This window comes from Rhizobium cerradonense, assembly GCF_030182455.1.
Lineage (GTDB): Bacteria > Pseudomonadota > Alphaproteobacteria > Rhizobiales > Rhizobiaceae > Rhizobium.
On the sequence record NZ_JAQJCK010000010.1, the window covers coordinates 1 to 191,349 of the forward strand.

The 191,349-nt window shown below is 59.5% G+C and carries 142 protein-coding genes and 3 pseudogenes; 95 read left to right on the forward strand and 50 right to left on the reverse strand.

Going from position 1 to position 191,349, the window contains the following annotated elements:
* Positions 1–273: ISAs1 family transposase (locus tag PH547_RS21570; RefSeq protein ID WP_285169429.1), on the forward strand; the 273-nt coding region annotated here is incomplete at its 5' end.
* A 3-nt stretch (positions 274–276) separates the two neighbouring features.
* On the opposite strand, the gene PH547_RS21575 is transcribed toward PH547_RS21570, so the two are convergent.
* The gene (locus PH547_RS21575) at positions 277–957 is read right to left on the reverse strand and encodes an argininosuccinate synthase domain-containing protein (RefSeq protein WP_004119915.1); all 681 of its coding nucleotides are present in this window, start codon (positions 955–957) and stop codon (positions 277–279) included.
* A 1-nt stretch (position 958) separates the two neighbouring features.
* On the opposite strand from PH547_RS21575, the pseudogene PH547_RS21580 reads away from it, so the two are divergent.
* The 3 genes and pseudogenes from PH547_RS21580 to PH547_RS21595 form a co-directional block, all read left to right on the forward strand.
* Positions 959–1,387 (forward strand): annotated as a pseudogene (locus tag PH547_RS21580) (beta-barrel domain-containing protein); the annotation flags it as partial.
* Positions 1,388–1,773: 386 nt separating this feature from the next.
* Positions 1,774–3,191, forward strand: a pseudogene (locus PH547_RS33850) (M10 family metallopeptidase C-terminal domain-containing protein); the annotation flags it as partial.
* Between the two features lie 325 nt (positions 3,192–3,516).
* Positions 3,517–3,918, forward strand: a complete 402-nt coding sequence (locus PH547_RS21595; RefSeq protein WP_004119921.1) for a twin-arginine translocation signal domain-containing protein — start codon at positions 3,517–3,519, stop codon at positions 3,916–3,918.
* A gap of 431 nt (positions 3,919–4,349) precedes the next feature.
* Here the strand turns inward: PH547_RS21595 and PH547_RS21600 are convergent, their stop codons facing one another.
* Complete coding sequence (locus PH547_RS21600) at positions 4,350–5,399, reverse strand: class I SAM-dependent methyltransferase (protein ID WP_065091790.1); 1,050 nt, start codon at positions 5,397–5,399, stop codon at positions 4,350–4,352.
* Between the two features lie 1,038 nt (positions 5,400–6,437).
* On the opposite strand from PH547_RS21600, the gene msuE reads away from it, so the two are divergent.
* From msuE to PH547_RS21640, 8 genes are all read left to right on the forward strand, one after another.
* Complete coding sequence (gene msuE, locus PH547_RS21605; RefSeq protein WP_065091786.1) at positions 6,438–7,013, forward strand: FMN reductase; 576 nt, start codon at positions 6,438–6,440, stop codon at positions 7,011–7,013.
* 31 nt (positions 7,014–7,044) lie between these two features.
* Positions 7,045–8,154, forward strand: a complete 1,110-nt coding sequence (gene sfnG, locus PH547_RS21610; protein ID WP_004119927.1) for a dimethylsulfone monooxygenase SfnG — start codon at positions 7,045–7,047, stop codon at positions 8,152–8,154.
* A gap of 122 nt (positions 8,155–8,276) precedes the next feature.
* The gene (locus PH547_RS21615; protein WP_065091785.1) at positions 8,277–9,188 is read left to right on the forward strand and encodes an ABC transporter ATP-binding protein; all 912 of its coding nucleotides are present in this window, start codon (positions 8,277–8,279) and stop codon (positions 9,186–9,188) included.
* Positions 9,188–10,084, forward strand: a complete 897-nt coding sequence (locus PH547_RS21620) for a branched-chain amino acid ABC transporter permease (RefSeq protein WP_004119933.1) — start codon at positions 9,188–9,190, stop codon at positions 10,082–10,084. The genes PH547_RS21615 and PH547_RS21620 overlap by 1 nt, the downstream gene beginning before the upstream one ends.
* 1 nt (position 10,085) lies before the next feature.
* Positions 10,086–11,129 (forward strand): branched-chain amino acid ABC transporter permease, encoded by a 1,044-nt coding sequence (locus tag PH547_RS21625; RefSeq protein ID WP_004119936.1) that lies wholly within the window; start codon positions 10,086–10,088, stop codon positions 11,127–11,129.
* Between the two features lie 96 nt (positions 11,130–11,225).
* Positions 11,226–12,560, forward strand: a complete 1,335-nt coding sequence (locus PH547_RS21630; protein WP_004119939.1) for an ABC transporter substrate-binding protein — start codon at positions 11,226–11,228, stop codon at positions 12,558–12,560.
* 90 nt (positions 12,561–12,650) lie between these two features.
* A complete protein-coding gene (locus PH547_RS21635) occupies positions 12,651–13,445 on the forward strand; it encodes an ABC transporter ATP-binding protein (protein WP_285169430.1) in 795 nt (264 codons plus the stop codon).
* Between the two features lie 31 nt (positions 13,446–13,476).
* The gene (locus PH547_RS21640) at positions 13,477–14,724 is read left to right on the forward strand and encodes an SfnB family sulfur acquisition oxidoreductase (RefSeq protein WP_285169431.1); all 1,248 of its coding nucleotides are present in this window, start codon (positions 13,477–13,479) and stop codon (positions 14,722–14,724) included.
* 169 nt (positions 14,725–14,893) lie between these two features.
* Here the strand turns inward: PH547_RS21640 and PH547_RS21645 are convergent, their stop codons facing one another.
* From PH547_RS21645 to PH547_RS21660, 4 genes are read right to left on the reverse strand one after another with little or no spacing between them, the layout of a single operon-like run.
* Complete coding sequence (locus PH547_RS21645; RefSeq protein WP_285169432.1) at positions 14,894–17,266, reverse strand: hypothetical protein; 2,373 nt, start codon at positions 17,264–17,266, stop codon at positions 14,894–14,896.
* 12 nt (positions 17,267–17,278) lie between these two features.
* Positions 17,279–18,049 carry an ABC transporter permease gene (locus PH547_RS21650; protein WP_285169433.1) on the reverse strand — a complete coding sequence of 257 codons (771 nt, stop codon included), beginning with the start codon at positions 18,047–18,049 and terminating at the stop codon, positions 17,279–17,281.
* Positions 18,050–18,059: 10 nt separating this feature from the next.
* On the reverse strand, positions 18,060–19,055 hold the full coding sequence (locus tag PH547_RS21655) for an ABC transporter substrate-binding protein (RefSeq protein ID WP_285169434.1): 996 nt from the start codon (positions 19,053–19,055) through the stop codon (positions 18,060–18,062).
* 13 nt (positions 19,056–19,068) lie between these two features.
* Entirely contained in the window at positions 19,069–19,884 is an 816-nt protein-coding gene (locus tag PH547_RS21660; RefSeq protein WP_285169435.1) for an ABC transporter ATP-binding protein, read from the reverse strand.
* A gap of 156 nt (positions 19,885–20,040) precedes the next feature.
* Between PH547_RS21660 and PH547_RS21665 the strand changes: the two genes are divergently transcribed.
* A complete protein-coding gene (locus PH547_RS21665) occupies positions 20,041–20,760 on the forward strand; it encodes a GntR family transcriptional regulator (protein WP_285169436.1) in 720 nt (239 codons plus the stop codon).
* Positions 20,761–21,063: 303 nt separating this feature from the next.
* Here PH547_RS21665 and PH547_RS21670 read toward each other — a convergent pair whose 3' ends face one another.
* Entirely contained in the window at positions 21,064–21,843 is a 780-nt protein-coding gene (locus PH547_RS21670; RefSeq protein WP_285169437.1) for an alpha/beta fold hydrolase, read from the reverse strand.
* Between the two features lie 135 nt (positions 21,844–21,978).
* Between PH547_RS21670 and PH547_RS21675 the strand changes: the two genes are divergently transcribed.
* The 3 genes from PH547_RS21675 (at position 21,979) to PH547_RS21685 (ending at position 26,003) form a co-directional block, all read left to right on the forward strand.
* Positions 21,979–22,866 (forward strand): LysR family transcriptional regulator, encoded by an 888-nt coding sequence (locus PH547_RS21675; protein ID WP_285169438.1) that lies wholly within the window; start codon positions 21,979–21,981, stop codon positions 22,864–22,866.
* Between the two features lie 474 nt (positions 22,867–23,340).
* The gene (locus tag PH547_RS21680) at positions 23,341–23,643 is read left to right on the forward strand and encodes an alkylphosphonate utilization protein (protein ID WP_104827597.1); all 303 of its coding nucleotides are present in this window, start codon (positions 23,341–23,343) and stop codon (positions 23,641–23,643) included.
* A gap of 992 nt (positions 23,644–24,635) precedes the next feature.
* Complete coding sequence (locus tag PH547_RS21685; protein ID WP_285169439.1) at positions 24,636–26,003, forward strand: acetyl-CoA hydrolase/transferase family protein; 1,368 nt, start codon at positions 24,636–24,638, stop codon at positions 26,001–26,003.
* A gap of 162 nt (positions 26,004–26,165) precedes the next feature.
* Here the strand turns inward: PH547_RS21685 and PH547_RS21690 are convergent, their stop codons facing one another.
* Positions 26,166–28,196 (reverse strand): methyl-accepting chemotaxis protein, encoded by a 2,031-nt coding sequence (locus tag PH547_RS21690; RefSeq protein WP_285169440.1) that lies wholly within the window; start codon positions 28,194–28,196, stop codon positions 26,166–26,168.
* 434 nt (positions 28,197–28,630) lie between these two features.
* The gene (locus PH547_RS21695) at positions 28,631–30,208 is read right to left on the reverse strand and encodes an acid phosphatase (protein WP_285169441.1); all 1,578 of its coding nucleotides are present in this window, start codon (positions 30,206–30,208) and stop codon (positions 28,631–28,633) included.
* 225 nt (positions 30,209–30,433) lie between these two features.
* Between PH547_RS21695 and PH547_RS21700 the strand changes: the two genes are divergently transcribed.
* The gene (locus tag PH547_RS21700) at positions 30,434–31,609 is read left to right on the forward strand and encodes a cytochrome-c peroxidase (RefSeq protein WP_285169531.1); all 1,176 of its coding nucleotides are present in this window, start codon (positions 30,434–30,436) and stop codon (positions 31,607–31,609) included.
* Here the strand turns inward: PH547_RS21700 and PH547_RS21705 are convergent.
* The 6 genes from PH547_RS21705 to PH547_RS21730 form a co-directional block, all read right to left on the reverse strand.
* Positions 31,591–31,845: a hypothetical protein gene (locus PH547_RS21705; RefSeq protein WP_285169442.1), complete on the reverse strand. Its 255-nt coding sequence runs from the start codon at positions 31,843–31,845 to the stop codon at positions 31,591–31,593. The two genes, PH547_RS21700 and PH547_RS21705, sit on opposite strands and share 19 nt — an antisense overlap.
* A 125-nt stretch (positions 31,846–31,970) precedes the next feature.
* Positions 31,971–32,306: a hypothetical protein gene (locus PH547_RS21710; RefSeq protein WP_104827591.1), complete on the reverse strand. Its 336-nt coding sequence runs from the start codon at positions 32,304–32,306 to the stop codon at positions 31,971–31,973.
* 115 nt (positions 32,307–32,421) lie between these two features.
* On the reverse strand, positions 32,422–33,471 hold the full coding sequence (locus PH547_RS21715; protein WP_285169443.1) for an isopenicillin N synthase family dioxygenase: 1,050 nt from the start codon (positions 33,469–33,471) through the stop codon (positions 32,422–32,424).
* Between the two features lie 229 nt (positions 33,472–33,700).
* Positions 33,701–34,708, reverse strand: coding sequence for a hypothetical protein (locus PH547_RS21720; protein WP_285169444.1), 1,008 nt, complete (start codon positions 34,706–34,708; stop codon positions 33,701–33,703).
* A gap of 277 nt (positions 34,709–34,985) precedes the next feature.
* Positions 34,986–35,909, reverse strand: coding sequence for a response regulator transcription factor (locus tag PH547_RS21725; protein WP_285169445.1), 924 nt, complete (start codon positions 35,907–35,909; stop codon positions 34,986–34,988).
* The gene (locus tag PH547_RS21730; protein WP_285169446.1) at positions 35,902–39,291 is read right to left on the reverse strand and encodes a hybrid sensor histidine kinase/response regulator; all 3,390 of its coding nucleotides are present in this window, start codon (positions 39,289–39,291) and stop codon (positions 35,902–35,904) included. The genes PH547_RS21725 and PH547_RS21730 overlap by 8 nt, the downstream gene beginning before the upstream one ends.
* Before the next feature lie 217 nt (positions 39,292–39,508).
* Between PH547_RS21730 and urtA the strand changes: the two genes are divergently transcribed.
* The 5 genes from urtA to urtE all read left to right on the forward strand — a co-directional run bounded on the left by urtA (position 39,509) and on the right by urtE (position 45,197).
* Complete coding sequence (gene urtA, locus PH547_RS21735) at positions 39,509–40,798, forward strand: urea ABC transporter substrate-binding protein (RefSeq protein ID WP_260304408.1); 1,290 nt, start codon at positions 39,509–39,511, stop codon at positions 40,796–40,798.
* A gap of 150 nt (positions 40,799–40,948) precedes the next feature.
* Positions 40,949–42,574 carry an urea ABC transporter permease subunit UrtB gene (gene urtB / locus PH547_RS21740; protein WP_285169447.1) on the forward strand — a complete coding sequence of 542 codons (1,626 nt, stop codon included), beginning with the start codon at positions 40,949–40,951 and terminating at the stop codon, positions 42,572–42,574.
* Positions 42,571–43,740 carry an urea ABC transporter permease subunit UrtC gene (urtC, locus tag PH547_RS21745; protein WP_104827584.1) on the forward strand — a complete coding sequence of 390 codons (1,170 nt, stop codon included), beginning with the start codon at positions 42,571–42,573 and terminating at the stop codon, positions 43,738–43,740. Before urtB ends, urtC begins: the two co-directional genes overlap by 4 nt.
* Before the next feature lie 4 nt (positions 43,741–43,744).
* Complete coding sequence (gene urtD, locus PH547_RS21750; protein WP_104827583.1) at positions 43,745–44,500, forward strand: urea ABC transporter ATP-binding protein UrtD; 756 nt, start codon at positions 43,745–43,747, stop codon at positions 44,498–44,500.
* A 1-nt stretch (position 44,501) separates the two neighbouring features.
* Positions 44,502–45,197, forward strand: coding sequence for an urea ABC transporter ATP-binding subunit UrtE (gene urtE / locus PH547_RS21755; RefSeq protein ID WP_285169449.1), 696 nt, complete (start codon positions 44,502–44,504; stop codon positions 45,195–45,197).
* A 49-nt stretch (positions 45,198–45,246) separates the two neighbouring features.
* Here the strand turns inward: urtE and PH547_RS21760 are convergent, their stop codons facing one another.
* The 7 genes from PH547_RS21760 to PH547_RS21790 all read right to left on the reverse strand — a co-directional run bounded on the left by PH547_RS21760 (position 45,247) and on the right by PH547_RS21790 (position 50,678).
* Positions 45,247–46,074: a shikimate dehydrogenase family protein gene (locus PH547_RS21760; protein ID WP_285169532.1), complete on the reverse strand. Its 828-nt coding sequence runs from the start codon at positions 46,072–46,074 to the stop codon at positions 45,247–45,249.
* Entirely contained in the window at positions 46,067–47,146 is a 1,080-nt protein-coding gene (locus PH547_RS21765; RefSeq protein WP_285169450.1) for a Gfo/Idh/MocA family protein, read from the reverse strand. The genes PH547_RS21760 and PH547_RS21765 overlap by 8 nt, the downstream gene beginning before the upstream one ends.
* Before the next feature lie 18 nt (positions 47,147–47,164).
* A complete protein-coding gene (locus tag PH547_RS21770; protein ID WP_285169533.1) occupies positions 47,165–47,893 on the reverse strand; it encodes an amino acid ABC transporter ATP-binding protein in 729 nt (242 codons plus the stop codon).
* Between the two features lie 79 nt (positions 47,894–47,972).
* Complete coding sequence (locus tag PH547_RS21775) at positions 47,973–48,617, reverse strand: amino acid ABC transporter permease (protein ID WP_104827580.1); 645 nt, start codon at positions 48,615–48,617, stop codon at positions 47,973–47,975.
* A 7-nt stretch (positions 48,618–48,624) separates the two neighbouring features.
* Positions 48,625–49,293, reverse strand: coding sequence for an amino acid ABC transporter permease (locus PH547_RS21780; protein WP_285169451.1), 669 nt, complete (start codon positions 49,291–49,293; stop codon positions 48,625–48,627).
* Positions 49,290–49,739, reverse strand: coding sequence for a type II 3-dehydroquinate dehydratase (locus tag PH547_RS21785; RefSeq protein WP_285169452.1), 450 nt, complete (start codon positions 49,737–49,739; stop codon positions 49,290–49,292). The genes PH547_RS21780 and PH547_RS21785 overlap by 4 nt, the downstream gene beginning before the upstream one ends.
* Before the next feature lie 108 nt (positions 49,740–49,847).
* Positions 49,848–50,678, reverse strand: a complete 831-nt coding sequence (locus PH547_RS21790) for a transporter substrate-binding domain-containing protein (protein ID WP_283052538.1) — start codon at positions 50,676–50,678, stop codon at positions 49,848–49,850.
* 231 nt (positions 50,679–50,909) lie between these two features.
* On the opposite strand from PH547_RS21790, the gene PH547_RS21795 reads away from it, so the two are divergent.
* Positions 50,910–52,799, forward strand: a complete 1,890-nt coding sequence (locus tag PH547_RS21795; RefSeq protein ID WP_285169453.1) for a bifunctional sugar phosphate isomerase/epimerase/4-hydroxyphenylpyruvate dioxygenase family protein — start codon at positions 50,910–50,912, stop codon at positions 52,797–52,799.
* 2 nt (positions 52,800–52,801) lie between these two features.
* Here the strand turns inward: PH547_RS21795 and PH547_RS21800 are convergent, their stop codons facing one another.
* Together PH547_RS21800 and PH547_RS21805 are read right to left on the reverse strand one after the other, a co-directional pair.
* Positions 52,802–53,506, reverse strand: coding sequence for a GntR family transcriptional regulator (locus PH547_RS21800; protein WP_285169454.1), 705 nt, complete (start codon positions 53,504–53,506; stop codon positions 52,802–52,804).
* 2 nt (positions 53,507–53,508) lie between these two features.
* A complete protein-coding gene (locus tag PH547_RS21805) occupies positions 53,509–54,198 on the reverse strand; it encodes a GntR family transcriptional regulator (protein ID WP_104827575.1) in 690 nt (229 codons plus the stop codon).
* Positions 54,199–54,462: 264 nt separating this feature from the next.
* Between PH547_RS21805 and PH547_RS21810 the strand changes: the two genes are divergently transcribed.
* The 10 genes from PH547_RS21810 (at position 54,463) to PH547_RS21860 (ending at position 69,522) form a co-directional block, all read left to right on the forward strand.
* Positions 54,463–54,597 (forward strand): hypothetical protein, encoded by a 135-nt coding sequence (locus tag PH547_RS21810; protein WP_285169455.1) that lies wholly within the window; start codon positions 54,463–54,465, stop codon positions 54,595–54,597.
* A gap of 476 nt (positions 54,598–55,073) precedes the next feature.
* Positions 55,074–57,536, forward strand: a complete 2,463-nt coding sequence (locus PH547_RS21815) for a phosphoketolase family protein (RefSeq protein ID WP_285169456.1) — start codon at positions 55,074–55,076, stop codon at positions 57,534–57,536.
* Positions 57,537–57,659: 123 nt separating this feature from the next.
* Positions 57,660–58,979 carry a glucoamylase family protein gene (locus tag PH547_RS21820; RefSeq protein WP_285169457.1) on the forward strand — a complete coding sequence of 440 codons (1,320 nt, stop codon included), beginning with the start codon at positions 57,660–57,662 and terminating at the stop codon, positions 58,977–58,979.
* A gap of 229 nt (positions 58,980–59,208) precedes the next feature.
* Positions 59,209–59,868, forward strand: a complete 660-nt coding sequence (locus PH547_RS21825; RefSeq protein WP_285169458.1) for a CBS domain-containing protein — start codon at positions 59,209–59,211, stop codon at positions 59,866–59,868.
* A 138-nt stretch (positions 59,869–60,006) separates the two neighbouring features.
* Positions 60,007–62,517, forward strand: coding sequence for a glycogen/starch/alpha-glucan phosphorylase (locus PH547_RS21830; protein WP_285169459.1), 2,511 nt, complete (start codon positions 60,007–60,009; stop codon positions 62,515–62,517).
* 49 nt (positions 62,518–62,566) lie between these two features.
* Positions 62,567–63,739: an acetate/propionate family kinase gene (locus PH547_RS21835; protein WP_285169460.1), complete on the forward strand. Its 1,173-nt coding sequence runs from the start codon at positions 62,567–62,569 to the stop codon at positions 63,737–63,739.
* Between the two features lie 139 nt (positions 63,740–63,878).
* Positions 63,879–65,567 (forward strand): ABC transporter ATP-binding protein/permease, encoded by a 1,689-nt coding sequence (locus PH547_RS21840; protein ID WP_285169462.1) that lies wholly within the window; start codon positions 63,879–63,881, stop codon positions 65,565–65,567.
* A 706-nt stretch (positions 65,568–66,273) separates the two neighbouring features.
* Positions 66,274–67,539 (forward strand): MFS transporter, encoded by a 1,266-nt coding sequence (locus tag PH547_RS21845; protein WP_285169534.1) that lies wholly within the window; start codon positions 66,274–66,276, stop codon positions 67,537–67,539.
* A 255-nt stretch (positions 67,540–67,794) separates the two neighbouring features.
* The gene (locus PH547_RS21850; protein ID WP_285169463.1) at positions 67,795–68,775 is read left to right on the forward strand and encodes a LysR substrate-binding domain-containing protein; all 981 of its coding nucleotides are present in this window, start codon (positions 67,795–67,797) and stop codon (positions 68,773–68,775) included.
* Between the two features lie 267 nt (positions 68,776–69,042).
* Positions 69,043–69,522: a LysR substrate-binding domain-containing protein gene (locus PH547_RS21860; RefSeq protein ID WP_285169465.1), complete on the forward strand. Its 480-nt coding sequence runs from the start codon at positions 69,043–69,045 to the stop codon at positions 69,520–69,522.
* A gap of 23 nt (positions 69,523–69,545) precedes the next feature.
* Here PH547_RS21860 and PH547_RS21865 read toward each other — a convergent pair whose 3' ends face one another.
* The 5 genes from PH547_RS21865 to PH547_RS21885 form a co-directional block, all read right to left on the reverse strand.
* Entirely contained in the window at positions 69,546–71,837 is a 2,292-nt protein-coding gene (locus tag PH547_RS21865) for a transglycosylase domain-containing protein (protein WP_285169466.1), read from the reverse strand.
* Positions 71,838–71,885: 48 nt separating this feature from the next.
* The gene (locus tag PH547_RS21870) at positions 71,886–77,864 is read right to left on the reverse strand and encodes an alpha-2-macroglobulin (protein ID WP_285169467.1); all 5,979 of its coding nucleotides are present in this window, start codon (positions 77,862–77,864) and stop codon (positions 71,886–71,888) included.
* Between the two features lie 7 nt (positions 77,865–77,871).
* On the reverse strand, positions 77,872–83,520 hold the full coding sequence (locus PH547_RS21875; RefSeq protein WP_285169468.1) for a lysozyme inhibitor LprI family protein: 5,649 nt from the start codon (positions 83,518–83,520) through the stop codon (positions 77,872–77,874).
* Positions 83,521–83,828: 308 nt separating this feature from the next.
* Complete coding sequence (locus tag PH547_RS21880) at positions 83,829–84,665, reverse strand: hypothetical protein (protein ID WP_285169469.1); 837 nt, start codon at positions 84,663–84,665, stop codon at positions 83,829–83,831.
* A 50-nt stretch (positions 84,666–84,715) separates the two neighbouring features.
* Positions 84,716–86,395, reverse strand: a complete 1,680-nt coding sequence (locus PH547_RS21885; protein ID WP_285169470.1) for an Hsp70 family protein — start codon at positions 86,393–86,395, stop codon at positions 84,716–84,718.
* Between the two features lie 520 nt (positions 86,396–86,915).
* On the opposite strand from PH547_RS21885, the gene PH547_RS21890 reads away from it, so the two are divergent.
* Positions 86,916–89,078, forward strand: coding sequence for an adenylate/guanylate cyclase domain-containing protein (locus PH547_RS21890; protein WP_285169471.1), 2,163 nt, complete (start codon positions 86,916–86,918; stop codon positions 89,076–89,078).
* A gap of 14 nt (positions 89,079–89,092) precedes the next feature.
* Here the strand turns inward: PH547_RS21890 and PH547_RS21895 are convergent, their stop codons facing one another.
* Both PH547_RS21895 and PH547_RS21900 read right to left on the reverse strand, forming a co-directional pair.
* Entirely contained in the window at positions 89,093–89,617 is a 525-nt protein-coding gene (locus PH547_RS21895) for a YHS domain-containing (seleno)protein (protein ID WP_445945019.1), read from the reverse strand.
* A complete protein-coding gene (locus tag PH547_RS21900) occupies positions 89,610–90,203 on the reverse strand; it encodes an ankyrin repeat domain-containing protein (protein WP_283052508.1) in 594 nt (197 codons plus the stop codon). Before PH547_RS21900 ends, PH547_RS21895 begins: the two co-directional genes overlap by 8 nt.
* Before the next feature lie 411 nt (positions 90,204–90,614).
* On the opposite strand from PH547_RS21900, the pseudogene PH547_RS21905 reads away from it, so the two are divergent.
* From PH547_RS21905 to adh, 3 genes and pseudogenes are all read left to right on the forward strand, one after another.
* Positions 90,615–92,794 (forward strand): annotated as a pseudogene (locus tag PH547_RS21905) (putative bifunctional diguanylate cyclase/phosphodiesterase).
* A gap of 578 nt (positions 92,795–93,372) precedes the next feature.
* Positions 93,373–94,326: a GAF domain-containing protein gene (locus PH547_RS21910; RefSeq protein ID WP_104827559.1), complete on the forward strand. Its 954-nt coding sequence runs from the start codon at positions 93,373–93,375 to the stop codon at positions 94,324–94,326.
* Positions 94,327–94,461: 135 nt separating this feature from the next.
* The gene (gene adh, locus PH547_RS21915) at positions 94,462–95,970 is read left to right on the forward strand and encodes an aldehyde dehydrogenase (protein ID WP_285169472.1); all 1,509 of its coding nucleotides are present in this window, start codon (positions 94,462–94,464) and stop codon (positions 95,968–95,970) included.
* Between the two features lie 129 nt (positions 95,971–96,099).
* On the opposite strand, the gene PH547_RS21920 is transcribed toward adh, so the two are convergent.
* Positions 96,100–96,846, reverse strand: a complete 747-nt coding sequence (locus tag PH547_RS21920) for a helix-turn-helix domain-containing protein (RefSeq protein ID WP_285169473.1) — start codon at positions 96,844–96,846, stop codon at positions 96,100–96,102.
* A 221-nt stretch (positions 96,847–97,067) separates the two neighbouring features.
* On the opposite strand from PH547_RS21920, the gene PH547_RS21925 reads away from it, so the two are divergent.
* The 9 genes from PH547_RS21925 to mog are packed head-to-tail and all read left to right on the forward strand — an operon-like array spanning position 97,068 to position 109,293.
* Positions 97,068–99,812, forward strand: coding sequence for a nitrate/nitrite transporter (locus PH547_RS21925; RefSeq protein WP_285169474.1), 2,745 nt, complete (start codon positions 97,068–97,070; stop codon positions 99,810–99,812).
* Between the two features lie 13 nt (positions 99,813–99,825).
* Positions 99,826–103,572, forward strand: a complete 3,747-nt coding sequence (locus tag PH547_RS21930) for a nitrate reductase subunit alpha (RefSeq protein WP_285169475.1) — start codon at positions 99,826–99,828, stop codon at positions 103,570–103,572.
* The gene (gene narH / locus PH547_RS21935) at positions 103,569–105,095 is read left to right on the forward strand and encodes a nitrate reductase subunit beta (RefSeq protein ID WP_285169476.1); all 1,527 of its coding nucleotides are present in this window, start codon (positions 103,569–103,571) and stop codon (positions 105,093–105,095) included. The genes PH547_RS21930 and narH overlap by 4 nt, the downstream gene beginning before the upstream one ends.
* The gene (narJ, locus tag PH547_RS21940; protein WP_285169477.1) at positions 105,095–105,802 is read left to right on the forward strand and encodes a nitrate reductase molybdenum cofactor assembly chaperone; all 708 of its coding nucleotides are present in this window, start codon (positions 105,095–105,097) and stop codon (positions 105,800–105,802) included. The genes narH and narJ overlap by 1 nt, the downstream gene beginning before the upstream one ends.
* 13 nt (positions 105,803–105,815) lie before the next feature.
* On the forward strand, positions 105,816–106,547 hold the full coding sequence (gene narI, locus PH547_RS21945) for a respiratory nitrate reductase subunit gamma (RefSeq protein WP_285169478.1): 732 nt from the start codon (positions 105,816–105,818) through the stop codon (positions 106,545–106,547).
* 5 nt (positions 106,548–106,552) lie between these two features.
* The gene (locus PH547_RS21950; protein ID WP_285169479.1) at positions 106,553–107,455 is read left to right on the forward strand and encodes a peptidylprolyl isomerase; all 903 of its coding nucleotides are present in this window, start codon (positions 106,553–106,555) and stop codon (positions 107,453–107,455) included.
* Between the two features lie 9 nt (positions 107,456–107,464).
* Positions 107,465–107,746 (forward strand): hypothetical protein, encoded by a 282-nt coding sequence (locus PH547_RS21955; protein WP_285169480.1) that lies wholly within the window; start codon positions 107,465–107,467, stop codon positions 107,744–107,746.
* A complete protein-coding gene (moaA, locus tag PH547_RS21960) occupies positions 107,743–108,768 on the forward strand; it encodes a GTP 3',8-cyclase MoaA (protein ID WP_285169481.1) in 1,026 nt (341 codons plus the stop codon). The genes PH547_RS21955 and moaA overlap by 4 nt, the downstream gene beginning before the upstream one ends.
* A 6-nt stretch (positions 108,769–108,774) precedes the next feature.
* Positions 108,775–109,293, forward strand: a complete 519-nt coding sequence (gene mog, locus PH547_RS21965) for a molybdopterin adenylyltransferase (RefSeq protein WP_283054307.1) — start codon at positions 108,775–108,777, stop codon at positions 109,291–109,293.
* 26 nt (positions 109,294–109,319) lie between these two features.
* Here the strand turns inward: mog and PH547_RS21970 are convergent, their stop codons facing one another.
* Positions 109,320–109,997 carry an NnrU family protein gene (locus tag PH547_RS21970; RefSeq protein ID WP_285169482.1) on the reverse strand — a complete coding sequence of 226 codons (678 nt, stop codon included), beginning with the start codon at positions 109,995–109,997 and terminating at the stop codon, positions 109,320–109,322.
* 33 nt (positions 109,998–110,030) lie between these two features.
* A complete protein-coding gene (locus tag PH547_RS21975) occupies positions 110,031–110,726 on the reverse strand; it encodes a Crp/Fnr family transcriptional regulator (RefSeq protein WP_199773632.1) in 696 nt (231 codons plus the stop codon).
* A 339-nt stretch (positions 110,727–111,065) separates the two neighbouring features.
* Here PH547_RS21975 and PH547_RS21980 point away from each other — a divergent pair, with 339 nt between their 5' ends.
* Positions 111,066–112,274: an NnrS family protein gene (locus PH547_RS21980; RefSeq protein WP_285169483.1), complete on the forward strand. Its 1,209-nt coding sequence runs from the start codon at positions 111,066–111,068 to the stop codon at positions 112,272–112,274.
* 98 nt (positions 112,275–112,372) lie between these two features.
* On the opposite strand, the gene PH547_RS21985 is transcribed toward PH547_RS21980, so the two are convergent.
* Genes PH547_RS21985 through PH547_RS22000 form a run of 4 tightly spaced genes read right to left on the reverse strand, consistent with a single transcriptional unit; the run spans position 112,373 to position 114,886 of the window.
* Positions 112,373–112,705 carry a metal-sulfur cluster assembly factor gene (locus PH547_RS21985; protein WP_285169484.1) on the reverse strand — a complete coding sequence of 111 codons (333 nt, stop codon included), beginning with the start codon at positions 112,703–112,705 and terminating at the stop codon, positions 112,373–112,375.
* Positions 112,702–113,226 carry a DUF2249 domain-containing protein gene (locus PH547_RS21990; RefSeq protein ID WP_285169485.1) on the reverse strand — a complete coding sequence of 175 codons (525 nt, stop codon included), beginning with the start codon at positions 113,224–113,226 and terminating at the stop codon, positions 112,702–112,704. The genes PH547_RS21985 and PH547_RS21990 overlap by 4 nt, the downstream gene beginning before the upstream one ends.
* Positions 113,210–114,550, reverse strand: a complete 1,341-nt coding sequence (locus tag PH547_RS21995; RefSeq protein WP_285169486.1) for a hypothetical protein — start codon at positions 114,548–114,550, stop codon at positions 113,210–113,212. The genes PH547_RS21990 and PH547_RS21995 overlap by 17 nt, the downstream gene beginning before the upstream one ends.
* Before the next feature lie 51 nt (positions 114,551–114,601).
* Entirely contained in the window at positions 114,602–114,886 is a 285-nt protein-coding gene (locus tag PH547_RS22000; protein ID WP_285169487.1) for a DUF2249 domain-containing protein, read from the reverse strand.
* A gap of 223 nt (positions 114,887–115,109) precedes the next feature.
* Here PH547_RS22000 and hemN point away from each other — a divergent pair, with 223 nt between their 5' ends.
* The gene (gene hemN, locus PH547_RS22005) at positions 115,110–116,462 is read left to right on the forward strand and encodes an oxygen-independent coproporphyrinogen III oxidase (RefSeq protein WP_285169488.1); all 1,353 of its coding nucleotides are present in this window, start codon (positions 115,110–115,112) and stop codon (positions 116,460–116,462) included.
* A 107-nt stretch (positions 116,463–116,569) separates the two neighbouring features.
* Here hemN and PH547_RS22010 read toward each other — a convergent pair whose 3' ends face one another.
* Complete coding sequence (locus PH547_RS22010) at positions 116,570–117,013, reverse strand: pseudoazurin (protein WP_285169489.1); 444 nt, start codon at positions 117,011–117,013, stop codon at positions 116,570–116,572.
* A gap of 284 nt (positions 117,014–117,297) precedes the next feature.
* Between PH547_RS22010 and ccoN the strand changes: the two genes are divergently transcribed.
* From ccoN to PH547_RS22070, 12 genes are all read left to right on the forward strand, one after another.
* Positions 117,298–118,914 carry a cytochrome-c oxidase, cbb3-type subunit I gene (ccoN, locus tag PH547_RS22015; protein WP_260304403.1) on the forward strand — a complete coding sequence of 539 codons (1,617 nt, stop codon included), beginning with the start codon at positions 117,298–117,300 and terminating at the stop codon, positions 118,912–118,914.
* 11 nt (positions 118,915–118,925) lie between these two features.
* Entirely contained in the window at positions 118,926–119,657 is a 732-nt protein-coding gene (gene ccoO, locus PH547_RS22020; protein ID WP_104827540.1) for a cytochrome-c oxidase, cbb3-type subunit II, read from the forward strand.
* Between the two features lie 9 nt (positions 119,658–119,666).
* Entirely contained in the window at positions 119,667–119,819 is a 153-nt protein-coding gene (locus PH547_RS22025; protein ID WP_104827539.1) for a cbb3-type cytochrome c oxidase subunit 3, read from the forward strand.
* A gap of 1 nt (position 119,820) precedes the next feature.
* On the forward strand, positions 119,821–120,684 hold the full coding sequence (gene ccoP / locus PH547_RS22030) for a cytochrome-c oxidase, cbb3-type subunit III (RefSeq protein ID WP_285169490.1): 864 nt from the start codon (positions 119,821–119,823) through the stop codon (positions 120,682–120,684).
* Positions 120,685–120,694: 10 nt separating this feature from the next.
* Complete coding sequence (locus PH547_RS22035; RefSeq protein ID WP_283052484.1) at positions 120,695–120,880, forward strand: hypothetical protein; 186 nt, start codon at positions 120,695–120,697, stop codon at positions 120,878–120,880.
* Positions 120,881–121,060: 180 nt separating this feature from the next.
* On the forward strand, positions 121,061–122,635 hold the full coding sequence (ccoG, locus tag PH547_RS22040; RefSeq protein WP_285169491.1) for a cytochrome c oxidase accessory protein CcoG: 1,575 nt from the start codon (positions 121,061–121,063) through the stop codon (positions 122,633–122,635).
* On the forward strand, positions 122,632–123,126 hold the full coding sequence (locus PH547_RS22045) for a FixH family protein (protein ID WP_285169492.1): 495 nt from the start codon (positions 122,632–122,634) through the stop codon (positions 123,124–123,126). The genes ccoG and PH547_RS22045 overlap by 4 nt, the downstream gene beginning before the upstream one ends.
* Positions 123,123–125,402, forward strand: coding sequence for a cation-translocating P-type ATPase (locus tag PH547_RS22050; protein ID WP_285169493.1), 2,280 nt, complete (start codon positions 123,123–123,125; stop codon positions 125,400–125,402). Before PH547_RS22045 ends, PH547_RS22050 begins: the two co-directional genes overlap by 4 nt.
* Positions 125,399–125,581, forward strand: coding sequence for a cbb3-type cytochrome oxidase assembly protein CcoS (ccoS, locus tag PH547_RS22055; RefSeq protein ID WP_283052479.1), 183 nt, complete (start codon positions 125,399–125,401; stop codon positions 125,579–125,581). Before PH547_RS22050 ends, ccoS begins: the two co-directional genes overlap by 4 nt.
* 407 nt (positions 125,582–125,988) lie before the next feature.
* Positions 125,989–126,444: a hypothetical protein gene (locus PH547_RS22060; RefSeq protein WP_285169494.1), complete on the forward strand. Its 456-nt coding sequence runs from the start codon at positions 125,989–125,991 to the stop codon at positions 126,442–126,444.
* Between the two features lie 164 nt (positions 126,445–126,608).
* Complete coding sequence (locus PH547_RS22065) at positions 126,609–127,361, forward strand: Crp/Fnr family transcriptional regulator (protein ID WP_285169496.1); 753 nt, start codon at positions 126,609–126,611, stop codon at positions 127,359–127,361.
* 21 nt (positions 127,362–127,382) lie between these two features.
* On the forward strand, positions 127,383–129,305 hold the full coding sequence (locus PH547_RS22070; protein ID WP_104827530.1) for a hybrid sensor histidine kinase/response regulator: 1,923 nt from the start codon (positions 127,383–127,385) through the stop codon (positions 129,303–129,305).
* Between the two features lie 88 nt (positions 129,306–129,393).
* Here PH547_RS22070 and PH547_RS22075 read toward each other — a convergent pair whose 3' ends face one another.
* Together PH547_RS22075 and PH547_RS22080 are read right to left on the reverse strand one after the other, a co-directional pair.
* Positions 129,394–130,119, reverse strand: a complete 726-nt coding sequence (locus PH547_RS22075) for a response regulator (protein ID WP_104827529.1) — start codon at positions 130,117–130,119, stop codon at positions 129,394–129,396.
* 181 nt (positions 130,120–130,300) lie between these two features.
* Entirely contained in the window at positions 130,301–131,263 is a 963-nt protein-coding gene (locus PH547_RS22080) for a class 1 fructose-bisphosphatase (RefSeq protein WP_285169497.1), read from the reverse strand.
* A 674-nt stretch (positions 131,264–131,937) separates the two neighbouring features.
* Between PH547_RS22080 and PH547_RS22085 the strand changes: the two genes are divergently transcribed.
* The 12 genes from PH547_RS22085 to PH547_RS22140 all read left to right on the forward strand — a co-directional run bounded on the left by PH547_RS22085 (position 131,938) and on the right by PH547_RS22140 (position 145,599).
* Positions 131,938–132,660: a hypothetical protein gene (locus tag PH547_RS22085; RefSeq protein ID WP_285169498.1), complete on the forward strand. Its 723-nt coding sequence runs from the start codon at positions 131,938–131,940 to the stop codon at positions 132,658–132,660.
* Between the two features lie 219 nt (positions 132,661–132,879).
* On the forward strand, positions 132,880–133,122 hold the full coding sequence (locus tag PH547_RS22090) for a hypothetical protein (RefSeq protein ID WP_285169499.1): 243 nt from the start codon (positions 132,880–132,882) through the stop codon (positions 133,120–133,122).
* Positions 133,123–133,412: 290 nt separating this feature from the next.
* A complete protein-coding gene (locus PH547_RS22095) occupies positions 133,413–134,597 on the forward strand; it encodes an ROK family transcriptional regulator (RefSeq protein WP_483315573.1) in 1,185 nt (394 codons plus the stop codon).
* A 31-nt stretch (positions 134,598–134,628) separates the two neighbouring features.
* On the forward strand, positions 134,629–136,194 hold the full coding sequence (locus tag PH547_RS22100) for an ABC transporter substrate-binding protein (RefSeq protein ID WP_285169501.1): 1,566 nt from the start codon (positions 134,629–134,631) through the stop codon (positions 136,192–136,194).
* A 137-nt stretch (positions 136,195–136,331) separates the two neighbouring features.
* Positions 136,332–137,273: an ABC transporter permease gene (locus tag PH547_RS22105; RefSeq protein WP_285169502.1), complete on the forward strand. Its 942-nt coding sequence runs from the start codon at positions 136,332–136,334 to the stop codon at positions 137,271–137,273.
* On the forward strand, positions 137,273–138,166 hold the full coding sequence (locus PH547_RS22110) for an ABC transporter permease (RefSeq protein ID WP_104827523.1): 894 nt from the start codon (positions 137,273–137,275) through the stop codon (positions 138,164–138,166). Before PH547_RS22105 ends, PH547_RS22110 begins: the two co-directional genes overlap by 1 nt.
* A 2-nt stretch (positions 138,167–138,168) precedes the next feature.
* Complete coding sequence (locus PH547_RS22115; protein ID WP_285169503.1) at positions 138,169–139,173, forward strand: ABC transporter ATP-binding protein; 1,005 nt, start codon at positions 138,169–138,171, stop codon at positions 139,171–139,173.
* Positions 139,170–140,180, forward strand: a complete 1,011-nt coding sequence (locus PH547_RS22120) for an ABC transporter ATP-binding protein (protein WP_285169504.1) — start codon at positions 139,170–139,172, stop codon at positions 140,178–140,180. Before PH547_RS22115 ends, PH547_RS22120 begins: the two co-directional genes overlap by 4 nt.
* The gene (locus tag PH547_RS22125) at positions 140,167–141,603 is read left to right on the forward strand and encodes a carboxylesterase/lipase family protein (RefSeq protein WP_285169505.1); all 1,437 of its coding nucleotides are present in this window, start codon (positions 140,167–140,169) and stop codon (positions 141,601–141,603) included. The genes PH547_RS22120 and PH547_RS22125 overlap by 14 nt, the downstream gene beginning before the upstream one ends.
* Positions 141,604–141,659: 56 nt before the next feature.
* A complete protein-coding gene (locus PH547_RS22130) occupies positions 141,660–143,081 on the forward strand; it encodes a malonyl-CoA decarboxylase (RefSeq protein ID WP_285169506.1) in 1,422 nt (473 codons plus the stop codon).
* A complete protein-coding gene (locus PH547_RS22135; RefSeq protein ID WP_285169507.1) occupies positions 143,078–144,589 on the forward strand; it encodes a malonate--CoA ligase in 1,512 nt (503 codons plus the stop codon). Before PH547_RS22130 ends, PH547_RS22135 begins: the two co-directional genes overlap by 4 nt.
* 32 nt (positions 144,590–144,621) lie before the next feature.
* Positions 144,622–145,599, forward strand: coding sequence for a helix-turn-helix domain-containing protein (locus PH547_RS22140; RefSeq protein WP_285169508.1), 978 nt, complete (start codon positions 144,622–144,624; stop codon positions 145,597–145,599).
* A 185-nt stretch (positions 145,600–145,784) separates the two neighbouring features.
* On the opposite strand, the gene PH547_RS22145 is transcribed toward PH547_RS22140, so the two are convergent.
* The 4 genes from PH547_RS22145 to PH547_RS22160 all read right to left on the reverse strand — a co-directional run bounded on the left by PH547_RS22145 (position 145,785) and on the right by PH547_RS22160 (position 150,474).
* A complete protein-coding gene (locus tag PH547_RS22145) occupies positions 145,785–146,369 on the reverse strand; it encodes an OmpA family protein (RefSeq protein ID WP_285169509.1) in 585 nt (194 codons plus the stop codon).
* Between the two features lie 4 nt (positions 146,370–146,373).
* Positions 146,374–146,796 carry a hypothetical protein gene (locus PH547_RS22150; RefSeq protein ID WP_104827516.1) on the reverse strand — a complete coding sequence of 141 codons (423 nt, stop codon included), beginning with the start codon at positions 146,794–146,796 and terminating at the stop codon, positions 146,374–146,376.
* Positions 146,797–147,541: 745 nt separating this feature from the next.
* A complete protein-coding gene (locus PH547_RS22155; RefSeq protein WP_104827514.1) occupies positions 147,542–148,102 on the reverse strand; it encodes a GNAT family N-acetyltransferase in 561 nt (186 codons plus the stop codon).
* A 14-nt stretch (positions 148,103–148,116) separates the two neighbouring features.
* A complete protein-coding gene (locus PH547_RS22160; RefSeq protein ID WP_285169510.1) occupies positions 148,117–150,474 on the reverse strand; it encodes an Orn/Lys/Arg family decarboxylase in 2,358 nt (785 codons plus the stop codon).
* A 564-nt stretch (positions 150,475–151,038) separates the two neighbouring features.
* On the opposite strand from PH547_RS22160, the gene PH547_RS22165 reads away from it, so the two are divergent.
* The 10 genes from PH547_RS22165 (at position 151,039) to PH547_RS22210 (ending at position 161,219) form a co-directional block, all read left to right on the forward strand.
* A complete protein-coding gene (locus PH547_RS22165) occupies positions 151,039–152,289 on the forward strand; it encodes a sensor domain-containing diguanylate cyclase (protein ID WP_285169511.1) in 1,251 nt (416 codons plus the stop codon).
* Positions 152,290–153,111: 822 nt separating this feature from the next.
* Positions 153,112–153,552, forward strand: a complete 441-nt coding sequence (locus PH547_RS22170) for a DUF4168 domain-containing protein (RefSeq protein ID WP_285169512.1) — start codon at positions 153,112–153,114, stop codon at positions 153,550–153,552.
* A 289-nt stretch (positions 153,553–153,841) separates the two neighbouring features.
* Positions 153,842–154,816, forward strand: a complete 975-nt coding sequence (locus PH547_RS22175) for a quinone oxidoreductase family protein (RefSeq protein ID WP_285169513.1) — start codon at positions 153,842–153,844, stop codon at positions 154,814–154,816.
* Between the two features lie 298 nt (positions 154,817–155,114).
* Positions 155,115–155,555 (forward strand): acetyl-CoA carboxylase biotin carboxyl carrier protein, encoded by a 441-nt coding sequence (locus tag PH547_RS22180; protein WP_283052452.1) that lies wholly within the window; start codon positions 155,115–155,117, stop codon positions 155,553–155,555.
* The gene (locus tag PH547_RS22185; RefSeq protein ID WP_285169514.1) at positions 155,555–156,943 is read left to right on the forward strand and encodes an acetyl-CoA carboxylase biotin carboxylase subunit; all 1,389 of its coding nucleotides are present in this window, start codon (positions 155,555–155,557) and stop codon (positions 156,941–156,943) included. Before PH547_RS22180 ends, PH547_RS22185 begins: the two co-directional genes overlap by 1 nt.
* Entirely contained in the window at positions 156,940–157,368 is a 429-nt protein-coding gene (locus PH547_RS22190) for an acetyl-CoA carboxylase (protein ID WP_285169515.1), read from the forward strand. Before PH547_RS22185 ends, PH547_RS22190 begins: the two co-directional genes overlap by 4 nt.
* Positions 157,365–158,072: a 5-oxoprolinase subunit PxpB gene (gene pxpB / locus PH547_RS22195; protein WP_285169516.1), complete on the forward strand. Its 708-nt coding sequence runs from the start codon at positions 157,365–157,367 to the stop codon at positions 158,070–158,072. The genes PH547_RS22190 and pxpB overlap by 4 nt, the downstream gene beginning before the upstream one ends.
* A complete protein-coding gene (locus PH547_RS22200; RefSeq protein WP_285169517.1) occupies positions 158,069–159,064 on the forward strand; it encodes a 5-oxoprolinase subunit C family protein in 996 nt (331 codons plus the stop codon). The genes pxpB and PH547_RS22200 overlap by 4 nt, the downstream gene beginning before the upstream one ends.
* A gap of 31 nt (positions 159,065–159,095) precedes the next feature.
* Positions 159,096–159,863 carry a 5-oxoprolinase subunit PxpA gene (locus PH547_RS22205; protein ID WP_285169518.1) on the forward strand — a complete coding sequence of 256 codons (768 nt, stop codon included), beginning with the start codon at positions 159,096–159,098 and terminating at the stop codon, positions 159,861–159,863.
* Between the two features lie 150 nt (positions 159,864–160,013).
* Complete coding sequence (locus tag PH547_RS22210) at positions 160,014–161,219, forward strand: pyridoxal phosphate-dependent aminotransferase (RefSeq protein ID WP_285169535.1); 1,206 nt, start codon at positions 160,014–160,016, stop codon at positions 161,217–161,219.
* Positions 161,220–161,280: 61 nt separating this feature from the next.
* Here PH547_RS22210 and nac read toward each other — a convergent pair whose 3' ends face one another.
* The gene (nac, locus tag PH547_RS22215; protein ID WP_457901769.1) at positions 161,281–162,234 is read right to left on the reverse strand and encodes a nitrogen assimilation transcriptional regulator NAC; all 954 of its coding nucleotides are present in this window, start codon (positions 162,232–162,234) and stop codon (positions 161,281–161,283) included.
* A gap of 193 nt (positions 162,235–162,427) precedes the next feature.
* Between nac and PH547_RS22220 the strand changes: the two genes are divergently transcribed.
* The 6 genes from PH547_RS22220 (at position 162,428) to PH547_RS22245 (ending at position 167,059) form a co-directional block, all read left to right on the forward strand.
* Positions 162,428–163,195 carry an SDR family oxidoreductase gene (locus PH547_RS22220; protein WP_285169520.1) on the forward strand — a complete coding sequence of 256 codons (768 nt, stop codon included), beginning with the start codon at positions 162,428–162,430 and terminating at the stop codon, positions 163,193–163,195.
* Entirely contained in the window at positions 163,192–163,899 is a 708-nt protein-coding gene (locus tag PH547_RS22225) for an amino acid ABC transporter permease (RefSeq protein ID WP_285169521.1), read from the forward strand. Before PH547_RS22220 ends, PH547_RS22225 begins: the two co-directional genes overlap by 4 nt.
* Complete coding sequence (locus PH547_RS22230) at positions 163,896–164,654, forward strand: amino acid ABC transporter permease (RefSeq protein WP_285169522.1); 759 nt, start codon at positions 163,896–163,898, stop codon at positions 164,652–164,654. Before PH547_RS22225 ends, PH547_RS22230 begins: the two co-directional genes overlap by 4 nt.
* The gene (locus PH547_RS22235) at positions 164,651–165,418 is read left to right on the forward strand and encodes an amino acid ABC transporter ATP-binding protein (RefSeq protein ID WP_285169523.1); all 768 of its coding nucleotides are present in this window, start codon (positions 164,651–164,653) and stop codon (positions 165,416–165,418) included. Before PH547_RS22230 ends, PH547_RS22235 begins: the two co-directional genes overlap by 4 nt.
* Before the next feature lie 31 nt (positions 165,419–165,449).
* Positions 165,450–166,286, forward strand: a complete 837-nt coding sequence (locus PH547_RS22240; protein ID WP_285169524.1) for an ABC transporter substrate-binding protein — start codon at positions 165,450–165,452, stop codon at positions 166,284–166,286.
* A gap of 98 nt (positions 166,287–166,384) precedes the next feature.
* Positions 166,385–167,059 carry a 4-carboxy-4-hydroxy-2-oxoadipate aldolase/oxaloacetate decarboxylase gene (locus PH547_RS22245; protein ID WP_285169525.1) on the forward strand — a complete coding sequence of 225 codons (675 nt, stop codon included), beginning with the start codon at positions 166,385–166,387 and terminating at the stop codon, positions 167,057–167,059.
* A gap of 42 nt (positions 167,060–167,101) precedes the next feature.
* Here PH547_RS22245 and PH547_RS22250 read toward each other — a convergent pair whose 3' ends face one another.
* Entirely contained in the window at positions 167,102–167,347 is a 246-nt protein-coding gene (locus PH547_RS22250; protein ID WP_104827497.1) for a DUF6074 family protein, read from the reverse strand.
* Between the two features lie 348 nt (positions 167,348–167,695).
* Between PH547_RS22250 and PH547_RS22255 the strand changes: the two genes are divergently transcribed.
* The gene (locus PH547_RS22255) at positions 167,696–168,175 is read left to right on the forward strand and encodes a DUF2231 domain-containing protein (RefSeq protein ID WP_283052440.1); all 480 of its coding nucleotides are present in this window, start codon (positions 167,696–167,698) and stop codon (positions 168,173–168,175) included.
* A 138-nt stretch (positions 168,176–168,313) separates the two neighbouring features.
* Here the strand turns inward: PH547_RS22255 and PH547_RS22260 are convergent, their stop codons facing one another.
* On the reverse strand, positions 168,314–168,775 hold the full coding sequence (locus tag PH547_RS22260; protein WP_104827967.1) for a cupin domain-containing protein: 462 nt from the start codon (positions 168,773–168,775) through the stop codon (positions 168,314–168,316).
* A gap of 126 nt (positions 168,776–168,901) precedes the next feature.
* On the opposite strand from PH547_RS22260, the gene PH547_RS22265 reads away from it, so the two are divergent.
* The 5 genes from PH547_RS22265 to PH547_RS22285 all read left to right on the forward strand — a co-directional run bounded on the left by PH547_RS22265 (position 168,902) and on the right by PH547_RS22285 (position 176,601).
* Positions 168,902–170,455: a winged helix-turn-helix domain-containing tetratricopeptide repeat protein gene (locus tag PH547_RS22265; RefSeq protein ID WP_285169526.1), complete on the forward strand. Its 1,554-nt coding sequence runs from the start codon at positions 168,902–168,904 to the stop codon at positions 170,453–170,455.
* Positions 170,456–171,129: 674 nt separating this feature from the next.
* Positions 171,130–172,455: a TolC family outer membrane protein gene (locus tag PH547_RS22270; protein WP_483315574.1), complete on the forward strand. Its 1,326-nt coding sequence runs from the start codon at positions 171,130–171,132 to the stop codon at positions 172,453–172,455.
* Positions 172,456–172,484: 29 nt separating this feature from the next.
* The gene (locus PH547_RS22275) at positions 172,485–174,638 is read left to right on the forward strand and encodes a type I secretion system permease/ATPase (RefSeq protein ID WP_104827494.1); all 2,154 of its coding nucleotides are present in this window, start codon (positions 172,485–172,487) and stop codon (positions 174,636–174,638) included.
* Positions 174,638–175,939 (forward strand): HlyD family type I secretion periplasmic adaptor subunit, encoded by a 1,302-nt coding sequence (locus tag PH547_RS22280; protein WP_285169527.1) that lies wholly within the window; start codon positions 174,638–174,640, stop codon positions 175,937–175,939. Before PH547_RS22275 ends, PH547_RS22280 begins: the two co-directional genes overlap by 1 nt.
* Positions 175,940–175,947: 8 nt before the next feature.
* A complete protein-coding gene (locus PH547_RS22285) occupies positions 175,948–176,601 on the forward strand; it encodes a ribbon-helix-helix domain-containing protein (protein WP_104827492.1) in 654 nt (217 codons plus the stop codon).
* A gap of 60 nt (positions 176,602–176,661) precedes the next feature.
* On the opposite strand, the gene PH547_RS22290 is transcribed toward PH547_RS22285, so the two are convergent.
* Entirely contained in the window at positions 176,662–177,612 is a 951-nt protein-coding gene (locus PH547_RS22290; protein WP_285169528.1) for a transglutaminase-like cysteine peptidase, read from the reverse strand.
* A 249-nt stretch (positions 177,613–177,861) separates the two neighbouring features.
* Positions 177,862–178,953, reverse strand: a complete 1,092-nt coding sequence (locus tag PH547_RS22295) for a type 1 periplasmic-binding domain-containing protein (RefSeq protein ID WP_285169529.1) — start codon at positions 178,951–178,953, stop codon at positions 177,862–177,864.
* A gap of 362 nt (positions 178,954–179,315) precedes the next feature.
* Between PH547_RS22295 and PH547_RS22300 the strand changes: the two genes are divergently transcribed.
* A partial coding sequence (locus tag PH547_RS22300) for a T1SS-143 repeat domain-containing protein (protein ID WP_285169530.1) occupies positions 179,316–191,349 on the forward strand: 12,034 nt, incomplete at its 3' end.

The window sequence follows — 191,349 nt, forward strand, 5'->3', positions numbered from 1 at the left end:
TATATCTCCTCACGGTCGATGACCGCGCTCCAGTTCGCCGAGGCCATACGTGGCCATTGGGCCATCGAGAACTCCCTCCATTGGGTACTCGACGTCACCTTCAACGAGGATGCCGCCCGATCTCGAACCGGGCATGGACCAGCCAACATGGCCGTCGTCCGACACTTCGCCATCAACATGGTTCGAAGCCATAACGACAAGCGCAGTATCAAACTCAGACGAAACAAAGCAGGCAGAAACCCACAATACATGGCCGAAATCATCCGAGCATAACTGTTAACCCGGATTCAGAGCCGTGGTTTCGAGGTGCCGCAGCGCGTCCATGATGATGGCCGCCGCGGGCGCCTCGCGGACCTCGAGAACCTTTTCACCGGTTGAAATGTGTTCGAGCCCGACAAAGCGGCCGTGTCCGAATTTACCAACTGTTTTATTTAGGAGCGGGATTGTGTCGATCAGTGCAACGTCATGGTCATCAATTGACACGAGATTTCCGTCGATAAACCCCAGTTTGATCTCTACCGGCTGCTGCGCGGCAATGTTACGGGTCCAATCAAACGCCTCTTCCGGGATAGAAAAGTTCTCGGGATCGTCCAAAGGTCCAGACTCAAATTCCCGGCACCAGAGGTTTTCGTCCCCGCTCCACGTGCGATCCGTCACAAAAGTCAGTCCGAACTTGGAGAGGGCGGCGGCCTTCTGCTGCCGGCAAATCACCGAGCATTCATACGGACTGCCGAAGTTATCGGAGTCCACGCGATAGATTTCCGACGCGGTGAGCGACACAGCACCGTAACCTTTGGTCCTGATGGTCTGGGGTGCCTGAACAACCGCAATTTGCTTAGCACCCGAGGAAAAGAACTGACCTATCTGGGATTGGGTCCAATATTGCGCTCCTTGCCCTTTTGATGCGCCGCGAACAAAAGCGAGAATCCCATCCTCGGTGGATACGAGATTCCACATGCGGCTCTACCAGCTCGCAGTCCACACCATCAACGGCGTCGTCATGGCAGGCGAGACGCTGATGCTCGTCGTACCGGAGGCAGATGATCTGACCGTCGAAGCCCGGGTGGCCACCCGTGACATCGACCAGATCCACGTCGGGCAGTTGGTCGAGATCCGCTTCAGCGCCTTTAACCAGCGCACCACGCCCGACGTGGAGGCGGAGGTCGTGACGGTCGCTCCCGACCTCGTAACCGATGAGCGCACCGGGGCCACCTATTATCCGCTGCGCATCCACCCCAAACCGGAAAGCCTCGCCAAGCTCAAGGGCCTTTCGCTCTACCCCGGCATGCCCGCCGAGGTCTTCATCAAGATCGCCGACCGTACCGTCATCTCCTACCTGACAAAGCCGCTCACCGACCAGATGCAGCATGCGTTTCGGGAGGATTGAGCAGCGCGTGGCTGGAGCGGCGAGTAGGTATCGGCGAATGAGGTGGGCGCCTCGGGCGGGGCAGCGGTTTTTAAGAACGATGCGTTCCGGGGGAATGCTTCGTCGGCGTATGGGGGTTCGCAGCGCCTCACGTGCAGGCTGTGGCTCATATGTAATTGGGGTTAGGACAGGAGCAGTTCAAAATCCTGCGCTAAGGACGAATGGATCATGAACATCGGTTATTGGCCTCTGAGTAGCAACGGTACAGAAAACCTAAGCGATCGGGCGGTTTATGGTGAGGTCAATCCTTCTCTACTGTGCGTCCTCCAAACTGGTACCGGAAGTCTTGACCCCTGCAGAACGGTACAGCCGTAACTGCGCACAATCGAAGAGAGAGGAATCCCAAGATGCCGCATCCAAGCCAGACCGGAAAACCAAGCCAGACGAGCGACGACTGGTGGATTAACGACCAGACGCCCGACAACCCATATGGCAAGAGCGAGGATTATGAGTCCTTTATCGACCATCTTGGGTCATTGCCCAGTTGGCTGACGCCCGAGATCGCTGCGGGAACGGTGAGGATCAATCTCTACGAACTCAACAACCACCCGGAATACAAGGCCGCCGCGATCGGCGCCTTAGAGATGTGGGCGTCTGTCACACCCCTGAAATTCGAAATCATCGACGACGCGCCGTTCGACGGCACCACGGACCAGATTGAGGTTGTCAGCCCCGAACTTGGCGAGGAGGACGATGGCATGGCCTATTCGAACGGTCACCATGTCAGCATCGGCCAGGGTTTCGACGACAAGGAAGCCCACAAGACCGATGTCGGCGGCTATGTCTTCCAAGCCTTCATGCATGAATTCGGCCATCAATTCGGTCTGAATCATCCTGGAGACTACAATTACAGCGGTCCCGACGGCGCGAGCCGATCACCTATCGGAACGATGCGACCTGGATATATGATCGGTGGCAATACAGCGTCATGTCCTATTTCGATAGCAACGCTGTCGGCGAAACCAGCCTCTGGTTTGCGTCGACGCCGCTTATGGCCGACATCGAGGCCTTCATTCGCCGCCTTTTTTCAACCGTTGACGCGAATGGAGTGCGCACCTACCAGCACATCGACCTCAACACAGAGAACAATATCTACGGCTTCGGGAGCCCACAGCGTAGCTACCAGCTGACCTCCTCTGGCAAGCAGCATGACATCGGCTTCGCGATCCATGATACCGGCGGGACCGACACGATCGATTTCTCCGGCTCGACGGCGGGTACGATCCTCGACTTGCGCGCCGGACATTTCTCCAGCGTCAACGGTTGCAGCAACAATGTTTCGATCTTCGCTGGACACAACGCGGATGCGACCGACTATTACGTCGAGAACGGCATCGGCAGCAGCCATGACGATGTCCTGATCGGCAACGACGGCGCCAACGTCCTCGACGGCCGCGGCGGCGCCGACCGCATGGCTGGCAACGGCGGCGACGATATCTATTTCGTCGATTCCCCGGACGACGTCATTCACGAGAAGGCCAACGGCGGGAACGACACCGTCATCCTCCTGTCCAAGAACCTGAAAATTCCGCAAATCGCCAACGTCGAACACATCATCTACGCCGACGAATTGCCTGGCAACGATGGCAACATCCTCTGTGGCGGAGCTGGCGAGGACACGCTGACCGGCGGCGAGGGTCAGGATACATTCCGCTTCTCGCCTGAGCTTGGGAACGGTAATGTCGAGCGGATCAAGGACTTCAGGGTGATCAACGACATGATCCTGCTGGACAGTCTCGTCTTTGAGAGCGGCGGTGGAGACGGCGCTCTCGCCTTGGGCGCGTTCCACGGGAGCGCGGAGGGCATCGCTCATAACGCAGGCGACCGCATCATCTACAACACCGATAGCGGCGCCTTGTCATATGACGTCGACGGAGGCGGAGAGCTTGCGGCCATTCAGGTTGCGCAGCTGACCCCAAATCTGAGGCTTTCGGCAGCCGACTTCATTGTCATCTAACTCGATACCAGGAGGGGCGCTTGCAGGCGCCCCTTCCGATACTACATTTGCAGTGGTTTATCTTTTCGAGCCCTTAGCTGAGCGGCAATCTCGCTACCGCAGGGCCTTGCGAGGCAATCATGGAGAGTGTGCGATGAAGCACCGGACCGACCGCCGCACAGTATTACAGGCCGTTGGGGCTGCGGCTGTTGCGGCGGTCGCCGGACCAGTCGCTGCTCAATCGTCGGATATTCGCGGCACGGTCACGTTCGAGGGCGGCGCGGTGATACCGAAGGGTCGTCTTGAGATTTATCTCGAGGACCGTGCCATTCAAAATAATGCGCGACGTCGCGCCACGGAAACGCGCATCAGAAGCGACGGCGGGTCAAAGGCGATAGCCTTTTCCTTGTCCCTGCCCGCAAGCTCGGCTGCTTCGAGAACGCTGCAGATCGTCGCGCGCTTGGAGCGTGCGGATGGCCTGCTGGTGGCGCGCGGGAGCACCCAGCTCAAGGCGGCTTCGCCTGTCGACGTCACACTCAACATCGTGATGTATTAAGGGGGCAAGACCAATGACTGACGACAGAACTCGTCTCGAAAATCGATGTCGACAGGTGACCGCCTGACTCGCGCGTAGACACTGGCTAATAGCGGCAGGCTTTGCTCCACCAAACTGGCGCACCATCAAATCCCAGGTTGAGAGATCGATCTGCGGGTGAGGGCACCCAAGGGCTAGGGACTTTGGTTGTTCGGCCGCCTTTCAGAAGGGGCGTGTGAGCTGCTCATAGGTCCGCCGGTACAAGGCGTCGCCAAACAGCCGCAGGACAGCGTTCCGGATCGCACTCGAACCCGGCCTAAGTTTATCGCAAGCGCGCGATTTCTCCTGTACCCAGCAGACGCGACCAAATTTCAAGGGCGGCTACCCGCTTTCCGACGTCACGCGCAGAGCGCCTGCCCCATCTGGCCGGACCGATGCGTCACTCATTCTCGTCAGGTTGCTTCGAGCACCATGTTGAGGGGCGTCTGGGCTGCACGCCGGATATGAGTGAAGCCGCCTGAGCGGATCACCTCGGCCAATCGCCGCTCTCCAGCTTGCGCACCGAGCGCGAGCCCTGTCTCCTGGGCAAGCGAGGTCGGAACGCAGATCATCGTCGAGGCTGAGTAGTAGAGCCGTCCAACCGGATTGATATTCTCCTCCAGGGTATCTCCGGCCGTTGGTTCGACCACCATCCAGACCCCGCCTTTTTTTAACGCCTTTCGGATATGAGCCGCAGCGGCTTTCGGGTCGCCCATGTCGTGCAAACAGTCGAAGCAGGTGATCAAATCGAAATCTCCGCCGTCGAAATCCTGCGCCCGGCCAACCTCGAAGTGCAGGTTCGTCAACCCGTGTGCCTGGGCGTGCGCGATCGCAGCGGCAATCGAGCCTGCATGGAAGTCGTAGCCCACAAAGCGGGAATTGGGAAACGCCTGCGCCAGAAGGATCGTGGATAGCCCGTGCCCACATCCGACGTCCGCCACCTTCGCGCCCGTTTCCAATCTACCGATTACACCGTGGAGTGCCGGCAGCCAGTCCTGCACAAGGGAATTAATATAACCTGGGCGGAATAGTCGCGCGACGGCGCAGAACATGCAGCCAGCCTGATCTCCCCAGGCAACGCCTCGGCCGGTTTTGAAGGCGGACTGCACCTTCGGCTGGTTTTCGACCATCGCAGCAGCGATATCGAACGCGCCAACGAGATTGACCGCGCTGTCCGGCTCGGCAAACACGAAGGCCTGCTCCGGCGTCAGCGAGAACAATCCTCGCTCATGATGCACATAACCTGAGGCTGCCTGTGCCGCCAGCCACTCCCGCACATAACGAGGTGCGCATCCCGAGGCATCGGCAAGTTCGTCGGCCTTCACCGGCCCGACTGCCTTCAGCGTCCTGTATAGCCCGAGAGCATCTCCAATCCGTACCAGCGGCACGCTGAGCGCTCCGCCAAGGTCGTCAAGGACGCGGCTCACGAGTTCATTGAGCGTTGTTTCGTTGATTTCTGTCATGTGAAATTCCTCGTGATTTGTGGCGGCCTCATGCGCCGCTTGTGGTTCAAGGGGTCGGAAACAGATGAACTCGATGCCCTCGATTTCGGATGTATGCACCGCCTACGCTTTGCGTAGACGCTCATCTAGAACCTGCGCATCCCTCTAACTGCATGGCCTTCTCGCACGACAGTAACGCGTAGACGCTTGCGGTGCGCAAACTGGGCGGTTTAATCGCCATCCGTTTTCAGCGAATAATGCCGCCGATGGTACCTCCGTCGCGCTCTTGGGTTTAGCCCCCCGGCTTCTTCTGAGCACTACTCGTGCCAATCAGGTCGCCCCCGCAACCGTCCGAGATTGCGGATGTTTCATCGGGGGGGTGTAGGGTTGCGGACATGTCGTGTCGCAATCCGCCCCCGATCAGTGCCACGATGAAGAGGAAGTTTTGGGAGGGGCGACAACAAATGGGCGAAGACGGTATTAACGAACGCCCGGATCTCGATGCAAGCTGCGGGTCTGAAAGCCGAGGAACTGAGAATGGCCAACACTGATCTAATTCCGGCATCACTGCTCGCACGCAAGGCTGTCGTATGTCTGCGGCAGTCACAACCAGAGGTCATGTCTAACTTAGAATCATAAGCGGCCGAAGAATTCGTTTTTCTTTCCCAACCTGATTTCGCGATTCAAAGGTGCAGACGGACAGGCTGGTTGCGATTTCGCTCGCTGGGGCGACCAGCCACAATCCCCATCGGCCTCCCCAACGCGTGCACTGGGTTGGACGCCGGGCGATCAACGGCCAATATAAAGTTTGTAAGGCGCTTAAGAAAATGACTGCCCTCAGAGCTCGTATGTCGATCAGTCCCCGCACTTCGGCGTCAGTTCTTCAGCACCCATCGTGCCATGCACGACAGATTGCGTTTGAGAAAATTCTTCCGATAAGCCATCGCTCAAAACAGTAATTCAATCCATTTTGCTCGGAAGATTAGAACATCTTCGCCTTTCTAAAAGCTACTAAATATATAGGGTAAATTATCTAATCAATCGGGACTCGTGGTCATCATGAACATCCTCGCGCTGAGTGGCAATGTCAAAAGACCGTCCCGCACGGCGTCCTTGGTGAAGGTCGCCGCCGATCGCCTGCGGCAGCGCGTTGGTGGCCACGTGCAGTGCATCGAGCTTGTCGATGCAGCACCGGTGCTCTTTCGGGCGCTCAGAGCTGATCAGCTCGATACCGAGGGCAGGGCGGTCATTGCCGCGGTGGAAGGAGCCGATATCATCATCGCCGGATCACCCGTTTATCGGGCGTCCTACAGCGGCGCGCTGAAGCATCTGTTTGACCTTGTCGATCATCGAGCGCTGAGGGGCAAGCGCGTCGTCCTCGCCGCAACCGGCGGCACGCCGTTGCATGGCCTGATGCTTGAGCACCAATTGCGGCCGCTCTTCGGCTTCTTCAATGCGCTGACCGTCCCGACCTCGATCTATGCGCTTGAGGCCGACTTTACCGATCACGAGCTCAGGAATCCTGCCGTCCTCGAGCGCGTGGATCGAGCCGTCGAAGAGGTTTCTGAAATCACGCCGGCGCTCGACATCGGAGCGATCGCGGCCTCGGCAAAACACAGCGGATTGGCAGCTTAGCCATAGAACGAAATTCCAGAGGGAGCCTTACATGACTTTTTCCAATGCCTCAAACGATCCGGTCAAATTTGCCTATTGGGTGCCGAATGTCTCGGGAGGACTGGTGATTTCGAATATCGAACAGCGCACAAGCTGGACGATCGAATACAACAGAAAGCTTGCGCAGATCGCCGAAGCGAGCGGTTTCGACTATGCCCTAAGCCAGATCCGTTTCACGGCAGGCTATGGAGCGGAATTTCAGCATGAGTCCGTTTCGTTCAGTCAGGCCCTTCTTGAATCGACGACGACATTGAAGGTGATCGCAGCGATCCTGCCTGGTCCTTGGAATCCGGCCGTTGCCGCCAAGCAGATTGCCACCATCAATCACCTGACCAACGGGCGCGTCGCAGTCAATATTGTCAGCGGCTGGTTCCGCGGTGAATTTGCCGCCATTGGCGAGCACTGGCTTGATCATGACGAGCGCTATCGCCGCTCGGAGGAGTTCATCCGTGCGCTTCGCGGTATCTGGACCGAGGATAATTTCACCTTCCGCGGCGATTTCTATCGCTTCAACAATTATTCGCTGAAGCCGAAGCCGATCGATCCGCAGCCGGAAATCTTCCAGGGCGGCTCCTCACGCGCAGCTCGCGACATGGCGGCGCGTGTGTCGGACTGGTACTTCACCAACGGCAATACGCCGGCCGAGATCCGCAAGCAGGTTGACGACATCCAATCGAAGGCCAAGGAGAATGGCCATTCAGTGCGGATCGGGGTGAACGCCTTCGCAATCGTGCGCGAAACCGAGGAAGAAGCTAAGGCAGTGCTTGCCGAGATCATCGAGAAGGCCAATCCCGAGGCGGTCAATGCTTTCGGGCATGAAGTTAAGAACGCCGGCAAGGCGTCGCCGGAAGGCGAAGGAAACTGGGCGAAATCTTCTTTCGAAGACCTCGTTCAATATAATGATGGCTTCCGCTCGAACCTCATCGGCACGCCACGGCAGGTTGCCGAGCGGGTTGTGGCGCTGAAGCAGGCGGGTGCGGATCTGATTCTGCTGGGCTTCCTGCATTTCCAGGAGGAGGTCGAGTATTTCGGCAAGCATGTGATTCCGCTGGTTCGTGAGCTCGAAGAGGCCGCCAGCACGCAGCCAGTGGCGGCCGAATAGGCCTCGCTGCAGCAAAATACCTCGTAAAGTGAAACATGATGGGTGCGTGGGCCGATTGGTCCACGCCGACGGGATTGGCGTGCCATGTTCAAGCCGCGCCCGAGCCGAATGGAGGACACTGAATGCCTGCCGCGACCTATTCCCTTGACGTGCTGGATCCCGGTACGCTGCGGGACTCCGGCGACCAGATTGCCCGCGCGTTGCCACCGGGCAAGACCGGCGGCATCCCGCAGCATGACGAAGAGACCCATGCTCTCTCTTTGCATGGCATCAGCCTGTCATTCGGTGGCGTCGCTGCCTTGGTCAATGTAGACCTTTCTGTTGAGCCGGGGGAGATCCGGGCGATTATCGGTCCAAATGGCGCAGGCAAGAGTTCGCTGATCAACGTCATCAGCGGTGTCTATCGCTCGAACCATGGCCATGTTCGTATCGGCTCCAACACCTATCGTCATGTGCCGACGGAGCGATTGGCATCGCTTGGCGTTGCGCGCACGTTCCAGAACCTCGCCTTGTTCAAGGGCTTGAGTGTCACTGATAACGTCATCGCCGGTCGAGCCTATACCGTGCGCTCGACCTTTGCCGAACAGATCCTCGGGCTTGGCCGCGCGCGCCGCGAAGAGGCGGATGCACGCGAGCGGGCGGCCCGTATTCTCGAGTTCCTGCATCTGGGCCAGGTCAGTCATCGTCTCGTAGGCACGCTGCCCTACGGACTGCAAAAACGCGTCGAGCTCGCCCGCGCGCTGGTGGCGGAACCGAAGATCCTGCTTTTGGACGAGCCCATGGCGGGAATGACGGCGAGCGAAAAGAACGACATGGCCGACTTCATCCGGTCTGCCCGAGATCTGTATGACACGACGGTGATCCTCATCGAACACGACATCGGCGTGGTCATGCAGCTTTCCGACCGGATCGCGGTCCTCGATTACGGCCGCAAGATCGCCGACGGCAGCCCGGACGAAATTCGTGCCGACGAGCGCGTCATCGACGCCTATCTCGGCGTCGTTGCGGAAAACGAGGATGGGGAGGGCATCTGATGGCAGATTTCGACTGGCCGTTTCTGATCGAAGTGCTGGTTGGCGGCCTGCTGTCGGGCGTTATGTATTCGCTCGTCGCAATCGGTTTCGTGCTGATCTACAAGACGTCGGGCGTGCTTAATTTCGCTCAAGGGGCAATGTTGCTGTTTGCCGCGCTGACCTTTGTCAGCCTTCTTGAGCGTGGCGTTCCCTTTGCCTTGGCGCTCGTCATTACATTCGCTGTCATGGTGCTGATCGGCATTGCCATCGAGCGTACCGTGCTGCGACCATTGACCAACAAGCCGCCGATTACGCTTTTCATGGCGACGCTCGGGCTCTCCTATATCATCGAGGGGGCGGCTCAACTCATCTGGGGCACGCAGGTCCACGGTCTGGAGCTCGGGATCGAGGATGTTCCATTCGACATTGGCGGCGTGTTCATCAGCCAGTTCGATCTTTTTGCGGCGGCAGTCGCTGCTGCGATGGTGGCGGCGCTGTCCGCCTTCTTCCGCTACACCCGAATTGGGCTGGCATGCCGGGCTGTAGCGGACGATCAGTTCGCTGCGCTTGCAGTCGGACTGAAACTGCCCTGGATTTGGGCAACGGTCTGGGCGGCTGCCGGTGTCGTGGCGCTGGTGGCTGGCCTGCTATGGGGCGCGCGGCTCGGCGTGCAGTTCTCCCTGTCGCTGGTGGTGCTGAAAGCGCTGCCCGTTCTCGTGCTTGGCGGCTTTGATTCCATTCTGGGTGCGATCGTCGGCGGCCTGCTAATCGGCGCGACAGAGAAGCTCGCGGAAGTCTATATCGGCGAATATTTCGGCGGCGGCATCGAAGGTTGGATTGCCTATGTCGCAGCACTCGCCTTCCTGCTCATCCGCCCCTCCGGCCTGTTTGGGCAAAAGCTCGTGGAAAGGGTCTGATATGGCCGTCGTTACCACCGATCATCATCCCACACGGCTTTTCAGCCGCTGGATGACGCCGATTGCCATCCTTGCCGGCGCCTATCTCGTGGTTCCCTTTGTCGGTTCGACCTATTTGTTCGAGGCGATCCTTTTGCCGTTCCTGGCGCTCAGCCTTGCCGGCGTCGGGCTGAATCTGCTTACCGGCTATGCAGGCCAGGTCTCGCTCGGAAGCGCCGCCTTCATGGCCGTCGGTGCCTTTGCTGCTTACAATTTCAATCTGCGCGTCGATGGCCTGCCGTTGATCGTCAGCATCCTGCTGGCCGGCCTTATGGCGGCGGTGATCGGCATCGTCTTCGGCCTGCCGAGCCTCAGATTGAAGGGCTTTTATCTTGCGGTGTCGACGCTCGCCGCGCAGTTCTTCGTGCAGTGGGCTCTCACCAAGTTTAGCTGGTTTTCAAACGACTCTGCCTCCGGGGTCATTGATGCGCCGCCTCTGACGCTTGCGGGCGTCGAGTTTACGGGCCCGGCAGGTCGCTATCTCTTTTCACTTACGATCGTGGTGGTGCTGACCTTCCTGGCGCATCGGCTGACGACCTCTCAAACCGGGCGCAACTTCATCGCCGTTCGGGACAATGAGATCGCGGCGCGCATCATCGGCGTGCCCGTACTGAGAACCAAGTTGCTGGCCTTTGCGATCTCCTCTTTCATCATCGCGGTTGCGGGAGCGCTTTGGGCCTTTGCTTACCTGAGGACCGTCGAGCCGGCCGGCTTCAATCTCGACCGATCGTTCCAGATCCTTTTCATCATCATCATCGGCGGGCTTGCCTCGACGCGGGGCGCCTTTCTCGGCGCCGCCCTGATCGTCGTCTTCCCGCTCGTGCTATCTCGATTGGGCTCGTTCCTGCTCGGTGATGTTTTCGATTCCGGCGTGCTCGACATGAGCCAGCGCATCGTGCTCGGCGCCTTGATCATTCTGTTTCTGATCCTGGAACCGGACGGGCTTTCCTCGCTTTGGGGCAAGATCCGAAGGCGGTTGGGCTCTGCCATCGACAGGCCGGCCTGACCAAGCCGGGGCACAAGCTCCGCAAACATCAAACCCATCGCTCATTCAACCCAGTTCCGGCCATCACACCGGACAATACCCGGAGTGTATCCAAACATGACCATGCTTGCGAAATTGAAGGCCGCTGTCATTGCGGCTGGACTAGCCGTCTCGGCCGCGATACCGGCCGCCCATGCCGATGAACAATATTTCCCGCTGCAGAGCTATCGCGTCGGGCCCTATGCGGCCGGCGGCACAGGTTTCTTCGGTGGTTTTATCGATTATCTGAACCTCATCAACACGCGGAATGGCGGCGTCAACGGCGTCAAGCTCACCTGGTCGGAAGCGGAAACGCAATACGAGGTTGAACGCGGCGTCGAGGCCTACGAGCGTCTCAAGAGCAATCCGAATATTGCCGCCTGGAACCCGCTTTCCGTCGGTATCGCCTATGCCATGATCGACCGCATCACGCAGGACAAGGTGCCGTTGATCACCATCAACCATGGTCGCACGGATTCCACTGATGGCCGCGTTTTCCCCTATGTCTTTCCGCTGCTGCTCAATCCCTATAGCGAGACCTCGGGCATCGTGAACTACATCGCCTCGAAGCTCGGCGGTCTCGACAAGCTGAAGGGCAAGAAGATCGTCGTGCTCTATCACGGCTCGCCCTACGGCAAGGAAACGATCCCGATCTATGAACTCCTGTCGCAGAAATATGGCTTCGAACTGCAGCAGATCGAAGTGCCGCATCCGGGCAACGAGCAACAGGCACAATGGCTGACGATCCGCCGCGCCAAGCCGGATTACGTCGTGCTGCGCGGCTGGGGTGTCATGAACCCGGTCGCCCTGAAAACCGCGGCCAAGACCGGTTTTCCTGCCGACCATATCATCGGCAACGTCTGGTCTAACTCGGAAGAGGACGTGATCCCGGCAGGCGACGCCGCGAAGGGATATACCGCCATCACGACCCAAGCCTCCGGCACGGAATATCCGATCGTCCAGGAGATCGTGAAGACGCTCTATGACAACGGCAAGGGCAATCTGGAAGACAAGAAGCGCATCGGCTCCGTCTACCACAATCTCGGTATCGTCAACGGTATCCTGAACGTCGAGGCGATCCGTATTGCCCAGGAAAAGTTCGGACATCGGACTCTGACGGGCGACGAGGTCCGCTGGGGCTTCGAGCACCTGCAGCTTGATCCGGCTCGCGTCGAGGCGCTCGGCGCCAAGGGCCTGTTCCATTCCATCAACGTCACCTGGGACAATCACGAGGGCAACGGCTACGTGACCTTCCAGCAGTGGGACGGCAAGAAGTGGAACGTCGTATCCGATTGGATTGCGCCGGACTGGGCTCTGTTGAGGCCGATCATCGAGAAATCCTCGGAAGCCTACGCCAAGGAAAAGGGCATCAAGTTGCGCACGTCTGAAGACGCACAGGCCGTGACGAACTGAGCCCCGGTGGCTGGGCATCGACAGCGCGGCCCTGCTGCTTTCTGCCGGTGCCCGGCTCGCATACGAAACCACACTGAGATTGGGTGGACCATGGCTGGAAAAGACGTTCTGCTGAGCGTGGACGGGATCAAAGCGACCTACAATGGAGCAATCACGGCGCTTCACGGTGTCAGCTTCACATTGCGCCGCGGCGAGATTCTGGCGCTGCTGGGTGCCAATGGCGCCGGCAAGACGACGACGCTCAAGGCGATTTCGAATCTGCTTCCGGCCGAGCGCGGCGAGATTACCGCTGGAGGCGTCTTATACGAGGGCCGTGACGTTACAACGGCAACGCCGGCCGAATTGGTGCGCGCCGGTCTCGTGCAGGTCCTTGAGGGCCGGCATTGCTTCCGCAATTTGACCATCGAGGAAAATCTCATTTCCGGCGGTCTCAGACGGAGCGGCTCGCGCGCTGAGATCGCCGCGGATCTGGAGAGAATCTACACGATTTTCCCCCGGCTGAAGGAGAAGCGCCGTGCATTGGCCGGCCTCGCCTCGGGTGGTGAACAGCAAATGGCGGCGATCGGCCGTGCATTGATGTCACGTCCAAAGCTGCTGGTGCTCGACGAGCCGTCCATGGGGCTGGCGCCGATCGTCGTGCAGGACATTTTCCGGACGCTGCGGCGGCTGAATGTTGAAAGCGGTCTTTCCATTCTCGTCGCCGAACAGAATTCGGCGATCGCCCTGCGTTATGCCGACCGCGCGACAGTTCTCGAAAACGGCACCGCCGTTCTTTCGGGAGATGCGGCCGAGTTGCGCGGGCGCGACGACGTCAAAGCATTTTATCTCGGTCAGAAATCGACACCCGCACCCACACCCGCCGCAACAAACCTCCCACCGGCCTGATCGGCCGCCATCCTCAAAAGGAGAAACCATCATGACGCTCTCACAGGTCAATACCGAAAATGCCGCCAAGGCCGTACCGGCGGTTCCTCGCCCGGCCGAGCCTGCCCATGTCATCAAGGACGATGCCGAGGCAATCGCCGTTGCACGGCGGCTTGCGACCGAATTCGTGAAGGACTCGGCCAAGCGCGACCGCGAACGCATTTGGCCTGCAGCCGAGCTGGACGCCTTTTCGCAAAGCGGCCTATGGTCTATCAATGTGCCAAAAGCCTTCGGCGGGCCGGAGGTTTCGTACGCAACGCTCGCAAAGGTCATCGAGATCATATCGGCAGCGGATTCCTCGATCGGCCAGATCGCCCAGAACCATCTGGGCGTCGTTGCTGCCATCCGGACCGTATCGGATCCCGCCCAACAGAAACTTCTGTTTGCCGAGGTGCTGAAGGGCACCCGCTTCGGCAACGCTTTTTCGGAATTCGGTTCCAAACGAGCGGTCGATTTCGAGACGCGCTTCACCGATGCCGGCGACCACGTCGTCGTCAACGGGCGCAAGTTCTACTCCTCCGGCGCACTGCTCGCGCATCTGGTGCCGATTGTCGCGCTCGATGACGAGGGGCGGGCCTGGTATGCGATTGCCGAGCGCGATGCGCCAGGGCTGACTGTCATCGATGACTGGTCCTCGTTCGGGCAGCGAACGACGCTCTCCGGCACCGTGCTGCTCGACAACGTCAAGGTGCCGAAGACCCATCTCGTGCCCGGATACAAGGGCTATGAAGTGCCGACCGCCGATGGCGCCATATTCCAGATCATCCAGGTTGCCGTCGACACGGGTATCGCACAGGCCGCCATTGACGAGACGGTCGCCTTCGTGCGCACCAAGAGCCGGGCGTGGGTGGATAGCGGCCAGGATCACGCCTGGGAGGATCCCTATACAATCCAGGCCGTCGGCGACCTGACGCTGCGCCTGCATGCCGCGCAAGCGCTTCTGGAAAAAGCCGGCTATGCAATCGACCGCGCCGTGCTGAACCCCAATGCGGAGACGGTCGCCGAAGCGCAGATCGTAACGGCTGAGGCCAAGATCCTGTCGACCGAAATCGCAATTGCGGCGACCAATAAGCTGTTTGAACTGGCAGGCACCCGCTCAACGCTTGCCGAGCACAATCTCGATCGCCATTGGCGCAATGCGCGCACCCATACGCTCCATGACCCTGTGCGCTGGAAATACGCCATTCTCGGAAGGTATTTCCTGAATGGCGAAAAGCCCCCGCTGCATGCGTGGAGTTGACGACGGTCCGAAGAGGTCTCCCGCGTCGTAGCGGTGTGGGAGACCTCAAGGCTCGTGGCAAAGCAAGCCTGAAACAAATACGGCGGCCTCTCCCAAACACATGGCGGAGGCGCAGAGCAGGCTGATGATGAGGGGAGCCGCCGTCAAAGGTCGCGTCTACCGACATCAATTATCGAAGCTTCAAGAACAGCGGAGACGTCCAAATTCGGGATTGATCCCGCTGACGCGCCGTGAGGAACAACGGGTGTTCTCGTCCCGGATCGAGTTCAAGTTTGTGCAACGAAATCTCGCCCGCAAGATCTCTTGGTAGCGGTTGGTCTGTAACCGTTTCCACGATCAGACGCAGCTCGACGCCCGGCAGATTGAGTGTGATCGAGCCCTTTGCAATCAGATCTTTCCCACTGACTTCCAGCCTTGCTTCGGGGGCATGCACATGCGGTGGTGGCTGAAGCGGGTCGCCGATCTTGCTATAGCCGTGGAGTTTGGCGTCGATAGTAATGTGAGCGTCGTTTAGGTCCGAAAGCGTGAGCTCAATTCCGTCAATATCGCCGTGCGTTGCCGTTCTAAAGCCGAGCTTGCCGAGGCCGGTGCGCCACACGCTCTGTTCAGGATGGTCAAAGCCGACCCCATACAGATCAAGGAGCGCCGCGCCGGTCACGGCGACGTCGCCGCTCCAATAAGCTGCCCGATAGCGATCCTTGATGCGGGCGCCACCGAAGCGGATACGGACGTTGCGTTCGCTGAGGCCAGCCTCCGCATGCAGATCGCGGCTCCACACGAGGCGATCGCCATCATAGAGTTGAACCTCTTCCCAGCCGGCATGGCCGAGCAGACGGTAGGAGAGCGGCTCGTCAGGTTCCGCGTTGAACGCCTCGCCCATGAAATGCTTTCCCTGGGACAGAACAGCGAAACTCCGCTCGCCTGTCGTGGCGAAGGTGCGCCGTGCCCTGAGTGCGCTGCCGACGCCGGCCCTGTCGAAACGGTCTGCGATGACGCCCGTCAACCCGCCGCGCGAACCGAAAGTTCCGGTTGCCGGCGCGCCGCCGCCGCATCGGCCTTGGTGCTCGTCGCTCGCGGCCGAGGCGCCGACCCTGTATCCGCGTGCGAGCGCCTCGGTGTAGAGCCAGTGAAATTGCCCCCAGGCGGAACCGATCTCGATGAGCCTTTCCAGCTCCGGATGGTTCCAATCCAGAATACAGCGCCGGCCGCCCACATGCGGGATCAGCAAATGGCCCTCCGGATCGTCCTCATAGGCGGCATGGAGCCGGTCTACTGGCCACACGCCGGGTCGGATCGTTCCGGCCGTCGTCTCATTCCATTCGAAAGAGCGGAGGGACTGCCCTTTTTCATCAAAGGGGAAGCGCGGCTTGCCATCACGAAGGAAGACGACGTTGCGGTCGCCGCCGGCTGCAGAGTTGCCGCACCATTCTGTTCCCGGATAGCAGACGAAGCGGCCGGGCTCGTTGAGGCCATGGATAATTTCCACGGCCTTGTTCCAATTCGCTTCGGTGATGTTGAAGTCGTTGACGGTGTAGCCCACTACGTCAAGCCCGGCGATGTCTCGTCCGTAGGTGAGATTGTAAGTCGCGTCGTTGGTTCCGACAGTGTCGTCGGAGTGAACGTGCAGATCCGCGTAGAGAGGACGCAATGCGCCTTCTTCACTCTGGACATAGGCGATGGCCGCTGCGACAAAGGGTTCGCCGTCGAGCCATGCTTCCAGTTTCCACTCGCCGGCTTCGGTGAAGGAAAGCCCGGAAATCCGCGCGAATGTCCAGTCCTCCGCGGCTAGCGCGATCGGCTCTGTGCGTTGGGTCGCGTCTGGAGCGGTGATCACGAGCGTGCCCCGCAAATTGCGATCGCGGCAGGTGTTTCCCCATATGTCGTCGACGCGCACAATCGCATCGAAGGATTGGCCGAGGCCAACAAGGCGCGGCGCAATGACCTGAAGGGCGTGGGGCTGGCCGGCCAGGATTTCGAGCTTGCAGTCGCCCGGCACTTCGGCAAATTTCGAGCTGCCCAGCGGATCTATGAACAGCCGGAATCGGAAGGCCTTTTCCACGAACGTCTGCACCCGCGTGCCGGCGCCGCCCTGTCGTCGATCTCCAAGGCGGATGACGATCCTGTCGCCGGGATTGATGTAGCCATCGACGACATCGACGATAACGGCCTTCTGGAAAGGACGCTCGTGTCCCTTCTGATCGAAACGCACCTTCAGCGCCTGCACAGTTGCCGGACTCTGGCCAGGAGCCAGTGGCCCGGCGTGATATTCGGCGGAAACGTAGTTGGCGCCAGTCGGGTCCGTTGTCTGAAACAGTGCCCAATCGGAATAGAACTTGAAGGCGAGCTTCAGCCATGCCCCATCGGCAAGACCGACAGCGCCGACTTCATAGACGAGTTCCAGTTCGGTCCACTCGCCCGCGGTCAGCGTCTGTCTTTGACAGGTGAGACGGCCGAGGAAGGGGAGGGTGTCGAAATAGGCGGCAAGGCCCGTCGGGGAATGGGCGGTGGCCTCGGATGCCTTGTGCTGCAAAGTCTCTGTCATGGGAGAAGTCCGTTATTGTCCGCGCCAGCCTTCGTAGCTGCGCTCTATCCGTCGAAATACGAGGCTCTCCATGAGCCACGCTATGAGTCCGATCAGCGCGATGCCGAGAAGCACCTGCGCCGAATTGCCGACCTGCCCGCCCATCGCGACCATCCAGCCGATCCCCTGGGAGGCGCCGATCATCTCGGCGGCGACGAGCGCGCGCCATGCCTGCGCAAAGCCGATGCGCAATGCGGCGATCAGGAAGGGGAGGGAGGCAGGCAAATACACGTGGGCCAGCAGTTGAAACCGTTTGGCACCCAGAATGCGGGCTGCGCGTACCTCCCCACCGCCGATGGAAAGCACGCCCTCCTGGATCGTCAAAGCCATCGGAAAAGCCGACGCTATGAATATGACAACGGCGATCGAGAGATAGCCGAGGCCGAAGAAGATCAGGGAGAGCGGCGCCCAGGCAATCGGAGGGATCGCCATGAACAGACCGAGCAAAGGCTGGGCGAACTCCCGGAACGGCCGCCAAAGTCCGGCGGACACCCCTATGAGCAGAGCCGCCAGGACAGCCGCGCCGAAGCCGCCGAACTCACGCAACAAGCTGGCCAGAAACTGGCGGCTGAGCTCGCCGGACTGGATCCAGCGCAATCCCTCGGCTGCCACCTCCCAGGGCTGTGGCAGCACGTAAGACGGAACCCTGCTGGCGGCGAGGCACCACACGGCAAGCAGGAAGGGAAGCGCTGCCCAGCGCCAGGACGGCTGCGGAAAACGCCGCCGCGCTGTCAAGTTCTTCATCGATCGGATCTCACCGCTGAGCGGCCGCTTTCGCGGCAAAACTGTCGTCAATGATGTCATCGACGTTCAACGGCTTATTGAGAATGCCGAGGTTAACGGAGTAATCGATGAGGCGCTGGATGAAGGCGCGGTCGGACGGCTCGATTTCAGCGGACCAGCCAAGGCGTTTCCTGGCTTCCGCAACGATCGCTTCCGGCGGAACCACGCTTCCGTCCGCGGCGTTCACCGATTCCAGCTTGAAACTCCGGGCAATGATCCGATTGGCCTCCTCGGGGTTCTCCCGGAGAAATGCGATGGCCTTGGCATTGGCCCGCAGCAATTTGACGAGGTCGTCCGGCCGCTCCTTCAACGTTTTTGCAGGTGCTGCCACGACATACCATGGATAGCCCGGCAGGGCGCCATTCACGTCGAATACGACCCGACCAGCGCCGCGAAGCACAGACTGACTGATGAATGGCTCCCATGAAAAGGCTGCATCCACCACGCCTGTATCAAGGGCGGAGTTCATGTTGCCCACGGGCATCTGCGATAATTGGAGGTCGGTGTCCGGATTGAGGCCGGCAGTCTCCTTCAGGACGAAGCCGCGCAGCAGCACGTCCATGCCGCTTCCTCTGTTGACGCCAGCGAGTTTCTTGCCTTTGAGGTCTGAGAGCGATTGAATGGAGCCATCCGCTTTTGCGATCAAGGCTGCCTGACCACAGTTCACTTTGGCGATGATCTTCGCTTCGAGCCCGCGCGCGGCCCATTGATAGACGGGCGGGGCGCCGATATAGGCCACGTCGATTTCCCCTCCCGCCACCGCCTGCTGAATGACGGGGCCGTCGCCAAAACCCTTGAGCTCGACGTTCAATCCCTCTTCCCGAAAGTAGCCTTTCTCCCCGGCGATGAGGGCCGGCGCATTTGCCATGGCTTGGACCCAGCCGATGCGAAGCGGCGGGGGTTCCTGCGCACCAGCGGGCCAGGCAGCAGCAAGCGCGAGAAGAGCTGCAGGTAGAATGCGTTTCATCGGATGGTTCCCTTCAGGTAATGCGTTGATTGCTGATCATAACGGCGGCGATTTGCTCGGCGAGCCGTTCGCGCAGTTGCGCAAACAAAGGATTGGCTCGCGTGCCTCGCTGGTCGCGAGGACGCGGCAAATCGATTGTCACTTCTGCCGTGATGCCGGTCGGAGGCAGACCGAGGACCAGGACGCGATCCGCCAGATAGATCGCTTCGTCGATGTCATGCGTGATGAACAGCACGGTCTGGCCCAAGCTCGACCAGATGCGGAGCAGTTCGTCGTTGAGGGAAGAGCGCGTCATGGCGTCGAGTGCTGCGAACGGTTCATCCATGAGCAGAAGGCGCGGCTCAAGTGCCAGCGAGCGCGCAAGCGCGACGCGCTGACGCTGGCCGCCCGACAATCGGTGAGGCGGTTCGTCCGCATGTTCTCCCAGGCCGACAAGCCGCAGAAAATGCAGGGCGACGGCCTTTTGCTCCTGTGGCGATCCCCTGCGATTCATACGAAGGCCAAAGCGGACATTTTCCAGGGCGCTCAGCCAGGGGAAAAGATTGGGTGACTGGAACACATATCCGAGTGCCGGATGCTCCGGCACAACCGACGCCCCATCTATGGTGATATGACCGGCTTGTGGATGCAGGAACCCGGACAATAGATTGAGCAATGTCGACTTGCCGCAGCCCGAAGGACCGAGGACCGCGACAAATTCTCCCGGACGGGCTTCCAGGGAAAACCGTTCGAATATACTGCGTCGGCTTTCGGGATAAGCGAAACCCATGCCATTCACCGAAAAGGTCGCGCCGCGTGAAAGCTGCCGTGCTGGGGAAACAAATGCCATATCGCGTTCGAATAATCCGACGTTGGAATTGCCCCAGTTTTTAATACATTATAATACAAGTTATCAACGCGGAGCCTTCCCTTGTCCGGCGGCAAAGGAGAACGGTATTCCAAAGCTGTAAGAGTCCGTGGTCTTTTTAACCTCGATGGAAAATAGATGAGCCTGATACGCAACAACCCGGTGGCGATGTATCTCCAGATCGCCGATCGCCTTCGCCGCGAGATCGCTGAAGGGACATATGAGCCCTCCGGGCGACTGCCATCGGAATCGCAGATCATGGTGCGCTTCGACGTCAGCCGCGTCACCGTCCGCCTTGCGCTTGAGCAGCTCGATAAGGACGGGCTGATCGAGCGTAGGAAAGGCAAGGGCACTTTCGTCGCCGGCAAGCAGGTCCGCCATCAGATCGATACCCTGCGCAGCTTTCACGAGTCGCTGAAAGTGCAGGGCTTCGATGCCACGATGCGGATCGTCGAACTGATCGCGATTGAAACGCCGTCGGCGTTTGTCTCGTTGTTCGGAGCAAAATGCGCGCTGTTGGAGCGCCTTCACATGGTAGATGACGAGCCCATAGCCTTAGGCCGAAGCCTCATGCCCGCCGTCATGTCCGAGCTGGATCTGGAAACGGCCGAACAACGACCGACCTATGCCCTCCTCAAAGACAAAGCGGGCGCCGATATTGGCTCCGCCGAGATAGCGATCGGCGCGCGCGCTGTCCCATCTCGAATATCGTCCTTGATCGGCGTTGCCGCAAATGCGGTCTTGCTTGTCCTCGAACGAACCTCTTATTTCGATCATGGTGCCTGCGCTGAGTGGTCGGAATTTTTCATCCGGCCAGAGCGATACAAATTTGTCCTCGGCAATCGAATGTCCGCTTAAATCGAGCACTTCAAGCTGTTTCAGCATCGCTGATCTTGGGATCACGGTTCGTGTTCCTCAAGAGCGGTCATCTATAGCTTTCGCTTGTTAGTGCAGCGGAATGATCGAAGCGGAAGCCAAATCCCTGCAAGGCTTGCATCTAAGTGGATGCTTGAACAGAAGGCTGTCAGGAGGCGCCCGGTTGGCGATGGGCAAAGTCGTCGCACGCTGCCAAGCGTGCGTTCTGTGAGCGCAGACTGCACTGCGCTCACGAAAGGCATAGATTAATAGCGGCACGCTGATGCCAGCGCGCATCATGTGTTGCTATTTCGACAGATCGGCCGTCGCCGCCAGAATCACTTTTGCTACTTCCGCAGGCTGCGATAGTTGCGGCGTGTGTCCTGCCGGCAAGCTCACGACATGGGCCGAGATTTTCTTTGCCATCGCTTTCTGGAGATCCGGCTGAATCATGCGGTCCTGCTCGCTGACGATGTACCATGAAGGTTTCGTCTTCCAGGCAGCATCGCTTACTTTCTCCTCGAAATTCTTGCCGCGTACAGGACCTTGCGTGGCCGCCATCAGCCGTGTTTCATCTGCCGGAAGATCCTGGGCTAGGTGCTGTGCGACCCCTTCAAGGCTGAGTGTCAGGAAACCCTCTTTATCCGCGATGATGTGGGCGAAACCCGAGGGAACCGGATAGTCCTTGGACAAATCCGCAACCGATTGACCTTCCGAGGGAGCGAACGCGGCGACATAAACCAGCGATTTGACGTGCTCGTGCTGGCCAGCCTCCGTGATGACGACGCCGCCCCAGGAATGACCCACCAGAACGACCGGACCGGTCTGCGTATCCAGCGCGCGCCGCGTGGCTGCTACATCATCTGCCAGCGACGTAAGCGGGTTCTGCACCGAAACAACCTTCAGCCCTTCTTTTTGAAGGAGTGGAATGACTTTGTTCCATGCCGATCCGTCGGCAAAAGCGCCGTGCACAAGCACAACGACAGGCTTTTCGACCTCGGACGCACTGGTGGGTGCTGCGTTTGAGGCCAGCGCAGTGCTGCCCATGACGGCGGCTACAACTGCTTTTTTCACGAATGATGACATCAAGTGCTCCTTTGAATTGGGCCTACCGCAGGCTTTGCGGAAGGCAACCGCGATCAGATGGAAGGCACTTGTACATATGAAAATATTGGGAATAAATGTTCGAACAGGATCATGATAACAAACGATGAGTTTCAAATGGACAGACTGGCTTGCATGCAGGTTTTTGTGAAAGCCGTCGAAGCAGGTTCAATTTCGGCTGCCGCCGCTGAACTCGGTATGTCATCCCAATTGGCAGGCAAGCAACTAAGGGCGCTGGAGCAGGATTTCGGCATCAAGCTGTTGAACCGCACCACGCGTAGACAAAGCCTCACCGACAGTGGCCGCATATTCTACGATCATGCCAAGAACATCATGGCGGAGATGGAGGCAGCCGAGGCGCTGATTGCTGAAACCCGCTCAATCCCGCGAGGACGACTTCGCGTCAGTGCACCGATCACTTTCGGCAGTCACGCGCTCGCGCCTGAATTACCGGAATATTTGAAGCGGCATCCGGAAGTCTCATTGGACCTCAGCCTGACCAACCGCACCGTAGACCTTGTGGAGGAGGGTTTCGATGTTGTCTTCCGGACTGGAGAGCTCCCGGACAGCCGACTGTTGACGAGAGGGCTGGCGCCTCTTCGTTTGGTTTTGTGTGCCGCACCCTCCTATCTAAAGTCGGCCGAAAAACTGACGAAACCGGAAGACCTGCAACAGCACGAGTGCCTGGTGTTTTCGCACACATCACTTAGAACGCAATGGGCGTTCGAGGGACCGGGTGGCGTCATATCCGTCCCGATCGCTGGCAGGTTTTCGACCGACAGCGGCGAAGCGCTACGCGCCGCTGCTGTTGCTGGTATGGGGGTACTACTGCAGCCGCACGAGCTGGTGGTCGAAGAAATCCGGGCCGGGCGCCTGGTGAGGCTTCTGCCAGAGTATGAACCGCCCGCCCGTCCACTACACGTACTCTATGCGCCCGACAGGCGGATGACGCCCAAGCTGCGAAGCTTTCTGGATTTTGCCGTTCGGAAGTTCGGTCTGCAGTAGCCGAGCGGGCAAGAGCGCTGATTGCGCTCATCCGGAATTTCGCTAACGGGTGCTGTCGTCGCGTTTCTCACCGATGCTACGAAAATCGGTCGACACGCACCATCAAGAATAGGGCCTCTATGTCGAACAGGCCCTATCCGCAGGCCAAAGGGTGTATATCACAAACGACATTATCATGTTCTAATTCAATGGTCGGACGTGCCTCCGACGATTGAAATCAAGCACTTCATGGCAACTGGCCCCTATCCCTAACCGGATAGGGGCTTTTTGTGTGGGACAAGGGCTAGGTTCCACAGGAGTTACCGAACAGGCAGCACTCCAGAGGCTGATGCAACCACCCGACCGAGTTCGAACAACGCTAGCCGATTTGATTTTATGGCGCTTGCAAGATAGAGGGCTCACACAAGTTTGGCCGCCCATGCTACGAGCGTGACGGCAACTGACACAGTTAACAAGGCAACCCGGCGGGCAGACATGAGCGACCAGAACGATGAATACATCTACGACGAACTGAGCGGCGAATGGCGGCCGGCTTCGGAGATCGCCGCGGAGGCCGCGAAAGCTGCGGAGGTCCGCGACGCATCCGGCAATGTGCTGGCCGATGGGGACTCCGTGGTTCTGATCAAGGATCTCAAGGTAAAGGGAGCCGGCCAGACGCTCAAGCAAGGGACGGTCATCAGGTCGATCCGGCTCACCGACAACCCGGAAGAGATCGACTGCCGGCATGACGCGATCAAGGGGTTAGTCCTGCGCACCGAGTTCGTGCGCAAGCGGTGATCGGAGAAATTAGCGTTCAGGCATCTGCTGGTGATGCGCCGATTGCAGCTTAACCTTGGTACGTGGCTTCAAACGGCATCAACACTAGGCGCTCCCAGCAGATCGATGACTTCTTGACAGCGGCCGCGAAACTCCAGGCTCGATGACGGGAGTCCCGCATTCCCGACCAAGGTTGTTTCGGGACTCCCGGCCGTCGCATGGGAGCCCCGCTTCAGCACGTACAGTAGATCGCCGGCTGCGTGCTTAAACCAGAGCAAACCTCCTTGCGTCAGAAATGCGAGATTAATATCCACTGAGGCGTGTGCCGTTTCGGATCGCGGCTGTGCAGGCCGCCCATGGGCATGTGGCACTTGGGCTTCAATGATGCGACCGAAGCAGCACCATCGCCGGGCCTGCCAGAGCAGCGGCCGCGATCATAAGTGAAATTCCCACCTTCAGTACCTTTATCCGGCGTGTCCTGACGCCGCTCCAATCATACACCAACTTATCCCTCCGACTGCTGGCCTGGGTAATGTGACCTAGCGGCCTCCCAACGTATGGCAAGGGGACGGAAATAGCCGTCCCCTCGGAAGAGACGCAAACGAATGAAGAGGTCCTGCCTCGTGGCAGTGAGGCAGGACCAGAGCACCGGTTATGGCTCATGCTGCGCGTACAATTTACCGGGTGGGCGTTTGGTTCGCGCGAGGTTTGGTACCACCGCCAGATGAAACCAAACTGAAGACAGGTCGCGGTATGGCTGGCTCTTCACGCGGCCGTATCCCTCTTAAGAAAGAAAACCTCATGGATCGAGCGAAATTCTTCGCTTTCATGCGCTCAACCGTATCCTCGCTGGATGTTGTGCAGGAATTGCTATGAGGGCATGATCGCTGCTTTGATAAAGCATGTTTTGCGGCAGACGAAAACGCCCGCAACCGTCGTAAATGCCGGTAACGATGTGAACATGGAAATCGATGCTGATTTATTCTGAAAAATAGCAGCGGGAGGAGGGCCCAATGACGACTATCCATCAGATGCAGTATCGCGAACGGCTGAGATCCGCAAAGGAGGCCGTCGCTCTGATCCCGTCTGGCGCGAAGGTGGCGATGCCGATAGCTGCCGGTCAGCCGCCTGCCATTCTTGCGGCATTGGCCGAGCGAGCTCGGGCGGGAGCCGTCGACAATGTGCGGCTCCACTATCTTCTTTGTACTGGCGTTGCGGGAACCAGCGTCTTCGATTTCGACCTCTGCCACCGGATCATTCCGATCAGTTACTTTCACGGAGGCGTGGAGCGTGCGCTCGACAAGAGGCGATCGGCGGAAGCATTGCCGGCTGTCGACCTGGTGCCCTGCCATTTCAGCCAGGTGCCGCGCTCTCTGGTGGAGCACGTCGGAGTAGATACGCTGATTGCAATCGTCGCGCCGATGGATGCGGATGGCAATTTCAGCCTCGGCGCAAGTACCGACTATGCGCTCACAGTATCGCGAAAGCCAGGAATTCGGCTGATCCTCGAAGTCAATGCCAAGATGCCCTATGTGCGAGGCGATTGCATGATCCCCGTATCAGCCGTCACGGCGGTGGTCGAAAATGACGTCGGTCTGCCGATCCTGCCGGCCGCTCCGAGCAATGAAGTGGACGATGCCATCGGTGCGATCGTTGCAGGCCTGGTGGAAGACGGCGATTGCCTGCAAATGGGTATCGGCGCCTTGCCGGATGCAGTGTGTTCGCGCCTTTCGCAACATCGCCACCTTGGCATCCATACGGAAATGATGACGGTGGGCCTTGCCAATCTGGTCAAGGCGGGCGTGGTCGACAATAGCCGCAAGCAGACACATGTCGGGCGGTCGGTCTTCACCTTTGCGCTGGGAGATCAGTCGCTTTACGACTTCCTGCACAACAATCCGGACATTGAAGCCCATCCTGTCGACTATGTGAACAATCCTTTCGTCATTTCTCGGAACGACCGGGCTGTGTCAGTCAACGCGACGCTGCAGATCGATCTGAATGGGGCATGCAATTCGGAATTCATGAACGGCAGGCAGTTCAGTGCATCCGGCGGTCAGGTCGATTTCGTGCGTGGCGCCTATGCTTCGCGGGGAGGGCGGTCGATCATCGCTTGTCATTCCACCGCGGCGAAGGGCACGCTCTCGCGCATTGTTCCGGCACTGACCGGGCCGGTGACTACATCGCGCAACGACACGCATATCGTCGTCACGGAATATGGATGGACGAACCTCAAGGGCAAGTCCGTGGCCGAGCGAGCAAGGGCACTGATTGCGCTGGCCCACCCGGATTTCCGCGAGGAGCTGGATCGGGCAGCCCATGGGGCGGGGTTTTATGCTGATACCGTGTTGAATTCACGAACTTCAGACACCCACCGTTGAGACGAGAAGGCCGTTCTCTGCAGCACGTATGATGACGCCCGTACCGCACCTCAAAACTCTAAAGCGAGCACAACCCGAGCTATGTCGGGTCGTGTTTCGTCTGTGGCTACCTACTTCTGTATCCTGCTGCGATGCCGAAACTAGGGGGCAGCCAGTCCTGCATCAAAACTCCTCCCAATCGGCCTTGCGAGCAACCGCCGTGTTGCCGGAGAAGGTATTGGCTAGCTTGCGGCCGAGTGCCCGTGCCGGCGACGCAACTGGTTTCGCTGTCCCAACAACCAGACGCGACGCCATCGCTGGTCCGAGCTTGAACTGTGCAATGAGATCGCGAAGCGTTCTGACTTGGTCTGCCAGGCCGTTGGTGGCAGCAGTCGATTCCTCCACCATTGCCGCATTCTGTTGCGTGGCCTGATCCATCTGGTTCACAGCGATGCTGACTTCGGAAAGACCCGTCGACTGCTCCCGCGCGGCAGTCGAGATGGAATACACATGCTCGTTCACCTTGACGACCTGACTTTCAATCGCTGCGAGCGCCGAGCCCGTCGCTGTGACAAGCTTTACGCCAGAGCTGACCTCCTCGCTGGAGCGATTGATGAGCGTCTTGATGTCCTTGGCGGCATTTGCCGATCGCTGTGCCAGTTCGCGGACTTCCTGAGCAACGACAGCGAAGCCCTTGCCGGCGTCCCCGGCACGGGCGGCCTCAACGCCGGCATTTAGTGCAAGCAGGTTTGTCTGGAAGGCGATCTCATCAATGACATTGGTGATTTGACCGATCTCGCCTGAGGCTTGCTCGATCCTGCCCATCGCCGCAACGGCTTCCTTGACGACGGAACTTGATTGCTCCGTGCTCTTGCGTGCTTCGTTGACCATATGGCTGGCTTCCGACGCCCGGGCGGTGGAATTCTTCACGGCAACGGTGATTTCCTCGAGTGCAGAGGATGTTTCTTCGAGCGAGGCCGCCTGTTGCTCGGTGCGCTTGGACAGGCTGTCAGATGCGGTCCGCATCTCTCCTGCGTTGCTGTTGATCGTTTCGATTGCGCTGGATACCTCGCCAAGTATGGAGCGCAAATTGACCATCGTTGCGTTGACGTTGTCCTTCAGTTCGCCAAATGCTCCCTGGAAATCTCCGCTCATCGTTTCGGTCAGATCTCCTTCTGCAAGGGCTGCAATAACCCGGCGGGTCTCGGTAATGCCACTGTCGACGGAGGCCACCAGTTCGTTGACGCCCGCCGCAAAATGGTCGAGGTCCGGATTGTCATAAGCCTTCGTGATCCGCTGCGTGAAATCGCCCGCAACAGCGGCGGACACAACTGCAGCGATACTCGTCTGCAGATCGGCGCTCTTGGTCTGCAACGCGGCTTCCTGGGCGTTCAAATCTCGAACCTTGATCCCATTCTGCTTGAACACCTCGATCGCGTGCGCCATCGCGCCGATTTCGTCATGGCGGTTGGCGTAGGGAACTCCTGCGTCGAGATTTCCCGCGGCGAGCTTGCTCATGCTGTTGGTCAAAACGTTGATTGGGCGTGCAATCGCCTTTGAACCGTACAGGGCGGAGACGATCAGTGTGACAATCGCCAGCAATCCGATTCCAAGATTGAGCAGCAGGATCAGTGTTGCACCCGCTTTCGCGTCGTCGTCAGCCTGGCTCGCCGCTTTTTTTGCCGCCTCAACACCTTCGTCGAATAGTTTCGCTGCCTGATCGGAGATGGGCAGAAGTTTTGCCTGGATCTCCGCTGTTTTGGCTTGGATGGCGGGGGAGGCATCTTGGCTCTGTAATTTCGTCTTCATGACATCGACGAGTTCGGCTGTCATGGCAAAGAAATTTTCACTCAGGGATTTGAGCGTCTGCACTCGGTCCCGATCAGTGGGTAGCTTTACCTCGGCTGACGCTTGATCGAGATAGTTGATCACCGAATGATGGCGCGCTGCCAAATAGTCCACGGCCTTAGCTAGGTCTTCCGGTGACGAGGCCAATCGGAGATCGCGAACGCCGATCTGCATTCCACGCAGCGACGCTTTCGCATCAACCAAATTGCGGGAAACAATAAGTTGATCCTTCAGAAGCGCCGAGCGTTCGCCGATCATCTGGCCACCATACAAGACGACGAGAAGCATGGTCGCGACCATGAGAATGCCGATTGCGGAAAGCACCGCTAATTTTGTGCCAATACGGGATGAAATAGCCGACAGCATTTGTAATCACTCAATTGATCTGCAAGTTACCATCATAGGACCGGCAGAAGCGAAAATTGCGCGCAGCGTCATGCAATGCGTCAACGAATATTGCGCGAATATCAGAGATTTAGATCGCGCTCAGGGTGTCATGAAGCTGTCATAAAGGTAAAAAAGTGCCTTCAATCAGAGGCAACTCGGGCGCTTTTTCGTAAAATGGATAGTCATTGCGCGGATCAGACTGGTGATAGTCAAGTCGGAGAGAACAGCGACTGACAAAGGCTGATGTCTCGCTTAAGGAAAGCGGGCCTTGCCAGTGCATGACGCTCGTCCAATGCCTCTTCAACATATAACGTCTGAGCCATGATCTTCACCGAAGAGGTACAGACAGAAGTCGCACGAAAGCCACGGGCCGTCATTTCACTGAGCGATGGGACCAAAACCGCCGCTACATCTCACTTGTCCTTGAGCACAAGTGCGCTGGTCAAATCGCCGAGTGGCTTCTGCTTATGGGCAGCGATAGCAGCGTCACGCACAGTGATGCCGTGCAGCGTCGGAAGCTCGAAGCGGCGCGTGACGAAACGCAGGATCGAGGTCGTGTCCATGGGCGTGTGATCGACATAGCCGTGCCGCGCATAGGGCGAGACGATAATTGCTGGAATGCGTGAACCCGGTCCCCAACGGTCGCCCTTAGGCGGTGCCACGTGATCCCACAGGCCGCCATTTTCGTCATAGGTGACAACGACCAGCATATGCGGCCATTGTGGGCTCTTCTCAAGATGCCCGATCAGATCGGCGATATGGGCGTCGCCAGCCTCAATATCGGCATAGCCAGAATGCTCATTAAGGTTGCCTTGCGGCTTGTAGAAAGACACTTGCGGCAGCGTGCCGGCATCGATCGCTTTGATGAACTCAGCGCCGGCCAAGCCGCCATCCCTCAGATGCTCGGTCCTGGCTGCGGTGCCGGGAGCGAAATTGGCATAATAGTTGAAAGGCTGGTGGTGATATTGAAGATTCGGCACTGGCTCCTTGTTGCCGTGGTCGAGCACATCCTGCCAAGCCCCGCCATACCAAGCCCAGGTCACGTGCTTGAGACTGAGCATATCGCCGATGGTTGGCTCAGTCTGTGGCGGCAATGTCGTTGGCTTGTTCGGGTCTGCCAATGCTTTGTCGCCATCCGGCGCGGGACCGTTACCGCTCGGCTGATAGGGCGGCTGCATGGTGTTGACGGCGTAGAAATCGGGCGTGAGGTTGCCGTCGCCGACGAATTTCGGAATGCCGTCTATCGCCGATTCTGGTGAATTGGCGGCGGCCTTAAGCGTCACCCCATCCGGCTCGACCACTGCGATCGAGGGCTTGGCGGCGCTGGTGTCGGCGTTGGCATAATAGGGCGCACAGGCGCAAATCAGCCATTGATGGTTGAAGAAGGAACCACCGAAAGCGCCCATGAAGAAATTATCGGCCAGCACGTATTTCTGGGCGACCTTCCACATTGCCGTCTTCGAGCCGTCCCACGAGCTCATCACCCACGCACCTGAATCGGCATAGGCGACGAATTTGTCGTTGCGTCCGCCGTCGATCTGCATCTGGTTCTGATAGTAACGGTGCCAGAGGTCGCGCGTGATCGTATTCGAGGTGAGGTTGAAGCCCTTGGGATCGTCGGCGCGGAATGGCCGATTGGGGAGATGCTCGGTCTCCGCTTGGGTCACCGGTGGTGTCACGCCTTTGGCGGTAAGACCCTCCCAGATCGGCGGCAACTCACGGAAAGGCTTGCCGTTGCGATCGCGCTGGATGCGTGCGCTTGCCGGCGCCTTCGAAATCCCGTTAGCCCCTGGGAAGCTGCCATAGAGATTGTCGAAGCTGCGATTTTCCGCGTAGATTATCACCACGGTGTCGATCAGCTTCAGATCACTGGCGGTGTTCCGCGCAGGTTCCGCCTTTGCGCCGGAGGCGCTGCCGCCGGCGATGGCAGGGGCAAAAGCCGTCACAGAAAGACTTAACGCGCAGACGGCCGCGGCAGTGATCGTTTTCATTTGAACTGATCTCCCCTGTTTCGGGTGGGCGTGCCTCCACCTGACGCGGCAGCTTATCCGGGGCAGAAGCTAACGCAAGTCCTAATTGAAATGATTCTAAAACCCAGCTATCGATCTTGAGGTGGAGACCTGAGATCGCAGTGAAGGGACGCGAGCACAGCGATGCAATCCAAACCGCGTATAAGACAGTGGGTGGGGATCTGTGCTGCCGCTTCATTGTTGCTCATGATGACCTCGGTCCACACAGGCCAAGCTTTGTCGCGGGCCGATGTGCGGCTGAAAACACAGGCCTTGTATGCACTCGGTAAAGCCCTCTTCTTCGATCCCTCCCTGTCAGCATCGGGCAAGATGGCCTGCTCCTCCTGCCACGACCCAAGCCACGCCTTCGGGCCGAATAATGACCTGGCGGTGCAGCTTGGCGGTGGCGACTTGCATCAGGCCGGGCTGCGAGCGGTGCCCTCGCTCAAATATCTGCAGGTGGTGCCGCCCTTCACCGAGCATTTTTTCGAATCCGAGGACGAAGCCGACGAAAGCATCGACAACGGGCCGACGGGTGGTCTGACCTGGGACGGCCGGGTCGATCGCGGCTGGGAGCAAGCCAGCATTCCCCTGCTTTCTGATTTCGAGATGGGCAATAAAAGCGAAGCGGAGGTCGCCGGCCGCGTGCTCGCGGCGGGCTACGCCAAGGCAATTACCGATATTGCCGGCTCAAAGGCCGTCGATGATCCGGCGATCGTCTTTCGCACCGCGGTTAAGGCACTGGAAGTCTTTCAGCAGGACTATCGGACCTTCTATCCCTATTCGAGCAAGTATGACGCAGTACTGGCCGGCAAGGCTCAGCTCACGCCACAGGAGGCAAGGGGGTTGGACCTGTTCAATGCAGCCGAGAAGGGGAACTGTGCTTCCTGTCACGTCAGTCAGCGTGGAAATGATGGCACGCCGCCACAGTTCACCGACTATGGGTTGATCGCCATCGGCGTGCCCCGTAATCGCGACATTCCTGCGAATAAGGATCCGGCGTTCTACGATCTTGGCCTATGCGGTCCCTTGCGCACAGATTTCATTGGACGCGAGGATTATTGCGGGCTCTTTCGCACACCAACGCTGCGCAACGTCGCTCTTCGCAAGACCTTCTTCCACAATGGCGACATTCATTCTTTGCGGGACGCCGTACGCTTCTACGTGGAACGTGAGACCCATCCGGAGCGCTGGTATCCTCGCAAACCTGACGGGAGTGTAGACAAATATGATGATCTGCCGGAGGCGGCAAAAGCCAACATAAACACCGACCCACCTTTCGACCGCAAGGCAGGCGACAAGCCCGCGCTTTCGCCCGCCGAAATCGACGATGTCGTATCTTTCCTCGGAACACTCACCGACGGCTACGAACGGTTGGAGTGAGGGCGTGAGCGGTCGTGTTTTGCTCGACGCCGCTTGCTGGGCAGATCGAGCAGACGGGCGACGGTCTCGGCGCCTTTGCCAGAAACTGCTATCTTGCCGGTATCGCTTATTTGGAGTTCAGTTCCGTTTGAAAAGCTGAGGGACCAGCCGTCATCGGTGGCTATGCGGCGCCTGTCCGTTAGTTCGATACCGGCCGCAGAGATCAGCGCGATCGCCTTTTCGACGTCCATGATCATCACTCACGCAAGAACATCCTGAGCATTTGTACTAAGGGTCCTGACGGCTCGCAAGTGTCGAGCGCCGAACCCCACGACGATCGCAGGTAAGACCTGGAAGAACGACGGAATCTGAGGCGGGATCGCTAGTGAAAGGTTCCAGGAAGAGGGCGATCGTCTGCCAGCGTTTGCATTGCGCGGATCAGGCCAAAGGCACGGTCGATAATCTCGGCGCTTGACGGATTGTCGAACATCGCGAGTTCCTCGCGCATCACCGTGAGCATCCAGTTGATCTCAAGGAGCGTCAACACGGTGTTTGAATCGGTATCGGCCGCGACGGTGTAGATAAGATCCGTAATTGTCGTCGTCAGGAAGTCGATGCAATTCAGCCGCTCGGTCACATTCAACAGTGAAAATGGGATCGATGATGTCTTGTCGTCCGTCAGCATCAGCGGTTCCTCCAGAAGAAACACAAGGCGCATCACGCCTCATGGTCCTTCATGAGACGCAGTTCGGCTTCGCGCCAACCGAGCAATGACGTTAATAGATCAAACTGCGCTCCGTCGCGAGTGAAGCTTTTGTAAGATTACGATCAGCCTATTTGCCGGCAGCAAGCTGCTCCGTCGTCAGCAAATCGGCATGGTGGGCGAGGGCGACGTCGGGATGTGAACGCAAGCGGCTCTTCAACTGATTGATACCGACCTCCCGAAAAATGGGGTTGAGCGGATCGACCGAGACGCCTCGCTCGGCAAGCTTCAAATCATCTGGAAGATCGATGACCGGAATTGTCGCGTCGGGTCGCGAGCCGAGGAAGAATGCCACCGAGAAGCGTTCGACGCCCGCCGGCGGCGCAACGACGTCATGCACATCCGCGCGCACGAAACCGTTCGTCGCCAGTTCGAGCAGTTCCCCGGTGTTGATCACGAAGGTGCCGGGAACCGGTGGAGCATCGATCCAAAGATCGTCCTCCGTGCGCACGCGCAGACCGGGAACTGCGTCCTGAAGCAATACGGTCACGAAGCCACCATCCTTATGGGCGCCGACGCCCTGGTCCGTCTCGGCAGCGTCGCGACCGGGATAGCGGATGATTTTCAAAAGTTGTGAAGGCTGCGGTTGATAGATCTCCGCAAAGACATTTTCAGGTTGGCCGAGAGCCACCGCAATCGCCTTGAGAATATCGATACCGATCCGCGTGACTTCGGCCTGGTAGGCAAGCAGCAGCGGCTTGAGTTCCGGCAGCGCTTCCGGCCACTGGTTTGGACCCTGCAAGCGCCGCCAAGCTGGCGTGTCCGGACCGATCACGAAGGGGCTGCTTTCAGTGTTGATGTCGAGCTGCTCTCGCCAATCCTGTTGGCCACGAGTGCGTTCCTGCCCAGCACGGTTATACCCGCGGAAGTGCGGCGACTTCACCATTTCGATCTTGAGCTTTTCTTCCAGCGGCAGCGCGAAAAAACGTTTCGCGGTCGCCACCACATCGCGGATCAAGTCCGGATCGACGCCGTGGTTCTGCAGGTAGAAGAAGCCATGATCGTGGAGGGCGCCGCGCAGTTCCGCGACAAAAGCCTGGCGATCCTCCGAAGTGCCGTAGAAGCGGGAGAGATCGAGTGTCGGCAGTGCGGTCTCGTTTGGTAACTGTGCGACGGTCATGGTTTATCTTGTCACTATCCTCAAAAACATGGCAGGGCGGGCAAGCCAAAACGCGGCAAACTCTGCGGCCAGCACTAATGGGGACGCTAGAGGACGCAATCAGCCGCGGCAAACAAGATCATCTTAAAGATGGAAGACTGCTTGGAACGATTTTGCTGTCCGCGCGCCAAGCCTCGGCAAACACAAACTTCATCGATGGAGAGCAGCCCTGCCCGGAACGTGCCGCTTCTCAGTTGGACACAGCTTCGCAAAGAGGAATGGGGCGCGGTGGCGGCGCTGGATGATCTTGCTTGTATTGGGCGATGATTGGCTCGAGCTTCTCCTTCGGCCAGAACTGTGGCGCGCCGATCTCGCTGAGGCATGAGGCGTTCCAGTAAGAACCGTTTTTGCCTGGCGATTGTCCTGAGGCTACGGCACGCGCGACGGCACTGATGTCACGGGCCTCCGGATAGATATAAAGGGTCGTCGGGTTATCCTTGACCATCGACAGCACCTGCACGGCATCTTCCGGCGACCAACTGGTACAGCCGTCGCTGCGGCCGCCCGCATAGGTGACCAGTTTGCCGAATGGGACGTACCCCTGACGATTGGCGTAGGGGCTTTCCGGCTTTTTCTGCATGCATATCCCCGAGACGAGCGCCGCGGCATGGCCACCAATGGCACGCTGCCTGGCGTTTGCAGTGTCGCCGATGCCGTCGAACTGGACGAATGAGCGCGTCAAAACTGCATCCTGATTGGGAGAGGCACGATAATAGCCTTTGAAGGTCGTCTTGATCTCATTCGTCAGATACGCTCCGCCGGCCGTCAGATTGGAATCCATTGCGTTGCCGAAGTTTTTTGCACACTCCCGCCCGTTGGAAAAGTTGACGACCCCTTGCAGATTGCGGCCACCGCCATGCCCTGCCGATATCACGCGGAGCGACTGGGCGGCCTCGCAGATCATGTAGAACCGGCCGCTGCCTGTCGTTCCGCCGGTACGATCGTTAGGACGCGTGGCGTCCATCGCGAAATAGCATGCGTTTCTCACACGTCCTTCTGCGACCTTCTGCTGGTAAAGTGCCCGAGCCCGTTCCAGCACGACTGGAGCAATCTGCCCGCTCCCTTCGCCAACATATCCCGCCAGCCAGCCTGGAATGGCCGATGCATTGCTCGAGGCAAATGCCGGGCCCGCACCGCCGAGCGATGCCACCACGGCAGCAAAGCCGAGGCGCTTGAAAATGCTAAATCTTGGGAGCATGCGGTCTCTCCCCGAGACGTCGAGACGACCATCCGTGTGATGCGCTCGCGGTTTCGGAATCAAAGTGGCGAAAGGTTCTAATAGCTTACCATTGTGCTTGAGCAATCGTTAACACTGCATTTCCAATTTCGTCGCTGCTGCGGTGAGCGAAACCACTTGCCGGATAGCCGCGCAACTCGGGCGAATACTGTGGACGATGGACCTGGTATTCTGGCCGGCCCACCCGGCGGTGAGCACATGGGAGCACGAGCGTTCCATCAGCTCAAAAGTTGACATTTCAATTTTCGTGAAACGCGGATGCCGCCATCACCGCTGCTGAAGAGCGATTTTCCACGCCGAGCTTAACATAGATTTGTTCCAGATGCTTGTTCACGGTTCTGGCGGAAAGACCCAGTATCTCTCCGATATCCTTGTTGGCTTTTCCTTTGGCAATCCAAAGCAACACTTCAGATTCTCGTTGCGTGAGCTTGAAACGTTGCCGCAGGATCTCGTTGTCAGGCACTTGTTTCGTAGCGGTCAATCGAAATAGGTACTCGTCGGTTCCGATCGTGCCCAAAAACGAAAGTTGCAGCGCCGCTTCTCCTTTGATTTTCACGGCGAATGTCGTGTCGTAAACAGCTCCGGCATTTTCACGTGCCACGATGAAATCGGCAATCGGTGCGGCTAGGCTGTTCAAGCCTTCATCGGTGCCGGACGCGGCATTGACAAGACGAGTTGCCTGCGGGGTCGACCAAAGAACGGAGCCATCGCGGCGAACCGCCATCAAATGTCTTCCAGCGACGTCCAGTGCCACCCGAGAACTCTGGGCGGCGCGTGCATTGCGCAGGTGTACGCGGATGCGGGCGCGCAGTTCATCGACATTGATCGGCTTGGTGAGATAGTCGACACCGCCGGATTCCAACGCATGCACAACATGCTCGGTTTCGGTCAATCCGGTCATGAAGACGACGGGAATCTGGGCGATGCCCGCATTGGCCTTCAGCCGGCGGCAGGTCTCGAAACCATCCATCGACGGCATGACGGCATCCAGCAGGATGAGATCGGGTGTGATGCGCTCGACGATGTTCAGCGCCGCCGATCCGGAGGTGGCGATCAGCACGGAGAAGCCGGACTGCTCGAGCGCATCTGTCAGGAAACCAAGAGCTTCCGGCGAATCGTCCACCAGCAAGACTATGTCGCGGGGAAGTGCGGGCTCAGCCAATCTGTTCTACCTTTTCAGTGTCGAAGGTGCGCAGCACATTCAGGAAGCCGTCAAGATCGAAAGCCTGGACATGAATGCGCATGGCGTCGGTAAAGGGTTTGTTTTCATCAAGCTTGGCGAGATCGGCAAGCTTTGCCTCGATGCCCCTGATATAGCCTATTTCGCCGAGCCGCATCAGTTCGCGTACATGCTCCAGCCCCGGGCTTATCAATGGCGCTGGCGGCCTCAGTGCGACCGGGGCGGAGCCGTCGGCATAAATCCATTTCAAGCCGAGGTGGAGCGCCAGCTTGTCGCGAAGCTGGCGGATATCGACCGGCTTGCCGATGGCGTCATTATGGCTGTCGTCGCTGTCCTTGGCGGCGGCGCGGTCGCCGATATTGGCCGACAGCATCAGGATCGGCGCCATCTGGCCGTTCTCCCTCAGCCGCGAGACCAGTTGCCAGCCGTTCATGCCGGGCATGGAGATGTCGACCAGGAAAAGATCGGGTTTGATGCCCTCGATCAACGTCAGGCAGTCCGGCCCGCCGGTGGCCGTCAGCACGATGAAATCGAGCGGCGACAGTACTTCGCGCATCAGCTCGCGATGATCCTCATTGTCGTCGACGACGACGATGGTACGGCGCGGCCCTTCGTAACTGACGATCCGCTGTTCCTGCGCCGGCGGCTTCATCGGCCGGATCACCGCCGACAGCATCAGGCGCACCTTGAAAGCGGAACCCTTGTCCTTTTCGCTGGAAACGGAGATTTCGCCGCCGAGCGTATTGGTAAGTAGCTGGGTAATGGTCAGTCCAAGGCCGAGGCCCGGCATGGGGCGGACGCTGTCGGCCTCGCCACGCTGGAAGGGCTCGTAAATGCGGGTGAGATCCTTCTCGGCGATGCCGCGCCCGGTGTCGGCGATGGTGAAACTCGCGACCTGGCTGCGATAGCCAACCTCGAAGCGCACACTGCCCGCATCGGTGAACTTGATGGCGTTGGAGAGCAGGTTGACGAGGATCTGCCGCAGCCGCTTTTCGTCGGTGCGGACATAATCGGGAAGGGCGGCGGAGCGTTCATGGATGAAGGTCAGACCCTTGGCCTGCGCCTGCGGGCGGAACATATCGACGATCTGGTCGAGAAAGTCCTGGATGTTGATCTCGTTGGAATAAACCTGCAGCCGGCCGGCCTCGATCTTGGAAATGTCGAGTAGCCCGTCGATCAGACCGGAGAGATGCTCGGCGCTGCGGCGGATGACCTTCAACGAGGATTGCCGGGGCGCGGGAATGGTCTCGTCATGCTCGAGGATCTGGGCATAGCCCAGTACCGCGTTGAGCGGCGTGCGCAATTCGTGACTCAAGCCGACGACGTAGCGGCTCTTGGCGCGGTTGGCGGCTTCGGCCGCCTCCTTGGCGCTCTGCAAAGCCGCATCCGTCTTCTTGTGCGCGGCGATTTCCTTGAGCAGCAGGGTGTTTTGGCGGGAGGATTCCTCCTCGGCGACGACGCGGCTGTCGTGGGCGAGCACATAGAACCAGCAGACGACGCCCGCGATGACGGCAAAGACGAAGAAGACGATCAGGATGGTGCGGTCGACCACTTGCGCCGTCTCGGGCGAGGCGGAGCCAACCTGATGCGCGATCATCGCCAGGATGGCGCCCACAGCCGTCAGGGCCACCGCGACTGCAATGCCGTAGCGGCCGAGACGGGTGGCGAGCTTGGCGACGACGGTCTCCGGCAGGAGGGTCTTGGCGACCGTGCCGATCTGCGTGTTAAGCCGCGCCTTCGGCTTGCACATGTCGTGGCAGCGGCTGTCCAGCGAGCAGCAAAGCGAGCAGATCGGCGCGGCATAGGCCGGGCACCAGGCCATGTCCTCCGGCTCGAAAGGATGTTCGCAGACCGAGCAGGTGATGGTGGCGAGGTTCTTCCAGCTTTGGCGCGGCTTGCGGGCGAGATAGAATTTTCCCTTGGTCGCCCAGGCGAGTGTGGGCGAGGCGATGAGGGCAATGACCAAGGTGATATAGGGGGCGAGCGAGGCGGCGATAGTGCCAAGCGCGCCAAAATGGGCGATGAGGGCAATCGCCGCCGAGAGCGCCATGGCCCCCAGGCCGACGGGATTGACGTCGTAGAGATGGGCGCGCTTGAACTCGATACCGGGAGGGGCAAGACCGAGCGGCTTGTTGATGAAGAGATCGGCGGAGATCGTGCAGAGCCACGCCATGGCGATGATGGAGAAGATGCCGAGGGTTTCCTCCAGCAGCCTGTAGATGCCAAGTTCCATCAGCAGCAGGGCAATGGCAACATTGAAGACCAGCCAGATGACGCGGCCGGGATGGCTATGGGTCAGCCGCGAAAAGAAATTCGACCAGGCAAGCGAACCGGCATAGGCATTCATCACATTGATCTTGAGCTGCGAGATCATGACAAAAGCGGCCATCAACAGCAGCGCGGCGTTGTGCCAGGGAATCATGTAGCCGAAGGCGGTGAGATACATCTGCGCCGGATCGGCGGCGCGATCGGCCGGCACGCCGGAACTTAGCGTCAGCACGACGAGGAAGGAGCCGGCCAGCAGCTTCAGCGCGCCGATGAGTACCCAGCCGGGACCGGCGAGAAAGATCACCAGATGATGCCGCCATTTGCGGCGGCCTTCCGGCGGCAGGAAGCGCAGAAAGTCGGCCTGTTCGCCGATCTGTGACATCAGCGCCAGGATGACGGCGGAAGCAGCGCCGAATTCCACCAGATCGAAGGGAGCGGCCGTTCCCGATGCCTCGGACGCGTGATGTATACCGGCGAACGCCCGCCAGAGGTCGAATTTCCCCCAATCGGAAAAGGCGATGAAGACGAAGGGCAGGATGTTGAGGACGATCCAGAACGGCTGGGTCAGGAGCTGGAACCGGCTGATCAGACGGACGCCGTGCGTCACCAGCGGGATCACCATGACGGCGCTGACGATATAGCCGACCCACAGGGGTATGCCGAGTGTCAGCTCCAGCGCCCCCGACATGATGGATGCCTCGATGGCGAACAGCATGAAGGTGAAGCCGGCATAGATCAGCGAGGTGATCGTCGAGCCGATATAGCCGAAGCTCGCGCCGCGGGTCAGGAGATCGATATCGACCCCGTGTCGGATGGCATAGCGGCTGATCGGCAGGCCGATCGCCAGCATGACGATACTAGCGACGATGATGGCATAAAAGGCGTTGGTCGTGCCGTAGGAGAGTGTTGTGGCGCCGCCGATTGCCTCCAGCGCCAGGAAGGAGATGGCGCCGATTGCCGTCTGCGAAATGCGCTGCGAGGAAAATTGCCTGGCGCTTTTGGCGGTGAAGCGCAGCGCATAGTCTTCCAGCGTCTGGTTTGCCACCCAGCGGTTATATTCGCGTCTCACCGGAATGATGCGTTGCCGCGCCGCCATGCCCACCCTTCAGCAGTCTTCAACTCTAACCGACGTCGTAACACGGAATGCAGCGGCCCTTAAGTGCATGGATTGCTGATATGCTGCACATTTCGCCCCGTCTCCTACGTCATATTACGTATGTGGAATCCCCTGGCGCTGCCGGATAGTCGCGGCAGGCAACGGCTGATCTTCGTTTACGCGCCGTTGCGGGCAGACAAAAAGAGGGGAACTACGCATGAAACTGAAGACTCTTGTCTCCGGCGCGCTTCTGGGCGCCATCATGTCGACGACCGCATTCCACGGAGCTTTTGCCGCCGACGACACCATTAAGGTCGGCGTTCTCCATTCGCTTTCGGGCACCATGGCGATTTCGGAAACGACGCTGAAGGATGCCATGCTGATGCTCATCGACGAGCAGAACAAGAAGGGCGGTGTTCTCGGCAAGAAGCTGGAGCCGGTCGTCGTCGATCCGGCATCCGACTGGCCGCTGTTTGCCGAAAAGGCACGCGAGTTGATCCAGAAGGACAAGGTCTCGGCCGTGTTCGGCTGCTGGACCTCGGTGTCGCGCAAGTCGGTCCTGCCGGTCTTCAAGGAACTGGACTCGATCCTGTTCTACCCCGTGCAGTTCGAGGGTGAAGAGTCCGAGCGCAACGTGTTCTACACTGGCGCAGCGCCGAACCAGCAGGCGATCCCCGCTGTCGATTATCTGATGCAGAATGAAGGCGTGCAGCGCTGGGTTCTGGAAGGCACCGACTACGTCTATCCGCGCACGACCAACAAAATCCTTGAGGCCTATCTGAAGTCCAAGGGCGTCAAGGCCGAAGACATCATCATCAACTACACGCCGTTTGGCTTCTCCGACTGGCAGACGGAAGTCTCCAAGATCAAGGCCTTCGGTTCGGCCGGCAAGAAGACCGCCGTCGTCTCCACCATCAATGGCGACGCCAATGTTCCCTTTTACAAGGAGCTCGGCAACCAGGGCGTCAAGGCGGAAGACATTCCGGTCGTCGCTTTCTCCGTCGGCGAAGAGGAACTTGCCGGCGTCGACACCAAGCCGCTGGTCGGCCATCTCGCCGCCTGGAACTATTTCCAGTCCGTCGACACGCCTGCCAATGCCGAATTCATCAAGGAATGGCATGCCTATACCAAGAACGACAAGCGCGTCACCAACGACCCGATGGAAGCCGCCTATATCGGCTTCAACATGTGGGTGAAGGCGGTCGAGAAGGCCGGCACGACCGATCCGGACAAGGTGATCGACGCGCTCGTCGGCGTTTCCGTTCCAAACCTTACCGGCGGCTACGCCACCATGATGCCGAACCATTACATCACCAAGCCCGTGCTGATCGGCGAAGTGCAGGAAAACGGCCAGTTCGACGTCGTTTCGCAAACCCCCGCGGTGGTCGGCAAGGAATGGTCGGATTACCTGCCTGACAGCAAGGACCTGATCTCGGATTGGCGCATGCCGATGAACTGCGGCAACTTCAACGTTTCCACGGGCAAGTGCGGCGGCAAGGGTTCCTGAGTTCCGCCCGATATCGAGGCGGCGATAAGCCGCCTCGAATAATTCCTTGACGTCGCATGATCCCGAAAACCGCTTCGCACTTTTCGGGATCATGCGCGCAGATCGTCGCGGGCAGGCTCCTCTGCCCGCGACAGCATGAGGGGACGTGCGATGTTCGACAAATTCATTTACCGCAAGGCTTTGGCGTTTGCCGCCGGCTTTTGCCTGATGCTGGTGCTGGCGGCGACCGCGCTGCGCGCCGAGGAGGATGCGCATAGCCTCATCAATGCGCTAGGTCCGGCAAACTTCCAGCAGGCCGACGAGATCGTGAAGAACCTGGCCAAGACCGGCGATCCCAAGGTAGTCCCGGCGCTGCAAGCCTTTTCGGACGGCGATCTCTATGTCCGCAAATCCGACAATCAAGTCTTCATCGCCAAATCTTTCGGTGATGGCATGGCCTTGGTCGATCCGTTGACCGGGCAGGCGGCCGGCCAGGAAGCCAAGGGCAATCTCAGCAAGATCAAGATCAACAACAATCTTCGTCGCTCGGTCCGTGCGGCGCTCGGCGGCCTGACGCTGATGAGCCCGGATCGCGGCGCCAGATTGGAGGCGGCTCAATCTGTGCTGAAATCGCCGAGCGCGGATTCGCTGGACGCGTTGGAAGCAGCGTTGCAGGGCGAAAAGGATGGCGAAATCCGCGGCGTGCTCGAGAGGGCGCGCGCGGTTGCCGTGCTAAGCTCCGATCGTTCGCCGGAGCAGAAGAAGGCAGCGATCGAGACGATCAGGAACGAAGGCGGCCGCGATGCGATCGGGGTTCTCTCCTCGGTTTCCGTGGACGACAGCCTGAAGCCCGATATCGCGGCTGCTATAGCCAGCATCCAAAGCCAATTGGCGATCTGGGATGCGGTGCAGAACGTCTGGTACGGCCTGTCGCTCGGCTCGGTGCTTCTGCTTGCCGCCATCGGGCTTGCCATCACCTTCGGCGTCATGGGCATCATCAACATGGCACATGGCGAGATGGTGATGCTGGGCGCCTATTCCACCTTCATGGTGCAGAGCGTTATCCGCAGCTCTTATCCGGAACTCTTCGACTGGTCGCTGGCGATCGCCTTGCCGGTCGCGTTCCTGGTCACCGGCGCCGTCGGCCTCGTCATCGAGCGCGGCGTCATTCGTTTCCTCTATGGCCGGCCGCTGGAAACGCTGCTCGCCACCTGGGGCATCTCGCTGATCCTGCAACAGGCGGTGCGTTCGATCTTCGGGCCGACCAATCAGGAAGTCGGCAATCCCTCCTGGATGTCTGGTTCCTTCGATCTCGGTTATCTCTCGATCACCTGGAACCGCCTCTGGATCATCGTTTTCGCGCTTGGCGCCTTCGTCGCCCTGCTGTTGCTGCTGAAGCGCTCGGCCTTCGGCTTGCAGATGCGGGCGGTGACGCAGAATCGGCGCATGGCGTCCTCCATGGGCATTCGGACGCCCTGGGTCGATGCATTCACCTTTGCCCTGGGGTCGGGCATTGCGGGGATGGCAGGCGTTGCGCTCTCGCAGATCGACAACGTCTCGCCAAACCTTGGCCAGAGCTACATCATCGACAGTTTCATGGTTGTCGTTTTCGGCGGCGTCGGCAATCTCTGGGGAACGCTGGTCGGTGCCTTCTCGCTCGGCATCCTCAACAAATTCCTCGAACCCTATGCGGGGGCGGTGCTCGGCAAGATCCTGGTTCTTGTCCTCATCATTCTTTTTATCCAGAAACGTCCGCGCGGGCTCTTCGCCCTCAAGGGAAGGGCGGTGGAAGCATGATCACGGCCTTTATCCTTCGTTCGCTCGATCGGCGTATCAGCATCGCCATCGCGATCCTGCTGGCCGTCGCGGTGCTCGTGCCGCTGTCGAACCTGGCTCTGCCGGAAAGCAGTCCGCTGCATGTGCCGACCTACCTGATGTCGCTGTTCGGCAAATATCTGACCTACGCGCTGCTCGCCTTGGCGCTCGACCTCGTCTGGGGCTATTGCGGCATTCTCTCGCTCGGTCACGGCGCCTTCTTTGCGCTCGGCGGCTACGCGATGGGCATGTATCTGATGCGGCAGATCGGATCGCGTGGCACCTATGGCAATCCCATCCTTCCGGACTTCATGGTGTTCCTGAACTGGAAGGAATTGCCCTGGTTCTGGTACGGCTTCGACCATTTCTGGTTTGCGATGATCATGGTGCTGGCGGCCCCTGGTCTGCTCGCCTTCGTCTTCGGCTGGTTCGCCTTCCGCTCCCGCGTCAACGGGGTCTATCTGTCGATCATCACGCAGGCGATGACCTATGCGCTGCTGCTCGCCTTCTTCCGCAACGACATGGGTTTCGGCGGCAATAACGGCCTGACCGATTTCAAGGATATTCTCGGTTTCAACATCCAGGCCGACGGCACCCGCGCCGTGCTCTTTGCCGCCACCGCGTTGTTTCTGGCGCTGGCGCTGATGCTGTCCTCGGCCATCGTGCGCTCGAAGTTCGGCAAGGTACTGGTCGGCGTGCGCGATGCGGAAAGCCGGACGCGCTTCCTGGGCTATCGTGTCGAGCACATGAAGCTTTTCGTCTTTGTGGTATCGGCGATGATGGCAGGCGTTGCCGGCGCACTCTATGTGCCGCAGATCGGCATCATCAACCCCGGTGAATTCGCGCCCGCCAATTCGATCGAAGTGGTCATCTGGACGGCGGTCGGCGGCCGGGCGACGCTGATCGGCCCGATTATCGGCGCCATCCTCGTCAATGGCGGCAAGACGGTTTTCACCGGTCTGTTTCCCGATTTCTGGCTCTTTGCTCTCGGTGGCCTCTTCGTCGCGGTGACGCTGTTCCTGCCCAAGGGCATCGTCGGCACGATAGCGCAGCATATCGGTAGTGGTCGCAAACCGGTGAGCCCGAAGCCTGAAGCAGACGAAGATGAAGCCGAAGCCGGCAAGACGACGATCCAGGCGGCGGAGTGAGACCATGATCCCGGACATCAAGCCCAACAGCATGCTTTATCTCAACAACGTCTCGGTCGCCTTCGACGGCTTCAAGGCGCTTAATTCCCTGTCGATCGTCATCGAGCCAGGAGAGCTTCGCGCCATCATCGGCCCGAACGGCGCCGGCAAGACGACGATGATGGACATCATCACCGGCAAGACGCGGCCCGACCAGGGCGAGGTGTTCTTCAACGGCCAGATCGATCTGACCAAGAAGGACGAGGCCGATATCGCCCAGCTCGGCATCGGCCGCAAATTCCAGAAGCCGACCGTCTTCGAAAGCCATACCGTTTGGGACAATCTCGAACTGGCGCTCAACCGCAAGCGTGGCGTTTTCTCGACGCTCTTCTACCGCTTGACGCCTGAAGACCGCGCCCGCATCCACGAAATCCTCGACACGGTGCGCCTTTCCCACCGGCGCGACGAGTTGGCCGCCAATCTTTCGCATGGGCAGAAGCAGTGGCTGGAGATCGGCATGCTGCTCGCCCAGGACCCGAAGCTGCTTTTGGTCGACGAACCTGTGGCCGGCATGACCGACGCTGAGACGGCCGAGACGGCCGTGCTGCTAAAGGAGATCGCCAAGACACGTTCGGTCGTGGTGGTCGAGCATGACATGGGCTTCATCCGCGATCTTGGCGTCAAGGTGACGTGCCTGGCGGAAGGTTCGGTGCTGGCCGAAGGCTCGATCGATTTCGTCAGCAACGATCCGAAGGTGATCGAAAATTATTTGGGGCGATGAGATGCTGACAGTCGAAAACGCAAATCTGCATTATGGCGCCGCTCAGGCGCTGCGCGGCATCTCGATCAAGGCGGAGATGGGCAAGATCACCTGTGTGCTCGGGCGCAACGGCGTCGGCAAGAGTTCGCTGCTGCGCGCCGTCACGGGACAGCACCCCTTGAGCGATGGCACGATTAATTTCAATGACATTGCGCTGAACGGTATGGCCCCTTTCGCTCGCGCCAAGCTCGGCATCGGCTATGTGCCGCAGGGGCGGGAAATCTTTCCGCTACTGACGGTCAAGGAAAATCTGGAAACAGGTTATGCGCCGATCGCCCGCAAGGACCGCTTCGTTCCTGAAGAGATTTTTACGCTCTTTCCGGTGTTAAAATCGATGCTTTCCAGGCGCGGCGGCGATCTCTCCGGCGGCCAGCAACAGCAGCTAGCGATCGGCCGAGCGTTGGTGACGCGGCCTAAGATCCTCGTCCTTGACGAGCCGACGGAAGGAATCCAGCCCTCAATCATCAAGGATATTGGCCGAGCGATCAAATATCTGCGCGACTCGACCGGGATGGCAATTCTGCTAGTCGAGCAATATCTTGATTTCTGTCGGGAGCTTGCGGATTACGTTTATATCATGAACCGTGGCGAAATTGTCCACGAGGGGCAGGCGGAAACGCTTGAGACGCCGGAAGCCCGACGCCATCTGACCGTTTGACGAGCTGGAAGGAGCAACACGCTCCCAATTGGCATCATCGTCATGGCTCTCAAAGCCGAGCAATTCGTCTCAGTTCGTCTGCCGTCGTTGTAGGAAAGCCGAAGAATTCAAGATAGGCCGGTATCTGCTCAAACAACATGTCCGTCCCGACCTGATACCGGCATCCTCTCTCGCGTGCCGCGGCCAGAAACGGCGTGATCTCCTCCTTCATCACCACTTCGCCGACGAATGTGGAGGGGGCTAGCCGCGTCACATCCAGCGGCAGAGGGTCGTCCTTGCGCATCCCCAGCGGTGTGGCGTTGATGACGATATCGAAGCCATCAGGTTTGTTTGAGCCTGTCGTGACTTGGGTTGCCGGGTAGTAGGTGTTGAGGCGGGTTTTCAGGCCATCAAGGGACTCCTTGTTGTCGTCGTGGAGGGCGAGGTGGGCGAGGCCGGCGCTGGCGAGCGACGCCGCGATGGCAGAGCCGACGCCGCCGGCGCCGATAATGAGGGCTTTGGCGCCTGATATCGTCTGGCCCTTGCGTTTCAGCCCTCGCACGAAGCCCTCGCCGTCGAACATGTCGCCGATCAGTTTGCCGTTGGGGCCGAGTTTCACGGCGTTGCAGGAGCCGGCCACGCGGGCGTTGGTGGAGATCTCGTCCAGGAGCGCCATGGTAGCGATCTTGTGGGGCATGGTGATGAGGGCGCCTTGGACGTTTGACAGACGGAAGATCAGCTTCAGGAAATCGGGGTAATCCGCCGGCTTGCAACCCATGGGCACGACGACGGCGTCGATGCCCTGTTCCTCGAAAAAGGGATTATAGATCAGCGGCGCCTTGAAGCTTTCCGTCGGGTAGCCGAGATGAGCGATGAGCCGCGTGGTTCCGCTAATCATGGGCATGACTTCTCGTTTGACTAGGGAACACAGTCTTTCCGGAGCGGGCGGATTGCTTGATAGCCTCGATGACGCGCAGTGTCGCAAGCCCCTCATGGCCGCTGACGAGCGGCGTGGCGCTGCCTTCAATGATATCGCAGAAATGCTGGAGCTGCAGGGTCAGGGGGTCGGCCGGCATCACGGCAAGACGCTCTTCGCCAAGCGGCTCGCGCCAGTCGGGGCGCAGCGCGTTGCGCCAGAGTGCAAGCTGCGGGATCGAAAGCGAGGCCTCCGTGCCGCCGATTTGATAGCAGAACTGGTCCTGCTGCGGAAAGCCGGAGTTTTCGCCCGCCGTCATCTCCCAGCTCCAGGGTGAGACGACGGCATCGGAGGCGGTAAGTGTTGCGAGAACGCCGCTCTCAAAACGCAGGAGCACGACGACGGTGTCTTCCACCGAATGACCCCTTGCGGCATTGGATTCCACCGCATGCACGCTTTCCACTTCGCCGAAGAGATAGCGGAAGAGATCGACGTCATGGATGAGGTTGATGAAGGTCGGCCCGGCGCCTAGCTCTCGGCGCCATTTCACATTGAAGTAATCGTCGGGTTTGGCGACCCAGAAGCTGCCGTGAACAGCGCGGATCTGCCCGAGTCGGCCACTGTCGATGATGCGTTTGGCTTGCCTAATCAAAGGGTTATGACGGCGGTGATGGCCGACGAGAATGGGTACGCCGGCCCGCTCGGCGAGGCTGACGAGGCCGGCGGCCGCCTCGCTATCGTCGGCGATTGGCTTTTCGATGAGAACAGGAATGCCCGAGGTAATCACCTCAGTGGCGTTTGCGACGTGAAGTTGGTTCGGCGTTGCGACGATGACGCCATCGGGGCGACGCCCTTTTTCCAGCGCTTCGGCAAGGCTTGCAAACCAGGTGATGCCATTGGTCCGTGCCTCGTCACGGGCCGCGGGCGAGGGGTCGATGACGGCGGCGAGTGCCGTGCGCGGCTCTGACAACACGCCCTCGATATGGCGCCGGCCAATCAGCCCGGCGCCAACTACGGCAATTTCGAGCGGGCGTGTGCACGACGAATCTAGCATGAAAGCTTCCTTTCGACCCTAGTTGCGCAGAATTTCGCCGAGGAATTTGCGGGTGCGCTCATGGTGGGGATTGGTGAAGAATTCGGCGGGGGAGGCCTCCTCGACGATCGCGCCGCTCGCCATGAAGATCACCCGGTTGGCAACCTGGCGGGCAAAGCCCATTTCATGCGTCACGCAAATCATCGTCATGCCTTCTTCGGCGAGGCTGATCATCGTATCGAGCACTTCCTTGACCATCTCGGGATCGAGTGCAGAGGTCGGCTCGTCGAAGAGCATCACCTTGGGCCGCATGCAGAGCGCGCGCGCGATTGCCACGCGCTGCTGCTGTCCGCCTGACAGCTGCACGGGATATTTGGCTGCCTGTTCGGAGATTTTGACGCGGGCCAGCAGGCTGCGCGCCCGCTCTTCCGCCTCAGATTTCGAAACACCAAGCGCGCGCATCGGCGCCAGCATGCAGTTTTGCAGAACCGTCAGATGCGGGAAGAGGTTGAACTGCTGGAAGACCATGCCGACCTCGCGCCTGATCGCATCGATCGCCTTCGCCTGATTGCCGAGCAGGATGCCGCGGACGTGGATCTCGCCCTTTTCATAGGTCTCGAGATGGTTGATGCAGCGGATCAGGGTCGATTTTCCGCTGCCGGAGGGGCCGCAGAGCACGATGCGCTCGCCTCTGCGCACCTCGATGTTGATATCGTGCAGAGCTTGGAAGGCGCCGTACCATTTTTCCACATGGCGCATGGTGATCATGGTTTCGCCAGCGGTTGTGTTCGATACTGGGGCGGTTGCTGTCGTCATGGTCTTGTTTCCGTCGATCTCTGTGGCCGTGTCATCGCGCGTGGGCGGCGTTGAAGCGCCGTTCCAGACGCGCGCCGAGGATCGTCAGTGGACAGCACATCAGGAAATAAAGGGCGCCGACGATGCCGAAGACGGTCAGCGGCTGGAAGATCTGGTTGGAGATGATGTTGCCGGCGCGCGTCAGTTCCGTGAAGCCGACGATGGAGGCGAGCGACGTGCCCTTGATGAGCTGCACTAGGAAGCCGATCGTCGCCGGCAACGAGATGCGGATTGCCTGCGGCAGGATCACATCCTTCATGCGCGAGACATATTTCAGGCTGAGCGCCTTTGCCGCTTCCGTCTGGCCGCGCGGCACGGCCGCGATCGAGCCGCGCCAGATCTCACCGAGATAGGCACTGGCATGCAGCGTCAGGCCGATTGCCACCGCTTCCCAGGCATCGAGCTTGAGGCCGATGAGCGCCAGCCCGTAATAGGTGACGAAGAGCTGCATCAGGAGCGGAGTGCCCTGAAAGACAGCAATGTAGGTCGCCGTCGCCCGCTCCAAAAGCGGTATGCCCGAGGTGCGCGCCAGTGCCACGCCGAGGCCCGCGATGCAGCCGCAGACGAAGCCGACGGCCGAGAGAAGCACGGTCCATTTCAGGCCGATCAGAAGGAAGATGAATTCTTCGCTGCCCATGGTGCCCTCAATTGACCGGATAGGTGAAATAGCGGGCCGAGAAAAGCGCAAAGAGGCGCATCATCAGCCAGGAAATGACGAGGTAGAAGATCGTGATGGTGAAATAGACCTCGAAGCTGCGGAAGCTGTCGGATTCGATGCGCTGAGCCACTGAGGTGAGCTCATAAGCCGAGATCGCTGAGACGATGCTGGTCGATAGCGTCAGGAGCACGAACTGACTGGTCAGCGAGGGATAGATCGCCCTCAGCGCCGGCTTCAGGATGATCAGCCGGAAGACCTGGACCTTGTGCAGGCCGAGCGCGAGGCCCGCTTCCATCTGCCCCTTGGGAATGGATTGCACGCCGCCTCTGATGATCTCGATTGCATAGGCGCCGCCATTGATGCCGAGCGCGATGATCGCCGTCGGCGTCGGGTCGAGGCGGATGCCGATCAGCGGCAGGGCGAAAAACAGGAAGAAGATCTGCACCAGGAAGGGCGTGTTGCGGATAAGCTCCACGAAGCCGATCACCAGCCAGCGCACGGGTTTGATCGGCGAATCCCTGAGCGCCACGCCGCCGATACCGATGATGACGGCGAGAATCATGCCGCAGATGGCAAGCAGGAATGTGCCGAGACAGCCGAGCAGCAGGCTCGGCAGGCCATCGATGACGGGCGTGAAATCCAGGTGATAGTTCATGTTTTCGCTGCCCCCACCATGCCGGCCATCGCCTCTATGGCAAGCTCGTAACCACGGGCGCCAAAGCCGATCATGATGGCGGTGGCGATGCGCGAGACGAGGGATTTATGGTAGATCGCCTCCCGGGCATGGACATTGGAAATATGCAGCTCGATCTTCGGCGGCTCGAAGGTTTTCAGCGCATCGAGCAGCGCGATCGAGGTGAACGTATAGGCAGCGGGATTGATGATGATGCCGCAGGCCTCTTTCCGGGCCTGATGCACGCTTTCTACCAGCTCGCCTTCGAAATTCGTTTGGCGGAAATCGATCGTAAAGCCGAGGCTGTCGGCTTTGGCGAGACACATCTGCCTGATGTCTGCGAGTGTCGTCGAGCCATAGATATGCGGCTCGCGCTCGCCCAGCAGGTTGAGGTTCGGTCCGTTGAGGACGAAGATGGTTCTGGTCATATGCACCTCACCCCGGGATAGGCTAGTTTCTTGGTCTTGGGCAAAAAGGTGGTGTGGACGGGCATAGCAATGCCCGCCTTATTGCTTGGATTGCCAGGAGTGTGTTGCTCAGTTCGCCGCGAACGGAATACCGTCGAGGCTTTTCGGGAATTCCGGAACTGGCACCTTCATCCACTTGTCGTAGATCTTCTTCAAGTCGCCATCGGCCTTGATCTTGTCGATGAATGTATTGAGCGCGGCGTTGATTTCTTTTTCGCCCAGACGCGTGCAGGCGCCGTTATAGAGCTTCTGGAACTCCAGCTTGTTTTCGAATTCGCCGGGGCGGGCCTTTTCCACCCGGTCCATGTAGAAGATGTTGCCGCCGAGGGCATCGACCTGGCCGGAAACAAGTGCCTGGACGCTGGCCGCATCGCCGTCAAAGCGGCGGATGGTGGCGGAAGTCGGCGCATTCTTGGTGACCTGCGTGTCCTGCGCCGCACCCTTGGCAACGGATATGGTCAGGTTCGCCATGTCTTCGTTGGTCTTGATCGACTTGTTCTTCGGGCCGATCAGAACGATGGCATTGGCATTGTAAGGCTGGCTGAACTGGACGGCCTTGGCGCGGTCCGGCAGCATGGCCATGGTCGCAAACAGCACATCGACGCGGCCGCTTGTCAGCGCCGGGATGCGGTTATTGACTTCGAGCGGAACGAATTCGACTTCAACGCCGAGTTCCTTGGCGAAGAGCGCACCCATATCGGCATCAAACCCATCCTGCTTTCCGGCGCTGGTGACGAAGCCCCATGGCGGGTTATCGCCCTGGATGCCGACGATCAGCTTGCCGCGGGCCTTGATTTCTTCGGGCGTGACGGCGGCAGCGGGGTTTGCAAGCCCGATGGCGGCCACGAGAGCGGCGGCGCCCAGCATGGCGCCACGCCGCGTCAGCAAAGACTTCAGCATAAAATCCTCCCTCTTAGGCGGTCGTCGAAAGCGACCTCACAGTCATCCTCTCCCGACTGTTCCCAATAATGTTTGCCAGAGAAGAACCCATAAATCAACATAGTTTTTAGAAATCATATGAGACTTTTGATTTGGTCAATTGAATTGAAATCTTCACGACATTCGCCATAATGCCCATCATAAGGGTCGATGATTTTGTCCGCGCGGCCCAACGAGGAGGATTTGCGAGCCATGAAGACCTCGATTGCGACTGTCACGATCTCAGGCGAGTTGCCGGAAAAACTGGAAGCGATTGCACGCGCCGGCTTCGACGGCGTGGAGATTTTCGAAAATGATTTCCTGGCCTTTGACGGCAGTCCCGCCGATGTCGGCAGGATGGCGCGGGATCTCGGCCTGACTATTACGCTTTTCCAGCCCTTCCGCGATTTCGAAGGCATGCCGGACACCTTGCGCGGGCGCACGTTCGACCGTGCCGAGCGCAAGTTCGACATCATGCAGGAGCTCGGCACCGACATGGTGCTCGTCTGTTCCAATGTCTCGCAGGCAGCTCTTGGCGGCATCGACCGTGCCGCCGCTGACTTTCATGAGCTGGGAGAGCGGGCGGCAAAACGTGGGCTGAAAGTGGGTTACGAGGCGCTCGCCTGGGGCCGCTTTGTCAACGACCACCGCGATGCCTGGGAGATCGTGCGTCGCGCCGACCACCAGAATGTCGGGCTGATCCTCGACAGTTTCCACTCGCTGTCGCGCAGGATCGACATCAACTCCATCCGCTCGATCCCCAAGGAAAAGATCTTCATCGTGCAGCTTGCCGATGCACCGCTGATCGATATGGAACTGCTCTACTGGAGCAGGCATTTTCGCAACATGCCGGGCGAGGGTGATCTTCCCGTTACCGAATTCACCGAGGCGGTGGCCTCCACCGGCTATAACGGCTTCTTCTCGTTGGAGATCTTCAACGACCAGTTCCGCGGCGGCTCGACGCGGGCGATCGCCGCCGATGGCCATCGCTCACTGATCTATCTGGCCGACCAAATCCGCCGGAAGGTGGAGACGCCTGTCGGCATCGAGATGCCTGCGCGTGCGGCTGTCAAAGGCATCGGCTTCATCGAATTTGCGACCGATGACGAGGAGGCCGTGGAGCTCGTCGGTATCCTCAAAGCGCTCGGCTTCCGAAAGGTGGCGGTGCATCGTTCCAAGAAGGTGACGCTCTTCCAGCAGGGCGAGATCCGTATCCTCGTCAATGTCGATCCCGCCGGATTTGCCAATGCCGCCTATGCCGTTCATGGCACGTTTGCCTACGCGATGGCGCTTATCGTCGATGATGCCGGGCAGGCCTATGCCCGCGCCTTGGCGCTCGATGCCGAACCCTTCGCCCAGGCCGTCGCAGAGGGCGAGCTGCAACTGCCGGCGATCCGCGGTGTCGGCGGTGGACTTATCTATCTCATCGACGAGAAGAGCCCGCTCGGGCGATTCTCGGAGATCGATTTTGAACCTGTGAGTGAAGAAGGGACCACCACGGACGCCGGCCTGCAGCAGATCGATCATATCGCTCAGACCGTCGCCTATGACGAGATGCTGACCTGGCTGCTCTTCTACACCTCGATCTTCGAGACCCGCAAAACCCCCATGGTCGATATCATCGATCCCTCCGGTGTGGTGCGCAGCCAGGCGATCGAAAACCAGTCGGGCAGCTTGCGCATAACCATGAACGGCGCTGAAAACCGCCGCACACTCGCCGGCCACTTCATTGCCGAAAAATTCGGCTCCGGGATCCAGCATCTGGCTTTCTCGACGGATGATATCTTTTCAACCGCCGAACGCCTGCGCGCCAATGGCTTTAAGCCCCTGCCGATCTCGCCCAATTACTACGACGACGTCGAAGCCCGCTTCGGGCTGGAGCCGGAGCTCACCGAACGGCTAAAGGAAGAAAACATTCTCTATGACCGCGATGATGAGGGGGAGTATTTCCAGCTCTACAGCGGCACTTATGGCGAGGGATTCTTCTTCGAGGTCGTGCAACGTCGTGCTTACCGCGGTTATGGGGCACCAAATGCGATTTTCAGGATTGCGGCGCTGAAGAAGCAGATGCGGCCCGAGGGGGTTCCGAAGGATGCGATGTGACCTCAGCCGATCCGGCCGCTGGTCAGCACGTGCTCTACACCACTCTGGATATGCCTGCGAATGACCGCTCTTGCGCCCTCGACATCACGCTTCAGTGCAAGCTCGAATAGCAGTTTGTGATCGTCGACCACCGCCTTGCCGCGAAAGCTCTGCGCCAGCATGTGATACCGCAGGAAGCGGTCGAAGACGGACGAAAGTGTCGCCATCAGCGTCGCCGAATTGCAGGCCGAGACGATCGCCTGATGGAATTCCCAGTCGTAGCGCACCCAGTCGATGGTGCGCGAAGCATCACCCGCCAGCAGCTTGCGTTCGGCCGCCGCGAGCTTGTGATGGGCGGCGACGATGTGACCTTCCCATTCCAATGTGCCGGACGCGAAGGATAGCCCGATCGCATGTGTCTCGAGCACGGTGCGGAGATCGGCAAGCTCCTCCAGCTCTTTGCGCGACGCCTGGCTCACCTCGAAGCCACGCTGCCCCTCAGCCAGTACGAGATTCTCCATTGCAAGGCGGCTGAGAATCTCGCGCAAGGACGAGACGCTGATCGAATAATGCTCCTTGGCTTGTTCCAGCTTGATCTTGGTCGCAGGCGCCAACGCCCCGGAAATGATGTCCTGCCGGATCTGCCGGAAGACAACATCGCTGATGGTCTCCCAGGCTTCGGCCGTGGCCTTGAGCATCGGTTTGTCTATGTTGCGCGGCGCAGCCATTGTTATTTCGTCAGTCTGGCAGATGAGGAGAGCAGGCCCTTGCCGAGCGCATGCTCGACGCCCGCTTGGATATGGCGCTGAAGGATCGTCTTGGCCGTCTTGCTGTCGCGCCTGAGCGCTGCGTCCAATAGCTGTTTGTGCTCCTCTTCGGCAACGCCGCCGCGATAGGAGAGCGCAACCATCTGATAGCGCAGATATTTGTCGAAGACGGAGGAATGCGTTTCCATCAACAGCCGCGAGCCGCAAGCGGCTATCAGCGCCTGGTGGAATTCCCAGTCATAACGTTTCCAGTCTTCGGCCCGGGCTGTATCGCCAGAGGCCATCATCGCTTCCATGCGCGCCAGCTTGTAATGGGCCGACACGAGCTGCGCCTCCCATTCCACGTCGCCCTGTTCGAAGGATTGCTCCAACGCATGTTCCTCGAGCAAAAGCCGAAGTGCGGCAATCTCCCTGAGATCGGCAACGGAGACCCCCGCCACCTCGAAGCCCCGTTGACCCTCCGCGACGACGAGGCCCTCCGAGGTCAACCGGTTGAGGATTTCCCGGAGCGTGCTGACGCTGGTCCCATAAGCACCTCTGAGATTTTCCAGTTTCAGCTTTTGCCCCGGCGAAAGCCGTCCGAAGATGATATCGGCACGAATCTGCCTGTAACTGCTCTCGGCGACGGTTTCTTCGATATCTTCTTGCCGCATGAGTCTCTCCGAGATTTTAGAATTCGTCCTATATAAGGAGAAGACTATGGCGAATTCAATCGCAAAATGACTGCGGCGAGGGGTCGGCCGGCCGTTCTCGATCCATAGTGCGGGCCGGGCAGATCGGCGGGAAATGGCCCTCAACACGAAAAAAGCCGGCATGGAAGCAGTTGCGGAATGGTTCCAACAGGTTTACTTTAGATTTTACTAATGGCGCAACGTGGGGTATGGTTGGCCTGGACTAGCATGCTCTCCTAAGATGTGATGACGATCAAGGTTTTCAAACCGCTTCCTGACATCGGCGTCAGACCGGCGGCCAAGCTCAAGTTTGATCATCACGAAGGCGGCGTTCCTGTCATTAACGCTGAAGAGCAGGGCTCGTCAGTGAGGGCGATCTGATCCGAAGGTGGAATTTTTTCAATCGAGCGTTGGGTTAACGGCCAGCATGGCACTTGGCTCCGACGATACAGGCGACGCCTTCGTCTCCTCCTCTGTAGCGCCCCGCTTACGCTTGGTAAGTTGCAGAAATATCTCTGAAATCAAACGGGATGGGGCAATCGAAATGGCATGGGTGATCGAGGCGATTGTCGTTCGGCAGTTCCCTGTCCACTCGCCATGGAAGTTCCAATTCCTTAAGCCGGAGAAGAGTCCTGAAAATGAGGTGACGGGTATGCTCTAACGGCATGTACGCGGCGAACAATGATTGGTCGCTAAAGCTGAGAGCCCACTATTCCATGGAGAGCCTGGAGAGCATCGACGACATTTTCCACATATGGAAAGCAGCAAGATCGATGATCGTAGAGTAGTGAGACTGCATTTGCTTGCGTGACAGTAACTGGAGAGATTCTGCATTGCCATTTTGATGGGAGGCTCAGATGACTTCACTTGAAACCGCAGTGAGAAACGAGAAATTTTCAGGCAAGTCCCAGGTAGAAAGTGCGCTATCAGCCGAGGAACTCCGCTTGATGGACGCCTACTGGCGGGCGTCGAACTATCTGTCTGTCGGGCAGATCTATTTGCTCGACAATCCGTTGCTCAAAGAGCCGCTGAAACGGGAGCATATCAAGCCGCGTCTGCTCGGCCACTGGGGGACGTCGCCCGGCCTGAACATGCTCTACGTGCATCTGAACCGTGTGATCAAGCGCGACGACCTCAATATGATTTATGTGATCGGGCCTGGCCATGGCGGACCGTCGCTCGTCGCACATGCTTATCTGGAAGGGACTTACAGCGAAGTCTATCCGAATATCGGGCAGGACGCGGAGGGCATGCAGCGGCTGTTCAAGCAGTTCAGTTTTCCTGGCGGCATTCCGAGCCACGTCGCTCCGGAAACGCCTGGAAGCATCCATGAAGGGGGTGAGCTGGGCTATGCCCTGAGCCACGCCTACGGCGCAGCCTTCGACAACCCGGATCTTATCGTCGCTTGCGTCGTCGGTGACGGGGAGGCAGAGACAGGGCCGCTCGCCACGGGATGGCATGGCAACAAGTTCCTCAATCCCGCGCGTGACGGATGCGTGCTGCCGATCCTGCATCTCAACGGCTACAAGATCGCCAATCCGTGCTTCCTCGCCCGCATTCCAGAGCAGGAACTGAGGAAATTCTTCGAGGGGATGGGTTATGCCCCCCTCTTCGTTGAAGGGCATGAGCCCGATCAGGTACAGCAGCAACTGGCCGCAGCCATGGACACGGCAGTCGCGGAGATCAAGAGGATCTGGGCGGAAGCTAGAGGCAAAGGGAATGTCAGCCGTCCGGCTTGGCCCATGATCGTCTTCCGCACCCCCAAGGGGTGGACTTGCCCAAGCGAAATCGACGGCAAGAAATGCGAAGACTATTGGCGGTCGCACCAGGTTCCGATGGGCGACATGAACAAACCGGAACACATCCAGATCCTTCAACACTGGATGAAAACATACAAGCCTGAAGAACTCTTCGATGAGAATGGCAAGTTGCGCGTCGAATTTGCCTCGTTGGCGCCAAGCGGTCATCGCCGGATGAGCGACAACCCGCATGCAAACGGCGGTCTGCTGCTGCGCGATTTGAAGATGCCGGACTTCCGCAGCTACGCCGTCTCGGTGCCGAGCCCCGGATCCACAACGACGGAATCCGCTCGCGTCATGGGCAAGTTCCTGCGGGATATCATGAAGCTGAACATGGACAGCAAGAACTTCCGGCTGTTCAGCCCCGACGAGAACAACTCCAACCGCTGGCAGGACGTGCTGGAAGTCACCGACCGCTGCTATATGGCGGAGATTTATCCGGAGGACGATCACCTGTCGCCCGATGGCCGTGTGATGGAGGTGCTGAGCGAACATCAATGCCAAGGCTGGCTAGAAGGTTATCTGCTGACGGGGCGCCACGGCTTCTTCTCTTGCTACGAGGCTTTCATCCACATCATCGACTCGATGTTCAATCAGCATGCCAAGTGGCTGAAGGTGTGCAACCACATTCCCTGGCGACGGCCAATCGGCTCGCTGAACTACTTCCTGAGCTCGCACGTCTGGCGGCAGGACCATAACGGCTTCAGCCACCAGGATCCCGGTTTCATCGATCACGTTGTCAACAAGAAGGCCGAGGTCATCCGCGTCTATCTGCCGCCGGATGCAAACACGCTGCTTTCCGTCACCGATCATTGCCTGCGCAGCCGCAACTATGTGAACGTCGTCGTGGCTGGCAAGCAACCGGCTCCGCAATGGCTGACAATGGATCAGGCGATCAAGCACTGCGCTGAAGGTGTCGGTATTTGGGAGTGGGCCAGCAACGATCGGGGATCGGAGCCCGACGTCGTGATGGCATGCTGCGGCGACGTGCCGACGCTGGAGACGCTTGCGGCAGTCCAACTCATCCGTGAGCATATCCCCGAATTGAAGGTGCGCGTCGTCAACGTTGTCAACCTCATGAAGCTGCAGCCTTCGAACGAGCACCCGCATGGGCTTCCCGATCGCGATTTCGATGCGCTTTTCACCAAGAATAAGCCGATCATTTTCGCGTTCCATGGATATCCCTGGCTGATTCATCGCCTGACCTACCGGCGCACCAACCACGACAATCTGCATGTTCGAGGATACAAAGAGGAGGGAACGACGACGACACCGTTCGACATGGTCGTTCTTAACCAGCTCGATCGCTTCCACCTTGTCGAAGATGTCATCGATCGACTGCCGCAACTCGGCGCTCGCGCGGCCTACTTCAAGCAGGCGATCCGCGAGAAGCTGATTGAGCACCGGCAGTACATCGAGGAGCATGGCGATGACATGCCTCAGATCAGCGGCTGGAAATGGGGCGTCAAGAGTATGGAGCAGGTGAAGGGAACGACGTCCACGGAAGGCGACAATACTTAAATGGCGATAGGCCGATGACCGTTAAACAAGGAGGCGGACATATGTTGCGGTTGACCGCAAATGACATAGCTGCAGGCCGACCAGTCGTCCGCCTTCCGATTGCGTTTTGGTGATGGGTCGGTCATGTCGGAACTACAGTCGACCGATCCTGATCTGAACCGCATGCCAACCGAAGAGGATCTCGGTCGCCTTCAGTTCACGACGTTGCTTTACTATCTCCAATGCACCAACCCGGACAACGGGCTGGTGCGTGACAAGACACAAGCGGGCGCACCGGCAAGCATCGCCGCTGTCGGCATGGGGCTTGCCACCATTCCGGTCGTGGTTGAGCGCGGCGTCGTTATTCGCGAGTTCGCCGCCAAGATCGCTCGACGGCGACTGGAATTTCTGATGCATTGCCACCAGGGGCCGGAACCTGATGCCTCGGGCTACAAGGGCTTCTTCTATCATTTCCTCGACATCGAGACAGGGCGGCGGGTCTGGCAATGCGAATTGTCGACGATCGACTCGACCTTTCTGTTTGCCGGTGCTTTGACCGTCGCCACCTATTTCGATGGGGACTCAGAAGATGAGGCGAAGGTCAGGCAACTTGCCACGGCACTCTACGAGCGGGCGGATTGGAACTGGGCTTGCGACCACGGCGCGACGCTGACCCATGGCTGGCGACCGGAAAACGGTTTCATTCCCTATCGCTGGCGCGGCTATGACGAAGGCTTGCTTCTCTACATCCTCGGACTTGGCTCGCCGACCCATCCGCTACCGCAGGAAAGCTATGCGGCTTACACGGAAAGCTACGAGTGGCGAAACATCTTCGGGCGCGAATTGCTTTATTCCGGTCCTCTCTTCACGCATCAGCTTTCGCATATGTGGATCGATTTCCGAGACATTCGCGATGAATTCATGCGGGAGCATGACAGCGATTATTTCCGAAATAGTCGGCAAGCCACCTTCGTACAGCAGGAATATGCGATTCGAAATCCCTTGGGGTTCGAAGGATATGGCGAGCACTGCTGGGGATTCACCGCAAGCGACGGCCCCGGCTGGCTGACCAGGGATATTGGCGGTCAGCGCCGCGAATTCTTCGACTATGTCGCGCGTGGCGCACCCTTCGGACCGGACGATGGTACCGTCTCGCCCTGGGTCGTCGTTGCGTCCCTGCCGTTTGCGCCTGAGATCGTCATTCCAACCGTCCGCAATTTCGCTGCCCTGAAGCTGGGGATGACGCGGCTCTATGGTTTCAAGCCGTCCTTCAATCAGACGTTCAAGGATGAGAATAGCCCAACTGGGTGGTGGACCAGCCCTTACCATTTTGGGATCGATCAAGGGCCGGTGGCGCTGATGATCGAGAACTATCGAACCGGTTTCCTCTGGAAACTGATGCGCAATTGCGAGCCGGTCGTCCGCGGACTGCGGAGGGCGGGATTTGCCGGCGCGTGGCTGTAGTGGAGAGCCTGCGAAGAGAGCACTGACGGTTACCCGTTGCAGCGCCAAACCTGTTGCGGGGATGTACGGCCAGGCGACTATCTTAGACCCAATCATTGATAGTCGGAGCCCCATTTTTCGCTTGCGCGGGCCTTGCTCAGTACTGTCCCTGAGTTGTCTCAGCCTTTGTGCGGAGCTATATTAGAAACGGCGAATTTGTGGCTTGGATTTCTACGTCGGAGGCGGAGTGATGCTGGTCAGAGACGTGATGAAAGTAAGAATTATCAAGGTCTCGCCGGACAATAGCGTCAAGCAGGCCGCAGAGCTGATGCTCGCCAATCATGTCAGCGGCATCCCGGTTATCGACGATGAGGGCCAATTGGTTGGCCTCATCACAGAGGGCGATCTGTTGCGGAGATCCGAGCTAGGTCATCGAACCATGGCCGACGAGTCGTTGTCCCCGGAGGAAAAGGCCAGGACATACATCAAGAGCAATGCCTGGAAGGTTGCCGATGTGATGAGCCGCAATCCGGTGTCCATCGGGGAGGACACGCCGCTTGCACGCGTCGCTAACCTGATGGAGGAGCACGGCATCAAGCGCCTTCCAGTGACGAGAGCGGGCGCCGTCGTCGGCATTGTGAGCCGCGCCGATCTTCTCCAGGCGATTATCTTCGCCAAGCCCGATGAAACGGCGCCTGGTGATGAAGCGATCCGTCGCAGCATCCTGATCCGCCTCAATGAGAATACCGGTCTCGAAGGACAGGATCTGACGGTGACCGTGGCGAACGGCGTGGTGCATTTGTGGGGAAATGTCTCGACGGAGGAATGCCGGAAGGCGGCGCGCGTCGCTGCCGAGAGTGTCCGCGGCGTCGCTGGCGTTGTGGATCATTTTCCGAAGCGCGAGACCTAGAGAACCAGAAGAGGGCCCTGGACCTTCGGAGACTTGGCAACCAGAGTGCCGGAGCCGCCCACACAAGCGGGCCCTCGTGAATGCGGGAACCAATTACAACTGTTGGAGTGTCTGCCAGGGCACGGCAAGGGGGGTAGCATGAGCAGCGAGAAGGCGGCTGTTCAGCCGCAGGATTTCAAGTCACTTTCCTCTCTGCATCTTCCAGAACAATATGGTTGCGGGCCGATCCAATTCAGGGGAAGCCATGACGGGCTCTATGAGCGTCATTTGTTGTTCGACAATGTTATCGCTCCCGAGAATGCGGGAAACCGTGAGCGATATGAGGCGATTGCCCGATCCGTCAGGGATGTGCTGTCGCAGCGCTGGCAACGGACGGAACAGACCTACAGCATGGAGAACCCGAAGCGGGTCTATTATCTGTCGATGGAGTTCCTGATCGGGCGATCTCTCAGCAACAATATCCTCAATCTCCGGCTTGATCCGCTCGCCAGACGTTTTTTCGATCACGAGCACATAGACGAACTGGCCATTCTTGCCGAGGAGCCCGATGCGGGGCTGGGCAACGGCGGGCTGGGGCGGCTCGCCGCCTGCTTCCTGGATTCGATGGCAACGATGCAACTGCCGGCGATGGGATATGGGCTGCGCTACGAGTACGGGATTTTCAAACAGATGATCGTCGATGGCTGGCAACGCGAGCAGCCGGACAACTGGTTGCGCCGGCCGGATCCCTGGGAGGTCGCTCGCCCGCAGGAAGCCGTGGAAATCAAACTCGGCTGCTCCTTCGAGGTCCGCGGCGGGAATTTGCGGGTCGCGGTCGGTAGACCGTCCCACTTGATCGGCATGCCCTACGACCGCCCGATCATCGGCTACGGCGGCAGGACCATAAACACGCTGCGGCTTTGGGCGGCTGCAACGCCGGAGAGCTTCGATTTCCAGACCTTCGGCGCTGGTGAGTTCGTCAGTGCGCTGGCACAGCGACTAACGGCCGAGACAGTCACCCGGGTTCTTTACCCCGACGATTCGACGAGCATGGGACAGGGCCTGCGGTTCGTTCAGGAATATTTCCTGGTCGCATGTTCCCTTGCCGACCTCGTCCGGCGATTTCGCTCAAATAATACCGATTGGCATTTTCTGCCCGACAAGGTGGCGATCCAGCTCAACGACACGCATCCGAGCATGGCAGTTGCGGAACTGATGCGTATCCTGCTCGATGACGCGGATCTCAGTTGGGATGACGCATGGGATCTGACCAGGGCTTGCCTTGCCTACACCAATCACACGCTTCTGCCCGAGGCGCTGGAGAAATGGCCGCTGCGGTGGTTCGAATTGATGTTGCCGCGTCACCTTGAGATCATTCTGGAGATTGATCGTCGCTTCCGGGAGGAGATCCTCACCCTCTTTCCGGATGATCAGGGCCGGGTCGAGCGGGCGAGCCTGATCGAGCATGGTGGCGAGCGTCTGGTGCGCATGGCCCATCTTGCCATCGTCGGCTCGCACAGCACCAATGGGGTAGCCGAGATCCATTCAAGATTGCTGCGCGAAACCACCGTCAAGGACCTCGCGGAGATATTCCCGCGCCGGTTCAACAATAAGACGAATGGCGTGACACCCCGACGCTGGCTGCTCATGTCCAACCCGGAGCTTGCCGGTTGCATAAGCGATGCCATCGGCGAGGGATGGATCACCAACCTCAGCGAGCTGGAAAGGTTAAAACCGCTCGTCGCTGACGACAGCTTTGTCGATCAGGTCCGGGAAGCCAAGCGTATGGCAAAACACCGCTTTGCCGGATGGCTGAAATCGAGCGCCGGCATCGTCGTCGATCCCAGCGCGATCTTTGACAGCCAGGTCAAACGCATTCACGAATACAAGCGGCAATTATTGAACGCATTGAGGATCGTCGCGCTCTACAACCGGATCCGCGAAGATCCCGGCCTGGATATGACGCCGCGTACCTTCTTCTTTTCCGGCAAAGCAGCGCCCGCCTACAACGTGGCGAAGCTGATAATCAAATTTCTCAATAACCTCGCCGGCACGATAGATGCCGATCCTCAAGTGCGTGGGCGCCTTAAGGTCGTCTTCATGCCCGACTACTGCGTCTCGGTGGCAGAGCGCCTCATCCCCGCCAGTGACGTCTCCAACCAGATCTCGACAGCCGGATACGAAGCGAGCGGTACCAGCAACATGAAGTTCATGATGAACGGCGCGCTGACGATCGGCACTCGTGATGGCGCCACGATCGAAATGGCCGAGGCCGCCGGCGAGGAAAATTTTTTCCTGTTCGGGCTGACGGCTGACGAAGTCGCGGGGAGCCGCGGCTGGTACAGCCCACATTGGCATTACGACAACGAACCCGAAACCCGTGCGGTGCTGGACCTGATCCTATCAGGTCATTTCTGCCGTCATGAACCTGGGGTCATGGACGCGCTACGCAATATCCTCCTGACGAGCGGCGATGTCTTCAGACATCTGGCGGACCTCACCTCATATCTGGAAGCGGACCAGAGTTTGCAGTCTCTCTACGGCGATCCTCGTGCATGGACTCGTAAAGCGCTGCTCAACATCGCAAGCTCCGGAAAGTTCTCAAGCGACCGCACGATCGCCGAGTATGCGGCCGAAATCTGGGACGCGAGACCCTGTCCCGTTCCTTGACTTGTGGTGGGTGGCGACTTCGAACAGCCTATGCGGAGCGGTTGATGCCATGGACACTATCCTCGTCGTGAATGCCGGTTCCTCCAGCCTGAAGTTCGAGGTCTTCGCCGCGGCGGATACGCTTGCACGGCGGATCAAGGGGAGGATGGAAGGGATCGGCACCGCGCCGCGCCTGACCATCAAGGGCGCCGGCGGCGATCGGCTGGCGGACGAAGATTACCCACGCGATACCGTTCCCGACTTGCCGGCGGCGATGCGTCTGGTGGGGGAATGGCTGCGGGAGCGTCACGAGGGCCGTTTGATCGCCGTCGGTCACCGTGTCGTCCATGGCGGTCCAGACCACATGCGCCCAGCGCGCATCGATGAAGACCTGGTGCGGGAACTGGAGCGGTACACGCCGCTTGCGCCGCTGCATCAGCCAAACAATCTTGCGCCCATCCGCATCCTGCTGGAGCACCAACCGCAGCTAGCTCAAGTCGCCTGTTTCGATACCGCCTTCCATCGCGGCCATGATCCGATGGCCGACCACTATGCCATTCCGGCGCATTATTTCGACGAGGGTGTCCGGCGCTACGGTTTTCACGGGCTGTCCTATGAATATGTGGCCGGAAAGCTGGCCGAGGTCGCGCCGGACGTTAGCGGCAGACGGGTCATCGTTGCCCATCTCGGAAGCGGCGCCTCCATGTGCGCGCTCAACCGCGGGCGAAGCGTCGAGTGCACATTCGGGTTCACCGCCCTCGATGGATTGCCGATGGGTACGCGATGCGGGCAGATCGATCCCGGCGTACTCCTTTATCTGCTCCAGCAATACGGCATGACGGCAGTGCAATTGCAGGACCTTCTCTATAAGGAATCTGGCCTCAAGGGACTTTCCGGCATCAGCAACGACGTGCGCGATCTGCTTGCCAGCAGCGACGCCGGTGCGACGCTGGCCCTCGACCATTTCGTGCACCGCATCGGCCTTAACGCCGGCTTGCTGGCGGCGGCGCTGGGTGGGCTGGACGCCTTCGTCTTCACGGCTGGCGTCGGGGAAAATTCGCCGGCAATGCGTGCGCGGATTGCCGAAAAGCTAGGCTGGCTTGGAGCGTCGCTCGACCCTGAGCGAAACGATGCCGGCGAGTTGCTGGTATCAAGTGAGGACAGCAAGGTCGCAGTCTATGTCGTGCCGACCGACGAGGAATTGATGATTGCACGGCACACGTTGGCGCTGATCAAGGCTTGATAGGCGGGCTGTTCGCCGATGCTTCCGGAAGTCTCAGCCACTGCGGACTTCGCGCGTACTCCCCGGATCGCGAGCGCCGTTCTCTGTCAAGACGCTTTCGCAGGCCATAAATTCTCTCCAGCGTAAAACGGGGGCGAACATGAATAACCAGCATATTCCGCTCAAGGTGACGGCAACAAGGTTCGTCCGTGCGGTCAAAATCTTCATGACATCGGATGTGGGCGGAAGAGCCAAGTTTCTTCTTTTCGCTCTCGTCGCTCTCTTCGGCGGCATCAGTGCTTTGAACGTCGTCAATAGCTTCGTCGGTCGGCATTTCATGACCGCCATCGCCGAAAGGCAGACGGCCGAATTCATTCGCCAGGCCATCCTGTATGCCATGGCTTTCGCGGCATCGACCATCGTCTCGGTGATCGCCAGGTTCTCGGAGGAGCGGCTGGCCTTGCTCTGGCGGGAATTCCTGACGCGCCGCGCTGTTGGTATTTATATGAGCGGAGGGACGTTTTACCGCGTCGGGATTCGGGGCAAGCTCGCCCATCCTGACCAGCGGATTGCCGATGACATCAACGCCTTCACGATCACGACCCTTTCTTTCGTATTGATGCTACTGAACAGCCTTTTGACCGTCCTGACCTTCTCAGGCGTACTTTGGCTCATCAGTCCGCTGCTATTCATCGCGGCTGTCGTATACGCAGCCACAGGATCTTACCTGACGATCTTACTAGGCCGCCCGCTGATCAGTCTGAGCTACGATCAGCTCGATCGCGAGGCTGCGTTCCGGTCCAGCTTAATCCGCGTGCGCGAAAACGCGGAATCGATCATGCTTGGCGGAGGAGAGCAAAGGCACGCCAATCTCTTGCTGAGGCGTTTCGATGAACTTGCCATGAACTTCAGGCGCATAATCGTCATCAACCGCAATGTCGGTTTCTTCACGACGGGCTACAACTGGATGACTCAGATCATTCCGATCCTCATCATAGCCCCGGTATTTATCCGCGGAGACATGGAGTTCGGCGTCATTACCCAGTCTGCCGCCGCCTTTGCGATGCTTGTCGGTGCGTTTTCATTTATCGTCAGCCAATTCAAATCGATTTCCAATTTCGCGGTAGTCGTGGCGCGCATCAGCTCCCTCATTGAGGCGATCGAAGATGCTAGTCAGCCAACGAAAACCAACCTGGAAATCGTTGAGCACGATGGTCATCTTGCCTATGACCACGTTACGCTCACCTCGGCGACGGGCCATGCGCTACTCAAGGATCTTTCGGCGACCTTCCCTGCGGACGCCCGTGTGGTCGTAGTGGGAGACGACAATGCGGCGGCCACCGCGCTGTTTCGCGCAACTGCCGGGATTGGCATATCCGGAGAGGGGCGCATCATTCGTCCCGCACGCGATCAGTTGCGTTTTCTCGCCCAACGCACTCATCTTGCTCCCGGAACTCTGCGGCAGATACTTGTGCCATCGGGGCGGTCGAGCGACGTGACGGATGAGCAGATCCTTTCTCTCCTCAAACGGTTGGGATTTGCACCCGTTCTGGAAACCGACGATCTCGATAAGGAGGACGACTGGTCGACCCGGTTGTCGCCACGCGACCAACAGATTGTGGCAATTGCAGGGGTCCTTATCGCAGCTCCCTCCCATGTCTTTTTTGAAAATGCAGACGTGATCTTCGGTCACGACCTGCTGCGCGACATCCTTACACTCCTTGCCGAGCGAAAGATTGCCTGCGTAAACCTGGCGGAAGCGGATATCCAGCGGGAGGCATATGATGCTGTGCTAGAGTGTCATGCAGACGGATCCTGGAATTGGATCGACCAACGAGGACGCTCGTGACCGCAAAGCGGCTGTCGCTTGGCACTTAAACGGGTCTTCCTTAAACATTCCCATTAATATCGACATTGGCCCGGAGCCGACAGGATAACGCGCACCTTATGCTGCGCTCATGAAGATCCTCGTTTGCCATAACCGGCCCCAATACCCAAAATGCAACATTGTCGGACCGTCGCTCATCAGGAATTTTACCACTCGGAGGAGTGCCAATGATCAGGCATCACATTGCGACGGGCCTTGCCATCAACATCAGACCCATGGCCGTAATCCGCAATTCCATTCTCATTGCCGAGATCTGAACGACGTCGTCGTGTCCGGAGATTGACCGCATACCGTGCCGATCGGCGACGCTTCCTTGCCTGGACGAAGGGGCGGCACCGATGTCCAGCCGGCATCGCGGACATGTTCCCTGATATCGGGATATCACCACGGCAGCCATCGACGCTATGCGCACCGATGGCTTCGACGTAGCCGCTGTCCACGAAGTTACCGCGGCCTTTGAGAAATCAGTGCATTTGGGAAGAGCCTCTCTGGCGATCACAGGATCGGCCGGTGTGGCATCCCCATCCCTGAGACAAGCCGCAGCATGGGAAATGTGTATCGTTAGCTAAAGGAGGAGACAATGTTACTAGAGAGGGAAGCAGCCGTCGCAGGCGTGACCATAGGGGAGGAGACATCCACCGCGTTCAAAAGACGCTTCATGATAAGGATGATAGCCGTTCTCACGGGCGGAATGCTCCTCGACGGTTACATCCTCGGGGTCATCGGCCCTGTAACCACCGTGATGAAGCAAGATATGGGTATGTCGACGGCCGACATGGGGCTGATCGCGTCCGCTGCGCTGTTCGGGATATTGATCGGCTCGCCGCTCGGCGGATGGGCTGGCGACAAGTTCGGCCGAAAGCCGCTCTTCATGATCGACATGGCGCTGTTCGTACTCGCATCGGCGATGCAGTTCTTCATCAATTCGGTTGAGATGTTGTTTGTGGTGCGGCTGCTGATGGGCGTTGCCATAGGTGCTGAGTACTCGGTCGGCTGGCCGCTGATGTCGGAGTTTGCGCCCGCCCGACTGCGGGGGCGGCTGATGGGCGTCACGATCCTCGCCTGGTATGGCGGATTCATGATCGGGTACACGGCGGGCTACATTCTGAACCTGCCGACACCGCTGCCGTGGCGTTTCATCATCGGCACGAGCACGCTTATCGCGGTCGTCTTGTTCGTCGCCCGGCTCGGCCTGCCGGAGTCGCCGCGCTGGTTGTGGAGCAAGGGCCGCAAGAATGAGGCCCGCGCCATCGCACGCAAATATCTGGAGAGCGCCGGGGATATGGCGGACATGGAGAACGAAGAGGTTCGTCATGGCCAGTTCTCGGAACTCTTCTCCGCGAAATACTGGCGAATGACTGCTTTCGTTTCGTGGTTCTGGTTCTGCAACGTCCTGCCATATTTCGCGATCGCGACCTTCGCAGACAATGTGTTGGAGCACTACGGCCTCAACGGCGGGCTCGCCGGTGGTGTCGGATTGTCGATGGTTGCTGTGATCGGGGTCGCCGTCACGGTGGCGCTGATCGACAAGGCAGGTCGCCGGTTGTTCACGGTCCCGCCGCAGTGGATCACCATGGTCGTCTTCCTCGTCATTGGCCTGTGGTCGAACGCGCCTCCAGCCGTGGTATTGGGCCTCTTCCTCGTCTTCTCGTTCCTGAATGCGATGAATGGGACGCTGACGAGTATCTATCCCGGCGAGGTGTTCCCCACCGAGGTTCGTGGCGTCGGCACCGGTTTTGCAGCCGCTGTCAGCCGGATCGGCGCGGGTATGGGTACGTTCCTGTTGCCGATAGGCGTGGAGAAATTCGGGGTTTCGGCGGCCATGCTGGTCGCGGCGGGTGTTGTCTTCAGCGGCGCGCTGGTGTCTCAACTGTGGGCGCCTGAGACAAGAGGGAAAAGCCTTAGTGAAACGGCCGCGGGGTATTCGCACTAGCTGGCGCTTTGCTTTGGCAAGTTTGCGAACACGCTGATGGCTATTGCGCGATAGGTTTCTGTGTGAGGGTGGAGGTGTCACATCCCATTCTCACACAGGAGGTCTCACGAGGTCCAGATCCGTGCTCAATCGCAATTCGGATGCCTCGCGACATAGTTCTTCTGTCGCGACTATGAAATGTCGCAGCGGCCTTTGCGTGTCGGAAAAGACATGCGACTTTGTTATCGACGATCCCTCTGACGACGATGTTATTGGATGCTAATCAAACGCCGTTACCTTCCCTCTCTCGGTTCGTTCGCCACTTTCGAAGTTGCGGCGAAGCATCTCAGCTTTACCCTCGCCGGGAACGAGCTCAACGTGACCCAGGCCGCTATTAGCCAGCAGATCCGTGGCCTCGAAAAATCGCTGGGCGTTACCTTGTTCATCCGCAAGCACAACAGCCTCGAACTGACATTCGATGGCCAACGGCTCTTGACTGCCGTCAGCGGCGGGCTGGACAAGATTTGCGATGCGATCAACGATATTAATGCTCCGTCTGATCTTCCCATGATCACCTGTTCGGGTACCAATGCGGCGATCGCCTTCTGGCTGAAATCCCTTGTGGACAGGTTCCGTTCCGAGCGGCCTGACGTGAGGTTCGTGCTTCTGGCGTCGGACGAGGACGACACATTGAGGAACTTCGACGAGGTCGATCTTTCCCTGATTTGTGGAAACGAACGCTGCGAGGTCGGGGAAAATCTCCGCTACCTCTTTCCGGATATTGTTCAACCGGTATGCAGTCCGGATTATCTCGAACGCCACGGGCCATTTCCGGACCCCTTAAGCCTGGGGCAAGCGGATTTGCTCGACCTGCATCGCAAGCACTGGACCTCCGACGCCATCGGATGGCACCCAGTCACTTGGGACGATTGGTTCCGGGCGAACGGTCTCGATGTGCCGCACTTATCGCCCATCATGATCAGCAACAATTATCCGCTTCTCGTGAACGCAGCGATCAAGGGCGAGGGAATCGTTCTGGGGTGGCATCATCTCGTACGATCGCTGCTGGACGAAGGCGCGCTCCGCACATTGTTCGATGCCCCTCTTCGCGTCGATCGGGGATATTATTTGAAGGTGAACCGAGCATCCCTGGACAAGCCGCATGTGCAGGAATTCATCGATTTCGTCCTGACGGATCTTGCTGCTCCGGAACAAGGACACCAGCCTCGCGGAGTGGCGATGGGAGATATCCTCTGAGCTGGTTTGTCAACGCGATCCACCTCATCAAGGCGGCGTCGCGTCCGTCGAGGATTTCGTTAAGGCGATGTGGGCCGGACCTGGATTGCGGTGGGTAGCGAAGGGGCCGACGATGTTGTTCCACCTTGGAGCCGGTGAAGGGGGCTATCTTTTGCGAAAGGTACACCGAACGCTTTAATCGCAGGTGGGACGATCTCGGCGTCCTTCATCTTGGCCCGCAGCAGCGGACATTTCGGAATGGAAGCGACGATTTAGGCGGCCGCAGATATGGCCATCGAACGCTCTCTGAATGAATGGCCTGTTCCGCCGTCCCGCTGGTTTGTCTGTGACGAGGTGGTGTTCCCTGTATGCTCGCCCGCCTATCTGTCGAACCATGCTCCCGTTACCGCTGTGGCGGATTTGTCCGACCATCACCTGCTTCACTCGTTCGATCCGCACCGCAAGCGGCTCAGTTGGGGAGAGTGGTTCAACCTCGTGGGGGCGGGATCGGTAGATGCAGCACCAAACATGGTGCTGAATGACTATCAATTGGTCATGCAGGGAGCCCTATCGGGGGAGGGGATTGCCCTTGGATGGAATTTCTCCGCCCAGCTCTTGCTTCAAAACAAGCTTCTGGTGAGGCCGTTAGACGTTTCGGTGAAGACGGGAGGCGCCTTCTTTCTGGTGGCCAACGAGCGTCGAACCGAACAGGATAAGCTTAACATCCTAGTGGAATGGTTTCTCTCGCAGACGGCGGACCTGCGCTAAGGCGATCGGTTTTTCAACCGGTCTCATTGCACATATACGGGTACCACGGCAGAGGTTTCGTCGCGGTAGGGCAAGCGGATTTGGAAGCGGTGTTCGCCGCTCTGGATGGGCCAGAAGACAGGCCGGTCGGGGTCGGTGACGGCGAAGGGCTGGCCGTCGACATACCAGACGATTTGCGGCACATGCGGTTGGACATCGGCCTTCAGAGGCAGACGGTCGAAGGCGGCGGGCTGTTCCGGATTGCGCCAGATCTGACTGTTGCGCGCAGGTGTTGATATGGCGAGATGGATCTGCGGGTTGGAGGCATCGGCACCGGCGAGTGAATAGCTCTGGCTCCTCCCGGCTGCTGCACTGATCGGCAAAGATTTGAGGTTGGCGTCCGGACGAAGCGACGGCGCTGCCACCTTCGGCATCTCGTCAGGCTTAAGCCATTCCACCAGCGTCTGGCCGCAGGTGTTGTCATTTGACTGTCCATTGACGACGCAAACCTCCATCGGTTTGCGGTCCGGCGGCGTCGGAAAGCGCGCATCGGCGATGTCTCCGGGCTTGTTGCCATGAACCCGGTCGATGATCGCGTGCACGAGGCGGGCGGCACTTCCGGCGCCGGTCATCCTGCTCATGGTGCCGGCGTCACCGCGGCCGATCCAGACGCCGACGATGACTTTTTCGGAATAGGCCATCGCCCAGGCATCCCGGTAGCCTTGGGAGGTGCCGGTCTTGATCGCGACGGGGAAAGGATATTCCAGCGTGCCATAGCGGTGGAAGCTCGGCAGCCGGGCCTGCGGATCGGAGAGGAAGGACGTGATCAACCGGGCCGTATCGAGCGAAATGATCCGCACGGATTGGGATTGCGGCTGCTCGCGCGCCCAGCGCAGATCCTGCAATTGGCCGTCATTGGCCAGCGCGCCATAGGCCCGCATCAGCCTGTCCAGGCGTGTCGGCAGCGAGCCGATCGCCATCGAGAGGCCGAAATGATCGGCTGGGGTTTCAAGGTCGTGCAGGCCGAGATCGCGCAAAAAGCGGAATGTCGTCTCAAGACCGATGCTGCGCAGCAGATTAGTGGCGGGCACGTTGCGCGAATTGGCCAGTGCCTGGCGCGGCAGCATTGGCCCAAGGAATTCGCGGTCTGCATCGCCGATGCCCGACGCGCCTTCCGGCAAATCGAGCAACATGTCGGTCGGCTTCAGCACGCCGCGTTCGAAGGCCAGCGCATAAATGAACGGCTTGAGTGTCGACCCGGGCGAGCGCTGTGTCCGCGTGTAGTCGAACGCGCCGGCATGCCTGCCGTAATAATTGCTCGAACCCACCTGGGCGAGGACCTCGCCCGTTTGACGCGACACCACCATGACGCCGACCTGCTGCGCGCCTGCGGAGCGCCAGCCATCGAGATATTGGCGTGCGAGAGCGGTAACGTCTGTCTGCAGCGCAAGGTCGATGGTCGTGTGGATCAGCGGCGTATTTGCGGAGGCTGGTGCTATCTGGCCGTTCTCGATGAGGTCGTGATAGCGCAATATGAGATGCAGAGCATCCGGGCGGCGCGGCAGGTCGGGCATGCGCATGTCGGCGAGCTGGCGATGGGCGATTTCTGCCTCGTCGGCATTGATGATCTTCTGCTGCGCCAGCGTGTTCAGCATTTGGTGGCCGCGCTGAATCGCCCGGCGCAAGCCTTCCGGCCGCAGCGGGTTCATCCGGGTCGGTGATTGCGGGATGGCTGATAGCAGTGCGATCTCAGCCCAGGAAAGATCGGCCACCGGCTTGTCGAAATAGAGCCGTGCCGCATGGGCGATGCCGTGGCTGCCATTGCCGTAGGGTGCCAGCCGCAAGTATTGCGCCAGCATCGCCTCGCGGCCGTAGCGCAGGGTCAGCAACACACCGGTGCCGGCCTCGAGGATCTTGTGCATGAAGGTGCGCGATTCCGGCCGCTGCATCCGCGCCACTTGCATGGCAATGGTCGAGGCGCCCGAGCGGCGTCCCATGCCCTCAAGATTTTGCCAGGCGGCGCGGCCGATGGCATAGGGATCGACGCCAGCATGCTCGTAGAACCGCCTGTCCTCGAGTGCAAGCGTTGCCTTCACGACGCGGTCAGGCAGTTGCTCCAACGGCCAATAGCCATAATCGATGCGCCCGCTCTCCTTGTCGGCATGGCCGATCTGGGCGAGGAACGCGCCGCCGCGATCATAAAGTATCGGTGTCGGGGCGGGTGCATCCAGGTGAGCGCGCTGATTGATGAGACAGGCAAAGACCGAGGCACCAGCTGCGAGGATCAGCAGGGGGAAAAGAACGAGCTTCGATCGGCGGCTTCCCAAAAATGTCATTGCCCGGTTGCCTGGCTCCTTGTCTGATATCCATCCGATCGTGGCGGCTTATTTCGCCACCACGATCTGCACGGCTGCGCTCATTCCCTGCACGCCCTTCTGGTACATGGTTTCGGCGAAGGCCTGCGGCTGCGTATACGAGCCGGGGATCAAGGCGCGCGTCCGGTAGGCAAAGATATAGTTACCCTTCGGAAGCCTGTCGGAAGCGCAGAATACTTGGTCGTCGCCATAGGAAACCCAATCGGTCGGCAAGGTCGACGCTATTGCCGGCGTCGCTTCTGCCGGGGCCGTGGCTATATTGGGGTTCAGAGGATCGAGCCCTGCCGCTAGCGGCAGAGTGAGAGCCACATGGGTCCGATCTTCAGATACGACCAGTTCGACCCTCTCTTCCAGGACATCGCCGACCTTGAGCTGGATGGCACCGTTGGCATCGGGGGCCAGCTTTTCCAGCGGTGCGTTGCCTGCGGGGACGCGGTAGAGCGTGCGCGTAAGGGCAAAGCCCTGGCTCTGGGCCTGCGCCTTATAGCCGGCTTCGGCCGACAGATAACTGGTTTCCACCAGCGCGAGGGCAGATGTAGACCCGGTGTTGCTGATGGTGATTGCGCCCGGATCCAGCGTGACCTGACGCAGCACGGGTGTATTGGCGTCCAGCGTCAGCGTTTGGACGCTGCCGTTCTGACTAAGCGTCAACGGCAACGGCGTCGTCGGCCGCTGCCAAGCGGCTGAAAGTGCTCGGATCGCCGCCGAACTGGCGTTGGTCGAGCCCCAGCCGTCGCCTTCGCCCAATTGCAACAGGGCGGTTTTCAAGGCGGGATAGCGCGGATCCGTTTCCAAGGTCAAAGCCGCCGCGCGCACCATTTCGGCCAGGCTGCGGGTTTCCGAAGGCAGGATAATGGGATTGCCCCCATCCTGTGCCTGCCCATTGTAAACCAACTGGCCATCGCGAGAGAGGATGCGTACGCGCGACCACATGGCGTCGGCCAAACCGCCGACAAGGCGTGGGTCGGCATCCGGCGCGGCGGCGGCCGCTGCCGTCATTCGGGCAACGCTGACATTCGGCATCAGGGCAGCCGAACGGGCCAGTTCCGCCGTATAGGCAGGGTCGAGCTTGCCGCCTTCGGCGAGCGCCGTCAGAGCCTCGACCCGTTCGCGAATCTCGTCGCCGGTGAGCAGATGCGGATAATCCGAGCGCAGCGATAGCTTCAGCACGCTCGCGAGGCGGTCGATCAGCGCCTTGTCGGTGGGCTCGCCTGCCTTCTCGGCTGCGACCAGGAACGAATAGGCCCAGGCTGTCAGCGAGACATTGCCCTTGCTGTGCGGCCAGAAGCCGACAAGGCCATCGGCATCGACCGCCTGGCTGATGGCCAGCACGGTGTTGTGCACGTCGCTGTCGATACGCTTGTCAAGCTTCGCCGCTGCCAGAATGGGTTCGAAACTTTTGAAAGCCACGCTGGAGGAGGCCAAGGATATCCGCTGTTCGGTGGAGCCATACGGAGATTCTACCAGAGTGTTGAGCCCGGCAACCAGCTTCACCAATGCCGGATCGGAAGCGAGCGTGATCGCGCGCTGAAACGATCCGGGGCGGACGTTTTCCTGCGGCGTCGACAGCGTCTTCGAACCGCCGGCCGGGATTTCGACGATCTCGTAATGCTTGATCGGCACGCGGTCGAATTTCAACGGCAGCGCAATTTCGACGGTATCCCGGGCATGGTCGGCCACGCGCTCGATCCCGAAACGCAGACGTACGTCGTCCTTGCCGGGCTTTGGCTCCGGCACCGATGCGAGAACACCGATATGAGCCGGCTTGTTCTGTTCCCAGTTAAATGAGAAATCCTTGTTGCCCGCCAATGTCAGTCCATCGGAAACGATGGATGCCGCGCCGGCGCCGCCACCGCCCTCGACGACACGGGCAATGACGCCTGCCTCGAATTGGTCGCCATACCGGAGGAAGCGGGGCAGGGCGGGTTGGGCCACTATTTCCTGCCGGATCAGCATTTCGCCCGTACCGTAGCCGAAGCGGTCGGGACCGCTGACGGCCTTGGCGCGCAGCTTGAAGACAGTCAGCGAGTCCGGCAGCTTCACCTTGATCTTGGCGGTGCCATCCGGACCGACCTTTACGTCGGGAAGATAGATCGGCACCGGCGTAAAATTCTTGCGGACGGAAATATTGTTGTCCGTGCCCCAGTCTTCGCGCTCGTCGCCGCCCGGCACCTCATCCAGGGGAATGATGCCAAAGGCCATATTGCGGGTATCGCGCAGCGCCATGGTGGATTGGCGCTTGACGATGAAATTCGGCAGCGGGTCCAGCGGTTGTTCGGTTGCAAGCGACAGCACGGCTTGGTCGACCATCCAGAAGGTGGCATCGCCAGCGATTGGCTGGCCGGTATCGTCGGCCAGATGCAGCGTGACCTCCACTTCATCGCCGGGGCGGGCCTTCTTTGGATAATCCATGGTAACGGTCACGGTGTTCTTCACCGGCTTCACCGTCACCGTCTTCGTCGCGGCGATTGTCACAGGCTTGCCCTGGTCGAAGGGTGCGTTCGGCGAGGGGATGCTGGTCTCCAGCCGGCCGCGCATGATGAGAAAGTGCACGGGAATTTCCGGCATATATTCCTTGCGGACGGGCAGCGCATAATGGCCGTATCCATCGGCGATATCGACCCAGTCATAGCGGAACTTTCCCTCGGGCTCTTCGACGACGGCTAGGGCGCGCGCTGTCTGGAAGGGGGATTGGATCAGCAGGTTGGCGGTTTCGCCGGGAATGTAGCTGTCCTTGTCCGTGGTGACGACCGCGGTGCGGGCGGGCGCCTGAGCCCAGGTGACCGGCGTGGTGCCGCCGACGAAGAAATCGACGCTGACCTGCTGGCGGCGGCCGATGCGGTCGCTGGCTTCGAGCTGAATGATATAGACGCCCGCATCCTTCGCCTCGAGCGCCAGGGTCTGGATGTCCTTCGTGCTGGTGATCTTGCGCTCCAGGACGGTCTCATCCATTTCCTGCGTGACGTATTTCGCCGAGCCCTGGCTGAAGTCGCTCGCCTGCAGCGTCGACGTCCAGTTGCGATGGATCAGGCGCGCCGTCATCTCCAGCCCGGCGACGGGATCGCCATTGCCATCGACAGCAAGAATCTCGGGCTCGATGGCACCGGGCTTTGGCACATAGCGCGGCACCTTGAGACCAAGCACGAAGGGCGGGACGGCATAGACGTTGGTGATGCTGCGGACCTGCAGATCGTCGTCGCCGGTAACGGTCGCCTCTATCATGTAGCGTCGGGGTTGGGCCGTAGGCTCGATCGTCGTGTCGAAGCTGATGCGCGAGGCACCGCCGGCATCCGTGCTGCCATCTCGCTCAAGCGCCGGCGAGGATTTGAATTCATCGCCGCCGGAATAGCGGGAATCCGTCGAAAACAAGAAGCCCTCATGGCCGGGCGGCGTCCAATTGTAAGGATACTGCACGGCCCGCCAGCGAATGGGGCGGTCTGCCAGCAGACCGCCGGCAAAATAGCGCGCTATCAGGTCAACGTTGAAGGAGGAATCGAGCGGCACCGTTTGCGGATTGTTGAGCACGACTTCAAACGTCGGCAGGCGATAGGCTTCCTTCTTGAAGGAGATACTGCCGCATTGGGTCATGTTGTCAGCCGCGTCATCGGTGCTATCGGCACTATCGGCGGTCGGCGCAGAATCGGCTTGAGCGTCGTCTGCCTGACCATCATCTGCGTTGCTGTCGCTTGGTTGATCGTCTGCATTTTCGTCGTCATTACCGGATTTTTGCTCCGGTTGCGCCTGGTCCATGGCCTGCGCCGTGTCGCCCGGTTCGAAGTGCACTTTGTAGTCACCGGTCGCCGGCGTCTCGGCGTTGAATTTGTGGTAGAAGTCACCGAACGCGTCCAGCTTTACGGGTACGCGCCATTCCTGCTTATCGGGGCCGGTGATCACGATCTGCCCGCCTTGTGTCGGCAGCGTCAGGTGGCCGCCGAGATAGCTGCGGACATATCCCTTGATATGAACCGGTTCCTCTGGTCGGTAGATCGGCCGCTCTGTGAAGACGTGGCATAGGGTGCGGGCCTGCTCGGCGCGATTTTCCTCTGGATTGGTGGTCCAATCCAGCCAGGAGGTCGATGGCTTGGTCCAGTTATCCTGGGCATATTGGGCTGGCGCGTTATCGGGGTCGATGACGAGAGTATCGAGCCCCTTCGTCACGATGACACGCCGGATCTTAGCCTCGGCGCGCTGCTGCAGCTCCCAGGAGAAGAAGCCTTGTGCGTCGGTCGTGCCGGTTGTGAGGGTGACAAACTTGCCGTCTTTCAAGCCGTCGAGCCGAATTTGTGCGCCATCGATCGGATTGCCTTTGGCAAGAGAAGTGACGGCAAAGCGCACCCGGTCCTGTTCCTCGACCGCACTCAAGGTCAGGTCGGTGACCTGCACGCGAAGCCAATGGCGGGTCTGACTGTCTACCGCGCGCAGGCCCACGAGATAAGTCCCGGGTTGGTCCGCTCCGGCAATCCTGGCAAAAGAGGATTTCAGATCCAGGCCGAATTTGGTGTCGACGCCGCCTTTGTGAATCGGCAGGTCCATGAATTGGGAAATAGCGGGCGAACCCAGGGCCTTGACGCGTGCCTGGATCGCGTCGGCTGAGATCTCATCGCTGTCCGCCCATTGCTGCGGCTCCTTGCCGGGCAAGGGTGGCGCTTCGTCGTCGTTCGTATCGAGGCCGGCTTGCGGGAAAGGCCAAAAATCGCGGGATAGCGGATCAATCGCGTGGATGCGCACATCGGCCCTGTCATAGCCGCGCCCGCGCAACGGCACGAGTTGCGGGCCAAAGCGCTCGACCACGCCCTGCGACGCGTCCCAGACAAGCGAGGCCTGTTCCGGCGCGAAGGCGAATTTCCGGCTGAAGCCGGTAGCCAGCGGTCTGCCACGGTCGTCGGTCAGGGAACCGGCGGCTACATCGAGGGTATAGATCTTGTCTGTAAGAAAGCGGCCATGGATATAAAGACGCCCGTTGCTTGCATCTGCCGTCAGATCGTCCACGGGCGGAGAAATGCGCAGCGAGTCCCGCACAGACAATTGTTCGCCAGCCACTGGATTGCTGGAAAATCGGAAGATCAACCCACGAGCTTCGCCCGATCGCGTGGCCGGTGCCGCATCGGCATTGTCGACGGGGTTGCCATTATCATCGACTGCACCGCCGGAATCGCTGACGGTGGCGTTGGACGTGCAGCGCATGATGCCGTCACTTGTGGTGGCGTCGAAGCCCCGCCCGCAGTCTGAATTGATCATGGTGAAGGGCACGGCGGTACGCACCCGCAATTCAAAGGTCTGATCGCTGAAGTCTGGCGTATCGGCAAGCTTTAGCCGCAGAATGGCAACGCGGCCATCGGGCACGCTCGCATGCAGCTTCACCATATAGGATTGCTGGTCGCTGCGGCTGTTGCGTTCAAGCGGCTGGATATCGAAATCCTGCGCTCCCAACATCAAACCGCCTTCGTCGCCGATGCCTGGCGCCGGCCGCAGTTCTATCGACAGAAGGCGGCTCAGCGCCGCTACGTCGACGGGTTCGGCAAAGGTCAACGTGATCTGGTCAAGCTCGTTGACGGGATCACCGGCCGCGGCCGGGACCGTGGATACCGGTACCGGCAGCAGCGGTATCAATTCCGTCTCGCCGCCAGCGTCCTTTTCGTGACCCAGCATCTTGATCTTGACGCGTGCGAGAGGCTGCCATTTGTCGGCGGGCCTGAATTGCAGGGCGCGCGGGCCAAGCCATTGCCAGGCACCGGCCGCCGCTGGTTCCATCGTCACAAAACGCTCGGGCGAGTCTTCCGGGCCACCGGTTGCGGGGCCGGTGTCAGTGGGAAAGAAGATCGTTACCGGATCATAGGCGCGAAGGAACTTCTCCGGCACGATTTTGACGCCGTCGGCGCGTTGCAGAACATCCAGCGTCGGCGAAGTAGCGCTTTGCTGCGCGTGGCTGCTTGAGATCAGCGTTGAAGACGCAAGGGCGAGGGCAATGAGAAATACAATCTTTTTCATTGGTTTTTCACTTCAATCCCGTGGGCTTCAAACCGGCGCGCTGCAGATAATCATTGATAATTTCAGGCGGCGGACCTGCTGGCGGTGGTGACAATCCAACCACCGAGGGCCTGACGACGAGCGTCGGTGCGTCGGCCGGTGCGCGCGCCTCCAGGAGGTAATAGCCTGCCGTTAGCTGCTTGAGCTGATTGACGCCTTCGCCGAGCACCTGGCCTTTGGCATCCAGCAGGCGGCCGATGGCAAGGTCCGGATCGGAACGCAGGCCGACACCGATATTGCCGCTATTCTTGACCTCGAAGCCAAACAAGGCCGTCGCACCCGGCGCTAGCACCACCGGGGCTCCGACGCCGTCATTCACCGGGACGACCGGTGTTGCCGTCATATCCAGACTGCCCGACAAGGGGCCTTCGTGCGTGGAATAGAGCGTCAGGACCGCCTCGCCCGCCGCGAGATAGCGGTGGAATTCGGCGCCCGTCGGAAAAAGCTGCAAGTCTCGGTGACCATTTTGCTCCAATCCGACAATGACAGGGGCGTCGGTGCTGACATCAAGCACGATCGGCTGATCCGGATCGAGGCGGAAGGCCATGGCCTCGCCTTCAAGCGTTACGCTCTGCGGCAGGGTCGTCGTTTTTGGCTCGGGCTTCGGCCAGGGTGACTTGCCGCCACGCTCCAGCCACAGGGCCACAAGTCCGGCATTGTGATCGACGATCAACTGGCCGGGACCGGACACCGGGATGTGGTCGCCACGTAAGACCCGACCGTCGGCCTCAACAAAGGTCGCTGCGCCGCCGGAGACGTTCAGGACATCTCCCTTCATGGCATCAACCGCGATTTCTTCCGATCCGACCGTTCCGAAGAAGCGGCGCTTGATCTGATCGTTGCCGAGGGTAACGGCCTGCCCCGGCGACAGGCCGACGCGCGCGGAGGCTGCATCATTCGTCAGGTTGACCAGCCAGATTTCTTCGGCCGACGTCGCGATGCTGCGCGACAGGGGCGTTGCACCGGACCAGACGTTCAACAACTGAGTGGTTGAAGGGGCAGAAACGACGGCGATCCCGGGCGCCAGGTCGAGCGTGAGCCGTTTCACCCCATTCGTCAGCTTCACCGGCCGCGCGCTAAGGGCTGGAATGGTCGCCGTATAGGTGCCATTTAGCTGCACCACCTCGAGTTCCGCCGCATCGATTGGCCTAAGCCGCATCTGCAGGCTTTCGTCGCTTGCCGCGTTCCAGACACGCAGATCCCGGTTATCGGCGAGGGCGACAGCGCTGTTGAGGCTGACACCCATACCGCGTCCGGCCGTCAGTCCCGGCTGTCCAAAGGCCGAATCCGCGCGCCACAATCTTACTCTGCCTGGCATCGGAGATGTGGCGGGAACAACCGCCTGATCTCCCGGCGCAAGTGTCAGCGCGATCTCGGCATTGGTCTGTGCAGGGCTGACCTGCACATGTCCTGCTGCGCGCGAGACTAGCCATAGACGATCCGACTGCGGAGCAAACAATCCTGACGTGGCTGCCGTAAGCGGGCGATCGGCGCTTGCGCCCACAAGCAAATCCGCAGTGGCGCCGAGGTCTACAAGGCCTGCCGATGGTGCATGCGCGAGTCCGACGTTCAGCGAAAGCTCAAGGCCGTCGATGGTGGTGGGCTCCAGAGAGACATCGCCGGGCTCATGCATATCGCGGGCGATACTGCGCGCGGCGATCTTGATGGGTGCGGTTCCGCCATCAAGGGTCCAGACCGATGCGCGCCATTGTGCTTCTTTCTCGGATCTAGGCCAGGCGATAACGGGCGAGCGGCCACGGGCAAAGGCTTGTGGCTTCCAATTGCCGTCGCCGTCCCGCTTTTCGACGGAGAGAATAAGGTCGCTGGTGGATTGCGCCGCCACCAGCGCCAGTTGGTCTTTTCCATTGGCCGGCAGGGGGAACATGAAGACAGAAGCGCCGTTGACTTCGGCTGTGCCGTTCTCGGCAAGCGCCGGCTGCGGCTGCTCCTGCGGCAGGGCGAATTGAACCTCGATGTCCAAGGCATTGGCCTGATCGTCGCCTGCTGCCTCTTGGCCATCGCCGTTGGAGTCTGCTTCCGAATTGTCGGAATTGTCATCCGATTGGTTGCCCGTGCCCGTGCCCGAGGCTGCTGCTTGATCGAGGGCGAGTGTATAGGATCCAGCCGGTAGACGGGTTGACAGGGCGATGTTCCAGTCATCACTGCGCCCAGTCAGGCGCTCCAGGACGGTGCCATGTTCATCCTTCAGCACGCCCTTGATTTCGCTGCGGCCGAACGTGCCGAGGCTGACGACACGGTCTGTCCCGACATTGAAGGAAAGCTCGGCGGGAAGGTTGACGAAGCGCGCCTCGCCGGGCTGGAGGTCCTTGGTGTTTAGGGTAATCCGGTAATCCAATCGGTCATCGTGAGCGAGGCTCATGAGATCGATCCGATAATGTCCGGCCTTCAACTTGCCGGTGAACCGCGGAGCGGCGACAAAGCGAGCGATCTGCTCCTTATCGTCGCGAAACAGGGTGCCGATCATGCCTTCGGTCAGATCGATGCTGATATCCGCGTCGGCAAGGAGATCGAAAGTCCAGCTATCGGGAACTCGCGCGTCGCTCTTGCCCTGGGGCTCGCGCCATTGAAATGCCTGGGTCTGATTGAAGGCCAGTGGGTGTGGTCCGTGGCCCTGTAGCTGCGGCGGGTCGATCACGGGCCTCAGCCGCGCGACAAACCGCGTGTCGACGTCGCGCGGCAAGATCACGAGGCGGTAGTGCCCGGGCGTAAAATCCTGACTAAGGCTGGAGAGCGGCCCCGGCGGGGTGAGCGGCCAGCCCTCCTCATCCTCCAGACGAGCGGTGAGATCGCCGCCAAGGGAATAGAGATCAAGCTGATACGATCCTGCGCTCGCGATCTCGATCGGCACGATGGCGCCGCGCCCGCCGGAGAGGATTCCGCGGCTGGTGCCGTCGGCGACCAGGGTTGCGGCCGTCAAAAGCGAAGCCGGGGTAACGGCAATGCCAAGATGCCCGGAAGAATTCTGTGCGGAAACATCGACCTGATAGGTTCCTGCGCGCAGATAGGTTTGCAGTAGCGCGTTGTGGCCATCGCCATTATCGGACGCTTCCCCCAGCCCCGGCAGGAATGAGGTGCCGAGACGCAGTGACGTCTGCAAACGGCCGAGGGTTTCGACGCGATAAAGTCCCCCTTCCGTAACATCCAGCCGGTAGGTTTTCTGCGCGTTTTCGGCGAGATCGAGAAACAGGCGTTGACCGGCAATCAGCGGAGATGCGGGTGCTGGCGGCACGCTCTTCCGCGCCGCAGAGGCATCAGCCTGCCAGGTGACGACTATGGACCGGGCAGCGGCCGGAGCAGGGAAGCGCAGCGTCAACGTCCGGCCTTTTGCATCTACCCGTTGGTTGCTGGTAGCAAAAGCGACCGGCGTATTGTGCATGTCGACGGCGGCAATGGTTCCGCCGGCGGGCACATGGACGTCGATACGCAAATCCGCTGGTGATGCCGGTCGCGACAGGGCATTCGCATCATCGGAGGCGCTGCCTTTCACCTGCGGCACGGGCGCTGGGATATTCGAATTGGGCTGGTTCTGCAGGGGCTGCGGCTGAGCAGAAGCATCTGTGGGCTGCCAAAGCGCCAGTGGCCGCGCCCGCAGGTCCGCGGGCAGGGCAACGGCACGAGGCCCGGTCAGTAGGCCGGGCGCGGCATTGGTGATGATCTCATAGCGCGTGGCCTTTTCGGCTTCCCGGATGCCAAACGAAATAGTCGTGCGAGCCGGGGCGGCGGGTTGTGGCGGCGGCGCAAGGCCCGGCGTGCCGAAAGTAAGGTCGACGATGCCGGTTGCATCATTGTCGGGCAGCAGCCGCAGCAGATAGTAGCCGGCGTTTAGATCGAAACGATCGGGATTGCGGCCATCGGCGCGCGGGGCATTGCCAACCAGAATCGGGCTGATGTCGGCATGCACGGCAACGCCCGAGGTGCGGATCCCGATCTGGCCTGCTTGTGTCATCTCGAACAGCAGCGAGGTCGGCCCGCGCAAATTGAAGCGCCGCCGCCAAGCCTGGCCTGGACCCAGATGAGGCGTGTCAGAGGCCACGATGGTGGCTTTGCCGCTGGCATCCTGGCGCAAGAGCAGAGCCGTAGCCGGAATTTCATCGCCGCCTTCGCCAGCAACGTCGAGACTGATGAGATTGGGCACCGAGCCGTCGAATTGGGTCTGGTTGCTGAACCGCAGTCCCCGAACCTGGAAATGCTGGCCTTCATAACCGGAGACTTCGACAATGCTCGGCTGACTGTCCGTCGATAGCGAAAGCGTGGCGGTCGGTTCACGATTCGATTTGCCGATTGCAGCACTTTGAAAGCTAGTCGCCGTGCTGGAAATCCGACCGGCCCGGAGCACCGCCGGTGCCGATTGCGGCAGCTCGAGCCGGAAGGTATCGAGATCCGCCGGAGCGTCAAAGCGTATCGACCCAAAAGGCCCGATGACGCCTTCGGCAATCCCTCCGGCCAGTGACAACTGCGTGCCGGTGCGGATATGGAATGGCTCAGCCATGTCCGAGTTGGTCCAGACAAGCTTCTGGCCGCCATAGGCCGTCACGAGGTAATGGCCGGGCTCGACCGTTCCCGTCAGCGTTGCCCGGGTCATGGGGAGACCCGGCTTCAGTTCAAAGATCGACATTTTCGGCGAGAGATCGACAATGTCGGTGCCGTTTCGCCACAAACGCAGATCCTGAAGCGAGCGTCCGACCGCTTCTATATCGACGCGCCCGGATTCGGGAATGTCGATCCAGTAGGATCTTTGTTGCAGGTCGCTTAGATCGGCATGGATGGGGGTGATGGAGGTCAAAGCGGCGTCAGGCTGTTCAAGCTCCTGGTAGGCTTGTGCGGTAAGCTTGGCTTCGCCAGCGGCTCCCTTGGCTCCGAACACACGGATCTTATAGATGCCTTTGTCGAGCAGCGCATCGATCCGGCCGTCGCTGACGCCAGGTGCGCCCATGCGGTCCCCTGGTCCCGCGATCATATCGACAAGCTGGAGTGCCACACCGGACGTGCTCTGTGTACGGATGGTGATATGGCCGGGCGTGTCGACGGTTAGCAAGGTGCTGCCATCGTGATCGGCAGGCAATTGATCCAACGCCAAATGCGGCTGCGACACTGGCCGGGGCAGGGCTTTGGGGGACGCTGGTTGAGATGCCGCGGCAACCGATGGCGCGGGTGTATCTTGTGCCGCCGCCGACTGTGTCGCTAGCGCTGTTGATGCCGCAGGTTCGACGCCCTGGATAGATTCGGGAGGCTGCTGGCTTGGAGGAGCGCTCGTAGCCTTCAGCGCCGCAAGACGTGTCTGATAGCTTGTTGCCAGGCATGTCGACAGCCGGACCGGGTCGGTGTCCACACAGGATTTATTACGGTCCGCCAACCAGCGGCGCTGTTGCTGGCGCAGGTCGTTCAGTTTTGTCGGGTCTCCGCTCAGATCCGTCAACGCCTGACGATAGGCGGCCGCCAAGGCGGTATCCTGAGCAATTAGGGCTGGAGAAGTACAAATCGCCTTTTCGATAGCGGTCTGTGCCTTGCTGCAATCAAAAGATTGCGCGTGGCAGACCGTCGAAAAAAGACCACAACCGAGACCAACAAGCACGCGAAGGCGGGAGACGAAAGTCATGAACAACTCGTTTCTTAGGTGGCCAGCACGTTAGTCAATATGAACTATCGTTGATCAAGACAAGAGCGCCATAGCGGATGCATCAAGCTGAGAACCGCCAACGAACTAAATGTTTGATGGCGGGACTGCGATACCCTTTCCGGCTGCCCCGAAGGCGGATAATGCAAGTGGATCCGTGCGCGCTGCGGACCGCCATTCATGGCCAAAGTTGATCAATTCAACCTCTTGGCCCCTGACCGGTTTCCGGTCCCCCTGGCATCTCCGGAGTTACTGAGAAAGCGAGGGGCGCAAAGGCTTCCGGTCTCCATTCATCCAAGCTTTTGGATTAGGTACATCGCAAGGAGGGCGATGAACGGCATAAAGGGCCTGAAGTTAAATTCTCCCTTTGGCGGTGCGGCTTTCCTGATCGCCGCCGCCTGTTCAGCGCGCCGTGCCAGTTGTTCAGCCCGTCGTGCCAGACCTCGTTTACCGAGTTCATGCTGAGGACGCTGTTCCGCCCATATTTGCGAAAGACGCCATTTGAACCCATCCGCCCGCTCGCGCCCAATAACCGCATAGACCTTGCGATCGTTGGCACTCCAACCGAATTCTTCATCATATGCGAGGATCAATTCTCGATCCCGCCGATGGACGGGTACATGGGGGAACGATGAGGTGCGTTCGCAATACTGTGTAATGTTGCAAAAGCTCTCGATGATCGCTGGCTCCAATAGCTCGCGCATCTGCGTCGGAAGCTCGCCGATCCGCAAAAGGAAATTGTTCCAGCCATCGAGATCGACATAGACGCTGGACATATTGTGCAGTTTTCCCAATTGGGTCTTGAGCGCCGCAAGATCGACCGTAGATGACGGCCCGCCGGGGAGGGCTTGTTCCGCCTCGATGTCATCCGTACGCTCGTCGAGCGGGGGCGGCAAAATTTTGGCAGTAACCGGGGGTCTGTCAGGCGTCGAAGCCGCAAGTATTGCTGTCGGATATGGGAGCGGTTCGACAGGTGCGAACTCGTCATGCTTCGTTCGATGCTGAGCTGTTTCGGCAAGGACAAGCGCACGGTCTCGGGCTTCGACGAGAGTCTGGAACCCGGTGGGATCCTCATCTGGTCTGATTGTCTTCAGCTTCTTGGCGTAGGCTCGACGGATAGCGGACATGTCCGCCCCCGGTTCGAGCTCAAGAACTGACCAGGGATAGCCTGTCATGGTCATTGGAATCCGCGCCCTTCAAAAGCGTCCAAGCGTTGGGAAAAGCTTTTGCGCTCCGCGTCGCCTCGCGTCCGGCTCTGGTCGAGGTCGTGTACGAACCGCAGAAGAAGCTGACGGATGAGTTCGCGCGTCTCTCCGAGATGCTCGGCATACAAGCGCTCCGCTCGCGAAATCAGTGCTTGATTTGGAAGTTGGTCGCGCGGGTGAAGCTTGATCTCCGCAAGAGCGGCAAAACGCCGATCGAGCTCTGCTTCCGAAAGGCCCACATCATTGTGGAAGACCGCTCTGGCGGTCGCGCCGGTGCTGATAACCTTTGCCTCTACCTCCAAAGCACCGTTAACGTCGTAGGTGAAACGAGTTTCAATTCCCTCTGCGCCGGCCTTGTTTGGGGGCACGGTGACCTCGACCTCGCCCAAGTAGACGTTTTCGTTTGGCCGGAGGTTTTCGCCCTGATAAACTTTCAGACTGACTTGGGTCTGGTTATCGTTGACGGTCGAAAAGAAGCCAGCGCGCGACACCGGAACGACCGAGTTTCGCTGAATCAAGGGCTGCATCATCCCACGGGATCTGTCGGACAGGTCGACAACCGCAACGCCCAGAGTGTGAGGCGACACATCGGTCATAACGACGTCTTCGAGCGCAGTCGCCCGGCTTACCAAGCCTGCCTGAATCGCGCTTCCCAGCGCGACTGTCTTGTCTGGATCGATATTGACGAGGGGAAGCCGCCCAAACAGGCGAGCCACAAGCGAACGCACCATCGGCATGCGTGTCGCCCCACCAACGAGAATGATGGCATCGAGCTCTGAAACCGAAACACGTGCGTCCGCGATTGCACGCTCCAATGGAGTGCGCAATCGCCGCAAAAGTGGGGCGGCCGACAGCTCGAATTCATCGCGGCCTATGCTGCCTTCGACTAGTTCGCCGTGGATCTTGAGAGAATAAGTGCCGGCAAGAGCGGATCCGAGGTCGATTTTTAGCTGCTCGCAGCTTCGTTTCAACGAGCTTCTTTCACTGGCGCTTAGCCGATCCATGTCCAAGGAATGAATACGAAGAATTTCTCTTTGGAGGACTTCCGTAAAGTCGTCACCGCCAAGTGCGGTATCGCCGGTTGTCGCCCGAACCTCCATCACCCCATCATATTTGTCGAGGACGGAGACGTCGAAGGTTCCGCCACCGAGATCGAAGACTAGAAACTTCCCTTCCGAAACCTCTGAGAAACCATAGGCAAGGGCTGCAGCCGTCGGTTCGTTGATGATCCGGCGCACCTTAAGACCGGCCAATCTGCCGGCAGCGATCGTCGCTTTGCGCTGATGTTCGTTGAAATAAGCTGGAACGGAAATGACCACCTCGGAAACTTCTTCTTTGAAGAAGGCTTCCGCATCCGCCTTCAATGACCTGAGCACGAAGGCGGACACTTCCTCTGGCCGCAAGGACAGATCGCCGAGCATGATGGCGTGGTTTGTGCCCATGAATCGCTTGAAGGAGGATATTGTCCGTTCTGGGTGGGTGATCAGGCGATCTTTCGCGGCCTTTCCGACCAACACAGCGCCATCGTCGCCCAAACCAACGACCGAAGGTGTCAGCATTTCCCCATGGATATTTGGAGCTAGTTTCGGTTCATCGCTGTCGAAGGCTGCGATAAGGGAGTTGGTCGTGCCGAGATCAATACCGTAGATCATGTGTGGTTCATTTCAAGGAAGGCGTGGTTTCGGGCCGCCGATTTTCCGACCACTTCGACCGTGGCAGCCGCATGGCACCTCTACTAAAGATCAGAAGAATATGCCAGAAATAGTTGCATTCGTGTTGAATGGTTTGTTAGTTGCTACAACTTTCGCTAAGCGGCGCGACTGCTCTCATCGCTGCCGGTTTCCATCCTGATCGCCATGACTGCAACAGCGCTAATGGATGTCCGAGTTCGGCTGGCAGGGGTGAAAGTCATTTCTTAATCTCCTGTCGGCCGCCACTCCTTTGTAGCGCCAAAACTTTTCTGCGAGCGCTTTCAGCTCTGCGGTCGCCAGGTCGCCGATTCATCGGCGGGAAATTGGAGCCTGGGTCATCTTCATCGCGAAGCATCGTGTCGTCTCGGAATAGAAGAAGCGGGGGGCCAAGTTATGCCGTAAACGACCGGGCTCCGGTGCCAGCGCGCCTAAGACCGTGGTAAGATGCTCAGCTCTCTGTATCGAAGGGGTGGGCAGAGAAATGGAGAGGCGTCTCGCCGCGATACTTTCCGCTGACGTCGTTGGCTATAGTCGCCTCATGGGAGTGGATGAGGGCGGTACGCTTGAGCGGTTGAAGGCATGCCGTCGGGACCTCATCGATTCCGCCATCAAAGAGCACCATGGCCGGATCATCAAGCTGATGGGCGACGGCGCGCTGGTCGAATTTGCTAGTGTCGTGGACGCGGTTCAATGCGCGGCCGTAATCCAGCGGAGTATGTCCAGCAGAGACCAGGGAGTTTCCGAGGAACAGCGCATTCGGTTTCGCATCGGGGTCAATCTCGGCGACATCATTGTCGAAGGCGATGACATCTATGGCGACGGCGTCAACATAGCCGCCCGCCTGCAAGGCATTGCCGAACCTGGCGGAATTTTCATATCCGGCGCCGCATTCGACCAAGTCGCACACAAGGTCGATGTCGGCTTTTCGGCGCTCGGCGAGCATCGGCTGAAGAACATAGCGGACCGGGTTCGCGTCTATCGCGTTCTGCTTGACCCAGCCCACACTGGCAAGGTCGTCTTTGCCCCTCGGGCAAAGTCGCGAGGTATGGCGCTGTTGGCGCTCGCAGCGCTATTGCTCGCAACCACTGCGGCTGTCGTCGCATGGCAATGGTTTTACAAGCAACGCCCATCGATCGCAGTGCTGCCCTTTGCCAACTTGAGTGATCAAACCCAGGATTATTTCGCCGATGGTATTACCGACAACCTGATTACCGATCTAACCAGGCTGTCGAAACTTGACGTCATCTCCCAGAATTCCGTCTTTGCCTACAAGGGTAAGCCCCACGTTCTGGCAGATATACGCCGTGATCTCGGCGTGCGCTTTGTCGTGGAGGGCAGCGTACAGCGAATTGGCGACCTGATGCGCGTCAATGCGCAACTGATCGATACTAACAGCGGCGACCATCTGTGGGCCAATCGGTTTGACCGCAGCGGGGCGGACGTGTTTGCCGTGCAGGACTCGATGAGCCGCCAGATCGCCAATGCACTCGGTCTGACGCTGACGTCGTCCGAGGCAGAGCGAATTGCGCGTCCGCCGACCGCCAATCTCGAGGCATATGATTATTATCTGCGTGCCGAGCAGGCGGCCCGTACCGGACGTCGTTCCCTGATGCTGGAGGCATTGGCGCTGTTTGACAAGGCTGAGGCACTGGACAGCGGCTTTGCCGAAGCCTTCGCGTCCGATGCGCACGCGACGGCCTATGTCTGGCGAAGCGCGTATGATGACGTCCTCCAGAGCGCCCTGGCGCGAAAAAGGGCCTATGACAAGGCAAGTCGCGCCCTTGCCCTCGATCCTGAACTACCGTCGCCTTATGCGGTCCTCGCTATCATGCAGGTCGTGGACCGACGTTACGAGCAGGCTATCGCCTCGGCGCAGAAGGCCGTGTCGCTCGGCCCAGCCGATGCCGAAGCCCACATGGCGGTCGCATATGTTCAAATGATCTCGGGCAATCACGCCGACGCCGCTGCGGCCGTCGAGAAGGCGCTCAGGTTCGATCCGAACCTCTCCGCCATCGATCGATACACGGCTGGCATGATTTTTTATCTGCAGCGCGACTACGAGAGGGCAATCGACAATTTCAAACGCGCGGGCTACGGCTCCCAAGGCAACGGCGAGTTCGTTACCCCACTCGCGATGGCCTATGTCCGTGTCGGTCGCATTGATGAGGCTCGAGCGACTGTCGCCGAAGCCGAACGTCTTCTCGGGGGGCGCGACAGCATCGCGGCCTGGCGGCTCGGCAATGCCCATTTCAGGGAAGAGGATTTGGCATTTATCCTGGACGCGCTGCGCGAGGCCGGGCTGCCGGAATGGCCGTTCGGCTTCCAGGGCGACGAGCAATATCGGTTGAAGGGTCCCGAGATCGCGGCCGCCGTCATGGGCAAACTTCTGCGGGGAAAGACCGAGCCGTCCGAGAGCCCTGCGCTCATGCAAGTCCAATTGGACGGCAAGGCCGCATTCCGCTCCGCATCCCAGATGATGACCGAGAAGGTTTCTGTCAAAGGGGACCTGCTTTGCGAGCAAAGTGAAAACGCGTTTGGCCGACCCGATTGCGGCCCGGTCTATAGACACGCAAACCCGGCCGACGAAACCAGCTATGCTTACGTGAATTCGACCAAGGTCTTCTATTTTTCGCCTGCCCAATAGAGCCTTTTTAGTGGTCAGTGATACTGATCCAGTTCGAGATCGGCCGCGACCTTCGGCCATTTGGCATCGGCCTTGGTCACAGTGTCCGCCGGATGCGCGGCAAACTCCTCCGCATACGCCTGGTCATACATCAGGTAAAGCTTGCCTTCGACAATCTTGAAGGCTTCTGGATCGATGTTGACCGTGACGGACCCGCTGCTTACCTCGCCCGCGCAATAGCCGCCGTATTGAGGCGCGTATTTAAGCGGTTCGCTCATAAACATCTCGCGATGTTTGGCACTGGCGAAATGCCACGGCGTCCCCATCCATTCGTAGGAGATTTTTTCCGAGCCTTTCGTCGCTTTGCCTTCGGTAAAGTAGGCGACCGTGTCGTATCCCATGATGGCGACACCGCCGAAGTACCCCGTGTTTACCGAGTCGTCGGCCATGGCTGGCGATCCACCGACAATGTCTGCGACAGCCAGACCGATCATTGCCAAAGAGCGACCAATGCATTGTGCCCCGTTTCCAAAGTGCATCTGCGCCTCCTGTTTATTCATGGATTTCCATGCACTTAGCGTAATTCTCCTCGCCGAGAACGCTGGCCGGAGGACATGCCACGCCATGCCGCTTGAACAGACGGACGATATCGACATTGCCTTTCCACATGGCCCTCGTGATCGGCGCGTAGCCGTGAACCTCGGCGTGGGTGACGTCAGCCCCCTTCGCAAGCAAAAACTCCGCGAGGAGGACGTGGTTCTCTTCGCCCGCAACCATGAGCGGCGTAACACCCGCTTTGTTGGACGCATCCTCGAGAATTGCTCCGTGCTCCAGGAGCAGCTTGCTGATGGGTACGCTACCCGAAAATGCCGCGGCATGAAGGGGTGTAAAGCCGCCTGCATTCCTTGCCATGACATCGGCATTTCTGCCTATCAACAGCTCGGCTACGGCAAGCTGATTTTCGAGCGCGGCGTTGATGAGTGGTGTCGCCTGGTCGTGAGTGCGGCTGTTGACATCGGCGCCCGAAGCCAAAAACTGTTCCACGGCAACGGTGTTTCCCGCTGAAACGGCATCGAACAGGGGATCGCCCGCGGCCCCCATTGTCGCTGCAAAAAACAACGCTACCGATGTAAGAAACCGGCGCATAGCTTTCACCCTAAAGTTTGTGACAGAATAGCACGCCGTCGGGGCTTAGGCTACCTTGCAGCGCTGTCGGCTGTAGCAGCGAGCGCACAGACGACGTTTCTTCAGGGAGCAATAGAAGAAGGAATTTCCGCCAAGCGCGCGCTTGTGCATGGTTGCGGTTGCCTGCGCAAGGCTGTCCATTTTACGATCTACAGTCCAAATTGCGCAACAAGTTGTGTTTGCCGCAATCGGCGATGTACTTTGTTAAGGACTCTGTACTCAAACTGCATTGCGCCTATTCATCTTCTTTCCTGATCGATGAATTCGCTGAGCCTTCAACTCCGCTCGAATGAATTGTGCGGTTCTTCCCGATGAAAGTTCGACCGGATGTATGACACCTCCTGTCCCTTTGCCGGCAGGAGGATCCATGTGATGCTGCTATCTCTCTCCCATAACTGGCAGGCGGATGGTTCGTTTGCGGATAGCGATGCAGTTGCTCAGCCCGGCGCGATTGCCCGCGTGGACGAGTCTAGCCGGCACGAGAAGCAGAGGCTTGAAGATGCGCTTGAATTCGCGGAAACGATCATTGCCGCCATCCCTGATATTCTGTTTGAGATGGACCGAAACGGACGGTATCTCCAGATATGGACAAAGCATCCGGAACTTCTGGCTGCGACCAAACAACAACTGCTGGGCAAAACGGTAAACGACGTCCTCCCGCCTGAAGACGCGGCGGCTGCGTTGCGCGCCATCCGCGAGGCCGACGAGAAAGGCGCCAGCGATTGTCACGTCATTCGCATCGTCCAACAGAACGGCGAGTCCCGATGGTTCGAGCATCATGTTGCAAAGAAAGCGGGCAGTGAAACATCCTCCCAAACGTTTCTTGTTCTGTCACGGGATGTTACCGAACGGAAGCTGGGAGAGCATATTCTAGATGAAGCGCGAACACGCCTCCTCACGGTACTTCAGACTATACCCGACATGGTATGGTTGAAGGATATCGAGGGCGCCTATCTCCTTTGCAATCACGCCTATGAGCGTCTGATCGGCAAGTCGGAGTCCGAAATTGTTGGCAAAACGGATCTAGACCTGTTTGACGCCGACGTCGCACGCCTTTTCCGCGAAAGGGAGCTGGAAGCGATCCGTGCCGGAGGCGTCGTGATCAATGAGAAATGGGTCACACACCACGACAGTGGACAACGCATACTTCTGGAAACACGAAAGGTCCCAATCGTTGGCGCCGAGGGAAAGACAACGGGTGTTCTCGGCGTGGCCCGCGACATTACCGAGTTGAACGCCTCCCGCGAAAAAATTCATCGGATGGCCTTCTACGATTCGCTTACGGACTTGCCCAACCGGGAACTGTTCTTTGGGCGGTTGCGGCAAGCGATGGCAGATGCTGAGTCCCATCGCCAAGTTGTAGGCGTCATGATGATGGACATCGACCATTTCAAAGCCGTAAACGACACGATGGGACATCCCGTCGGCGACGAACTGCTTTGTCAGGCGGCCAGACGCTTCCAGGCAAGCGTGCGCAGCGCCGACACCGTGGCCCGTCTCAGCGGCGATGAATTCGCCATCCTCTTGCCAGACATCCGGCACGCGGACGATTTGCGCGATATCGCCACCAAGATGCTCAAAACATTCGACGAACCCTTCCTGCTCGACGGCAGGGAAGTCTTCGTCTCATGCAGCATCGGGATCGCGCTCCATCCCGAGCACAGCACTGATGCAAACGATCTCGTCAAATATGCCGATTCCGCAATGTATTTGGCAAAGCGTCTTGGGCGGGGAGGCTTCCAATTTTATTCGAGGCAACTGACAGCAGACGCGCAACACCGCCTGATGCTGGAATCGGAATTGCGCCGGGCCATCGAGCGCTGCGAACTCGAAGTGTATTACCAGCCCAAGGTACTCGTCGAAAACGGCAGGATAGTCGGCTCGGAGGCTCTCCTGCGATGGCATCACGGAAAGATGGGCATGGTTCCTCCGGCTGAGTTCATTCCGATTGCCGAGGACACTGGATTAATCGCGGATTTGGGCCGATGGGTATTTCGCGAAGCCTGTCGAACCGCGGCAGAATTGAACGCCGACACCCCAGCGTCTCACAAAATGGCGATCAATGTCTCATCCAGGCAGTTCCAGCGATCTGACCTACTGGAGATGGTAACCCAGATTCTCGATGAAACCGCCTGCCGCCCTGAGTGGATCGAGATTGAGATCACGGAAAGCCTTCTGCTGGATCAACAATACGAGACACTGGCCACTCTTTGTGCCCTTCGGACGATGGGAATCTCAATTGCTATCGATGATTTCGGTACCGGCTATTCGGCGTTGAATTACTTGGCTCGCTTTCCCATCGACACCCTGAAAATCGATCGATCATTCATCAGCAGTGGCGACAAGCGCAGCGCAGAGCTAGTCAAGGCCATTCTCTCGATCGCCCGTTGCCTTGGGCAAAACGTCGTGGCGGAAGGTGTCGAGACGGTCGAACAGGCGGCGTCCTAAGGGCTAACGGATGCGACGCGGCACAAGGGTTCTTGTACAGCAAGCCCGTGCCAAAAGCCGAATTCGTGAAGCTGCCGCAGTTCTTGAGGTCTGATCGGGATTGATGCCAAATGGACGTCGTTCGGTCTGAAGGGCGCGTTACATGTGCGCTATTGTTTAGTGCCGGCTTCGAAATTTCGTCATCGCGGCCATGGTAGGACGAGATGATGGACCATCGCTGAGACGTCCCATTTCAACGGCTTGAAGCTGGTTGCCGTCGCCGTGGCCGCGTAGGATCCGGAGACGCGGCATCGATTCCCGCTCCTGACAGTCATTCCCAAATCGAACCGCCGCTTTCCCATTTGCCCCCAACGTGGTGAAAGCGGCGGCTCGACTGCCCCATTGGAACTATGCCTCTGGGGCGTCTCTACCAAATCAGATTTGATCAAGGGCACATTGATGAGGATCAAGGTATTCGCTATCGCCTGATCTACATTTTGGAAAATTGTGCATAAGCGGACGTGCCAAGGAATACGGCTGACATGCCGTGCTCTGTGCTTGTCCGCCGCTCGAGATGTTTGACGGATCTCTGGGACACTGCGATCCATTGGGCCGGTAACTGGTCTTGGCGGCAGAATGTCCAGGATTGCCACGTCGCCCTTTTTTAGCAAGAATTGATCTGACGTTCGGTGGGAGGAGCCCAATGTACGAGCATTCTGCGCATGCGGATCAGGTTTATGCATCCGCGCAGTCTGTTGCTGCAAGTTCTACGATCGTCGCCTCCTGGCGGCGCTGCATGACCATGCATCGATTGGCACCGGAGGAAAAGCGGTTGCCTGTTCGTCTGAGCGACCAGGAATTTCGAACGGCATGTCAACAGTCGGAAAGGCTGCTGGTGGAAGCGGCTGATGAACTCGGTCGGCTCTTCTCGACAGTCGGAAAGGCTGGCTGCTGCCTGCTTCTGACCGATCGTGACGGCATTGCGCTGGAGCGGCGCGGCACGGCAGGCGACGATAAGGAGTTCCAGAATCTCGGCCTTTGGACCGGCTCGGTGTGGACCGAGGCGAGCATCGGCACGAACGGCATCGGCACCGCGCTTGCTGACGATCGGGCGGTGGCGATCGTTCGGGATCAGCACTTTTTCTGCTCCAATATCAATCTGAGCTGTACCACGGCGCCGATCCGCGACCATCGCGGCCAGATGGCCGGCGCGCTGGACGTTTCAACATGCCGCGAGGATGTCAACGAGGTGACGCTGGCTATCATCTCTCAGACGGTTCGCGAGGCCGCCATGCGTATCGAACTCGGTCTTTTCCGCAGCGCCTTTGCTGGAGCTCGTTTTGTTTTGGTTCCGACCGATAGTGGTTCGACCTCGGCGCTTCTCGCCGTCGATCGGAACGATATGGTGCTTGGTGCGACGAGAGCCGCACGCGTGGCGCTAAAGCTCGACGACCAACGCATTTCCGCTGGCGTCCCAGCCACCGATGCATTGCGGGAAAAGCATCTGGACGATGGAAAAGCTCTTCAGGAGGCTGAACGTGCCGCTCTTCTCAGGGCACTGTCACGCGCCAATGGCAATGTGACGCAAGCCGCACTCTCCCTTGGCATGAACCGTGCCACTCTTCATCGCAAGATGAGGAAGCTGGATCTGCATTGACAGATCGAAAGTGTCGCAGAGTTGCGACACTGTGCACTGCGGTATGGACCACGCACCCTGTCGTCCGGCGATAAAGACGCGCAGATTTCTCCCATCGGGTTTGCGACCCGGAATTGTCGACCAAGGGAGGATGACATGCTGCATCAGAAAATCGTCGAATCTCCATTCAAGCTCAAATATGGGAATTACATCGGCGGCGAATGGCGCGAGCCAATCGGCGGCAGATATTTCGACAACATCACACCGGTGACCGGCGGCAAGATCTGCGAGATTCCACGCTCGGACGAGAACGACATCAACGCGGCGCTGGACGCCGCCCACGCGGCCAAGGACAATTGGGCCAAGACATCAGCCGCTGAGCGCTCGAACATTCTGATGAAGATCGCCCAGCGGATGGAAGACAAACTCGAAACGCTCGCCGAGGCGGAGACGTGGGACAACGGCAAGCCCATTCGCGAAACAATGGCCGCCGATATTCCACTCGCGATCGACCATTTCCGCTATTTCGCCTCTTGCATTCGCGCTCAGGAAGGCTCGATCGGCGAGATCGACCAAGATACCGTCGCCTATCATTTTCATGAGCCGCTCGGCGTCGTCGGCCAGATTATCCCGTGGAACTTCCCGATCCTCATGGCCGCATGGAAGCTGGCGCCTGCCCTTGCTGCCGGCAATTGCGTCGTTATCAAGCCCGCCGAACAGACGCCCGCTTCGTTGCTCGTCTGGGCGGAAATCGTCGGGGATTTGCTGCCGCCCGGCGTGCTTAATATCGTCAACGGCTTTGGCCTCGAGGCGGGCAAGCCGCTCGCGACCAGCCCGCGTATCGCCAAGATTGCTTTCACCGGCGAAACGTCGACCGGTCGGCTGATTATGCAATATGCCAGCCAGAACCTGATACCCGTCACGCTCGAACTCGGTGGCAAGTCGCCGAACATCTTTTTTGCAGACGTGATGGCGGAAGACGACGATTTCCTTGACAAGGCGCTCGAAGGGTTCGCCATGTTCGCGTTGAACCAGGGCGAAGTTTGCACCTGCCCCAGCAGGGCGTTGGTCCAGGAATCCATTTACGATCGTTTCATGGAAAAGGCCGTGAAGCGGGTCGAGCAGATCAAGCAGGGCAACCCGCTCGATTCCGCTACGATGATCGGTGCCCAGGCATCCAGCGAGCAGATGGAGAAGATCCTTTCCTATCTCGACATCGGGAGGCAGGAAGGAGCCGAAGTGCTGACGGGCGGCGGCCGCAATGATCTCGGTGGTGAGCTTTCAAGCGGCTACTACATCAAGCCGACGATCTTCAAGGGTCATAACAAGATGCGCATCTTCCAGGAGGAGATCTTCGGCCCAGTGGTGTCCGTGACCACCTTCAAGGACGAGAAGGAGGCGCTGGAAATCGCCAACGACACGCTCTACGGCCTCGGTGCCGGCGTGTGGACCCGCGATGGCAACCGCGCCTATCGCTTCGGGCGGGAGATCCGGGCCGGCCGCGTCTGGACGAATTGCTATCATGCCTATCCGGCCCATGCGGCCTTCGGCGGGTACAAGCAGTCCGGCATCGGTCGTGAGACACATAAGATGATGCTCGATCACTACCAGCAGACCAAGAACATGCTGGTGAGCTACAGCCCGAAGGCGCTTGGCTTCTTCTGATCTCCTCTCAAGCGCTATGCAAAGGCTTCCGGCTGTTGGCTGGAAGCCCTTAGCCAGCTTGCAATGAGGGAAAGTCTTGGGTGACGAGAAGGGTCAAGCCACGGCCGCGGTCGCGTGTTTCCTACCCAGCTAAAGTGGATAGGGAAGTCGGGTCAGGTCAAATTCGTCGCTGTCGTCGATATAGGAATCAAAGCCGCATTCGGCGGCAAGCCTGGCAGAATCAAGGATGGCGATCGTCTGACCATCGACCCTGATACCCGCCTTTTCGAGACCGGACAGAGCACGGGAAAAGGATTCGCGGGTAACGCCGAGTTCGGAGGCGATCAGGGTCTTCTCATAAGGAAGGATGGCCTTGTCGGGCGTTCCCTGCCGCGCCGATAAGGCGAGCAGGTAGCAGCCAATGCGTTGGGTGGAAGACCTCAGCTTTAGATTCTTGATCTGCCGCACCATTCGGCGGAACTGATGAGCAAGGCTTCCGATCACGGCATGCGCAAGCAACGGCTCGCGCGCCACGGCCCGGCGGAATGTTTCTGCATGGATCAGCAGAAAACGCGAGAGTTCCGGCACACGCGCCTGCATGAGGTAGGGCGCGCCCGTTGCGACGGCAGCGGGAATGAGGAGCCCCGGCTCGCGCACCGCTTCGATCAATACCTCGCGTCCCTCCCGCGACTGGCCAAACAACTGGACCGACCCCGAAAGAAGTGCGATCTGGAAGTTTGGTATGTCACCCTGCTCAAAAAGCACGGTGCCTGGCGCCACGCTATGCTGTACCGAATTGCCAAGCAGCTCCTTTCGTGTTGCGTCGGGCAGCGACTGAAACAATGGCAGTTCTTCCAGCATGCCCCGGAATGATGCGCCGTACTCTCCTTTTCTCATCGATCTCCGTCCCACCGGCAACGGTCCGCGATTCTTAGAACAGAACGGGACCCGTGCGCTCACCTTCGGCGGCCGCCCAACGCGGCTCACATCAAAACAGTATGTGATAAAAATCACGCCGATGATTGATGTGGATCAAGGAGTGCAACTGACTGTGTTGCCATCCTGCTGTCGATAGCTCCCAACCGCGCCAAGCGCGAACTTTTCATCGAGGGCAGCCCATGACACAGGAAACGGCACGACCCAAGGCCGGTCAAATTTTGGGAATGAGCACAGCCGCGTTCACGGCCTGCTTTGCGGTATGGACGATCTTCTCGATCATCGGCATCCGCATCCGACAGGAACTCGGACTAAGCGAAACTCAATTCGGGCTTCTGGTCGGCACGCCCATCCTCACCGGCGCGCTGATCCGCGTCCTGCTTGGCATTTGGACCGATCTTTACGGCGGGAGGCTCGTCTTCACCGCAACCATGCTCGCCGGCGCGGCCGCGACTTTCCTGCTATCTTACGCGCACACTTACCCGCAGATGCTGGTGGCAGCGCTTGGGATTGGCATCGCAGGCGGCTCCTTCGCCGTCGGTGTTGCCTATGTGTCGCGCTGGTATCCGCCGGAAAAACAGGGAACGGCGCTCGGCATTTTCGGCGCCGGCAATGTCGGCGCGGCCGTCACCAAGTTCCTTGCTCCCTTCGTCCTCGTCGCCTTCGGTTGGCAGGCGGTTGCGCAGATTTGGGCTGCCGGACTTGCCGTCATGGCTATTCTGTTCTGGCTGACCACCAAGGATGATCCGGTAACCGTCGAGCGACGTCGCTCCGGCATCCGGCCGACGAGCGCCTGGCTCGAACTCGAACCGCTCAAGAATGTGCAGATCTGGCGCTTCGGACTTTACTATTTCTTTGTGTTCGGTGCGTTCGTCGCACTGGCACTCTGGCTGCCGCAATACCTGATCAAGGTCTATGGCCTTGATATCGAGATGGCAGGCATGATCGCTGCCTTCTTCTCGGTGCCGGCGAGCCTGTTGCGCGCCTATGGCGGTCATCTGTCGGATACCTATGGCGCGCGCCGCGTCCTCTATTGGACTTTCCTTGTCTGCACAGCGGCGACTTTCATACTCTCCTATCCGCCGACCGACTATGTGGTCCACGGCGCAAACGGTACGACCTCATTCCATCTTGAAATGGGCCTTGGCGGCTTCGTCGTCACGATCTTCGTGCTTGGTTTCTTCATGGCGCTCGGCAAGGCAGCCGTCTACAAGCACATTCCAGCCTACTATCCGAACCATGTTGGCTCGGTCGGTGGCCTCGTAGGTATGATCGGGGGCCTCGGCGGCTTTGTCCTGCCGATCCTCTTCGGCGTGCTGCTCGACTTAACGGGTCTGTGGACGAGTTGCTTTATGGCGCTCTTCGTGCTTGTCGGCGGTGCGCTCGTCTGGATGCATCTTGCGATCCGCCAGATGGAACGCGGGGCCGCCGGCGTGCCCCTTTCTCGGTTGCCGCCCTTCCCGGAAATGCAGGGATTGCCTGAACCAGTGGTTCAGACCCGTCCGAGCAAGGCGGTGCTGACCGACTGGCGCCCCGAAGATCCGGTGTTCTGGCAGAAGATCGGCCGGGCAGTCGCTCGCCGAAATCTCTTGCTGTCAATCCCGGCGCTGCTTCTCTCCTTTGCCGTCTGGCAGGTTTGGTCGGTCGTGGTCGCCAAGCTACCGCTCGCGGGTTTCACCTTCAGCGCCGACCAACTCTTCTGGCTCGCCGCATTGCCGGGCCTGTCGGGTGCTACGCTGCGGATCTTCTACTCGTTCATGGTGCCGATCTTCGGCGGCCGGCTCTGGACGACGCTCACCACATGGTCACTCATCATCCCGGCGGTGGGCATCGGTTACGCCGTGCAGCATCCCGAAACGCCTTATGTCGTATTCCTGATCCTGGCCTTGCTTTGCGGGTTCGGCGGCGGCAATTTCGCCTCTTCCATGGCCAATATCTCCTTCTTCTTCCCGAAATCGGAGAAGGGCAACGCGCTTGCGCTCAATGCCGGACTTGGCAATCTTGGTGTCAGCGTCGTGCAGTTCGCCGTGCCGCTTGTCATTGCAGTAGGTCTCTTCGGGCCGCTCGGCGGTACACCTCAAATGGCAGCCAGCCCAGCCGGAGTTGCGCCGCTCTGGCTGCAGAATGCCGGTTTCTTCTTTGTGCCCTTCATCGTGCTGTCGGCTTGCGCCTCCTGGTTCGGCATGAATGACATTGCCTCGGCCAAGGCCTCGTTCGCAGAGCAGGCAATCATCTTCCAGCGAAAACATAACTGGATCATGTGCTGGCTCTACACCGGTACGTTCGGCTCCTTCATCGGCTATTCCGCGGGCTTCCCGTTGTTGTCGAAGATGTTGTTTCCGGAGATCAATGCGTTGCAGTTCGCCTTTCTCGGACCGCTGGTCGGCGCGTTGTCGCGCTCAGCTACCGGGTGGCTTGCCGATCGCTATGGCGGCGCGCGCGTCACCTTCTGGGTCTTCGCGTTGATGATGGCCGGCGTTGCGGGCGTGCTGTGGTTCACGGGCATGAGGGAGCAGCCCGGTGCCTTCTGGGGCTTCTTTGCCAGCTTCCTCGTCCTTTTCTTCGCCACTGGCGTCGGCAATGCCTCCACCTTCCAGATGATACCGGCGATCAGCGCCAGGGAGATGGAGCGGCTGATGCCGGGTGCCGACGCCGAAATGCGTCGTCGTCAAGGGGAGAAGGAGGCGGCCGCCATCACCGGCTTCACCTCGGCGATTGCCGCTTTCGGAGCCTTCTTCATTCCGAAGAGCTTTGGTACCTCGATCGCGTTGACCGGCAGCGCCGAGGCAGCGCTCTGGGCCTTTCTCGTCTTCTACGTGAGCTGCCTTGTCCTCACCTGGGTCGTCTACACCCGCAAGGGCGGCCTTCTTCATGACATCGAGCGGCGCAAGCGCCGCACCGCCGGCCAAGCCGCCGCGGCCGAATAACAGGGAGAAATATATGTCGCACTTCCTCGACCGTCTGACCTTCTTTCGCAAGAATGTTGGTCAGTTCTCAAACGGACATGGGATCGTCACCAGCGAGGACCGCTCCTGGGAGGACGGTTACCGCAAGCGTTGGCAGCACGACAAGATCGTCCGTTCTACCCATGGGGTGAATTGCACGGGTTCCTGTTCATGGAAGATCTATGTCAAGGGCGGGATCGTCACCTGGGAGACCCAGCAGACGGACTATCCGCGCACGCGACCCGACCTGCCGAACCACGAGCCGCGGGGCTGTGCCCGCGGTGCCTCCTATAGCTGGTATCTCTACTCCGGTGCGCGGGTGAAATATCCGATGATCCGCGGCCGGCTACTGAAGCTTTGGCGCAGGGCACGGAAAACCATGTCGCCGGTCGCTGCATGGGCTTCGATCGTGGAAGACGCAGAAAAGCGAAAGTCCTACATCTCGATCCGCGGCCATGGCGGCTTTGTGCGAGCCACCTGGGATGAGGTCAACGAGATCATCGCCGCCGCCAATGCCTACACGATCAAGGCGCACGGCCCCGACCGCATCATCGGTTTCTCGCCGATTCCCGCCATGTCGATGGTTTCCTATGCAGCCGGGTCACGTTATCTGTCGCTGCTCGGCGGCGTCTGCATGTCCTTCTATGACTGGTATTGCGATCTGCCGCCAGCAAGCCCGCAGACCTGGGGCGAGCAAACGGATGTGCCGGAATCGGCCGACTGGTACAATGCCGGCTTCATCATCGTCTGGGGCTCGAACGTACCACAGACCCGCACGCCGGACGCCCATTTCTACACCGAGGTCCGCTACAAGGGCACCAAGAGCGCTGTCGTGAGCCCCGACTATGCCGAGGCGACCAAGTTTGGCGATATTTGGCTCAATCCGAAGCAGGGAACGGATGCCGCGCTGGCGCTTGCCATGGGCCATGTCATTCTGCGCGAATACCATCTCGATCGTTCGGTTCCCTATTTCGACGATTATACGCGGCGCTACACCGACATGCCGTTCCTGGTGCGTCTTGCCGAGCAGAACGGCAAGCTAGTGCCTGAGCGCCTGCTTCGCGCCTCGGAGCTGAAAGGCGCGCTCGGAGAGACCAACAATCCGGAATGGAAGACGGTTGCCATCGACGAGAATACGGGTGATCTGGTCGCTCCGCTCGGTTCCGTCGGCTACCGCTGGGGCGAACAGGCGAAATGGAACCTTGAGGAGAAGGATGGCCACGGTCGCGATATCCGCCTCAAGCTCACGCTTGCAGGGGACGGAGCGGAAATCAGGGCGGTCGATTTCCCCTATTTCGGCGGACGTGCCACCGAACATTTCGTTGCGACTGCACATGACGAAATCCTGACCCGCAACGTTCCGGTCCGTACCATCGCCGGTGTGGATGGCGAGCCCGTGACGGTCGCGACCGCGTATGACCTTATGATGGCGAATTACGGTCTCGACCGCGGCTTCGGCGGCGCCAACGTTGCTCGCAGCTATGACGAGGACATGCCGTTTACGCCGGCCTGGGCGGAACGTGTCACCGGGGTGAAACGTGATGCGATCATTACTGTCGCGCGCGAGTTTGCCACCAATGCCGAAAAGACCAACGGTCGCTCGATGGTGATCCTCGGCGCGGGCGTCAATCATTGGTACCACATGGATATGACCTACCGGGGGATCATCAATCTCCTGGTGTTCTGCGGCGCCATAGGCCAGTCGGGCGGCGGTTGGTCGCATTATGTGGGGCAGGAGAAGCTGCGCCCACAGACCGGCTGGACGCCGCTGGCCTTCGCGCTCGACTGGAACCGGCCGCCCCGCCATATGAACTCTACCTCCTTCTTCTACGCGCATACGGATCAGTGGCGTTACGAGACGCTGACGGCGGAGGAGATCCTCTCGCCGACGGCACCGGAAGGCGACTGGAGCAAAAGCTTCATCGACTACAACGTCAAGGCTGAGCGTATGGGCTGGCTGCCGTCGGCGCCTCAGCTCAAGCAAAATCCGCTCGACATCGCCGCAAAGGCGAAAGCCGCGGGGCTGGCGCCAAGGGATTATGTCGCCGGCGCACTCAAGTCCGGCGAGCTGGAACTGTCCTGCCACGACCCCGACGACCCCGCGAACTGGCCGCGCAACATGTTCGTCTGGCGCTCGAACCTGCTTGGCTCCTCCGGTAAGGGGCACGAATATTTCCTGAAGCACCTGCTTGGAACCGAAAACGGCGTCATGGGCAAGGACCTCGGGACGGAAGGCGCGGTGCGCAACAAGGAGGTCGTTTGGCACGACGAGGCGCCGCGCGGCAAGCTCGACCTGTTGGTGACGCTCGATTTCCGCATGTCCACCACCTGCGTCTATTCGGATATCGTCTTGCCGACCGCCACCTGGTACGAAAAGAACGATCTCAATACATCCGACATGCATCCCTTTATCCATCCGCTGTCGGCGGCGGTCGATCCGGCGTGGGAAGCTCGTTCCGACTGGGAAATTTACAGGGGCCTCGCCAAAACCTTCTCACGGGTTGCATCGGAGGTGCTCGGCATCGAACAGGACGTCGTCCTCACACCGATCCAGCATGACAGTGCCGGCGAGATGGCCCAGGCCTTCGATGTGAAGGACTGGAAGCATGGCGAGATCGAAGCCATTCCAGGCCGCACGATGCCGTCCGTCGCCGTCGTCGAGCGCGATTATCCCAATATTTATGCACGATACACGGCGCTCGGGCCACTGATGACATCCGTCGGCAATGGCGGCAAGGGCATCAACTGGCAGACGCAACACGAGGTCGAAGCGCTTGGGGCACTCAACGGCGTGCATTCGGAGGGTGCGGCAAAGGGCCTGCCGAAAATCGAGAGCGACATTGATGCGGCTGAGGTCATCCTGATGCTCGCACCGGAGACCAACGGGGAGGTGGCGGTGAAGGCCTGGGATGCCCTGTCTGCGGCAACCGGCCGCGACCATGCCCATCTCGCCGTTCCCAAGGAAGACGAAAAGATCCGCTTCCGCGATATCCAGGCGCAGCCGCGCAAGATCATTTCATCGCCCACATGGTCGGGCATCGAGAGCGAGAAGGTCTGCTACAATGCCGGCTACACCAATGTTCATGAGCTGATCCCCTGGCGCACGCTTACCGGCCGTCAGCAGCTCTATCAGGATCACCTCTGGATGCGGGCCTTCGGCGAAGGTTTCGTCACCTGGAAGCCGCCGATCGACCTGAAGACGATCGCGGCCGTCAAGGACCGCCGACCGAACGGAAACAAGGAAATTGTCCTCAATTTCCTGACGCCGCATCAGAAATGGGGCATTCACTCCACCTATACCGACAACCTGCTGATGCTGACCCTCAATCGCGGCGGGCCGGTCGTGTGGATTTCCGAACTGGACGCGAAGTCTGCGGGTATCGTCGACAACGACTGGGTGGAAGTGTTCAACACAAACGGTGCGCTGACTGCGCGCGCTGTTGTCTCCCAGCGCATCAAGCAGGGCATGATGCTGATGTATCATGCGCAGGAAAAGATCATAAACACGCCTGGCTCGCAGATGACCGGCAATCGCGGCGGCATCCATAATTCGGTGACGCGCGCGGTGCTGAAGCCCACCCACATGATCGGCGGCTATGCCCAACTCGCCTACGGCTTCAACTACTATGGAACCGTGGGCGCCAACCGCGACGAATTCATCGTTGTGCGCAAAATGTCCAATATCGACTGGCTTGAGGGGCCGCTGCATTCAACCAAGGCGCCGAAGGAGGCCGCAGAATGAAGATCCGTGCACAAATCGCGATGGTGCTGAACCTCGACAAATGCATTGGTTGCCACACCTGTTCCGTCACCTGCAAGAACGTCTGGACCAGCCGCGAAGGCGTCGAATACGCCTGGTTCAACAATGTCGAGACCAAGCCCGGCGTCGGCTATCCCCGTGAATGGGAAAACCAGGAGAAGTGGAACGGCGGCTGGCGGCGCAAGCGGAACGGCAAGATCGAGCCGAAGATCGGCGCGAAATGGCGCATCTTGGCCAATATATTCGCCAATCCGGATCTGCCCGAAATCGACGACTACTACGAGCCCTTCACCTTCGACTACGAACACCTGCACACGGCGAAGGAATCGAAGGCCTTTCCTACAGCCCGGCCACGGTCGCTCGTGTCCGGAGAGCGCATCGAGAAGATCGAATGGGGTCCGAACTGGGAAGAAATTCTTGGTGGCGAGTTCGAAAAGCGTTCTAAGGACGTGAACTTCGAAGGGGTCCAGAAGGATATCTACGGGCAGTTCGAAAATACCTTCATGATGTATCTGCCGCGGCTTTGCGAGCACTGCCTCAACCCGGCTTGCGCGGCCGTTTGTCCGTCGGGTGCCATCTACAAGCGCGAAGAGGATGGCATCGTTCTGATCGATCAGGATAAGTGCCGCGGCTGGCGCATGTGCGTTTCCGGCTGCCCTTATAAGAAGATCTATTACAACTGGTCGTCCGGCAAATCGGAGAAGTGCATCTTTTGCTATCCACGTATCGAGGCAGGCCAGCCGACCGTTTGTTCGGAGACTTGCGTCGGCCGCATCCGCTATCTCGGCGTCCTTCTTTATGATGCCGACCGCATCGAGCAGGCGGCCAGCGTTCCCGACGAAAAGGACCTCTATCAGGCACAGCTCGACCTGTTCCTGGATCCGAAGGACCCGAAGGTGATCGCGCAAGCGCGCGCCGACGGCGTGCCGGAGACCTGGATCGAGGCGGCCCGCACGTCGCCGATCTGGAAGATGGCGATGGACTGGAAAGTCGCGTTCCCGCTGCACCCGGAATACCGCACGCTGCCAATGGTATGGTACGTGCCGCCGCTTTCTCCGATCCAGTCGGCTGCTGCCTCCGGCAAGATGGGCCTCGACGGTGACATGCCGGATGTGCGGAGCCTCCGCATCCCGCTGCAATATCTCGCCAACCTCTTGACCGCGGGCAACGAGGAACCCGTGGCGCTGGCTCTCGAGCGCATGCTTGCCATGAGGGCTTATATGCGAGCCAAGTCCATCGACGGCCGTATCGATGAACGCATTGCCGAGAAGGTCGCGCTTACCGGAGCCGATATTGAGGACATGTACCGGATCATGGCGATCGCCAACTATGAGGATCGCTTTGTCATCCCGACCGCGCGCCGCGAATGGAGCGAAGACGCCTATGACCTGCGCGGTTCCTGCGGCTTCTCCTTCGGCAACGGCTGCTCCGGCGGCACGAGCGAAACCAATCTCTTTGGCACCAAGCAGACGAAGAAGGCATCGAACCCGATGGAGATCGCATGATGGCCGAAGAACATGGAATTCTCACTTTGCGGGCGCTTTCCGCTCTTCTAACCTATCCGACGGAGGAGCTTTGCGCGGCGGTGTCAGAGATCGAAGGCGTGATCGTCTCCGAAGGGCTCCTGCCGGCCCCCGCTGCAAAATCGCTTCGGCCGCTTCTCGACGACCTTGTCTCGCTCGATCTTTTTGAGTTGCAGGAGCGCTACGTCGAACTCTTCGACAGAACACGCCGCCTCTCGCTGCATCTTTTCGAGCATGTGCATGGCGAGAGCAGGGATCGGGGTCAGGCTATGGTCGATCTCGCCTCGCTTTATGAGAAAGGCGGGCTGGAACTCGCCGCCAACGAACTGCCGGACTATCTCCCGCTGTTCTTGGAATATCTGTCGACGAGACCACGCAAAGAGGCGCTGAATCTTCTTGCCGAGACCGCCAACATTCTGGGAGCGCTCGAAGAACGCCTTTTGTCCCGGAATTCTCCATATGCTGCCGTTCTGACCGCGATCCGTGTGATGGCGGGTGCATCTGCCGAAATCTCCAACGCCGATGCCGGCGAAGCATTGGTTGGTGATCTCGCCGCGCTCGACTCGGAATGGGAGGAGACGGCTGTCACCTTTGGCCCTGGAAGCGGTGGAATGGATAGCTGTTCCAGCGAGCGGCTTCAGACCCGTCTCCGTGCAGCACGTCGCGACGTGCGCGCCAGTGCCCGTTGAAGGAGGAACGATGATGTCCGAGACCATCAATTCCGTGTTTTTCGGCTGGTATCCGTACCTTTGCCTCACCGTGTTCCTGCTCGGTAGCCTGATCCGTTTCGACCGCGAACAATATAGCTGGAAGACAGGCTCCTCTCAGTTGCTTCGCCGCAGCCAGTTGCGGTGGGGCTCGAACCTGTTTCACGTCGGCATACTGGTGATCTTCTTCGGTCACGCCGGCGGATTGCTCACGCCGATTGCCGTCTTCGATGCGCTCGGTATCGCTCACAGCTTCAAGCAGGGGCTCGCGATCGTCGTCGGCGGCATCGCCGGCATCGCCTGCTTTGTCGGGATATCCCTTCTAGCCCATCGCCGGTTCTTCGATCCGCGCATCCGAGCCACTTCGAGCTTCGGCGACATGGCGATCCTGCTCATTCTGTGGCTGCAACTGACGCTCGGCCTCTCCACGATTTTTGTGTCCCTCGGCCATATGGACGGTCATGAAATGGTGAAGTTCATGAATTGGGCGCAAGGCATCCTGACGTTACAGCCGTCTTCGGCCGCTTATGTTGCGGACGTGCATCCGATCTTCAAGATGCATCTGTTGCTGGGCATGACGATCTTTCTGCTGTTTCCCTTTACCCGGCTGGTCCATGTCTGGAGCGCACCGGTCTGGTATCTCGGCCGCCCAGGGTATCAGGTCGTGCGCAGCCGTTTCACGCGTGAGCGGCATCCGGCCCGTTCCTACAGACATCGGGCGGAGTGACAAACATGGTTTCTATCGTCATCGATCGCACGGCAGCGCGCGCCCATGAGGGCCATAACCATCGGCATGAGCATGTGTCTGCCCCGGCCCGCAATGGATCGTCCGAACCTCTGACCATGCCGCCGGTGAGCGTCAACGGCGTTTCGATTTCCCGTAAGGACATCGCCGCGGAGACGCAGAATTTTCCTGCTGTCAATCCGGGCGCTGCCTGGTATGCGGCAACGCGGGCGCTCGTCATCCGTCAGTTGCTGATGCAGGAAGCAAGTCGCCTCGGCATGACCGCCGAACCGCAAAGAGACGCGGACGGACGGGTGGAGACCGAAGAGGATGCGTTACTGCGCGCGCTCGTCGAACGCGAAGTGGAAACTCCGAAGGCGGACGATGAAATGCTGGTTCGCTTCTATGAGAACAACCGCAAACGCTTTGTCACGCCGCCGCTCTACGAGGCGGATCATATCCTGATTGCCGCAAGAAGAGAGGATGGCGCCGCTTTTGGTGAAGCCCGTGAGAGGGCTGCCTCGCTTGCTGCCGTTCTGGCGGAGCAGCCGGAGCGCTTTGCTGCCCTCGCCAGGGATTGTTCCGACTGCCCATCCAGGGAAGTCGGCGGCAGCCTCGGCCAGATCAGCCCCGGGGAAACGACACCGGAATTCGAGGCAGCGCTAGCCGGGCTTACCCCAGGGGAGATATCGGCCCCGGTTGAGACGCGCTACGGTGTCCATCTCATCCGACTGGTGAGGAGGATCGAGGGCAGGCGTCTGCCATTCGAGGCGGTCAGGGATCGGATTGCCCGCTATCTGGAGGAGCATGTACTCCGACAGGCGACCGCGCAGTATATTTCGCTGCTCATCGGGCGCGCCGATATCCGCGGGATTGCTCTTGAAGGTGCCACAACACCCTTGGTGCAGTGAGGAAAAAGCATGTTCGGAACACTTATTGCCTCGCTCGACAATCCCCAAACCGCGGCGACGGTCATTGAGACGCTCGGGATGGAGGGCCTCGCAGATCGGCTCAAAGAGGCGGCCAGTTTGGAAGCAGTGGAACCGGCGGCCTATCTCGCCATGGTCGTCCGTTCTTTCATGGAGACGGCGTCCGACGATCATTTTGCTCAATTGATCGGCATCATGAACCGCGCCGAGGATCCGGGTCTTTCAGCCCTTCGCGCCATTCTCGAAAAGGCTTTGTCCGGGGCGGCGGCATGACTGCATCTTTTGCCACCAATGCCTCGTCCTGCCCACTGACCGATCTTTTCGGTCGCCGGATCACCTATCTCAGGCTGTCTGCAACCGACCGCTGCGACCTGCGCTGCGTCTATTGCATGGCCGAGAACATGACCTTCCTGCCGCGCAGGGAACTGCTGACGCTAGAGGAAATGGATCGTTTGGCTTCGGCCTTTGTCGCGCGCGGTGTTTCGAAGATCCGCATCACCGGCGGCGAACCTCTGGTGCGTAAGGATATTTTGACATTGTTCGAAGCGCTGTCGCGCCATCTGACGACAGGAGTGCTCAAGGAACTGACACTTACGACGAACGGAACGCTGCTTGCCAAGCATGCCGAAGCTTTGACGCGCGCGGGTGTTCGGCGTGTGAATGTCTCCCTGGACACAGTTGACGCGACGCGCTTTCGGGAGATCACGCGGCGAGGAAGCCTTGGTGCGGTGATGGACGGATTGCAGGCGGCACAGGACGCGGGCCTTGCCGTCAAGCTGAATGCCGTTGCGCTCAAAGGCATCACGGAAGGCGAGATCCATGACTTGATAGCCTTCGCTCACGGTCGCGGCATGGACCTGACGCTGATCGAGACCATGCCGCTTGGGGATGTTGGCGCGGACCGGACCGATCAATATTTGCCGCTGACCGATCTTAGGCGGCTGATCGAGACGCGCTGGACGCTCACCGACATACGCGAACGTACCGGCGGGCCGGCGCGTTACGTCCGTGTGGCCGAGACTGGCGGACGGATCGGCTTCATTACGCCGATGAGTCATTCCTTCTGCGAGACCTGCAATCGCGTACGCGTCAGCGCGACCGGCGTGCTCTATACCTGCCTCGGCCAGGAGGACAAGATTGATCTGCGTCCAGCGTTGCGCGGGTTCGAATCTGACCAGGCGCTGCACACGGCAATCGACGCAGCCATCAGGGCGAAGCCGCGAGGCCACGATTTCAGAATTGATCGCCGCGGAACGCCGACGCTTGCCCGTCATATGTCCGCGCTTGGAGGCTGATCCATGGTGCGCATTGGCATCCTCACCGTATCCGACCGAGCAAGCCGCGGCGAATATGACGATCTCGGGGGCCCGGCGATCCGGCATTGGCTGAATCGGGCGATCACATCGCCGTGGATAGCTATTTCGAAGATAATCCCCGACGGTTTCGAAAGCGTCCGCGAGGCGCTGATCGAATTCTGCGATCAAGAGCGGACCGATCTTATCCTGACGACCGGCGGAACCGGTCCGTCTGCACGGGATGAGACGCCGGAAGCCTTTCGCGCCGTGATCACAAAGGAGTTGCCGGGCTTCGGCGAGGTCATGCGACGGGCGAGTTTCCAGAGCGTGCCTACGGCAATTCTCTCTCGACAGTCGGCCGGCATACGCGGCAGCACCCTGATCATCAATCTGCCGGGAAAACCGTCATCGATCGGCCTTTGCCTGGACACAGTGTTTCCGGCGGTGCCCTATTGTCTTGATTTGATCGGCGCCGGCCGCATCGAAACTGACCCGGCAATCGTTGCGACCTTTCGTCCTTCGTAAGCGCCCAGTTTCCGAAGGCCAGCGCCTTACATGAAAATCGACAGCGGGTCGGCGCCAAAAAGGAAGCGATGGCCCCAGAGAAGCAGCCAAATGGTGAGGGCGGCCGCCGCTATCGCGCCAATCAGCATCGGCGCGTCGACACCCAACCTATTCCCGCGGGCAAGACCGCCGAAGGGCACGATAGAAGTCTGAGCCGCAAAATTGTTCCATGTCGTTCCCAAGCGACGCCTGGCACGCATCTCCGCCATCGGAATGCTGCCGAGCGAAAAGAACGCGAATCCTCCAAAAAGCAGGAGGGAGCGCAAGTCGCCATTCGCGGCCAGATGACCGACTGCCCAAAGAGCGAATCCCCAAAGGACCGGGTGGCGTGTTATGCGAACGATCGCTCCGGGTTGTCCCGCTGTGCGCATGGATACCGACAATGGGTTGCGGCTCAGAAGCCCGCCGAGGACCAGGAACAACCCGACTGGAGCCAGAACAAATGTCACTCCGGCATGCCAGGGTTGAAAGTCCCAGAGCGGGATATAGTCCAAAGCCAGTGCGGCGCGGAATACCCATATCAGTGCCGCGATCGATGCCGCGGAATAGACAAGCAAATAGGCCAGCCGGCCTATTTGCTGGACAATGCTCCCGCGGATGGCCGGAATGGCGGGGATCGAGTGAAAGGTGACGAAAGCCACGAAGGCGGTTATGAATTCATGCATTTTTCGGTCCAGAAACTGGCGTTCAATCGCGGTTCAACTGCGCGCCCGATCGGCAAGATTGAGCAACTTTTGGGGATCGCAGATCGTCAACTTCTGCCGGCCGCCTTCCACGATGCCTCTCGCCTCCCATGCGCTCAAGATTCTGGAGACCGTGTGCAATGTGGTGCCAGTCATTTCCGCAATATCCTGCCGCGAGATTGGAAAATCGATACGGATACCTGTGTCCACCTGCTTGCCTGCCTGTCTTGACAGTCTCAGGACCGCATGCGCAACGCGCCTCTCGACTTCTTCCGTCGACATTTCCCGGATACGGGTGTGAGCTTCCTCCAACCGCTGCCCGATGGTCTGCATCGCAGTAACGGCGAGACGGGGATTCTGCTCCACGAACCGTGACCACATCTCCGTGGGCCACGCCAGAGTGAGGCTTTCGGCCGCCGCTATGGCGGTGCCGGGATAGTCGGCGCGCTGGAGCGCCATCGCAAAACCGAACAAATCGCCCGGATGGACCATCCGAACGATAATTTGCTGGCCGTCTGGAGTGACCTGGGTCACTTTGAGCCGCCCATGGAGAAGGAGAAAGAACGACTTGGCCGGGGCGCCTTGTTCGAATACGGCGTCGCCCGGCATGACGCGACGCGAAACGGCATGCTCCAGCATTGCGTTCAGGTCGCTGTCCAACATACGATCGAACAAGGGTAGAGACTTCAGTACTGTCGGGTCGATTTTCACCAGGAATGGGCCTCTGTTATTGGCGGCTCCGAATGCGTGATGAAGCAGGCCGCAAAGCGTGAACATCCAGTTCCGCTTCCGCATGCCGTCATCGGGGTCCGGTTGACGGACAAGTCGGAAAGGCGGCTGGCCGGATTATTCGTCATGCTTGATCCTTTGACGTCGACAGTGCCCCTCGACCGCCGACGATACAATAAAAGATCCGTGCCGATCCTCTTTGACATGGCGCAAATTCAGCATTGGGACAGCCAAAGTCCTGGGACACGATCCTTGCGTATTCGCAACGACGGTCGCTGTGAGCTCCCTTATGGCTGAATGGCCAATTCGGAGATATCGCTTATGCAACAGCATCCTCACGCCACATCCGGGGAACATATTGTTCGCGGATTGTCGCGCTCGCGGCCCGTTCTCTTTTCCTATGGTTTCCGCCCGTTCTTTCTTGCGGCGGCCGTCTGGGCGATCATCAGCATCGATTTGTGGGTCCTGTTTCTTTCGAGGGGCCTGCCTATCGCCGAAGCATATGGAGCAATCTACTGGCATGCGCACGAAATGCTCTTCGGCTTCGCGTCTGCAATTCTCGCAGGCTTCCTCCTCACTGCGATCCCGAACTGGACCGGCCGCTTACCCATTTCGGGCCGGCCGCTCATGGCTTTGTTCGCAATATGGCTCGCGGGCCGCGCAGCGTTGCTGCTTATCGACTGGATTGGCGCAATCCCCGCCGTGTCTGCCGACAGCATATTCTTGCCGGTCCTGCTCGTGCTTTGCGCGCGGGAGGTCATAGCCGGCAGAAAATGGAAAGATCTGAAGGTTATCGCAGGCCTGGCGGCTCTTTCCGTCGCCAACATCTGCTTTCACCTTCAAGTCTTGAAGGGCGTCACACCTGACATCGCCATTCGGTTTGGCCTAGCTGCCTATGTTTTGCTGGTGACGATCATTGGCGGGCGCATTCTTCCGAGCTTCACGCGCAACTGGCTGAACCGGTCCGGCCGCACGGATTTTCCCGCGCCCCACGATCGCTTCGATGCGGTCTCGATCGCCGCAGGCGTGCTGGCCTTGGTGTCTTGGACACTCGCACCGACGACGGTGGCGACGGGCCTGCTCGCTGCCGGTACGGCAATCCTGAACGCGGTACGCCTCGCGCGCTGGCGGGGATGGACGACTTGGCGAGATCCAATGCTTGTGGTCCTGCATATTGCTTATCTGTTCGTTCCGATTGGGTTTGCCGCAATTGCCGCTGGTGCCGTAGGCCTGGAGCAGATCGCGATCCTCCACATTTTGGCGATCGGCGTCGTCAGCCTCATGATGCTGGCGGTCATGACCCGTGCCAGTCGTGGCCACACCGGAAGGAAGCTGAAGGCCAGTTTGACCACCACCGTGTCCTACGCAATCCTTGTGACGGTTGCGGTCGTGCGGCCGCTCGCCGAATTGATTCCGCCTTATGCCGACGTAATATTGATGCTTGCTGCGGCGGGATGGACCGCTGCATTCGGGTTGTTCGCCGTCGAACATGCCCCGTTCCTTTGCAAGGAAAGAAAACCCCTCCGGTGAAAAAGGTGAGCCGGGCCATGCGCCGGCTCCGGTCTGGCGAAGGCGATCAAGTTCACGAACCCGGTCGCCTGCACTGTTCCTCGCGACAAAAATGCCGTTCAGATTCCCGCGCAGTTTGATGTCGGCAAGCGGTCGATGACTGCTTTGCCGATCATGTCAGGCGACCATGGCGGTTCGTGGACAAGGTCTATCTCCACTTTGCCGATGCTTTCGATCGCCTGCAGTCGCTCCCTCACGGCGTCGATGATGAAGGCGGAGGCGGGGCAGGCCCTTGTCGTCGTCGTCATGACGATCCGCACGGTGCCAATCCGCAGGATCTCGATGAGGTATATCAATCCCAACTCGACGATGTCGATGCCGATCTCCGGATCTTCTATGCCGCGAAGGCACTGCACAACAGCTGGAATGGTGATCGTTCCCGCCTGGCTCATGCGGCCGCCTCCGAAGGATTGAAGCGGATCATGATGCGAAAAACGCTTCCGGTCGAATCGAAATTCCCAACCCATTCATGGCCGCGCAATTTCAATTCGTTGAAGAGAAAAACCGGCTCACGGCTAAGAAGTGCAAATAGCACCTCGCCCGCTTTCATCGTCTCCAGCCGAGCGAGTATCCGCTCCATCGGCTCCGGCGGCGTGAGATCGGTAAGATCCATGTTCCAGACAGGGTCCGGCCAGATATCGGCCGAGGCCGGCGATGCATCCGCTTGTGTTTCGCTGGACGATGCCGTTTGCGGAGTGAAAACGATTTCCCAATCGTCATCATCAATCTGTCTGCTCGCATGGATGTAGCCTCGCTGCTTGAGCTGTCTGATGAGGGGCAGGGGCTCGAAAATTGCGAGCAGACGAAGGCCTTCGCCCGGCTCAAGCGATGCGATGGTGTCCATGATGAGCTGGAACGGCAACCCTCCTTCCCTCAGGATTTGGCGGACATCGAGTTCACGAAGCGGCATCATTCGCGTTACCTCTCTGGATTTGTTTTGCGACCAAAAGCGCTGGTTGACGAAAGGGTGCGGTCTTTGCGGAGCCATCGATATTTAAGAGGGCACGCGCACGGAACAGCTCGAACGCCAAGGCTGCCGTGCAGAAAGCCTGCAAGACAGCCGCGGCACGGAAGCCGCTATCGGAATTTCCTGCGATCGCGACCCCGGCCAGGATCACTCCGAGATAGAAGAGGGCGAGCCAGACAGCCGCGTGGCGTTCTCTGACCAGCTCGCTCAAGCGCGGTGTCGGCCGACGGCCGAGCAGCGGCCCGAAGGCTTCGATCCAAGTCAGGAAGGGGACGATCTTGAGCAATTGCGCCAGACCGAGCCCTGTCAGCCAACCGAACGCAAAAACGTAGATCAGCGCGATACGCACGTTTGGGCCGAGGCCAAGCGGGATCGAGACGACGAAGGCCAGAGCCGATGCGGCCAATAGCGCAAATGCCGGAATCGACCCCAGTGTGTTCAGTTCCGGAATTTTGCGTCGCCGGCGCCGGTACATTGCAGTCACGTCGACGAGATATGCCGTAAGGGTTATGGCGAAGGTGATCGCGGCTGCGAGCATAAGCGGCTGAACCAACCCGGAGCCTGCGGTCGAAAGGACCAGGGCAAGGCAGAGGATGGCGAGGGCCGATGCGCCGCTGTTTCGCACGAGGCCGGATTTTCCAGTATCGGGCGAAAGCAGGAACATCGGAAGAAGCTTGTAGCTCACTCCGATAGCGGCGAATGTCATCCAACCTGCCAGGCCGAAGCTCATATGCAGCGGAACCGCATCCAGAACCAATTCGACCAAGTAGCGGGTCTGCGTCACGCCGGAGATCACCAGCGCGAAGATCGCGCCCAGCGTAACGGTCGCGGCGAGACAGACAATCGCCATCATGACAAACGGGGATGCCGTATGAACGCTTCGGCCCCGCCAGAGTCCTATGAACAGTACCATGGCGATGGCGAGGAACGCGCTCGCCAGCATGGACACGGCGGCCACCATCAATGTCCCCGCGAACGGCCATTCGCGTTCTATCGCTTCAAAGCCGAAAGAAAGGGTTGCTAAGCCGATAATCAGCGCCAAGAGGCATACGAGGTTCAATCGTTCGGTCGGCAGGCCCAATCCTGTGAGAACCGGTGAAAACTGCAGCAAAGCTCCGATCATCAAAAGACCGAACCAACCGATGGTCACGAAATGGACGATGATGAGCACCCGGGGCTCGCCAATATCGACGGACGGCTGCCACCAGCCCGCTGCAAGCATCGTTTGCGCCAGCAGTAAACACAGGAGCGCAGCGGCGAAATACGACATCGTCCATCGAGACAGGGTTGCACCAGGGACCAGCATCGCAGGCGCCCGCCTTCAATGCTCACCGCAGCAGCAATCGCATCCGGTATCCAGGCGTGATATCTCAATACGCCAATTTTTCGGGCCCTGTTCGAGATACTCCCAAGCGAACTTTCCAGGGTAGCCCGCCTCAAGCTGATAGTGGAGCGGGCGAGGATCGTGATCGCTCTTAATACGCAGCAAGCCGCCGGGGGGAAGGGTTCGAAGGACACGGAAAATGCGTGCATGTCCTTCACCGGATGTGAGGGTGCGCACGTCACCGGCAGGCGTTTCTGCGAACTCAATTGCTCCTTCATTCATGGAATCAATCCTTCGGCTGCGTGACTTCGAGGTCCTGGCATGACTGCAGCCTTGGCCACCAGATGCTCGGAACTTAAGGCCGGTGCGTTCAGAACACTTTGACTAGGAGCAAATAATTCCCCCGTTTCTCTGGATGGTCGCGCGCTCCGTCATTGACATAGGACAAGGACAAGACCGTTTGTCGCCGCCAGAACCTCTCAAGGATTCAATGAGGGCATTATTCATGTTCAATCGTCTGGTCGCGAAATATGGTGAGGCGCGATTGCCCCGCTACACAAGCTATCCGACAGCGCCTGCCTTCTCCTCAATGGTCGGGCCTGATGCATATGCGGAAGCATTGGCAAAGCTTGCCGAGGACGATCCTGTTTCGCTCTATTTGCATGTGCCATTCTGCCGCGCGATGTGCTGGTATTGCGGCTGTCATACGACCATCACGAGGCAGGATCGTCCCATCGTCGATTATCTCGACGTGATGGACCAGGAGATAGAGCTTGTTGGCTTTGCCGCGCGTCATCCGACGCAGGTCAAGAACGTGCATTTTGGTGGTGGGACGCCGACAATTATGAAGCCGGACGAGTTCCGGGCCCTCATGAAGAAACTCAGAAGCGTGTTTGATTTCCGGGATGATAGCAGCGTTGCGCTCGAGATCGATCCTCGGACGCTTTCGGCGGCGATGGTGGAGGCGTTGGGCGAGAGTGGTGTCGACCGTGCCAGCCTCGGTGTCCAAAGCTTCGATCCGGTTGTGCAGGCGGCTATCAATCGCAGGCAAACCCCGGAACAAACAGAGGAGGCGGTCCTTTTGTTGCGGGGCGCGGGGGTCGGCAGTATCAATTTCGACCTGATCTATGGACTACCGCATCAGACAGTAAAATCCTGCGTCGAAACCGTCCGGACGGCGATCCGGATGCGGCCAGAACGTTTCGCGGTGTTCGGCTATGCTCATGTTCCAGCCTTTAAGAAGCATCAGCGGCTGATCGATGACGCAGCGCTTCCCCGCGCCGAAGAAAGAAATGCCCAGGCGGAAGCAATCGCATCGGAACTCGTGGCGGCAGGCTATGTCCGCATCGGGCTTGATCACTTTGCGCTGCCGGATGACGATCTTTCGATTGCCGCATCGCAAGGCAGCATGCGGAGAAATTTCCAAGGCTACACCACCGATACCTGCGATACGTTGATAGGCCTCGGGGCGTCCGCCATCGGAAAATTGCCGATGGGATATGTCCAGAACCAGGTTCCTATTGGCAGCTATGCCGATCGCATCAGTGCGGGTGTTCTGGCAACGGTCAAAGGCTATCGGCTAACCGACGAGGACAGGCTGCGCGCGCGCGTAATCGAACGGCTCATGTGCGATTTTGCCGTTGATTTGGTCCGCGTTGCGGAGGGGTCGGGCTTCGATGCCGCTCTTCTGTTGGATGGCAATGAGAGACTGCGGGAACTTGCGGCGGACGGCGTTGTCACCATTGATGGCGGCAAAGTTACGGTTTGCCAGGAGTCGCGATTCATGGTCAGGGCTGTTGCCGCGGCCTTCGACGCTTATCTCGGCGCATCTGGACGCACGCATAGCAAGGCTGCTTGAGGAACAAGGGAGAGCCTGCGTCTGACCATGGCTATCAAGTAACGCCAAACAAACGAAAAGCGGCCGAATTCGGCCGCTTTCGTTTGCGAGTTTGCACCAGCCGAGCGCTATTGGGTGATTTGCCCCAGGTCGGCATCGAGGCGCTTGCGCACTAGGTTCGGAACCTTCGCGGTCTTGATGACCTCAAGATTGGTCGGGTTATCGCCAACCTGAACGAGCGCCACCATGCCCATGCCGGCATGAGGCGTGCATTTCACCACATAGAAGCCCGGAATGTCGAATTTTGCCTGATATTCCTCGCTCGCCTTGGATTTGAATTCGGCGGCACCGTCTGGGATCAGGCCCTTGAATGTTTCGACATTGTGACTCTTGTCGGTGGGAACGAAGGTGATGGTGTCGCCGGGCGCGATTTTCACAAAGCCCGGCTCGAACACCATGGCACCATCAGCACCTTTGTTGAGCATTTGAATTTGGTGGTCCGCCGCCAAGAGTGGCGCCGACGAAGTGGCTAGCGCCACCGCTGCGACGATCAGACCGATTTTGAAGCGCATTCCATATCTCCTTTACCGACAGCCTCATTGGCCGTCGGTTCGGTTTTATGGGCCGGCGGGCGGACCTTCTTTGAGGTTGATCAAATTGTCGCGAGCATTCTCTGTATGGCAGGGAGTGGTCTTGCCGAGCGGTGTTTTTGCAACAACGCGCCCGGCAATGAGGAATCCGCGGTGTTTGTTGACCTAGATCAAGGATCGGTCGCCGCGCACGTGGGACCTGTCGCTCAAAGTGCGAGAAAGATGACCTTCCTAAGTGCGGTCATCTGCGCTCTGGGGACGACGACATGAATTACACCGCTGAAACCATGCTGGTCGCGGTCGGCGCTTTTCTGGCATTGGTGGGTGCCGGCGCCGCTCATGATCAGCTTTTTGCCGCCCATATGTGGGTGTTATTCTTCTGTCTTCTGGCCGGTACGATCCTGCTGGTTCGCCGCGTCGACTTTTCGCCGGAAGCGTCTCGTATCAGAAGCGAGCCAACGCCCTATTTCGACGAAGTCATTCGATATGGGCTTATCGCCACCGTCTTCTGGGGTGTTGTCGGTTTTCTGGTGGGCGTGGTCATCGCTCTCCAGCTTGCCTATCCGGATCTGAACTTTGCGCCATACCTGAACTTCGGTCGTCTGCGCCCAGTGCACACCTCTGCCGTCATCTTCGCCTTCGGCGGCAATGGGTTGATAATGACCTCCTTCTACGTCGTCCAGCGCACCTGCCGAGCCCGGCTCTTCGGCGGCAATCTCGGTTGGTTCGTGTTCTGGGGATATCAACTCTTTATCGTCATGGCCGCGACCGGCTATGTTCTCGGGATCACACAGGCCCGCGAATATGCCGAGCCCGAATGGTATGTCGACATCTGGCTCACCATTGTCTGGGTCGCCTATCTTGTCACCTTTCTAGGAACGATCCTGAAGCGCAAGGAGCCGCACATCTATGTGGCGAACTGGTTCTATCTGGGCTTCATCGTCACCATCGCCATGCTGCACGTCGTCAACAATCTGGCGATGCCGGTCTCTTTCCTTGGCTCGAAGAGCTATTCGCTGTTTTCGGGCGTGCAGGATGCTCTGACACAATGGTGGTACGGCCACAACGCCGTCGGCTTTTTCCTGACCGCCGGCTTCCTTGGCATGATGTACTATTTCGTGCCGAAGCAAGCGAACCGCCCAGTCTATTCCTACCGCCTGTCGATCATCCATTTCTGGGCCCTGATCTTCATGTACATTTGGGCTGGCCCACATCACCTGCATTACACGGCATTGCCCGACTGGGCGCAGACGCTGGGCATGGTCTTCTCGGTGATGCTGTGGATGCCTTCCTGGGGCGGCATGATCAACGGTCTGATGACGCTTTCGGGAGCCTGGGACAAGATCCGCACCGACCCGATCATCCGCATGATGATCGTCGCGATCGCCTTCTATGGCATGTCGACCTTCGAAGGCCCGATGATGTCGGTCAAGACGGTCAACTCGCTCAGTCACTATACCGAATGGACCATCGGTCACGTTCATTCCGGCGCGCTCGGCTGGGTCGGCATGATCACGTTCGGCGCCATCTACTACCTGACGCCAAAGCTCTGGGGACGTGAGCGGCTTTACAGCCTCCGCATGGTCAACTGGCATTTCTGGCTCGCCACGCTGGGCATCGTTATCTACGCGGCGGTGCTGTGGGTCGCCGGCATCCAACAAGGCCTGATGTGGCGCGAATACAATAGCCAGGGCTTCCTCGTCTATTCCTTCGCAGAGACCGTGGCTGCGATGTTCCCCTACTACCTCCTGCGCGCCGTCGGCGGTGCTCTCTATCTGGCAGGGGGAGTGATCATGGCCTGGAACGTCGCAATGACCATCCGGGGGCGCCAGCGCGACGAAGCCGCGATCCCGAGCGCTTTCATTGCCCAGGCTGCCGAGTGAGGTAAAGCAAGATGTCTATCCTAGAGAAACACCAGATCCTCGAGAAAAATGCCACCCTGCTGCTCGTCGGGTCGCTGTTGGTGGTCAGCATTGGCGGCATCGTCGAAATCGCGCCGCTGTTCTATCTCCAGAACACGATCGAGAAGGTGGAAGGCATGCGCCCGTACACGCCTCTCGAGCTGGCAGGGCGCAATATCTACATCCGCGAAGGCTGCTACCTCTGCCATAGCCAGATGATCCGCCCGTTCCGGGACGAAGTGGAGCGTTACGGCCATTATTCGCTCGCCGCAGAGTCCATGTATGACCATCCGTTCCAGTGGGGCTCGAAGCGCACGGGACCGGACCTGGCGCGTGTCGGCGGTCGCTATTCCAACGAATGGCACGTCCAGCATCTGTCCAATCCGCGCGAGGTCGTGCCGGAGTCGATCATGCCCACTTATGCCTTCCTCAAAGAGAGGGACGTCACCGTTAAGGATATCGGCATGGATCTCAAGGCTAACGAGGATGTCGGCGTGCCCTATAGCAAAGACATGCTGGCGAATGCGGAAGCCGACATGCGGGCGCAAGCCGATCCGAACGCAAATACGACCGATCTGCTGGCGCGATATCCGAAAGCGAAGGTCGGCGATTTCGACGGCGACCCCACCAGGCTGACCGAGATGGACGCGCTCGTCGCATATCTGCAGATGCTCGGAACACTGGTCGATTTCTCGACCTATGACGATGCCACCGGTTATCGCTGAGGTGCTTCCATGGAAACATATACTGCTATGCGTCACTTCGCCGACAGTTGGGGGCTCCTCGCAATGGCCTTGTTTTTCGTAGGGGCTATCGCCTTCACGCTCCGGCCAGGTAGCAAAAAGATCGCCAACGAAGCCGCTGACATACCTCTGAAGGATGATTGAGATGTCGGACAAACATATAGACGAACTCAGCGGCGTCGAGACAACGGGCCATGAATGGGACGGCATCCGTGAACTCAACAATCCCATGCCGCGATGGTGGGTGTGGACTTTCTATGCCACGATCCTCTGGGCTATCGGCTATGCCATCGCCTATCCCTCCATACCCTTGATCAGGGATACCACCAAAGGACTGCTCGGCTTTTCGAGCCGGGCCGAACTGCAGCAGCAGGTGGAAGAGGCCAAGGTCGCACAAACTCGGTTTCACGATCTCATCGCCGCGAAAACCGTCAGAGAAATCGATGCCGATCCGACGCTGCGCGAGTTTGCCATCGCTGGCGGCGCCTCTGCCTTCAAGGTCAACTGCGCGCCGTGTCATGGCTCCGGTGCCACCGGCGCTCCGGGATTTCCCAATCTGAACGATGACGACTGGCTCTGGGGTGGCGACCTCGAAGCGATCCAAAAGACCGTCTCGCATGGCATCCGCTTCGATGCCGACCCCGAGACGCATTCGTCGGAAATGCCTGCCTTCGGCGATATGCTCGATCATACGCAAATTCGGCAGGTTGCCGCCTACGTCTGGGGACTAACGAACACGCCTTCCGATCCGGCGCTGGCGAAGGCTGGAAGGCAGGTATTCCTCGATAATTGCGCTGCCTGCCACGGCGAGGATGCCAAGGGCAAGCAGGAGATGGGAGCGCCGGATCTCGCCGATGCGATCTGGTTAAAGGGGCGGGGAGAGGATGCGATCATCCGCCAGGTGACCGCGCCGAAACATGGCGTGATGCCGGCTTGGTCGGCCCGACTGGGCGAAACCACCGTAAAGGAGCTGACCGTGTTTGTTCATTCGCTGGGCGGTGGAAAATAGGAGGAATGAAATGACTGCCCACGACCAAAATCCCCTTCTCCGCTTGTACGGCAACCCCCGAGCCATCGTTCATACGCGGGTTGCCGCGCGGGCACATCCGCTCCCTTCCTCGCGGGAGGAAGACAGCCTGGAGAAGCTCGGCAATTCCATGGCCAGTTTGATTTCGCTCAAAGATCACAATACCGCGAGCCGTTAGCATTCAAAGGTAGAGGACGTTCCCTACGGGCTCCCCCGTAGTTCCTCTGAGCCACGTCCCTCCGGGGCGTGGCTCTCATTTTTTGACCGAGCCGAAGACCGGGCGGCCGTTCCTTGACCTACGTCAAGGACGTTTGGTCGGCCGAATGCGAGATGAGGATCATCAACAGGACGCCGAGCGATGAACCTCTACACAGCTCCAGACCCGCGGGACGCTCATGTCGAACGGCTCGATGCCGAAGCGGTCAATGCCCGGCGCAACCGTCAGCCACTCTATGCTGCACGAAAGAAAGTGTTTCCAAAGCGGGCGCAGGGTCGGTTCCGGCGATTCAAATGGATCGTCATGCTGATCACGCTCGGCATCTACTATCTTTCTCCCTGGATTCGCTGGGACCGAGGTCCATATGCGCCCGATCAGGCGATTCTCATCGACTTGGCCTCTCGTCGCTTCTTCTTCTTTTTCATCGAGATATGGCCCCAGGAGTTCTTCTATGTGGCCGGTCTGCTTGTCATGGCCGGCTTTGGCCTGTTTCTGGTAACGTCGGCGGTGGGACGGGCATGGTGTGGTTATGCCTGTCCGCAGACGGTATGGGTCGATCTCTTCCTTGTCGTGGAACGCGCGATCGAAGGTGATCGCAACGCGCGCATGAAACTCGATGCTGGTCCCTGGACGCCGGACAAGATCGCGAAGCGGGTCGCCAAGCATAGCATATGGGTCCTCATCGGCGTCCTCACCGGTGGCGTATGGATCTTCTATTTCGCGGATGCGCCATCCCTGGCCGTTGCCCTAATCAAGGGCCAAGCGCCGGCGGTCGCCTATGCCACGGTCGCCATTCTCACCTCGACCACTTACGTTCTTGGTGGGCTGATGAGGGAACAAGTCTGCACCTACATGTGTCCGTGGCCCCGCATCCAGGGCGCTATGCTGGACGAAAATTCCCTAGTCGTCACCTACAACGACTGGCGCGGTGAGCCTCGCTCCCGTCACGCCAAGAAAGCTCAGGCAGCAGGCCAGCCGGTCGGCGATTGCGTCGATTGCAATGCCTGTGTGGCGGTCTGTCCGATGGGCATAGACATCCGCGATGGTCAGCAGATGGAGTGCATCACCTGCGCCCTGTGTATCGATGCCTGCGACGGCGTGATGGACAAACTCGATAAGCCGCGCGGCCTGATCTCCTATGCGACGCTGAGCGAGTACGCCGCCAACATGAGCCTGGCGACCAACGGCGGCACGGTCGCCGTGCAGCCGAACCTCGTGCGAAACCCTGACGGCAGCTTCATCGAGGGCATTCGGCACTTCAATTGGCGGGTGATCTTCAGGCCGCGCGTTCTTTTTTATGCCGCTGTATGGGCAGCGGTCGGGGTGGCGATGCTCGTGCATCTGGCGCTCAGGGAGCGGCTGGAGCTGAACGTGCTCCACGATCGCAATCCGCAATATGTGCTGGAGTCGGATGGATCGATCCGCAACGGTTATACGCTGCGCGTCCTCAACATGGTCCCGGCGCCGAGGAAAATCGATATCCGACTAGAGGGCGCAGTAGGAGCGACGATGAAGATCCCCGAACTCTCGAAGGAGGAAGGCCGGCACTTCACTGTCGATGCCGATCCGGACGCGGCCACCTCGCTCAAGGTGTTCGTAACGCAACAGGCCAAGGCGGAGACGATCAAGGAATTCCTGTTCGTCATAGAGGACGAAAATCACGCGGATCGGGCGACGTACCGGGCCGCCTTCAACGCACCGGGAGCGCCGAAATGAGAAGCCAAGTTACCACCGGACGTCCCTTCACCGGCCGCCATATGCTGGTCGTCATTGTTGCGTTCTTCACCGTCGTGATCGGAGTGAATGTGACGATGGCGGTTCTCGCGTCCACGAGTTGGAGCGGCCTTGTGGTAGAGAATACCTATGTCGCAAGCCAGGAATTCAACAGCAAGGCCGCCGCAATGCGCGCTATGGCTAGCAGCGGCATTTCCGGCGATCTGTCCCTGCGCGGCCATGTCATTCACTACGATATTCATAACCGGGACGGGTCGCCGGCGGTGGTCGACGACGTGACGCTGACTTTCAGAAGACCCGTGGGCGACCGAGAGGACTTTGCGCTTGCACTGACCAAGACGAGCGAAGGCCATTTCGAAGCCAAACATCGCATTGAGGGAGGCGACTGGATCGTTGAAACCATCTCGCGCAGAGACGGTGTCACGGTAATGCATGAGGCCAGGCGCATCGACACGGCGGAGTTTGGACAATGACCTGCTGCACCATGGACGCGGAAAGCGTCATGACAATGAGCAAGTGCTGCGCCAGTGCCGAGGAGATCGTCCTGGCCAGCCATCCGCTGGGGGAGGGCCTTCGCCAACTGGACCTCAGCATTCCCGATATGCACTGTGGCGCTTGCATCTCGACCATCGAACGGTCTTTGCGCAGCTTACCCTATGTGAAGGGCGCGCGAGTCAACCTGACTGCTCGGCGGGTCAGTTGCACCTATGTCGAGCGCATTGATAATGCTGTCATCGATCCCTCGGGTATTCTTTCCGCGATCACCGAAGCCGGCTACCGGGCGCATATTTTCACTCCCACCGCGTCCCAGACGGATAGCCTGCGCAATCAATTGCTCCTGGCCGTTGGTGTCTGCGGCTTTGCCGCAGCGAATATCATGCTGCTCTCGGTATCGGTCTGGTCCGGCGCAGATGCGGCGACGCGAGACCTGTTTCACTGGATTTCCGCGATGATTGCTGCGCCAGCCCTTATCTATGGCGGCCGTTTCTTTTTTCGCTCGGCGTGGAATGCCTTGAAGCATGGGCGGACCAACATGGACGTGCCCATTTCTCTCGCTGTCACGCTCTCCTATGCCGTATCATTATGGGAGACGATCCATCACGGAGAGCACGCCTGGTTCGATGCCTCCGTTTCGCTGCTATTCTTCCTGCTGATCGGTCGCGCGCTCGACCATATCATGCGCGAGAAAGCGCGAGCCGCGGTCAATGGCCTTGCGAGGCTCGCACCCCGCGGTGCCTTGTTGATAACGGCCGACGGCAGCAGGCGATATATTTCGGTAGAGGACATAGGCATTGGCGACCATATCTTTATCGCCGCCGGCGAGCGCGTCCCCGCCGATGGCGTCGTGATCGCCGGCACGAGCGAACTCGATCTCTCCATCGTCACAGGCGAGAGCGTGCCGGTCGCAGTCGGGAATGGCACGGAGGTTCGGTCGGGTTCGATGAACCTCATGGCCTCGTTGACCATTCGCGTCACGAAGACGGCGGAGAACTCTCTGCTCGCCGAGATTATCAGCCTCATGGAAGCTGCCGAAGGAGGCAGGGCGCGCTATCGCAGGATCGCGGACCGAGCTGCAAGCCTTTACTCACCGGCAGTCCACCTGCTTGCGCTGGTTTCGTTTCTTGCCTGGGGTTTCATCGGTGGGGATTGGAAGCATGCGATGCTGGTGGCGGTTGCCGTTCTCATCATCACCTGCCCGTGCGCGCTTGGTCTTGCCGTACCGGTTGTCCAGGTCGTCGCCGCCGGGAAACTGTTTCGCAGCGGCATTATGATCAAGGATGGTTCTGCTTTGGAACGTCTCGCCGAGGTCGATGCCGTCGTGTTCGATAAGACCGGCACTTTGACGATGGGCCAGCCATGTCTCATCCAGATGGTGGGCGCGGGGCCGGAGGAAAGGGCGATTGCGGCCGGTCTTGCCGCGCATTCCCGGCATCCACTCTCCCAGGCGTTGTTGCGTAGTGCTGGCAACAATGTCCGCCGGTTCGACAGCGTCGCGGAGATTCCGGGAGCGGGCCTCGAGGCCGAGGCCGCCGACGGACTTTATCGGCTCGGCAACATGCAGTTCGCTTGCGCCGCCCCGTTTCGTGAAAAAGGACCAAATGAGTCCCTTTCCGAGGTTATACTGTCGAGGAACAGGATAGAGCTGGCGCGCTTCTACTTTGAGGACACTCTTCGTCCCGGAGCCGCCGCGGCCATTCGCCAGCTCAGTCTTGCAGGGCTGCATACAATGATCCTGTCTGGCGACCGGCGAGCAGTCGTCGAATCGACAGCGCGGCTATTGCATATGGATCGCTGGATTGCGGAATTGGATCCGAAGCAGAAAGTTGAAGAGTGCGCACGCTTAAACGAGGCGGGCAACAAGGTCATGATGGTTGGCGACGGTATCAATGATGCGCCGGCACTTACGGCGGCGCATGTGTCGATGGCTCCCGCAACCGCCTCCGACATTGGCCGACAAGCGGCAGACCTCGTTTTCCTGAAGGACCGCCTCGACGCGGTTCCGGAGGCGATCTGCGTCGCGCGGCGTACGGCTGCTCTGATCCGCCAGAACTTCGCCCTTGCCATCGGTTACAATGTGCTGGCTGTTCCGATCGCCATCGCGGGCTATGCGACGCCGCTTATCGCCGCTGTCGCCATGTCCACGTCTTCGCTGATCGTCGTGACGAATGCATTGCGCCTGAATGGCTGGAATTGGCAGACAGAGCGTACCGGCAAATTCACCACCCCTGCGGGAGCTTCCATATCATGAATATGCTGATCTACCTGATCCCGCTGGCATTGTTCATGGGGACGCTCGGCCTGGGAGGCTTTCTGTGGTCGCTGAAGACCGGGCAGTATGATGATCTGGAGGGGGCATCGTGGCGCATTCTGTTTGATGACGACGATGCACGTCCAAGCGGTGGTAAGGAAAACGTAGATCAAGGTTGATCACGGCCGAAGTCGGCGGGCCGAGAAGCTGCCTTATGGTCCAGGATCTTTATCCCTTCATCGAATTGTCGTTTGAGCGGATGATTTTCTGCGCATTGATCCACCACAGAAGCCGTTTCGGCTCGATCCGCTCAAATCTTGACACCGATCAAAGCACGTCTCCCGCGTCGGCTTAAGCTTGCTCAATTGGACAACGAAATGAGGTGGGGGACATGACCTTCAACATCATACAGCGCATCGCTGGCGCGTCTTCAATGGCGTCAGGCGCTCGATGCGAGGAGGAACGCAAAGCTGGCCTTTTGTTGCGCATCGACGGCGGGAACCGCCAGCAATCGCGAATGAGCTGTGAAACCAGCGGGTCCACCGTGAAGTCGAAACAGGCGTCCACTCTGAAGGAAGTCTTGGAGATGAACACGCGCTATGAGATTGGTCCTCTTCAGGCAAACCAAATCGAACGCGCTTATCTCGTCGTGCAGGCGGTTATGCCGGGTCTTGCATGGGACCGCTGGCGCGCGGCGGTCGGAACCGTCTTTGAGCGTCAGCGCTTCACAGTGGCGACTGGTCCGAACGATTGTGTCCGCGCCGTTTGCCTTGCCCGCGTATTCGAGCATCCGATTGCCGGCCGACTGTTCGATATTCCAATCTTTGTCGTCATCAGTCCACTGGACGAGGAAAGGATCGCGCGGGAGCTTTTCTCCCTGATGAAAGGGCGGGCGATTGGCGCCGGCTGCAGTCACATGCGGTTTTGGACGCTCAACGATGAGGTCTGGGAGCGGCTTGCCGACGAGGGCTTCCGCAACCGCTGGGATCACGGGCTCGTCTATCGGCTTGAATCAGAGTCCATCAATCCGGCCTGGCGGTGAAGAAGGCAGCCTTGGGCCACGTATGGCCGAGAAACAGTCCAGCAAATGCTTCTGCTGTTGCTTGTTACAGACTGTTACTTAAGTGCACCGTATTTCACACCCATGGCATTCTGGCGTCACCTGCGGTGATCAATTGTTCTCCCCGACAACACGGAGGGATGATCATGTTGCGGGCAGACAATATTCATTACGCTAAGGAATTCACCAACCCGGCTCTGCCGGACGCCGAACCGAACTGTCTGCAGGCTCTGTTTAGGAAGCAGCCAACCGAACATCTCGCCGCCGGTCAGTCGTTATTCTTCGAGGGGGATGTCGCCAAGCACTTGTTCGAAGTCGTCGAGGGTAGCCTGCGCATCTTCAAGATCATCTCTGACGGTCGTCGCGTCATCACCGGTTTCCTGCATGCCGGCGACATCGTCGGCGTGTCGTTGCGGAACCACTATCTCTACAGCGCCGAAGCCATTGGCGATACGAAGGTGCGCCGCTTCTCACGCAAGGCCTTCGAAGCCGAGGTCAGCAATTCGCAGGATCTGAGGCCCGAAGTTTTTGCCCGCCTGTGCGACGAGATGGCGGCTGCCCAGGATCAGATGGTTCTGCTGTCGTGCAAGAATGCCGAGGAGCGGGTGTGCACATTCGTGCTGAAGCAGCTCCGCCGCAAACCGGATCACAATCGATCCAATGCGATCGTCGAATTACCAATGACGCGGCTCGACATCGCAGACTATCTCGGCCTGACGATCGAGACCGTTTCACGGACGATGACCAAGCTGGCGAACAAGGGAATACTGGTCTCCGCGGGTCGGCATTGCGTGCGTATCATGAAATATGGGATGCTCGTTCAACTCTCCGGGGATGACGACGAGTGTGATGGCGACGAACGCGGTCTGATCGCTTACGCCGGAGGCCAACGCCACTGAATTTCGAATGATGAAAGCGCAATGAACGACAAATCGAAGACCCGAGTGACAACTGAACTGGAGCTCGACGAGATTGCTCGTCTGCTCGACGGAGCCAACCTCATCATTCACGGTTTTGACGGCGTTGTCAGCCGCTGGACCGGCGGTTGCGAAACGCTCTATGGGTGGTCAAGGGACGAGGCACTTGGTCAGGTCGTTCACACGCTTTTGGCAACACAGTTTCCAAAGCCTTTGGATGAGATCCGCGAGGAAGTCCGAAGGCAGGGGGCATGGCAGGGCGAGGTGGTGCATCGTCACCGGGATGGACGAATCATTTTCGTCGCCACGCGCTGGACGCTCATCACCCCTGCTTTCGATACCAGGCCGGTCATCATCCAGACCAACAACGATGTTACCGAGATGAAACAAATTCAGGACGATCTTGCAGAAAGGGAAGCGCATCTGCGCTCGATCCTCGACACCGTGCCTGAATCGATGATCGTCATCGATGACGTCGGCACGATCTCCTCGTTTAGCGCCGCCTCTGAAAGATTGTTCGGCTACACGGCTGATGAAGTTTGCGGCAGGAACGTCAAAATCTTGATGCCGCAGCCCGATCGTGACGCACATGATAGTTACCTTTCCCGCTACATGACGACTGGAGAGCGGCGCATCATTGGTTATGGCCGCGTCGTGACGGGGCAGCGCAAGGACGGCTCCCTTTTCCCGATGGAGCTCTCCGTCGGCGAGGCCACCGCAAAGGGCAAGCGCATTTTCACCGGCTTCATCCGCGACCTGACGAGCCGCCATAAGATCGAGGATGAGCTGCGCCAGTCGCAGAAGATGGAGGCGATCGGCCAGTTGACCGGCGGACTGGCGCATGACTTCAACAATCTGCTGACCGTCATCAGTGGCAATCTCGAAATGATCGAGGGCAAGCTTAAGGACGAGAAGCTGCGGCCGCTGCTGCGTGAAGCGCAGGACGCGGCCGATGATGGCGCCAAGCTCACAGGCCAATTGCTCGCCTTTGGCCGGCGCCAGCCGCTCAATCCGAAGCTCGTCGATGTCGGCCAACTTGTGTCGAGCTTTTCCGATCTGCTGCGCAGGACGCTTGGCGAGGCTATCGAATTCCGCACCATCGTCAGCGGTGCGGCGAACGAAGCACTGGTCGACGGATCGCAATTGCAGAATGCATTGCTCAATCTGGTCCTGAACGCCAGGGACGCCATGTCGCGTGGCGGCAAGCTCTCGATCGAAATCTCGCGCATCAAGCTGGATGCCGATTACGCACAGATGTATCCGCAGGTACGCACCGGTGAGTATGTCCTGATTTCCGTGACCGATACGGGCCTTGGCATGACATCCGAGGTCAAGCAACGGGCCTTTGAGCCCTTCTTTACCACGAAGAGCGTCGGCTCCGGCACCGGTCTGGGCCTGAGCATGGTCTATGGTTTTGCCAAGCAGTCCGGTGGCCATGTCCAGCTTTATAGCGAGATCGGACAAGGCACGAGTGTGCGCGTCTTTCTTCCCGCGGCACACAAGACGGCCGATAACGCCAGCGAGAAGGGCGTGGAGGAGCGGCTCCAATCTGACATTCCCGGTGGCTTCGAGAAGATTTTGGTGGTGGAGGATGATCCGCGGGTGAGGCGCGTTGCCGTCTCTAGGCTCAACGATGCTGGCTACCAGGTGGTTGAAGCATCCAACGGGAACGAGGCATTGACCAGGCTCGAGGAAAATCCCGATGTCGCGCTGCTTTTCACCGATATCGTCATGCCAGGCGGCATGACCGGCGATGAGCTGGCTAACCATGTGCGGACATTGAAACCAGGCATAAGGATCCTCTTCACATCCGGTTATGCCGAGCCGACGATCGCTGGCCGCGAGCTCGCGCAATCGGGAAGCTGGCTGAAGAAGCCCTATACTGCACGCGAGCTGGCAACGCGCCTGCGAGAGCTTCTGGATTAAGTCTGACTATCGACGGCAAGCGTCACTTTATGCGGGGAGCGCCGGCGAGTGTTTCATGCACATTCCGGCCGTATTGACGTGCCGTCGATCACAGCCGCGCGGTGAAGATGTAACCAACGCCCCGGATCGATTTGATCAATTTTGGATGTTTGGGGTCGTCTTCGATCTTTTTCCGTAATCTGACAATCTGTGCATCGATCGTGCGGTCGAAGGCTTCGAGATTTCTGCCGCGAGTGAGATCCATGAGAAGCTCCCGGCGAAGAACGCGGCCGGCATGGCGCACGAGAACGGCCAGCATGTCGAACTCGCCTGTCGTCAACTCGACTTCGCCACCGTCGGCGGCAAGAAGCTGGCGACGATCGAAATTGAGCTGCCAACCGTCGAAGCGAATGATCTCCTCCTGCCTCGCCTCTGCCGGCGTGGCCGCAGGCTGGCGTCTGCGAAGGATGGATTTCATGCGAGCATGCACCTCGCGCAAATGAAACGGCTTGGCGATATAGTCATCCGCACCCATTTCCAGACCGACGATCCGATCGACGACATCGTCGCGGCCCGTCAGCATGATGATCGGCACATCAGACTGCATGCGGATTTCTCTGGCAAGCAACAGACCATCTTCGCCTCCCGGCAATATCAGGTCCAGCAATATGATATCGAAGCTTGCCTGCTTCATCTGGAGACGCATTTCACCGCCGTCCGAGACGGCGGTGACCTGGTATCCCTCATCTTCGAAATAACGCGTCAACATCTGGCGGATTCTTGTGTCGTCGTCGACGATCAGAACATGTTCGCGCCGCGGTTGATCGGAAGCCATTCAAAATGCCCTGGGAAATGCGGGTGGTGCCTGTGACAATTCGCGAAGAAAATCATCCATGTTTAGCACGCGCAGCATCCGTGTGTCACTCGCTGACTGCGTCTCTTCCTCAATGAAGAACAATTGCGATGGATCAAGATATTGCCGGCTGGCGTGTCGCCAACCGGCTTGCGCGCCGTCGCTACACTGTCTCGATTGCCCGCTCGACGCAGTACGCTCGACTGATCTTTGCGACCTCGTGGCGCGAGCCAAAAATCACCGGAACCCGCTGATGCAGCGAGGTTGGTTCAATGTCGAGGATGGCGGTCTTTCCGGCAATGGCAGAGCCGCCTGCCGCTTCGACCAGAAAGCCAATTGGATTGGCTTCATAAAGTAGACGCAGACGGCCGCCGGAGGCTGGCTTGTTTCGATCGGCGGGATAGAGGAAGATTCCGCCGCGGTTGAAGATGCGATGGGTATCGGCGACCATCGAACCGATCCAGCGCATATTATAGCCGGGGGTTTCGATCGACCCGTCGACATATTCGGTAATGACGTCATCCCAAGACGGACGACGTGCGGCGTTGATCGCAAACTCCTTGGTTTCCGGGGCGATCTTGGCATCCGCGGTTGTCATCACATACACGCCGCGTTCGTCAAGCGTGAAGATCTGTACGCCATTTCCAATCGCAAGGACCAGATTGGTTTGCGGTCCGTACGCGGCATATCCTGCAGCGAGCTGACAGCGGCCGTTTTTCAAAATCTCAGCCGGAGAGCTTGCCTCGATGATGGAAAAGATCGTTCCAACCGTTACGTTGACATCGAGGTTGGACGATCCATCGAGCGGGTCGAAGATCATCGCATATTCGCCATTGGGATGAATGAGCACTTCGGCGTCGAGTTCTTCCGATACCGCGAAAGCAACTGCCGGCGATTTACGGCATGCATCGAGCATGATCTCGTTGGAAAGTATATCGAGCGGCTTCTGCGTCTCGCCTTGGACGTTGATTGCGTCGGTTGCGCCCGTTAGACCTGATAATGACGAGCTTCTGAGCTTGTCTGAAATCTGCCGGGTAGCCTCGGCAATGTTGCGCAGGACGACGACCATGTCCTCGTTCAACAATGTTCCCCTATGACCATCGAGATAGGCTTCGAATGTCGTCATCAATGTCTTTCTCCTGCGGGATTGGTATCGGAATTCACACGATTCTTAGCGGGCACTCTCAGGCTTACGGACGTTCCAAAAGGCCTGCACGGATGTGCTAAGCCTTCGAGGACGTTCGAACGCTGACTTGAGATGCTCAACTCGTGACGGAAATGGTTTCAACTGAATAGCAGCGCGCCTACCAGGCAGTGCGAGCGGTGCTAAGCGCATACGAAAGGCACGACGAAACGTGTGCGGCGAGGGGATTGATCGTGATGACGCAATTTCCAGGAGAGAACAGTTTATGCGCGTTAAGGTGCTTCAGCAGCTCATCGACAGTGCGTTTGTCAGTAAGCGGAAATGAAATCGTCATTGCGCGTTTCCTACGACGGATAGAATGGCGTGAGGCAGTTAGAAGTGATTTTCTTCGCGCTGCAACAAAAAATATTGAATGCACAAATTAAAATCGATTAGCTTTGTATGTTGATTTTTTAAAATCGATTTAAAGGCGTGCGATCGAATTTCAGTCTCGAGGCGCGCCATGGCCCATGCAGCAAACCTATGTCGTTCCCTGTGTCCTTCATAGCTTCGCCACCTTGTACGCAAGGCACGCTAAAGCTTGATGATGGATCAATATCCCCACTGCCTGGAGCATAATCCGGCCGGAGTGAAACACGCTCAAGAACGATGGAGGTATGATGACCACTGCATCACCGATTATCTGTAACGGCACGCCGAAATCGGGCACGCATGCGCTTTTGCAGGCGGTAGAGGCCATCGGGTTTGAAAAATATGCGTTCGTGCGCGCCCTGCGTAAGGACCAGCCCTGTTATGCCCGTCGGATAAATTACAACGAAGAATCGATCTTCCTGTCGCCGCAGGCGAAGAGAAACTTCGACGATTACGTCAAGAATGCCCCCAAGATTCAGGGATATAACGACGTCTCCAGGCTCCTGCATGGCGCTCCATCCCGTATCGTTGTCCACGGTCACGTGTGCTGGAACAAACGTGTGCTGCTCCGCGGTATGACGACGGTAACGATCATCCGCAATCCGCGCGACAATTTCCTGAGTTGGGTGCGCTGGTTTGGCCCCAATGCCTCCCGCGAATTCTTCTCGACCTATGCCTCGTTCATTTCCTGGCGAAAAGATAACCTGTTCATCTACGAACGCCTGTGGGAGCCGGATCATATCATCGCGCTAGGAAAGACTCTCGGCCGCGCCGTCACGTCGCATCAGGTAGAAGAGATCGTTCTCAAATCACACGGCAAGTCGCTGACATGGACCAACAAACCCAGCGATCACCAGTCGGCCTGGAGCAGCGATCTGGCCAGTTTCTGGCGCGCGAATCGCGGCGAGCGGCTCGATGCCGCCTATGAACAGATCGCATCCGAATGGAATGCCAACCGCTTCCATTGATGGGGCTGAGGCGGTTGATCTGCACCTCGGTCTGGCCATATCCTCGTAGTTGGAAGAACGAGATGATGAGCAAGCCCGATATCCAAGCAGAGATGATGGTGTGGCGAGGAGGTCCAGAAAAAAAAGCTGGAGTTCCACTCCCTGCGGTACGAGGTCTTCGATCTTCCCGTTCTTACTGGTGATGGCGACGAAAGTGATATCGAGCTTGCTGCGGAGTTAATGGCGGTCGCCATCAATAACGCTGCATCCGCCTTCCACTCGCTCGCCAGACAGCGAGTGCCAGATGGGTTCCCGACGCAAGAGCAGTTGGATGACCTGAATGCCGATTTTGCGAAAATGACGGGTCGGCTCGCGAATGCCATTTCAAGCCTGACAGACGCAAATTGGTGGCTCGAACATCAAGAACAGCTCCAGAATCGGGCCGTCTACCAATTCATCGTTGATCAGGCCGAACGACCTTAGAGAGTTCGAGGCAATACAGTGGCTCGGTTGAGCTGAAAAACGACCAGAACGGCACGAAAGTCTCGCAGCCCCGTGGGCGAATTGCCAAGTCTGACCTTCTGCACATTCATTGATTTGCCGCCTCACTTGCCGACACAATCTGTGGCCGAAGGTCAGGCGACGGTTCCCCGCCTAATTCAAACCGAAACTCATCCGAGCGCGTGATGAGGCTGGTTTATTGACATGCGATCTGGCCTCAGCTATCAATTCTTACATAAAGTAAGAATTGCATTGCCGGGGAGGATGGAATTGTGAGGCTTGCGAGGAGTCGGCAGGAGACGCGCGCCGCGGTCTTGAATTATATCTGGAGGAAAAAAGGTAGCTTCCGCACCGATATTGCCGACAAGACCGGGCTGACGGAGGCTAGCGTATCCCGCATTGTGTCCGAACTGCGCGCGGAAGGCGTGCTCACCGAAAAGCGGCAGCCCGCAGAATATCCAGGCGGGCCGAGCGCTATCCTTACTTTAAGCAAGAATCGTTATCTCGGCGCGCTCGAGGTGTCGAGCAACCGAGTCCATGCTGGTATCGCCACCCTTGATGGAGATCTTGTTTTCTCGGAACGCTTCGATCTGAAGGACGGCGCCTCGGCGGGGGCGGTGTCTCAGGCTATCGCGGCGGCAGTCGGCGCCTTAGCCGATTCTGCCGAACGTTCCCGGCTGCAACTGGACTTCGTCGGTGTTTCCGTTCCCGGTTACGACGCGCGCCGAGCCATAAATCCCATCGTAATGCTCGATCCCTCCGAGACGCTTGCACGGCTCAACGCAAGTTTTCTTAACGTGCCTGTCGAGATTGCCAATTCGATTGTCGCGCGAGCGATCAACCAACGGCTGACGCTCGGAACCAACGGTTCGAGCGACGACTACCTCTATGTGTTCGTCGGCCATGGCGTGGCGGCCGCCATTGTCAGCGAGTTCTGGGGCAATGGCGATGTCACCACATGCGAGATCGGGCACATGGTCATGGACCCCAAGGGGCCGCAATGTCGCTGCGGTCACTTCGGATGTCTCGAGGCCTACTTGTCGACGAGCGCGATCGCGCCGCGGCTGAAGATCGACGAGGTGGAGCTGCTGGCGCTGGGTGACGCCTGGCCACAGAGGGTTCCCATCAGTGAGAAGACCAGCACGGATGTCCATTCCCGGCTTTTCAGGCTCGGCATGGCCATCGGCAACGCTCTCAACATGGTCGGAACACAACGTGTCTTCCTGGGAGGATGGCCCGCAAATCTCGGCGACGCCGGACGGGCGTCGATCTTGGCTGGCATTGATTGCTGCCTTCTTGGCGGCGCCGGTTCCATCGAGCTCAATTTCGTCCAATCCGAACTCGGACGAGAGCCTGCGGCGGCGCTGTCGCTCGCCACATTCGGTTACCTGAAGCGCGGAGCCCAACCTACTCAGGAAGAAAATGTCCTGATGCACGCGCCCAAGGCGCAAGCCTGAAAGTTTAGTCTTACCTGTGGGAGGAACCACCATGAAATGCCTGAAACTGACCGGAGCGCTTCTGGCTCTGGCGATGACCCTTGCCTGCGGAACGGCGCTCGCCGCCGATGTCCTGCGCATCAAGCCGTCCGGCGACGTCAAAGCGCTCGATCCGCATCTCGGTTCGGACTCCATGGCGCGAAACTATGGCTACATGGTCTACGACACGCTGTTCGCCATGGATGCATCGCTCGCCATCAAGCCGCAGATGGTCGATACCTGGTCGAAATCCGACGACGGAAAGACCTATAAATTCACGCTTCGGGACGGGCTCAAGTTCAGCGACGGAACGCCGGTGACCTCCAAAGATGTCATTGCCTCCCTCAAGCGCTGGAGCGTGAACGACAGCCTCGGCCAGCAGCTCAACGCCAAGGGCGCCAGTTGGGCCGCTCAGGACGATCGCACCTTCACGCTCACCCTATCGGAAAGCTGGGGTCTCGTGCTCGATGCCCTCGGCAAGGCCGGGGCGCCCGTGCCCTTCATCATGCCCGCGCGCATTGCCGATGCCACGCCTCCGAACGAAGCGGTGAAGGACCATACTGGTTCTGGACCGTTCGTTTTCCTCGGCGATGAATGGGTTCCGGGCGCAAAGCTGGCATTCGCGAAGAACCCGTACTACAAGCCGCGGAGCGAGAAGGCGAGCGGTCTTGCCGGCGGCAAAGTCGCTAAGGTCGATCGTGTCGAATGGACGATTATCCCCGATCAGCAAACCGCGCTCGATGCGCTGCGCAAGGGCGAGATCGATATCGACGAGGATCTTTCCGCCGACCTTATCCCGCTTGCCAAGGAAGCCGAAGGTGTAGCCGTGGCAAACCAGGACGATATCGGCGTCGCCCAGCAAATCCGCCTGAACACGATCCAGCCGCCGTTCAACAATCCTCTCCTGCGCAAGGCCTTGCTGACGGCGGTCAACGGCGACGATTTCCTTGCAGCGGTCATCACGGATCCCTCGCTCGGCAAATCGTGCCAATCCTTCTACACTTGCTCCTCACCCTATGCCACCAAAGCCGGCTTCCCGACGCCGGACATCGAAAAGGCCCGCGCGCTGGTGGCGCAAAGCGGTTACGACGGCACGCCCGCCGTGCTTCTGGACGCGACCGAAAACGCCAACATCCATGCCTTCGTCACCGTCACCGATCAGCTCCTGAAGGACATCGGCATCAAAACGCGCGTCGACGCCATGGATTGGGCGACCGTAACCAGCCGCCGGCAGAGCAAGGAACCGGTCGACAAGGGCGGTTGGTCGATCTTCATTTCCGGCCCGGGCGGTCTCGACTTCCTGGAGCCTGTGGGGCACCTGGGTCTGCGCTCGAACTGCGAGAAGGCCTGGTTCGGCTGGCCCTGCGATGAGCAGATCGAAACCATGCGCACCCAGTTTGCGGGCCTGACCGACCTGGCGCAACGCAAGGCGCTGGCCGAGAAGATCCAGCTCCGCGCGGTTGAGACCGTGCCCTACGTTCCGATCGGCACGCAATACCAGATCCGCGCCTATCGCGGCAACCTGACCGGCATTCTGACGCCGCCGGCTCCGGTCTACTGGAATATCGCACGCAAGTAGTCCGAAGCGGCGGGTGCCCAAACGGGCGCCCGCCGATCGCGGGGACGATTGTCGCGTCAGGCTGCGACCGATTGCGAATGTGCGGTGAACAGGACCGATGCAAAACCGGTTCCCCGTCATGGCTGTGAGGAAAGTCAATGTTCAGTTTTGCCATCAAGCGCGTGCTGTCGACCATACCGGTCATGCTGTTCGTCGCCTTCTTCGTCTTCAGCCTGCTTTACCTGGCGCCGGGCGATCCTGCTGCGTTGATTGCCGGCGACCAGGCATCGCCAGCAGAGATCGCGCGTATCCGCGACAGCCTCGGGCTGGACGAACCGATGCTGTGGCGTTTCTTGGAATGGATCGGGCATGTTCTCAGGGGAAACCTGGGTGTCTCGATCTTCTCGCAACTTCCCGTCTCGACGCTCATCGCTCAGCGTTTGGAACCGACCTTGTCGCTGATGGGGCTCACGCTCATCATCTCGGTCACGATCGCGGTTCCGCTCGGCGTACTTGCGGCGGCATGGCAGGGGACTTGGGTCGATCGCCTGGTCATGGCCATTGCTGTGTTCGGCTTTTCCGTGCCGGTGTTTGTCATCGGCTATCTGCTGAGCTATGTCTTTGCGATCCGCCTCGATCTGCTGCCAGTGCAGGGCTATTCGCCCGTTGCCGACGGTGTCCTGTCTTTCCTTCGAAATCTTATCCTGCCGGCGATGGCGCTGTCTTGCGTCTATATCGCCCTGATCGCGCGCATCACGCGGACGTCGATGATCGATGTGCTCTCGCAGGACTATATCCGCACGGCCCGCGCCAAGGGTCTTGGTGCCGCCCCGGTCCTCTTCCTGCACGCCCTCAAGAATGCGTCCGTGCCCGTCGTAACCGTAATCGGTCTCGGCATAGCCATGCTGATCGGCGGCGCGGTCGTGACCGAGACCGTTTTCGCCATCCCTGGAGTGGGGCGCTTGGTGGTCGATGCGATCCTGCGGCGCGACTATCCGGTCATCCAAGGCGTCGTGCTGCTGTTCAGCATGGGCTACGTGCTGATCAATCTCGGGATCGATCTTCTCTACACGCTGCTTGATCCGAGGGTGCGCTACTGATGAGCACGAATATCCAACACACCGAGCATCTGCCGGATCTATTTCCGACGCCGAAGCAATATGGGCGCTGGCGCACGCTGCTGCACAAGCATCCGACGATCGTCATCGGCGGCGGGCTCCTTCTGCTTCTTGTCGCCATCGCTGTCCTGGCGCCGCTGCTCGGAACCATCGATCCCGGATTTGTCTCACCGATCAAGCGCAACCGCGAGCCGTCGCTGATCTACTGGTTCGGTACCGATACGCTGGGCCGCGATCTCTATTCCCGCGTTCTCTACGGAGCGAGAGTCTCGTTGCTGGTCGGATTCTGCGTTGCCATCTGCGCATCATTCCTTGGGCTTGCGACCGGTCTTGTTGCCGGCGCTTACCGACAGCTCGATTCCGTTCTGATGCGGATCATGGACGGACTGATGTCGATCCCGCCCATCCTGCTCGCCATCGCACTGATGGCGGCGCTCGGCGGTTCGGTCGTCAACGTCGTCATCGCGATCACGATTGCGGAATTTCCGCGTATGAGTCGGCTGGTGCGCGGCCTGGTGCTTTCCATACGCGAACAGCCTTTTGTCGATGGCGCAATTGCGTCGGGCTGTTCGATGCCGCGGATCGTCCTCTGGCACATTCTTCCCAACACGCTCGGACCGGTCATGGTTCAGGCCACCTATATCTGTTCCGCTGCCATGATCACGGAGGCGGCCCTGTCCTTCATCGGCGCCGGCACGCCGCCGTCGGTTCCGAGCTGGGGCGGTATCATGAATGAAGGCCGGATGCTCTGGCAGCTCAAGCCCTACATCATTTTGTTTCCGGCGGCATTTCTGTCGATCACGGTGCTCGCGGTGAACCTGCTCGGTGACGGCCTTCGCGATGCTCTCGATCCGCGTGCGGCCAATAGGACGTGACCATGGATAGTCAAACGCCAATTCTCGAAATTCGAAATCTCAGAACGCATTTTCGCGGCGATGATGGCGGCGCTGTTCGAGCCGTCGAAGACGTCTCCTTTTCGCTTAATTCCGGCGAGACCCTGGCGATCGTCGGGGAATCCGGATCGGGTAAATCGGTGACGTCGCTCTCCATCATGCGGCTGCTTTCCGCCCGAAACGCCAGAAATGCCGGCCATATCGATTTCATGGGCCGCGATCTGCTGTCGCTCGATGAAAAGGAGATGCGCCGCATACGCGGCAACGATATCGGCATGATCTTTCAGGAGCCGATGACCTCGCTTAATCCGGTGCTGACGATCGGGCGGCAGATCATGGAAACGCTCATCCTGCACCAGGGCCTGTCAAAACGGGCGGCGCGGGAACGTGCTGTCGAAATGTTGAAACTGGTGGATATTCCGGCGCCTGAACGTCGGATCGACGAATATCCGCACCAGCTTTCCGGCGGCATGCGCCAGCGCGTGATGATCGCCATGGCGCTTGCATGCCAGCCTGGTCTTCTGATCGCCGACGAACCGACAACGGCGCTGGACGTGACGATCCAGGCTCAGGTTCTCGATCTGATGCGCGGGCTGCAGAAGAAGACAGGAACGGCCATCATTCTGATCACCCACGATCTCGGCGTAGTAGCGGAAATGGCCGACCGGATCATCGTGATGTATGCGGGACGAACCGTCGAAGAGGCGGCTACTTCCGAGTTGTTCCAGAACCCGCTGCATCCCTATACGCAAGGGCTTCTCGCCACCATACCGCAATTGGGTTCGTCGCTTCGTGACGACGCCCCGCAGCGCCTGCAGGAGATACCCGGCCAGGTGCCGAGCCTGCGCAAACGTCTCGCCGGCTGCGCCTTTGCCGAGCGCTGTCCGCTGGCTGCGGAGCAATGTCGAATGGAGGTGCCGGTGTTCGAGGCCAAACGGCCGGCCCATAAGGTGGCGTGTCACAAGGTACAAGGAGGAAACCAGGCATGATCGGCGGACCGCCGCTTCTCGAATTGCGCTCGCTGCGCAAGCATTATCCGATCGCGCCCAATTTTTGGGGCCGGCCTACCTCGACCGTCCATGCCATGGACGATGTCAGCCTGATGCTGAGGGCCGGGGAAACACTCTCTGTCGTCGGTGAGAGCGGGTGCGGCAAATCCACGCTCGGCAAGACCGTGGTGCGGCTGCATGAGCCGACGAGCGGTGAGATCCTGCTGAATGGAGAAAGGGTCGATGCGATTTCCGGCCAGGCCCTGAAAACATTCCGCTCGAAGGTGCAGATCATCTTTCAGGACCCGTTTTCAAGCCTGAACCCGCGCCATACCGTCGGGGCGACGCTTGCCGAACCGATCATGAATTTCGCGGTCGCGACAACCAAGGCGGAGATCGACGAACGGATTGCCACGTTGCTGGATATGGTCGGCTTGCCCAAGGACGCCGCGCAGCGCTATCCGCACCAGTTCTCGGGCGGGCAACGTCAGCGTATCGCCATCGCCCGCGCTCTCGCCGCAAACCCTCAACTGATCGTCTGCGATGAAGCGGTCTCCGCGCTTGACGTGTCGGTGAAGGCGCAGATCGTCAACTTGCTCCAGGATATCCAGCGCAAGACCGGGCTGTCGCTGCTTTTCATCAGTCACGATCTCGCCATCGTGGAGCATCTGACGCATCGGGTTGCCGTGATGTATCTGGGCAAGGTGGTGGAAGAGGGAGAGCGCAAGGCGATCTTCGGTTCCCCACAGCATCCCTACACCCAGGCCCTCCTGTCGGCCGTTCCAGTCGTTGCCGCTGCGGACAAACGACAGCGCATCTTGTTGCGCGGCGACATTCCAAGCCCGGTCAAGCCACCCTCGGGATGCCGTTTCCACACCCGCTGCCCCTTTGCGACGGAGCGTTGCCGCAGCGAGGTCCCCGAACTCCGGTCGGTTGGAAGGGATCACCGGGTCGCCTGTCATTTCGATTTTCCAGCGAGCCCGGCAAGCCAGCATGCCACAGTCTGATCTTCATACTTCCACTGCGAGCGACGCAGCAAATATCGCGTTGCCCCAAGGCAAGCTGCGGGGGCGCTCCGATGGGCGCGTCAATCGATTTTTGGCAATACCCTATGCGTCGCCTCCGATTGGAGCCCGTCGCTGGCGTCCGCCGGAGGCACCGGAGCACTGGGACGGTATACGTGATGCCGCCGCATTCGCGCCAGTGGCGCCACAATCTCGGGATAAGGGTTTCTTTCCAGGTGATCCGGCCGCCATGCCGGCGCGGCCCATGGACGAGGATTGCCTATATCTCAACGTTTTCGCGCCAAGCGGACCCGGCCCGTTCCCGGTTCTCGTCTGGCTGCATGGCGGGTCGCAGCTCATCGGTGGAACTTCCCGGCCGATCTACGACGGCACGAGCTTCGCACGCAACGGCATCGTCTGCGTCACTGTCGGTCACCGATTGGGGCTGCTGGGCCTGCTGGACACGGAATCCCTGTTCGGCGGAGATTATGCCGATACCGTCAATCCCATGCTGCGGGATCAGTTGGCCGCTCTGCGCTGGGTGCAGTCCAATATCGCATTCTTCGGCGGGGATCCTCAGCGCGTGACGCTCGGCGGAGAATCTGCCGGTGCGAAAAACGTCTGCGTGCTGACCGCTACGCCAGCCGCGAAGGGGCTGTTTCATGCGGCGATCTCGATGTCGGGGGGCGCAGATACCGTGTTTACCCGTGAGGAAGCCGCCAGCTTTGTCAAGGAAATGGCGCACACGGACAGTCCATGGATCGATGCTCCCTGGGAGAGAATTCTGACGATGCAGGAGGCGGTGCTGGCGCAAGCTGCGAGGCGTTTTCCGCTCAGGCCGGTTTATGGCAATTCGCTTCTTCCCTCGGCTCCTATCGCGGCGGTCGAAGGCGGGCAGGCGATATCCGTCCCAATGCTCTTGGGAACCTGCCGGGATGAGTGCTATCCGATGGTTGCGGATCAGGAGCCCAACCAGGTATGGGCGGGTGGCATGCTTGCCCATCTTTCCAAGGAACGGATGGCAAAGATAGACGCGGATCTCGCGCGGCTTATGCCGAGTCTCGACTGGCGTCGAAGACGGTTGGTTCTGCTGACGGCTGAAGAGTATGAATTGCCTTCATTGCGCCTGGCCCGGCGTCGCGTCGCGGACGGCGCACCAACGTGGGTCTACCGATATGAGCGGCCTGATCGTCAAGGCCCCTTCGCCGGTTATGTCCCGCATCTCTCCGACCTGGCAGCCGCCTGGGGCATTCCGACAGAAGCGGACGGGGATTTCCATCGGATCGTCTGCGACTTCATTAAGAAGCATGAAGTTCCCTGGGAGGCCTTCAACGAGCGTAATCGTCTCGCGTTCATCGGCGATAGAATAGAATGCGATAGCCACCCGGATCGCGACATCCACGCCCTGTTCAAAGATTGGAACTGAAGCCGGCTCACTGTGGAGCCATTTGATCACAAAGCATGGTCAAACAGGAGAAACAGATGAATTCGACATCTCTGCTCAGTGATTTGTTTGCGGCAATTGCCGATCGCGGACGACGTTTGCTGTCCCTTGGCGGCTATGACGAGCAAGCCGATCCGATGGCAGCTCTCGGCGATCTCTGCGATATCCTGCTTTCAGGCAGGGGCGAAGCCTCCGGCATGGCACTGGCGAGAGACATACTCGATCGCTGGCGCGCTCTGGATGAGCCGTCAAGGCTTGCCTTCTCCCTGCTGCTTCTGTCGCGCTTTGGCCCCGATGCCAATCGGCTTGATCGCGCCATCGAGGCCTACCGGTCGAACCCCAGCGCCCAATCCGTCGTCGAACTGAACGCAGCTTCCGAGCCGCGAAGGCAGGAGCTGATACGGCGGCTCAATCTCTCGCCGGATGGCACCGCGACACTCGTGGACATGCGCCGGCAACTGCTGGCCCAGAAGGTGCAATATCCTGAGCTGGAGGCGCTGGACGCAGATTTCGCGCATTTGCTTGGCTCGTGGTTCAATCGCGGCTTTCTGGAGCTTCGCGCCATCAACTGGTCGACGCCGGCCGATATTCTCGAGAAGATCATCCGCTACGAAGCCGTTCATGAGATCCGGGGGTGGGATGATCTGCGCCGGCGGCTTGCGCCCACGGACCGGCGTTGCTTCGCCTTCTTCCATCCGCGCCTGCTTGATGAACCGCTGATCTTCGTCGAGGTTGCGCTGACGCGCGCCATTCCCAGCGCAATTGACGATCTCCTGCGCGAGGATCGCCTCCATATCCCGGCCGCCGAGGCGACGACGGCAGTGTTCTATTCGATCTCGAATTGCCAGGAAGGCTTGCGCGGCATCTCTTTCGGCAATTTCCTGATCAAACAGGTGGTGGAGGATCTCCGCCATGAGTTTCCGAAGCTCGATACCTTCGTCACCCTCTCTCCCGTTCCAGGTTTTGCCGCATGGCTGGACGCCGAACGGCGGTCCGATCGGCTCGCGGTCCTCGACGCTGGCGATCGCGAGGCCCTCGCCGCGCTCGATACGCTCGGTGAGGGGGATCGCTTGGAGCTTCTGAAGACGCTGCAGCCGATCCTTGGTCGAGCCGCCGCATTCTATTTCCTCAGGGCCCGCGATCGGAGCGGGCGGGTCATCGATCCTGTTGCACGCTTCCATCTTGGCAACGGCGCCCGGCTGGAACGGATCAATTTTCTGGCGGACCGCTCTCCCCAGGCCCTCAAGCGCGGGCTGGGACTGATGGTGAACTATTTTTACAAACAGGACGATATCGAAGCGAACCACGAGAATTTCGTCAATCTGGGCGAGGTTGCCGCAAATCCGGCCGTCAAGCGCCTGCTGACGGCGGAACCCACCCGCCGTCCTATCTTTCCGGCCGGCGAGCCCGCCCGTTCGCCCGCTCATGGCCAATCCCGTCCAAAGGAGACTTCCAAGTGACCAACCATCTTTTTGACGCCGTCCGCCAAAACGCCAAGCCGGATGCAGCCTTCATCGAGACATCAGATGGAAAGGTCTGGCGCTACCGCGATGTGATCGAGCAGTCGGGGCGTCTCGCTGCGGCCCTGGCGGCGATGGGCGTCAAGCCAGGTGATCGGGTTGCCGTGCAGGTCGAAAAGAGCCCGGAGGCCTTGCTTCTTTATCTCGCCTGCCTCAGGGCCGGTGCCGTCTATCTTCCTCTCAACACCGCCTATACGTTTGCCGAGCTCGATTATTTCATCGGCGATGCCGAACCCCGGCTGGTCGTCGTGTCTCCGAAAACCCGCGAGGGGCTGGGACCCGTTGCCGCCCGATACGGCGCCCGTCTCGAAACGCTCGACGAGGCAGGAGGCGGATCGCTCATGGCGGCGCTGGCGGACGGTCCGGCCGAATTCACCGACGTAGCGCGCGGTCCGGACGATCTTGCGGCGATCCTCTACACATCGGGCACGACGGGGCGCTCGAAGGGCGCGATGTTGACGCATGACAATCTCTTGTCGAATGCGGTGACGCTGCGCGATCACTGGCGTTTCGAGAGCGGCGACAGGCTGATCCATGCGCTGCCGATCTTCCATACCCATGGCCTCTTCGTGGCATCGAATGTCACCCTGCTCGCCGGCGCCTCGATGTATCTGCTGCCCAAATTCGACGCGGACGAGGTGTTGCGGCTGATGCCCCGGGCGACGGTGCTGATGGGTGTTCCGACCTTCTATGTCCGGCTGGTGCAGCATCCCGGCCTGAGCGCCGACGTGACCTCGGGGATGCGGCTGTTTATCTCGGGCTCAGCGCCGTTGCTTGCCGAGACGCACAGGTTGTTTTCCGAAACGACGGGCCATGCGATCCTCGAGCGCTACGGCATGACCGAGACCAACATGAACACCTCGAACCCCTATGACGGGGAGCGCGTAGCTGGCACCGTTGGCTTCCCTCTCCCCGGCGTTTCCCTGCGCGTCACGCAGCCGGAAACGGGGGCGCCGCTTGCGGATGGCGACACGGGCATGATCGAAGTGAAGGGGCCGAACGTCTTCAAGGGCTACTGGCGCATGCCCGAAAAAACCAAAGCCGAGTTTCGCGACGACGGCTTCTTCATCACCGGCGATCTCGGCAAGATCGACGAGCGCGGCTATGTGCACATCGTCGGCCGGGGCAAGGATCTCGTCATCTCCGGTGGGTACAACATCTATCCGAAGGAGATCGAGAGCGAGATCGATCAGTTGCCCGGCATAGTCGAGAGCGCCGTCATCGGCGTGCCGCATCCCGATCTCGGAGAAGGCCTGACCGCAGTCGTCGTGCGAGAGCCGGGCGCGGCGATCGACGAGACGGCGGTGCTGGAAGGGCTGCGGGATCGCCTCGCACGATATAAGCAGCCAAAACGCATCATCATCGTCGATGAGCTGCCGCGCAACACCATGGGCAAGGTGCAAAAGAACGTGCTGCGCGATGCTTACTCGGGACTTTTTCAAGCTTAAAGCCGGAGTTTTTGCCAGTGGCAGGGGGCACATTGACAGAGATTATCCAGATCACGCTAGAGCCGACATCACTCACAACTGGTGAAGTTGCTCAGTGGATTACTGACAAAAAGCCGAATAATTTCTATCGACCCCTCAGTACCGATCGTCGTGGCCTGTTTTCATTCGGTGTCCATGGAACGGCCGATTTGGTCGGCTGGACCGTATCAAGTTCGGCGGATCGCGCCTTTTCCGTTACAGTCGAAAACGACGACTTCATGTTTTTTGTCGAACGTGAAACCTGTTACGAACTGGCAACGGGCGGGATACGTCACGCGATCACGCCCACGACCGGGTTACTGACGATGGCTGATCGATATTCCGGGGTCAGCATCCAAGCGGGCAGCATTGCAGAAGGATTTTGCATTACTCGAGCGTCGGTGCTGTCTGCATTTATCCGAATTTTCGACCGTCCTCTGCCCAGCGACTTCGAATTCGCACCCCTGCAGGATTTAACCACCGGACCAGCACAGCATCTTTTCAAACTAATGCGCATCTTCAGAGACGAGATTTGCGCCAATCGAAATATCGGCGTTTCCCCAATCGCTCTTGCAAGCTTTCAGGAGATGTTTGGCCTGCTGATGGTGCAGAATTTGCGCCACACATCTTCTCATGTCAGGTCGCCAGTGCAGACAATTGCTCCACGGCAGGTTCGGCGAGCCCTGGAGTTTGCCAAAGCGCATATCGCTATGCCCATCACGATATCGGATATGGCAGAAGCGGCAGGTGTCAGCGTTCGCACGCTGCAGTTTAATTTTCACCGCTTCTTGAACAAGTCACCGATGACCTATTTGAGGCAGTTGCGTCTCGATGGTGCGCGTCATGACCTGTTGACTGCCGTCCCATCCTCGACCGTCAACGAAATTGCACTCCGTTGGGGCTTTACGCACCGCGGTCGTTTCTCTCAGGAATATCGTGCCGCTTTCGGCGTTCCGCCAAGTGCAGATCTGGGACGTAAGTTCAGAGCCTGATCAAAAGTGTTGCAATGGCGGAAGCGCAACGGTTGCCCTGTCACCGCCGCATGGCGGGCAATGACAGGGCGATCGCTGCCACGGGTGGTATGGTTGCGACGGCGACAGGGCGAAGCAGTCAAGTGCAGCGGTGAGCAGCCACCTCCCACCGAAGGCCTTCTGTGAAAGTCGGCGCCACTTTCATGTCACTGACTGCGAGTGAACACCCCGAGATTGACGAGTTGAACGCGTCTGTTGTTGGAAGCCTCGGTGTTGGATCCTTCGATCGGGAAAGCCTCGCCGACGCCGACGGCGTAAAGTCTTTGAGGGTCGACGGCGAATGTGGTTGCCAATGCTTCCTTTATCGCGACGGCGCGTTGCTGACTGAGATCGAGATTGTGCTTTTCGTCCCCGGTCGAGCTCGCATGACCAATCACGAGGAACTTGTAGGCCCAAAGGTTCGGATGGTGTAGCGCATCCGCGATCATACCGAGTGTCCGGTAGGATTTCGGCTGGATGGCGACAGAGTCATTCTCGAAATTGATCTCGACGACCATCTGCGGAAGCTTGGCAATCTTGCTCCAGTTGGGCAGTGCCGACATCTCCTTGCCCGCGCCGTTGATGGCCTCCTGGCGCAACAGTTCGATGTCGATGGCCGGGGCGTTCGCCTTGAGTTTGCCCAGGCCCGAAATGATCCGTTGTTGGGACACCTGCTGGGCGAAGGCGAAGCTTGCCGGCAGGACGCCGATGGCAACAAGAAACACGAATGTCTTGAAGGAACGCGGTAACATCGTCTTACCTCCACCCTGCATCGGTAATCGCCTGGTTGCACTTATCGCTCACCCGCTTTTGCCCTTTGTTGAGGCAGGCGAGTATATATCCGTCGCCCTTGACGCCTTTGCAGCGCATGGCGATGTCGCCTCTACAGACTTGGCTATAGGCGCTCTGCGCCTGCTCGCGTTGAGTGATCGATTGAACGACGCTGGCGACGGAGGTCTTGCAGCTCGGCGATATCTTTGCCTCGTTCTGCGCGAGGCAGTCCGCGATCCGCCCGCCGCCAAGGTTCAGGCCCTTGCAGAATTTGCCGATATCGGCGCCGCAATCGTCGGCAAGCTTCGTAACCGCATCCGCATAGCTGATGGTTTCCGCCTGCAGTAGCCCGCCATAAGAAACACAAGCAAGCATGACAGCCGCGAAAAGATTGCCTCTCCTCGACATTCTTCGCCCCCTCTGAGTTTGGCACGCCGGGGTCGGCGTACAGACGCCGCCAACCTGCCTGAAACCTCAGACGCCAGGAAGTATGTTACGGTATCGCTGATCGGGACACGTCTGCATTGAGGCGAGCGGCAGATTTGCACGCAGCACAGTCTCGTGATGTTCGGCTTACCAAATCGCTCGGCTGACCCGGGTGCTCGCCTTCGCGTGGCGAGAAAATGTGTAAAATACCGTAAAATACGGTTTTGATGATTTCTCTTCGTTTTTGGTCGGTAGAAGTGTCCCGTGTCGGATGAGGGCGCTAGCTGAGTTGCTACTAAGATCCGCAGCAGTGCGGGCCTGCCGCACTTGGTTGTCAATGCGGCTCATCGCGGCGAGTTGTCTGGCGGGCGCCTGCTTCGAAGTGCGCGCCAGATCGACGGAGCAGCTATCAGGAACGTTATGAAAGCAGCCAGCATAACGAGTGCAATACCCGTCTGCAGGAGCTCGAAGCGCAGCGTGTCGCGGGATACGAAATGCCCCGCTATCATTCCGGCTACGGCCAGCGGAAGGCGAACGAAAATTGGCATCTCCATCGTCTGTTCCCCCCATAAGAACCGCCAATGCGGGCGTACCGAAGAAGTATAACACGTAATCCGGGTCTTCCTCAGTTGTGTGGCTCAGTTCCGGTTATGCGAAGCTTGCCCTGTGGTTCCTCGGCCCCGCTTTCGCAAGGGTGCGTGGTACCAGAGATTCAATCCCGTTGTTTTCAGCGAGTGGAGAGCGGAGGCGGTGGTGGTGGGGTGGTTGAGCCAGCGGCGAGTGAGCGCTGGACCATCACGGTATCGGCCCATCGGCCGTAACGATAGGCGACTGCCGGCAAAAGGCCGACGCGAGCGAAGCCGAACCGTTCATGCAGGGCGAGCGAGGCGGCGTTATCGGCGTCGATATAGCCGATCATCTGCCGGAAGCCGGCCGCAGCGCAGGCGTCGATCAACCCGCGCATGAGCAGGCTCCCGACGCCCTGGCCGACATGGTCGTGATGCACATAGATCGAATGCTTGACGGTGTAACGATAGGCCGGGCGTTTGCGGAACAGCACCACGTAGGCATAGCCGACGACCTTCTCGCCCTCGAGCGCAACGACGTGCGGGAAGCGGCGATCTTTCAAATTCTTGCGCCGTTCCCGCAGATCGTCCGGTTGCGGTGTGTCGCTATCGTCCACCCCAACCTCGATGCCGCGGCGAATATGGCGGCGATAGATCGCCAACATGGCATCGACGTCGGTCTCCCGGGATGGGCGAATGACGATTATTTTCTCCTGCTTCATGACTGAACCTAAGCCTATTCCGCGACGACGTAGGTATAGAGCCGGATGCGGCCGGATGCATCAATTTCGCGATAGACCCCCTGAATCTCCACCTCAAAGCCGGGGAAGGTGTTGAAGCAGGTTTCAAACATCTTGAGATAGTCGATCATGGGCTTTGCCTGCTCCGTCAAGCGCTCGCCCGGCACGATGGTCGCGATACCCGGAGGATAGACGACGAAGGGTGTCGTCGCGATGCGGCCGGCTATGGCGTCGATCGGCAGATAGTCCACATCGTTGCGAACCAGGCAGCGTGCCGCATCATGGGGCGACATGGCCATCGGGGGTAGGTGATCAGCAGAAAACTGCTTTGTCTGAAGCGCGCTGACATCGGCCTGGCGGAAGAAGTTGTGCATTTCCGCGCAGAGATCGCGCAGGCGCACGCCGGCATAGCGGCCCGGCCGGCGTCGATAGAATTCCGGAATTACCTCCTCCAGCAAAGCATTGTCGTCATGGAGTTTCTTGAAGGCGACGAGGCCGCTGATCAAGGTGCCGGCCTTGCTGGCCTCCACGCCAGGGGTGAGCAGGAAGAGCAGCGAATTGAGGTCGTTCTTTTCGGCGACGATGCGGTTTTCGCGCAGATATTGCGCGACCACCGGCGCCGGTATGCCGTGCTCGGTGTATTTTCCGCTCACCCGGTCGAAGCCGGGGGTCAGCAGGGTGAGCTTGTTCGGGTCGGTCATGGCAAAGCCCGGCTCCATTGCGGAAAAACCGTGCCATGCCGCGTCGGGCGTCAGATGCCAGAAGGCGGGATTGGTGGCGAGCTGGTCGGTAGAGACGCTTTCCCACGGCACTTCATGCACCGCTCCATGGCTCGATACATCCGGGATCGCCACCCGGTCCGGCACGAAGGGCTCGAAGAACCAACGGCGCTCGGGGCGATGCTCCTTCTCCTCGAACTCGCGTCGTACTGCGCGGATCTTCTTACGCAGCTCGATGCCGAGGCGGATCGTATCGTCCCACAGCACTTCGCCCGAGCGGCCCTTCATCATCTGTGCGCCGACGTCGAGCGAGGCAAACAGCGGATAGAAGGGTGAGGTCGAGGCATGCTGCATGAAGCTTTCGTTGAAGCGACGGTGCTCCACGCGGCGCTTCTGGCCGGTAATATGCCGGTCCTTCATGTGGATCTGAGAGGCCTGCGAGAAGCTTGCGAGCTGCTTGTGGGTGGATTGCGTGGCGATGATGCCGGGCGCGTCCGGGCCAAGATCGGAAAGGCCCATGGCAAAGCGTCCGGCATAGAGCGGATGAAACTTCATGAAGCCCGCCCACGCCTCGTCGAAGAGGATGTAGTCGCACAAATGGCCGATGCGCTTGAGGATCATCTCGGCATTGTGAATGGTACCGTCATAGGTGCACTGTTCCACGACAGCAACGCGGAATGGGCGCGGCTTCTTATAAGCCTCCGGGTCTTTCACCAGCGGGTGCGTGCGGATGCGCTCGCGCAGGGCGTCCTCGTCCATGAACGCGAAATCGATGGGACCGATCAAGCCATAGAGGTTGCGTATGGTCGGCATGTAAACCGGAATGCCGCCCGAGATCATCAAGGCGCCGTGATGAGCGGCCTTGTGGTTGTTGCGATCGAACAGCACGAGATCGCCATCGGTGACGAGTGCGGAGAGCGCGACCTTGTTGGACGTGGAGGTGCCGTTCAGGACGAAATAGGTCTTCTCGGCGCCGAAGATTTTGGCTGCTTCCTTTTGTGCAGCGAGCGCCGGTCCTTCGTGAGTCAGCAGGTCGCCGAGGTCGAGCACGGAATTGTCGAGATCGTCGCGAAACACCGCTTCGCCGAGATGCTCCATGAAGACCCGCCCGATCGGGCTGCGGCTGTAGAAGATGCCGCCATTGTGCCCGGGGCAGGTCCAAAGGTGATTGCCTTCCTCGGCATAATCGACCAGTGCACCGAAGAACGGCGTCTTCAGCGTCTCGGCATATTGCTTGAGCCGGCTGATGAGGCTCTTGGCGATGAAGGCGGGCGTTTCTTCCGATAGGAAGACATAGCCATCGATGAAATCGAGGACCTCTACCGGCACATCCTCGAAGCGCTTACGGCGGATCAGCAGGATGATGGGGAATTCCAGGCCGCGCCGGCGCATTAGGTTGATGAGGGAGGCCGTTTTGCCCTCGAGCCCCTTTTTGCCCCAGTCGACTAGCATGCAGCCGATGGCGGCGTCCGTCTGTACGGCGATCTCCGCATCTTCGAGGTTTCGTGCGCGCACCACCTCAAAGCCGGAGCCTTGGATCTCCTCGATGATCTGGTTGTAGCGGGCGCCCTCCAGGTCATCGCTGTCGAAAGCCGGCGTTGCGAACAGAAAGTTGAAACGTCTGAAATAATCCATTTGGGTACCCGCTCCTGATCTGGGACGAGATGTCGACGCATTTCATGACAAGGATGTGACAGGCTGTCGGATGTTCGAAACACTTGCACAGAATGGCATTTTTGCCATGCGTCTCTTCTCTTCCTGAATTTCTCCGTGCAAATCGATCGTCGGCGACTGTCCGATGCGATAAGCTCCTTTCGAGTGAACGGCCGCTTCTGAAACATAGTTCTGGCAACAAACCACCTGGCTAATGGTTCCGATTCCTTTCAAGGCGAGCAGATATCCTGTTGCATTTTCGGTCAGCCGCCGAGACTTTCATCGGCATATGCGTTTGCTGCTGGCTTTGTGATTGTCAGGAGCTTGGCTGGAAACCACATGCTGCCGGCAGGTGTAGCTTTGCCCGTGGCAGAGGGATTTTGGCTACAGACCCCGATATTTGAACAACCACCAGCCGTCCACGTGCTTCCTTCGTTGGCAGCAAAATCTTAAGCGTTGCGACAGCATGTCCGGACTCCAGCTTGACGACATTCCCCTGCGCAATTTACGGCTGGATAGCAATCTGCTTTGAAAGGTGTCGGGTCGATGTCGGCTGTACGTGCATTTGGAAGATTATCCGATGAGGCAGCGCGGCGCGAACTCGACCGCCTGGCCGCTCTCGACCGGCTGGACATATTAGACACGCCTAGAGACGAGGGGTTCGAACGGCTGGCCCGCCTCATCAAGCAGGTGTTCACAGTCGATATTGGCATCGTCTCGTTCATCGACGCCCACCGTCAGTGGTACAAGGCCTGTTTGGGATTGCCGGCAGACGAGGTTCCCAGGGAAGACACCTTCTGCCGCTACGTCGTGGACTGCGAACAGCCGATCGTCGTGCCCGATGCGAGCCGCGATCCCCGGTTTGCGTCCAATCCTGCCGTGACGGGAGAAGCGCATATCCGGTTTTACGCCGGCGTTCCTCTTAAGACCCGTGATGGTCATACCGTGGGAACCGTCTGCGCCATCGACCGTCAGCCGCGGTCATTTGGAAACAAGGATCTGGCGATCCTGGAAGAGATTGCGGGCGTCGCAATTGATCGCTCGGAGTTGCTGCAGTCGGCTGCCATCGACGTCCTAACGGGCGCGCTGACCCGTCGCGCTTTCAACGAGGAGGCCAGCCGTCTGCTTTCCCTTGCGGCTCGCCATCATCATGACGTGGCGTGTATCGTGCTCGATGTCGACCACTTCAAAAGGATCAACGACACCTATGGCCACGCGGCGGGCGACGAGGTGCTCAAGTCGGTGATCGAGACGTGCCGAGAGCAGCTCCGAGCTGACGATCTGCTTGGGCGTTTGGGTGGTGAAGAATTTGCAATTCTCCTTCCGCATATCGACCAGGCTGCTGCGCTTAAGGTGGCTGAAAAGCTTCGCAGCGCGCTCAATGCAGTTCCGGCCCAACTTGCAGAAAACACGGTGCAGGTTACCGCGAGTTTTGGCGTGACCGCGATGTCGATCATCGCGAAGGACATCGATACGCTTCTCGCCCAAGCTGACGCTGCTATGTATCACGCCAAGCAGGCCGGTCGTAATCGCTGCGAATCATTCGCCGCTCGCTCCGGGTCGCACCAAAGTGCGCGGCGTCGGGTGCTTAAAGCCGGGGTAATCATTTTCAACGAAAGGCACTCAAGCTTCGATTGCACGATCCGTTCTCTCGGACCTGATGGTGCGAACCTCGTTGTGTCGACTGCTTTGGGCATCCCATCGGAGTTCGTGTTGAGCATCCCGGGAGAGGGATTCGAAACCACGTGCCGGATAGTCGCGCAAGACCGTCAGCATCTGGATGTGATGTTCCGGTAGGCTCACATCCAAACAACAAATACCTCGCTTTCCGACCGCGGCCTGCCGCTGATGACGGGATGTAATTCTGGCGCGGCGCGCTTTCAGAGGCCCTTTAGAAACCCAGTTCCGACGATGTTTGCCGTCAGCAGCCGGCCCCGGCGCTGGCAGCAGACCTTCTCCTGGCTGTTTGAGAGCCACGATGGCGATCGAAGGGTACAGTGCCCACCGATGATCGGCGCGAAGGTTTCTTAGCAAGGATTAAGTTTTATCTTGATCGATGGGTGGTGCAAAGCTTCATCCTCTTATAGTTTCACTTAAGGCAATGGAGGTTGCTGGAGGAGGATCCTATGAGTGAAAGAGCCCTGGGCTTTTTGTTGGCTGCAGAAATGTCTGCTCTTTTCTGGGCTGCAGTATTTGTCGTGGTGTTTTCAAACTCGTAACTGTGGCATGCGATGCGTGCCATCGGTAATAGCTCTGCGAGCGGCTGCATTCGGTAAATGCACTCGGGATCGGAAAGCCGATGATCGCGCTTTGCGGCAAGCTCTTGGATTTGCATGAAGACACAACAGTGTGGGTATGTGGAAGTAGCAAGCGTGTGCACCCAAACCGCCCCGACATGGGGCCCCAAGACACACTCCTGCGCACATGTGAGATTTCCGCTCTCGGGTTCAGTCCGCCATAAAATCGCCCCCCAATGGACAGCAGATCACCCCGATATCATCACGGGATACCCTTCTCGAGGCCACATTGTGACTTGATCGTTGCTCGAGCCCGCCCACAGCGAAAGCAAAGCAATGCAACATAATGCCGCTTTCGCCGCATGATCTGAGAGGAGCGAACATGCACACTCGTTATACCAAGACCCTATCGTTGACTGCTGCTGTTTTCAGCCTGACGTTGCTCGGCCAACCATCGTTCTCGCAGGTAATGGCCCAGCAGCAGCCAGCGACTCAGCAACAGCCAGCGGCTCAAGGACAGACTGGTGACAATGGCGCAGCCGCAGCCGTCAGCGATCAAAAAATCGAAGCATTTGCGGTCGCCTATCTCCAGGTCGATAAAGTGAGGCAGGAATATTCGGCCAAGATAGGAGCAACGCCCGATGTAACGGCAAAGCAGAAACTGCAAACCGAAGCTAGCGAGCACATGGTTAAGGCTGTGGAAGGTTCCCCGGGCATTTCGCTAGAGGAATATAAGGCGATTTTGACAGCCGCTCAGAACGATCCGACACTCGCTAAGAGAGTTCAGGACAAGTTTCCGAAATCCGCTCCGGCGCAGCAGTAAGCTGAGTGGAGAACTGCACTGCGCACCTTAAGACAATGCGGTAGCGGCGAATAACCGTAGGCGATCCCCACTTTTGGTCAGGTGGAATGGACGATCACAATTGTTAGTTCTGCCGCGCCAGCTACCGCGACCGCGCGTGAAGCAAGTATCCCCTAAACGTTGGTATAGCCACGGTTAGACCTCAGTCGCGTAGCCTTCGTAGTTGGGCACGAGTAAACCTCTGTCGAACAATGAAAAGCGTTACGGTCGGTGGCATCGATGCCGACCATAATGCAACGGAGGTTCGAAGGTGGAGCGAGCCGTTCGCATTCACAAATATGGTCCGGCCGAGGTGCTCAGTCTCGAACCGCTCGAGGTTCCGTTGCCGGGACCTGGCGAGGCGCTGATCCGCCACACGGCGATCGGGCTCAATTTCGTCGAGGTCTATTTTCGGCGCGGCACGTTCAAGGTGCCGGCGCTTCCGGCTACGCTCGGCAATGAAGGCGCAGGGATCGTCGAAGCCATCGGCCCCGGCGTTACTGGTGTACAAATCGGCGACCGTGTCGTCTATGCCGACGGCCCGCTCGGCGCCTATGCAACGGTCCGCCTCTACCCCGCCGACCAGCTCGTGCACATTCCCGACGCGATCAGTGACAGACAGGCCGCGGCCTCTTTTTTGCGCGGCACAACGGCGCGCATGCTCTTGAAGGAGGTAGCGCCACTCAAAGCTGGCGATACGGTGCTTTTCCATGCCGCGGCCGGCGGAGTCGGCCTGTTATTCACGCAATGGGCGCGTTCGCTCGGCATTCGCGTTATCGGCACCGTGTCCCATGAGAGGAAGGCGGAAGCCGCACGACGCGCCGGCTGCATCGAGGTGATCAACTATGCCACGGAGGATTTCGTCGAGCGTGTCCGAGACATCACGTCCGGCGAGGGCGTCGCGGCCGTGTTCGACGCCGTTGGCCGCGACACCGCGCTCAAATCGCTGGCAACGCTGAAGCCGCGTGGCGTGCTGGCGCTTTTCGGCGAGGCATCCGGCAGCCCGCCTGACATCAATCCGTCCCTGCTGGCGCCGAAATCGCTCTACGTCACCTGGCCGATTCGGCCTGTCTATATGGCGACGCCTGCGCAGCGACAGACCAGCGCAACCGACCTGTTCGATGCGATCGGCGGCGGTATCCTTGATGTCGGACCAAACCAGATCTTCGCTCTCGACGACATCGTTGCGGCCCATCGGGAACTCGAAAGCCGCAAGATCGTCGGCGCCGCCGTCATAACACCGTAAGCCGTTCGCGTCGCTGCGGTCCGCTACAGCCATCCAGGCGGACGCGGAGCCCGCGTTTGTAGGCGCGCTCAATGCCAAGGACAAACTAATCGCCGTCACGGACCAATTGCAGGCGGGAGCTGCAAAAGCGCCACCTGGCAAGGCGGCGGTGCCGGATGATCTTTTCCTGGATCACAGGCGCCATCAAAAGTTCTTCTGACCCCATCGTTCGGCCCATCGTGTACGGAAGAGATCAGCCGAACGCGGTCCTCATAAGTATGGATCCGCGAAGAGGCACTCCGAAATACCGAGTACTCTGATGGACCTGTCGAAAATAAAGACGCTGATCGATTTTGTCGGACGATCGAACATTTCCGAGCTGACGGTAACGGAAAAGGACGTCACGGTACGGATCTTTCGGTCACCGGATCAGACGGCCTCCGCCGCTCCGGAGCAGGTCCTCGATAAATCAGTGGCTGGTTCGGCCGTATCGAGCGGCGATGTTTCGGCAAATGCATCGGCCTCAACCATTACCGTGAAGGCGCCTCTCTTTGGCGTGCTGCATCGCGCACCGGCGCCGGGCGAAGAGCGTTTCGTCAGGGTTGGCGACACGGTGCAGGAGGGACAGATCCTTTTCATCATCGAAGCAATGAAGGTCTTCAACAAGATCGTCGCGCCGCATGCCGGTCGCATTTTGCGCCTGACCGACGTCGATGGCGGTGAAGTCGAAACGGGCGATGTGCTGGCGGAGATTGCGTGATGGCGGAGCCGCTTGATAAAGCTTTGGCGGAACGGCGTTTCGATACGGTTCTCATCGCCAATCGAGGTGAGATTGCCGCGCGGATTCAGCACGCTTGCCGCGAACTCGGTCTGAAGACGGTCGCGATCTGCTCCGAAGCGGACAGGCAGGCATCCTATGGCAAGACGGCCGACAGCTTTCTGTGCATCGGCCCCTCGAACGCGGCCCGGAGTTATCTCAATCAGGATGCAATCCTCCTTGCCGCGCACCTGACCGGGGCCGGCGCGATCCATCCCGGCTATGGGTTTCTGTCGGAAAACGCTGCATTTTCCGACGCCGTTGAGAAGGCCGGCCTTGTCTTCATTGGGCCTGAAGCTTCCTCGATCGCGATCATGGGCGACAAGATATCGGCAAAGCGGGCGATGATCGCCGCCGGTGTGCCCTGCGTGCCCGGCCCCGATACGTCGCTTCCGGACGATCCGGCATCCATCGAACGCATCGCGCAGGAAATTGGCTATCCCGTGATCATAAAGGCCGCGGGCGGCGGAGGTGGAAGAGGGATGCGGGTGGTTTCCGAAGCCGGCGGGCTGCACGAGGCCATCGCTCTGACGCGCGAGGAAGCCCGGCAGGCTTTCGGCTCCCCAGCGCTCTACATGGAGAAGTTTCTCGAACATCCACGGCACATCGAGATTCAGGTGCTCTGCGATAACAATGGCAATGCCATCTGGCTTGGACATCGCGATTGTTCCATGCAGCGTCGGCATCAAAAGGTCGTGGAAGAGGCGCCGGCACCTGGAATTTCATCAGAGGCGATCAAGGCGGTGGGCACGGTCTGCGTCGGAGCCTGCCGGCAGATCCGCTATCGTGGTGTCGGAACCTTCGAATTCCTCTACGAGAATGGCTCGTTCTATTTCATCGAAATGAACACGCGTCTGCAGGTCGAGCATCCGGTCACTGAGATGACCAGCGGGATCGATATTGCGCAGGCACAGATACAAGTCGCTCAAGGTGTTCCCCTGGAAACCAGCCAGGATGATGTGACCTGTACCGGCCATTCCTTCGAATGCCGCATCAATGCCGAGGATCCCGACAGTTTCCTGCCTTCGGTGGGGACTATCACCGATCTTGCCCTTCCCGAGGGGGAGGGTATCCGGGTCGATACCCACATCCATGCCGACTATCGGGTCTCGCCCTATTACGACTCGCTGATTGCGAAGCTGATCGTCCATGCGCCGACTCGAACGGAAGCGATGGCAAGAATGCGTGAGGCCCTTGCCGCCACGCGGATAGAAGGAATTTCCACCAACCTGCCATTGCTGCGCGCATTGTTTGAGGATGAAAGCTTCGCCCGCGGCGAGACGGATATCCACTATCTGGAGCAATGGCTCCAGCATCGGAGGGCGACATGAGCGCGATCGACTTCAGCGATCCGGCGACCATCGCAGTCCTGGCCGATGCCTTGACGGCCGCGGGAGTAGACGGAATTGAAATCTCGAGACCTGGCGGAAATCTGCGTCTCGTGATTTCGGCGGCGGGTGGCGCTCAAGTCAGCACGACAGGAAATGCACGGCCTGGCTTGGCCGTGACACCGGCGGCCACCGTCAAAGCGCCGATTGCGGGTCGCTTCTGCCCTTCACATCCTTCTGCCCCCGTCGAAATCCAGCATCGCCCTCGCGCTGTTTCAGAGCAGGACGTTATCGGCTTCATCCGCATAGGTTCCGTCCTGCTTCCTATTCCCGCGGGCCGGTCCGGTTTGCTGAGCAAACGACTGGCAGAGCCCGATGCCCTGGTCGGTTTCGGTGATCCCCTGTTCGAGATCGAGCCACACTCATGATTGCCAATTCGAACATCCTTGCGCAACGTCGCGAAATCGTCCCCGCCGTCAAAGGCCAGGCGCGGGTTTCCTGCATCGGAGCTCGATCTTTCCTGCTCGAAGCGCCGGGTGAATTTGACCTCTCCGCCCAGCGATGGATCTGGGGCCTGTCACAGACGGTGATCGGCTGGACTGATATCGCAGAAGTGATCCCCGGGATGACCAATCTCCTGGCGATCTTCAAGGAGACGCCAGAGGATCCCGAATTCATTGCAGGCCGGCTTCTCGAGGCATGGAACAATGCTGAGAGCCTCGACCTGGCGGGGAAGATCATCGAAGTCCCCGTCCACTACGGCGGCGCTTACGCGATCGATCTTCCAGCGATCTGCGACTTCAGCGGATTGAGCGACCGCGAGGTGGTGCGCATTCACTATGAGGCCGATTACCGCGTTTTCGCCTTGGGAAGTGCCCCGGGTTTTGCCTATCTGCACGGCCTTGATCCGCGCATTTATATGCCCCGCAAGACCGTTCCGTCGCTGAGGATGGAAAAGGGCAGCGTAACGATCGGAGGAATGCAGACCGGCGTTGCGATGCTGACCGGCCCGAACGGGTGGAACTCCCTCGGCCATGCGGAATTGCAGATGTTCGATCCGACCTCCGCGACGCCGGCTCTGATGGCGCCCGGCGATACCGTGCGCTTTCTGCCGGCAAGGATCGAGCTATGATCGAGATCATCGAAACCGGTTCATTCAACACCGTCCAGGACCTTGGCCGCCCCGGCTATCGTGACATCGGGGTCTCGGCCAGCGGCGCGATGGATCCGCTTGCGGTGAAGATCGGCAATATCCTTATTGGCAATGACGAGGGCGCGGCGGCGATCGAGGTTCAGACCTTTCCGTTCAAACTGCGGTTCGAGACCGATAGCGTCTTTGCCGTCACAGGTGCGGACGGCCATCCGACGCTGGATGGTCGGGAATTGCTTCCATGGTGTACTCACGTCGCCGAGCCGGGTCAGATCCTGGAGCTGAGGCAGCCGCCGAAATTGGCCCGCGCCTATATCCTGTTCGGTGGAGGGCTGGATGTGCCGGTTCTCATGGGCTCGCGCAGCACCGCGCTGCGCGGAGGGTTTGGCGGCAATGCCGGTCGATCGCTCGCTAGGGGCGACAGGATCGGATTTGGCACGGTTTCGGATGCACTCCCTCTGCCATCAAGCGGCATCGCCGCCGTCGAGCCGGCCGTGGCGTTGCGCGATGTCTTCCCGGCTGTGATCGACGGTGTGCTGCCGATCCGGGCGATAGTGGCTGGCGAGCATGAGCTCTTCGCCTCTGACGGCGATGCCTTCTGGGGCCAGACCTGGAGGATATCATCCAGCAGCGACCGGACCGGCTACCGCCTGTCCGGCGAACCGATCAAGCCGTCAGCGACAGTCGAGATGCGCTCTTACGGCATCGTGCCCGGCGTGATCCAGGTCCCGCCCGGTGGCGAGCCGATCATCCAAATGAGCGACGCCAACACCGCGGGTGGCTATCCCAAGATCGCGGGCGTCATCGAATGCGACCTGTGGCGTCTCGGGCAAGCCCGTATTGGAAGCCGGTTGCGGTTCGTTCGCTCGATGCATGCCGAGGCACGCGCGGTTGAGCAGGCCGTTGCCCGCTATGTCGCGGATGTCAGGCGGACATCGCAGGTGGTCAAGCGCGCTTTGAAGGCGATGGCCTGACGGCAAGTGAATGGGTCAAAAGGAGGAAGCCGTGAAGATCGATCTGAATTCCGACATGGGCGAAGGTTTCGGTCCTTATCGGCTATGCGATGATGAGGCGATGATGAGGATCGTTTCCTCCGCCAACGTTGCCTGCGGCTTTCACGGCGGCGATCCGGACACGATGGCGCGCATGGTGCGTCTCGCAAAGGAAAACGGCGTGGGGATCGGCGCGCATCCGGGCTTGCCGGATCGATCCGGTTTCGGCCGGCGCGAGATGCCGTTTCAGCCGGACGAACTGCGGCAGCAGATGCTTTATCAGCTCGGCGCGCTGATTGCGATCGCCAAAAGCCAAGGCATGAGGGTCAGTCATTTCAGCTTTCACGCGGCCATGGGCAATATGGTCAATCGCGATCCAGCGCTCGCCGATCTGATGATGGATGCCATTTTCACCGTCGATCCTCGCCTGGTGATATTCGTCACGGCCGGCAGCGAAATCGAGAAGGCGGCAAAACGCGCGAAACTCAGGACGCTGGCGCTGTTTCTGGCCGACCGCGCCTATGACGCCAGCGGCGCGCTTGTTGCCCGGGGTCTGCCGGGCGCCCTCGTCAAGGACGAGGCTTCTGTTCGGGCGCGGGTGCGCCGTTTCCTGACCGACGGCACCGTGGAGGCCATCGACGGCACCACAATCGCCATGCCGGCCCGGTCGATCCTTGTGCATAGCGATACGCCCGGCTCCTTGGAGCTTGCCCGCATTGTCCGCAGCGAAATCGAGGCTTCCGGCGCCACGCTCGCGCCTGCGGCCGAACTTGCTTCCTGACTGCCTAAAGCATGTCGCGCAAAAGTGTGCAGCGGTTTTGCGACAACGACATGCGCAAAAACAAGAGCTTAAAGCGCAAGGAGCGAATCCCAGAGATCGTGACGTGCTTTAAGGCAACCAATTTTCCCATCTCAGCGAAAGATCATGCCGATGTCTTCCATAGCCGATCGCCTCAAAAACGTCTCCATCTCCGCATCCGCCGCCATGACCCAGCGCGCCAGGGAACTCGCCGCCAAGGGCATCAAGGTTGTCAGTCTCTCGTCCGGCGAGCCGGACTTTCCAACGCCCGCCCATGCGATCGAGGCAGCGCACGCCGCAGCGTTGAACGGCGAGACGAAATATCCGCCGATGGATGGTACGCCGGCGCTGAAGGCTGCGATCAGCAGAAAGTTCAGGCGCGACAACAATCTCGATTACGACGCCAGCCAGATCGTCGTGTCCGGCGGCGGCAAGCAGGTGATCTTCAATGCGATGCTCGCCACCTGCAATCCGGGCGACGAGGTCGTTATTCCCACTCCGTCCTGGGTTAGCTATGCTGACATCGTCAAGTTTGCCGGCGGTGTGCCCGTGGCAGTGCCTTGCTTCGAGCAGGCGGGGTTCAAGCTGCGTCCCGAGGATCTGGAGGCTGCGATTACGCCGCGTACGAAATGGCTTATCCTGAACTTCCCGAACAATCCGACAGGTGCCGCCTGCTCGCGCGCCGAAATGGCCGCGATTGCTGACGTCATGCTGCGCCATCCGCACGTCTGGATCCTGACCGACGATATCTACGAGCACCTGGTCTATGACGGCTTTGAATTCTGCACGATCGCTGATGCCGAACCCAGGCTTTACGACCGTGTCCTGACGATGAACGGAGTTTCGAAAGCCTATGCCATGACCGGCTGGCGGTTGGGATATTGCGCCAGCGGATCGAAGGAGCTGATCGCGGCGATCAGCAACGTCAACGGCCAGAACAGCGGCGGCATCGCCACCGTCTCGCAGGCGGCGGCAATTGCGGCGCTCGACGGACCTCAAGATCTCCTCAAGGAACGGGCGGCCATCTACAGGGAAAGACGCGATTTCGTTCTCAATCAACTGTCGAAGGTCGAAGGGCTGCGTTGCCACAAGCCCGAGGGTGCCTTCTACCTCTATCCCAACATGTCAGCCCTGATAGGCAAGACGACCAAGGGCGGACGCAAGATCGTGACGGATGTCGATTTCGTCATGGCGCTCGTGGAGGAGCATCACGTCGCGACAGTGCAGGGTGCCGCCTATGGCATGAGCCCTTATTTCCGCATCTCCTATGCGACAAGTATGGAAATGCTTGGCGAGGGCTGCGCGCGTATCGCCCAGTTCTGCCGCGATATGCACTGACACCGGATCGTGCCCACCGGCCCGGTTTCCGGGTCGGTGGGCGCGAGGCCCGTTGCCAAATCTAGAGTTTTAGCCGTTCGGTCAGTTCGACAAGGATATCCTTGACGGCGAATGCCGGCTCCGACAGTGAACTCTGATCGGACGTGCAAAGCGACAGCGTTTCCTCGATGCGGGGCGAGACGAGCCGGCAGACAAGAGGCTCGCTCGATTCCGACACGATGCGGTCGGCGATCGCCTTCGGCATGATGGTCGCGCCAAGCCCGCTGCCAACCGCGCGCCCCAGGGTTCGCACGATTTCCACTTCGGCCACGACCTTGAGGTTGATCCGGCTGCGCGTGAAGGCGGCATCGATGGCCCGACGCACGAAATTATAAGCCGGCGGCAACAGCATCGGCATTCCGTCCAGTGCGCTGACCGGCAGGGGCTTCGGGTCTGAATCGATCGCGAAATTGCGATGGGCGACGAAATAGAATTCCTCCCTGAGGATCGGTTCGAACCGTACGCCCTTGATCGGCCCGATGCCGTGGATCAGCGCCATTTCCAGCCGGCCGTTCATGATCATCTGGCTGTAGGTCTGGCCGACGCTCTCGGTCAGATGAAGCAGAATGCCGGGGTGCCGTTTTCTCGTTTCCGCCAGCAGCTCGACCGAGAGAGTGGCAGCACTGCTGAAAGGCACGAGGCCGACCGAAACGCGTCCTGCAAGCGAGTTGCCGGCGGCTGCCGCATCCGTCTGTGCCTGTTCCATCTGACGGAGAATGATCTGGGCATGCCGGTAGACCGCATGTCCGGCATCGGTCATGCTGACGCCCTGCTGGCTTCGGATCAGCAGTTTCTGCCCGAAATGCTCCTCGAGCGCCGCCAACTGCTGGCTCAGCGCCGGCTGGGCGAGGTGCAGGATATCGGCGGCCCGCGTAATGCTGCCGCTGTCAACGATGGCGATGAAGGATTTGAAACGTCTGATATCCATGGCATTGGGTACTATTCTGTCTTCCGGGGCATGTTTGCAGACGCGCATCTGTTTTGCAACGCGCGTCGATGCGGGAAGGCCATGTAGGCTCCGGCAAAAAGGCGCAATTACCCGTGGCAACAGCCCGCTCGCTTGCGGCCGGTCGATCTCCATAAAAGTTGCTTATTACTCCAAAAATAATCGGTCTTAGGCAAGGAGTTGAAGCTCCGCTAATGTCTGCGGCAACAACAAGGGGATCAGAATGCCATTCTCCGATTACAAGACCGCGTTGGTCACCGGCGCCTCCTCCGGTATCGGCGCTGCAGTGGTGGAGCGGCTTCGCCGCGAGAACATCGAAGTGCATGCGATTGCCCGCAGCGCTGGTCCACTGACGGAACTGGCAGAACGTACGGGATGTATCGCTCACGTCATCGATGTGACGGATCGCGCGGCCATCGCCGATCTTACGAACCGCGTTCAGTTCGACATTCTGATCAACAATGCTGGCGTTGACCGGCCGAAGAAATTCCTCCAGGCGGACGAAGAGGACATTGATCTCCTCATCGACGTCAATCTCCGCGCCGTCCTGCATATTTGCCGCCTGATCGTGCCCGGAATGGTGGCTCGCGACCGCGGGCATGTCATCAACATCTCCTCGATTGCCGGCAACTATAATTTCGGCGGCAACTCCACCTATCACGCCGTCAAGGCAGGCGTCGCCATGATGTCGAACCAATTGCGTATCGACGCATTCGGCAAACGCGTCCGCGTGACCGAAATCTGCCCCGGCCGCGTCGCGACCGATATTTTCAACCACGTGCACGGCAGTGATCCCAGCGTGCGCGAACGCTTCATCGATGGGTTCGAGCTGCCGCAGGCCGCCGATATCGCTGACGCAATCGCCTTTGCGATCGCCGCGCCGGTCGCGGTTAATATCGGCCATATGGAGATCACCCCGACATTGCAGGTGATGGGCGGCCTTCAGACGGCCAAGCCTCAGCCCCATGACGCGGAAGGTGCGAAGCCGTGAGCGGGTTCGATCTTTCGGCCATCCTCAGCAATCCGGACTATCAGGCGATGCTCCTGCAGGGCATCGAGATGACTTTCGTCATCTACATCAGCTCCTGGCTGCTTGCCATGACACTCGCCATCCTGCTGTTTGCGCTTCGGATGTCGCCGCTTCGCATCGGTGATCCCATCGTAAAGGCCTACGTTTCCTATCACCGCAATGTGCCGACACTCGTGCAACTAATGCTGTGGTATTTCGGGATCTATTCGTTGATGCCGCAGGGCATCACGGATTGGCTCGCCAACCACAATGCCGAAGCCATTTTCGCGGTGATCGGGCTGGGATTGTGTCAGGCTGCCTATTTCAGCGAGGACTTGCGTTCCGGCCTACGCTCCGTCAGCCCAGGGCAGATGGAAGCAGCCAAGGCGCTCGGGCACGGCTATCTTTCCGCAATGCGTTTCGTGATCATGCCCCAAGGCCTACGCAATGCGCTGCCGCCGCTGATCAATCATAGTGTATCCCTCTTCAAGAACAGCAGTCTCGCCATCGTTGTCGGTGCGTCGGAGCTTACGCATGCGGTGAAGGAAATCGACAATGTCAGTTTCCGCACCTTTGAGATCTATTTGATCGGCACCGTGATCTATCTGTTCTTCTCCCTCATCATCATGGCCCTGGGCGCATTTCTTTCCATGCGGTCCGATCCGGTGCGGAGGGCGCGCGCATGATCCAGGACGTTATCAACATCATCCATGACTATTGGCTTTTGTTGCTGATCGGCCAGTATCCCAATGGCCCGCTGGGCGGCCTTGCCAATACCCTCATTCTCTCGGCGCTCGCCATCGCGCTCGCATTCCCCGTCAGCATCCTGCTAGCCATGGCGCGCCTTTCCAAATGGGCGGTCCTCCGGTGGCCGGTGACGGGCCTGGTCTACATCACACGCGGCGTTCCGCTGCTGATGCTGATCCTTTGGTCGTATTTCCTCGTTCCGCTCTGGACCGGCGCGGACGTGCCGAGTTTCCTGATCATGCTGGTGACGCTGGTGATCTATGAGGGGGCGTTCTTGAGCGAGGTCGTGCGGGCCGGCATCGTTTCACTCGGTCAAGGGCAAACGGATGCCGCCAGGGCTCTCGGCCATAGCTATATCGGCGCGATGCGCTTCGTGATCCTGCCGCAGGCGCTCTACAATATGATCCCGAGCATGATCTCGACCTTCGTCTCGACGATCAAGGATACGACGCTTGGTTACGTCATCAATGTGCCGGACCTGACCTTTGCCGCGAGCCAGGTGAACAACCAACTGCTCTCGCAGCCTTTCCAGGTCTTCTTCATTCTCGCCGTGGCCTACTATCTGCTCTGCTGGAGCCTGACCCACATTGCCAACACGGTTGAAAAGCGAATTGCCCGCAGGCGTGCAGGGCCAAGCAAAGTTCGCCTTCGCACCGACGTCCTTCCCCTCAAGACATTTACGGAGCAGCTATGAGCATCCCAGTTTCCGGGCCGCAGGACGCTCAGGAGATACGTCTTCATGAGGTCTGCAAGAATTATGGTCATTATCCGGTGTTGAAGAACATCAACGCCGCCGTCAGCCGCGGCGAGGTGGTCGTCATTTGCGGGCCGTCCGGTTCCGGCAAATCCACCCTGATCCGCACGATCAACAGGCTGGAAGAGATCAATAGCGGTTCGATCAGTTTTGAGGGAAAGAATATTCACGCCCCGATGGGCGGTGCCGAACTCAACCGGCTGCGTAGCCGGATCGGTTTCGTTTTCCAGAATTTCAACCTGTTTCCCCATTTGTCCGTCATCGACAACGTTTCCATGTCGCCAATCCGCGTCAAGGGCGTGCCGGCGAACATGGCGCGCGACAAGGCCATTACGCTGCTCGATCGAGTGGGCCTTGCCGACAAGGCAAATGCCTATCCCGGCCAGCTTTCAGGCGGTCAGCAGCAGCGCGTGGCAATCGCCCGCGCGCTCGCGATGGAGCCGCCCGTCATGCTCTTTGACGAACCGACGAGCGCGCTCGATCCGGAGATGGTGGGCGAAGTGCTGAGCGTCATGAAAAGCCTGGCGGCCGAAGGGATGACCATGCTCTGCGTCACCCACGAAATGGGCTTCGCCCGCGATGTGGCGGACCGGATCTGGTTCATCGACGCAGGCGAGATCCTGGAAACCGCTCCTCCGGAGGAATTCTTCAAAAATCCTCGCCATCCCCGAGCGCAGCGCTTTCTTTCCGATCTGCGCCACTAAGTATCTGAAATCAATAATAAGGAGAACAGCAATGAACTGGAAATACCTCACCGTAACGCTGGCACTCGCGGGCACCGCTGTCGCCATGCCGGCCAAGGCCGACCAACTTGACACGATCATGTCGGCCAAGACGCTGCGCTGCGCGACCTATGCGGATGTTCCGCCGTTTTCCTCGCCTGATCCGAAGACCCGCGAAATGGCTGGATTCGACGTCGATCTGTGCAAGGCGATCGCGAATGAACTTGGCGTAAAGGCCGAGATCAAGCCGATTTCGGTCGAGGCGCGTGTCCCGGAAGTCAAGCTTGGCCGGGTCGACATCACGGTCGCCAACCTTGCCTATACGCTGAGCCGCGCGGAGCAGATCCAATTCAGCGATCCCTATTATGTCGCCAAGGAAATGCTCATTGTTCCCGCCGATGACGCCGGTAAGAAGAAGGCCGATTACGAGGGCCAGCGTCTCGCCTCGACCAAGGGCTCGACCTCGGAGCTGGCGATCAAACTCAACAAATCCGACCCGCTGACCTTTCAAGATACGGGCTCTGCCTACCTTGCCGTTCAGCAGGGGAAGGCGCGCGGCATGGTCGCGAACACCATGACGACGACGCTGCTTGTCAATCAGTCGAAGACCAAGGGCAAGCAGATGCGCATGATCGATGAGCCCATGCTGCTGGAGCCGGTCGGTATCGGCATGCAGAAGGATCAGCCTGCGCTGACCGCAAAGGTCAATACAATCCTGCACAAGCTGGATGACTCCGGCGAGATCAACAAGATCTGGGAAAAGTGGCTTGGTCCGAACACGGAATACAAGATGACCCGCAACGAGAAGGTCGTACCGATCACCGAGTTGAAGTTCGACCCGATCCCCTGACGCCGCATCTTCGCGCCTGATCGATTGTCGATCCGAAAATCATTGTTCATTGCCGGCGGCGGTATGCCTGCCGCCGGCCTAAACCATGAGAAGTTTCCATGACCCACATCAAAGATATCGCCGAGCGGCCGAGCAAGCCAGACATCGAAGCGCTCGCCAAATTCTCGCCCGCAACGATCCATGAGGCCCAGGGCCGCCGTGGCGCGCTCTCCTCGCGTCTGAAGCCCGTGGACTATCGCATGAAGCTTTGCGGCCCGGCTTTCACGGTGAAGTGCGCACCGCGCGACAACATCATGCTGCAGCTTGCGATCAACTACGCCAAACCGGGCGACATCATCGTCGTGTCTGCGGGAGAATACGAGGAAGCGGGCTCCTTCGGCGATGTTCTGGCCAATGCTTGCCTTTCCAAGGGCATCGGCGGCTTGGTGACCGATACCGGCGTGCGCGACACGCTTCAATTGAGGGAGCTCGGGTTTCCGGTCTTCTCGCTCAGCGTCTGCATCAAAGGCACGGTCAAGGAGACGCTCGCTGCGGTCAACGACCCCATCATCGTCGGCGGAGAGATCATCAATCCCGGTGATATCATCGTCGGCGACGCGGATGGTCTTGTCGTCGTTCGCAGAGAGGAAGCGCGGGAGGTCGCGCGGCTTTCGCAGGCGCGTGACGATGCCGAAGCGGGCTACATCGAAGCCTATAGGCAAGGCAAATCGGTCATCGAAGTCAGCAAGCTTGAACCGGTGCTGAAAGCCAAGGGCCTCATCGTCGATATCTGACCAGTTATTTCCCGATCAGGCCGCCCAGCTGCTATTCGAAACCTAGTGTCCTGCCTCATCCATCGCAAAGGCGACTTGCAGTTCCATCTGAACCGCATGCATGAAGCGGCTCGCTTGGCGCGATATAGCCTCCTCGGTCATACCTTGCCGCTCGAGCGCAGCGGCAAGCGCCGCCATCTCCGACCGCCAGAAACGGTTAGCTTCCTCGCCATGAAGGCGCTGGAGAGCTTCTGCGCATCGTTTGACTTCGGCTACGCGCCGATCGGCAGGAAACTGTACAACCGTCATGCTGTCTTCGTCCTTGTAAGTCGAATCACCTCAGAATGACGCAGCATTGCCGCCGGACCTTCACAAATGGTGAACCGGCCGTTTTGGCTTGCTTTTTCGATCTGCAATGGCAGCTCATCCGGCAATGCCATCGCGTCTCATGAACGGGACGAGGCGCAACTTGAGATCTGTAACTGGCCCAATTGTTGCGTTCGTAAATGGCCCTGTAGACGCGCCCGTGCAGCCGCCGCGTTGTGGAACATTCCTATGCAACCGGAGTTCATATGTATGGCTTTGTGCTGCCAAGCCTCTCATGCGTTGTGATGTGGTCTGATGGCGGCGCTCGCCGCGCCTCCGGGAGGCATTACGATGGCCCAGCCTATGATCACCCACAATCCTCACAGCACGGCAAGCATTGCCGGCCACCCTGTCCACGCAATGCTGATTCCATTCCCGATCGCCTTCTTCGTCGCGACCTTCGTTTGCGACCTCGTCTTTTGGCGAACCGGCAATGCAGCCTGGGCCACCGGCTCGCTCTGGCTGCTCGGGGCCGGCCTGATCATGGCCGCCCTGGCCGCTGTTGCCGGCCTCACCGATGTCCTTGGCGACGCTCAGATCCGTAACCTTCAGGACTTATGGTTTCACGCCGGCGGCAACGTCCTTGTCGTCCTGATCGAGCTTTACAACTGGTACTCGCGATATGCCCACGCAGAGGCGGCGGTGGTGCCGGTTGGCCTCGTCCTGTCGCTGATCGTTGTCCTCATCCTCCTGTTCACGGGTTGGAAGGGCTGGGGAATGGTCTATCGGCACCATGTCGGCGTCGCGGATGAATCGGACGAAATGCGCTGAATACTGTCAGCGTGATTGTAGTCGGCCCCGCTTGATGCAAAAGAATCCGGTCGGCGGACTGGAGAAGGTCCTGTAAACCAACGCCAGAGGTCCTGCGTTGCACCTGTTGCCGCGTTGCACTGGGCCTGCCAATCGCGCCTACGCGCTTGTTGTCAGAGTAGAGATCTGATCGGTATCGTAGCGGCTCCGCAAGTCGGCAAGCGCGCTTGGGTCGGGAGAGCCGTGTGCAGCGAGCTTCGCAAGCTCTTCGAAATAATGCTCGTGTCCGGGCGGAGAGACGGTCATCAGCACGCGCGCCGGCTTTTCGCTGACATTGGTGATGTTGTGCGGCACGCCCGCTGGAATGAACAGGTAGGTACCCGGGGTAGCGCGGATCGTTTTTTCGCCGACGTGCCAGAGGCATTCGCCGTCGAGCATGTAGAAGGTTTCCTCCTGCACGCGATGGATATGCCGGCCGGTGGCAAACCCGGCTGGGATCGTCCAGTCGAACATGCTCGTGTGTCTCGTATCCTCGCCGGTGACGAGAAACACCATGGGATGGCCACGCAGCATGACCCCCTTGTTCTCGTCAGGCATGCGGATGACAGGGGCGGCGCTCATCTTATCCTCCATTGGCTCGGTGCTGCTTCCGCAAGCACCCACCCAGAATGCCACCGCCCTGTCGGATAGTCCTGAAGTCGTTCCGAAATTGTTGCGAAAAGATCGCAAACGGTATCTTCTTCAGGAATGGTTACAAGCCTCACGTTTGGCCCATTTCGCCTCGACGCCGATGCCGGGATCCTGTTCCACGGCGACAAGCCGACGCCGCTCGGTCAGCGGGCGGTTGCGTTGCTTGCGCTGCTCTTGGAGCGGTCGGGTTCACCGGTTTCGAAGGAAGCGCTAATCGAGACTGCATGGCCCGGGCTCGCCATAGAGGACAGCAACCTGACGGTCCAGATCGCGGCGGTGCGGCGGGCTCTCGAAAACCTTAGCGGTGGCGGATGCTGGATAGAGACGCTGCCACGACGCGGCTATCGCTATGTCGGACCGGCGGTCGCAGTTGATGGTCCTGATTCAGCAGCCGCGGTCTTGGCTACGACAACGCCGACATTGCCAGACAAGCCTTCGATCGCGGTTTTACCGTTCTCCAACCTGAGCGGCGATCCTGAACAGGATTATTTCACTGACGGGATGGTTGACGACATCATCACCGGCCTGGCGCGCATCAATTGGCTGCTCGTCATCGCGCGTAACTCGACCTTCATCTACAAGGGTCGCGCGGTGGACGTGAAGCAGGTCGCCCACGAGCTCGGTGTCCGCTACGTGCTCGAAGGCAGCGTGCGGAAAGCCGGTGGCAGTGTGCGCGTGACCGGCCAGATGATCGATGCATCGACCGGCGCTCACGTATGGGCTCAGCGGTACGACCGCAGCTCTACCGATATTTTTGCGCTTCAGGACGAGATCGCCTTATCGGCTGTCGGTGCAATCGCACCCAGCCTGCGGCGTGCCGAAATCGATAGGGTGAAGCGCAAGCGTCCCGACAGTCTCGATGCATATGATCTTGTGCTGCGGGCGCAGCTCGACGTGGATTCCGGCATGCCGGACCGGGTTGCGCGAGCGCTCGTGCTGCTCGATCGTGCCATCGAACTCGATCCGGGTTATGCGCTGGCGCATGGCAATGCCGCGATGTGCCATCATTGCCTCTTCCTGCGCGCCGGCCTGCAGGAAGCCAACCGTGCCGCTTCGATACGCCATGCCCGCTCAGCGATCCTCCACGGGCAGGATGATGCATCCGCCCTTACCCTTGCGGGTTTTTCCATCGGCATGGATGGACATGACCGGAAGGCTGCTTTCACCGCACTGGAAGCCGCACTCGCCATCAGCCCGTCATCTGCCCTGACCTATATCTTGGGAAGCGTCATTCTCGGATGGGGCGGAGAAGCAGAGCGGGCCATCGAGTGGAGCGAGCGGGGCATGCGGCTGAGCCCATTTGACTCATGGGCTTTTGCCGCATTCGATGCGCAAGCGATGAGTCATTTGCTGCTTGGCCGCTATGATGAAGCCTGTCGCGCAGCCTACAAGTCTGTTCAGGCCAATCCCGCACACAGCATCACCCATGTGCAATTGGCTGCCGCCCTGGCCAAGCTCGGCCGGCTGGAAGAAGCGAGGGCAGCCGCTGCGCGGGTGCTTGAGCTGCATCCAACGTTTCACTTCGGCCGCCAGTTTGCAGGCGTCGACTGTGCGCCGGCGCTCGCGCAATGCCTTGGTGATGCGCTACGTGCTGCCGGCCTGCCGGAGTAGCGCGCATCGACCCTGCCGGCGCCTTCGACGGGGTCTGCGTTCGGATCCCATAACGAGCAGATATTCGGCGCCTTGAAAGTAATTTTCAGCAACAGAAGCGAGATATGTTTCCGGATAATCGCAGATCGGCTTCGCAGAACTTACGGTTCTGAGATCGAGTGAGAATATAGTCAACTTTCTACGGCGTTGCTTCGGCTAAAGCGCCGGCGACGCGATAACTGGGCCCTGCCGTCCTCGATTACGTGATTGCGGCCAAGATAGCGTGCAGCATTCTCAGTTACGGTGGTCGTTTTGTACCAGCCCACACCGCCGAAGGTAGGCCCGTGTTCTGCATAAAGAGACGACTGCGTGCCGGATCGACCGCACGTCTGCGCAGTGACTGTGAACAGACCAAAAATGGTCAACAAATTGTTAGTCATGAGGCTTGCGCGCCGCGATATTAACTGCTTCAGAGGAAATAAATAAGAATCTACTTTGCAAGTAGATGTGATTTCGTCTACCTAGTGGATGAATAAGCCTGGAAGTATATTAGCAAAGTACTGTTTTTGGGGAAGGGTACTATTTTGGTTTATAGAAAACGATTGATTGGGGCGATCGGCATTTCGGTAGCCATTAGTTCTTTATTGAGCGGCGCTGCTTACGCTACGACATTGCAGCAGGCAATTGACAAGACAATGAAGACCAACCCGCAGATCATGGAGGCTGCCCAGAATAGGGAGGCAACCGAGTTCCAACTGCGGCAGGCAAGGGGGCTTTATCTGCCGTCAGTCGATCTGGAGTCGGGTTATGGTCGCCGTAGACTTTCGGATGTCACGTCGGGAGCCCTGACGCGTAGCACGGATTACCTAAATCCGGCCGACGTCAGCTTGACGATTACGCAGACGTTGTTTGACGGCGGCGACCGCAAGGCACAGAAAGATAAGCAGGCGGCTCGTGTCGACAGCGCATCCTTTCGCGTCCAGCAGCGCTCGGAAGCCTTAGCGCTTGAAGTGACCCAGGATTATCTCGAATATATGCTGCAGACGGAAATTGTCGCGGCCGCGGAAAAGAACGTCGCCTTCCACAAGCAGATGGTCGGTAACATCGAGGATAGCATTAAGGGCGGGGCCCTTACCGATGCCGATCGTTATCAGGGCCGCGAGCGCCTGCAGGCGGCAAATGCCCGTCTTCAGGAAGCCAAGCAGGAACTGGATGCGACGAAGATCCGCTACCTTCAGGTCGTCGGCGAACCGATCAGCAATGCCCAGCGTCCGGCCTCCGTGTCGCATTACCTGCCGAAGACGCTGGATGATGCTGTCTTCATCGCCCAAAAGAACAATCCGCAGATTTCCTCCGGCAAAGCTGACGTGAACGCCGCGGACGCCGATGTCCGCGGTTCCAAGTCTGCCTTCCTGCCGAAGCTGGACCTTGTCGGCAGCGCCCGTATCGGTGACGATGTGGACGGCAACAAGGGCAACACCAACGACGTCCAGGTCGGTGTCGTCGCCAAGTGGAACCTCTATCACGGCGGCATCGATACCGCCCATCAGCAGGAACTGGTCCGTCGCGCCGCCGAACAGCGTTATGCGCTGAGTGAAACATATCGCGAGGTCGATCAGTCTGTTCGTTCCGCTTGGAGCGAGCGTACCAATCAGGCCCAGCTCGCGCGTATCCTGGACGGGCAGGAAAAGACAAACGCCCAGCTCGTGACGTCCTATCGTGAGCAGTTCAAGGTCGGTCAGCGCTCCCTGCTCGATCTGTTGGATGCCCAGAACACTCGCTTCAACACCGAGGTTTTGGCCAAGACTGCGGACGTCGCCTCGCTCTTTGCCGAATACAAGATCCTTGCCGCATCGGGCAGTTTATTGTCGACGATGAAGCTGAAGCCGGTCCATCAGGCAACGCCTTATGCCCGTGATCAATTCAGCGTGTCGTCGAACACGGCTGATCCCGGCTATACCAAATACGACTCGCATCAGAAGCCCGGCCTGCCGATGGATCTGCTCGAGCCGATTCGCTAATCGTCGCGATCCGGATTGGATAATACTCCATGTTGAACGTGGCACCTGAGGTGTCTGCGAGCGTACCGCTGCAGACGTTTAAATCGGCATTTAAATCGGTCGCTGCGTTCTACGGTCGCCCGAGCTCCGACACAGTGCTGTTTTCAGGCGTTCCGGACGAGGTTCTGGAGGCCATGGAGCAGGACGACGTCGAGCGACTGTCAGAACGCGTCGGCCTGCAGGTGCTGCAGCACAAGGAGCGCGATTGCCGGCTGGGTAATTTCGACTGTCCCGCCATCGTCACCTTTGCTGGTGGCGGTGTGCTTCCATTGCTTGAAATCGCCGAAAATGGCTCCTACGTCATCGATATCGCGCCAACAGCGGGGACGCCGCTCCACCTGACGCGGGATGAGCTTGCGGCGCTCAATCCGCAGGCCGCCTTTGCCTTCACGCTCTACTATCAGAATGCTTCGGAAGAAGCGCGCGTCGGTCATGCGATGGAGATAGAGAAGCGGCATTGGCTGGCAACGACGCTGGTGCCCTACTGGCGCACCTATACTCGTGTCATGCTGGCGGCGCTGTTTATCAACATCATCGCGCTGGCCTCGCCGCTCTTCACCATGAATGTCTATGACCGCGTGCTGCCAAACAAGGCGTTCCCAACGCTTTGGGTGCTGACGATCGGCATTTCCCTGGCCTATCTGTTCGATTTCCTGCTGAAGACGGCCCGCGCGGCGCTGATCGACTATGCCGGCCGCAAGGCGGACCTGCGCCTTTCGCAACTGATCTTCGACAAGATCCTGAATTCGACGCTAGCCTCTCGCCCGATGTCGACAGGCGAATATGCCAACCGCGTGACGCAATATGAATTCGTGCGAGAATTCTTCACCTCGAACACGATCGGTGTGCTGATCGACAGCCTCTTCGTCATCATCTTCCTGATCGTCATTTATATGATCGCCGACTGGCTGGTGGTTATTCCGGCGGTCGCCTTCGTTTTGTCGGTGGTGATCGGCCTCGTAGCCCAGGCGCAGATCGGCAAACGCATGGCGGCTGCGACGAACGAGGCATCGCGTCGCCAGTCGATGCTTGTCGAGACGATTTCGACGATCGAGACATTGAAGAGCCTTCGAGCCGAAGCGACCATGCTACGCCGCTGGCAGGAGCTGACGAAATATTCGAGCCGCACCAGCGAGGACATCAAGCACATCTCGTCAAACGCCATCAACTTGACGATGTTGCTGCAACAGATGGTCAGCGTGTTCATCGTCGTGGCGGGCACCTATGAATTCGCCGATGGAAAAATTGCCATGGGCGCGATCGTTGCCACCGTCATGCTGGCGAGCCGTGCCGGCGCGCCTTTCGGACAGATCGCCATGACACTGGCGCGTTTCCGCCAGGCCACCATGTCGCTGCGCATTCTCGACAAGATCATGGAACAGCCTGATGACCGACCGTCGACTGTCGGCTTCGTCAACCGGCAGATCCGCAGCGGCGGATTCAGCTTCCAGAACGTCTCTTTCCAATATCCGGGTTCCGATCAGGCGGTCATCAATCAGTTGTCCTTCACGGTGACGCCCGGGGAGAAGATCGGGATTATCGGTCGCATAGGTTCGGGCAAGACGACGCTCGGCCGGCTGCTCGACGGGCTTTTCCAGCCTACCAGCGGCCGCGTGCTGATCGATGGCGTCGATATCCGCCAGTATCACATGGCAGAGGTGCGCGCCGCCGTGGCCGTCGCCGGTCAGTCGTCTGACCTGTTCTCCGGAACGGTGAAGGAAAATCTGCTGCTCGGCAGGGCCGATGCCAGCGACGAGGAGTTGCTGGCCGTCTCGCGGATGACCGGTGTCGAGGAGTTCGTCGCCGTTCACCCGCGCGGTTTCGACATGCCCGTCGGCGAGCGCGGCGCGAACCTTTCGAATGGCCAGAAGCAGGCATTGACCATCGCCCGCCTGCTCCTGACCCGGCCGAAGATCGTTTTCCTCGACGAGCCCTCGGGGGCCATGGATCTGGCGAGCGAACGGCACCTGATCAATAAGCTGACAAATGCGTTCGGCCCGGAAACGACGGTGATGGTGGCAACCCATCGCCACAGCATGTTGGAGCTGGTCGACCGGCTGATCGTCATCGACAAGGGCCGCATCATTGCCGATGGACCAAAGCACGCCGTCATCGAGGCGATGCAGCGCAAGGCGGTGTCCTGATGCGTATTCATCGCCACAATATCCACGACAATCCTCCGCTTTTCGCCCGGCTGATCCTCGGTATCTGCGCCTTGATGATTGCCGCTTTCATCGCCTGGGCGGCCTTGGCCGACATTGACGAGATCGCACGGGGCGAGGGGAAGGTGATACCGGTATCGAAGACGCAGATCGTACAGTCGTCCGAGCCGGGCATCGTCCAGCAGATCAATGTCAATCTTGGCCAGGTCGTCCATAAGGGCGATCTTCTGGTCCAGCTCGACAATACCACGACACAATCGACGCTTGGTGAGTCGGTGGCCAAGGCCCGCGCTCTCGGTGCCAAGGTCGAGCGTCTCGCCTTGGAGGAGGCCGGCACCTACGACGCACAATTCGTCTGTCCGGCCGATATTCTTGCCACCGCCAAGGACGTCTGCGATAACGAGGAAAAGCTTTTCGAGGCGGATCGTGCCGCCTATCAGAACAAGCTTAATGTTCTCGATCAGCGTTTGAAGCAGCATCAGAACGAGCTGGACGAGGCCCACGCCAACATAGACCGCCTGACGCAGAATATCGTCGGCGCCCAGAAGCAGTATGATCTGCTGAAGCCGCTCGGCGAGAAGAAGCTCGTCGCCGAAACTGAAATCCTGAAGGTCCAGCGAGACCTGGTCGACCTGCAGGGTCAGCTTAAAGTCTATGTCGAAAGTCTGGATCGCCTGCAGGCAGCCGTCAAGGAAGCGAATTTGCAGGTCAACGACCTTGGGCTGCAGTTGCGCCAGCAGGCATTGACCGACAAGGGGCAGGCATTGTCGGAGCTGTCCGTCGTCGACGAGACGATCCGTGGGGCTTCCGACCGGGTCAAGCATACCGATATCCGTTCCCCGGTCGACGGCATCGTCAATACGCTGGAGGTCAACACGATCGGCGCCTATGTCGACGCCGGCAAAGTCATCGCCGGCGTCGTGCCGACAGCCGACAATCTGCTAATCGAGGCGAAGATTTCACCGCGCGACGTTGCCTTCGTGCGCCTCGGCCAGCCGGCGGTCATCAAGATCTCGGCCTACGATTTCTCGATCTTCGGCGCGCTGGATGGTGCGGTCGTCAACGTCTCCGCCGACAGCCTGGTCGATAAGGACAAGAACGAAACCTATTACCTCGTGCGCATCAAGACCGACAAGTCGGAGCTGGAGCGCGACGGCAAGCGCTATCCGATCATCCCCGGCATGGTGGCTTCGGCCGAGATCATGACCGGCCGCAAGGCGATCCTTGCCTATTTGATGAAGCCGATCAACAAGGCGCGCTCCGAAGCGCTGACAGAACGGTGAGGGCGGCGATGCGCAAAGGAGCCGGAAAGGACGAAGTCACGACGATGGCCCGCAGCGAAGCCTTGCCATCCGTCGATGGTGACGAACTGGAGCCGCGTTTCCGCGCCGTGACTGGCGGCGGTGAGCGTCGCGGCATCCGCTTGGAGCGGATCTATTGGGACGGCCTCGGACGGATGTCCGAAGCCGGCGGCATCAGCATCGGCGACCTCGTTTACCACACGGCGACCGACATGCCGGAAACGGGCAATCTCGCCTCGCTGTTGCGTGTGCTGAGCTTCAAATGGGCGCTGAGCCGTCTGGACGCCATCGAGGATGTTGCGTCGCTAACCAATCTCAACGCAGTCCTTCAGGCGTCGCCGACGCCGGCAGTGGTGTTGACGCGGGAGCGTGGGATCAAGCTCTTCAACGACGCTTTCCTGAAGATGCTGCGCCATCGCCTGCCGTTAATTGACGACGTCCAGCAGACGGCGCGCACCCTGCGCTTTTCCATCGACACCCAGGTCGAGGAAGTATTCTCCGTCCTATCGAGCAATCGCGGCAAGACGCTGAATACAGGCTTCAAGATCGGCCTCGGTTCGCAATCGCTGACGGGCCAGATCAATCTGGCACTGGCACCGACGCACGAGGCCCCGATGCTGATGGGCTATATTTCCGTTTATTGAGAAGTCGTCACGTTCATTGAGCGCGGCATTCCTCGCGGAACGTCGAAAAGGCGAGCCCGATCAGTGGATCTCGCCTTCGCCAGGGGCCACCTTGGCGAGCGGCATTGCGGCGACAACCGCTTTCGCATGAGGATCGCGGGAGCCGTGCAGATAGCCGCGGCCGGCGACGATCGAATAGAGCGGCAGATATTCTGCAATGCGCCTGTCGGACAAAACCTCATCGCGCATGTTGTCGAGGATGAAATAGTTGCCGTTGACGGAGACTGACAGGACGGCGTGATAGAAATGCCGCTGCTGGTCAAAGAGGATGACTAGCGCCATTTGGTCGAGATCGACGCCAGCATTATAGAGGGCGGCCATCTTCAATATGGCAAAATCCTCGCAATCGCCCTGCTGGTGCGACAGGGCCTCGCTCGGCTTCGCCCAGTAGTCCGTCACATGATAGGTGTCCATGTCGCTGGCGTAGCGGATGGCATGGTTGACGGTGAAATTGATGGTGTTGATCTTGTCGCGGATCGAGGCGCCGGCAGTCTTTGTCTCGGCAGCCGCGACGGCGACTGCGGCTGCATCACATCCACCCGCGCTGCAACCGAGCGCTTTGCCGGAGCGGATCTCGGCGAGCGGGCCGGCAAACTTGTCGAGCGCCGCAAGATGCTTGAAGGGGATGGCGACTGTTCCGAACACCGAGTCGCCCATTGGGGTGTTGGTCGGCTGTGCGGGACGTGCCGGCTCGAGCACAGCTTCATCATTATGCGGAAGACCTGCGGGCTCGACGGCGAGGCTCTGGCTCAGCGCGGCAAGGTCGAGGCCCTCAATCGCCTTTGCTGTGTTTGCGGCGGTCGGCGCAAAGAGATTGATGACCGTGTCGAACAGCGGATCCGAAAGCAGGTTGACGACCGGGCGGACGGTATCGCTGGTCGCCGCCAGGCAGGTGGTTGATGACGACAGACCAAAGGCAAGGGAAGCTGCAGCAATCGCTGCAAGTATAACTTTATTGTTCTTGCGTTCCATTGGTGCATTATTCTCCCTGGTTGAGAGAATAATGCGCGATACCTCTGAATATGGCGTTCGGAAGCGTAGATAATCTAAGTATAAATTAAGCGATCAAATAAGTATAAAATTCAACCGGGTTTGGTGGGAAACCATTAAGGATGATGCCGTCAGGCGCACAAAATGATCCAGCATGACGCTGCAACTGATAACACAGCGCGGCGCGACAGTGCGCGCTATGTGCACTGCGCTCGATGCGATTGCTCAGCTTCAGAACGACTGCGAGGGCTGCGCGGCGACCTTCAGCTTGCCGCCGTCGATCGTATTGATCACCATTTTGCGCTCTACCATGCCGGCGGCATTGAAGCGGAACAGCCCGGTCGTGCCGCGGAAGCCGACCTTGTTCATCAGGTTGGCGGTGGTGATGGCTTGCGGGCCCTGGGAACGGATGAGGCCGGAGGCGATCGCCATAGCGTCGTAGCCATAGGCGCCGGAGGTTGTCAGCGGATGGTTGAAGTGGCGCTGGTAGCGCTCGGCAATTAGCCCGCTGCTTTGCGTGTCGTCCGTCGCGACAAATGCACCAGCCACAGCCGACACGGCATAGATTGATTGGGGCCATCTGTTGGTGCCCACCACCGCCTGAGCGGGAATGGCGGCGCTGCGCACGGCACTCGCTACTGCGCCGATTTCCGGCGTGTTACCGAGAATGACCACGATCTCGGCCGACTGGATAAGCGGCCGGTTCTTGGTAAGGATATCCGCGGCCTGATCGCTTGTGTTGTAACGGCCAAGGCCCATGAAAGTGTTGCCGCTGTTCCAGATGGCGTTGCTCAACCTGGTGCTGTCGGATGGAGAAAAATCCGCAGGCACCAGCGCCGACACCTTCTTGTGACCTCCGGGACCGGCCGCCTTGACGCCCTCGGTCGCGCTATCGATTTCGTCCGAGGCGAGGTTGAAGACATCGCCACCGGTCGAGGCCATAGCACTCGCAAGGTTAAGCAGTGGCGGGCGTTGGGCGGGGGAAATGGCGGCAATGGCAGCGGTCTCGGCCGGCGGCAGATAGCTGACGATCAGCGCGGCATTACGACCCTTGGCCGCGGCAACCTGCGCCGCGATTCCTGCAGGGCCCTGGCCGACATCTTTTACACGCAGCCGAATTTGATTGTTGCCGAGCTCGCCGACACCAAGCACTGCCCCGTCACGCACGTCGCGAGCCGGACCTTCGTAGAGACCTGCCGCGCCTTTGCGCATCAGCAACGTAATTTCCGTGCCGCTGTCGCCGCCGTAGGTTTCATCGATGGCGGTGGACGGCATTTTTATGTCGTCGTTCTTACTGTTGCTGCTCAGGCCAGCACCGTTCATCTGGCATCCGGCGAGGCTGGCGCAGAGGACGAGAACGGCACCGCCTGTTGGGCGCCGGTGCTGTCTGCGCCGCAGCCAATCAGTCAAAAGGCTTAACGAAAGGCTGATCGCAAACGGCACAACTCACTCCCCCGATTCCCGAACGCAGGCTGCGACAGCCTATGGCGGCGCATTTGCACACAGCGGCTGACGGAAAGTCAAGCGGTATACTTAAGGAGTTGTTTGGTTGTTGAGTTAACCATGGGTAAATATATCTGCGGTCGTGCATAACCGGCTATATCTGTGAGGTTAACGAAGTATTGCAATCACCCCGCTCTCGTAATTGATTGCCGTCAAATTACGAGACACCGGGAGTTAGACTTATGGAAGATTCGCGCATTTCGACGGTAGACCACGAAGCGGTTTCGAACGATCTCGTATCGGGCGACCGGAACGAAGGCCTTGCAGCCGATATCAATGCGTCTCGGCCGCTGCCGTTGTCGCAGAATGCTGATGTCGCCGCGTTTGAGGTGGCACAGGCCGCCGAGCAGCAGGCGAACGGCAAGACCGAGCGCCTTGCCGCCAACGAGCCGCAAAACGCCGACGCCCGTCAGCCAATCCAAATCGTGCCCGACAATGGCAACGTCGTCCACCTGCCGCCGAACACCTCGATCGACGACATTCACGTCGAGGGGCGCAACCTCGTTCTCATCCAGGCCGACGGCACGCGCATCGTCATCATCAACGGCGCGCTGCACGTCCCGACCTTCCTGATCGGCGAAGTCACGCTGCCGCAGCAGGCCATCGTCGCTGCCCTGCAGCAGCAGGGCATCAACGTCGCCGAAGGTCCTGACGGTTCGGTTCATGCCGGCAATAACACGGATTCCGGCCACCAGTTCACCGACAGCCAGTCCCCGAATGCCCGCACGCCGCTGAACCTGATTGGTCTCCTCGGTCCTGGCGACATAGGTGGCAACGGTAACGGCGGCAATCTGTCTGGCACCCAGACTCGCGTTCCCTTTATCCTTCAGCAGGCGACCGAAACGGCCTCGCTGACTGAACGCGGCAGCAGCACCGGCGCCTTCCTCACGACAAGCAGCACCGGCCGCTTCGGCTTCGGCGGCAACAATGCCTCGATCACCACCGTCACGCTGGTCGGCGAGACAGAAATCACCAGCAGTGGCACGCAGCAGCTATCGGGCCTGACCTCCGGCGGCGTTCCCGTTGTCGTCACCCAGAACGGCCAGACCGTCACCGGCGTCGCGAATGGCGTCACTGTCTTCACGTTGGTATTCAACGCCTCGACCGGCGCGTACACCTTCACCCAGCTCGCTGCCCTCGACCATCCCCGCGGCGCCAATTCGGCCAGCGATGTGCTTGAATTGCAATTTCGGTATACGGTCTCCGACACGAGCGGCCATACGGTTTCGGCTGTCGCAACCGTCGATATCACGGACAGCGTGCCGGTTGCGGCCGTTGGTACGGCGGGTTCGGTTACAGAAGCAGCTCTGTCTGCCGGCAACGCGGCCCTGACCCATGACACCGGCGCCGCGACCGCCACTGGTTCACTTAACATCTCCTGGGGCGCTGACGGCGGCAACACCGACAAGGGCGGCCTCGGCGATCGCTCGGTCGCTTTCACCAATGCCACGGTTTCGGCGACGGGTGAGGACAATGGCGCGCTGAGCTCGCATGGTCTGGCCGTTCATACGGCGCTGCTGGCTGATGGCACGCTGGTCGGCTACACCGGCGAGACTGCTCCGACGGCAACCTCCGCAACCAACGTCGTCTTCTATGCTACGGTATCGGATACCGACAACGGTCACTACAACTTCACGCTGGTGCAGTCGCTCGATGATGCCAAGGGTTCGGACGCCATCACGCTGACCTTCGGCTACACGGCAACTGATTCCGACGGCGATACAGCCGCGAACAGCTTCACCATCACCGTCGCTGACGACAAGCCTGTCGCTGCGACCGGCGATGCAGGCTCGGTCACCGAAGGCGCGCTGGCGAGCGGCAACGAGACCCCGCATGTCGAGACCGATGCCATCACCACTGGCTCGCTCAATATCTCCTGGGGTGCTGATAACGCCAACACGAACAATGGCGGCGCCGGCGACCGGTCGGTCGCCTTCACCGATGCCTCGGTCACGACACAGGGCCAGGATGGCGAAGCACTGAGCTCGCATGGTCTGGCCGTACATACAGTACTGCTGGCTGACGGCACGCTGGTCGGCTACACCGGCGAGACCGCTCCGACGGCCGTGACGAATGGCGAGGGTGCGGTCGGCTCGAACGTCGTCTTCTACGCGACGGTCTCGGACACCGACAACGGCCACTACAACTTCACCCTGGTGCAGTCGCTCGACGACGCCAAGGGTTCGGACGCCATCACGCTGACCTTCGGCTATACGGCAACCGATTCCGACGGCGATACCGCCACGAACACCTTCACCATCACCGTTGCCGATGACAAGCCTGTCGCTGCGACTGGCGATGCAGGCTCCGTCACCGAAGGCGCTCTGGCGAGCGGCAACGAAAACCCGCATGTCGAGACCGATGCCATCACCACCGGCTCGCTCAACATCTCCTGGGGTGCCGATAACGCCAACACGAACAACGGCGGCGCCGGCGACCGGTCGGTTGCCTTCACCGATGCCTCGGTCACGACACAGGGCCAGGACGGCGAAGCGCTGAGTTCGCATGGTCTGGCCGTTCATACGGCGCTCTTGGCCGACGGCACACTGGTCGGCTATACCGGCGAGGCCGCTCCGACGGCGGTCATGGATGCCAAGGGCGCGGTCGGCTCGAACATCGTCTTCTACGCGACGGTCTCGGATACAGACAACGGCCACTACAACTTCACGCTGGTGCAGTCGCTCGACGACGCCAAGGGTTCGGACGCCATCACGCTGACCTTCGGCTATACGGCAACTGATTCCGACGGCGATACCGCCACGAACAGCTTCACCATCACCGTCGCCGACGACAAGCCTGTCGCTGCGACCGGCGATGCAGGCTCGGTCACCGAAGGCGCGCTGGCGAGCGGCAACGAAAACCCGCATGTCGAAACCGATGCCATCACCACCGGCTCGCTCAACATCTCCTGGGGTGCCGATAACGCCAACACCAACAACGGCGTCGCCGGCGACCGGTCGGTTGCCTTCACCGATGCCTCGGTTGCGGCGACGGGCCAGGACGGCGAGGCGCTGAGCTCGCATGGTCTGGCCGTTCATACGGCGCTCTTGGCCGATGGCACGCTGGTTGGCTATACCGGCGACGTCGCTCCGACGGCCGTGATGAATGGCGAGGGTGCGGTTGGCTCGAACATCGTCTTCTACGCGACGGTCTCGGACACTGACAACGGCCACTACAACTTCACCCTGGTTCAGTCGCTCGACGACGCCAAGGGTTCGGACGCCATCACGCTGACCTTCGGCTATACGGCAACTGATTCCGACGGCGATACCGCCACGAACAGCTTCACCATCACCGTCGCCGACGACAAGCCTGTCGCTGCGACCGGCGATGCAGGCTCGGTTACCGAAGGCGCGCTGGCGAGCGGCAACGAGACCCCGCATGTCGAAACCGATGCCATCACCACCGGCTCGCTCAACATCTCCTGGGGTGCCGACAACGCCAACACGAACAACGGCGGCGCCGGCGATCGCTCGGTCGCCTTCACCGATGCCTCGGTCACGACACAGGGCCAGGATGGTGAAGCGCTGAGCTCGCATGGTCTTGCGGTTCATACGGCGCTCTTGGCTGACGGCACGCTGGTCGGCTACACCGGCGAGGCCGCTCCGACGGCAACCTCTGCATCCAACGTCGTCTTCTACGCGACGGTCTCGGACACTGACAACGGCCACTACAACTTCACCCTGGTTCAGTCGCTCGACGACGCCAAGGGTTCGGACGCCATCACGCTGACCTTCGGCTATACGGCAACTGATTCCGACGGCGACACCGCCACGAACAGCTTCACCATCACCGTCGCCGACGACAAGCCAGTTGCTTCCACCGGCGACGCAGGCTCCGTTACCGAAGGTGCTCTGACGAGCGGCAACGAGACCCCGCATGTCGAGACCGATGCCATCACCACCGGCTCGCTCAACATCTCCTGGGGTGCTGATAACGCCAACACCAACAATGGCGGCGCCGGCGACCGGTCTGTCGCCTTCACCGATGCCTCGGTCACGACACAGGGCCAGGATGGTGAAGCGCTGAGCTCGCATGGTCTGGCCGTTCATACGGCGCTCTTGGCCGATGGCACGCTGGTTGGCTATACCGGTGAGGCCGCTCCGACGGCGGTCATGGATGCCAAGGGCGCGGTCGGCTCGAACATCGTCTTCTATGCGACGGTCTCGGATACAGACAACGGCCACTACAACTTCACGCTGGTGCAGTCGCTCGACGACGCCAAGGGTTCGGACGCCATCACGCTGACCTTCGGCTATACGGCAACTGATTCCGACGGCGATACCGCCACGAACAGCTTCACCATCACCGTCGCCGACGACAAGCCTGTCGCTGCGACCGGCGATGCAGGCTCGGTCACCGAAGGCGCGCTGGCGAGCGGCAACGAAAACCCGCATGTCGAAACCGATGCCATCACCACCGGCTCGCTCAACATCTCCTGGGGTGCCGACAACGCCAACACGAACAACGGCGGCGCCGGCGATCGCTCGGTCGCCTTCACCGATGCCTCGGTCACGACACAGGGCCAGGATGGTGAAGCGCTGAGCTCGCATGGTCTTGCGGTTCATACGGCGCTCTTGGCTGACGGCACGCTGGTCGGCTACACCGGCGAGGCCGCTCCGACGGCAACCTCTGCATCCAACGTCGTCTTCTACGCGACGGTCTCGGACACCGACAACGGCCACTACAACTTCACCCTGGTTCAGTCGCTCGACGACGCCAAGGGTTCGGACGCCATCACGCTGACCTTCGGCTATACGGCAACCGATTCCGACGGCGACACCGCCACGAACAGCTTCACCATCACCGTTGCCGATGACAAGCCTGTCGCTCACGCGATTGACAACACAGCTTCGCCGCTGAATGACGATGCGCAGATCGGCGGAAACCTGGATGCCAACGACGCCAACGCGCATAGCGTCTCGGGCGCTGCCGGCGCCCTGTTCAGCGCTGGCGCCGACGGTTCTGCAAGCGTCTCGATCGATCAGTCCAGCCTTCCGGCTCTGAAGACGATCTATGTCGACGCCAACGGGTTCGCACAGCAGGAAGACGTTACCTGGGGCAAGCCGACGGTTTCCGACGGTGCGACAACCTGGGTTGCTTCCAGCGCCAATCACGACACCGTCGCCACGCTGACCATCAATGCCGATGGCTCCTACACGTTCAGCACCAGCGCGCCGCTCGTCCACCCGACCTCCGGCACGACGGAAGAAAGCTTGTCGCTGACCTTCACCTTCACGGTGACCGATGGCGACAATGATACATCGACCGGCTCGCTGACTCTGCATGTTACGGATGACGTACCGCTGGCAAATACCGTCACTGTGACCAGCGTGGCGCTGAACGACGACGCGCTGAAGGGCGGAAATCCCGACACGATTGGCGTAACCGATACCGACACGGTCAGCGGCACAAGCGGCACGCTCTTTTCGGGCGGCGCCGATGGCGTCCATCAGGTGACGCTCGGAGCGACGACGGATTTCAGTGCCATCTATACCGGCAAGGACGGCTTTGCCCATGTCGAGTCGGTCGTTTGGGGCAGCCCGACGACGGCGGCGGGCGGCGAGACGATCTGGATCGCAACAGGCAAGGACAGCGGCCAGACGGTCGCGACACTGACGATCGGCACGGATGGTTCCTACAGCTTCACGCTCAGTGCACCGGTCGCCCATGAAGCAAGCCCGACCGCGGAAAATACTCAGGATCTGACCTTCAACTTCACCGTCACCGATGGTGACAGCGATACGGCCAGCGGCTCGCTGACGGTCAGCGTCAAGGACGACGCACCAATCGCCTATAAGGTCGATGCCACCTCGACGCCGCTCAACGACGACGCGCAGGCACATGGCAACCTGGATGGCGCCGCCGACGCGAAGACGATCAATGGCGACGCAGGGGCTCTGTTCTCCGCCGGTGCCGATGGCGTCAAGGGTGTTTCGATGGACAGCCTGCCGACGCTGAAGGCGATCTACCTCGACAGCCACGGCATCGGCCACCAGGAAGCCGTTTCCTGGACGTCGTCTGCGGCGAACGGTGTGACGACCTGGACGGCAACCGGCGCCTCCAGCCATGCCACCGTTGCAGTTCTGACGATCAATTCGGACGGTTCCTACAGCTTCACCGCGGATGCGCCGCTTGTTCATTCGACGTCGACGACGACCGAAGACAGCCTGACGCTGAATTTCGGCTTCACGGTCACGGATGGCGACGGCGATACAGCGAAGGGCTCGCTGGCGATTGCCATCACGGACGACGTCCTGGTTGCTTCCGGCACGACCGTTGCTGTCAAGGCCGACGAGGGCGACATTTACAATCTCCTGTCGCATGGCAACAGCGCGCTCGATGGCACGCATGACGGATCGTCTTCGCAGCCGGCACTGTTCGGTTTCGGCTTTGCGGCCACGGTATCCGGCTCCGTTGCTTCCACCGTTTCCTTCGGTGCCGACGGCGCAGCGGTCGGTGGCGGCTTCAGCTTCACCGCCAATGCGGCGTCGACGCTTACCGCTCTGCATCTGACTTCGGGTGGCGAAGCGCTCTCCTATGCGGTCGTCAACAACGTGATCATCGGCTATGTCGATAATGACCACCACAGCGGCTACAACCCGGTCCTCGACCGCCCGGTCCTGTCATTGTCGCTGTCTGGCAACGGCAGCTTCACCTTCCAGCAGTACGATCAGCTCGACAACGTCGCTGGTCCCGGCAACGACCTGCGCTCAGGCAATAGCTCGATCTCGGCCATCGACTTCGGTTCCGTCATCCAGGCGACCGACGGCGACGGCGACAGCGTGACGCTTACCGGCGCTTTGAAAGTCACGATCGTCGATGACGCGCCGAAGGTCGATCTTGCCCTCACTGGCTCGATCACGATCGACGAGAGCGGCAGCGGCGACAACGACGTCAACGCCAGCAATGCGGTCAAGAGCCTGTTTGCCGGCATCACTGGCGGCAACGATCCCGATATGTCGACCGTCTACGCTCAGCACAACGTCGTCTCGCCGTCGGTCTCTATGGGCGCCGACGATGCGTCGGGTACGGCGAGCAGCCTGACGCTTCATATCGACAATGCCGACTCCGGCTTGCAGACGACTGCTGGTCAGGCGATCACGCTCTCGCAGCTCGCCAACGGCACGGTTGTTGGCAAGATCGCCGACGGCGAGATCGCCTTTGCGATCCGCCTCGACAACAGCGGCAAGGTCAGCATCGCCCAGTACATGTCGCTCGCCAACCCGAATACGTCGAAGTCGGACGGCGATACGGTCGATCTCACCGGCAAGCTCTCGGCGGTGCTGAGCGCGACCGATAGCGATGGCGATATCGTCGCCAAGTCCGTTTCCATCGGCAGCAGCATTCGCTTCGATGATGACGGCCCGTCGATCGGCGGTGCCGTATCGGCAAAGACACTTGCCGAGCATGACCTTCTGACGAATTCGGGTTCGCTGTCGCCCTCCGGCATCAGCACTGGCGCGGTTGCGCTCAATCTCGCCTTCGGCGCTGACGGCCCGGCCGCCCATGCTGCTACCTTCGTAGCGGGTTCGAACGGCAGCTATTTCACCGCAAGCTACGGCAATAATCAGACGCTTGATGCGACCAAGCTCAGCTCTGGCGGCCATGCGCTGTCCTACTCGCTCAGCGGTGATGGCATGACGCTCATCGCCTACACCGGCAGCAATGCCGCCGACCAGTCGAGCTGGGTCTTCAAGGTTGTCCTGTCCCAGGACAGCGGCCACGCCAGCGGCGCCTACGACTTCACGCTTTACAAGTCGCTCGATGACGTCAACGGTCAAAGCAACCTCTCGGATATCAAGCTGACCTTCCAGGTCGCTGGCCATGACGGCGACGGCGACACCACGAGCGGCACGCAGAGCTTCTCGGTCGATGTGATCGACGACGTGCCGACGCTGGTTGATCATGCAACGGTTTCCGCGACCGTTTCGGAAACGGCCATCAATGCTCCCGTGGTGACGACGGCATCGTACACTGTCGATTTCGACACGGTGAATCCTGCGGCTGCCAAACTGACAGTCAGCGAGGGCAACGTCAGCGACGGCCATGCGGAATCGTCATCCAAGGGGGGCGATATCGTGCTCGTGTCCAACACGGGGACGACCTTTGTTCTCACCCAGATGGATGTAGGTGTGTTTGACAAGCAAGGCATCTCGTCCAAGACTGTCACAATCATCGGTACCGATGCGCAAGGCCATACGTATTCAGTGACGACTACCGGCACGACCTTCTCGGCTGCCGGCACGGCGCTCGAAGGCAAGCAGCTGACGTCGCTCGAGATCGATCCGCATGACAACTCGCTGACAGTCACGGTCGACAACATCCATGTCACCGACACGACGACGACGCCCACCCATGATCCCGCTGAGACGACGGTCGATCTGACCTCGCTCGTCAACGCCAGCGCCGACAGCCCGTTGACCTGGTCGGTCAACACGGTCGCCGCCGGAACGTCTTCCGGTAACCTGACGGGCGGTACCGGGCTGACCTACAACGGCACGGCCATCACGCTCGCCAGCACGGATGGACACACGATCACCGGCTCGGCCGGAGGCGTCACGGTCTTCACGTTGACTGTCGATCCTGCGAGCGGCCACGCCACATTCGACCTTTACCATGCGATCGACGGCGGCAAAACGCTGCCGCTCGACTTCTCGAAATATGTGACTGCGACGGATTTCGACGGCGATGCTGTCACCCTGGGCAGCGGCTCCGTCACCATCGTCGTGCAGTCGGCCACGGACAGCCTTCCGACAATCAATTCGGCCGGCCTGTTATCAAGCGTCAGCGAAAGCGGCTTGCCGGGTGGTACGGGGACGGCTGGCGTCGCCAATGTTCATTCGGGTAGTATCGCAATCACCGCAGGCGATGCACCTTCGACGGTGACAATCGCAGGCCATACGTTCAACGTCGGCGCCACAATCGCCAACGGCGATACCAATGCCACCATTCATGGTGCCTACGGAACGCTGCATATCCTCAGCGTCACTACGACGGCCATCAACTATACCTATACGCTGACCAGCACCACGAGCGGGGCGAGCAACCACGACGCCTTCTCCGTCACAGTCAGCGACGCGCCGATTGACGGTGAAAGCCAGACTGCAACCCTGACCTTCAACATTACCGATGATAAGCCGATAGCAAGCACCATTCTGGTCGGATCGATGCATGAGAACGACAGCAGCGCGACCTTCGCGCTGGCTTCCGGAACCATCGCCTTCGGCGCCGACGGAGCGGCCCAGAGCGGGGCAATCCATGTCGACAGCGTCAGCGCCAATGGAGATCTCGCCGGGTCGACGCTGAGCACGTCCATGGTCACGATTGACGCCGGTCATGTGACTGTTGCGCCGGGCAGCGCACTGGATGCCCTGCCGCTTGGCCACTCTTCGATACTCTCGATCGGTTATACCGTCACCGACGGCGACGGCAGCAAAACCAGCGGCACCTTCACCATCAGGGTCGACGGCGTCAACCATGCGCCGACCACGGCGGACGGAAGCGTCTCCACCGGCGAACATGCGGCCTACTATTTCTCGTCGAAGGATTTCGCCTTCAGCGATAGCATCGACGGCAACACCCTGAAATCCGTCACCATCACCAGCCTTCCGACGGGTGGGACGCTTTATCTTGGCGGGACAGCCGTCACGGTCGGCCAGCACATCGCAGAGAGCGCGCTTTCAACGCTTCACTTCACGCCTTCGTCAGACTTTGCCGGCGCGACCGAAACCGCGAACTTCGGCTTCACGGTGCAGGATAATGGCGGCACGGCCAATGGCGGCGCGGATACGTCAACCGCCCATACGATGACAGTTACCGTGACCGCCGTTGACGACGGCACGGCGACGGTCTCGATTGCCGATCAGACGACGCATACAGGTAAAGCGGTCGTCGCAGGCGATACGCTGAACGCGGCGATCGCAACAGACGACCCGGATCACGGGCAGTCCGGTCTGACCTATGCGTGGAGCTGGGCGGACGATCAGTCCCATACGGTTCTCGGAACCGCATCGTCCTACACGGTGACGAGTGCCGATGTCGGGCATTCGTTGATCTTGACGGTGAGCTATACGGATGGCCAGGGCTTCAGCGATGTCGCGACGCAGACGACGTCCGCTGTCATCGCGCCGACGATCTTCACTCCGACGGTTGATACAACGCCGCTGGCGGAGGCCAATCTTTCGGGGGGCTCCAACCCGCAGCCTTCTGAACTGACAGCCACGGGCAGCATTGCGCTGGGCACCCTGGATAATCCGCACATCACCAGCGTCGCGGGTGCCGACGGCACGCCGGTAAGCGTCGATCAAACGGCTCCGGACAGCCAGACGACGACGATCCACGGTTCCTACGGTGATCTCGTAATCGACGCGAACGGCGCATATACCTACACGCTGCTACATGCTGGCTCGAACGCATCGGGAGATACGGATCAGTTCACCTATACGGTGACGGACATGAACGGCAAAACGGCTCAGGAGACCCTGACGTTCAATATCGCCGACGACGCGCCGACGCTGACCGGTGCGGGGATTTCCGCAACCGTCTCCGACGATGGTGTGGTGACGGCCGCCGAACACTCCGCAACGACGACGGCGGAACTGACCTCACTGGTTAACTCTGGTGCTGACAGCCCGTTGAGCTGGTCGGCGAACGGCGTCGCAGCCGGTACCTCTTCCAGCACGCTGACAGGTGGGACCGCGTTGACGTACAACGGTGCGGCCATCACCCTCGACAGCACGGATGGGCACACCATCACCGGCTCGGCGGGCGGCGTTACGGTCTTCACGTTGACCGTCGACACCAACGGCCACGCCACATTCGTGCTTGACCAGACAATCGACGGTGCCAAGGACCAGACGCTCGACTTCTCGCAATATGTGAAGGCCACGGATTCCGACGGTGACTCCGTGACGTTGGGCACAGGCGCCTTCACCATTGCTGTGGACCACGTCAATCACCCGGCGGAGATCGTCGGTGCCGATACCGGCGCCGTCACGGAAGACCTGAACGTTTCCGCCGACGGCTATCTGCAGGCAAGCGGTACGTTGACGATCGACGATGCGGATCGGGGCGAAAGCAAAATCCAGGCGGCGACCATAAACGCTGATGGCACGCATCTTGGTACGCTGACGATCGGTGAGGACGGTAGCTGGACCTACAAGGTCGATAACAGCCTGTCAGCCGTGCAGAATCTGGGTGTGAACCAGAGCACGACCGACATGTTCACGGTCTCCTCGGTTGACGGAACGACCCATGACATCGTCGTGACGATCAACGGCACGAACGATCCAGCGGTGATCAGCGGTGACGTTGCCAAAAGCGTGACGGAAGACGGCGGTGTCAACAATGGGACGGCTGGGGTAGCGACGGCGAGCGGAGTGCTTTCGGCGACGGACGTCGACAGCGATCCTTCGTTTACCGCGCAAAGCGATGTGGCGACAAACTACGGTCACTTCACGATCGGTGCTGACGGTCAGTGGAACTATACGCTCGACAACAGCAACGCGTCCGTGCAGGCACTCAACAGCACCGGCAGCAACACGACGCTGCACGACCTGATCACGGTAACGACGGCGGACGGCACTCAGCAGCAGATCGATATCACGATCAACGGTGCGAACGACGCTGCGGTGATCACTGGTGATGTCGCCAAGAGTGTGACGGAAGACGGTGGTGTCAACAACGGGACGGCTGGAGTGCCGACGGCGAACGGAGTGCTTTCCGCGACGGACGTCGACAGCGATCATTCGTTTACAGCGCAAAGCAATGTGGCGACGAGCTACGGTCACTTCACGATCGGTGCTGACGGTCAGTGGAACTATACGCTCGACAACAGCAACGCATCCGTGCAGGCACTCAACAGCACCGGCAGCAACACGACGCTGCACGACCTGATCACAGTAACGACGGCTGACGGCACGCAGCAGCAGATCGACATCACGATCAACGGTGCGAACGATGCTGCTGTGATCAGTGGTGACGTTGCCAAGAGCGTCACGGAAGCCGGTGGTGTCAACAACGGGACGGCTGGAGTGCCGACGGCGAATGGCACGCTTTCGGCGACGGATGTCGACAGCGATCATTCGTTTACAGCGCAAAGCGATGTGGCGACAAGCTACGGTCACTTCACGATCGGCGCCGACGGGCAATGGAACTATACGCTGGACAACAGCAACGCATCCGTGCAGGCACTCAACAGCACCGGCAGCAACA

Coding starts and splice junctions, on each gene's coding strand:
- PH547_RS21575 (WP_004119915.1), bottom strand. CDS start 957: ATGTGGAATCTCGTATCCACCGAGGATGGGATTCTCGCTTTTGTTCGC.
- PH547_RS21595 (WP_004119921.1), top strand. CDS start 3,517: ATGAAGCACCGGACCGACCGCCGCACAGTATTACAGGCCGTTGGGGCT.
- PH547_RS21600 (WP_065091790.1), bottom strand. CDS start 5,399: ATGACAGAAATCAACGAAACAACGCTCAATGAACTCGTGAGCCGCGTC.
- msuE (WP_065091786.1), top strand. CDS start 6,438: ATGAACATCCTCGCGCTGAGTGGCAATGTCAAAAGACCGTCCCGCACG.
- sfnG (WP_004119927.1), top strand. CDS start 7,045: ATGACTTTTTCCAATGCCTCAAACGATCCGGTCAAATTTGCCTATTGG.
- PH547_RS21615 (WP_065091785.1), top strand. CDS start 8,277: ATGCCTGCCGCGACCTATTCCCTTGACGTGCTGGATCCCGGTACGCTG.
- PH547_RS21620 (WP_004119933.1), top strand. CDS start 9,188: ATGGCAGATTTCGACTGGCCGTTTCTGATCGAAGTGCTGGTTGGCGGC.
- PH547_RS21625 (WP_004119936.1), top strand. CDS start 10,086: ATGGCCGTCGTTACCACCGATCATCATCCCACACGGCTTTTCAGCCGC.
- PH547_RS21630 (WP_004119939.1), top strand. CDS start 11,226: ATGACCATGCTTGCGAAATTGAAGGCCGCTGTCATTGCGGCTGGACTA.
- PH547_RS21635 (WP_285169430.1), top strand. CDS start 12,651: ATGGCTGGAAAAGACGTTCTGCTGAGCGTGGACGGGATCAAAGCGACC.
- PH547_RS21640 (WP_285169431.1), top strand. CDS start 13,477: ATGACGCTCTCACAGGTCAATACCGAAAATGCCGCCAAGGCCGTACCG.
- PH547_RS21645 (WP_285169432.1), bottom strand. CDS start 17,266: ATGACAGAGACTTTGCAGCACAAGGCATCCGAGGCCACCGCCCATTCC.
- PH547_RS21650 (WP_285169433.1), bottom strand. CDS start 18,049: ATGAAGAACTTGACAGCGCGGCGGCGTTTTCCGCAGCCGTCCTGGCGC.
- PH547_RS21655 (WP_285169434.1), bottom strand. CDS start 19,055: ATGAAACGCATTCTACCTGCAGCTCTTCTCGCGCTTGCTGCTGCCTGG.
- PH547_RS21660 (WP_285169435.1), bottom strand. CDS start 19,884: ATGGCATTTGTTTCCCCAGCACGGCAGCTTTCACGCGGCGCGACCTTT.
- PH547_RS21665 (WP_285169436.1), top strand. CDS start 20,041: ATGAGCCTGATACGCAACAACCCGGTGGCGATGTATCTCCAGATCGCC.
- PH547_RS21670 (WP_285169437.1), bottom strand. CDS start 21,843: ATGTCATCATTCGTGAAAAAAGCAGTTGTAGCCGCCGTCATGGGCAGC.
- PH547_RS21675 (WP_285169438.1), top strand. CDS start 21,979: ATGGACAGACTGGCTTGCATGCAGGTTTTTGTGAAAGCCGTCGAAGCA.
- PH547_RS21680 (WP_104827597.1), top strand. CDS start 23,341: ATGAGCGACCAGAACGATGAATACATCTACGACGAACTGAGCGGCGAA.
- PH547_RS21685 (WP_285169439.1), top strand. CDS start 24,636: ATGACGACTATCCATCAGATGCAGTATCGCGAACGGCTGAGATCCGCA.
- PH547_RS21690 (WP_285169440.1), bottom strand. CDS start 28,196: ATGCTGTCGGCTATTTCATCCCGTATTGGCACAAAATTAGCGGTGCTT.
- PH547_RS21695 (WP_285169441.1), bottom strand. CDS start 30,208: ATGAAAACGATCACTGCCGCGGCCGTCTGCGCGTTAAGTCTTTCTGTG.
- PH547_RS21700 (WP_285169531.1), top strand. CDS start 30,434: ATGATGACCTCGGTCCACACAGGCCAAGCTTTGTCGCGGGCCGATGTG.
- PH547_RS21705 (WP_285169442.1), bottom strand. CDS start 31,845: ATGATCATGGACGTCGAAAAGGCGATCGCGCTGATCTCTGCGGCCGGT.
- PH547_RS21710 (WP_104827591.1), bottom strand. CDS start 32,306: ATGCGCCTTGTGTTTCTTCTGGAGGAACCGCTGATGCTGACGGACGAC.
- PH547_RS21715 (WP_285169443.1), bottom strand. CDS start 33,471: ATGACCGTCGCACAGTTACCAAACGAGACCGCACTGCCGACACTCGAT.
- PH547_RS21720 (WP_285169444.1), bottom strand. CDS start 34,708: ATGCTCCCAAGATTTAGCATTTTCAAGCGCCTCGGCTTTGCTGCCGTG.
- PH547_RS21730 (WP_285169446.1), bottom strand. CDS start 39,291: ATGGCGGCGCGGCAACGCATCATTCCGGTGAGACGCGAATATAACCGC.
- urtA (WP_260304408.1), top strand. CDS start 39,509: ATGAAACTGAAGACTCTTGTCTCCGGCGCGCTTCTGGGCGCCATCATG.
- urtB (WP_285169447.1), top strand. CDS start 40,949: ATGTTCGACAAATTCATTTACCGCAAGGCTTTGGCGTTTGCCGCCGGC.
- urtC (WP_104827584.1), top strand. CDS start 42,571: ATGATCACGGCCTTTATCCTTCGTTCGCTCGATCGGCGTATCAGCATC.
- urtD (WP_104827583.1), top strand. CDS start 43,745: ATGATCCCGGACATCAAGCCCAACAGCATGCTTTATCTCAACAACGTC.
- urtE (WP_285169449.1), top strand. CDS start 44,502: ATGCTGACAGTCGAAAACGCAAATCTGCATTATGGCGCCGCTCAGGCG.
- PH547_RS21760 (WP_285169532.1), bottom strand. CDS start 46,074: ATGATTAGCGGAACCACGCGGCTCATCGCTCATCTCGGCTACCCGACG.
- PH547_RS21765 (WP_285169450.1), bottom strand. CDS start 47,146: ATGCTAGATTCGTCGTGCACACGCCCGCTCGAAATTGCCGTAGTTGGC.
- PH547_RS21770 (WP_285169533.1), bottom strand. CDS start 47,893: ATGATCACCATGCGCCATGTGGAAAAATGGTACGGCGCCTTCCAAGCT.
- PH547_RS21775 (WP_104827580.1), bottom strand. CDS start 48,617: ATGGGCAGCGAAGAATTCATCTTCCTTCTGATCGGCCTGAAATGGACC.
- PH547_RS21780 (WP_285169451.1), bottom strand. CDS start 49,293: ATGAACTATCACCTGGATTTCACGCCCGTCATCGATGGCCTGCCGAGC.
- PH547_RS21785 (WP_285169452.1), bottom strand. CDS start 49,739: ATGACCAGAACCATCTTCGTCCTCAACGGACCGAACCTCAACCTGCTG.
- PH547_RS21790 (WP_283052538.1), bottom strand. CDS start 50,678: ATGCTGAAGTCTTTGCTGACGCGGCGTGGCGCCATGCTGGGCGCCGCC.
- PH547_RS21795 (WP_285169453.1), top strand. CDS start 50,910: ATGAAGACCTCGATTGCGACTGTCACGATCTCAGGCGAGTTGCCGGAA.
- PH547_RS21800 (WP_285169454.1), bottom strand. CDS start 53,506: ATGGCTGCGCCGCGCAACATAGACAAACCGATGCTCAAGGCCACGGCC.
- PH547_RS21805 (WP_104827575.1), bottom strand. CDS start 54,198: ATGCGGCAAGAAGATATCGAAGAAACCGTCGCCGAGAGCAGTTACAGG.
- PH547_RS21810 (WP_285169455.1), top strand. CDS start 54,463: ATGACGATCAAGGTTTTCAAACCGCTTCCTGACATCGGCGTCAGACCG.
- PH547_RS21815 (WP_285169456.1), top strand. CDS start 55,074: ATGACTTCACTTGAAACCGCAGTGAGAAACGAGAAATTTTCAGGCAAG.
- PH547_RS21820 (WP_285169457.1), top strand. CDS start 57,660: ATGTCGGAACTACAGTCGACCGATCCTGATCTGAACCGCATGCCAACC.
- PH547_RS21825 (WP_285169458.1), top strand. CDS start 59,209: ATGCTGGTCAGAGACGTGATGAAAGTAAGAATTATCAAGGTCTCGCCG.
- PH547_RS21830 (WP_285169459.1), top strand. CDS start 60,007: ATGAGCAGCGAGAAGGCGGCTGTTCAGCCGCAGGATTTCAAGTCACTT.
- PH547_RS21835 (WP_285169460.1), top strand. CDS start 62,567: ATGGACACTATCCTCGTCGTGAATGCCGGTTCCTCCAGCCTGAAGTTC.
- PH547_RS21840 (WP_285169462.1), top strand. CDS start 63,879: ATGAATAACCAGCATATTCCGCTCAAGGTGACGGCAACAAGGTTCGTC.
- PH547_RS21845 (WP_285169534.1), top strand. CDS start 66,274: ATGATAGCCGTTCTCACGGGCGGAATGCTCCTCGACGGTTACATCCTC.
- PH547_RS21850 (WP_285169463.1), top strand. CDS start 67,795: ATGCTAATCAAACGCCGTTACCTTCCCTCTCTCGGTTCGTTCGCCACT.
- PH547_RS21860 (WP_285169465.1), top strand. CDS start 69,043: ATGGCCATCGAACGCTCTCTGAATGAATGGCCTGTTCCGCCGTCCCGC.
- PH547_RS21865 (WP_285169466.1), bottom strand. CDS start 71,837: ATGACATTTTTGGGAAGCCGCCGATCGAAGCTCGTTCTTTTCCCCCTG.
- PH547_RS21870 (WP_285169467.1), bottom strand. CDS start 77,864: ATGAAAAAGATTGTATTTCTCATTGCCCTCGCCCTTGCGTCTTCAACG.
- PH547_RS21875 (WP_285169468.1), bottom strand. CDS start 83,520: ATGACTTTCGTCTCCCGCCTTCGCGTGCTTGTTGGTCTCGGTTGTGGT.
- PH547_RS21880 (WP_285169469.1), bottom strand. CDS start 84,665: ATGTCCGCTATCCGTCGAGCCTACGCCAAGAAGCTGAAGACAATCAGA.
- PH547_RS21885 (WP_285169470.1), bottom strand. CDS start 86,395: ATGATCTACGGTATTGATCTCGGCACGACCAACTCCCTTATCGCAGCC.
- PH547_RS21890 (WP_285169471.1), top strand. CDS start 86,916: ATGGAGAGGCGTCTCGCCGCGATACTTTCCGCTGACGTCGTTGGCTAT.
- PH547_RS21895 (WP_445945019.1), bottom strand. CDS start 89,617: ATGAATAAACAGGAGGCGCAGATGCACTTTGGAAACGGGGCACAATGC.
- PH547_RS21900 (WP_283052508.1), bottom strand. CDS start 90,203: ATGCGCCGGTTTCTTACATCGGTAGCGTTGTTTTTTGCAGCGACAATG.
- PH547_RS21910 (WP_104827559.1), top strand. CDS start 93,373: ATGTACGAGCATTCTGCGCATGCGGATCAGGTTTATGCATCCGCGCAG.
- adh (WP_285169472.1), top strand. CDS start 94,462: ATGCTGCATCAGAAAATCGTCGAATCTCCATTCAAGCTCAAATATGGG.
- PH547_RS21920 (WP_285169473.1), bottom strand. CDS start 96,846: ATGAGAAAAGGAGAGTACGGCGCATCATTCCGGGGCATGCTGGAAGAA.
- PH547_RS21925 (WP_285169474.1), top strand. CDS start 97,068: ATGACACAGGAAACGGCACGACCCAAGGCCGGTCAAATTTTGGGAATG.
- PH547_RS21930 (WP_285169475.1), top strand. CDS start 99,826: ATGTCGCACTTCCTCGACCGTCTGACCTTCTTTCGCAAGAATGTTGGT.
- narH (WP_285169476.1), top strand. CDS start 103,569: ATGAAGATCCGTGCACAAATCGCGATGGTGCTGAACCTCGACAAATGC.
- narJ (WP_285169477.1), top strand. CDS start 105,095: ATGGCCGAAGAACATGGAATTCTCACTTTGCGGGCGCTTTCCGCTCTT.
- narI (WP_285169478.1), top strand. CDS start 105,816: ATGTCCGAGACCATCAATTCCGTGTTTTTCGGCTGGTATCCGTACCTT.
- PH547_RS21950 (WP_285169479.1), top strand. CDS start 106,553: ATGGTTTCTATCGTCATCGATCGCACGGCAGCGCGCGCCCATGAGGGC.
- PH547_RS21955 (WP_285169480.1), top strand. CDS start 107,465: ATGTTCGGAACACTTATTGCCTCGCTCGACAATCCCCAAACCGCGGCG.
- moaA (WP_285169481.1), top strand. CDS start 107,743: ATGACTGCATCTTTTGCCACCAATGCCTCGTCCTGCCCACTGACCGAT.
- PH547_RS21970 (WP_285169482.1), bottom strand. CDS start 109,997: ATGCATGAATTCATAACCGCCTTCGTGGCTTTCGTCACCTTTCACTCG.
- PH547_RS21980 (WP_285169483.1), top strand. CDS start 111,066: ATGCAACAGCATCCTCACGCCACATCCGGGGAACATATTGTTCGCGGA.
- PH547_RS21985 (WP_285169484.1), bottom strand. CDS start 112,705: ATGAGCCAGGCGGGAACGATCACCATTCCAGCTGTTGTGCAGTGCCTT.
- PH547_RS21990 (WP_285169485.1), bottom strand. CDS start 113,226: ATGATGCCGCTTCGTGAACTCGATGTCCGCCAAATCCTGAGGGAAGGA.
- PH547_RS21995 (WP_285169486.1), bottom strand. CDS start 114,550: ATGTCGTATTTCGCCGCTGCGCTCCTGTGTTTACTGCTGGCGCAAACG.
- PH547_RS22000 (WP_285169487.1), bottom strand. CDS start 114,886: ATGAATGAAGGAGCAATTGAGTTCGCAGAAACGCCTGCCGGTGACGTG.
- hemN (WP_285169488.1), top strand. CDS start 115,110: ATGTTCAATCGTCTGGTCGCGAAATATGGTGAGGCGCGATTGCCCCGC.
- PH547_RS22010 (WP_285169489.1), bottom strand. CDS start 117,013: ATGCGCTTCAAAATCGGTCTGATCGTCGCAGCGGTGGCGCTAGCCACT.
- ccoN (WP_260304403.1), top strand. CDS start 117,298: ATGAATTACACCGCTGAAACCATGCTGGTCGCGGTCGGCGCTTTTCTG.
- ccoO (WP_104827540.1), top strand. CDS start 118,926: ATGTCTATCCTAGAGAAACACCAGATCCTCGAGAAAAATGCCACCCTG.
- PH547_RS22025 (WP_104827539.1), top strand. CDS start 119,667: ATGGAAACATATACTGCTATGCGTCACTTCGCCGACAGTTGGGGGCTC.
- ccoP (WP_285169490.1), top strand. CDS start 119,821: ATGTCGGACAAACATATAGACGAACTCAGCGGCGTCGAGACAACGGGC.
- PH547_RS22035 (WP_283052484.1), top strand. CDS start 120,695: ATGACTGCCCACGACCAAAATCCCCTTCTCCGCTTGTACGGCAACCCC.
- ccoG (WP_285169491.1), top strand. CDS start 121,061: ATGAACCTCTACACAGCTCCAGACCCGCGGGACGCTCATGTCGAACGG.
- PH547_RS22045 (WP_285169492.1), top strand. CDS start 122,632: ATGAGAAGCCAAGTTACCACCGGACGTCCCTTCACCGGCCGCCATATG.
- PH547_RS22050 (WP_285169493.1), top strand. CDS start 123,123: ATGACCTGCTGCACCATGGACGCGGAAAGCGTCATGACAATGAGCAAG.
- ccoS (WP_283052479.1), top strand. CDS start 125,399: ATGAATATGCTGATCTACCTGATCCCGCTGGCATTGTTCATGGGGACG.
- PH547_RS22060 (WP_285169494.1), top strand. CDS start 125,989: ATGAACACGCGCTATGAGATTGGTCCTCTTCAGGCAAACCAAATCGAA.
- PH547_RS22065 (WP_285169496.1), top strand. CDS start 126,609: ATGTTGCGGGCAGACAATATTCATTACGCTAAGGAATTCACCAACCCG.
- PH547_RS22070 (WP_104827530.1), top strand. CDS start 127,383: ATGAACGACAAATCGAAGACCCGAGTGACAACTGAACTGGAGCTCGAC.
- PH547_RS22075 (WP_104827529.1), bottom strand. CDS start 130,119: ATGGCTTCCGATCAACCGCGGCGCGAACATGTTCTGATCGTCGACGAC.
- PH547_RS22080 (WP_285169497.1), bottom strand. CDS start 131,263: ATGACGACATTCGAAGCCTATCTCGATGGTCATAGGGGAACATTGTTG.
- PH547_RS22085 (WP_285169498.1), top strand. CDS start 131,938: ATGATGACCACTGCATCACCGATTATCTGTAACGGCACGCCGAAATCG.
- PH547_RS22090 (WP_285169499.1), top strand. CDS start 132,880: ATGGCGGTCGCCATCAATAACGCTGCATCCGCCTTCCACTCGCTCGCC.
- PH547_RS22100 (WP_285169501.1), top strand. CDS start 134,629: ATGAAATGCCTGAAACTGACCGGAGCGCTTCTGGCTCTGGCGATGACC.
- PH547_RS22105 (WP_285169502.1), top strand. CDS start 136,332: ATGTTCAGTTTTGCCATCAAGCGCGTGCTGTCGACCATACCGGTCATG.
- PH547_RS22110 (WP_104827523.1), top strand. CDS start 137,273: ATGAGCACGAATATCCAACACACCGAGCATCTGCCGGATCTATTTCCG.
- PH547_RS22115 (WP_285169503.1), top strand. CDS start 138,169: ATGGATAGTCAAACGCCAATTCTCGAAATTCGAAATCTCAGAACGCAT.
- PH547_RS22120 (WP_285169504.1), top strand. CDS start 139,170: ATGATCGGCGGACCGCCGCTTCTCGAATTGCGCTCGCTGCGCAAGCAT.
- PH547_RS22125 (WP_285169505.1), top strand. CDS start 140,167: ATGCCACAGTCTGATCTTCATACTTCCACTGCGAGCGACGCAGCAAAT.
- PH547_RS22130 (WP_285169506.1), top strand. CDS start 141,660: ATGAATTCGACATCTCTGCTCAGTGATTTGTTTGCGGCAATTGCCGAT.
- PH547_RS22145 (WP_285169509.1), bottom strand. CDS start 146,369: ATGTTACCGCGTTCCTTCAAGACATTCGTGTTTCTTGTTGCCATCGGC.
- PH547_RS22150 (WP_104827516.1), bottom strand. CDS start 146,796: ATGTCGAGGAGAGGCAATCTTTTCGCGGCTGTCATGCTTGCTTGTGTT.
- PH547_RS22155 (WP_104827514.1), bottom strand. CDS start 148,102: ATGAAGCAGGAGAAAATAATCGTCATTCGCCCATCCCGGGAGACCGAC.
- PH547_RS22160 (WP_285169510.1), bottom strand. CDS start 150,474: ATGGATTATTTCAGACGTTTCAACTTTCTGTTCGCAACGCCGGCTTTC.
- PH547_RS22165 (WP_285169511.1), top strand. CDS start 151,039: ATGTCGGCTGTACGTGCATTTGGAAGATTATCCGATGAGGCAGCGCGG.
- PH547_RS22170 (WP_285169512.1), top strand. CDS start 153,112: ATGCACACTCGTTATACCAAGACCCTATCGTTGACTGCTGCTGTTTTC.
- PH547_RS22180 (WP_283052452.1), top strand. CDS start 155,115: ATGGACCTGTCGAAAATAAAGACGCTGATCGATTTTGTCGGACGATCG.
- PH547_RS22185 (WP_285169514.1), top strand. CDS start 155,555: ATGGCGGAGCCGCTTGATAAAGCTTTGGCGGAACGGCGTTTCGATACG.
- PH547_RS22190 (WP_285169515.1), top strand. CDS start 156,940: ATGAGCGCGATCGACTTCAGCGATCCGGCGACCATCGCAGTCCTGGCC.
- pxpB (WP_285169516.1), top strand. CDS start 157,365: ATGATTGCCAATTCGAACATCCTTGCGCAACGTCGCGAAATCGTCCCC.
- PH547_RS22200 (WP_285169517.1), top strand. CDS start 158,069: ATGATCGAGATCATCGAAACCGGTTCATTCAACACCGTCCAGGACCTT.
- PH547_RS22210 (WP_285169535.1), top strand. CDS start 160,014: ATGTCTTCCATAGCCGATCGCCTCAAAAACGTCTCCATCTCCGCATCC.
- nac (WP_457901769.1), bottom strand. CDS start 162,234: ATGCGCGTCTGCAAACATGCCCCGGAAGACAGAATAGTACCCAATGCC.
- PH547_RS22220 (WP_285169520.1), top strand. CDS start 162,428: ATGCCATTCTCCGATTACAAGACCGCGTTGGTCACCGGCGCCTCCTCC.
- PH547_RS22230 (WP_285169522.1), top strand. CDS start 163,896: ATGATCCAGGACGTTATCAACATCATCCATGACTATTGGCTTTTGTTG.
- PH547_RS22235 (WP_285169523.1), top strand. CDS start 164,651: ATGAGCATCCCAGTTTCCGGGCCGCAGGACGCTCAGGAGATACGTCTT.
- PH547_RS22240 (WP_285169524.1), top strand. CDS start 165,450: ATGAACTGGAAATACCTCACCGTAACGCTGGCACTCGCGGGCACCGCT.
- PH547_RS22245 (WP_285169525.1), top strand. CDS start 166,385: ATGACCCACATCAAAGATATCGCCGAGCGGCCGAGCAAGCCAGACATC.
- PH547_RS22250 (WP_104827497.1), bottom strand. CDS start 167,347: ATGACGGTTGTACAGTTTCCTGCCGATCGGCGCGTAGCCGAAGTCAAA.
- PH547_RS22255 (WP_283052440.1), top strand. CDS start 167,696: ATGGCCCAGCCTATGATCACCCACAATCCTCACAGCACGGCAAGCATT.
- PH547_RS22260 (WP_104827967.1), bottom strand. CDS start 168,775: ATGAGCGCCGCCCCTGTCATCCGCATGCCTGACGAGAACAAGGGGGTC.
- PH547_RS22265 (WP_285169526.1), top strand. CDS start 168,902: ATGGTTACAAGCCTCACGTTTGGCCCATTTCGCCTCGACGCCGATGCC.
- PH547_RS22270 (WP_483315574.1), top strand. CDS start 171,130: ATGAAGACCAACCCGCAGATCATGGAGGCTGCCCAGAATAGGGAGGCA.
- PH547_RS22275 (WP_104827494.1), top strand. CDS start 172,485: ATGTTGAACGTGGCACCTGAGGTGTCTGCGAGCGTACCGCTGCAGACG.
- PH547_RS22280 (WP_285169527.1), top strand. CDS start 174,638: ATGCGTATTCATCGCCACAATATCCACGACAATCCTCCGCTTTTCGCC.
- PH547_RS22285 (WP_104827492.1), top strand. CDS start 175,948: ATGCGCAAAGGAGCCGGAAAGGACGAAGTCACGACGATGGCCCGCAGC.
- PH547_RS22290 (WP_285169528.1), bottom strand. CDS start 177,612: ATGGAACGCAAGAACAATAAAGTTATACTTGCAGCGATTGCTGCAGCT.
- PH547_RS22295 (WP_285169529.1), bottom strand. CDS start 178,953: ATGAACGGTGCTGGCCTGAGCAGCAACAGTAAGAACGACGACATAAAA.